Source organism: Synechococcus sp. BIOS-U3-1 (genome assembly GCF_014279975.1).
GTDB lineage: Bacteria > Cyanobacteriota > Cyanobacteriia > PCC-6307 > Cyanobiaceae > Synechococcus_C.
Genome location: NZ_CP047936.1, coordinates 1,275,522 through 1,498,358 on the forward strand (window position 1 = coordinate 1,275,522; position 222,837 = coordinate 1,498,358).

The 222,837-nt window shown below is 54.4% G+C and carries 239 protein-coding genes, 3 tRNA genes and 2 pseudogenes (2 of these 244 running past the window's edge); 129 read left to right on the forward strand and 115 right to left on the reverse strand.

Annotated features, from left to right (window positions below; translation table 11 throughout):
* Positions 1-862, reverse strand: the 5' portion of a protein-coding gene (gene pstC / locus SynBIOSU31_RS06715; protein WP_186492660.1) for a phosphate ABC transporter permease subunit PstC. The gene continues 86 nt to the left of window position 1, outside the view; the window shows 862 of its 948 coding nt (coding positions 1-862); its start codon is at positions 860-862; its stop codon lies beyond the left edge, outside the window.
* Between the two features lie 144 nt (positions 863-1,006).
* On the opposite strand from pstC, the gene dnaK reads away from it, so the two are divergent.
* The 4 genes from dnaK to murQ are packed head-to-tail and all read left to right on the forward strand — an operon-like array spanning position 1,007 to position 5,398.
* Positions 1,007-3,010: a molecular chaperone DnaK gene (dnaK, locus tag SynBIOSU31_RS06720; protein ID WP_186492661.1), complete on the forward strand. Its 2,004-nt coding sequence runs from the start codon at positions 1,007-1,009 to the stop codon at positions 3,008-3,010.
* Positions 2,994-3,953 (forward strand): DnaJ C-terminal domain-containing protein, encoded by a 960-nt coding sequence (locus SynBIOSU31_RS06725; RefSeq protein ID WP_186492662.1) that lies wholly within the window; start codon positions 2,994-2,996, stop codon positions 3,951-3,953. Before dnaK ends, SynBIOSU31_RS06725 begins: the two co-directional genes overlap by 17 nt.
* A gap of 42 nt (positions 3,954-3,995) precedes the next feature.
* Entirely contained in the window at positions 3,996-4,418 is a 423-nt protein-coding gene (locus tag SynBIOSU31_RS06730; RefSeq protein ID WP_186492663.1) for a DUF3110 domain-containing protein, read from the forward strand.
* Positions 4,419-4,420: 2 nt separating this feature from the next.
* The gene (gene murQ, locus SynBIOSU31_RS06735; protein WP_186492664.1) at positions 4,421-5,398 is read left to right on the forward strand and encodes an N-acetylmuramic acid 6-phosphate etherase; all 978 of its coding nucleotides are present in this window, start codon (positions 4,421-4,423) and stop codon (positions 5,396-5,398) included.
* Here murQ and mtnP read toward each other — a convergent pair.
* The gene (gene mtnP / locus SynBIOSU31_RS06740; protein ID WP_186492665.1) at positions 5,385-6,302 is read right to left on the reverse strand and encodes an S-methyl-5'-thioadenosine phosphorylase; all 918 of its coding nucleotides are present in this window, start codon (positions 6,300-6,302) and stop codon (positions 5,385-5,387) included. The genes murQ and mtnP overlap by 14 nt on opposite strands.
* 76 nt (positions 6,303-6,378) lie before the next feature.
* Here mtnP and SynBIOSU31_RS06745 point away from each other — a divergent pair, with 76 nt between their 5' ends.
* On the forward strand, positions 6,379-6,807 hold the full coding sequence (locus tag SynBIOSU31_RS06745) for a peptidylprolyl isomerase (protein WP_370593714.1): 429 nt from the start codon (positions 6,379-6,381) through the stop codon (positions 6,805-6,807).
* Here SynBIOSU31_RS06745 and ribBA read toward each other — a convergent pair.
* Positions 6,795-8,408, reverse strand: a complete 1,614-nt coding sequence (gene ribBA / locus SynBIOSU31_RS06750; protein WP_186492667.1) for a bifunctional 3,4-dihydroxy-2-butanone-4-phosphate synthase/GTP cyclohydrolase II — start codon at positions 8,406-8,408, stop codon at positions 6,795-6,797. The genes SynBIOSU31_RS06745 and ribBA overlap by 13 nt on opposite strands.
* Before the next feature lie 109 nt (positions 8,409-8,517).
* Between ribBA and argC the strand changes: the two genes are divergently transcribed.
* Positions 8,518-9,582, forward strand: a complete 1,065-nt coding sequence (gene argC, locus SynBIOSU31_RS06755; protein ID WP_186492668.1) for an N-acetyl-gamma-glutamyl-phosphate reductase — start codon at positions 8,518-8,520, stop codon at positions 9,580-9,582.
* Here the strand turns inward: argC and purN are convergent.
* Positions 9,573-10,232, reverse strand: a complete 660-nt coding sequence (gene purN / locus SynBIOSU31_RS06760) for a phosphoribosylglycinamide formyltransferase (RefSeq protein WP_255477405.1) — start codon at positions 10,230-10,232, stop codon at positions 9,573-9,575. The two genes, argC and purN, sit on opposite strands and share 10 nt — an antisense overlap.
* Positions 10,233-10,268: 36 nt before the next feature.
* On the opposite strand from purN, the gene SynBIOSU31_RS06765 reads away from it, so the two are divergent.
* The 3 genes from SynBIOSU31_RS06765 to SynBIOSU31_RS06775 are packed head-to-tail and all read left to right on the forward strand — an operon-like array spanning position 10,269 to position 13,206.
* Positions 10,269-10,610 (forward strand): DUF1257 domain-containing protein, encoded by a 342-nt coding sequence (locus SynBIOSU31_RS06765; protein WP_186492669.1) that lies wholly within the window; start codon positions 10,269-10,271, stop codon positions 10,608-10,610.
* Positions 10,610-12,307 carry a M61 family metallopeptidase gene (locus SynBIOSU31_RS06770; RefSeq protein WP_186492670.1) on the forward strand — a complete coding sequence of 566 codons (1,698 nt, stop codon included), beginning with the start codon at positions 10,610-10,612 and terminating at the stop codon, positions 12,305-12,307. The genes SynBIOSU31_RS06765 and SynBIOSU31_RS06770 overlap by 1 nt, the downstream gene beginning before the upstream one ends.
* Positions 12,289-13,206: an N-acetylmuramoyl-L-alanine amidase gene (locus SynBIOSU31_RS06775; protein WP_186492671.1), complete on the forward strand. Its 918-nt coding sequence runs from the start codon at positions 12,289-12,291 to the stop codon at positions 13,204-13,206. Before SynBIOSU31_RS06770 ends, SynBIOSU31_RS06775 begins: the two co-directional genes overlap by 19 nt.
* 17 nt (positions 13,207-13,223) lie before the next feature.
* Here the strand turns inward: SynBIOSU31_RS06775 and SynBIOSU31_RS06780 are convergent, their stop codons facing one another.
* Positions 13,224-13,979: a helicase DnaB gene (locus SynBIOSU31_RS06780; RefSeq protein ID WP_370593690.1), complete on the reverse strand. Its 756-nt coding sequence runs from the start codon at positions 13,977-13,979 to the stop codon at positions 13,224-13,226.
* 151 nt (positions 13,980-14,130) lie between these two features.
* Between SynBIOSU31_RS06780 and SynBIOSU31_RS06785 the strand changes: the two genes are divergently transcribed.
* Positions 14,131-15,729: a glucose-6-phosphate isomerase gene (locus tag SynBIOSU31_RS06785; RefSeq protein WP_186492673.1), complete on the forward strand. Its 1,599-nt coding sequence runs from the start codon at positions 14,131-14,133 to the stop codon at positions 15,727-15,729.
* Between the two features lie 7 nt (positions 15,730-15,736).
* Here the strand turns inward: SynBIOSU31_RS06785 and leuS are convergent, their stop codons facing one another.
* Positions 15,737-18,373, reverse strand: a complete 2,637-nt coding sequence (gene leuS / locus SynBIOSU31_RS06790) for a leucine--tRNA ligase (protein WP_370593691.1) — start codon at positions 18,371-18,373, stop codon at positions 15,737-15,739.
* Between the two features lie 70 nt (positions 18,374-18,443).
* Positions 18,444-18,638, reverse strand: a complete 195-nt coding sequence (locus tag SynBIOSU31_RS06795) for an Hfq-related RNA-binding protein (RefSeq protein ID WP_370593692.1) — start codon at positions 18,636-18,638, stop codon at positions 18,444-18,446.
* A 209-nt stretch (positions 18,639-18,847) separates the two neighbouring features.
* Between SynBIOSU31_RS06795 and SynBIOSU31_RS06800 the strand changes: the two genes are divergently transcribed.
* The 7 genes from SynBIOSU31_RS06800 to SynBIOSU31_RS06830 all read left to right on the forward strand — a co-directional run bounded on the left by SynBIOSU31_RS06800 (position 18,848) and on the right by SynBIOSU31_RS06830 (position 24,892).
* The gene (locus SynBIOSU31_RS06800; protein ID WP_186492676.1) at positions 18,848-19,078 is read left to right on the forward strand and encodes a hypothetical protein; all 231 of its coding nucleotides are present in this window, start codon (positions 18,848-18,850) and stop codon (positions 19,076-19,078) included.
* A 291-nt stretch (positions 19,079-19,369) separates the two neighbouring features.
* Entirely contained in the window at positions 19,370-19,618 is a 249-nt protein-coding gene (locus tag SynBIOSU31_RS06805; RefSeq protein WP_255477406.1) for a hypothetical protein, read from the forward strand.
* A gap of 391 nt (positions 19,619-20,009) precedes the next feature.
* Complete coding sequence (gene dapF, locus SynBIOSU31_RS06810; RefSeq protein ID WP_186492677.1) at positions 20,010-21,122, forward strand: diaminopimelate epimerase; 1,113 nt, start codon at positions 20,010-20,012, stop codon at positions 21,120-21,122.
* Positions 21,123-21,129: 7 nt separating this feature from the next.
* Positions 21,130-22,290: a cysteine desulfurase family protein gene (locus SynBIOSU31_RS06815; RefSeq protein WP_255477407.1), complete on the forward strand. Its 1,161-nt coding sequence runs from the start codon at positions 21,130-21,132 to the stop codon at positions 22,288-22,290.
* A gap of 46 nt (positions 22,291-22,336) precedes the next feature.
* Positions 22,337-23,032, forward strand: coding sequence for a DUF1995 family protein (locus SynBIOSU31_RS06820; protein ID WP_186492678.1), 696 nt, complete (start codon positions 22,337-22,339; stop codon positions 23,030-23,032).
* A 46-nt stretch (positions 23,033-23,078) separates the two neighbouring features.
* The gene (locus tag SynBIOSU31_RS06825; RefSeq protein ID WP_186492679.1) at positions 23,079-23,594 is read left to right on the forward strand and encodes a DUF4330 domain-containing protein; all 516 of its coding nucleotides are present in this window, start codon (positions 23,079-23,081) and stop codon (positions 23,592-23,594) included.
* Positions 23,591-24,892, forward strand: coding sequence for a D-alanyl-D-alanine carboxypeptidase/D-alanyl-D-alanine-endopeptidase (locus SynBIOSU31_RS06830; RefSeq protein WP_370593693.1), 1,302 nt, complete (start codon positions 23,591-23,593; stop codon positions 24,890-24,892). The genes SynBIOSU31_RS06825 and SynBIOSU31_RS06830 overlap by 4 nt, the downstream gene beginning before the upstream one ends.
* On the opposite strand, the gene SynBIOSU31_RS06835 is transcribed toward SynBIOSU31_RS06830, so the two are convergent.
* Together SynBIOSU31_RS06835 and coaD are read right to left on the reverse strand one after the other, a co-directional pair.
* Positions 24,837-25,766, reverse strand: a complete 930-nt coding sequence (locus SynBIOSU31_RS06835; RefSeq protein WP_186492681.1) for a hypothetical protein — start codon at positions 25,764-25,766, stop codon at positions 24,837-24,839. The genes SynBIOSU31_RS06830 and SynBIOSU31_RS06835 overlap by 56 nt on opposite strands.
* Entirely contained in the window at positions 25,763-26,260 is a 498-nt protein-coding gene (coaD, locus tag SynBIOSU31_RS06840) for a pantetheine-phosphate adenylyltransferase (protein ID WP_186492682.1), read from the reverse strand. Before coaD ends, SynBIOSU31_RS06835 begins: the two co-directional genes overlap by 4 nt.
* A gap of 62 nt (positions 26,261-26,322) precedes the next feature.
* Here coaD and uvrC point away from each other — a divergent pair, with 62 nt between their 5' ends.
* From uvrC to SynBIOSU31_RS06870, 6 genes are read left to right on the forward strand one after another with little or no spacing between them, the layout of a single operon-like run.
* The gene (uvrC, locus tag SynBIOSU31_RS06845; RefSeq protein WP_186492683.1) at positions 26,323-28,293 is read left to right on the forward strand and encodes an excinuclease ABC subunit UvrC; all 1,971 of its coding nucleotides are present in this window, start codon (positions 26,323-26,325) and stop codon (positions 28,291-28,293) included.
* Positions 28,294-28,343: 50 nt separating this feature from the next.
* Entirely contained in the window at positions 28,344-28,589 is a 246-nt protein-coding gene (locus SynBIOSU31_RS06850) for a hypothetical protein (protein ID WP_186492900.1), read from the forward strand.
* 2 nt (positions 28,590-28,591) lie between these two features.
* Positions 28,592-30,079, forward strand: a complete 1,488-nt coding sequence (locus tag SynBIOSU31_RS06855; protein WP_186492899.1) for a cryptochrome/photolyase family protein — start codon at positions 28,592-28,594, stop codon at positions 30,077-30,079.
* A 35-nt stretch (positions 30,080-30,114) separates the two neighbouring features.
* Positions 30,115-30,774 (forward strand): protoporphyrinogen oxidase HemJ, encoded by a 660-nt coding sequence (hemJ, locus tag SynBIOSU31_RS06860; protein WP_186492684.1) that lies wholly within the window; start codon positions 30,115-30,117, stop codon positions 30,772-30,774.
* Positions 30,764-31,420 carry a PHP domain-containing protein gene (locus SynBIOSU31_RS06865; protein WP_186492685.1) on the forward strand — a complete coding sequence of 219 codons (657 nt, stop codon included), beginning with the start codon at positions 30,764-30,766 and terminating at the stop codon, positions 31,418-31,420. The genes hemJ and SynBIOSU31_RS06865 overlap by 11 nt, the downstream gene beginning before the upstream one ends.
* A gap of 27 nt (positions 31,421-31,447) precedes the next feature.
* A complete protein-coding gene (locus SynBIOSU31_RS06870) occupies positions 31,448-32,008 on the forward strand; it encodes a hypothetical protein (protein WP_186492686.1) in 561 nt (186 codons plus the stop codon).
* A gap of 9 nt (positions 32,009-32,017) precedes the next feature.
* Here the strand turns inward: SynBIOSU31_RS06870 and cobN are convergent, their stop codons facing one another.
* Positions 32,018-35,788: a cobaltochelatase subunit CobN gene (gene cobN, locus SynBIOSU31_RS06875; RefSeq protein WP_186492687.1), complete on the reverse strand. Its 3,771-nt coding sequence runs from the start codon at positions 35,786-35,788 to the stop codon at positions 32,018-32,020.
* Between the two features lie 72 nt (positions 35,789-35,860).
* Between cobN and SynBIOSU31_RS06880 the strand changes: the two genes are divergently transcribed.
* From SynBIOSU31_RS06880 to SynBIOSU31_RS06890, 3 genes are all read left to right on the forward strand, one after another.
* Positions 35,861-36,778 carry a branched-chain amino acid transaminase gene (locus tag SynBIOSU31_RS06880; RefSeq protein ID WP_186492688.1) on the forward strand — a complete coding sequence of 306 codons (918 nt, stop codon included), beginning with the start codon at positions 35,861-35,863 and terminating at the stop codon, positions 36,776-36,778.
* Between the two features lie 84 nt (positions 36,779-36,862).
* Positions 36,863-40,489, forward strand: coding sequence for a methionine synthase (gene metH / locus SynBIOSU31_RS06885; RefSeq protein ID WP_186492689.1), 3,627 nt, complete (start codon positions 36,863-36,865; stop codon positions 40,487-40,489).
* A gap of 45 nt (positions 40,490-40,534) precedes the next feature.
* Positions 40,535-40,807, forward strand: a complete 273-nt coding sequence (locus SynBIOSU31_RS06890) for a small RNA NsiR4-regulated ssr1528 family protein (RefSeq protein WP_186492690.1) — start codon at positions 40,535-40,537, stop codon at positions 40,805-40,807.
* 27 nt (positions 40,808-40,834) lie between these two features.
* On the opposite strand, the gene SynBIOSU31_RS06895 is transcribed toward SynBIOSU31_RS06890, so the two are convergent.
* Positions 40,835-41,065 (reverse strand): hypothetical protein, encoded by a 231-nt coding sequence (locus SynBIOSU31_RS06895; protein ID WP_186492691.1) that lies wholly within the window; start codon positions 41,063-41,065, stop codon positions 40,835-40,837.
* Positions 41,066-41,176: 111 nt separating this feature from the next.
* On the opposite strand from SynBIOSU31_RS06895, the gene SynBIOSU31_RS06900 reads away from it, so the two are divergent.
* A complete protein-coding gene (locus tag SynBIOSU31_RS06900; RefSeq protein WP_186492692.1) occupies positions 41,177-41,584 on the forward strand; it encodes a DUF2237 family protein in 408 nt (135 codons plus the stop codon).
* On the opposite strand, the gene SynBIOSU31_RS06905 is transcribed toward SynBIOSU31_RS06900, so the two are convergent.
* Positions 41,566-42,294, reverse strand: coding sequence for an SDR family NAD(P)-dependent oxidoreductase (locus tag SynBIOSU31_RS06905; protein WP_186492693.1), 729 nt, complete (start codon positions 42,292-42,294; stop codon positions 41,566-41,568). The two genes, SynBIOSU31_RS06900 and SynBIOSU31_RS06905, sit on opposite strands and share 19 nt — an antisense overlap.
* 24 nt (positions 42,295-42,318) lie before the next feature.
* On the opposite strand from SynBIOSU31_RS06905, the gene SynBIOSU31_RS06910 reads away from it, so the two are divergent.
* Genes SynBIOSU31_RS06910 through SynBIOSU31_RS06920 form a run of 3 tightly spaced genes read left to right on the forward strand, consistent with a single transcriptional unit; the run spans position 42,319 to position 44,754 of the window.
* Positions 42,319-43,224 carry a SpoIID/LytB domain-containing protein gene (locus tag SynBIOSU31_RS06910; protein WP_186492694.1) on the forward strand — a complete coding sequence of 302 codons (906 nt, stop codon included), beginning with the start codon at positions 42,319-42,321 and terminating at the stop codon, positions 43,222-43,224.
* On the forward strand, positions 43,217-44,113 hold the full coding sequence (locus tag SynBIOSU31_RS06915; RefSeq protein WP_186492695.1) for an ATP adenylyltransferase: 897 nt from the start codon (positions 43,217-43,219) through the stop codon (positions 44,111-44,113). Before SynBIOSU31_RS06910 ends, SynBIOSU31_RS06915 begins: the two co-directional genes overlap by 8 nt.
* Positions 44,114-44,160: 47 nt before the next feature.
* Complete coding sequence (locus SynBIOSU31_RS06920) at positions 44,161-44,754, forward strand: sigma-70 family RNA polymerase sigma factor (RefSeq protein WP_186492696.1); 594 nt, start codon at positions 44,161-44,163, stop codon at positions 44,752-44,754.
* Here the strand turns inward: SynBIOSU31_RS06920 and SynBIOSU31_RS06925 are convergent.
* Positions 44,736-44,945 (reverse strand): hypothetical protein, encoded by a 210-nt coding sequence (locus tag SynBIOSU31_RS06925; protein ID WP_370593694.1) that lies wholly within the window; start codon positions 44,943-44,945, stop codon positions 44,736-44,738. The two genes, SynBIOSU31_RS06920 and SynBIOSU31_RS06925, sit on opposite strands and share 19 nt — an antisense overlap.
* Before the next feature lie 206 nt (positions 44,946-45,151).
* Here SynBIOSU31_RS06925 and SynBIOSU31_RS06930 point away from each other — a divergent pair, with 206 nt between their 5' ends.
* Together SynBIOSU31_RS06930 and SynBIOSU31_RS06935 are read left to right on the forward strand one after the other, a co-directional pair.
* Entirely contained in the window at positions 45,152-46,675 is a 1,524-nt protein-coding gene (locus SynBIOSU31_RS06930; protein WP_186492902.1) for a DUF3370 family protein, read from the forward strand.
* A 35-nt stretch (positions 46,676-46,710) separates the two neighbouring features.
* On the forward strand, positions 46,711-47,790 hold the full coding sequence (locus tag SynBIOSU31_RS06935; RefSeq protein WP_186492697.1) for a ribbon-helix-helix protein, CopG family: 1,080 nt from the start codon (positions 46,711-46,713) through the stop codon (positions 47,788-47,790).
* A gap of 633 nt (positions 47,791-48,423) precedes the next feature.
* Here the strand turns inward: SynBIOSU31_RS06935 and SynBIOSU31_RS06940 are convergent.
* Complete coding sequence (locus SynBIOSU31_RS06940) at positions 48,424-48,918, reverse strand: allophycocyanin subunit alpha-B (protein WP_186492698.1); 495 nt, start codon at positions 48,916-48,918, stop codon at positions 48,424-48,426.
* A gap of 80 nt (positions 48,919-48,998) precedes the next feature.
* Between SynBIOSU31_RS06940 and rlmD the strand changes: the two genes are divergently transcribed.
* Positions 48,999-50,399, forward strand: coding sequence for a 23S rRNA (uracil(1939)-C(5))-methyltransferase RlmD (rlmD, locus tag SynBIOSU31_RS06945; RefSeq protein ID WP_186492699.1), 1,401 nt, complete (start codon positions 48,999-49,001; stop codon positions 50,397-50,399).
* On the opposite strand, the gene pheT is transcribed toward rlmD, so the two are convergent.
* Positions 50,368-52,824 (reverse strand): phenylalanine--tRNA ligase subunit beta, encoded by a 2,457-nt coding sequence (gene pheT, locus SynBIOSU31_RS06950; protein ID WP_186492700.1) that lies wholly within the window; start codon positions 52,822-52,824, stop codon positions 50,368-50,370. The two genes, rlmD and pheT, sit on opposite strands and share 32 nt — an antisense overlap.
* Before the next feature lie 128 nt (positions 52,825-52,952).
* Between pheT and rpmG the strand changes: the two genes are divergently transcribed.
* The 3 genes from rpmG (at position 52,953) to SynBIOSU31_RS06965 (ending at position 55,456) form a co-directional block, all read left to right on the forward strand.
* The gene (gene rpmG / locus SynBIOSU31_RS06955) at positions 52,953-53,153 is read left to right on the forward strand and encodes a 50S ribosomal protein L33 (RefSeq protein ID WP_066907761.1); all 201 of its coding nucleotides are present in this window, start codon (positions 52,953-52,955) and stop codon (positions 53,151-53,153) included.
* Between the two features lie 38 nt (positions 53,154-53,191).
* Positions 53,192-53,413, forward strand: coding sequence for a 30S ribosomal protein S18 (gene rpsR, locus SynBIOSU31_RS06960; protein ID WP_006041316.1), 222 nt, complete (start codon positions 53,192-53,194; stop codon positions 53,411-53,413).
* Between the two features lie 105 nt (positions 53,414-53,518).
* Positions 53,519-55,456 (forward strand): ribonuclease catalytic domain-containing protein, encoded by a 1,938-nt coding sequence (locus SynBIOSU31_RS06965; protein WP_186492701.1) that lies wholly within the window; start codon positions 53,519-53,521, stop codon positions 55,454-55,456.
* Here SynBIOSU31_RS06965 and SynBIOSU31_RS06970 read toward each other — a convergent pair whose 3' ends face one another.
* Entirely contained in the window at positions 55,457-57,223 is a 1,767-nt protein-coding gene (locus SynBIOSU31_RS06970) for an FAD-dependent oxidoreductase (protein ID WP_186492702.1), read from the reverse strand.
* Between the two features lie 188 nt (positions 57,224-57,411).
* On the opposite strand from SynBIOSU31_RS06970, the gene metG reads away from it, so the two are divergent.
* Both metG and lptC read left to right on the forward strand, forming a co-directional pair.
* A complete protein-coding gene (metG, locus tag SynBIOSU31_RS06975) occupies positions 57,412-58,956 on the forward strand; it encodes a methionine--tRNA ligase (protein WP_186492903.1) in 1,545 nt (514 codons plus the stop codon).
* Positions 58,957-58,964: 8 nt separating this feature from the next.
* Complete coding sequence (lptC, locus tag SynBIOSU31_RS06980; RefSeq protein ID WP_255477408.1) at positions 58,965-60,143, forward strand: LPS export ABC transporter periplasmic protein LptC; 1,179 nt, start codon at positions 58,965-58,967, stop codon at positions 60,141-60,143.
* Here the strand turns inward: lptC and SynBIOSU31_RS06985 are convergent.
* Positions 60,073-60,738 carry a cofactor assembly of complex C subunit B gene (locus SynBIOSU31_RS06985; RefSeq protein ID WP_186492904.1) on the reverse strand — a complete coding sequence of 222 codons (666 nt, stop codon included), beginning with the start codon at positions 60,736-60,738 and terminating at the stop codon, positions 60,073-60,075. The genes lptC and SynBIOSU31_RS06985 overlap by 71 nt on opposite strands.
* Before the next feature lie 67 nt (positions 60,739-60,805).
* On the opposite strand from SynBIOSU31_RS06985, the gene SynBIOSU31_RS06990 reads away from it, so the two are divergent.
* From SynBIOSU31_RS06990 to SynBIOSU31_RS07015, 6 genes are all read left to right on the forward strand, one after another.
* Complete coding sequence (locus SynBIOSU31_RS06990) at positions 60,806-61,213, forward strand: tellurite resistance TerB family protein (protein WP_186492704.1); 408 nt, start codon at positions 60,806-60,808, stop codon at positions 61,211-61,213.
* 30 nt (positions 61,214-61,243) lie between these two features.
* Positions 61,244-61,921 (forward strand): photosystem II repair protein Psb32, encoded by a 678-nt coding sequence (gene psb32 / locus SynBIOSU31_RS06995; protein ID WP_186492705.1) that lies wholly within the window; start codon positions 61,244-61,246, stop codon positions 61,919-61,921.
* Positions 61,922-61,928: 7 nt separating this feature from the next.
* Positions 61,929-63,077, forward strand: coding sequence for a proton extrusion protein PcxA (pxcA, locus tag SynBIOSU31_RS07000; RefSeq protein ID WP_186492706.1), 1,149 nt, complete (start codon positions 61,929-61,931; stop codon positions 63,075-63,077).
* Positions 63,070-63,621 (forward strand): bifunctional adenosylcobinamide kinase/adenosylcobinamide-phosphate guanylyltransferase, encoded by a 552-nt coding sequence (cobU, locus tag SynBIOSU31_RS07005; RefSeq protein ID WP_255477409.1) that lies wholly within the window; start codon positions 63,070-63,072, stop codon positions 63,619-63,621. The genes pxcA and cobU overlap by 8 nt, the downstream gene beginning before the upstream one ends.
* Positions 63,618-64,112 (forward strand): tRNA (cytidine(34)-2'-O)-methyltransferase, encoded by a 495-nt coding sequence (locus tag SynBIOSU31_RS07010; RefSeq protein ID WP_186492708.1) that lies wholly within the window; start codon positions 63,618-63,620, stop codon positions 64,110-64,112. The genes cobU and SynBIOSU31_RS07010 overlap by 4 nt, the downstream gene beginning before the upstream one ends.
* Positions 64,113-64,220: 108 nt before the next feature.
* Complete coding sequence (locus SynBIOSU31_RS07015) at positions 64,221-65,213, forward strand: peptidoglycan DD-metalloendopeptidase family protein (RefSeq protein ID WP_186492709.1); 993 nt, start codon at positions 64,221-64,223, stop codon at positions 65,211-65,213.
* 109 nt (positions 65,214-65,322) lie between these two features.
* Here SynBIOSU31_RS07015 and SynBIOSU31_RS07020 read toward each other — a convergent pair.
* A tRNA-Met gene (locus tag SynBIOSU31_RS07020) sits at positions 65,323-65,396 on the reverse strand.
* Between the two features lie 52 nt (positions 65,397-65,448).
* Positions 65,449-65,745 (reverse strand): hypothetical protein, encoded by a 297-nt coding sequence (locus SynBIOSU31_RS07025; RefSeq protein WP_186492710.1) that lies wholly within the window; start codon positions 65,743-65,745, stop codon positions 65,449-65,451.
* 151 nt (positions 65,746-65,896) lie between these two features.
* Here SynBIOSU31_RS07025 and SynBIOSU31_RS07030 point away from each other — a divergent pair, with 151 nt between their 5' ends.
* Entirely contained in the window at positions 65,897-66,490 is a 594-nt protein-coding gene (locus SynBIOSU31_RS07030; protein ID WP_186492711.1) for a peroxiredoxin, read from the forward strand.
* 52 nt (positions 66,491-66,542) lie between these two features.
* Here SynBIOSU31_RS07030 and SynBIOSU31_RS07035 read toward each other — a convergent pair whose 3' ends face one another.
* Both SynBIOSU31_RS07035 and ftsH read right to left on the reverse strand, forming a co-directional pair.
* The gene (locus SynBIOSU31_RS07035) at positions 66,543-69,353 is read right to left on the reverse strand and encodes a UPF0182 family protein (RefSeq protein ID WP_186492712.1); all 2,811 of its coding nucleotides are present in this window, start codon (positions 69,351-69,353) and stop codon (positions 66,543-66,545) included.
* Complete coding sequence (gene ftsH / locus SynBIOSU31_RS07040; RefSeq protein WP_186492713.1) at positions 69,350-71,212, reverse strand: ATP-dependent zinc metalloprotease FtsH; 1,863 nt, start codon at positions 71,210-71,212, stop codon at positions 69,350-69,352. The genes SynBIOSU31_RS07035 and ftsH overlap by 4 nt, the downstream gene beginning before the upstream one ends.
* A gap of 87 nt (positions 71,213-71,299) precedes the next feature.
* Here ftsH and rpmF point away from each other — a divergent pair, with 87 nt between their 5' ends.
* Positions 71,300-71,476: a 50S ribosomal protein L32 gene (rpmF, locus tag SynBIOSU31_RS07045; RefSeq protein ID WP_066907424.1), complete on the forward strand. Its 177-nt coding sequence runs from the start codon at positions 71,300-71,302 to the stop codon at positions 71,474-71,476.
* Here rpmF and SynBIOSU31_RS07050 read toward each other — a convergent pair.
* From SynBIOSU31_RS07050 to SynBIOSU31_RS07060, 3 genes are read right to left on the reverse strand one after another with little or no spacing between them, the layout of a single operon-like run.
* A complete protein-coding gene (locus tag SynBIOSU31_RS07050) occupies positions 71,440-72,405 on the reverse strand; it encodes a kinase (protein WP_186492714.1) in 966 nt (321 codons plus the stop codon). The genes rpmF and SynBIOSU31_RS07050 overlap by 37 nt on opposite strands.
* Before the next feature lie 10 nt (positions 72,406-72,415).
* Positions 72,416-72,754 (reverse strand): DUF565 domain-containing protein, encoded by a 339-nt coding sequence (locus SynBIOSU31_RS07055; RefSeq protein WP_186492715.1) that lies wholly within the window; start codon positions 72,752-72,754, stop codon positions 72,416-72,418.
* The gene (locus tag SynBIOSU31_RS07060; RefSeq protein WP_186492716.1) at positions 72,751-73,509 is read right to left on the reverse strand and encodes an HAD-IA family hydrolase; all 759 of its coding nucleotides are present in this window, start codon (positions 73,507-73,509) and stop codon (positions 72,751-72,753) included. Before SynBIOSU31_RS07060 ends, SynBIOSU31_RS07055 begins: the two co-directional genes overlap by 4 nt.
* Before the next feature lie 84 nt (positions 73,510-73,593).
* Here SynBIOSU31_RS07060 and recJ point away from each other — a divergent pair, with 84 nt between their 5' ends.
* Together recJ and SynBIOSU31_RS07070 are read left to right on the forward strand one after the other, a co-directional pair.
* Positions 73,594-75,489, forward strand: coding sequence for a single-stranded-DNA-specific exonuclease RecJ (gene recJ / locus SynBIOSU31_RS07065; protein ID WP_186492717.1), 1,896 nt, complete (start codon positions 73,594-73,596; stop codon positions 75,487-75,489).
* The gene (locus SynBIOSU31_RS07070) at positions 75,486-76,850 is read left to right on the forward strand and encodes a chloride channel protein (protein ID WP_186492718.1); all 1,365 of its coding nucleotides are present in this window, start codon (positions 75,486-75,488) and stop codon (positions 76,848-76,850) included. The genes recJ and SynBIOSU31_RS07070 overlap by 4 nt, the downstream gene beginning before the upstream one ends.
* On the opposite strand, the gene psb30 is transcribed toward SynBIOSU31_RS07070, so the two are convergent.
* Complete coding sequence (psb30, locus tag SynBIOSU31_RS07075) at positions 76,829-76,936, reverse strand: photosystem II reaction center protein Ycf12/Psb30 (protein WP_186492719.1); 108 nt, start codon at positions 76,934-76,936, stop codon at positions 76,829-76,831. The two genes, SynBIOSU31_RS07070 and psb30, sit on opposite strands and share 22 nt — an antisense overlap.
* Positions 76,937-77,071: 135 nt before the next feature.
* Between psb30 and SynBIOSU31_RS07080 the strand changes: the two genes are divergently transcribed.
* The 11 genes from SynBIOSU31_RS07080 (at position 77,072) to fmt (ending at position 87,460) form a co-directional block, all read left to right on the forward strand.
* On the forward strand, positions 77,072-77,440 hold the full coding sequence (locus tag SynBIOSU31_RS07080) for a YkgJ family cysteine cluster protein (protein WP_370593695.1): 369 nt from the start codon (positions 77,072-77,074) through the stop codon (positions 77,438-77,440).
* Entirely contained in the window at positions 77,440-77,769 is a 330-nt protein-coding gene (locus SynBIOSU31_RS07085) for a TMEM165/GDT1 family protein (RefSeq protein ID WP_186492720.1), read from the forward strand. The genes SynBIOSU31_RS07080 and SynBIOSU31_RS07085 overlap by 1 nt, the downstream gene beginning before the upstream one ends.
* Positions 77,770-77,811: 42 nt before the next feature.
* Positions 77,812-78,117, forward strand: a complete 306-nt coding sequence (locus SynBIOSU31_RS07090; RefSeq protein ID WP_186492721.1) for a TMEM165/GDT1 family protein — start codon at positions 77,812-77,814, stop codon at positions 78,115-78,117.
* A gap of 122 nt (positions 78,118-78,239) precedes the next feature.
* Entirely contained in the window at positions 78,240-80,603 is a 2,364-nt protein-coding gene (locus tag SynBIOSU31_RS07095) for an RNB domain-containing ribonuclease (protein WP_186492722.1), read from the forward strand.
* On the forward strand, positions 80,600-81,208 hold the full coding sequence (locus tag SynBIOSU31_RS07100; protein WP_186488729.1) for a flavin prenyltransferase UbiX: 609 nt from the start codon (positions 80,600-80,602) through the stop codon (positions 81,206-81,208). The genes SynBIOSU31_RS07095 and SynBIOSU31_RS07100 overlap by 4 nt, the downstream gene beginning before the upstream one ends.
* Positions 81,187-81,717 carry a hypothetical protein gene (locus tag SynBIOSU31_RS07105; RefSeq protein WP_186488732.1) on the forward strand — a complete coding sequence of 177 codons (531 nt, stop codon included), beginning with the start codon at positions 81,187-81,189 and terminating at the stop codon, positions 81,715-81,717. The genes SynBIOSU31_RS07100 and SynBIOSU31_RS07105 overlap by 22 nt, the downstream gene beginning before the upstream one ends.
* A 267-nt stretch (positions 81,718-81,984) precedes the next feature.
* Positions 81,985-82,455, forward strand: a complete 471-nt coding sequence (locus tag SynBIOSU31_RS07110; protein ID WP_255477439.1) for a DUF2996 domain-containing protein — start codon at positions 81,985-81,987, stop codon at positions 82,453-82,455.
* 72 nt (positions 82,456-82,527) lie between these two features.
* On the forward strand, positions 82,528-83,610 hold the full coding sequence (gene acsF / locus SynBIOSU31_RS07115) for a magnesium-protoporphyrin IX monomethyl ester (oxidative) cyclase (protein ID WP_186488740.1): 1,083 nt from the start codon (positions 82,528-82,530) through the stop codon (positions 83,608-83,610).
* Complete coding sequence (locus tag SynBIOSU31_RS07120; RefSeq protein ID WP_186488742.1) at positions 83,610-85,058, forward strand: TldD/PmbA family protein; 1,449 nt, start codon at positions 83,610-83,612, stop codon at positions 85,056-85,058. Before acsF ends, SynBIOSU31_RS07120 begins: the two co-directional genes overlap by 1 nt.
* 2 nt (positions 85,059-85,060) lie before the next feature.
* Positions 85,061-86,428, forward strand: a complete 1,368-nt coding sequence (locus SynBIOSU31_RS07125; protein WP_186488743.1) for a TldD/PmbA family protein — start codon at positions 85,061-85,063, stop codon at positions 86,426-86,428.
* 24 nt (positions 86,429-86,452) lie between these two features.
* Positions 86,453-87,460 (forward strand): methionyl-tRNA formyltransferase, encoded by a 1,008-nt coding sequence (gene fmt / locus SynBIOSU31_RS07130; RefSeq protein WP_186488745.1) that lies wholly within the window; start codon positions 86,453-86,455, stop codon positions 87,458-87,460.
* Positions 87,461-87,483: 23 nt separating this feature from the next.
* On the opposite strand, the gene SynBIOSU31_RS07135 is transcribed toward fmt, so the two are convergent.
* The 4 genes from SynBIOSU31_RS07135 to SynBIOSU31_RS07150 form a co-directional block, all read right to left on the reverse strand.
* A complete protein-coding gene (locus SynBIOSU31_RS07135) occupies positions 87,484-88,683 on the reverse strand; it encodes a DEAD/DEAH box helicase (protein ID WP_370593715.1) in 1,200 nt (399 codons plus the stop codon).
* A 157-nt stretch (positions 88,684-88,840) separates the two neighbouring features.
* Complete coding sequence (locus SynBIOSU31_RS07140) at positions 88,841-89,065, reverse strand: hypothetical protein (protein WP_186492908.1); 225 nt, start codon at positions 89,063-89,065, stop codon at positions 88,841-88,843.
* A gap of 5 nt (positions 89,066-89,070) precedes the next feature.
* Complete coding sequence (locus SynBIOSU31_RS07145; protein WP_186488748.1) at positions 89,071-89,406, reverse strand: DUF6464 family protein; 336 nt, start codon at positions 89,404-89,406, stop codon at positions 89,071-89,073.
* A gap of 4 nt (positions 89,407-89,410) precedes the next feature.
* Entirely contained in the window at positions 89,411-90,130 is a 720-nt protein-coding gene (locus SynBIOSU31_RS07150; protein WP_186488751.1) for a TerC family protein, read from the reverse strand.
* A gap of 37 nt (positions 90,131-90,167) precedes the next feature.
* On the opposite strand from SynBIOSU31_RS07150, the gene SynBIOSU31_RS07155 reads away from it, so the two are divergent.
* The gene (locus SynBIOSU31_RS07155) at positions 90,168-90,968 is read left to right on the forward strand and encodes a hypothetical protein (RefSeq protein ID WP_186488754.1); all 801 of its coding nucleotides are present in this window, start codon (positions 90,168-90,170) and stop codon (positions 90,966-90,968) included.
* 69 nt (positions 90,969-91,037) lie between these two features.
* Here SynBIOSU31_RS07155 and SynBIOSU31_RS07160 read toward each other — a convergent pair whose 3' ends face one another.
* Positions 91,038-91,358 carry an MgPME-cyclase complex family protein gene (locus tag SynBIOSU31_RS07160; RefSeq protein WP_186488768.1) on the reverse strand — a complete coding sequence of 107 codons (321 nt, stop codon included), beginning with the start codon at positions 91,356-91,358 and terminating at the stop codon, positions 91,038-91,040.
* Positions 91,358-92,104 (reverse strand): pyridoxine 5'-phosphate synthase, encoded by a 747-nt coding sequence (locus SynBIOSU31_RS07165; RefSeq protein ID WP_186488771.1) that lies wholly within the window; start codon positions 92,102-92,104, stop codon positions 91,358-91,360. The genes SynBIOSU31_RS07160 and SynBIOSU31_RS07165 overlap by 1 nt, the downstream gene beginning before the upstream one ends.
* Positions 92,105-92,309: 205 nt before the next feature.
* Between SynBIOSU31_RS07165 and SynBIOSU31_RS07170 the strand changes: the two genes are divergently transcribed.
* The 4 genes from SynBIOSU31_RS07170 to grxD are packed head-to-tail and all read left to right on the forward strand — an operon-like array spanning position 92,310 to position 94,128.
* Entirely contained in the window at positions 92,310-92,933 is a 624-nt protein-coding gene (locus tag SynBIOSU31_RS07170) for a lysophospholipid acyltransferase family protein (RefSeq protein WP_186488774.1), read from the forward strand.
* A 25-nt stretch (positions 92,934-92,958) separates the two neighbouring features.
* On the forward strand, positions 92,959-93,486 hold the full coding sequence (locus SynBIOSU31_RS07175; protein ID WP_186488783.1) for a hypothetical protein: 528 nt from the start codon (positions 92,959-92,961) through the stop codon (positions 93,484-93,486).
* Between the two features lie 57 nt (positions 93,487-93,543).
* Positions 93,544-93,777 carry a BolA family protein gene (locus tag SynBIOSU31_RS07180; protein ID WP_186492909.1) on the forward strand — a complete coding sequence of 78 codons (234 nt, stop codon included), beginning with the start codon at positions 93,544-93,546 and terminating at the stop codon, positions 93,775-93,777.
* A gap of 27 nt (positions 93,778-93,804) precedes the next feature.
* On the forward strand, positions 93,805-94,128 hold the full coding sequence (grxD, locus tag SynBIOSU31_RS07185; protein ID WP_186488786.1) for a Grx4 family monothiol glutaredoxin: 324 nt from the start codon (positions 93,805-93,807) through the stop codon (positions 94,126-94,128).
* Here the strand turns inward: grxD and SynBIOSU31_RS07190 are convergent, their stop codons facing one another.
* Together SynBIOSU31_RS07190 and SynBIOSU31_RS07195 are read right to left on the reverse strand one after the other, a co-directional pair.
* Positions 94,129-94,995, reverse strand: a complete 867-nt coding sequence (locus SynBIOSU31_RS07190) for an alpha/beta fold hydrolase (RefSeq protein WP_186488789.1) — start codon at positions 94,993-94,995, stop codon at positions 94,129-94,131.
* A gap of 12 nt (positions 94,996-95,007) precedes the next feature.
* The gene (locus SynBIOSU31_RS07195; RefSeq protein WP_186488792.1) at positions 95,008-95,277 is read right to left on the reverse strand and encodes a DUF6761 family protein; all 270 of its coding nucleotides are present in this window, start codon (positions 95,275-95,277) and stop codon (positions 95,008-95,010) included.
* A gap of 77 nt (positions 95,278-95,354) precedes the next feature.
* Here SynBIOSU31_RS07195 and SynBIOSU31_RS07200 point away from each other — a divergent pair, with 77 nt between their 5' ends.
* Positions 95,355-96,119 (forward strand): response regulator transcription factor, encoded by a 765-nt coding sequence (locus SynBIOSU31_RS07200; protein WP_370593607.1) that lies wholly within the window; start codon positions 95,355-95,357, stop codon positions 96,117-96,119.
* Here the strand turns inward: SynBIOSU31_RS07200 and SynBIOSU31_RS07205 are convergent.
* Positions 96,094-96,654 (reverse strand): hypothetical protein, encoded by a 561-nt coding sequence (locus SynBIOSU31_RS07205; RefSeq protein ID WP_186488794.1) that lies wholly within the window; start codon positions 96,652-96,654, stop codon positions 96,094-96,096. The genes SynBIOSU31_RS07200 and SynBIOSU31_RS07205 overlap by 26 nt on opposite strands.
* Before the next feature lie 3 nt (positions 96,655-96,657).
* Complete coding sequence (locus SynBIOSU31_RS07210) at positions 96,658-96,942, reverse strand: hypothetical protein (protein WP_186488796.1); 285 nt, start codon at positions 96,940-96,942, stop codon at positions 96,658-96,660.
* Positions 96,943-97,336: 394 nt separating this feature from the next.
* On the opposite strand from SynBIOSU31_RS07210, the gene SynBIOSU31_RS07215 reads away from it, so the two are divergent.
* Together SynBIOSU31_RS07215 and SynBIOSU31_RS07220 are read left to right on the forward strand one after the other, a co-directional pair.
* A complete protein-coding gene (locus SynBIOSU31_RS07215) occupies positions 97,337-98,731 on the forward strand; it encodes a glutamate decarboxylase (protein WP_186488798.1) in 1,395 nt (464 codons plus the stop codon).
* Between the two features lie 317 nt (positions 98,732-99,048).
* Positions 99,049-100,017, forward strand: coding sequence for a carbon-nitrogen hydrolase family protein (locus SynBIOSU31_RS07220; RefSeq protein WP_186488800.1), 969 nt, complete (start codon positions 99,049-99,051; stop codon positions 100,015-100,017).
* A gap of 124 nt (positions 100,018-100,141) precedes the next feature.
* Here the strand turns inward: SynBIOSU31_RS07220 and crtH are convergent, their stop codons facing one another.
* The 5 genes from crtH to SynBIOSU31_RS07245 are packed head-to-tail and all read right to left on the reverse strand — an operon-like array spanning position 100,142 to position 104,806.
* A complete protein-coding gene (gene crtH, locus SynBIOSU31_RS07225; RefSeq protein ID WP_255477158.1) occupies positions 100,142-101,692 on the reverse strand; it encodes a carotenoid isomerase in 1,551 nt (516 codons plus the stop codon).
* Positions 101,693-101,720: 28 nt separating this feature from the next.
* Positions 101,721-102,674, reverse strand: coding sequence for a cation transporter (locus tag SynBIOSU31_RS07230; protein WP_186488801.1), 954 nt, complete (start codon positions 102,672-102,674; stop codon positions 101,721-101,723).
* Positions 102,655-104,031 (reverse strand): FADH(2)-oxidizing methylenetetrahydrofolate--tRNA-(uracil(54)-C(5))-methyltransferase TrmFO, encoded by a 1,377-nt coding sequence (trmFO, locus tag SynBIOSU31_RS07235; protein WP_186488803.1) that lies wholly within the window; start codon positions 104,029-104,031, stop codon positions 102,655-102,657. The genes SynBIOSU31_RS07230 and trmFO overlap by 20 nt, the downstream gene beginning before the upstream one ends.
* Before the next feature lie 58 nt (positions 104,032-104,089).
* The gene (locus tag SynBIOSU31_RS07240) at positions 104,090-104,212 is read right to left on the reverse strand and encodes a photosystem II protein Y (protein ID WP_067097253.1); all 123 of its coding nucleotides are present in this window, start codon (positions 104,210-104,212) and stop codon (positions 104,090-104,092) included.
* A 60-nt stretch (positions 104,213-104,272) separates the two neighbouring features.
* Positions 104,273-104,806: a gamma carbonic anhydrase family protein gene (locus SynBIOSU31_RS07245; protein ID WP_186488805.1), complete on the reverse strand. Its 534-nt coding sequence runs from the start codon at positions 104,804-104,806 to the stop codon at positions 104,273-104,275.
* Positions 104,807-105,004: 198 nt separating this feature from the next.
* Here SynBIOSU31_RS07245 and SynBIOSU31_RS07250 point away from each other — a divergent pair.
* A tRNA-Lys gene (locus SynBIOSU31_RS07250) sits at positions 105,005-105,076 on the forward strand.
* A 56-nt stretch (positions 105,077-105,132) separates the two neighbouring features.
* Positions 105,133-105,516: a response regulator gene (locus SynBIOSU31_RS07255; RefSeq protein WP_186488808.1), complete on the forward strand. Its 384-nt coding sequence runs from the start codon at positions 105,133-105,135 to the stop codon at positions 105,514-105,516.
* A gap of 336 nt (positions 105,517-105,852) precedes the next feature.
* Here the strand turns inward: SynBIOSU31_RS07255 and SynBIOSU31_RS07260 are convergent, their stop codons facing one another.
* Positions 105,853-106,134 (reverse strand): hypothetical protein, encoded by a 282-nt coding sequence (locus SynBIOSU31_RS07260; RefSeq protein WP_186488811.1) that lies wholly within the window; start codon positions 106,132-106,134, stop codon positions 105,853-105,855.
* A 365-nt stretch (positions 106,135-106,499) separates the two neighbouring features.
* Here SynBIOSU31_RS07260 and SynBIOSU31_RS07265 point away from each other — a divergent pair, with 365 nt between their 5' ends.
* Both SynBIOSU31_RS07265 and SynBIOSU31_RS07270 read left to right on the forward strand, forming a co-directional pair.
* Complete coding sequence (locus SynBIOSU31_RS07265) at positions 106,500-106,667, forward strand: hypothetical protein (RefSeq protein ID WP_186488814.1); 168 nt, start codon at positions 106,500-106,502, stop codon at positions 106,665-106,667.
* A gap of 393 nt (positions 106,668-107,060) precedes the next feature.
* Entirely contained in the window at positions 107,061-107,219 is a 159-nt protein-coding gene (locus tag SynBIOSU31_RS07270; RefSeq protein ID WP_186488817.1) for a hypothetical protein, read from the forward strand.
* A 61-nt stretch (positions 107,220-107,280) separates the two neighbouring features.
* Here the strand turns inward: SynBIOSU31_RS07270 and SynBIOSU31_RS07275 are convergent, their stop codons facing one another.
* Entirely contained in the window at positions 107,281-107,595 is a 315-nt protein-coding gene (locus tag SynBIOSU31_RS07275) for a DUF2811 domain-containing protein (RefSeq protein ID WP_186488820.1), read from the reverse strand.
* Positions 107,596-108,202: 607 nt separating this feature from the next.
* Here SynBIOSU31_RS07275 and SynBIOSU31_RS07280 point away from each other — a divergent pair.
* The 4 genes from SynBIOSU31_RS07280 (at position 108,203) to SynBIOSU31_RS07295 (ending at position 111,613) form a co-directional block, all read left to right on the forward strand.
* Positions 108,203-108,964 carry a recombinase family protein gene (locus SynBIOSU31_RS07280; RefSeq protein WP_222930042.1) on the forward strand — a complete coding sequence of 254 codons (762 nt, stop codon included), beginning with the start codon at positions 108,203-108,205 and terminating at the stop codon, positions 108,962-108,964.
* Positions 108,965-109,355: 391 nt separating this feature from the next.
* Positions 109,356-109,429: transfer RNA gene (locus SynBIOSU31_RS07285), tRNA-Pro, on the forward strand.
* A gap of 645 nt (positions 109,430-110,074) precedes the next feature.
* On the forward strand, positions 110,075-110,779 hold the full coding sequence (locus tag SynBIOSU31_RS07290; protein WP_186488823.1) for an ROK family protein: 705 nt from the start codon (positions 110,075-110,077) through the stop codon (positions 110,777-110,779).
* Between the two features lie 438 nt (positions 110,780-111,217).
* On the forward strand, positions 111,218-111,613 hold the full coding sequence (locus SynBIOSU31_RS07295) for a hypothetical protein (protein ID WP_255477159.1): 396 nt from the start codon (positions 111,218-111,220) through the stop codon (positions 111,611-111,613).
* Here SynBIOSU31_RS07295 and SynBIOSU31_RS07300 read toward each other — a convergent pair.
* Entirely contained in the window at positions 111,597-111,809 is a 213-nt protein-coding gene (locus SynBIOSU31_RS07300) for a hypothetical protein (RefSeq protein ID WP_066906241.1), read from the reverse strand. The genes SynBIOSU31_RS07295 and SynBIOSU31_RS07300 overlap by 17 nt on opposite strands.
* A 299-nt stretch (positions 111,810-112,108) precedes the next feature.
* Between SynBIOSU31_RS07300 and SynBIOSU31_RS07305 the strand changes: the two genes are divergently transcribed.
* Positions 112,109-112,561, forward strand: a complete 453-nt coding sequence (locus tag SynBIOSU31_RS07305) for a Fur family transcriptional regulator (RefSeq protein WP_186488826.1) — start codon at positions 112,109-112,111, stop codon at positions 112,559-112,561.
* 10 nt (positions 112,562-112,571) lie between these two features.
* On the opposite strand, the gene SynBIOSU31_RS07310 is transcribed toward SynBIOSU31_RS07305, so the two are convergent.
* Positions 112,572-113,060 carry a hypothetical protein gene (locus tag SynBIOSU31_RS07310; RefSeq protein ID WP_186488829.1) on the reverse strand — a complete coding sequence of 163 codons (489 nt, stop codon included), beginning with the start codon at positions 113,058-113,060 and terminating at the stop codon, positions 112,572-112,574.
* A gap of 16 nt (positions 113,061-113,076) precedes the next feature.
* Here SynBIOSU31_RS07310 and SynBIOSU31_RS07315 point away from each other — a divergent pair, with 16 nt between their 5' ends.
* Complete coding sequence (locus SynBIOSU31_RS07315) at positions 113,077-113,376, forward strand: cell division protein SepF (protein WP_255477160.1); 300 nt, start codon at positions 113,077-113,079, stop codon at positions 113,374-113,376.
* On the opposite strand, the gene arsS is transcribed toward SynBIOSU31_RS07315, so the two are convergent.
* Positions 113,369-114,322 carry an arsenosugar biosynthesis radical SAM (seleno)protein ArsS gene (gene arsS, locus SynBIOSU31_RS07320; protein ID WP_186488833.1) on the reverse strand — a complete coding sequence of 318 codons (954 nt, stop codon included), beginning with the start codon at positions 114,320-114,322 and terminating at the stop codon, positions 113,369-113,371. The two genes, SynBIOSU31_RS07315 and arsS, sit on opposite strands and share 8 nt — an antisense overlap.
* Positions 114,323-114,418: 96 nt before the next feature.
* Positions 114,419-115,651 carry a glucosylglycerol 3-phosphatase gene (stpA, locus tag SynBIOSU31_RS07325; protein ID WP_186492915.1) on the reverse strand — a complete coding sequence of 411 codons (1,233 nt, stop codon included), beginning with the start codon at positions 115,649-115,651 and terminating at the stop codon, positions 114,419-114,421.
* A gap of 690 nt (positions 115,652-116,341) precedes the next feature.
* Here stpA and SynBIOSU31_RS07330 point away from each other — a divergent pair.
* On the forward strand, positions 116,342-116,644 hold the full coding sequence (locus tag SynBIOSU31_RS07330; protein WP_186488836.1) for a SemiSWEET family sugar transporter: 303 nt from the start codon (positions 116,342-116,344) through the stop codon (positions 116,642-116,644).
* Here SynBIOSU31_RS07330 and SynBIOSU31_RS07335 read toward each other — a convergent pair.
* The gene (locus tag SynBIOSU31_RS07335) at positions 116,635-116,877 is read right to left on the reverse strand and encodes a hypothetical protein (RefSeq protein ID WP_186488839.1); all 243 of its coding nucleotides are present in this window, start codon (positions 116,875-116,877) and stop codon (positions 116,635-116,637) included. The two genes, SynBIOSU31_RS07330 and SynBIOSU31_RS07335, sit on opposite strands and share 10 nt — an antisense overlap.
* A 429-nt stretch (positions 116,878-117,306) precedes the next feature.
* On the opposite strand from SynBIOSU31_RS07335, the gene SynBIOSU31_RS07340 reads away from it, so the two are divergent.
* A complete protein-coding gene (locus SynBIOSU31_RS07340; protein WP_186488842.1) occupies positions 117,307-118,848 on the forward strand; it encodes a hypothetical protein in 1,542 nt (513 codons plus the stop codon).
* Positions 118,849-118,872: 24 nt separating this feature from the next.
* On the opposite strand, the gene SynBIOSU31_RS07345 is transcribed toward SynBIOSU31_RS07340, so the two are convergent.
* Both SynBIOSU31_RS07345 and SynBIOSU31_RS07350 read right to left on the reverse strand, forming a co-directional pair.
* Positions 118,873-121,536, reverse strand: coding sequence for an AAA family ATPase (locus SynBIOSU31_RS07345; RefSeq protein WP_186488845.1), 2,664 nt, complete (start codon positions 121,534-121,536; stop codon positions 118,873-118,875).
* The gene (locus SynBIOSU31_RS07350; protein WP_370593608.1) at positions 121,527-122,696 is read right to left on the reverse strand and encodes a metallophosphoesterase family protein; all 1,170 of its coding nucleotides are present in this window, start codon (positions 122,694-122,696) and stop codon (positions 121,527-121,529) included. The genes SynBIOSU31_RS07345 and SynBIOSU31_RS07350 overlap by 10 nt, the downstream gene beginning before the upstream one ends.
* Before the next feature lie 99 nt (positions 122,697-122,795).
* Between SynBIOSU31_RS07350 and SynBIOSU31_RS07355 the strand changes: the two genes are divergently transcribed.
* A complete protein-coding gene (locus SynBIOSU31_RS07355; RefSeq protein ID WP_186492917.1) occupies positions 122,796-123,938 on the forward strand; it encodes a phosphotransferase enzyme family protein in 1,143 nt (380 codons plus the stop codon).
* A 106-nt stretch (positions 123,939-124,044) separates the two neighbouring features.
* On the opposite strand, the gene SynBIOSU31_RS07360 is transcribed toward SynBIOSU31_RS07355, so the two are convergent.
* Both SynBIOSU31_RS07360 and SynBIOSU31_RS07365 read right to left on the reverse strand, forming a co-directional pair.
* A complete protein-coding gene (locus SynBIOSU31_RS07360; RefSeq protein ID WP_186488848.1) occupies positions 124,045-124,449 on the reverse strand; it encodes a hypothetical protein in 405 nt (134 codons plus the stop codon).
* 302 nt (positions 124,450-124,751) lie between these two features.
* The gene (locus SynBIOSU31_RS07365) at positions 124,752-125,375 is read right to left on the reverse strand and encodes a hypothetical protein (protein ID WP_186488849.1); all 624 of its coding nucleotides are present in this window, start codon (positions 125,373-125,375) and stop codon (positions 124,752-124,754) included.
* 147 nt (positions 125,376-125,522) lie between these two features.
* Between SynBIOSU31_RS07365 and SynBIOSU31_RS07370 the strand changes: the two genes are divergently transcribed.
* The 7 genes from SynBIOSU31_RS07370 (at position 125,523) to SynBIOSU31_RS07400 (ending at position 131,315) form a co-directional block, all read left to right on the forward strand.
* On the forward strand, positions 125,523-126,110 hold the full coding sequence (locus tag SynBIOSU31_RS07370) for a DOMON-like domain-containing protein (protein ID WP_186488850.1): 588 nt from the start codon (positions 125,523-125,525) through the stop codon (positions 126,108-126,110).
* Positions 126,104-127,096: a lytic transglycosylase domain-containing protein gene (locus SynBIOSU31_RS07375; protein ID WP_370593609.1), complete on the forward strand. Its 993-nt coding sequence runs from the start codon at positions 126,104-126,106 to the stop codon at positions 127,094-127,096. Before SynBIOSU31_RS07370 ends, SynBIOSU31_RS07375 begins: the two co-directional genes overlap by 7 nt.
* Before the next feature lie 119 nt (positions 127,097-127,215).
* The gene (locus SynBIOSU31_RS07380) at positions 127,216-127,893 is read left to right on the forward strand and encodes a hypothetical protein (RefSeq protein ID WP_186488851.1); all 678 of its coding nucleotides are present in this window, start codon (positions 127,216-127,218) and stop codon (positions 127,891-127,893) included.
* Between the two features lie 51 nt (positions 127,894-127,944).
* Positions 127,945-129,273 (forward strand): O-acetylhomoserine aminocarboxypropyltransferase/cysteine synthase family protein, encoded by a 1,329-nt coding sequence (locus SynBIOSU31_RS07385; RefSeq protein WP_186488853.1) that lies wholly within the window; start codon positions 127,945-127,947, stop codon positions 129,271-129,273.
* Positions 129,274-129,288: 15 nt separating this feature from the next.
* Positions 129,289-130,182, forward strand: coding sequence for a homoserine O-succinyltransferase (locus SynBIOSU31_RS07390; RefSeq protein WP_186488854.1), 894 nt, complete (start codon positions 129,289-129,291; stop codon positions 130,180-130,182).
* Positions 130,183-130,200: 18 nt separating this feature from the next.
* On the forward strand, positions 130,201-130,443 hold the full coding sequence (locus SynBIOSU31_RS07395; RefSeq protein WP_186488855.1) for a hypothetical protein: 243 nt from the start codon (positions 130,201-130,203) through the stop codon (positions 130,441-130,443).
* 335 nt (positions 130,444-130,778) lie between these two features.
* On the forward strand, positions 130,779-131,315 hold the full coding sequence (locus tag SynBIOSU31_RS07400) for a hypothetical protein (RefSeq protein ID WP_186488857.1): 537 nt from the start codon (positions 130,779-130,781) through the stop codon (positions 131,313-131,315).
* Positions 131,316-131,401: 86 nt separating this feature from the next.
* Here the strand turns inward: SynBIOSU31_RS07400 and SynBIOSU31_RS07405 are convergent, their stop codons facing one another.
* From SynBIOSU31_RS07405 to SynBIOSU31_RS07445, 9 genes are all read right to left on the reverse strand, one after another.
* Positions 131,402-131,842 carry a tetratricopeptide repeat protein gene (locus tag SynBIOSU31_RS07405; RefSeq protein WP_186488859.1) on the reverse strand — a complete coding sequence of 147 codons (441 nt, stop codon included), beginning with the start codon at positions 131,840-131,842 and terminating at the stop codon, positions 131,402-131,404.
* Between the two features lie 244 nt (positions 131,843-132,086).
* On the reverse strand, positions 132,087-132,455 hold the full coding sequence (locus SynBIOSU31_RS07410) for a hypothetical protein (RefSeq protein WP_186488861.1): 369 nt from the start codon (positions 132,453-132,455) through the stop codon (positions 132,087-132,089).
* A 981-nt stretch (positions 132,456-133,436) separates the two neighbouring features.
* A complete protein-coding gene (gene ccsB, locus SynBIOSU31_RS07415) occupies positions 133,437-134,393 on the reverse strand; it encodes a c-type cytochrome biogenesis protein CcsB (protein ID WP_186488863.1) in 957 nt (318 codons plus the stop codon).
* Positions 134,394-134,442: 49 nt separating this feature from the next.
* Positions 134,443-135,606 (reverse strand): LptF/LptG family permease, encoded by a 1,164-nt coding sequence (locus SynBIOSU31_RS07420; protein ID WP_186488865.1) that lies wholly within the window; start codon positions 135,604-135,606, stop codon positions 134,443-134,445.
* Entirely contained in the window at positions 135,603-136,331 is a 729-nt protein-coding gene (lptB, locus tag SynBIOSU31_RS07425) for an LPS export ABC transporter ATP-binding protein (RefSeq protein WP_186488867.1), read from the reverse strand. Before lptB ends, SynBIOSU31_RS07420 begins: the two co-directional genes overlap by 4 nt.
* Positions 136,328-136,768 carry an LptA/OstA family protein gene (locus tag SynBIOSU31_RS07430; RefSeq protein ID WP_370593610.1) on the reverse strand — a complete coding sequence of 147 codons (441 nt, stop codon included), beginning with the start codon at positions 136,766-136,768 and terminating at the stop codon, positions 136,328-136,330. The genes lptB and SynBIOSU31_RS07430 overlap by 4 nt, the downstream gene beginning before the upstream one ends.
* 69 nt (positions 136,769-136,837) lie before the next feature.
* Positions 136,838-137,197: a DUF309 domain-containing protein gene (locus tag SynBIOSU31_RS07435; protein WP_186488869.1), complete on the reverse strand. Its 360-nt coding sequence runs from the start codon at positions 137,195-137,197 to the stop codon at positions 136,838-136,840.
* Positions 137,194-138,996 carry a translational GTPase TypA gene (gene typA, locus SynBIOSU31_RS07440; protein WP_186488871.1) on the reverse strand — a complete coding sequence of 601 codons (1,803 nt, stop codon included), beginning with the start codon at positions 138,994-138,996 and terminating at the stop codon, positions 137,194-137,196. The genes SynBIOSU31_RS07435 and typA overlap by 4 nt, the downstream gene beginning before the upstream one ends.
* 183 nt (positions 138,997-139,179) lie before the next feature.
* Positions 139,180-139,932 carry a M15 family metallopeptidase gene (locus SynBIOSU31_RS07445; protein WP_186492920.1) on the reverse strand — a complete coding sequence of 251 codons (753 nt, stop codon included), beginning with the start codon at positions 139,930-139,932 and terminating at the stop codon, positions 139,180-139,182.
* A gap of 108 nt (positions 139,933-140,040) precedes the next feature.
* Here SynBIOSU31_RS07445 and chlP point away from each other — a divergent pair, with 108 nt between their 5' ends.
* Positions 140,041-141,414: a geranylgeranyl reductase gene (gene chlP / locus SynBIOSU31_RS07450; protein WP_186488873.1), complete on the forward strand. Its 1,374-nt coding sequence runs from the start codon at positions 140,041-140,043 to the stop codon at positions 141,412-141,414.
* A gap of 45 nt (positions 141,415-141,459) precedes the next feature.
* Here chlP and glyS read toward each other — a convergent pair whose 3' ends face one another.
* A complete protein-coding gene (glyS, locus tag SynBIOSU31_RS07455; RefSeq protein WP_186488875.1) occupies positions 141,460-143,619 on the reverse strand; it encodes a glycine--tRNA ligase subunit beta in 2,160 nt (719 codons plus the stop codon).
* Between the two features lie 127 nt (positions 143,620-143,746).
* On the opposite strand from glyS, the gene SynBIOSU31_RS07460 reads away from it, so the two are divergent.
* Entirely contained in the window at positions 143,747-145,504 is a 1,758-nt protein-coding gene (locus SynBIOSU31_RS07460) for an NADPH-dependent assimilatory sulfite reductase hemoprotein subunit (RefSeq protein ID WP_255477443.1), read from the forward strand.
* Here SynBIOSU31_RS07460 and SynBIOSU31_RS07465 read toward each other — a convergent pair.
* From SynBIOSU31_RS07465 to SynBIOSU31_RS07515, 11 genes are all read right to left on the reverse strand, one after another.
* Positions 145,477-146,205, reverse strand: a complete 729-nt coding sequence (locus SynBIOSU31_RS07465; RefSeq protein WP_186488877.1) for a M15 family metallopeptidase — start codon at positions 146,203-146,205, stop codon at positions 145,477-145,479. The two genes, SynBIOSU31_RS07460 and SynBIOSU31_RS07465, sit on opposite strands and share 28 nt — an antisense overlap.
* Before the next feature lie 60 nt (positions 146,206-146,265).
* Positions 146,266-148,800: an ATP-dependent DNA helicase RecG gene (gene recG, locus SynBIOSU31_RS07470; protein ID WP_186488882.1), complete on the reverse strand. Its 2,535-nt coding sequence runs from the start codon at positions 148,798-148,800 to the stop codon at positions 146,266-146,268.
* Positions 148,761-149,915 (reverse strand): hypothetical protein, encoded by a 1,155-nt coding sequence (locus SynBIOSU31_RS07475; protein ID WP_186488883.1) that lies wholly within the window; start codon positions 149,913-149,915, stop codon positions 148,761-148,763. The genes recG and SynBIOSU31_RS07475 overlap by 40 nt, the downstream gene beginning before the upstream one ends.
* Before the next feature lie 2 nt (positions 149,916-149,917).
* Positions 149,918-150,577, reverse strand: coding sequence for a translation elongation factor Ts (gene tsf / locus SynBIOSU31_RS07480; protein WP_186488884.1), 660 nt, complete (start codon positions 150,575-150,577; stop codon positions 149,918-149,920).
* Positions 150,578-150,665: 88 nt separating this feature from the next.
* A complete protein-coding gene (gene rpsB / locus SynBIOSU31_RS07485) occupies positions 150,666-151,379 on the reverse strand; it encodes a 30S ribosomal protein S2 (protein WP_186488885.1) in 714 nt (237 codons plus the stop codon).
* Positions 151,380-151,514: 135 nt separating this feature from the next.
* Entirely contained in the window at positions 151,515-152,447 is a 933-nt protein-coding gene (locus tag SynBIOSU31_RS07490; RefSeq protein ID WP_186488886.1) for a glycosyltransferase family 2 protein, read from the reverse strand.
* Between the two features lie 91 nt (positions 152,448-152,538).
* Positions 152,539-152,694, reverse strand: a complete 156-nt coding sequence (locus SynBIOSU31_RS07495) for a hypothetical protein (RefSeq protein ID WP_006850288.1) — start codon at positions 152,692-152,694, stop codon at positions 152,539-152,541.
* Positions 152,695-152,729: 35 nt separating this feature from the next.
* On the reverse strand, positions 152,730-153,455 hold the full coding sequence (locus tag SynBIOSU31_RS07500) for a DevA family ABC transporter ATP-binding protein (RefSeq protein ID WP_186488888.1): 726 nt from the start codon (positions 153,453-153,455) through the stop codon (positions 152,730-152,732).
* 4 nt (positions 153,456-153,459) lie between these two features.
* Positions 153,460-154,632 carry an ABC transporter permease DevC gene (gene devC, locus SynBIOSU31_RS07505; RefSeq protein WP_186488890.1) on the reverse strand — a complete coding sequence of 391 codons (1,173 nt, stop codon included), beginning with the start codon at positions 154,630-154,632 and terminating at the stop codon, positions 153,460-153,462.
* Positions 154,629-155,504: an HlyD family efflux transporter periplasmic adaptor subunit gene (locus SynBIOSU31_RS07510; RefSeq protein WP_370593716.1), complete on the reverse strand. Its 876-nt coding sequence runs from the start codon at positions 155,502-155,504 to the stop codon at positions 154,629-154,631. The genes devC (SynBIOSU31_RS07505) and SynBIOSU31_RS07510 overlap by 4 nt, the downstream gene beginning before the upstream one ends.
* Positions 155,505-155,536: 32 nt before the next feature.
* A complete protein-coding gene (locus tag SynBIOSU31_RS07515; RefSeq protein ID WP_186488894.1) occupies positions 155,537-156,271 on the reverse strand; it encodes a phycocyanobilin:ferredoxin oxidoreductase in 735 nt (244 codons plus the stop codon).
* 24 nt (positions 156,272-156,295) lie between these two features.
* Between SynBIOSU31_RS07515 and SynBIOSU31_RS07520 the strand changes: the two genes are divergently transcribed.
* Both SynBIOSU31_RS07520 and SynBIOSU31_RS07525 read left to right on the forward strand, forming a co-directional pair.
* Positions 156,296-157,585, forward strand: a complete 1,290-nt coding sequence (locus SynBIOSU31_RS07520; protein ID WP_186488896.1) for a M16 family metallopeptidase — start codon at positions 156,296-156,298, stop codon at positions 157,583-157,585.
* Positions 157,582-158,862, forward strand: coding sequence for a M16 family metallopeptidase (locus SynBIOSU31_RS07525; RefSeq protein WP_186488898.1), 1,281 nt, complete (start codon positions 157,582-157,584; stop codon positions 158,860-158,862). Before SynBIOSU31_RS07520 ends, SynBIOSU31_RS07525 begins: the two co-directional genes overlap by 4 nt.
* On the opposite strand, the gene SynBIOSU31_RS07530 is transcribed toward SynBIOSU31_RS07525, so the two are convergent.
* A complete protein-coding gene (locus SynBIOSU31_RS07530; protein WP_186488900.1) occupies positions 158,863-159,180 on the reverse strand; it encodes a DUF3148 domain-containing protein in 318 nt (105 codons plus the stop codon). It abuts the gene before it with no gap.
* A 56-nt stretch (positions 159,181-159,236) separates the two neighbouring features.
* On the opposite strand from SynBIOSU31_RS07530, the gene SynBIOSU31_RS07535 reads away from it, so the two are divergent.
* Genes SynBIOSU31_RS07535 through SynBIOSU31_RS07550 form a run of 4 tightly spaced genes read left to right on the forward strand, consistent with a single transcriptional unit; the run spans position 159,237 to position 164,047 of the window.
* Positions 159,237-159,809 carry a biotin transporter BioY gene (locus SynBIOSU31_RS07535; RefSeq protein ID WP_186492922.1) on the forward strand — a complete coding sequence of 191 codons (573 nt, stop codon included), beginning with the start codon at positions 159,237-159,239 and terminating at the stop codon, positions 159,807-159,809.
* Between the two features lie 14 nt (positions 159,810-159,823).
* Positions 159,824-160,312 (forward strand): signal peptidase II, encoded by a 489-nt coding sequence (gene lspA / locus SynBIOSU31_RS07540; RefSeq protein WP_186488901.1) that lies wholly within the window; start codon positions 159,824-159,826, stop codon positions 160,310-160,312.
* Positions 160,293-162,452 carry a transglycosylase domain-containing protein gene (locus tag SynBIOSU31_RS07545; RefSeq protein ID WP_186488904.1) on the forward strand — a complete coding sequence of 720 codons (2,160 nt, stop codon included), beginning with the start codon at positions 160,293-160,295 and terminating at the stop codon, positions 162,450-162,452. The genes lspA and SynBIOSU31_RS07545 overlap by 20 nt, the downstream gene beginning before the upstream one ends.
* Positions 162,449-164,047: a YcjF family protein gene (locus SynBIOSU31_RS07550; RefSeq protein WP_186488905.1), complete on the forward strand. Its 1,599-nt coding sequence runs from the start codon at positions 162,449-162,451 to the stop codon at positions 164,045-164,047. The genes SynBIOSU31_RS07545 and SynBIOSU31_RS07550 overlap by 4 nt, the downstream gene beginning before the upstream one ends.
* Positions 164,048-164,137: 90 nt before the next feature.
* On the opposite strand, the gene SynBIOSU31_RS07555 is transcribed toward SynBIOSU31_RS07550, so the two are convergent.
* Entirely contained in the window at positions 164,138-165,586 is a 1,449-nt protein-coding gene (locus SynBIOSU31_RS07555; RefSeq protein ID WP_186488907.1) for a pyridoxal phosphate-dependent decarboxylase family protein, read from the reverse strand.
* Positions 165,587-165,682: 96 nt separating this feature from the next.
* Between SynBIOSU31_RS07555 and SynBIOSU31_RS07560 the strand changes: the two genes are divergently transcribed.
* Positions 165,683-166,156, forward strand: coding sequence for a nucleoside deaminase (locus SynBIOSU31_RS07560; RefSeq protein ID WP_186492923.1), 474 nt, complete (start codon positions 165,683-165,685; stop codon positions 166,154-166,156).
* Here the strand turns inward: SynBIOSU31_RS07560 and SynBIOSU31_RS07565 are convergent.
* Both SynBIOSU31_RS07565 and SynBIOSU31_RS07570 read right to left on the reverse strand, forming a co-directional pair.
* The gene (locus SynBIOSU31_RS07565) at positions 166,098-167,276 is read right to left on the reverse strand and encodes a pyridoxal-phosphate-dependent aminotransferase family protein (protein ID WP_186488908.1); all 1,179 of its coding nucleotides are present in this window, start codon (positions 167,274-167,276) and stop codon (positions 166,098-166,100) included. The genes SynBIOSU31_RS07560 and SynBIOSU31_RS07565 overlap by 59 nt on opposite strands.
* Before the next feature lie 111 nt (positions 167,277-167,387).
* On the reverse strand, positions 167,388-167,912 hold the full coding sequence (locus SynBIOSU31_RS07570) for an allophycocyanin subunit beta (RefSeq protein WP_186488909.1): 525 nt from the start codon (positions 167,910-167,912) through the stop codon (positions 167,388-167,390).
* Between the two features lie 214 nt (positions 167,913-168,126).
* Here SynBIOSU31_RS07570 and glnA point away from each other — a divergent pair, with 214 nt between their 5' ends.
* Together glnA and SynBIOSU31_RS07580 are read left to right on the forward strand one after the other, a co-directional pair.
* A complete protein-coding gene (gene glnA / locus SynBIOSU31_RS07575; RefSeq protein ID WP_186488910.1) occupies positions 168,127-169,548 on the forward strand; it encodes a type I glutamate--ammonia ligase in 1,422 nt (473 codons plus the stop codon).
* A gap of 237 nt (positions 169,549-169,785) precedes the next feature.
* The gene (locus SynBIOSU31_RS07580) at positions 169,786-170,106 is read left to right on the forward strand and encodes a hypothetical protein (RefSeq protein WP_186488911.1); all 321 of its coding nucleotides are present in this window, start codon (positions 169,786-169,788) and stop codon (positions 170,104-170,106) included.
* A 191-nt stretch (positions 170,107-170,297) separates the two neighbouring features.
* On the opposite strand, the gene SynBIOSU31_RS07585 is transcribed toward SynBIOSU31_RS07580, so the two are convergent.
* Positions 170,298-170,624, reverse strand: coding sequence for a hypothetical protein (locus tag SynBIOSU31_RS07585; protein ID WP_255477161.1), 327 nt, complete (start codon positions 170,622-170,624; stop codon positions 170,298-170,300).
* A gap of 95 nt (positions 170,625-170,719) precedes the next feature.
* Between SynBIOSU31_RS07585 and SynBIOSU31_RS07590 the strand changes: the two genes are divergently transcribed.
* A complete protein-coding gene (locus SynBIOSU31_RS07590; RefSeq protein WP_186488912.1) occupies positions 170,720-171,805 on the forward strand; it encodes a class I SAM-dependent methyltransferase in 1,086 nt (361 codons plus the stop codon).
* Positions 171,806-171,860: 55 nt separating this feature from the next.
* Positions 171,861-172,175, forward strand: a complete 315-nt coding sequence (locus SynBIOSU31_RS07595; RefSeq protein WP_186488913.1) for a copper-binding protein — start codon at positions 171,861-171,863, stop codon at positions 172,173-172,175.
* A 3-nt stretch (positions 172,176-172,178) separates the two neighbouring features.
* Here SynBIOSU31_RS07595 and SynBIOSU31_RS07600 read toward each other — a convergent pair whose 3' ends face one another.
* Positions 172,179-172,436 (reverse strand): hypothetical protein, encoded by a 258-nt coding sequence (locus tag SynBIOSU31_RS07600; RefSeq protein ID WP_186488914.1) that lies wholly within the window; start codon positions 172,434-172,436, stop codon positions 172,179-172,181.
* 53 nt (positions 172,437-172,489) lie between these two features.
* Here SynBIOSU31_RS07600 and SynBIOSU31_RS14595 point away from each other — a divergent pair, with 53 nt between their 5' ends.
* On the forward strand, positions 172,490-172,738 hold the full coding sequence (locus SynBIOSU31_RS14595; protein ID WP_222930043.1) for a DUF6439 family protein: 249 nt from the start codon (positions 172,490-172,492) through the stop codon (positions 172,736-172,738).
* On the opposite strand, the gene SynBIOSU31_RS07605 is transcribed toward SynBIOSU31_RS14595, so the two are convergent.
* Complete coding sequence (locus tag SynBIOSU31_RS07605; RefSeq protein WP_186492925.1) at positions 172,698-173,162, reverse strand: ATP-binding protein; 465 nt, start codon at positions 173,160-173,162, stop codon at positions 172,698-172,700. The genes SynBIOSU31_RS14595 and SynBIOSU31_RS07605 overlap by 41 nt on opposite strands.
* 65 nt (positions 173,163-173,227) lie before the next feature.
* Positions 173,228-173,941, reverse strand: a complete 714-nt coding sequence (locus tag SynBIOSU31_RS07610) for a GUN4 domain-containing protein (protein ID WP_186488915.1) — start codon at positions 173,939-173,941, stop codon at positions 173,228-173,230.
* Positions 173,942-173,981: 40 nt separating this feature from the next.
* Here SynBIOSU31_RS07610 and mnmH point away from each other — a divergent pair, with 40 nt between their 5' ends.
* The 4 genes from mnmH to SynBIOSU31_RS07630 are packed head-to-tail and all read left to right on the forward strand — an operon-like array spanning position 173,982 to position 177,527.
* Positions 173,982-175,037 (forward strand): tRNA 2-selenouridine(34) synthase MnmH, encoded by a 1,056-nt coding sequence (gene mnmH, locus SynBIOSU31_RS07615; RefSeq protein WP_186488917.1) that lies wholly within the window; start codon positions 173,982-173,984, stop codon positions 175,035-175,037.
* 26 nt (positions 175,038-175,063) lie between these two features.
* Positions 175,064-175,453: a photosystem II reaction center protein Psb28 gene (gene psb28, locus SynBIOSU31_RS07620; RefSeq protein ID WP_186488919.1), complete on the forward strand. Its 390-nt coding sequence runs from the start codon at positions 175,064-175,066 to the stop codon at positions 175,451-175,453.
* On the forward strand, positions 175,450-176,529 hold the full coding sequence (locus tag SynBIOSU31_RS07625) for an AI-2E family transporter (RefSeq protein WP_186488921.1): 1,080 nt from the start codon (positions 175,450-175,452) through the stop codon (positions 176,527-176,529). Before psb28 ends, SynBIOSU31_RS07625 begins: the two co-directional genes overlap by 4 nt.
* Positions 176,526-177,527 (forward strand): AI-2E family transporter, encoded by a 1,002-nt coding sequence (locus SynBIOSU31_RS07630; protein ID WP_186488923.1) that lies wholly within the window; start codon positions 176,526-176,528, stop codon positions 177,525-177,527. The genes SynBIOSU31_RS07625 and SynBIOSU31_RS07630 overlap by 4 nt, the downstream gene beginning before the upstream one ends.
* Positions 177,528-177,536: 9 nt before the next feature.
* Here the strand turns inward: SynBIOSU31_RS07630 and SynBIOSU31_RS07635 are convergent, their stop codons facing one another.
* On the reverse strand, positions 177,537-178,019 hold the full coding sequence (locus SynBIOSU31_RS07635; protein WP_186488925.1) for a flavin reductase family protein: 483 nt from the start codon (positions 178,017-178,019) through the stop codon (positions 177,537-177,539).
* Between the two features lie 139 nt (positions 178,020-178,158).
* Here SynBIOSU31_RS07635 and SynBIOSU31_RS07640 point away from each other — a divergent pair, with 139 nt between their 5' ends.
* On the forward strand, positions 178,159-178,752 hold the full coding sequence (locus SynBIOSU31_RS07640) for a hypothetical protein (RefSeq protein ID WP_255477162.1): 594 nt from the start codon (positions 178,159-178,161) through the stop codon (positions 178,750-178,752).
* Here the strand turns inward: SynBIOSU31_RS07640 and SynBIOSU31_RS07645 are convergent.
* The 7 genes from SynBIOSU31_RS07645 to rsmA form a co-directional block, all read right to left on the reverse strand.
* Positions 178,724-178,975 carry a hypothetical protein gene (locus tag SynBIOSU31_RS07645; RefSeq protein WP_186488927.1) on the reverse strand — a complete coding sequence of 84 codons (252 nt, stop codon included), beginning with the start codon at positions 178,973-178,975 and terminating at the stop codon, positions 178,724-178,726. The two genes, SynBIOSU31_RS07640 and SynBIOSU31_RS07645, sit on opposite strands and share 29 nt — an antisense overlap.
* On the reverse strand, positions 178,968-179,963 hold the full coding sequence (secF, locus tag SynBIOSU31_RS07650; protein WP_186488928.1) for a protein translocase subunit SecF: 996 nt from the start codon (positions 179,961-179,963) through the stop codon (positions 178,968-178,970). Before secF ends, SynBIOSU31_RS07645 begins: the two co-directional genes overlap by 8 nt.
* 3 nt (positions 179,964-179,966) lie before the next feature.
* Entirely contained in the window at positions 179,967-181,439 is a 1,473-nt protein-coding gene (gene secD / locus SynBIOSU31_RS07655; RefSeq protein WP_186488929.1) for a protein translocase subunit SecD, read from the reverse strand.
* 3 nt (positions 181,440-181,442) lie between these two features.
* Positions 181,443-182,426, reverse strand: a complete 984-nt coding sequence (locus tag SynBIOSU31_RS07660) for a pyruvate dehydrogenase complex E1 component subunit beta (RefSeq protein WP_186488930.1) — start codon at positions 182,424-182,426, stop codon at positions 181,443-181,445.
* A 185-nt stretch (positions 182,427-182,611) separates the two neighbouring features.
* The gene (locus SynBIOSU31_RS07665; RefSeq protein ID WP_186488931.1) at positions 182,612-182,917 is read right to left on the reverse strand and encodes a DUF3082 domain-containing protein; all 306 of its coding nucleotides are present in this window, start codon (positions 182,915-182,917) and stop codon (positions 182,612-182,614) included.
* Positions 182,914-183,846, reverse strand: coding sequence for a 4-(cytidine 5'-diphospho)-2-C-methyl-D-erythritol kinase (gene ispE / locus SynBIOSU31_RS07670; RefSeq protein ID WP_186488932.1), 933 nt, complete (start codon positions 183,844-183,846; stop codon positions 182,914-182,916). The genes SynBIOSU31_RS07665 and ispE overlap by 4 nt, the downstream gene beginning before the upstream one ends.
* Before the next feature lie 149 nt (positions 183,847-183,995).
* On the reverse strand, positions 183,996-184,829 hold the full coding sequence (gene rsmA, locus SynBIOSU31_RS07675) for a 16S rRNA (adenine(1518)-N(6)/adenine(1519)-N(6))-dimethyltransferase RsmA (RefSeq protein WP_186488933.1): 834 nt from the start codon (positions 184,827-184,829) through the stop codon (positions 183,996-183,998).
* Positions 184,830-184,912: 83 nt separating this feature from the next.
* Here rsmA and SynBIOSU31_RS07680 point away from each other — a divergent pair, with 83 nt between their 5' ends.
* Positions 184,913-185,536 (forward strand): uridine kinase family protein, encoded by a 624-nt coding sequence (locus SynBIOSU31_RS07680; RefSeq protein ID WP_186488934.1) that lies wholly within the window; start codon positions 184,913-184,915, stop codon positions 185,534-185,536.
* Here SynBIOSU31_RS07680 and SynBIOSU31_RS07685 read toward each other — a convergent pair.
* Positions 185,508-185,927, reverse strand: a complete 420-nt coding sequence (locus tag SynBIOSU31_RS07685) for a YraN family protein (protein ID WP_255477163.1) — start codon at positions 185,925-185,927, stop codon at positions 185,508-185,510. The two genes, SynBIOSU31_RS07680 and SynBIOSU31_RS07685, sit on opposite strands and share 29 nt — an antisense overlap.
* Before the next feature lie 56 nt (positions 185,928-185,983).
* On the opposite strand from SynBIOSU31_RS07685, the gene SynBIOSU31_RS07690 reads away from it, so the two are divergent.
* From SynBIOSU31_RS07690 to SynBIOSU31_RS07700, 3 genes are read left to right on the forward strand one after another with little or no spacing between them, the layout of a single operon-like run.
* Positions 185,984-186,463 carry a pentapeptide repeat-containing protein gene (locus SynBIOSU31_RS07690; protein WP_186492928.1) on the forward strand — a complete coding sequence of 160 codons (480 nt, stop codon included), beginning with the start codon at positions 185,984-185,986 and terminating at the stop codon, positions 186,461-186,463.
* The gene (locus SynBIOSU31_RS07695) at positions 186,460-186,906 is read left to right on the forward strand and encodes a hypothetical protein (RefSeq protein ID WP_186488936.1); all 447 of its coding nucleotides are present in this window, start codon (positions 186,460-186,462) and stop codon (positions 186,904-186,906) included. The genes SynBIOSU31_RS07690 and SynBIOSU31_RS07695 overlap by 4 nt, the downstream gene beginning before the upstream one ends.
* Positions 186,907-186,918: 12 nt before the next feature.
* A complete protein-coding gene (locus SynBIOSU31_RS07700) occupies positions 186,919-187,353 on the forward strand; it encodes a 23S rRNA (pseudouridine(1915)-N(3))-methyltransferase RlmH (protein WP_186488937.1) in 435 nt (144 codons plus the stop codon).
* Between the two features lie 20 nt (positions 187,354-187,373).
* Here SynBIOSU31_RS07700 and SynBIOSU31_RS07705 read toward each other — a convergent pair whose 3' ends face one another.
* Positions 187,374-187,766, reverse strand: coding sequence for a hypothetical protein (locus SynBIOSU31_RS07705; protein WP_186492929.1), 393 nt, complete (start codon positions 187,764-187,766; stop codon positions 187,374-187,376).
* A gap of 99 nt (positions 187,767-187,865) precedes the next feature.
* On the opposite strand from SynBIOSU31_RS07705, the gene SynBIOSU31_RS07710 reads away from it, so the two are divergent.
* The 4 genes from SynBIOSU31_RS07710 to SynBIOSU31_RS07725 all read left to right on the forward strand — a co-directional run bounded on the left by SynBIOSU31_RS07710 (position 187,866) and on the right by SynBIOSU31_RS07725 (position 191,316).
* Positions 187,866-188,558: an SGNH/GDSL hydrolase family protein gene (locus SynBIOSU31_RS07710; RefSeq protein ID WP_186488938.1), complete on the forward strand. Its 693-nt coding sequence runs from the start codon at positions 187,866-187,868 to the stop codon at positions 188,556-188,558.
* 75 nt (positions 188,559-188,633) lie between these two features.
* Positions 188,634-189,077: a LexA family protein gene (locus tag SynBIOSU31_RS07715; protein ID WP_186488939.1), complete on the forward strand. Its 444-nt coding sequence runs from the start codon at positions 188,634-188,636 to the stop codon at positions 189,075-189,077.
* A 5-nt stretch (positions 189,078-189,082) separates the two neighbouring features.
* On the forward strand, positions 189,083-190,357 hold the full coding sequence (locus tag SynBIOSU31_RS07720; protein WP_186488940.1) for a Y-family DNA polymerase: 1,275 nt from the start codon (positions 189,083-189,085) through the stop codon (positions 190,355-190,357).
* A gap of 53 nt (positions 190,358-190,410) precedes the next feature.
* Complete coding sequence (locus tag SynBIOSU31_RS07725) at positions 190,411-191,316, forward strand: DUF481 domain-containing protein (protein WP_255477164.1); 906 nt, start codon at positions 190,411-190,413, stop codon at positions 191,314-191,316.
* 127 nt (positions 191,317-191,443) lie between these two features.
* Here SynBIOSU31_RS07725 and SynBIOSU31_RS14760 read toward each other — a convergent pair whose 3' ends face one another.
* Together SynBIOSU31_RS14760 and SynBIOSU31_RS07735 are read right to left on the reverse strand one after the other, a co-directional pair.
* Positions 191,444-191,749, reverse strand: coding sequence for a hypothetical protein (locus SynBIOSU31_RS14760; RefSeq protein ID WP_255477165.1), 306 nt, complete (start codon positions 191,747-191,749; stop codon positions 191,444-191,446).
* Between the two features lie 69 nt (positions 191,750-191,818).
* The gene (locus tag SynBIOSU31_RS07735) at positions 191,819-192,001 is read right to left on the reverse strand and encodes a hypothetical protein (protein ID WP_186488941.1); all 183 of its coding nucleotides are present in this window, start codon (positions 191,999-192,001) and stop codon (positions 191,819-191,821) included.
* A gap of 197 nt (positions 192,002-192,198) precedes the next feature.
* Here SynBIOSU31_RS07735 and SynBIOSU31_RS07740 point away from each other — a divergent pair, with 197 nt between their 5' ends.
* Together SynBIOSU31_RS07740 and SynBIOSU31_RS07745 are read left to right on the forward strand one after the other, a co-directional pair.
* On the forward strand, positions 192,199-192,363 hold the full coding sequence (locus SynBIOSU31_RS07740) for a hypothetical protein (RefSeq protein ID WP_170951815.1): 165 nt from the start codon (positions 192,199-192,201) through the stop codon (positions 192,361-192,363).
* Between the two features lie 467 nt (positions 192,364-192,830).
* The gene (locus tag SynBIOSU31_RS07745) at positions 192,831-193,079 is read left to right on the forward strand and encodes a hypothetical protein (RefSeq protein WP_186488942.1); all 249 of its coding nucleotides are present in this window, start codon (positions 192,831-192,833) and stop codon (positions 193,077-193,079) included.
* 93 nt (positions 193,080-193,172) lie between these two features.
* Here the strand turns inward: SynBIOSU31_RS07745 and SynBIOSU31_RS07750 are convergent, their stop codons facing one another.
* Entirely contained in the window at positions 193,173-193,760 is a 588-nt protein-coding gene (locus tag SynBIOSU31_RS07750; protein ID WP_186488943.1) for a hypothetical protein, read from the reverse strand.
* Positions 193,761-193,864: 104 nt separating this feature from the next.
* Between SynBIOSU31_RS07750 and SynBIOSU31_RS07755 the strand changes: the two genes are divergently transcribed.
* Entirely contained in the window at positions 193,865-194,038 is a 174-nt protein-coding gene (locus SynBIOSU31_RS07755) for a hypothetical protein (protein WP_186493176.1), read from the forward strand.
* 328 nt (positions 194,039-194,366) lie between these two features.
* On the opposite strand, the gene SynBIOSU31_RS07760 is transcribed toward SynBIOSU31_RS07755, so the two are convergent.
* On the reverse strand, positions 194,367-194,771 hold the full coding sequence (locus SynBIOSU31_RS07760) for a hypothetical protein (protein WP_186488945.1): 405 nt from the start codon (positions 194,769-194,771) through the stop codon (positions 194,367-194,369).
* 236 nt (positions 194,772-195,007) lie between these two features.
* On the opposite strand from SynBIOSU31_RS07760, the pseudogene SynBIOSU31_RS14765 reads away from it, so the two are divergent.
* Positions 195,008-195,100, forward strand: a pseudogene (locus SynBIOSU31_RS14765) (metallothionein); the annotation flags it as partial.
* Between the two features lie 234 nt (positions 195,101-195,334).
* On the opposite strand, the gene SynBIOSU31_RS07770 reads toward SynBIOSU31_RS14765, so the two are convergent.
* Both SynBIOSU31_RS07770 and SynBIOSU31_RS07775 read right to left on the reverse strand, forming a co-directional pair.
* Positions 195,335-195,502, reverse strand: a complete 168-nt coding sequence (locus tag SynBIOSU31_RS07770; RefSeq protein WP_186488814.1) for a hypothetical protein — start codon at positions 195,500-195,502, stop codon at positions 195,335-195,337.
* 389 nt (positions 195,503-195,891) lie between these two features.
* A complete protein-coding gene (locus SynBIOSU31_RS07775) occupies positions 195,892-196,062 on the reverse strand; it encodes a DUF4278 domain-containing protein (RefSeq protein WP_186488949.1) in 171 nt (56 codons plus the stop codon).
* A gap of 709 nt (positions 196,063-196,771) precedes the next feature.
* On the opposite strand from SynBIOSU31_RS07775, the gene SynBIOSU31_RS07780 reads away from it, so the two are divergent.
* On the forward strand, positions 196,772-197,080 hold the full coding sequence (locus tag SynBIOSU31_RS07780; protein ID WP_186488951.1) for a hypothetical protein: 309 nt from the start codon (positions 196,772-196,774) through the stop codon (positions 197,078-197,080).
* A 2,530-nt stretch (positions 197,081-199,610) separates the two neighbouring features.
* On the opposite strand, the gene SynBIOSU31_RS07785 is transcribed toward SynBIOSU31_RS07780, so the two are convergent.
* From SynBIOSU31_RS07785 to SynBIOSU31_RS07800, 4 genes are all read right to left on the reverse strand, one after another.
* Entirely contained in the window at positions 199,611-199,841 is a 231-nt protein-coding gene (locus SynBIOSU31_RS07785) for a Nif11-like leader peptide family natural product precursor (protein WP_186488957.1), read from the reverse strand.
* Between the two features lie 236 nt (positions 199,842-200,077).
* Positions 200,078-200,491: a hypothetical protein gene (locus SynBIOSU31_RS07790; protein ID WP_186488959.1), complete on the reverse strand. Its 414-nt coding sequence runs from the start codon at positions 200,489-200,491 to the stop codon at positions 200,078-200,080.
* A 137-nt stretch (positions 200,492-200,628) separates the two neighbouring features.
* Positions 200,629-201,255, reverse strand: a complete 627-nt coding sequence (locus SynBIOSU31_RS07795; RefSeq protein ID WP_186488960.1) for a tetratricopeptide repeat protein — start codon at positions 201,253-201,255, stop codon at positions 200,629-200,631.
* A 715-nt stretch (positions 201,256-201,970) separates the two neighbouring features.
* A complete protein-coding gene (locus tag SynBIOSU31_RS07800; RefSeq protein ID WP_186488961.1) occupies positions 201,971-202,198 on the reverse strand; it encodes a zinc ribbon domain-containing protein in 228 nt (75 codons plus the stop codon).
* Positions 202,199-202,428: 230 nt separating this feature from the next.
* Between SynBIOSU31_RS07800 and SynBIOSU31_RS07805 the strand changes: the two genes are divergently transcribed.
* Positions 202,429-202,737: a hypothetical protein gene (locus SynBIOSU31_RS07805; protein ID WP_186488962.1), complete on the forward strand. Its 309-nt coding sequence runs from the start codon at positions 202,429-202,431 to the stop codon at positions 202,735-202,737.
* A 702-nt stretch (positions 202,738-203,439) separates the two neighbouring features.
* Here the strand turns inward: SynBIOSU31_RS07805 and SynBIOSU31_RS07810 are convergent.
* The 9 genes from SynBIOSU31_RS07810 to SynBIOSU31_RS07850 all read right to left on the reverse strand — a co-directional run bounded on the left by SynBIOSU31_RS07810 (position 203,440) and on the right by SynBIOSU31_RS07850 (position 207,783).
* Positions 203,440-203,973: a tetratricopeptide repeat protein gene (locus SynBIOSU31_RS07810; protein WP_186488963.1), complete on the reverse strand. Its 534-nt coding sequence runs from the start codon at positions 203,971-203,973 to the stop codon at positions 203,440-203,442.
* A gap of 225 nt (positions 203,974-204,198) precedes the next feature.
* The gene (locus SynBIOSU31_RS07815) at positions 204,199-204,444 is read right to left on the reverse strand and encodes a Nif11-like leader peptide family natural product precursor (protein ID WP_186488964.1); all 246 of its coding nucleotides are present in this window, start codon (positions 204,442-204,444) and stop codon (positions 204,199-204,201) included.
* 230 nt (positions 204,445-204,674) lie between these two features.
* Entirely contained in the window at positions 204,675-204,908 is a 234-nt protein-coding gene (locus tag SynBIOSU31_RS07820) for a hypothetical protein (RefSeq protein ID WP_186488966.1), read from the reverse strand.
* 387 nt (positions 204,909-205,295) lie between these two features.
* Positions 205,296-205,502: a CCRG-2 family RiPP gene (locus SynBIOSU31_RS07825; protein ID WP_186488968.1), complete on the reverse strand. Its 207-nt coding sequence runs from the start codon at positions 205,500-205,502 to the stop codon at positions 205,296-205,298.
* 297 nt (positions 205,503-205,799) lie between these two features.
* Entirely contained in the window at positions 205,800-206,180 is a 381-nt protein-coding gene (locus SynBIOSU31_RS07830) for a hypothetical protein (protein WP_186488969.1), read from the reverse strand.
* Between the two features lie 236 nt (positions 206,181-206,416).
* Entirely contained in the window at positions 206,417-206,815 is a 399-nt protein-coding gene (locus SynBIOSU31_RS07835) for a thermonuclease family protein (protein ID WP_186488971.1), read from the reverse strand.
* 17 nt (positions 206,816-206,832) lie between these two features.
* Positions 206,833-207,039 (reverse strand): hypothetical protein, encoded by a 207-nt coding sequence (locus SynBIOSU31_RS07840; protein WP_186488973.1) that lies wholly within the window; start codon positions 207,037-207,039, stop codon positions 206,833-206,835.
* A gap of 190 nt (positions 207,040-207,229) precedes the next feature.
* Positions 207,230-207,526, reverse strand: coding sequence for a hypothetical protein (locus SynBIOSU31_RS07845; protein WP_186488975.1), 297 nt, complete (start codon positions 207,524-207,526; stop codon positions 207,230-207,232).
* Entirely contained in the window at positions 207,526-207,783 is a 258-nt protein-coding gene (locus SynBIOSU31_RS07850) for a hypothetical protein (RefSeq protein ID WP_186488977.1), read from the reverse strand. The genes SynBIOSU31_RS07845 and SynBIOSU31_RS07850 overlap by 1 nt, the downstream gene beginning before the upstream one ends.
* Positions 207,784-207,880: 97 nt before the next feature.
* Between SynBIOSU31_RS07850 and SynBIOSU31_RS07855 the strand changes: the two genes are divergently transcribed.
* Positions 207,881-208,648 carry an SDR family oxidoreductase gene (locus tag SynBIOSU31_RS07855; protein WP_186488979.1) on the forward strand — a complete coding sequence of 256 codons (768 nt, stop codon included), beginning with the start codon at positions 207,881-207,883 and terminating at the stop codon, positions 208,646-208,648.
* A gap of 62 nt (positions 208,649-208,710) precedes the next feature.
* Positions 208,711-209,706, forward strand: a pseudogene (locus SynBIOSU31_RS07860) (DUF7005 family protein); the annotation flags it as partial.
* Here SynBIOSU31_RS07860 and dnaG read toward each other — a convergent pair.
* Positions 209,646-211,745 (reverse strand): DNA primase, encoded by a 2,100-nt coding sequence (gene dnaG / locus SynBIOSU31_RS07865; protein WP_186492931.1) that lies wholly within the window; start codon positions 211,743-211,745, stop codon positions 209,646-209,648. The pseudogene SynBIOSU31_RS07860 and the gene dnaG sit on opposite strands and share 61 nt — an antisense overlap.
* Before the next feature lie 97 nt (positions 211,746-211,842).
* Between dnaG and SynBIOSU31_RS07870 the strand changes: the two genes are divergently transcribed.
* The 4 genes from SynBIOSU31_RS07870 to SynBIOSU31_RS07885 all read left to right on the forward strand — a co-directional run bounded on the left by SynBIOSU31_RS07870 (position 211,843) and on the right by SynBIOSU31_RS07885 (position 215,703).
* Positions 211,843-212,835 (forward strand): efflux RND transporter periplasmic adaptor subunit, encoded by a 993-nt coding sequence (locus SynBIOSU31_RS07870; RefSeq protein ID WP_186488981.1) that lies wholly within the window; start codon positions 211,843-211,845, stop codon positions 212,833-212,835.
* Between the two features lie 10 nt (positions 212,836-212,845).
* Positions 212,846-214,006: an ABC transporter permease DevC gene (gene devC, locus SynBIOSU31_RS07875; protein ID WP_186488982.1), complete on the forward strand. Its 1,161-nt coding sequence runs from the start codon at positions 212,846-212,848 to the stop codon at positions 214,004-214,006.
* Between the two features lie 2 nt (positions 214,007-214,008).
* Positions 214,009-214,701 (forward strand): ATP-binding cassette domain-containing protein, encoded by a 693-nt coding sequence (locus SynBIOSU31_RS07880; protein ID WP_186488984.1) that lies wholly within the window; start codon positions 214,009-214,011, stop codon positions 214,699-214,701.
* 81 nt (positions 214,702-214,782) lie between these two features.
* Positions 214,783-215,703, forward strand: a complete 921-nt coding sequence (locus tag SynBIOSU31_RS07885) for a DMT family transporter (RefSeq protein WP_186488985.1) — start codon at positions 214,783-214,785, stop codon at positions 215,701-215,703.
* Here the strand turns inward: SynBIOSU31_RS07885 and SynBIOSU31_RS07890 are convergent.
* From SynBIOSU31_RS07890 to SynBIOSU31_RS07900, 3 genes are all read right to left on the reverse strand, one after another.
* Positions 215,676-216,089, reverse strand: coding sequence for a hypothetical protein (locus SynBIOSU31_RS07890; protein ID WP_370593611.1), 414 nt, complete (start codon positions 216,087-216,089; stop codon positions 215,676-215,678). The two genes, SynBIOSU31_RS07885 and SynBIOSU31_RS07890, sit on opposite strands and share 28 nt — an antisense overlap.
* A 214-nt stretch (positions 216,090-216,303) precedes the next feature.
* The gene (locus SynBIOSU31_RS07895) at positions 216,304-216,666 is read right to left on the reverse strand and encodes a DUF2834 domain-containing protein (protein ID WP_186488987.1); all 363 of its coding nucleotides are present in this window, start codon (positions 216,664-216,666) and stop codon (positions 216,304-216,306) included.
* 214 nt (positions 216,667-216,880) lie between these two features.
* Positions 216,881-217,057 carry a hypothetical protein gene (locus SynBIOSU31_RS07900; protein WP_186488988.1) on the reverse strand — a complete coding sequence of 59 codons (177 nt, stop codon included), beginning with the start codon at positions 217,055-217,057 and terminating at the stop codon, positions 216,881-216,883.
* A 527-nt stretch (positions 217,058-217,584) separates the two neighbouring features.
* On the opposite strand from SynBIOSU31_RS07900, the gene ruvA reads away from it, so the two are divergent.
* Genes ruvA through SynBIOSU31_RS07915 form a run of 3 tightly spaced genes read left to right on the forward strand, consistent with a single transcriptional unit; the run spans position 217,585 to position 218,961 of the window.
* The gene (gene ruvA, locus SynBIOSU31_RS07905) at positions 217,585-218,232 is read left to right on the forward strand and encodes a Holliday junction branch migration protein RuvA (protein WP_186488989.1); all 648 of its coding nucleotides are present in this window, start codon (positions 217,585-217,587) and stop codon (positions 218,230-218,232) included.
* A 55-nt stretch (positions 218,233-218,287) separates the two neighbouring features.
* A complete protein-coding gene (gene rpsO, locus SynBIOSU31_RS07910) occupies positions 218,288-218,557 on the forward strand; it encodes a 30S ribosomal protein S15 (protein WP_186488991.1) in 270 nt (89 codons plus the stop codon).
* Between the two features lie 26 nt (positions 218,558-218,583).
* Positions 218,584-218,961, forward strand: coding sequence for a PAM68 family protein (locus SynBIOSU31_RS07915; protein ID WP_186488992.1), 378 nt, complete (start codon positions 218,584-218,586; stop codon positions 218,959-218,961).
* 12 nt (positions 218,962-218,973) lie between these two features.
* Here the strand turns inward: SynBIOSU31_RS07915 and SynBIOSU31_RS07920 are convergent, their stop codons facing one another.
* A complete protein-coding gene (locus SynBIOSU31_RS07920) occupies positions 218,974-222,495 on the reverse strand; it encodes a DNA polymerase III subunit alpha (protein WP_186488994.1) in 3,522 nt (1,173 codons plus the stop codon).
* Positions 222,496-222,584: 89 nt separating this feature from the next.
* On the reverse strand, positions 222,585-222,837 hold the 3' end of the coding sequence (gatA, locus tag SynBIOSU31_RS07925) for an Asp-tRNA(Asn)/Glu-tRNA(Gln) amidotransferase subunit GatA (protein WP_186489002.1). It continues 1,211 nt past the right edge of the window; only the last 253 of its 1,464 coding nucleotides appear in the window; its start codon lies beyond the right edge, outside the window; its stop codon occupies positions 222,585-222,587.

The window sequence follows — 222,837 nt, forward strand, 5'->3', positions numbered from 1 at the left end:
ACATCAAAGATGAAACCTGACTGGCATCTGCTTCACCAAACTGATTGGCAAGCATTGCTGAAATAGTGTTGCCGGGTGCAAGTAGAGACCAGCTGAAATTATTTGAATTTCCAATAATCATCGTGACAGCCATCGTTTCACCCATGGCGCGTCCTAGGGCCAACATCACACCTCCGACAATTCCTGAAATTGCTGCTGGCAACATCACATTGAGAATGGCACCCCAGCGCGTTGTTCCCACGCCATAGGCCGCCTGTCGCAGCTTCATCGGAACTTGATTCAGGGAGTCTCTGGAGATGGCTGTGATGATCGGCAAGATCATGACCACCAGGATCAAGACGGCTGGCGCGATTCCAGGTCCTTTGGGTGCAGTGGAGAAAAACGGGATCCAGCCGAGAGTTGTATGGAGTAACTGCAGAAATGGCTTGATGAAGGGTTCCATCACGAAGATGGCCCACAAGCCGAGCACAACTGAAGGGATGGCTGCTAGCAGTTCAACCATCAATCCGATCAACGTTCGAATTTTTAGAGGAATGAAGTTTTCGGTGATGAAGATCGCCGTTCCTACGCCGAGCGGCACAGCAATCAGCAGTGCCAGCAGCGATGTCAACAGCGTTCCATAAATGGCTGTAAACGCACCGTATTCATCTTTGACGGGATTCCAATTGGAGGTCACCAGAAATGACCAGCCGTATCGACCCATGGAATCCAACGATCCCCAGAACACCACCACGAGGATGGCTACTAGCACCATCGCCACCACTGAGGCCAAGGCGACCGCCAGAATCCTGAAGCCGGCATCCACCGATTTCTCCATCGGCGGACGTCGCCGTAAGAGATAAAGCTCCAACGACCTGGGCATTCTGTTTTGAACAGATCAATGAAACGTACCGGTCCAACGGCACCCTGATCACTAAGGGCTCGTTAACTCACCCCGTGGGGTGCGTATGCAGGGGCTGGGTGAGAGCTGTTTGGGCCGTTACCGTGGGACTTCACACAGGCGTTTATGGGCCGGATCGTCGGAATCGACCTGGGTACCACCAATTCCGTCGTGGCTGTTCTTGAGGCCGGGCGGCCCGTGGTGATTGCCAATGCGGAGGGCACCCGGACGACCCCTTCCGTGCTGGGTTACACCAAAGACAACGAACTTCTTGTGGGTCAACCGGCTCGACGTCAGCTGGTTCTCAATCCGCGCAACACTTTTTCCAATCTCAAGCGTTTTGTTGGTCGGGCCTGGGATGAACTCGACGACGGGTCACTCACCGTTCCCTATACGGTTCGCTCCAACAGTCAGGGCAACGTCCGCGTGGCATGTCCGCAGACCGAGCGGGAATATGCCCCAGAAGAGCTCGTGGCCAGCATCCTGCGCAAGCTCGTGGATGACGCCTCCACCTACCTCGGAGAAGAGGTGGAATCTGCCGTGATCACCGTTCCTGCCTACTTCAACGACGCACAGCGTCAGGCCACCCGCGATGCCGGTCGTCTTGCGGGAGTCAATGTTGAGCGAATTCTCAATGAACCGACCGCAGCTGCTCTTGCTTATGGCTTTGATCGAAGTGCGGTTCGTCGTGCCCTCGTTTTTGATTTAGGCGGTGGAACCTTTGATGTATCGCTGCTCAGAATCGCCAATGGGGTTTTCGATGTCAAAGCCACCAACGGCGACACCCAGCTGGGTGGCAACGACTTCGATCAATGCATTGTTGATTGGCTGGCCGAAGCCTTCCTCAAGGAGTATGAGGTCGACCTCAGGCGAGACCGTCAGGCGCTGCAACGCCTGACCGAAGCTGCGGAAAAGGCCAAACAGGAGCTCTCCGGAGTCACGTCGACCCCGGTCTCCCTGCCCTTCATTGCCACTGGCGCTGATGGTCCTCTGCATATTGAAACCACGCTGGATCGGGAAACCTTTGAGGGGCTGTGCCCCGATCTTCTGGACCGTTTGCTGGTTCCTGTGCAGACCGCTCTTCGAGATTCCGGATGGGCTGCTGAGGACATCGATGACGTGGTGCTCGTGGGCGGAAGCACTCGCATGCCAATGGTGCAGCAGTTGGTTAGAACACTGATTCCGAATGATCCCTGTCAGTCGGTGAATCCGGATGAGGTGGTTGCCGTTGGTGCAGCGGTCCAGGCAGGAATCATCACGGGTGAATTGCGTGATCTGCTTCTCAATGACGTCACACCGCTTTCGCTGGGTCTTGAAACCATCGGAGGTCTGATGAAGGTTCTGATACCGCGCAATACCCAGATCCCCGTTCGTCAGTCGGATGTGTTCAGCACTTCGGAACCCAACCAGTCATCGGTTGAAATTCATGTCTGGCAAGGAGAACGCCAGATGGCGTCGGATAACAAATCACTCGGCCGTTTCCGTCTCTCGGGAATTCCTCCCGCGCCTCGTGGTGTGCCTCAGATCCAGGTTGCTTTCGACATTGATGCCAACGGACTCCTTCAGGTGAGTGCAACGGATCGGACGACGGGCCGTAAGCAGTCGGTTTCCATCCAAGGAGGCTCGACACTCAGTGAAGATGAAATTCAGGGCCTACTTGCTGAAGCTGAAGCACGCGCTGATGAAGATCGCCGTAAGCGCTCCACAATCGAACGACGCAATTCGGCGATGACTTTGGTCGCACAGGCGGAGCGGCGGCTGCGTGACGCTGCTCTCGAGCTTGGGCCCTACGGAGCTGAGCGTCAGCAAAGAGCGGTTGAGATGTCGGTTCGTGATGTTCAGGATCTCTTGCAGCTGGATGATCTTCAAGAGCTCGAGATGGCTGTGAGCGGCCTTCAGGAAGCTCTGTTTGGTCTGAACCGCCGTCTGACGGCTGAGCGTCAGACCGACGGTGGACCGTTGCAAGGTCTGAAAAGCACTCTCGGCACGCTGAAGGATGAGCTGTTTGCAGAAGACGACTGGGATGATGACCCCTGGGCCTCCCCGCAAACCCGCTACGACCGATACGACGGACGGATGAGAGGTGGCCGAAGAGGGATCGACCCCTGGGACGATGACAATTTCCGCTGAACCGGACTACTGGTCACTGCTTGGTCTGGAGCCTGGTGCAGCTCCAGACGCGCTTAAGCGGGCATTCCGGCGCGAAGCCAGACGCTGGCATCCCGATCTGAATGGGAATGATCGTCACGCCGAAGAACGCTTCAAGCTGGTCAATGAGGCTTACGCGGTTCTCAGTAACCCTGACCGGCGTAAGGAATGGCAGTTACGTCAACGCGGAGGCGTTGCTGTAACAGATCCCTTCAGCACTGGATTCCCTGATTTTGAGGACTACCTCGCCGTTGTTCTTGGGCTGGAGCGTGAGCCTGTTCACAGAGAGCCCGCTCCAAGAGAACAGACTCCAAGTGCGCAGGGTGCGCAAGAGAAGTCATCCCATTACAGCGATGGATCTGATCAGGCTGAAGGAGCCCACTGGCCTGAGGCTTCGCCTCAACCACCACCTCCAGTCCGCAGTGAAGACGATCTAGAAACCGTTGTCGATCTCACGCCTGATCAAGCCTTGCAGGGCACAACCGTGGAACTGGAGCTCGGGGATGGCACCTTGGTTGAAGTGGGTACCCCGCCTCGAGCAGGAGATGGTTGGCGGTTACGTCTGGAGGGTGTTGCCCCCGGAGGACGCGATCATTTCTTGCATTTGCGGGTGATGACGGATGACGGGCTGCGCATCGATGGTCTTCGGGTCCATTACCGCCTTGAGTTGCTGCCTCCGGATGCTGCGCTTGGTTGTGCCGTCGATGTGCCCACTCTTTCCGGCCCGGTCACGCTTCAGGTTCCTCCTGGTTCGTCCAGCGGACGTTTGTTGAGATTGCGCGGGCGTGGTCTTCAGCTTGGAGATGATTGTGGCGATCAGCTTGTGGAAATTGTGATTGTGATCCCGGCGGCGCTGGATGACGATGAACGGGCGCTTTATCAACGCCTGCAGGAACTCAGTCTGGAGCGCGCCAACGGTTTCTAAGCCACAGTTCCGATGAGAGACTGCTGTTGATGATTGATCAGCATGTTGGTTCACGTGCTCCTGTATGACGCAGGACAGGACAGCGAAGGCATTCACTCCCTCGAGCTTTCAGGCCAGACGGTGGTGCTGATGTTTGAGAACCGCGACGATGCTGATCGCTATGCCGGACTGCTGGAAGCACAGGACTTTCCAACGCCTACTGTTGAAGCTCTCGATCGCGAGGAGATCGAGTTGTTTTGTCGTGAAGCCGGTTATGAGGCCCGATTCGTCTCCGATGGATTTGTTCCAAAGTCGGAAGATGAACGCCTGATGCTGAGGCCACCGAGCGCCAATCGTGACGTAGCCAATTGGCAGGAGCAGGAACCAGAACAGGATCCTGACCGTGCGCAAGGACGCGATTCCAAGGATGAATCCTCGATCCAGGATCTGGATGATGTGCGGCGACGTCTTGAAGGTCTTCTCTAAACATGACTGACACTCCAGCCATCGGTTCTGAGTCAAGCTCCTTGTTGGCGTCTCCCTCGGAGGACCGCGGCTTTCTGCTCACTGAACAGGCGAATCCCGCGAGTGATCAACTCGATCAGCTCTCCACTGATGCACTGGTCGACCTGTTCATCGACGAGGATCGCAGGCCCCAAGAGGCTGTGTTTGCGGTGAGAAAGGCTCTGAGCCAAGCCGTTGATGCGATTGCCGAACGACTGCAGGGGACTGGCCGATTGTTTTATCTAGGTGCAGGGACCTCAGGACGTCTTGGAGTTCTTGATGCTGCTGAATGTCCCCCGACCTTCTGCAGCCCACCGGAACTGGTTCAGGGAATTCTTGCGGGGGGAGCTCCGGCACTGTTGCGCAGTTCCGAGGGACTCGAGGATCTTGAATCTGCTGCTGTGGCTGATCTTCAGGAACGTGGTTTTTGCTCGGATGATTGCCTAGTCGGTATCGCCGCAGGGGGGACGACGCCTTATGTCCGAGGTGGATTGCGCTATGCCAAGGAGCTCGGAGCACTGACGATTGCCATGGCCTGTGTGCCCTCGGAACAGGCTCCCCTGCCGTGCAACATTGATGTACGACTGCTCACGGGCCCTGAACTGCTGACGGGGTCGACGCGTCTGAAAGCGGGAACGGCCACAAAAATGGCTCTCAACATCCTTTCAACAGGAGTGATGGTGAGGCTGGGCAAGGTCTATGGCAACAGGATGGTCGACGTTGCTGCTAGCAACAGCAAGCTCGTCGACCGCTCCGTGCGCATCCTGAGGGATCTTCTTGGTTTGAAACGTGAAGCAGCTCTCAGCCTGTTGGAACGCGCCCAAGGGTCAGTGAAACGTGCCCTCTGCATGGGCAGCTGTGATTTAAAGGCAGACGCTGCCGATGCTTTGCTTGAAGCTCATGGAGCTGATCTGAGAGCAGCGTTAACCAGTCAGGGACTCTCTCTTCCTATTCAGGGTTAAATCGTCCCCAGTAGGGATTGGTGAATAGGTCGAGGCGCTGTCGCGTCGCTGTAGGAACAGCGTCCGGAGCCGTCATCAGCGCATGTTCTAGGGCTCGGTGCGCCGGAGATTCGGGACGATCTTTGCTGAAATTGCCCATCAACCGATCCAGGATTGGTTCAGTTGCCGATGCATTGGCTTTGAGATTGCCGATCACCATGTCCACGGTGACAGCGTCATGATCATCGTGCCAGCAGTCGAAGTCAGTCACCATGCTGAGCGATGCGTAGGCGATCTCGGCCTCTCTCGCCAACCGCGCTTCCGTGTGGTTGGTCATGCCGATCACATCACACCCCCAGCTTCGGTAGAGCTCGCTTTCTGCACGGGTTGAAAATGCTGGACCTTCCATGCAGAGGTAAGTGCCACCACGATGAAGATGTTGTCCCACGGGCATCGCGGCCGCTGCTGACGTTGCCAGCCACTCACTCAGGGTGGGGCAAAACGGATCAGCCAGGCTGACGTGCGCAACGCATCCGTCTCCAAAAAATGACTGTGGTCGTTGCCTGGTCCGGTCGATGAACTGATGAGGCACCACCATGTCACGTGGTCTCAGGTGTTCTCTCAATGAACCCACGGCGGACACAGAAACCAGCCAGCGCACGCCAAGGCTTCTCAGGGCCCAGATGTTGGCCTGATAGGGAACTTCGCTGGGAAGCAAGTGGTGCTGACTTCCATGACGAGCCAGAAAAACCACCTCAACGCCATTGAGTGTTCCGATTCTCAGGGCATCCGATGGTTTGCCAAACGGAGTGTCGGTTTGGACCTCCCGCACTGATTCCAGCTTGTTCATGGAATACAGACCGCTTCCACCGATGACTCCCACTCGGGCGGAATCAAGCTCTGGACCAGAGGCTGTTTGACTCATTGCGTGGTTGAGGTCGTCCTGCACAGTCACCTGCCTAGCATGGTGTTTTCGGATTGACGCCTTGACGACCGTTCTCATGTCCACGGACGCCGGCGATATCAAGTTGGAGATGTTCGATCAGGACGCTCCCAACACCGTTGCCAATTTCGTCAAACTCGCGCGTGATGGCTTTTACGACGGGCTTGCATTCCACCGGGTGATCGACGGTTTCATGGCGCAAGGTGGATGTCCCAACAGCCGTGAAGGTTCACGAGGAACCCCTGGCACGGGCGGTCCTGGTTACATGATCGATTGCGAGATCAACAGCAAAAAGCACGTTCCGGGTGCGCTCTCGATGGCTCATGCCGGTCGCAACACAGGTGGCAGTCAATTTTTCATCGTCCATGACGCTCAACCTCACCTTGATGGTGTGCACACCGTCTTCGGTCTGACCGGTGATATGAAAGTGGTCATGGCCATTAAGAACGGCACACGCATCCAGAAGGTCACCGTTCAGGACCAGTGAATCAAGGCGGCCTGGCTTCCTGCGGGGAACCAGGCACTGTCCTGTGACGCATCAGCCAACGAGCTGAGCTTCAGTTCCTTGCGTTCCAGGGTCTGAGGGGGATGAGTGATCTGCTGTTCATTCACGGTGTGGAGGAGACCGAGTCTTGAGGTCTCCGGCCAACCCGCCATTGTGGTCAGCATCGCCTTGATGGCGTCCGAGTCGGGCTCTGACTCCTGCAGCGACCAAACAAACCGTGGTCGCTCCCACAGCGCTAGCAGACGAGGCCCTTGTTCAGCCCGCAGTTGAACACCCTTGGCTTGGCTGAGCTGTTCCACACGATGCAGCAAATCTGAAAGAACACCGTCATCGGTGGAGGTGCTGTCGAGACTCAGGACCCAGTGAGAGCTGAATTCGATGGCATCCAGCAGATGCCCAAGCTTCTCTTTTTTAGTGGCCAGGTATCTCGCATTGAAATCACCGACAGGAGCCTTCATCGGCACACGATTGACCACTTCAAGTCCATAGCCGCCTAGACCTGCGATCTTCCTGGGGTTGTTGGTGAGCAAATTCAGACGATGAATCCCCAGGTCGCTGAGAATCTGGGCTCCGACTCCGTAATTACGCAGATCAGGGGCAAACCCGAGCTTCTCGTTGGCTTCAACCGTGTCCAGTCCGCCTTCCTGCAAGCTGTAGGCCTTGAACTTGTTGATCAGACCAATGCCTCGACCCTCCTGGCGTAGATAAACAACTACTCCTTCGCCTTCTTTTTCGATGTGCTTCATCGCCATGTGCAGCTGCGCACGGCAGTCGCAACGCATGGATCCGAAGGCATCACCGGTGAGGCATTCGGAATGCATGCGAACCAATACGGGTTCGTTCAGGTTGTTGGGGTCACCCTTGACGAGTGCAACATGTTCACTGCCATCAAGCTCATTGGAATAACCGATGGCCAGGAAGGAACCGAATTCCGTTGGGAGTGAGCACTGAGCTGATCGTGCAACAAAGCGTTCGTTATCGAGCCTGTACCGAATCAGGTCTTCAATGCTGATCAGCTTCAGACCGCGTTCTCGTGCGTAGATCTTCAGTTCCGGAAGCCGTGCCATGGAGCCGTCCGGGTTTTGAATCTCACAAATGACTCCTGAGGGGTAGAGGCCCGACATCTGGGCGAGATCCACTGCTGCTTCGGTGTGTCCTGCTCGCTTGAGCACACCTCCTGGCCGAGCTCTGAGCGGGAAGATGTGACCGGGTCTGCGCAGATCCGACGGTTTGGAGCCTGGTTGGATCGCCACCTGGATTGTGCGGGAGCGGTCGTCCGCAGAGATCCCTGTGGAGACTCCATTTTCGGGCCCCGCATCGATGCTCACGGTGAAGGCTGTCTGATTGGAGTCGGTGTTGCGATCCACCATCAGGGGCAGATCAAGCGCATCCAGCCGTTCGCCCTCCATGGCGAGACAGATCAGACCACGTGCATCTGTGGCCATGAAGTTGATCTGTTCAGGGGTGGCGAACTGCGCCGCACAGATCAGATCCCCTTCGTTTTCCCTTCGTTCATCGTCCACGACCACAATGCACTCTCCGTTTCGGATGGCGGCAAGTGCATCGGGAATGGAATCAAACATGGGAGTAGCCCCCTTGGTCTGAGCAACGGAATCGGGCAGCGGTCCAGGTGTCCTGAAAGCTTTCCCCATTATCGACGTCGGTACGATCGACCCAAGTGTCATCGCTGGAATGGGGATTCAACGGGTTGCTGTGGTGGGTGCCTCCGGGTACGGAGGTCTGCAGACCCTTCGCCTCCTGAACACCCACGCAGGATTTGACATCACCTACCTGGGAGGTGAGCGATCCGCTGGTCGCTGCTGGAGCGAGATCTGCCCATTCCTGCCGCTTGGTGATGACCTCACCGTGGACAGCCCGGATCCAGATCGCATCGCTGCGGCCGCTGATTTTGCGGTGTTGAGCCTTCCCAACGGTTTAGCGAGTCAGTTGGTGCCGCCTTTGCTGGAGAAGGGCGTCAGGGTGGTGGATCTCTCCGCTGATTACCGCTACCGCAGCTTGGATCACTGGGCTGCGGTGTACGTGCATGAGGCAAGAACTCATCAGCGCACTGATGCCGATCTTTGTAAAGAGGCGGTTTATGGCCTTCCGGAATGGCATGGCGCCGAGATCGCTGAGGCCAGGCTGGTTGCAGCACCTGGATGTTTTCCAACCACCAGCCTTCTGCCTTTGCTGCCATTCCTCAAACAGGGCTTGATTGAGACCGAAGGTTTAATCATCGATGCCAAAACCGGCACCTCCGGAGGAGGTCGAGCTGCCAAGGAGAATCTGCTCTTAGCCGAAGCATCGGAGTCGATCAGTCCTTATGGCGTCGTTGGGCATCGCCACACATCGGAAATCGAACAGCTCGCCAGCAGCGTGGCGGGATGCCCCATTCAAATTCAGTTCACCCCGCATCTCGTGCCAATGGTTCGGGGCCTTTTATCGACGGTGTATGCACGCTTGAGGGATCCCGGTCTCACTGCTGAAGACTGCACAACTGTTCTCAAAGCTGTCTATCGCCACCACCCTTGCGTCCGCGTACTGCCAGTAGGAACCTATCCAGCCACCAAATGGGCCAAGCACACCAATCAGGCTCTTCTATCCGTTCAGGTGGATGGTCGTACCGGTCGTCTCGTGTTGATGAGTGCCGTTGACAATCTGATGAAAGGACAGGCTGGCCAAGGGGTGCAATGTCTGAATTTGATGGCGGGACTCATGGTCAGTGAAGGGCTCCCACTGGCACCCTTCTACCCCTGAGTTCTTGTTGCTGATCTCCAGCGTTGACCTGCCAGGGCCGTCGCCCAGGGAAGTAGCCGATGTTCCTGCGTCTGGATGCGGCGGTTGAGTCGATCCCTGTTGTCACCGCTGAGGATTGGAACAGCTGCCTGAGCAAGGATTGGACCAGCATCCACATCGTTCAGCACTTCATGCACCGTGCAACCGGCGATGGTTACACCTGCAGCCAAACATTGACCGATCGCATCCATGCCTTTGAAGGATGGGAGAAGCGATGGATGGATATTGATTAATTTCCCCGGGAACGCGTCGATGAGCACAGGGGTCACGATGCGCATCCAACCGGCCATCACAACGGCTTCAACGCCTTCGTTCTGAAACGTACGCACCAGTTCCTCATCCATCGCCTCTCTGGTGGGGAACAATCGGTGGTCTTTGAACTCACATCGGATACCCAGGCGCTCGGCTCTGGCAATGGCTCCACAGCCGGCTTTATTCACCACCAGGACTCTGATCTGGGCATCTAGGTCTCCGCAGGTGATGGCGTTGTGCAGTGCTTCGAAATTCGTGCCTGTTCCCGAGGCCATCACCCCGAGTCGCAAGGGTGAATCAAACCTGGGCCAAGTTCCGATGGCTGGAACAATCAACGTGGAGTAGCACTCGTCGTCCATCTGGCTAGGGTCAGATTGCGCGGGCATTCCGGTTACATGTCCCATCTGTCCATCCTGCCCACATTGGTGACCGATCTCGATTTGCTTGAGATCGCTCTCCACAACGAGGGGTTCAAGGTCTTTCGCGGAGGAGTTGTGAGCTCCTTCGACAGTCATCAGTCGGTTGATCTGGCTGCAGTCCATCCATCAGGTCTGCAATTGGGCTGGAGACACAGCGACAACCAGCCCCATTTCGATCTGGTCGCTGACCTCGCCGCACCAGAGGGTTCAGGACTAACCGAACCCACTCTGCGACGTGTCTTGCGTCGCTACGCCATGAACCATGCCATGCGGCAGGCCGAACTGTTTGATGTCGAGACGGTTACTGCCGGCATCTGATGGCCGACGTTCACGTTGCGCTCGATCTCGGTTCTCCCGCCTCACAGCTTCTCTGGGTTGAGCTCCGATGGAGTCCCACTCAACCTCGGCAAACCTGGAGCTTGCCGGTTTGGACTCCGGGGTCCTACACAGTCAGGGATCCATCCCAGCATCTTCACAGCCTCACTGTTCAGCAGGCAGGGCAGTTGCTGTTCCCCCGTCGCCGATCACCGGAGACATGGGATGTGGAGTGCCTTGTTTCAGAACCGCTCACGGTGCGTTACGCACTCGAAGCAAGGCAACTGACTGTCCGCACCAATCACGTTGATCCAGTCTTCGCATCACTCTGCCTTTCCGCAGTCGTGATGTTGATAGAGGGTCAACGCTGGAATCAACACGTTCTGGAGGTCTTGCTCCCCGCCTCCTGGACTGCGGTCTGCCCGTTACCACGGAACAACGGCTCGTTTCTGGCTGAGGACTTCGACCATCTTGTGGATGCACCGGTCCATGCCGGTGAGCTTCATGTCGAGATGCTCAACGTGAGGAAGGTGTCTCATGAACTGGTGTTGATTGGTACTCCGCCATCTGGATGGTCATCAACGCTGCCAGCAGAGATCGAGTCCATCTGCTCGTCGGTCTGCGATCTGATGGGTTCGGACCCCCCTTCGCGAGAGCCTTATCAGCTGGTGTTGCAACTGCTGGATCAGGGCTATGGAGGTTTGGAGCACGACAATTCCTCGGTCATGCAGTTCCCCTGGACTCGGTTGCTTGAGAACGGCGGAACCCGCAGTTTGCTGCAGTTGATCGGCCATGAATATCTGCATCAGTGGAACGTCCGACGACTCCGACCCAGCGAATACGTTCCTTATCGCTACGACCGGCCGGTGATCAGCGAGGGCCTCTGGTTTGCTGAAGGCATCACCAGTTATTTCGACCTGGCTCTGCCTCTGCTGTCTGGTTTTTCCAGCCGCTTGGATCTGCTCGAGGATCTAGCGGCGGATCTCTCCCACGTACTGCTGAATCCAGGGACCACGATTCAGTCCCTCGCCGATAGCTCAAGAGAGGCCTGGGTGCGCCTCTATAAGCAGTCCCCCGCCAATGCCCGAAGTCAGATCAGCTATTACCGGTTGGGAACCGCTCTGGCCTTCTGCCTTGATGTGCGTCTGCGTCAAGTCGGTGGATCTCTGGCTGAAACCCTGCGCCTTTTGTGGTCCCGACTAGGGGTCCACGGACGGGGGTATACGCGCCACGATCTGATGGAGGTCATCTCAGCCAGCTCTGCTGAACTGGCTGCACAACTGCCAATTTGGTTGGATAACTGTGGCTCGATCCCGGTCGAGTCCTGCCTAAACGAACTAGGCCTCCAGCTCGAGCCGGTGATGGCAGCTCATCCCGATGCGGGATGGACGCTGCGTGAAGCAGATGGAAGTGTGTGGATTGATCGCACAGTTTCCTCTGGGGCCGCTGAATCAGCTGGTCTGGTCGCCGGCGATGAGTTGTTGTCACTCAGGAACTGGCGTTGCCAAAACCTGCAACGAAGCCAGCAGTTGCTGCATGGTTCGGATCAATGTCAGGTGATGTACAGCCGTCGTGGCCGGATCGCCAGCACGGAGCTATTCCTGAAGAAGGCCGGGGTGGAACGCCATCGATTGGCCTGGGACCCTGGTGCGACCAGGGAGGCTCGTTCGCTTCGTGATCAATGGTTCCAGATCATCTGAACCGGTTTTGTCTCAAGGCCTTTGGCTTGTTGCGCAACCCAGGTGCTGGAATTCTGCTGGCAACAACATCCACGCTTGTGCTGGTCTTGTCGCTGGTGGGCTTCACTGCGGAAAAGTCCACTGAGCGTCTCGCTCGTAAGCCTTCCCTGCTGGATTTGCTAAACGAAGTTGCTCGCGACTCCGATCTGAACAACGTCCTGCCAGGAGAGCAACCCGATGCTCCCAAAGTTGCGTCCTGGTCCTCTCCTCTGGCACAACAATGTTCGGGTATCGATCAGTCGATGCGCAGCCGACTTCTGGGCAAGCGCAGCAAACTCCCTCAGCTGCGCCAATCGATTCCGGCTGACCCGACCAACTACGGAGACCGCTTCCGCAGCAATCCATGGGGCCAGGCCATCAACCCTGTTCCACGGGTTGTGGTGCTGCATGAGACGGTTTACTCCCTCACTTCAGCAGTGAATACATTCCTGACCCCCCATCCCCGTGATGAGGATCAAGTCAGTTACCACACGCTTGTTGGCTTAGATGGATCGATCGTGGATTTAGTGGATCCACTCAAACGGGCTTACGGCGCTGGATACTCTGCGTTTCTCGGCGAGTGGGCTGTCACCAATGCCGAGTTCGATGGCTCTGTCAATAACTTTGCCCTGCATCTCAGTCTTGAAACTCCGGATGATGGGCATGGAAGTCATGGAGAGCACAGCGGTTACACGGCCGCTCAGTACGACGCTTTGGCCCTTGTTCTGGATGGTTGGTTAAGGCGCTTTGAGATCGATCCTGCTGCGATCACAACCCACCGGCATGTTGACTTGGGTGGAGCCAGGGCTGATCCCCGCAGCTTCTCCTGGTCCGATCTCCAGAACCGCCTTGCAGCTTTAGGCAGCCTCTGCAATTCGTAGCCAACCGCGCTGGCCGTTCAGATCACAGGAAGCGGTGCGGGACGGATCGTGGAATAAATCAGTCCATGTAATGCAGGGTCTTGCATATAGCGGAGGACCCTGGCGGGGTAATCAAGCTTGCCGTTATGCAAGTAAGCCAGTGTGGCAATGGCTTTGGCATCGACGTAGGACCGGCTGGCAATCAGAATCGATTCACGCTCTAGTCCGAGCTCCACTTTCAGTCGCGCAAGCTTCGCCGCCAGTAGCTCCACATTGGCATCCGGATTCATGAGTAGGTCTCGGGCAGCTGCAATCTGCTGAGGTGAGGGATCGGCCGGAAGTCGCCCTTGATGAATCAGTTCACTGATTCCCAGCTGAGCAGGTCCATGCGTCTCAACAAGACCTGAGTGAACAACGAACGGCAGATCCTCTCCAGGTTTGGAATGCTGAATTTCATCAAACAGGATGGCCGTGATCAACATTGGATTGATCCGGTGGCGATTGGCTTCCCTTTGGATGACCGGTTTCAGTCTGTTGAGTCTCGACAGGGTGTTGGCACGGAGAGGCTGTAGCTGATCAACCCCGCGAGTGAACAACTGAGCGAGTTGGGTCTGAGGTCCGTGTACACCAAATCGGCGCTGCAGATGTTCCAGCTCTTCGGCACTGAAATCAGTCGGATCGGGATCACTCTCCCGAGACAGCGGTGAGGATGATCGCGCTAGATCCCCGTGAGGATTGATTCCTCGCAGGGGTGCCCAAACAGTCAGTGATGCAGCGAGCGCTGTGACTGTCACAGCTGCAATGCTTGTCAATACCCTCGGGACCATTGCGGAGTAGAAACTGAACCTGTCAGGAAGCATTGACGGAGATTAGCCGTGGTGTCTCAGTTCATGGGCATTCCGCTGGATCGTGGATAACTTCGGCACAGAGAGTTCTCTCCATTAGATGAGTTTCCCGGATTTCAGTGCCACGGATGCCCAGATTCAATGGCAGAGATTCTGTGATCTTCTCTGGCACCACGAGGACCTCGGTATGTGGCTGGATGTCAGTCGCATGCACTTGAATAATGCTCAGCTCGAAGAGCTCACACCCAGACTGGAAAAGGCTTTCGAGGCGATGAAGGCCCTTGAGAACGGTGCCATCGCCAATGCAGATGAAAGTCGTCAGGTTGGTCATTACTGGCTGAGACATCCTCAACTGGCTCCTGATCCGGAAGTGAGTCAGCACATTGCCTCCGAAATTGATCAGATCGAGCAGTTCGGTAAGGCGGTGATCAACGGAACGATTAAGTCTCCGACTGGTCAACCCTTCACGGATGTGCTCTGGATCGGCATCGGTGGCAGTGGACTCGGCCCTCTGTTGATGATTCGTGCTCTTCAGGACAAGGGTGTAGGCCTTCCCTTCCACTTCTTCGACAATGTGGATCCGAATGGAATGAGTCGGGTCCTAAGCGAGCTTGGTGATGTTCTACGCACCACCTTGGTTGTCACGGTGAGCAAATCCGGAGGGACAGCTGAGCCCCATATGGGAATGGAGCAGGCACGCCATCGCATTAAGGCGGTCGGGGGGAACTGGTCGGCTCAGGCTGTGGCGATCACCATGGCTGACAGCAAGCTCGATCAACAGGCCGTCGATGAACAGTGGCTTCAGCGCTTTGACATGTTCGATTGGGTCGGAGGCCGCACCAGCATCACCAGTGCTGTTGGTCTGGTTTCGGGAGCTTTGATCGGATCTGATATCCGCAGTTTCCTGGCCGGTGCGTCTCAGATGGACGAAGCTACTCGTGAAAGTGATGTGCGGCGCAACCCTGCAGCACTGATGGCAGCAGCCTGGTACTCGGCCGGGGAAGGCAAGGGCAAGCGCGACATGGTCGTGCTCCCCTATCGCGATCGTCTGGAGGTGTTCAGTCGTTACCTGCAGCAGCTGGTGATGGAGTCTCTCGGTAAGCGACTCGATCGCAATGGTGATGTGGTCCATCAGGGCATTGCTGTTTATGGCAACAAGGGGTCAACGGACCAACACGCCTACGTTCAGCAATTGAGAGATGGTGTCGACAATTTTTTCGTGACATTCATCGAAGTGCTTCGTGATGTTGAGGACATCCCCGAGATCAATGGAGAGAGGCCTGGAGACTTTCTCGATGGATTCCTTCAGGGAACCCGCTCGGCCCTGACTGAAGGTGGACGGCAGAGCTTGAGTATCAGCATGCGTCAATTCGATGCTCGCCGACTTGGTGCTCTGATTGCACTTTTTGAGCGTGCCGTGGGCTTCTACGGAGAACTGGTCAACATCAATGCTTATCACCAGCCCGGAGTAGAGGCCGGCAAGAAGGCCGCAGCGGCGATCCTCAAACTCCAGCTCCAGGTGGAGGAAGTACTCAGCGATGGCGTGTCTCGCTCAGTTGTGGAGATCCAACAGGCCATCGGTGAAGGATCGGTTGAAGCAGTCTTCTGGATTGTGCGCCATCTCACCGGTAACAATCGCGGCTATCAGGCACAAGGCGACTGGAACAAACCGGCAACTCTGCGTTTCAGTCAATCCTGATCGGCATTCAGGAAGGCACCAGATTGACCAGCTTTCCAGGCACCACAATCACCCGTCTGGGCGGCTTTCCATCCAACCAGCGCTCGGCCACTTCGCTGGCCAGCGCGAGGCTCTCAAGTGTTTCCTTGTCGCAGTCAGCTGGAACCTGAATGGTTCCACGAACCTTTCCCTTGACCTGAATCACTAGATCAACAGTGTCCTGTAGGAGTGCTTCTGGGTCATGGACCGGCCAGGTCTGGTCATGAACACTGCCCTCTCCACCGAGTCGAACCCAGAATTCCTCTGCAAGGTGCGGTGCAAATGGAGCCAGAAGTCTGATCAGTGCTCCCATCGCCTCCACCTGGACCGGTCTTGATGCTTCAAGTACAGGTCCTGAAAGACTGTTCGAGAGTTTCATCAATTCCGAAATCGCGGTGTTGAACTGGAAATCGCCGCTGAGATCCTCACCCACAGCCTGAATAGCTAGATGTACGGCACGTCGAATTGCTGTTTCTGATTCCGACAGCTCTGCGGGTCTTTCTGTTGAGTTGTTGCTGAATAGTTGATCCGGAGCTGTCACTTTCCTGACGCTGTCCACCAGACGCCAGAGACGTTGAAGAAAGCGGAACTGGCCTTCCACATCGGCGTCATCCCACTCAAGATCCTTCTCCGGTGGTGCTTTGAAAAGGATGAACATCCGAGCTGTGTCCGCTCCATAGCGGTCAATGACCAGTGCTGGGTCGACTCCGTTGTGCTTCGACTTGGACATTTTTTCGAACAGCACCTCAAGTTCCCCTCCGTCGTCGGGGTCAGTGGGAGCATCCTGATCAGCAACCAGAGCCGGAGCGACATATTTCCCGGTACGTGGATTGCGGTAGGTCACCCCTTGCACCATTCCCTGAGTCAACAGCCGCTCGAAGGGCTCACTAACCGTGATCAGTCCGCGATCCTTCAGTTCTTTGGTGAAAAATCTCGAATAGAGCAAGTGCAGAATGGCGTGCTCAATGCCTCCCACGTACTGCTGAACGGGCAGCCAGCGCTTCACGGCCTCATTGTTAAAAGGACGGTCGGAGTTGTGAGGATCAGCAAATCGCAGGAAATACCAGGACGAACACATGAAAGTGTCCATGGTGTCTGTCTCGCGCCTTGCCGGCTTCCCACAGATTGGGCAAGGGACTTTCACCCAGGCATCAAGTGCGGCAAGTGGTGATCCCCCTTTGCCAGCCAGGTTGACGTTTTTTGGAAGAGCCACCGGTAACTGATCCGTTGGAACCGGCTGTGCGCCGCAGTCAGGGCAATGAATGATTGGAATCGGACAACCCCAGTAGCGCTGCCGCGAGATCAGCCAATCTCGAAGCCTGTATTGACGCTTCGCTCGTGCCCATCCATTTGTCGTTCCCAGTTCGGTGATCGACTGCTTGGCCTGGTCATTGCTCTGTCCATCGAACGCTCCGCTGTTCACCAGGGTTCCAGGGCCTGTCCATGCCTCACCGTCGTTGAGGTGTTCATCAGCGCCGTCCACCTGGATCACGCGCTGCACAGGTAGTTCGTAAGTTCGTGCGAAGCGGAAATCGCGTTCGTCATGGGCGGGTACTCCCATCACTGCTCCGGTTCCATAACCCGCCAGGACGTAGTCAGCGACCAAGATCGGCACGGTCTGACCGTTGGCCGGATTCACCGCCTCGGCACCCGTGGCGACACCCCGCTTGGGGCGCTCATCCGCCGTTCGCTCATCGTTCGAAAGCTCGCCGACCAGATCGCGGAAGGCTTCGACCGATTCACGCTGATCGGCAGTGGTGAGAACATCAACCAATGGATGTTCAGGGGCCAGAACGACATAACTGACACCGAAGAGGGTGTCAGCCCTGGTTGTGAACACAGAGATCGTGACGTCGCGGTGGCCTTCCACCTGAAAGTCGATTTCAGCCCCGATCGAGCGTCCGATCCAGTTGGCTTGCATCGTTCGGACCCGTTCAGGCCAACCCTGAAGCAGATTTAGGTCGTCGAGCAGTGAATCCGCGTACTGGGTGATTTTCAAGAACCACTGCTTTAGGTTTTTCTGCTCGACCAGTGCACCGGAACGCCAGGAGCGCCCTTCGGAATCAACTTGCTCGTTAGCAAGCACCGTTTGGTCGATGGGGTCCCAGTTGACAGTTGCTTCTTTCTGGTAGGCCAGGCCTGCTGAATGCAACTCGAGAAAGAGCCACTGCGTCCAGCGGTAATAGTCCTCATGGCATGTGGCCTGTTCTCGTGACCAGTCGATCGATAGCCCCAGACGACCGAGCTGATTGCGCATTTGTTCAATATTTCGGTCCGTCCAGACCCCAGGGTCCACGTTGCGTTCAATCGCCGCGTTTTCAGCAGGCAACCCAAAGGCGTCCCAACCCATCGGATGCAGCACAGCATCACCGCGCATGCGCTGAGCTCTGGCGATCACATCGGTAATCACGTAGTTCCGAACATGCCCCATATGAAGGCTGCCGGAGGGGTATGGAAACATCGAAAGCGCATAAAAGGCCTTCTGGTTTGGCCCTGGCTCTCGCGTTTGATAAAGAGCCTCTTGGTCCCATTTCCGCTGCCACTGTTCCTCGAGGAGTGAGGGGTCGTAGCGGTCGGACAGCCCCGGGGTGGATTCGGGCATGGATGAGGACTGCGGGGCTGTCACATCAGGAGAACACCTGCGAGCGATCGTGACACAGCTTGAGGCCTTTCTCTTGAAGCAGTCCTGAAGTCGCTTAGGCCAGGGGGCGAATGGTGAGCACCGCCAGTCGATTGATCAAGATGGGGTCGTTGCTTTCGTCCTTTTGGAGTGCAAAGTAGTGAGGATCCTGCCAAGCGAGTCGGCCATCCAATCTGCGGCCATCATTCAGCTCGATTCCGAGCACGCGCTGCTCACGAATCCATGACTGAATCAATCGTATACCGGGCAAGCTGGGATCAAAGCCCGTTGAATCCATGATGTGGAAATAAAAAAGACCATGATTCACGCACTCCAGCAAAGACCCATGGCAACGTCAATCAGGCGAGAGCGGTGGGTTGCTCGGTTATCGAGTGATCCTGCAGACTGATCGTGTCCGTGCCTGATAACAAGGCATCAACCTGTCCTACACAATTGAAGTACCGATTACGGTCTTGATCTTTGAAACTAACGCCTGAAACAAGAGAGCAATTGCTCATCTCGCTGACGAATCAGTGGGCGTCCATGTTGGATCAACTTGACGAAGGTGACTTTACTCCTGAAGATTTTTATGAGATCCGTAAAGTGGATTCTGATGATGAACTGGTGAAGGAGAGCGGCTGTCAAACAGATGAGGAACTGAATCAATTCCTAAACGACTGGTATTACAGCGGATTCTGGGTCTCACCTTGATTAACAATGATATTCGAGCTAGCGCCCCTATGATTAGACATTGATAGCTGTATACGTCGTGATTGTTTTAATCGGTTTCAAGGGAGATTAATCGAAATTCGTTGCGATTAAACAGTGCTGCTCAAAATATCGATCAATTCCGAATTTTAGTGTTACTTAAATAGATTCACTTCTTCAATCAGCGTGGAGTAGCCTTTTGCTTAAATACGTATTCAAATAGAAATGATTTTCTCAACAAGGCTATTGAGTTGTGTCGTTTTAGGGCTTCTCCTGGAAGGTTGTCAGTATTTTATGTCTCCTCAGGCAATGCTGGAAGGCACCGAGGCTGATGAGCTTTGTTATCAGTGGAAAGAGGAATCAAAACGTGAAATCATCAAATTCGGTATGGACTATGCGTTATTTAATAGACGCTGTGAGCTGAACTCTGAGCAGTCGTTGTACCTTGGCTATGAGGGTGATTATTTGACTGGCAACCAAGTACAAGACGAGAAAATTATGGAGAATTGGATTGTCGTGAAGACATTCAGTCTTAAGAATTGAAGCTGTGCTGGAGACTGCCTGGCCCATCGATCGCGAGCTTCTTGCAGGCAAATCAAAGTTATCGATCAACGTATCGTTTGATTCGTCTTTGTGCTGCAATCATCTGATCAATGCAACACGTTTGTCTGCCGCTACCATTAAATTAGCGGCGATTTTGCTAAGAATTCCGTGTTGAATTTTTTACTCCTGCTCATCTTGCCTCTCGTGGCAATGCTCGGAGGTTGGGCAATTCTCTCATCAACAACCTGAATTGAGAGCTCATAGGGGTGGAGATAGGAAACAGGGATCGGCCCGGTTTGAGTTCTGGAGTCGCATTCAGCTGAACAGGGTTGGATGTTGAATATCAATTCTTCAAATCCTGTAACGTGTTGGTATCACAGGAATATTCTGAATGCTGACGTTCAGTAAATATCAAGGGCTCGGCAACGACTTCATTTTGATGGAGGGACGTTCCGGACAATTGCCCGCCGAGATTCATACCCCCGATCCAAGCTGGGTCCAACGCCTTTGTGATCGACGCTTCGGCATTGGAGCTGATGGATTGATCCTGGCTCTTCCTCCGGAGAACGATGCTGAGCTGCGCATGCGCATCTTCAATGCCGATGGGTCTGAAGCAGAGATGTGCGGCAATGGAATTCGTTGTCTTGCTCGCTTCCTCGCTGACAGCGATGGAGATGGTCCGGGACGTCGATGGTCGATCGAGACCCCCGCTGGTCTGATCATTCCGGAACTTCAGAATGATGGCCAGATCCGTGTGGATATGGGAGGTCCCTTTTTGGAGCCTGACTCTGTCCCCACCACCCTCTTAGCTGATGTAACCGGACTGCCTGTGGGTGATCTCAACCTTGGTGGTGACACTGTTGGACTTGCCGCAGTGGGTATGGGAAATCCCCATGCGATCGTTCCCGTCGACGATCTCAACTCCATCCCTTTTGAGCGCTGGGGGGCAGAGCTGGAGTGCCACCAGGTGTTTCCGGCCAAGACCAATGTGCATTTTCTGAAAGTTCACGGACGCTCTCAACTTGAAATCAGAGTGTGGGAACGAGGAGCCGGTCCCACACTTGCCTGTGGTACAGGCGCCTGCGCAACGCTTGTGGCTGCTGTTCTGCTCGGTCTCAGCGACCGGGAAGCGACTGTTGAGTTGCCGGGTGGCCCTCTTCAGATCAGCTGGAAGAACAACGCTGCATCGGTGTTCATGACTGGTCCTGCCGTTTCCGTGTTCGATGGTGTTCTCAATCCTGATCTCATCCCATTTCAGGCTTCAATCACTGACCTCAGCATTGATGAAGCATCTGTGGTGAAAGCGGAACAAGCTGCGCCACTCCAAGCAGCCAATCATGAGTCCGACAACAGCCAATCAGCTGATGCATGTTCAGAGGAGGAAGCCCAGTCCAGAGCTCAGAAGTTTCTTGCCTCTAACTCCCTGGATTCGATGATCAACATCGCCACTGAATCCCTAGAACAGCGAACGCTTTCGCGTCTCCAACGCGATACCCAACCCTGAGAGCCGTGTGATTTATCTCGATGCCTGCGCCACGGCCCCCCTAAGGCCTGGGGTACTGCAACGCATGATCGAGACCCAGGATCAAGCCTGGGCTAATCCTTCCAGTCTGCATGGCTTCGGTCTAAAAGCCTCTGAATCGCTTGAGAGAGCTCGTTCTCAGATTGCTGCAAACCTTTGTGCAGATCACCAGGATGTGGTCTTCACCTCTGGTGCCACTGAATCCATTCATCTCGCGCTTCATGGGCTTGCTGCCTCATGTTCACCGGGCCGGATTGTGATCTCATCGGTGGAACATCCCGCCGTCTCCGGAGCAGCTCATCTGCTGTCCATGAGTGGCTGGGACGTGACCGAATGGCCTGTTGATCAGCTGGGCAGGGTCAGACTCGAGCTTCTAGACCAGTTGCTGGCGCCACCTACCAAGATGGTCTCTTTGGTTTGGGGGCAGGGTGAAGTCGGCACGATCCAACCTCTGCTGAGCGTTGCAGACGCTTGCAGATCTAGGGGGATTCCCATTCACACCGATGCAACCCAGGTCATGAGCCAGGCACTTCCGAGCTGGAAGCAGTTACCCGTTGATTTACTGAGCTGCTCGGCCCACAAGTGTGGGGGACCTCGAGGGATCGGCCTGCTGATGACTCGTGAATCGCACCGCTCGACTCTGGAGCCGCTCTTTTCGGGGGGGGGGCAGGAGGGAGGCCTCAGGAGTGGTACTGAATCAGTTGTTTTGGTTGCCGGCATGGCCGCTGCGCTGGATCAGATCGAATGTTGTCCTCCAGTCGATCTCGCTCGATCAGGACAGGGCATCGCTGACCTGCGAGACGCTTTACGCGACCAATTGCTCAGGGATGAACGGCTGACGCTCTGTGGAGATCCAAAGAATCGACTGCCTCACCATCTGTCACTGCTGGTGAGCGATTACAACGGCAAGCCTGTCTCAGGGCGTGGTCTAGTTCGCTGTCTTGATGCGTGCGGATTGGCGGTGAGCAGCGGCAGTGCCTGTTCCTCTGGAAAGGACAGCGACAGCCCTGTCTTGGTCGCCATGGGCACTCCAGTGACCATGCGCCGATCCAGCATCCGAATCAGCCTCGGTCCGTGGATTGAACACAAGCTGCTTGATGAGATTCTGCAGCGCTTTCATGCCGGACTAGAGCAGGCACTCAGCAGTTGATGCTCCAGCGGCAGTACGCTCCGCCCCAATGATCTGACAGACCCTGTTGAGCGCCGTTCTTCCCGCAGATTTATCCGAAGCTGAACAGCGGACTTTCGTGGCTCTCTGTGAGGTCCTCAGCACCAAACGTCGTGGCCGCTGGCAAGTGACCTGGAAGTTTGAGGGCCTTCGTCTACTCGGACCCTCCATCCGACTGACTCAGGCCTTGAGGGATAGCGGTATCAGCCTGTTGCTGGCCTGGCCAGATGCAGGCGCTGCAGCCCTCGCTAAGCGTGATGGACCTGACATTGCTGAGTGCTGCGTCGATCTGAATCAGCTGCAACGCGACCCTGCCTGGGCTGGGCGTGGTGATCTCTTACTGATTGTTGGCGCTCAACCAAGCGATTACGAAACAGTTGAAGCGATCTGCGCTCAGTGGTTTGAACCGGTTGTGTTGTTGAACAGCCGTTTGGAAGATGCTGCAGTCGGAATCGGCAGCGTGGCTCGTCAGCGACGAAAGGGATTTATGTCCACCTGGCAATCGGCCTTTCATTTGGAACCCTTTTTGCAAGGAGCTCTGTTGCAGGAACATCAGCAGCAGTGGGACCTCTTCAGACAGGACTCGGACGGATATCGCTGGGTACAGCAATTCGATGCCCGTCCAGATCAGGAACAGATAGACGAGGCTCTTGCCAGTGCAGGGGATGGTTTGAGACAGACCCTCGGGGCGATGGATCGTTTCATCGACGATCTGCGTGGTTGATACCCAGGCCCATCACTTTTAGTGTTGCCGTCTCAAGCTCACTCCTATGGCCTTCTCTGATCGCCTTCGATCAATGTCCATCATCGACGCAGCCGCAGTGGTTGTTGCTCTGGTGGCTGTCGGAGGTGTGTTGTGGAGTCCGAAGCTCAGTAACACCGTCGCCAGGGCTACAGGGGCCATCCAACCGGTGGAGGTCACTGTGGATGTCCGCAACACCAGTGCTGCGGATCCGGATCAGTTGATCGCGGAAGCTCTGAAATCAGGTCGTACATCCCTGGTGATCCGTAATCAGCCAGCTGGGAGTGTGCAACTGATCAGAATCGATGACATCAGACGTCAGCTTGCATCTGTTCTTCCTGATGGCAGCGTTGTGATGGCTGATGACCCCAACAGGGAGATCCAAGGCATGCTCGATGCCCGTTTCGTTCTCCAGGGAGACGCCACAGTCACCTCGTCCGGTGTTGTCATCGCAGGAACAAAGCTCAAAGTGGGAATTCCTGTAGAACTTGAAGGCCGTTTTTATCGGGTGAACGGAATCGTCAGTGGAGTCTCCGTGCAATGAGAACCATGTTCGTCACCTCTGGATTTTTACTGATTCCTCTGGCCATGCCTGTGGCCGCCAGACAAGTTGATCCGCTGAATATCCCGCCGCCGCCACCAACAGAGCAACCATTCCCCCAGCTGCAGCGTGGTCGTTCTTGCCCAGCTCTTGTCAAAGCTCTTAGAACCAATCTTGGAAGCGAAGCAAGAGTCTGGTCCGTCACTGTTCTCAATAGCGATGGAGATGTTCTTGGGGACGTCAACGGTTCCGTCCCGAGAATTCCAGCGTCCAATCAAAAGTTGATCAGTACGGCCTATGCCCTTGATCGACTTGGCCCTGATTTCCGATTGAAAACCCAGCTGATTCAGAGGTCAGACGGCTCGATGGAGTTGAACGGCCAGGGAGATCCAGATCTTGGAATCGCAGGTCTTCAACGGTTTGTTCTTGCCGCTCTTCGTCAGGGTGGCGCCAGAGGCAACTCTGTGGAGGCCGTCAAACTGATGGTGCGAGAGGAGCCTCGTAGCAACTGGTGGCCAAGCGATTGGCACCCTGCCGATCGTGGTTATGCCTATGGCGCTCCGATTACGCGTCTGGCTCTGACCAGCAATGCCGTTGGTGGTGCCGTAAGCGATCCCTATTTGCGCCTGCAACGACTGTTCCAGCAAGAAGCGATGCGACGCGGCGGAACGGTTCAGATCCAGAGGGGGCAGCCTCTTATTGGAACGATTTCAGCTGTGCATCAGGAGAACGTGGTGCTGCATGAGGAGAGTTCTGCTCCCATGCATGCACTGCTCAGTCTTGCCAACACTGAGAGCCATAATTTCACCGCTGAGGTGCTCCTGCGCCAGGCTTCAGGAGTCTGGGACGTCAGGGCGGCTTCCCGTGCAACGGAGCGCTGGATGGTCGAGCAGGGGTTGCCGATTCAGGGGCTACGAGTGGCCGACGGCAGTGGATTGTCACGCAACAATCGGGTCACGAGCAACACAATTGCAGCTCTGCTGATGCGTATGGATCAACATCCGTACTCCGCTTACTACCAGGCCTCAATGGCCATTGCAGGGCAGAGGGGCACTCTGCGCAATCTTTACCGAGGTTCCGTTCTTGATGGACGCTTCAGAGGCAAGACAGGAACCATCAGCGGCGTTCGAAGCATTTCTGGTTACCTACAAACCGTGGACGGTCCCAGATACGTGAGCATGATTTCCAACGGATCTGTGAGCCCCAACACGGTGATGGGGCAAATCCTGCGATCGGTCCAGAGGTTCAGCCCATGCCCCTCATCTTTCGCACCCGCGAAGCGGCCCGACGTGCTCGGCTGATCGGAACGGTCTTGCCATCTTTGGCATCAACCTCGGATGGATCTTGACGTCCGGTTTGGATTTTCACTAATTCTTGGCGTCCGGCCAGGACCACTTGAGCCATCTCCTTGAGCCTCTGCTCGAGTTCACCGAGGGTCTGTTCGGCATAACGGTTTGCTCCATCCTGCACATTCCCAGCTTCTTGACGGCTCCGCTGAATCAGCGATTCACACTGTTGCTGTGTCTGCTGTCTGAACTGGAGAGCATCTTGGTGAAGTCGCTCGGCTTCAGTCTGAGCTTCTTTCTGCAACCGAAGTCCTTCAACACGAATTTGCTCGAGCTCCTGGAGTGACTGCTGGCGATTGCGCTCATGTTGCTCGGTCAGCTGTCGCTTAAGTTCATTGGCTTCCTGATCAAGTTGTTGCCGTCGTTGCAACGACTCCTGCTCAAGCTGTTGGCGACGGGACGCAAACTGCTGCTCAAGCTGCGCATGCTTCGACTGCATGTCCTGCTCCATCTGGGCGGACTGCTGACGGACGCCCTGCAACATCTGTTCGCACTGTTGGCGAACCTGTTCACGCATGTCGTTGACCTGACGTTCCGCTTCCTGACGGATCGACGCTTGGGCAAGAAGCTGTTCGCGTTGTTGCTGGGCTTTGTTGACGATCTCGTCGGCCTGAGCTCGGGCAGTGGAAATGAACTCATCACGCTTTTGGAGCAGCTGATCGGCCTGCTCGACTTGGCCGGGCACTGCTTCTCGGACCGCGTCAAGCAACTCAACAGCATCCTGCTCGTTAACGAGCCTTCCGCCGCTGAAGGGAACGCGACTTCCCTCCAGAACGATCTCCTCGAGCTGGTCGAGCTGGTCGAGTACGGAGAACCGGATCTCGCTCATCGCTGCGGTTGGTTGAAAGCCGAATTAAAGAACCTCATGAGGTCCTCCGCCACCACCGGGGGGACCATATGGTCGACAGATCCCCCGAAACGGGCCACTTCCTTCACCACAGAACTGCTGAGAAAGCTGTAGTGAGCAGACGTGCTGAGGAACACTGTCTCAAAATCCGGATCCAGTGAACGGTTTGTATGGGCGATCTGCAACTCGTATTCAAAATCGCTCATCGCACGCAGACCACGCAGGATGAGTCGTGTGCCAGAGGATCTGGCGCAGTCAACGGTGAGACCGTCGAAACTGATCACACTCACGTTGCTGAGATGGCCAGTCGAGACACGGATCTGATGCAGTCGCTCATCCAGCGAAAAGGCGGGTGACTTTCCTGGGTTCTGAAGCACCGCAACAATCAGTTCTTCAACAAGTGATGATCCGCGTTCAATCAGATCAAGATGACCGAGGGTCAAAGGGTCGAAGCTGCCTGGATAGAGCGCTTTCATCGCGACAACCTCAGCGGGTGCTGGCCGGATCCTATGCACATCAGCATCACTAGATTCTCGGCATGCCCACCTTGCTCGAGCAACCGGATCGCCTGGAACGTCGGCTGAAGGACATCCCGACCGAACCTGGTTGCTACTTGATGCGTGACGCTGAGGATCGTCTTCTTTACGTCGGCAAATCAAAGAGTCTGCGCAGCAGGGTGCGCAGTTATTTCCGTAGCCGACACGATCTGAGTCCACGCATCCGTTTGATGGTGCGTCAGATCGCTGAGATCGAGTTCATCGTGACCGATAGCGAGGCAGAGGCACTCGCGTTGGAATCCAATCTGATCAAGAACCAGCAGCCGCACTTCAATGTGCTGCTCAAGGATGACAAGAAATATCCCTATCTCTGCATTACTTGGAGTGAGGCTTACCCGAGAATTTTCATCACTCGGCGTCGACGCTTTCGCAGCCCGTTGGATCGTTTCTACGGTCCTTACGTCGATGTGGGTCTGTTGAGGAAAACGTTGTTTCTCGTCAAGCGGGTGTTCCCGCTTAGGCAACGTCCTAGGCCATTGCATCAGGACCGCACCTGTCTGAACTACAACATCGGACGTTGTCCTGGTGTCTGCCAGGAGCAGATCAGCTCAGAGGACTACCACCGCACGCTGCGCAAGGTGGCGATGGTGTTTCAGGGGCGAAGCGACGAGCTTCAGAAACTCCTTCACCAACAGATGGATCGCTATGCCGAACGTCTGGATTTTGAAGCAGCCGCAAAAGTGCGTGATCAGCTCCAAGGTCTTGATCAGCTGACGGCAGATCAGAAAATGAGCCTGCCCGATGCTTCCGTCAGCCGTGATGTGATCGCCATGGCTGCCGATGAACGGCTAGCTGCCGTCCAGTTGTTCCAAATGCGGGCTGGCAAGCTCGTCGGGCGACTCGGCTACATGGCTGATGCTTGCAATCAGGATCCCGGACAGATTCTCCAGCGTGTGATTGAAGAGCACTACAGCCAGGTGGACGCTGTTGAGATCCCTCCCGAGCTGCTCGTTCAGCACCCTCTTCTCCAACAGCCCCTCCTCGAGGAGTGGCTGACGGAACAGCGCGAGCGCAGGGTTCAGATTCACTGCCCGAAGCAGCGTCAGAAAGCAGATCTGATTGAACTGGTTCAGCGCAATGCCGACTATGAGCTCCAACGGGCGAAGCAAGGGCAGGAGCAGCAGGCTCTCGCGACCGAAGATCTCGCTCAGCTTTTGGAGCTGCCTTCGCCACCACGACGGATCGAGGGCTATGACATCAGTCACATTCAGGGCAGCGATGCCGTTGCATCCCAGGTGGTGTTCATTGATGGCCTGCCGGCTAAGCAGCACTATCGCAAGTACAAAATCCGCAGCAGCAGCATCAGGGCTGGGCACAGCGACGATTTCATGGCCATGGCTGAAATCATGCGGCGCCGCTTCCGCCGTTGGTCTCGCGCTAAGGCGGAAGGTGTTGATGTTGGAGCCCTGCGTCATCGGGGAGGAAGTGCCCTGCAGACCGATGGTCTTAATGACTGGCCGGATGTGGTGATGATTGACGGAGGAAAGGGCCAGCTCTCCGCGGTGATGGAAGCTCTTAGAGAGCTTGACCTGCAACAGGATCTCAATGTCTGTTCTCTGGCCAAGCAAAGAGAAGAAATTTTTCTACCAGGTGAAAGTCAGCCGCTGGAGAGCGAACCCGATCAGCTCGGCGTGGCCCTGTTGCGTCGCCTTCGCGATGAAGCTCACCGGTTTGCAGTGAGCTTCCATCGACAGCAGAGGGGTGAGCGGATGAAACGATCACGTCTGTCTGACATTCCAGGCGTCGGTCCAAAACGCGTGAAAGATCTGCTGGGTCATTTCCATTCCATCGATGCCATTCAGCTGGCACCGGTTGAAACACTCGCTCTGGCGCCAGGTGTTGGTCTGGCACTGGCTCGAGACATCCATCGCTTCTTCCATCCTGATGAAGATGGAAATCAAGAGGGAGAGCAGGATGGGCAGATTAAAGACCCGGACTCTTCAACGCCATGATCCGTGCTTTCACGTTGGCCGCACTGGTGATTGGTCTGGTGGTTGGTCTGATGACTCCTGCTGTGGTCAACGCCTCGCCGGGGCTCTGCACTGGTCCGGTTTGTGCAGATGACATCACACGCAGTGCCAAGAATCACTGGCAGCTCGTGCTGAAACTCAACGACCAGCTTGGCCATCGAGAAAAGGTTGTGATGAACTGCAGAGCGGGCCAGCTCAGTCCCATGTCTGGTCCGGTGGACAGGGCTTACGCCACCTCCATCGGACGACGTGCATGTCGTCTGGCCGGGGAGGAATGAAGTTGGAGCTCACCCTCGTTTATCCGAATCAGCTGTTTGCCGATCACCCGAGCTTGAAGCCAGGCCGGCCAGTGGCCCTGATTGAGGATCCGCTCTTCTTCGGCACGGATCCGCACTGGCCGATGCAGGTGCATCGTCAGCGCTTGCTGCTGCATCGATGCTCGATGTCTGTCTATGTAGAAGGCCTTCAAGAACGGGGTTTCACAGTTCTTGAACGTCGCCACCACCAGGCAGCAGACACTCAGGGGCACCTCCAGGCTCTATTCGCCCTGGGTTACAGGCACTTCCATCTGGCGGATCCAGTTGACGATTTGCTGAGTCAACGCCTGCATCGTTTTGCTGAGCGAAACGATTGCAAGCTCAACATCAGCGCAACTCCGATGCTGCTAACACCGGATTCCGTGATCAACGAGCACTTCGCGACCGGACGCAAGCCTCTCATGGCCAAGTTCTATGAAATGCAACGTAAACGCCTAAACGTTCTTCTCGAAGCTGATGGGAGCCCGGTCGGAGGTCGTTGGAGTTTTGACGCCGACAACCGCAAAAAGCTGCCGAAAGGAATCGCTGTTCCTCAGGAACCAAAAGCCAGTTCCGCTGCTGTAGTGGATCGGTCGCGTCAGGAGTTGGAACAGGAGAACCTCCCTTTGATCGGTCGTTGGGATCTGTTCGCTTATCCGCTTGACCATGATTCTGCGGATGCCTGGTTGCAGGACTTTCTGAGCAATCGACTACGGGATTTTGGTGCCTATGAAGACGCCATCAGCACGCAGCATCGGGTGATGTGGCACAGCGTGCTGACCCCAATGCTCAATATCGGCCTGCTGACACCGCAGCAGATTCTCGATCGCACACTTCAAAGGGCCGCGGAGGGGGACGTGCCGCTCAATTCGCTCGAAGGTTTCATTCGCCAGATTATTGGCTGGCGAGAGTTCATGGCGGCGATGTACAAGCTCCATGGGGTGAAGATGCGTACCGGTAATTTCTGGAACTTCGAGGACAGGCCAATCCCCGAGGCCTTCTATCAGGGCACGACTGGTTTGCCCCCGATCGATGACGCTATTCACCATGCTTTGAATACCGGCTATTGCCATCACATCGAGCGATTGATGTTGCTGGGCAATGTGATGCTGCTTTGCGGCTTTCATCCCAACCGTGTCTACAGCTGGTTCATGGAGCTGTTCGTGGACGCCTACGACTGGGTGATGGTCCCCAATGTCTACGGGATGAGTCAATTCGCTGATGGAGGACTGTTCTCGACCAAGCCCTATCTCTCCGGATCGAATTACGTTCGCAAAATGTCGGATTACCGGAGGGGTGAGTGGTGCGAGATCTGGGATGGACTTTTCTGGAGTTTCATCAAGACACACGAGAACTTCTTCCGAAGCCAGTTCCGGCTGGCGATGATGGCTCGCAACCTGGACCGTATGGATCCGGCGGTGTTGGTCGCTCATCAACGCCGGGCTGACGGATTCTTTGAGTCGATGACCTGAACCCTGTTTATGGTCAATTCATACCGTTCCGTTTGATGTCGCTTCCTCCTGAGGCCTATCTCTGGTTCAAAACACTGCACATCGTTGGTGTGGTGGTTTGGTTTGCTGGCTTGTTCTATCTAGTGAGGCTGTTCATCTATCACGTCGAAGCTGAAGAACTGGAACCAGAGCTGCGGGTGGCGTTCCAACAGCAGTACAGCTTGATGGAGAAACGCCTTGCCAACATCATCACGACCCCAGGGATGGTGGTTGCCGTATCGATGGCGATCTGTCTGTTGATCGCTCAGCCTGCGTGGCTTCAGCAAGGCTGGATGCACGCCAAACTCGCCTTCGTGGCTGCTCTAGTGGCCTATCACGCCTTTTGCTACAGGGTGATGGCTCAGTTGCAGGCCGGTACCTTCAGTTGGAACGGAAAACAGCTGCGGGCACTGAATGAGTTGCCGACACTGCTGTTGGTGATTGTGGTGATGCTGGTGGTGTTTAAAACCCAGTTCCCTACTAGTGCTGCCACCTGGTTCATCGTTGCTTTGGTGGTCTTCATGGCGGGCTCGATTCAGTTTTACGCTCGCTGGCGCCGTCTTCGAGCTGAGGCGGCTGCAGACGAGGCTGCTGCCCACGAAGCTGCAGCACTTAAGGCAGCTAACAGTGTTGCTGGAAACGAAGCCGCCTCCACAGAGGCCACCCATGCCGGCTGATCACCATCCTTTGAGGTCTGTACTGGAGACGGTCGGTCCCGATAGCTGCCCAGGACAATTCAATTTTCATTGCCACACCCTTTGCAGTGACGGCAGTCTTGAACCTCTGGCACTGATTCAGCAGGCCTCTGCCAAAGGGCTTACCCAACTGGCTGTGACGGATCACCATTCCAGTTTGTCGTTCCAACCCATGCAGGACTGGCTCAAACAGCAGCGTGATTGCGGTCAAACGGTCCCATATCTCTGGAGCGGCATGGAAATCAGTGCAATCCTGCGCGGTTGCCTGGTTCACGTTCTTGCCCTCGGTTTCGAACCGGCTCACAGGTCACTTGCTATTTACAACCACGGTGATGCAGCTGTGGGGGAAGCACTCAGAGCCGAGAGCGTCTGTGAAGCAATTCATGATGCTGGAGGGCTGGCGATTCTTGCCCATCCAGGTCGGTACAGAGTCGGCTTCGCTGATCTGATTGATGCCGCTGCAGAACTTGGATTTGACGGAGGTGAAGCCTGGTACGACTACGACATGCAACCCCGTTGGAGCTGGTCTCCCGTGGTCTGTGAAGCCATTGATCGCCGCTTGAAGAACCTTGGCCTTTTGCGTACGTGTGGAACAGACAGTCACGGCTTAGACCTAGAAGGTCGCTAAGTTCGACGCACTTCCCTGTCTGTGGGTATGGGCCTCTTCGATCGTCTGCTTAATTCCAGCTCGGATCAAAACGAGCCCCAAACCGGTCCAAAGGCAGAGAAAGCCAAGCCGGAAGCCTTCTTCCTCGACAGCGACAAGTCTTCGTCGCTGGGAGATCGCAATTACATGCGCGAGGCCAAAACCATCCGACGTACCTTTCCTGGAACACTCGATAGTCCAGGTGGCAAAGAATTAGTCACTGAGGTCGATGCCCTGGATCTCAAGGTTGACAAGCGCACGGAGGGCCTCGGTGGTACTCAGGTGAAAGAGGAGGTGACTAGGGTCATCCAAGACGGCATTCCCAAGCCGGTGAAGAAGACCTTTGCCGAAACGATGACCCAGTCAGAGCTGGATCAGAAACTCAAAGGCAACGCTTTGATCCAAGCAGGTGTCAACGCCACGGCTGCTGCCGATGCAGCTCCATTGGCCCGTAAACAAGAGCTCAAACCCAAGGAAGAACCGAAGGCGTCCACCTCAGGTTCGCAAAAGAGTAATAAGCCAGGGTCAATCGATCCGTTCCTCTCCATGGTTCGGGACCTCAATAAATAAGTCCGCCAATCAGCGGTTGAAGTCATTTCCTTCAACCGCTCGCTCCGATTCGAGCAACAAGAGTCTGATTGCATCCAGGAGCGAGGCATCGGGGTTGGCCCAGAGACCCCTTGTCGCAGCCTCCAGACAACGTTCGGCCATGTCTCTCATGACCCAGGGGTTCCGTTGCAACAGGAAGTCTTTGACATCTTCAGCCAGCAACCAGCTTTCAGCGATTTTCTCGTAACACCAATCCGGGACTGAGCCGGTGGTGGCGTCATAGGCGAACAAATAATCAAGACTGGCACCCATCTCAAAGGCGCCCTTGTATCCGTGTTGCTTCATCCCCTCGATCCATCGGGGGTTGAGCATTCTGCTGCGGACAACCTTGTCGATCTCCCTATACAGACGATGAATCCTTAACCGCTCGCTTCGGGAGTGATCAGCAAAGAACAGTTTCGGATCTCTGCCGCTGACTCGGTTCACTGCAGCCGCTAGGCCCCCCTGGAACTGGTAGTAGTCATCAGAATCGAGTAGGTCATGTTCTCTGTTGTCCTGGTTGTGCAGAACAACCTGAACGTCCTGGAGAGCCTGTTCGAGCCCGGCTCGGTCGTTATGGGCTATCGCTTCCGCGTCATAGCGCCAGGAACTCCAGGCGAGATAAGCCTCTCCGAGCTCATCTCGCCGTTCCCACTGACCTGAGTCCATCAGGGCCTGAAGTCCAGCTCCGTACGATCCTGGTGCGGATCCAAACAGTCGGGACTGAGGTCCCTTGCTGCGTGTCACCGCTGCAAGGGGATTGTCGCTGTCGGATTCATCAAGCCCAGCGACCATGGACAGCGCACGATCGACCCAGGCAAGCAGCTGGGGGAAGGCATCCCGGAATAAACCCGACATGCGCAGAGTGACGTCGACGCGAGGGCGATCCAGCAGGGTCAGCGGAATCAACTCGAGGTCCACCATGCGCCGCGTAGGGCCATCCCAAACGGGACGCACGCCCAGTAAGGCCAACATCTGTGCAATGTCTTCACCTCCATTGCGCATCGTGGCTGTTCCCCAGACCGATAAGGCCAAATGCCGCAGTGGTTCTCCCTCTTCGAGTTCGTACAGATCCAGTAGCTGTTCGGCACTGCGACGTCCTAGATCCCAGGCCGCTTCCGTCGGTAGACCTCTCAGATCCACGGAATAAAAATTGCGCCCCGTCGGCAGCACGTCATCCCGTCCACGGGTTGGTGCACCAGAGGGACCACTGGCGATGCGTCGGCCGCCAGCTGCTGCCAGGACGGCGCGATGTTCATGACTGGCCGACTGCAGCAATCGAGGCCAGAGATCAGTCTTGATGAACTGGAGTGGACCGGGCAGGGTCTCTGAGCTCAGCAGTTGCTGAAAGCAGTTGTTCAGTGGCTTTGCAGGATCATGCGATTCCCATCCGTCGCCGTCGGTCAGCTGCAGGAGAAGCTGTTCCGCCTGATCCTCGACCCAATCCACCGCATCGCTGAGTCGCCGGGGTTGATGGCAACCATGGCGTTCAAGGATCTGGCGATCCTGATCCGACAACAGAGCTCCGTCCTCGTCCTTCCAGGGATCGCACTCAAGGCCAATACTGCGGCTCATCCACTGGGTCAGCCCTGGCCGATCAGAGGCCGGGGAGCGGGCGATTGCCAGCAACAACTCCGCCAGCTGCATTGGTTGGGGATGCTCACCCAGACGATGCAGGCCGGTCTTGATCTGTGCTTCCTTGAGCTCACATAGGTAGGTCTCAACTTGCTCCAGCAAGTCGTTGATGTCTGCTGACGAGCTTTGTTTCGCCAGGATCGTCTCGATCATTGGCCAGTTCAGATCGATCAGCAGCTGGATCAGCTGTTGTTGGATCTGAGCGCACCGGGAGGAACCAAGTTGACTCGCTTCGATGTATTCATCCAGAAGTGACTCCAGGGACAGCATGTTTCCATGCAGACCGGCCCGGCCGAGGGGTGGTGTGAGGTGGTCCAGGATCACCGCATGCCCGCGGCGTTTGGCCTGTGAACCCTCGCCCGGATCGTTGACGATGAATGGATAGAGGTGGGGGATGGCACCCAGTGCGAGTGCAGGAGCACAGCAGGGGCTGAGACCCACTGATTTCCCCGGCAGCCACTCAGCACTGCCGTGCTTGCCCACATGCAGCATCAGGTCACAGTGATGGACCTCACGTAGCCAGAGGTACTGAGCCAGATAGCGATGGGGAGGGGGCAGGTCCGGCGAATGCAGATCACTGAGCTGATCGGCGTCGTAGCCACGACTGGGCTGCACCAGAACAACCACCCGGCCGAATCGCACACCGTGGATCGCGAAGCCGAGCGGCTCAAGATCAACAGCATTCTCTGGTGGACCCCAGCGTTCCAAAATCGGTGATCTAGCTACCTCAGGCAGTGATCTCCACCAGTGCTGGTAGTGAGACAGCGGCAGATAAGTCATTGGTGGCCTGGTGTGACTTTCCGGATCGTTGGTGCGACCGTCGAGAACCTGTTGGATCAGGAGTTCTGGATCCTCCGGCAGACGCTCACCAAGATCGAACCCGTCATCGCGAAGCCAGCGGAGGATGTTGAGACAGCTGGCGGGCGTATCGAGTCCGACACCATTCGCCAGGCGGCCATTTCTGAGGGGGTAATTCGCCAAGACCAGTGCGAGTGAACGCTGTTTGGCCTCCGTAGAACGCAATCTGACCCAGGCCTTGGCGTGCTCAGCAATCCAATTCAACCCAGCATCATCAGGTTCAAGCCGTTTTACCGCCGTGCACAAACGCTCATCCGCGCGGTCCACTTCGCGAAAGGCGCCGATGCGTGTCGTGATGCGACCATCCAGCTCGGGCAGCACAACCTGAAGGGATAGATCAATGGGATCCAATCCTTGAAAGGAGTCCTGCCAGCGGTCACGGGATCGTCCGGAGCTCAGCATCTGCAGAACAGGACGATCCAGTTCATCCCAGAGGGGTGCCCCAAGTCCTGCTTCCGAGAACTGAACAGATGCAAATGACGTGGAGGTGATGACCAGCTCCACGTCCTGCTGCCGGTAAAGGTCCTTCACGGCCCTCTGTACGGCCAGATCACGCAGGCTGCTCACCCAAAGTGCTTTTGGGACCAGTCCCTGGGATCGAAGGGCTTCGAGCAGAACATCACACCAATGAACATCGGCTGATTGGCGATGGGCGCGGTACAAAAGCACGCCGATCCTCGGCCCCTCTTCCTGCCGCCAGTCGTAGGGGTCGGGATCGGGACTAGCCGTCAACGTCAGTGACGGTGGATCCGTGGCAAAAGCCTTGTCCGAAGCAGTGGAGAGAATCCATTGAAGTCCGTCGAGCCACTGTTGGAGATTGTCTGCTCCGCCTTCTCGCAGCAGCAACGCCATCGCATCACAGAAGGGCTCAGGCTGGCTACTCAGCGAATGCAGTTCACGGTCCTGCTCTGACGTTCCGGCCAACACAAGCAGCTGCCGGCCCGGTTGATTGGCAAGCCATGAGCAGCACTGCTCCAAGCCGTAGGACCAGTGACCACGACCACCGAGTAGTCGGATCACGATCAGCTGCGTCTCGCCCGTGCAGACGGCCAGGTAATGATCGATCTGGGCTGGATGTGAGAGGGAATCAAGCGGCAACGCACGGATACCGTCGTGCCAAAACGATTGCTTCTGCGTGTCCAGAACTCTTGCCAAGGCGGAGATATCCGAGCTGGCGCTGGTGAGAAACAACACCGGCGCAGTGGGTTGCTCCACGTAGGAGATCGGCCCATCGGTGTCGGCCCCTGGCAGGCTGCTTAGGCGATGCATGTCCCCATTCTCCAGAGGACAAGACGATCGGGAACTGACAAGTGAGAAGATCTGGTCAACGGACCCTCAGCGATGCATCAGTTCCTTCCCTACGCCTGGTTCCAGGGACGCTGCGTTCCTTTCGAGGAGGCCAAGGTGTCGGTTGCGACGCATGCACTGCATTACGGCACAGGAGCCTTTGGCGGGATGCGGGCCATTCCAGATCCCATCAAGCCTGGAGGAATGCTTTTGTTCCGTGCCGACCGTCATGCCAGGCGACTCTCTCAGAGCGCTCATTTGTTGATGGCTGAGCTCAGTGAAGAGACCGTGATGGAAGCGCTGACGGCCATGCTCCACGTCAATAAACCCACCAAACCGATTTATCTAAGGCCATTTGTCTACACAAGCGATCTCGGTATTGCGCCAAGACTTCACAACATCGAGACCGATTTTCTGATTTACGGGCTGGAGTTGGGTGACTATCTCTCACCGGATGGAGTGAGTTGTCGCATCAGCAGCTGGACCCGTCAGGAGGATCGTTCACTGCCCCTGCGCGGCAAAATCAGCGGGGCTTACATCACCAGCTCACTAGCGAAGTCGGAGGCTGTCGCCAGTGGATTTGACGAAGCTCTGCTGATGAACACTCGCGGCAAGGTGAGCGAGGCCAGTGGTATGAACCTGTTCATCGTGCGTGACGGCCAGCTGATCACCCCTGGCGTAGACCAGGACATTCTTGAGGGGATCACGCGGGCCAGCGTGATTGAACTGGCCAAGGGCATGGGTATTGATGTGATCGAGCGACCTGTTGATAAGACCGAGCTGTTCATTGCTGATGAAGTGTTCCTGACAGGAACTGCTGCCAAGATCACTCCGATCCGTCAACTTGAAACAACGGTTCTCTCCCAACAGAGACCGCTGATGGAAGCACTTCGATCCAAGCTGGTCGCCATCACGGAGGGCCGTGATGAGCAGTACGCGCACTGGATTACCCGTATTGAACTCGAGAGCTGAACCTAGAGTCGTCTGTGGCTCTGGCTTCAGAGGGGGGATCTGACGCCCGGCATTTCTTAGAATGAATTCACCGATCCAGTGGTGATGCAGGCAGTTCAGACGAAATCCATCACCGAATCGTCCCGCTTCCTGAAGCGTCTGCACGATCCCAGTCGTCCCGTTCTGGTCTTTGACGGTGCCACCGGCACCTCCCTGCAGCAGATGGATTTGTCTGCCGATGATTTCGGCGGTGAAGTTCTCGAGGGTTGCAACGAAAACCTTGTGATCACGCGCCCGGATGCGGTGCAGGCTGTGCATCGCCAGTTTCTTGAGGCTGGTTGTGATGTGATCGAGACAGATACGTTCGGCGCAGCGTCTGTGGTGTTGGTGGAATATGACCTGGAAGATCAGGCGTTTGTTCTCAATAAACGTGCAGCGGAGCTGGCTCGTGAGCTGGCTGATGAATACAGCACTGCGGATAAGCCGCGCTTTGTTGCCGGTTCGATGGGGCCAACCACGAAGCTCCCCACCCTCGGTCACATTGATTTCGACACGCTACGAGCCTCCTTTTGTGAACAGGCAGCAGGGCTGATTGCCGGTGATGTGGATCTGTTCATCATCGAGACCTGCCAGGACGTGCTTCAGATCAAAGCAGCTCTTCAGGGTGTTGAGGACGCCTTTGAAGCCAGTGGCGAACGGCGTCCGCTGATGGTTTCCGTAACGATGGAAACCACGGGAACCATGTTGGTTGGCTCTGATATCGCAGCCGTGGTCTCGATTCTTGAACCGTTTCCGATTGACGTGCTCGGTTTGAACTGTGCCACCGGTCCTGAGCAGATGAAGGAGCACATCAAGTATCTGGCCGAGTACTCGCCCTTTGTGGTGAGCTGCATTCCCAATGCCGGACTTCCCGAGAACATCGGCGGCGTTGCCCACTACAGGCTCACTCCCATTGAGCTGAAAATGCAGCTCATGCACTTCGTGGAGGATCTTGGCGTTCAGGTAATCGGGGGCTGTTGCGGTACTACCCCTGCCCATATCAAAGCGCTTTCAGAAATTTCCGACGAACTGAAACCGGCCAACAGGACAGTGAGGACTCATCACCTTGAACGCCAGCAGTTGGGTTATGAGCCGGCGGCAGCTTCTCTCTATGGGGCCACTCCTTACTTCCAGGACAACTCCTTCCTGATCATTGGCGAGCGACTCAATGCGAGCGGTTCAAGAAAGGTGCGTGAGCTGCTCAATGAAGAAGATTGGGATGGCCTTGTTGGATTGGCACGGGGCCAGTTGAAAGAGAACGCACATGTACTCGATGTGAACGTCGACTATGTGGGACGCGACGGTGAGAAAGATATGCATGAACTGGTGACTCGTGTGGTCACCAATGTGAATCTGCCTCTGATGCTCGACTCAACTGAGTGGCAGAAAATGGAGGCAGGACTGAAAGTTGCTGGCGGAAAATGCATCCTCAATTCCACGAATTATGAAGATGGGGATGAGCGCTTTTTCAAAGTACTCGAATTGGCTCGCCGTTATGGCGCAGCTGTGGTGATTGGCACCATTGATGAAGAAGGAATGGCGCGAACTGCTAAGAAAAAAGTCGCAATCGCAAAACGGGCTTACAGAGATGCTGTTGAGTTTGGTATTCCGGCTCGGGAAATTTTTTATGACCCTCTCGCACTCCCTATTTCAACGGGGATTGAGGAAGACCGGCGCAATGCAATTGAGACTATTGAGTCGATTCGCAGAATTCGCAGCGAATTGCCAGGAGTTCATATTGTTCTCGGGGTCTCGAATGTCAGCTTTGGTCTATCTCCAGCTGCGAGGATTACGCTGAATTCAGTTTTCCTTCATGACTGCTGCGAGGCAGGAATGGATGCGGCAATTGTTTCTCCCGTGAAGATTCTTCCTCTCATCAAAATTGAGGAGGATCATCAGCAGGTTTGTCGCGACTTGATCAACGATTCGCGCCGCTTTGATGGTGATGTTTGCATCTATGATCCACTCACAGAGCTCACCACACTGTTTGAAGGTGTCAGCACCAAAGAGGCCCGCTCCTCTGGTCCTTCTTTAGCAGATCTTCCTGTTGAGGAAAGACTAAAGCAGCATATTATTGATGGTGAACGGATCGGACTTGAAGAGGCTCTCAATGAGGGTCTTGAGAATTACAAACCTCTTGAAATCGTCAATACTTTCCTTCTCAATGGAATGAAGGTTGTTGGAGAGCTTTTTGGCTCAGGTCAGATGCAACTTCCTTTCGTATTGCAATCTGCTGAAACGATGAAATCTGCAGTCGCTTTTCTCGAGCCGCACATGGAGAAAAGTGATGGCGAGCGGTCGGCGAAGGCAAAATTCCTGATTGCCACAGTGAAGGGTGATGTTCATGATATTGGCAAAAATCTTGTAGATATCATCCTTACTAATAACGGTTACGAGGTGATCAATTTAGGAATCAAGCAAGATGTTGGAGCCATCATTGCTGCTCAGGAGCAACATCAGGCTGATTGCATTGCCATGAGTGGACTTCTTGTGAAATCCACCGCGTTTATGAAGGACAATCTCTCGGCCTTCAATGAAGCTGGAATCAACGTTCCAGTTGTGTTGGGCGGAGCTGCTTTAACGCCCCGATTTGTCAATAAAGACTGCAGTGAGGTTTACAACGGCAAGGTTCTCTATGGCAGGGACGCTTTCACGGATCTGCGTTTCATGGATGCCTTTGTTGATGCCCGTGAGTCCGAGTCGTGGGACAACGAAAAAGGGTTCCTGAATGGCACCCCAGACGGCCTGACCCTCGGGGGTGAATCAGGTTCCCACTCTGAGCCCGCTACAGCTGACGATTCGAATCCGACTGAAAATGCCAAAGAGGTCAAAGCAGACCTTGTCCCGGTCAGTTTCGTTCGATCCGACACCGTGCCTGAGGAAGAGGCTGTTCAGCCTTCTTTTCTGGGTCCGAAGGTGTTGCAAGGTGAGGCAGACATCCCTCTTCCTGAGGTGATGGCCTATCTCGACCGACAAGCCCTGTTTGCCGGACAATGGCAGATGCGCAAAGTCAAAGGTCAGTCAAGGGAAGACTATGAGGCTGATCTGCAGATCAAAGCAGAACCGGTTCTACAGGCCTGGCTTCAACGCTCAATCGACGAAAGCCTCCTGCACCCCTCTGTTGCCTATGGATATTTCCCCTGCGGACGTGAGGGCAACGATGTTGTTGTGTTCGATCCGGACGGATCCCGTCAGCTCGGGCGTTTTTCATTACCGCGTCAGCGTGGTGGGAATCGCTATTGCATTGCCGATTTCTACAGAGACCTCGCTGATGGGGGGCCCAGCGATGTTCTGCCCATGCAAGCGGTCACCATGGGGGAACAGGCTTCAGTCTTCGCTCAACAGCTGTTCGAGGCTGATTCCTACAGCGATTACCTGTTCTTCCATGGATTGGCTGTCCAGATGGCCGAAGCCTTGGCCGAATGGACCCATGCACGCGTGAGGCGTGAATGCGGTTTTGCTGATCCCGAGGGGATGCAGCTCAAGGATGTGTTGGCTCAGCGCTACCGAGGCAGTCGTTACTCCTTCGGTTACCCGGCATGTCCCAACGTTGCGGATTCACGGCAGCAGTTGCTGTGGCTCGGCGCTGATCGTGTCGGCCTGAGCATGGATGAAGGTGACCAGCTGCATCCGGAACAGAGCACTACTGCCCTCGTTGCGTTGCACAGCAAAGCTCGTTATTTCAGCGCCTGAGCAAGAACGCTGCTGCAGACTGCAGCCTTCTTCAACTGCATCACCATGGATCTCAGTGGGCCCGGCGCCATCGATGAAGCGATCAATGCAGGGATCGATCTGGATGGATCTCCTCTGCCCGCTCAGATGTTGACGCTTTACAAGGAGGTCATGACCCTTGAAAGCCAGCGCAAGCGCAGTGGGGTGCGCAAATCGATGCGGAATCGGGTGGTCAAGACTGGATCCAAGCATTTTGATCAGGCAACACTCAATCAGCGCCTGATCGATGCTGGCTGGGAGGGCCTCAAGGCCAAGGAGATCAGCTTCTTCTACGGCTGACCCAAGTCTCTGATGGAGCTCTGCCGATCATTCCTGGGAGAGCTTTTCCATCGTGTCGATCACTTCCTGCTGAAATTCGTCGAGTGCGCTTGACTCGCTGAGGTCGATTCCCTCTCCAGCAGCATTCTGGGACAGGTCCTGGAAGTGGAGTGCCCCCTCACCATTGGCAAGAAACTCAATCGCCGAGGGTTCCCCGCTTTCGCGGAAGGCGTCGCAGAGGGCGATGAACGCTGCGTCTTCAGTGAACTCCCAATCCATCGAGGAGGCATAACTGATTGACCTTTACAGCCTCGCCCCCGGGATCCGTCAACCATCTTGTCTCGGAATGTGCCACTCCTTCGGCAGACTCCTCATGGATTCCATGGCTTCATGAGCTCTGAAACATTGCCCGAGATCAAAGGCCAGACCAATGATTTGAACGTATTAGGCAACCCTTTGGAAGTGTGCAGTTGTCAACCAATGACCGGGTGGTTCAGAGATGGACACTGTCGAACCAATGTGGGGGACCTTGGACGTCACAGCGTCTGCTGCGTGATGACGGAAAGCTTTCTCAGCTACAGCAGTGCCCAGGGCAATGATCTGAGTACCCCGATGCCTGAGTTTGGTTTTCCAGGTCTTCAACCTGGAGATCACTGGTGTGTGTGTGCACCTCGATGGAAGGAAGCCCATGACGATGGAATGGCTCCGCCGGTTCTGTTGAACTCCACTGAGAGCAGCACCGTTGAGATCATTCCACTGGAGATTCTCAAAAAGCATGCTCACCAAGGAATGTCCTGACCATCCCAGGCGAGAAACCGACCGCTGTCGGTTGGTGTTTGATGCAGCAGGACATCTAGGAGATGCCCTGCTGCCCTTTCAGGGCTGAACAGCTTCTCTTTGGGTACAAAGCTCTGAAAAGGCTGCGAAAGGGCTGTGTCTGTCGTTCCAGGGTGCAGAAGAGTCACGGTGGCAAGCGGCAGTCGCCGACCCCACTCAAGACTCAGACAACGCAGCATCATGTTCTGCGCAGCCTTGGCACCGCGATAGGCATACCAACCTCCACTGCGGTTATCGCTAATGCTGCCGACCCTGGCACTCAGGCTCGCGAAATGAAAGGGTCTGTCTCTGGTCAAGACAGGCTCGACTGACTTGGCCAGCAGCAATGGTCCGGCCGCGTTGATGGCAAATGAATCGAGCAGAGCAGATTGCTCAGCATGTTGAAGCCGTTTTTCAGGTTGGTACGAAGGACCGTGGAGACGACCGGTCGCATTGATCACAACTCTCAGCGGCTGGGAATCGGCAATCAGCTGTTCGGTCAGTTGGCTGAGACTGTCCGGACATTGGAGGTCAACGGTCCAGATGTCATTCGACAACGGATGACGGGTCGCCAGCGTCACCTCCAGTGATGGATGGCGACGTGCAAGCTCCATACTCAATGCCCGGCCGATTCCGCCGGCTCCAACCACCAAAGCTCGTCCTTGCCAGCTATCGGTGCACATTTCAGGCATGATTCGAACGCCGTCTCAGCGGGTATGCGACACGTTCGACCACTGTTGCTGACTCTGACGGCGAGTGCGGGGCTTGCCGCATTGATCGCTTGGTCCAATAGTGCTGTGCGCTTCAAAACAGCCAGTCAAGACACAGAGGCTCTGCTTAGCGCATTGTTCGATGCTGAAGCTCAGCGCAACAACCAGAAGCATCAGCAGAAAACTGGATCTGTCCCTGCGGTGCTTCCCCAGACGAAGACCGTGGATCCTCAGGTACGCATCGCCTTGTTGAGTCAGAGTCCCTTGAGGCAAGTCAAGACTCAGAACGGAGCTGACTGCAGGAATCAGGGTGGGATCCCTGTTCAGCCAGAGGTCATCAATGAAATGCTCGCCAAGTCAACCACCGGTCTTGTGAGTTGCGGAGGTACTCGTGGATCGGTGCTTGTGAACGGTCGTGCCTACGAAGGAATCATTTATCTGCTCAACAGGGGGCAGGGATGGCTCGCCATCAACCAAATCAACCTTGAGCGCTATGTGGCTTCCGTTGTTGGAGCTGAAATGCCCAGTCACTGGAATGGTGAAGCTCTCAAGGCTCAGGCCGTAGCCGCTCGCTCCTATGGCCTTGTTCATATGCTCCGCCCAGCGGCCAGCGACTGGAACCTTGGAGATACGACCCGCTGGCAGGCTTACGCCGGAAGAACAACCAGCAGCGATTCAACGATTCAGGCCACTGAATTAACACGAGGACTGGTGTTGAGCTTTAAAGGAGGCTTGGTTGAGTCGTTGTATGCAGCCACTCAAAAAATCTCTGATGAAGCGCACGGACATCTTGGTGCAAGCATGAGTCAGCATGGTGCTCAGGAGCTGGCACAACAGGGGCTTCGATTCAACGAGATCCTTGGCAGGTATTACGCCGGTGCATCGCTGGCAAGGATCAAATCCGATGGGTGAGAAGCATTTCTGGTCGAAGGCCCTGGAGCGCTCTGAACAAGCCAGGAGCTGTGGTGCTCTGGTTCCTCTCAGTACGTCCACCATCGAGTTCTCGGGGCCCAGTGCGGAGCAGTTCGAACTGCGGCAGCTGAATGCCGCACTTCCAAAACATCACAGGCCAGAAGGGCCCAAACCCAACCCTTTTCGTCCCTGGGACGCGCAACTGGAGATCGAACGCATCTACCACAGTCATGTTTTGATCCTCAACAAATACCCCGTTCAGTGCGGGCACATGCTGCTCATCACCCAAGGCTGGGCATCCCAAATCAACTGGCTTCAACCTGATGATTGGCGTGCCCTGGTGCGGGTCGACCGGGACAGCACAGGTCTGTGGTTCTTCAACAGCGGTCCCAGAGCCGGCGCAAGTCAGCCCCATCGTCATCTTCAGCTGTTGCCCCGTCACCCCGGGGAGCGCATCTGCCCGCGACTGTCCTGGTTTACGGATCGACTGCAAATGCCAGCTGCCACGACGGACAACGGTCAGATCACCGATCCGCTGGTCAAGAGCTGTGTCATCGCTCAACGTCCCCAATCAAGAAATCCAGACGTCGAGGCTGATCTCCTCCACGATCTCTATCGCTCACTGGCCAAACGATTAGGACTCGGTGATCAGTCCACACATCAGCCTCCCGCCGTTCCTTACAACTTGCTATTGACCGAAAAATGGATGGCGTTGATCAAACGCAGTCAAGACCAAGACAAGGGATTCAGTGTCAACGCACTGGGATTTGCTGGTTATCTGCTCGCGACCCAACGTTCAGATCTGACTTGGCTTCAGAACCACGGTGGTGAACAGTTGCTCAGGCAGGTTGTTCCGGACCTCAGTGGTTTCACGGATGCAGTGAACTGATCGGTGATGTCTGCCTGAAGGAGTCCATCGCTCCATTCGAACGACCCATGAACAGACAGACGACGAGACGAAATGCACGGGTTGAGACCCACATGCTGCTTGTGAAACCATTGGCCAAACGTTACGCGGCAAAAACAGGTCAAGATCCAGACGATCTTCAGCAAGTCGGTTTGCTGGGTTTACTTAGGGCCGCTGAACGCTATGAAGGCGAAAGAGACATTCCATTCCCCGTCTTCGCACGACCGCATATCAGGGGGGCGATTCTGCACTATTTGCGGGATAAAGCCGCGATGATCCGACTTCCTCGCGCCGTCCAAATCAGCAATCGGGACACTGGCGCGGGATTTAATGCGGCCTCGCAACAACGCCGATTCATACCGCTTGAAGAAGAACTGATCAGCCAAGCGATTGATCAGGGCAACGTCTTGGATCAAATGGAACGACGGCAGAAACTGGAACAAGCCATGCATCGATTAACCAGAAACGAACAGGGGGCTCTGGTGGAGGTGATCCTCAAAGGGCGAAGCCTGAGAGACGTGGCTCAACAAACTGGCGTCAGCGCCATGACCGTTCAGCGCCGTGTCAAGCGCGGGCTTACACAGCTGCGTGAACAACTCAGTGTTCAGCTGGAGCTGGCCTGATCTCGTTCGATCTGCTGTTCAAGAGTGCTGATCGCGGCCGTCACAGCTGCGATCTGACGCTCGAGCCCATCACGCCAGAAGCGCATCATGCGCAGTTTGCGCTCCTGGTGATGACGCTGCCATTCTCCGTCTGCGCATGGGGAGCAGCCAAAAGGAGGAAACATCTGCGGGGTGTCAATAACTGGTGCCATCCTGGCCAAAAAGGGCCCATCACCGCGTCATCGAAATCGCTTGGCGGTTTTTCCTCTGGCGATTAAGTTTGGAACTTGAGCCCTTCCAGGCCGCCAGTCACCAGTCGCGAGTGTCTCACCGAATCCCAGCACTGGTCTTAATTGGCGTCTCGGTTGGGGCGTTTGCGACCGAGTTTGTCAGGCCGGTAGAGGCCTACGTGCCGCTCATGGCCGGTCAGCGTGCAAGGCCTCTGAACGGGAGCTTCAACAATGTGCCCGTACTGCACTCGAATCAACCTGAGATTGTCAAGGGACCAGGAATCCTGGTTAACACTTCACCGGGCAGCTCAATCGCCGCTGAAACCAATCAACCTCTGAGGAATTCCACTTTCGCGTTCAACGGTGAATTTGGAGTGCATATGCATCACAAATATTACCCGCAGGATTCCAGCAAACTTGGAGGTCGTAGAGCTAGAGGCCTACTCACTGTTGCAGCCATTGCCATCAATCCCAGTTCAAAACCGGTAACTCTGCGGTTCAAAAGAGGTTCAGTAAAAAACAGTTTCGAGGCGCCATATCATCCCAATAAATTGATGGGGGTAAAGCCGTTAGGCCCCAGGCCCTGGAACACTGGTCCTGGAGATGCGACAGCTGTTCAGATTCTTCGTGGCGAACTTGATCGCAAGCTTTCTAGAGAAATTATCATTCCTCCAAACAGCCGCAAAGTGATCGTCAGTACTATTCTTCCTGCTCGCGGGATCATGAATGGTCTTTTGCGTGGCACAAGCGACGGCCCCTTTCATATGGCCGTGATTGCAGCGGAGGAAACTCAAGACGAAAGTGCACTGATTGCTGTACTTGATCGAGGTCAACTTGCGCCTGGAAGAATCTATCTCAATCGAATTCGTGAAATTCAGTCAGGTCAGGTTTTCTCACGGGTTGCAGGAGTTGCACTTGGCGATGAATATAAAGCTTCGATTCAGCATGATCTTTCTCAAGGCGCATTGCATGTGCCTTTGACTAGCACTCGAAAGCATCATTTCGGAACTCGTGATATCCAGGTCAATCAACTTAGTACCCGTATGGTTGATTCAGCTGTCAACAATATTGGTACTTATGGGGTTCGTTTTGACGTTGAACTGAACCTGGCGGGAGAGGGGGCACATGAACTTGTTCTCAGTCACCCTGTTGCTTCCGGCCGCTCACAATTCACAGCGTTCCGTGGATCGATCGGTATCAGAACTGATCAGGGCTATCAGGAGGTTCATGTCGGCATGCGCTCAGGGCAAAGCCTCTCCATTGCTGATCTTGATCTCAAACGTGGAGCAGTCAACCCTGTCATGGTGAGTGTTGTTTATCCAGCCGATGCCACGCCGGGTCATCTGCTCAGCGTGGTTCCGGTCACTCAGCTGGCCATGCTGCGTGAACGTCAACAGATGCTTGAAGCGGCTCGCAAGGCGCAAGCTGAAGCGAAGACACGACAAGTCAAGCCTGAAGTAGCGCCACCGGCGGTTCATGCGCAACCTGTTCCAGGGGTGAGGCCTGCCGCGCTTGTCGCTAAGCCCGTTCAAAAGCCTGCCAGAACCACCGCAACTCCACCCCCTCCAGTTCTTGTATCGCCAAGAGGTGGAACGAATGCCATGCCTCCTGCGATGATCATGCCGTCAAGAGTGAACAGCAGCCTCGAGCAGCGTTACCGTGACGCCATCCGTGCCCAACAGGAATGGTTGCGTCGACTGCAGGGTCGATAATCAAACCTGCTTGACGGTCAGAACGTCACAGCCTTATGAGCGGCAAGCGCATCAGCCTGGAATTACCCGAGGAGCTCGTCGACCAGATTGATCAGCTTCGCAAGGACTGGAAGACCCGGTCCAGAGGGGAATGTCTCCGTCGGCTGCTTGAGGAGATTTTTCAACCAGACGACGGTCAAGATGAAGAATCTGAAGCGCTGATTGATCCACGGATTGATCAGGTTTCGGAGGGCACAGCGGTGCCAGCTGCTTTAGACGCTGAGGAGGGTTCCAAGGCTCTACTTGTCACAGAACCGAGTCAGCAACCTCGATACGATGAGGATCGCGCCATTGTCCTGGTGGGTTCAGCCGGTGGGCTTGATACGACACGCCACGACGATCGACCCATCGAACCACTACCACCGACCCGCAGTGCAGCACCCGTTGGCGTTGGTATTGATTTGCCCGGTTTCGTTCGTAAGCGCAGCACTGCGATTCGCGAAAGCCTGACACCACGGAGTCAACCCACGACGGAGATTCCGCTTGTGCCTGTGATCAGCGATGAACAGATCAAAGATTGGTTTGATGTGGCTTTGAACCATTGGCTCAATCTTTATGGCTCCAACCCCGGCCCCACCGTGATGGAGGCTGTGATGCTCTGGATGGCCCGTGACATCTGGCCCCATATCGATGGATCTGAGGGACGCACATTTACTTGGAGTCAGGTCAATCTTTCCATGATGGAATTTTGCAAAAGCTGGATGGTTCCTTCTCCTCGCTTTGAGCAGGTAATTGTTGCTGCCGCAGTGCTTGAAGATCCGTTCGCCAGCGCTTCAGTGCAAGATCGCATCCCAACACTGATTCGTCGTTTCGTCAGTCGGTTTAAACGGAGCCGTAAGGTCACATCCTTCGAAACACTTGAATCCACGATGACCCTGCATGGGGCACTCAAACAACTCGAGTTGCCTACACAGGCTGGTCAGTCTTTGACATTACGTTCGATCCGGGATGCCTACAAACGCAAAGCTGTTGAGTTTCACCCTGACTCTGGAGGTTCAACCGATGCCATGCGCCGCTTAAACGAGGCCTACCAGATGCTGAAAGAGCTTTATCGCCAAAAAGAACAGTCTCAGTAGTCTTAGCTGAGCTTTGCGATGAGACCCGTTAGTGGTCTCAATTAAGACTCATGGAATTGAAGGTAATTCCTCCTTAGGGCTTCTGATTTGAAAAGTCCAACGGGTTTCTATCAAGATCAATTTTTTTCATCGTTTTATTTGTGCCCTTGATTGGTTACAAGGTGAATTTGAAACGCAATTCTTTGCTCGACCCCATCTGCGCGAGGCAACCGGAAAGCCTCGGCCCATGTCCAGAGGGCCAATTAGTCTGTCCACCGTCTTCCCTGAAGACCCCTGAGGCCAGTGAGAAGGGGCTTTTGTCTGCCTGCGTCTCTGCTATTGACACAGTGACGCAAGCACTTCCTGTCGGCCAAAGAGAGTTACGAGCGAATTGACAGATCAAAAGGTATCGCTGATGCCGACGAATTAATCGTGGCCCTGGAGGCGAGTTATGAGGTGTTGGGAGTCTCGTATGCAACTAACTCGAGACTGTGTTTGCGTCTTATTTGCGACAAGAGAAACAGGAGCAAAGAGGTCTTAAGAGCTCAGCCGAGCATCTCAATCAAGACTCAGCTTAAGTCTTACGAAGAGACTCATTTAAGACGTGAGAAAGTTGTTGTGATTGACTCTAAGGAAGACAATTCAGTTGACTAATCAAGTACTGGTCTGCATTCCTTTGATTAAATAATCAAAATAAGGACCTGCAATTTTTTGCTGCTCATCTGAAAGAAGTACCAAGGAGGCCTCTCTCATGCAACGCATGGCATCTACCATGCCAGGCATGGGGACTCCCAGACTGTTGTACATCTCACGGGCGCCAATTAAACCGATCTGCTCAATCATGTCGGTGCTACCCGCAAGAACTCCATAAGTGACCAGCCTCAGATACCAGCTGTAATCACGCAGGCACTGGGCTCGCTGTTTTTGCCCATAAGCGTTGCCGCCAGGGGCAACATATTCAGGTCGCAGACCGAACAATTGGCGTGCTGACTCATCAACGATCTTCTTTTCGCTATCGGTGAGGATCCGTACCACAGACAGACGAACAGCACCCTGACTGAGGTACTCGACCATCGAGCGAAGCTCACCACTGCTCGGGTAACGCAGATCGTCATCCGCCTGGAGGATCAGATCCCTTACAACGCTCATGACGGCTGGCATGCTGGAAACAGTTTAAGGGGCATGAACCCCAGTCATGGGTTGGAGCAGAGGGGTGTTACGCCATTGCAATGACAGCGATGAATGAAACACCGCATCCGGGACTGACCATCGATGTCGTTGGAGAGGATCTCGATCAGCAGGGTCGAGGTCTGGCTCGCTGGAATGGCTGGGTGATCACAGTCCCTGAACTGCTTCCAGGAGAAGAGGCCAAGGTCAAAGTCCAGCAGCGTCAGCGGCGGATGTGGCTGGCTCGAAGAGTAGAAATTATCTCCTCATCCCCCCATGCCCGCCGACCACCGTGCATTCTTGCCCGCGATTGCGGTGGTTGTTCCTTGCAACATCTTTCGGTGGAGGCCCAGAACAGCTGGAAGCAAGATCGACTGATCAACACGCTGACTCGCATTGGGCAGCTGGATCCAGACGTGAACACGCTGGTGAGTCCCGACCAAGAATCTTTGGGCTACAGAAACCGAGCATTGATCCCGGTGCGTCGCGATGGCCCGAAGGTGCGGCTGGGCTATTACAAACGTGGCAGTCATCGCATCGTTAATCTCAATCACTGCCCAGTTCTGGATCCTCGACTGGATGCATTGATTGCACCAATCAAACAGGATCTTGAATCCACCAGCTGGCCCATGGATTCAGATCTGCAGGGTGAGCCTGGTCTTCGTCACCTGGGACTAAGAATCGGCATCCGAACCGGTGAAGTGCTGATCACCCTGATTTCGGCCACCCGCTCCCTGAAAGGAGTGGGTGCGCTGAGTGCTGAGTGGATGCGTCGCTGGCCACAGCTAAAGGGAGTGACGCTCAATCTGCAGCCCAAACGCAGTAACGCTGTTTTCGGTGAGCAGACCCTATGTCTTCAGGGTGAAGATGCGATCGAGGAGAAATTCTGCGATCTATCGCTGGAGCTTGGCAGCACCACTTTTTTTCAGGTCAACACCCCCCGGGCCGAGCGGGTAGTTGAGCACATCCGCGACTGGCTTACCGACTCACAACAGCATCAAAGGGTGATTGATGCCTACTGCGGCATCGGCACGATTGCCTTACCGCTTGCTGCCGCTGGCCACAAAGTAACCGGTCTGGAAATTAGCGCTGCATCCGTACGCCATGCCGGACGCAATGCAAGACGCAACGGTCTTAGGACAGCACAATTCATGGATGGAGATGTCGCTCGGAACCTGAGCGAACTGTTGCCGCTGCACGATGCTCTGGTGGTTGATCCACCCCGAAAGGGTCTGGATGTCACCGTGCTCACCATGATTCTCAGTGATCCACCGCAGCGATTGGTGTATCTGAGTTGTGATCCTGCAACCTTGGCGAGGGATCTCAAACAACTGGCAGGAAATTCAGGTCCTTATCGGATTGAACGAGTCCAGCCGATGGATTTCTTCCCTCAGACCTCTCACCTGGAATGTCTGGTGTTGATGTCGAGGTTCAACTGCGCAACTCCACCTGAAACTGCTTGACCAGTGACTGGCGCACCTTGTCATGAACAGGCTGAATGATGTCGTCGGTCAGCGTGCTGTCTTTGCCGCGATAACGCAGCCGGAAGGCCTGACTGCACTGATCGGAGCCCAGCTGACCGCCTTCAAAACGATCGATCAATTCGACCGACTCCAAGAGTGGTTTGCCTGCTTTACGGATGGCCTGCAGAAGATCCCCTGCTGCCAGGCTGCGTGGAACAACCATCGCCAAATCACGCTCCGATGAAGGCAGGGTGGAGTAGGGCTTGAATTGCGGGCTCCAGCGATTGCTGCGGGTGGCTGCCTCCAGCAGGCGTGACAGGTCCAGGTCGAAGAGATAAGTGTCCGCCGGCAGCTCATGGTTTGCACACAGAGCAGGATGCAATTGACCGAAGCAGCCAAGAGGGCGACCTTCAATCACCACAACCGCTGCACGGCCTGGATGCAGACGCGCATCATCGGCGAGGCGACGGTCCTGGGCCTCAATTCCCAATGAAGTCAGAACGGTGGTGAGCACCCCTCTGGCGTCGTAATAGTTCAGAGGTTGTGGCTTTCCACTGGACTGCCACCGCGAGAGACGACGATCGCCACAGATCACCCCCGAGAGCCGAGCTTCCTGATCGATCGCTGCGCCATCGGAGCTGAACACATTTCCGATCTCGAACACCCAGCAACCAGGTTGAGACGCCTGAAGGTTGCGCTGACAAACCTGAAGATGCTCCAGCCAGAGGGCAGTGCGCAGATGGCTGGTCTCCGCCAACAGGGGATTGCTGATCGCAATGCGAGTTGGATCGGCTTCATCGGCGCCGGTGAGGGACAAGGTGGTGATTTCTTGCAATCCTGAGGCGCTCAGACGCTGACGCAAACGTCGTTCGGCCTGCTGAATGAGCGTTAGCTGACCAGGTTGAAGCGGGTCCGGGAGTTGGGACTGAAAGCGATCAAATCCCACCAGTCGTGCCACTTCTTCAATCAGGTCAACCTCACGCAACAGGTCCATGCGCCTCGATGGGGGAACAACCACCTTCCACCCATCGGCATAGGACGTAAGTTCACAACCAAGTGCTGCGAGACAGGACTCGACCTGATGTTCAGCGAGCGGCTGAGGCTGAGCAGTGCTGTCTGAGGGTTTAAGTGATCCGAGTAAGCGATGGAGTGAGCTGCGCCGCAGGCTCACAACATGATCTTCTCCCTTTTCTGCTGCACAAACCCAGGTGTCGCCAATTTCAGCATCAAGCATTTCTCTGAACAGGGACAAAGCACGACCTGCTGCGAGCAGTGTGATTTCCCTCGGCAAACCCTTCTCGTACCGACTGCTGGCATCCGTGCGCTGTCCTGTGGCTCGGCTGGCGTTGCGCACAGATGTTGGGGTGAATAGGGCAGATTCCAGCCAGATTCTGCGAGTTTGATCGGTGACGCCGCTTTCGGCACTGCCCATCACACCGGCTACGGCGACAGCACGATCCCGACATGTCACCACTTGAACACGAGAATCCAATTCGATTTCACGCCCATCCAGACCTGTGAAGAGCTCATGCTCACGGGCCTGACGAAGACCAAAATCCTTTGCTCTGATTCCGGTACCGCTGATTGATTCCAGTGCATCCGCATCGAAGGCATGCAGAGGCTGGCCCTGTTCAAGCATCACCATGTTGGTGATGTCGACTACGGCATTCACAGGATTCACTCCGGCACGGGTCAGCCTTTGCTGCAACCACTGCGGTGATCGGGATGAGCCATCGATGCCCTTGACCTCGGTCAAGCCGTAAAGGCCCCCAGCCTCCATGGCAGCTGTGGACTGCTGGTCAGCGTCCAACGTTTGCGTGACGGCTGGAGCAGTTGCCCGGGGCAGTGAAAGGGGTGCTCCTGTCAGTGCGGCCACTTCCCTTGCAATGCCTGTCATGGACAATCCATCAGGCCGGTTGGCTGTGATGGCTAGTTCGAGAACGCTGTCGTTGAGGCCCAGTGATGGCGCCACTGGCTCTCCCGGAGAGGGTGAATCAGCAAGGAGATCCTCAAAGATGGCAATCCCATCCACATCACTGGTCTGACCAAGTTCAGACAGAGAACAGATCATCCCCTCACTGCTTACACCTCGGAGTTCACCCGCTTTGATCGTGAGGTTCACGGCAGGGAGAACGGCTCCGACCATGGCGACAGGAACATGAATGCCGGCACGCACATTTTTGGCTCCGCAGACGATTTGCAGGTGCTCCTCAGCGCCCACATTGACCTTGCAGATGCTGAGTTTGTCAGCATTGGGATGGCGATCGCAGGCCACTACCTCTCCGACAACAACGCCCTGTGCAAGGAGAGAGAGATCCTCCATCTCCTCCACTTCAAAACCAGCCATCGACAAGCGTTCACCCAGTTGATCCGCTGGCTCGTTCACCTGCACTAGATCCTGCAGCCAGGAGAGAGAAACCCGCATCGGGAGCTTGAAGTCAGCGCATGATCTTACGAACTCGCAATCACTGGCCGAAGCCAAAACAGGGGTGTGGTGAACCTGTAATGTGGATGATCGTCATTTCGCTTCGCAACTGCGGCGCTACGTCCTTTATGGCCAAGAACAAGGGCGTCCGGATCGTTGTCACCATTGAGTGCACCGAATGCCGGTCCGTTCCCGCTTCCGAAAAGCGATCTCCCGGTGTGTCCCGCTACACGACCGAGAAAAATCGTCGGAACACTACAGAAAGGCTGGAACTGATGAAGTTCTGCCCGCAACTCAACAAGATGACTCTCCACAAAGAGATCAAGTGAGCCTGCTATTCATCCAGTTTTCCAATCGTTTCTGATTCATGTCCAGCTCCTTCTTCAAGAAGCGCCTTTCTCCAATTAAGCCTGGCGATCCCATCGACTACAAAGATGTGGATCTGCTTAAGAAGTTCATTACTGAACGCGGCAAAATTTTGCCTCGCCGTCTTACTGGTCTCACTGCAAAACAGCAGCGTGATCTCACTAATGCTGTGAAGCGAGCCCGGATTGTGGCTTTGCTGCCTTTCGTGAACCCCGAGGGTTGATTCCTGGCCGCTGTTGACTGCAAACCGGGAGATCTGGTCGGCATCAGCGACCTCAAATCAGCTCAGCTTGCTGTTGTTCTTGCTGCTCAAGGAAGCAAACGCCGTTTGAGTGTCGGCTTTCGAGGCAAGGAACAAGTTGTTCCAGCTCGGACCATCGATTTAATTCACCCCCTGCCTGGCGACGTTGACCCGTCTACTGGGCTGGGGGTTTCTCCTTGGACCTTCAACGAGCATGACCTTCAAGAATGCAGTCCCAACTGTCGCGACTGGGGCGAAACATGGGTCCTGCTGCTGGAATCAACTGAGACCGTTGATCTAGCTGATTTTGCTGAGTTGGCTTGCGGTACAGATTCTGTGTTGAGCAAAGCTGCCTGTTGGCTGGCTTTGCATCGAAACCAGGACTTTTTTCGTTGGAAGCAGGGTGCGGTTCAGGCAAGGCCTGCTGCCGAAATCCGTAGTCGACGCGCTGAACGGCGTGTACAAGTCAAAGCTGAACTACGAATCAAGCAGTGGGTCCAATTTTTGAAGGCCCGCCAACCATTGGTCTTCAATACACTTGACCCTCTGCACCAGCAGTGGATCAAAAGCCTGCAACAGCTGGTTGGTGACGGTGCTGAGGCGATCGAACTCGACTTTCAGCTCTCGCAGTCTTTGAAAACTGCTCGAGTGGAAGCCAATGCCAAAGATCTCCGTCATCTGCTGATTCAGCTAGGCCAGTGGGATGAACATCGACCGGCCTCAATCGCCGGTACGCCCTGGAGCAACGGATTCAGTGAAAATCTGCTTCTTGAAGCCAAGGAACTAGTCGAAAAGTGTGACAGGACGACTCCGGAGGATGAGAACAGACTTGACCTCACCGCTCAGACCTGCGTCACCATTGATGATGCCGAGACGAATGACATTGACGATGCCATTGCTCTGGAACGTCGACAAGACGGTTCCAAACGTCTCTGGATCCATATCGCTGATCCAGGTCGATTGATCCCCGAGGGTTCACCCCTTGATCTTGAAGCTCGACGGCGTGGCAGCAGTCTCTATCTGTCGAGGGGCACTCTTCCAATGTTTCCAGCCGAGCTCTCGACAGGCCCCTTCAGTCTCAAGACTGGTCGCCATAACGCTGCCTGGAGCACCTGGGTGGATCTCGACCCGCATGGCGACGTTACCGATTTTGGGATCCTGCGTAGCTGGGTCACCCCCCGTTACCGCCTGACGTATGACGATGCCGATGAACTGATTGATCTCGCTCCACCTGAAGAGACGGATCTTGCTGAACTTCATGAGTTGCTGGAACGGCGACGTCGTTGGCGGACTGATCGGGGTGCGCTTCAGATGGAGCTGCCTGAGGGCCGTATCCGATGCCGTGATGGCGAGTTGTCCGTGCAGGTCACGGAGCCAAGTCCCTCCAGGACAATGGTGGCTGAGGCCATGATTCTCGCTGGGGCCGTTGCCGCTCGATTCGGATCGACTCACAATCTGGCTCTGCCGTATCGCAGTCAGCTCCCAGCCGATCTTCCCCCTGCTTCTGAGCTGGAACAGCTACCTGATGGAGCTGTTCGCTTTGCTGCAATGAAGCGTTGCCTGAGCCGCGGTCTAATGGGAACCCAACCCTCGCCCCATTTCAGTCTTGGCCTCCAGGCCTACGCACAGGCCACCTCGCCGATCCGCCGCTACGGGGATCTTGTTGTACAACGCCAGATCGCCGCTGTGATCAACGCTGAAGATCCACTGAGTGAACAATCGATGCAGGACCTGATCAACACCTTTGATACTGCTGTACGCGAAGGTCTGACGATCTCAAGGGAGGATCAGCGCCATTGGCAACAGGTCTGGTTCGAACGTCATCAGAGCGATCAGTGGCGAGTGGATTTCCTGCGCTGGTTGAGACCTCAGGATCGGCTGGGGTTAGTTCGTCTCGATGATCTGGCCATGGATGTTGCTGCTGAATGCCCCACGGGATCGGTGCCTGGAGATGCTCTTGTGCTGCGGGTTGATCAGGTGGATTCCCAGTGTGACCAACTCAGACTGCTTGCCCTGGCTTGTTGATCACCGCAATGAGGATGTTCGAAACCATCCTCCCCAAGGATTGTGTGTGCCCTGCACATTGATATTGGTCGGTTTGTTGATGGTCTGAAGTCTCTCGTTCACTGCTGGTTCCAAGGTGATCAACTGGCAGGGATCATCCCCTTCGACGTGGATTATGTAGCCACCCTCGTTATCAGGACTGACCATCGCCTTCAGTGTCCTGCCTGAGTCCAATGTTTCCGGAGGAGCTACCGCCAGGGGCTCCTGATTGAGGGTTGCTGTCTGCCGCTCCAACCACTGACTGTGATGCCAGGGAGTATCCCAGAGAGGTGCGACTGCCGATGGAGCGATGGCATCTCCGATCAGCCGATTCTGCAAACTGCGCACCGATAATTCAGAGGGTTGCCGGTTTGATTCCACGGCGAGAGCGGACGCTGCTCCGGCGGCTTGTCCCACATTCATGATCAAAGGCTGCAATCGGGTGGCGCCATTGGCCATGTGACTCGTACTGAAGGCCTTGTCTGCCATCAGGAGATTATCGATGGCATCACTCAGCAGAGCTCCGAAAGGGATGCAGAAGGGTGTTCCTGTCCAGCGACCGCCCCAATGGCAACTTTTGGGAGCTAACGGCCAATCATCACCGGGGTAGTGATGGTCATTGGCGTAATTGCCCACCGCAATCGACTGCAGAATTCCACTGTCATTGACTGGTGGGCCAGACATACATTCCCCTTCAGCCAGGGGGAGCAGATCCTGTTCAATCACCGTGGTGCGACCAATCATTCGGCGACCCTCACGCCAATACGGCATGGCGGCAATCCAGGGTGCAGGACTTCCAGCGCTGCTGGGAAAGGCCTGGCCGAGTTGCAGCCATCCGTCAGTGGCCTTGATTAACGCATCGGCAAAGCAGAGACTGTGCTCCTGCATCTCGCTAAACAGCACAGCTTCCTGGTCTGGATCAGCGAAGAATGCTCGTTCTAATCCTCGATGCCAGTCATTGCCGCGTAATGGCCAATTGAGCATCACCAGACCTGACGGCAAGTGTCCGTAGGTAATGGTTTTTTCCAGTCCGAATGTCTCACAAGCTCCATGAAAGGGGTCAGCTAATCGTGAGACAACAGCTTGAACCTCTTGGTGGCAGTGATCGGCAAGCTGATCACTCTGCAGTTGGCCCATCACCACCCAGGTGGGTGACTGCACGGGTTGAGTTTTAAAAAAAGAATCTGCGCTCAGACGTTGCTGCGATGGCGCACTGGGCTCATCCCACTGTTCCTTCGGCTCCCAGCCAAAACGGAACGGTGCATTCGCCATGGGCAGAAGATCACCTCGATCGCTGCCATCGATGACAACTCGGCATGTCACCGTGCGCACCTCCTCATCCACCTCCAAGCACAAACCTGTGATCAGAGAGCCCGCACGCTCAACACTCAGCAACCGACAACCTGGCCACCAAACCAACCTGGATTCCTGACGCAGCCAGTTCTGAAGAATGCTCTCCGCTGTTTGGGGTCTGTAGCCGAAACAGCTCACCCAGTTCTGGTCCAGTCCTTCTGGCTCAGCTGCTTCCAGTTCTCGCAGAAACGCTCCCCAAAGTCCTGTCTGCCATGGAGTCAGTTCGTTGCCATCAGGACAGCACACACCGGCAGTACTGACCATTCCGCCAAGCCATGAACCCGGGGTGAGGAGCAGGGTGGAGGCACCACCACGTGCCGCCTGAATTGCCGCTGCGACTCCACCAGTCCCCCCTCCCCAGACCAGGACGTCCACAGAATCAATGCTGACGGTCATGGTCTTTTCCGTTCCTGAACGAGGACGGCACCCACAGTCGGTAGTTGGCCTGGCTGAGAGGCATGCCTCTAAATCAGACCTCACTCAGTCGCTTGCTGCAGACATCGGGGGCGCAAGATCAGAGACCCGGAAAGAGGGTCGTTAAGATCCTGCCCCAGAGCCAGGGGCCAAAGGAGAGCGCCGAAGCGATGACTTACAGCCTCACAACTCCGCTCTATTACGTCAATGCCAAGCCGCATCTAGGGAGCACCTACACAACCATCGCTTGTGATGCCTTGGCCCGCTTCCAGCGCCTTGAGGGACAGCAGGTTCTGTTTGTCACAGGAGTGGACGAGCACGGTCAGAAGATCCAGCGCACGGCTGAGGCTCGCAACATCAGCCCACAAGCCCACTGTGATCTGATCAGCCGCGAATACATCGATCTCTGGTCGAGATGGGAGATCAGTAACGATCGATTTGTCCGAACCACCAACAAGCGTCACCTTCCCCTGGTTCAGGAGTTTTTCCATCGCTGTGAAGCCGCCGGTCATATCCGTACCGGTCATCAAGAGGGTTGGTACTGCGTCGACTGCGAGGAATTCAAGGACGACCCTGCTGATGCTGAATCACCTTGCTGCTCTACCCACCTGAAGCCTCTTGAATGGCGCGATGAAGAAAACCTGTTCTTTTGTCTCTCACATTTTCAGAAGCCAATTGAGTCGCTGATCGCTAAGCCTGGATTCATTGCTCCAACAAGTCGTCGCAAAGAGGTAGAAAATTTCGTGGCCGGAGGCTTGCGTGATTTCTCAATTTCACGGGTGAATGTGTCCCATGGGCTCCCAGTGCCGGGCCATTCCGGTCATACCTTTTACGTCTGGTTTGATGCTCTGCTTGGTTATCTGACAGCTTTGCTCGATGATGGAGGTCCAGTCGATCTGGATCGTCTGAGCAGTGCAGGCTGGCCGGTGAGCGTGCACGTGATTGGTAAGGACATCCTGCGTTTTCATGCCGTTTATTGGCCAGCCATGTTGATGTCGGCTGGTTTGCCGCTACCCAAAAGTGTCTTCGGACATGGATTCCTGACCCGCGAAGGCCTGAAAATGGGCAAATCTCTCGGCAATGTGCTGGATCCTCAACTGTTGCTTGAACGCTGCGGAGCAGATGCAGTGCGTTGGTACCTACTTCGAGATATTCAGTTCGGTGAAGACGGTGATTTCCAGCAGCAGCGATTTGTGGATCTGGTGAATAACGATCTCGCCAACACGATCGGGAACCTACTCAACCGCACTTCATCGATGTCCAGAAAATGGTTTGACAACGGCTTACCTCCTGTGAGTGAGTCCGTTCGTGTGGAGCATGCACTGCGCAGCAAGGCAGAGCTGACGATTCAGCAGGTTCGGACGTCGATGCCGGAGCTCAATTTTCAAAAGGCTGCTGAAGCAGTGCTTCAGTTGGCAATCGACACCAATGGTTTCCTCAACGAACAAGCTCCCTGGAGTCAGATGAAGCAACCAGGACAGGAAGTTCAGGTTGGTGAAGATCTTTATGCCGTTCTGGAATGTTCCCGGATTGTGGGGATTCTTCTGCAGCCGATTGTGCCTGATCTCAGTGAACGCATCCTTACCCAGCTGGGTCTCTGTGCAATTTCTGGATCGTGGAACGATCATCTGAACTGGGGAAAGCTGCTTCCTGGATCAGCCCTTCCCAAGCCGGAACCTGTCATGCAGAGACTTGAGCTCGAATCACCACTCTGATGACCTTGATGAACGCAACAGGTCACCTTCGTACTGGTCTGATGATGTCCCTGTTGCTGCTGACGGGCTGTGTCAGTGAAAAACCTGCATCAACGGTTCAGGCACCACCCTTCGTTTTTCGCTCGCTCAAACTCGAACAGAAGACCAAGCAAGGATTGATGGACTGGAGTCTGAACAGTCCGGAAGCCCGTTACGAGCTGAATCGACGTCTCGTTCGCGCCCGTCAGCCCATCGGTGTTCTCTACAAAAATGGAAAGCCATCATTTCAAGTGCGATCCGATCTTGCACTCGTCGTCAATGATGGCGAGCAAATCCTGCTTGAAGGGGATGTCAGGCTGCAGCAACTCAACGGTTCCAAGCTTCTGATTCAGGGAGACCGTTTGCGTTGGAGGCCACAGCAGGGGGTTTTGCTGATTGAGCAGCGTCCCAGGGCCACGGACAAGGAGTCCCGGATAAGTGCCAGCAAAGCGCAGCTCCTGCAAACCACGAACGACCTAACGCTCAAGGGAATTGTCAAGCTTGAGCGCTGGTCTGAGGATTCCGATCCATCCAGACCGGATACAACACTCAGAACCGGTTTAGCCCAGTGGAATCTCGACTCTGGTCTGCTGAATGCCAAGGGACCTGTTCTGGCACAGCGACGTGATCAGGAAGGAACGGTGCTTGAGCAGCTTCAGGGCAAGAGTCTCCAAGGCAACACGACAGTTGGTGACTTGAAGGTCATGGCTCCAGTGATTGTCCAGATGCCACGCCAAAAAGGTGTGCTCAAGGCTCAGGACACCACCTGGAATTTTCGAACACAGATCGTGCGTAGCGAGCAACCCTTCAAAGCGGAACTCGACGGCACCAGGATCTTTGGCAATGCTTTTGAGGCTCAGCTGCAGAACACCACTGTTGTGATCAAGGGTGATTGCAAGATTGAACAGCCCTCTGAAGCGCTCGATGCGACGACATGTCGCTGGAACTGGGGCACCGAAGAGGTTCTTGCGGAGGGGAATGTGCTGTTAAAGCGTGAGGCCAATGACCAGCAAACCCGTGCCAGCAAACTGGTGGGTCAGGTTGGGGAGAAAGGTCGGATCACTTTTACCGCGCCTGGTGGAAAGGTTGAATCCCAGGTCAGATTTCCTTCGGATCAATCTGTCGATCAGAGTCCTCGATCACGGAAATCTGCTCCAGTTGAGTTTTGAGACGTTCTGCCCAACCCGCTAGCCACCGTTCATCGGATCGTGTGAAGCAGCGCTCTGACCAGCCTCCGAGGACAATCCATCCACGCTGTCCGAGGGGCTGAATCATCACCGCAGGTAGACCTGGCAGAACAGCATCAAATTCCTGACGACCTGGGTACAGCGCCGTTCGGACGAGTGATACCAGGGCCTGTCGATCCGTGCTGCGTCGACAGATGTCACCAGGGGAGAACGGATCCTTCGTGATCAGGCCACGTCTCAGCAGCACCTTCTCGTCCCAATTCACCAGGATCGTTGCCGCCGAGGTGGCCGTCAGAAACTGGTGGCTTCCCCATGCCAATTCCGTGCGCAGGCTTTCGGACAGTCCAGCGGCGATTTCAAGACCCTGCTCCCCCACAAGTTTGACAGCTTTGGGATTGCGCGGAACAGCCCGGGTCCAAAGCACTGCCACGAGCATCAGGCCAACAGCAGCCATACCGGACAGCACTTCTGCTCGCTGCAGAGCCGGTGTGAATGTCCCGGCTGTCAAAGCATTGAAGACAGCCAGCCCCAACACCAAAAGTCCGGAGATCAGGCTGAGTCGCGCGGCGCCTGGCATGGTCTCAAGAGTCCTGCGGTCAGAAGAGCTCACTCTTGCTCAAATGGGGCAGCACTGACCAGTGGTGATGACGGACGTAGAAGCTTTTGCCTCGATCGCACTCGCTGCGGTGGCCTGCGACGGCACCCTTGGACGCGAGGAAGCCCATGCGCTCCGACGATCACTGGAGTACCGCACTCCCTATAAAGACCGCACAGAACAGGAAATGGGAGCGTTATTCGATCGGCTTTTGTTCACGCTCCGCGAGCAAGGAGTGAACCAGCTGGTTACTGAGGCACTCCCTGCGCTGTCACCCATCCAGCAGGAGACGGCTTTGGCGGTGGCGGTTCAACTCACCCATGCCGACAGGGATGTCTCACCAGCAGAACAGTTGTTTCTGAACCAACTTTGTGAGCGACTGTCGCTTCCTGATGGTCGTGCTCTGGCTGTGATGGAGGCGATCATGGCCTTACATCGCGACAGCCTTTCCTCCTGAAGGCAGACTGGCACCACAATGCTCCTAACCATGAAGCGTCTGAACCACCTCGTTGGAGGGCTTCTGTCTGCTGTGTTCTGTCTTTTGATCGCTGTTCCAGCGGCGGTGGCAGTTTCCGCACAGGACTTTCCGCTCTCATTGCCTGAAGAAGTTGTGCTCGATTCAGGTGATGTGCTCAGCAGGGCCAGCAGGAACGAGATCAGTACCCGATTGCAGGAACTGAATCAGTTTCATGTCGATGCCCGTTTGGTGACATTGCGACGACTCGACTACGGACTCAGTCTTTCCTCTTTTGGAGACGAGCTGTTGGAACGCTGGGGAGAGGAGTCCAACCTGACTGATCGCCCCCTGCTGATCTTCCTCGAGGAAACACAGAGCAAGCAGGCGACAGTTGTCGCAGCCAAAGAACTGCTTGACCAGCTGCCTGAGTCCCTGTTACGCAGCACAGGACGCACAACCATGAGTCAACCGTTGCGTGATGGCGATCGCTTTCGACAAGCCACCCTCGATGGTGTGAGCCGAATCGAAATTGTGCTGAATGGAGGAGAAGATCCTGGTCCACCTGTTCAACTTGAACTTGCGTCCAACCCCACAAATATTCCTACAGCTGAAGAAACTGAAGAAAGCAACGCCTTTACATGGGTTGTCGTTCTTCTGGTCGTCGGCACCATAGTACCAATGGCGACCTGGTGGATTTTCTCCAGCTAACGACACGATGGCAGGACGTAACTGGCTTGGGACCTTCGGCGGAACCAAGTCATTCAATGTGAACTCAGAACTCGATCGTGGTTACGAAGCGGCGCTTCTGATTCAAAGTCTTGAGCTTGAATATTACGGTGACCGTCCAATACGTCCAGACCTGGAGCTCTCTGTTCCCTCAACTGTTCAAGCCACGATCCTTCGCAAGTTCAGGGCCGCTATCAATGTTTGTCGATCATCTCTCGACAAACTTGAATATCAACGTGCACAGTTTGATACACAGGAAATCAGACAGCTTCAACTAATTGAGAGTGTTGTCAATCGCTACAGCCCCAGGCGTACAGCATCAGCGCCAACCATCAGTCGAGCGCCTGATCCTCTGCCCCGCTCCTTGCTGGGTATCTTCGACACCTTGCGTCGTCAGCTCAACCCTGCCGCAGAAGCGACGCTGGTTGCAGGGTTCCGACGTCGTAGAGATTCAACACTGATCTCATTGAAGGTGCTGCTTTTGCTGATTCTTGTACCGTTGTTGGTCCAACAGGTTAGCCGCACTTATTTGATCAGTCCGGCGGTTGATCACTTTGCTCCAGATCTTCCTTTCCTCAGCTATCCAAAGCCTCAGCTCGAGGAGCAGGCCGTTGAGAAACTCCGGGTTTTTAAAGCTGAGATTGAATTTGATGCTCTTCTTCGTGGCGACTCAATTCCTACTCAGGAAGAGCTTCAACAAAAGCTATCTGTGAAAGCCGAAGAATTAAAGGAAGAGGCTGACTCAGAAAGTACCCATGCGATCAAAAATGTTTTAGCAGATCTTGCTGCAACGGTGGCTTTCGTTGTTGTTTGTCTGTTTAGTCGCGAAGAGCTAAGAGTGCTGCGAGGATTCTTTGATGAAGCGGTTTACGGACTTAGTGACTCAGCGAAGGCCTTCGCCATCATTCTCTTTACCGATATTTTTGTTGGATTTCACAGCCCTGAGGGATGGACGGTTCTACTTGACGGAATCGCCAATCATTTTGGCTTTCCAGCCAGAGAGAATTTCATTCTTCTTTTCATCGCTACATTCCCGGTGATCCTTGCGACAATTTTTAAGTATTGGATTTTCCGATATCTCAACCGTGTCAGTCCGTCCTCTGTGGCCACATTGCGTGGCATGAACGGTGGTGGCTAAGCCCTTAAATGGTTTGATCCTCGTTAGCGGACCTAGCCGCGGCGGAAAGAGCCGCTGGGCCGAACATCTGGTCTCAAAACACAGTCCCGTCAGTTATGTCGCCACATCCGACTCACGGCCTGACGACAACGAATGGCAGGAAAGAATTCGTCTCCATCGCGAACGGCGTCCATCTCATTGGGAGATTATTGAAAGTGGATCTGATCTGTCCAAAGCTTTGAACACAATTCCCACCAATCACACCGTCCTGGTTGATGCTTTGGGAGCATTCACGGCATGGCATTTGGAAGCGTCTCCAGCCGACTGGCTGCAACTAGAAGCAGATCTGATCACAAGTCTTCAAGCGCGACAACGACCTGTCGTGTTAGTGATCGAAGAAACAGGCTGGGGAGTGGTGCCAGCAACGGCTATTGGTGGACGATTTCGTGATCGTCAAGGTCGGTTGGCCCAACAGCTTGAAACGATTGCTTCGGCAAGTTGGCTGGTTGTTCAGGGTCGAGCTCTTGATCTCCATGAACTCGGATGTGCGGTGCCCAAACAATGACACTGGCTTCTATGCCCTTGAGAGTTGCGTTGTTCGAACCGAGGATTCCACCCAACACCGGCAGCATTGCGCGGAGTTGCGCAGCATTCGGGCTACCTCTCGCACTGATCGAGCCACTCGGTTTCTCGATTGACGACCGTCACCTCAAACGGGCAGGACTGGATTACTGGCCTTTCGTTGATCTTTCCGTCCATGCGGATTTCGACCACTTTCTCAACAGCCTTCCACAGCCTTCTCGGTTGATTGGCTGTAGCCGTCGGGGTGGGAAGACTCTTCAGTCGATGGATTTTCAACACGGCGATGTTCTGCTGTTCGGACGCGAGGACATCGGATTACCTGAGCCGATCAGGACACAGTGCGATCAAATCCTCACGATTCCGATGCCCTGCAGCGCAGCGGATGACGGCAGTGGAGGAGTTCGAAGTCTAAATCTGTCAGTGGCCTGTGGAATCGTCAGTTATCACGCTGGATTGAAGCTCCAGTTGTGGTAATTGGATATCTGCCACGAAAGCCCTTGCGGGGTTGTATTCCGCTCGCTAACTTCAGCCGGATCCCGGGTTGTGGCGGCTCCATCGGGAATGATCTTCAAACATGCTTGGATGAAGCCCCTTTTCTTAGCTGTTACCGCGATTGCATCCAGCAGTGCGCTGTTCGTGGTTTCTCAGCTTTCAGGGTATGCCGATTCCGATCACTACAGCCCCCAACAGCTTCTAGCTGCACTGCCTAACCCTTCACCGCTGATCTGGGTTGAGCTTGCTGCAGACAGCGATTTGAGTGTAATTGCCCGAGAACTTGATCTCTCTCTGAATGAGCTTTCAAAACTGAATGAACAGTCAACTGCTACAAAGCTCCAAGCAGGACGATGGCTCGTTTTACCGGATCACACACGTGATGTTGTAGTTGATTCGTCCCGATTCGTCTCTGGATCGCTGCGTACAACTGCTCCTCTGAGTTCCCCTCCAAAGCCTAAGGATGTCGTTGAAGTCCAGTCGGATCAGACCTTGTCATCGTTCATCAGGGACCATGGCATCACACTTCAACAATTGAAGGACCTGAATCCAGGCTTCCAACTCTCGAGAATGTTGGTCAGTGGCAGCAAAGTGCGAGTGGCCAAAGCTGGCCCTCTGCTGGGAATGCGTCCGCTCAGATCCGGTGGCGCGAGCTGGCCCGACCTCCCAGGCTTTTCAGGATCTGATCATTTCCAAACTTCCCAGTCCTTTATCTGGCCAACCAAAGGTGTTTTTACCTCAGGTTATGGATGGCGTTGGGGGCGAATGCACAAAGGGATTGATATCGCTAACAATGTCGGCACACCAATCTTTGCAGCGAGGGACGGTTTGATTGTTTACGCCGGATGGAGCAGTGGTTATGGCTATCTCGTTGAAATGTCTCACCGTGATGGATCGACGACACGCTACGCACACAACAGTCGTCTGCTCGTCAAGAAAGGCCAGATGGTTCTCCAAGGCTCCCGTATTTCTTTAATGGGAAGCACCGGCCGCAGCACAGGTCCTCATCTGCATTTTGAAATTCGTCGTCCAGGGGGCGCCGCATTAAATCCTATGGCAATGCTTCCTGCGCGACGTACTTAAAAGACTCAATTATTTTTTATCATCTTCAATTGACATATTCTTCCGAAAAATTTAAATTTCAAATTAATTGGTTAATCAAATCAACTAGGTCATATTTTTAGAATATAAATGTCAGAGGAGAGACTTGAACTCTCGACCTCAGGGTTATGAATCCTGTGCTCTAACCAGCTGAGCTACTCTGACGAAAGGCCTGCAGGCCAGTCTCCATCATACATCTTGAGATGTCCTGAATGAGTTAGCGCATCTCTATAGCGTTCAGTCGTTCCCTGAAGGATTTAGGAGATGACTGTTCAGGACCTGGATCAACGGTCAATGAGACATGACCATCGGGAATCGCATTAGGGCGGCGTTGTTGCCTGACAGGTTGGCCGCGGTGCGGCCGAGCTTTCAATAGCAGTGCTCTTGTTTTTGGATCGCGTTCGAGTGGTTGGCTGCTCAGCTCACTGCGAACCTGATTCAGCAGTCGGAAATGACCCGTACTGCTGAATTTCCTAAGAAGCGCTGGATCCCAGCTCATTGATGAATGAATCATCTGTTGATAATAAGACTGGGTCTTACCCAAGAGGAACCCTGATGTGCCGCAGTCACTAGGTCAGCCGTGATAACTTGTCGCGAGCAACTGGAAGTCGGAACGACTAAGACCTAGGCCTGTTCACTTCCTTGCCAAACCTCGCACCATCAACATGTCTTCGCTGCGCGTGGGCCAACAGGCCCCCGATTTCACTGCCACAGCAGTGGTTGACCAGGAGTTCAAGGAAATCACTCTCTCGCAGTACCGCGGCAAATACGTCGTGCTGTTCTTCTACCCGCTGGACTTCACTTTTGTCTGTCCTACTGAGATCACTGCTTTCAGTGATCGTTATTCAGACTTCTCTAGCAAGAACACTGAAGTTCTAGGTGTTTCAGTTGATAGTCAGTTCAGTCACCTGTCTTGGATCCAGAGTCCGCGTAATCAGGGTGGTCTTGGTGATATCAACTACCCGCTTGTTTCAGACCTCAAGAAAGAGATCGCCACTGCCTATAACGTGCTCGATGAAGCGGAAGGTGTTGCCCTTCGCGGATTGTTCATCGTTGACCCGGAGGGAGTGATCATGCACTCAACCATCAACAATCTTCCTGTTGGAAGAAACGTTGATGAAACCCTGCGCGTTCTTCAGGCCTTCCAGTACGTTCAATCCAATCCGGACGAGGTTTGTCCTGCCAACTGGACTCCAGGCGAAAAAACCATGAAGCCTGATCCGGTTGGCAGTAAGGAGTTTTTCGCTGCTATCAACTGAGTTATTGATCGCCGTTTGATGGCTCCTAGGCCTGCCGATGGCAGGTCTTTTTTTATGAAATTTCACTTCTTTCCTGTCGACGCCTATCGAGAAGTGACTGCAATCCAGTGTCTAAATCTGTTGCCATCGCGACGCGACGACCATCACTGACAACGATCCTTGTCAATGTCGGCAGACCTCCCTGCTGAGCTCGCAGATATATCGGTTCCACGTACAAAAGTGAATCCCCAACACGAACGACAAGCAGGTTGCCTTGTACAACTTGTGAACCTGCCCGATCCCAAAGTGAAAACTGCTGGCTAATTTCAGGATTTTGATTAATCAGTGCTTGCACTTGCTCGGGCCCAAAAATTGGAATATCGCTTGGGAATCGCAGCAGAATGAGTTCTCCATAATGGTCTGCATCATTCCGTGCTGCTAACCAGGCCGACAGATTTGGACGCGCTAAAGGAGTAAGAGGTTGTAGAAGCAGAAACTCTGAGTTTTGGCTGGGCTTCAACTGGGCTGTGATGTGGTAAGGCGCAACAGGAATTTGATTTTGTCCATACAACTCCATCGGCACTTGCCAGACGTCGTCTCCGCTGTAGAAGATGCGGGGATTAGTCACGTGATATCGAAGTAGTTGCTGTACCTGCAATTCAAATTGTGCCTGAGGAACCATTAAGTGACGTCTGAGGCTTGTCGGCATCCTCTCCAGGGGTTCAAATAATGATGGAAAAACGTTGGACCAACCCTGAATGATCGGATCATTAGGTTCATTGATATAGAGATGAACATTGCCGTTGTAGGCATCAACAACTGCCTTGACTGAATTGCGGACATAACGGAGAGGTCGCCCATCAGGAAGCGTTGCTGCATAGGGGACAGTTCTTGAAGTTGTAAAACCATCAACAATCCAGTATTGGTGTTGATCCTTCTCATAGCCACTCGATGCATCATCAATAGGCACGGAGACAAGATAAGGGTCACCCATCAAATCAAGAAAAGGTGCCAGTGTTCGAACTCTTTCTTTGACATCTCGACGCAGAAGCAGGCGTGACTCTTTGGTGAGTGCTCCAGTATTTAGAAAACGGGGATCTGCGAGATATGTTGCAGCAGTAATTTTTTGCCAAAGATGCTCCAGCGATACACCTGCTGAACCTGAATAATGGTTATAGGTATTATTGTCACCTTCCGGATAATCAAATTCTTTAATTCTAGTTGGTGCTACCGCGTAGGGTGAATGCAGTGCGCCAAAGTAAAGTGCGGCACGACCAATCGGTACTTCACGCTCAACTTCTTGCTTTGTGATCCCTAGTGACTTATTGCCTTCAATTTTTGTTGATTGTCCAAGATCACTTATGAAATAGGCTGGTAGTCCGTCCGGTTCACGTGTATTCACCGGATTCAAGGTGAAGCCAAAACCATGAGTGAAAACGAAATGTCGGTTCTGCCACGTTCGTGAACGAGCAGGAAGTGCTGCCTGATCTAATTCCCGAGCAGAAATGATCACCTGCTGATTTTCATTGCTTTCTGCATTGAGTGGGTAACGATCAACGGAAGCATTCGCGAATTGGTAATAAACCCTCAGTTGCTGCAACTGGCGATTGGTGTCCAGCATGGGTTGACGATCCCAGAGCCTGATGTTTTTCAGAGTGCTTGCTCCCTTAATCAGATCCTCCTCAGTGATCTCCTGAGTTGGCGTACTGCCACGGGTCTTGATGGAATCAAGTTGATAGGCCTGACGTGTCGCTGAGATTGAGCGACTCAGATAAAGACTTTCGAGTTGTAGTTCTTGAGGTCTAACCACCATCCACTGGACAATTGGTGACAGCAAAAGTTCAGCGAGTACGGCGACCAGTGCAAGAGCGAAGAGTGCTGTTCTGAGCCTTACTCGTTGCTGTTGAGCCTGACCCGGCCACGGCAGATAGGTGCCTGCCATCAGCACCAGTACCAGAGCAACCAACTGACGCAGGGGAAGTCTCAAGTGGATATCAAGCCAACCTGCCCCTGCAACCAGTCCGCTCTGGGTCCAGAGCAGTTGGTGACGGACAAGCCATGTCAGAGCAGCCAGCACCAACAGAAGCAGCGCCATTGCAGGCCGAAGTAAGGCTCGTTCCTGTGCATTCCAGCCTGGGAACCCCCAGTCACTCAGACAGGGTGTACGGGTGAGCCGACTCCAAACCGAGGTGCTCAAGGTCAACAGAATCTGCAGCAACACCAGTTCAAGAACCAGTGCAATCGCTGAAAAGCGACCTAATCCGAAACTGAGATCAGCGCCAAGCAGTGGATCCGTCGTCCCTGAATCAGGAATTGTGATGGCCAGTGCCCAGAGGGCCCAACTGCGACCTGCCACTAGACAGAGGCAAAGGCTTCCATAGAGAAAAGCCAGATTGATGCGCCGCTTGCGCCCGAGGCAAAATGTGACCAGCAGGATCAGAAGAATGCTGATGACCAGAACGGTCCATTCCGGTTGAAACGGAACACTCCACCAGTGAGCCAGGAGAAACGGTTGCTTCCAAGCCAGCCATGCCAGCCGTGTCGTGATGCCGAGAACGCTGAGAAGAACTGTGAGGCAAGCGAGCAATGAGAGGGAATAAACGCCGCCTCGCAATGCGGGAATTTCCCCGCGTGGAGTAGGGACGTAAGCCAGCATCCAGCGATGTCGCCACCAAGCGGTGATCAGCACCAGCAAGAGCGCTAAGCCAGCTCCGAGGATCTGAAAACCAAGTCGTTGCCCATAGATCCCCTCCAGCCCGAACTGAGAGAACCATGACCACTCAACTTGGAGCCTGGCGAAAAGCCAGAAGACTTGGAATACCAGCAGAAACCACACTGCTGATGGACGCAATAGGAAGGGAATGCCCCGTTTGAGCAGGCTCAAGCCCCGGCCGGCAACTGACCCAGGCTAGAGGTGCTAGACGCTCCGTCGCTACTGATCAGATCCTGGAAACGATCGGACTGAAGAGTCTCTTCGTCGATTAGAGCCTCAACAAGCCGATCCATCAGCTGCCGTCTCGGCTGAAGCAAATCAATGGCCTGCTGAAGGGCCTCTTGAGCCAACGCTCGCACCCGATGATCAATTTCTCGACCAGTGCTTTCGGCATAGGACTGTCTGGTATTCACCAGATCACGTCCAAGGAAGACTTCCTGATCCTGGCCTTCAAGAGCGACTGGGCCCAGGTCCGAAAATCCAAAACGTGTCACCATTTCACGCGCCAGCTGGGAGACCATCTGGAGATCGCCACTGGCGCCTTGTGTCACCTCTGAATCTCCGAAAACGACAATCTCTGCCGCACGACCCCCTAAGGCCATCACGAGACGCGCTCTGAGATAAGCACGTGTGACGAGCCCGGAGTCAATGATTTCTTCATCAGGAAAGAAACGCGTGAACCCTCCAACACCACCACTACGTGGCAACAGAGTGACTTTGTCCACTGGGTCAGCATCAGGAGTGAGCGACGCCACCAGTGCATGACCAATCTCGTGGTAAGCGATTAATCGCTTTTTTGCACCATCCTGGAGCGGGGCCGCTGTTAACCCCATAGTGATGCGTTCTAGGGCTTCTTCAAGTTCTCTATTTCCGAGGAAAGACGCTTCATGACGGGCCGTGAGAATGGCTGCTTCGTTAAGAAGATTCGCCAGATCAGCTCCGGAAAACCCAGGAGTTCTACTAGCCCAGTCAGCGAGAGAAACCTCGTCTGACAACGGTCGCGTTCTCGCATGAACAGCGAGTATTAATTCCCGACCGCGGCGATCGGGAAGACCAACCTGAATTCGTCGATCGAATCGTCCTGGACGCATCAGTGCTGTGTCCAAAACATCAGCTCGATTCGTCGCTGCCAACAGGATCACCCCCGAGTTGTCGGCGAAGCCATCCATTTCTGTCAGCAATTGATTGAGGGTTTGTTCGCGCTCATCATTTCCACCACCAATTCCTGCGCCTCGCTGTCGACCAACTGCGTCGATTTCATCGATAAAGACAATGCAAGGAGCTTTTTCTTTGGCCTTTCGAAACAGATCTCTGACCCGGCTGGCACCAACGCCAACAAACATTTCCACGAACTCAGAGGCTGCAATGGAGAAAAAGGGAACGCCTGCTTCACCGGCGATCGCTTTGGCAAGAAGTGTTTTGCCGGTTCCGGGTGGACCGATCAACAAAACTCCGCGAGGAATTCGCGCGCCAAGCTTGATGAAGGTCTCCGGCTGCTTGAGGAAGGTGACCACTTCCTGCAGCTCTTGCTTGGCTTCACCGATTCCCGCAACATCTTCAAACCGAATCGTGATTTCGTCCTGAGGGCTTGTTCTCGCCTGGCTGCGGCCGAACCCCATGGCTTTGTTGGCCGCTTGCGCAGAACGGCGCAACAGCAAAGACAAACCGACAACGATCAGAAGGATCAGAGCGAGATTTCCAGCGAGGCCTGCTAGAGCCTGTTCTTGCCGGACATCCTTGACATCTAAAGGTGTACCCGATGCTTCAGCAACTCTCAGGATTTGCTGATCATTCGCCAGTACAGGAACTGTGATTTGCTTCCCATCCTGATAAGTGACCCTCACCTGACGGCGACCCGGTATCAACTCCAGCTCCTTGACAGAACCCGATGAAATCTCTTTCAGCAGAGTGCTGTAACTCACATCCGGTTGCCTTTGAAACAGGTCAAACGGACTCTTCTTTTGCTCCTCAGGCTTTGGCTTGGGCGCTGGAGTTCCCTGTTCTGACTGGGTCGACTGCTGTGAACTCACACCGCTGATGCGTTGTACCAAGACTAGCGATTTGACGAGAGGCCTCTTGGAAGTGGATCATGGTCGTTTGGCAGTGATTCGCCCGCGATGGCCGTCCCGAAGAAGAAGACCTCGAAAAGCAAGCGCAACCAGCGTCATGCTGTTTGGAAGGCCAAGGCAGCCACTGCGGCGCAGCGTGCTCTCTCCATCGGCAAGTCAGTGCTGAGTGGTCGTGCCCAGGGCTTCGTCTACCCCGTGGCTGAAGAGGACGAGGCTGAAAGCTGACTCTTCATCACTTGGATCTCGCGAACATCGCGTGATTCCGTGAGATCGATGACCGCACTGCTTAGGGGAAGGTTTCGTAACCAGCTTGGTGGCAGTGCGGCGAGCACCATGCGGTTGAAGTCGGCGAGGTCACTCGCGCGGTAGCTCACCCCGCACTGCCTCTCCAAGGTGATCAGTTGCTGCCGTTTCCAGCGCGACGATACGTCGCTCCGAACAGCGCGCAGATGCCAGAGATCATCAAGAAGTGTCCAGATCTCCTGGTAGTCGGCTAGCGAGGAAACGGCTTTGGAGCGCCATGCAAGCTCCTGCTCTGATAATCCTTCAAGGATCTCGGTTTCAATCGAGGGGAGTGGAGTTACCCCCAGAAACCAGCCTTCCAACAGCACTACATCGGGTCGTGAACTGCTGCTTCCGACTCGATCACCGCGTCCATTGCGGAGTGATTTGTCAAAACGTGGGGCCACGATCTGCCCGTTCTCTTTCCAAGATTGAAGTGCGTGCAGCATCCCACGAGTGTCGTGGCTTCCTGGAAGAGCTCGCGGGACACACCAGGGATTGCCCTGCATGCTGTTATCCAGCTGCGGAGCAGGCCAATAAAAATCATCAAGCGAAAGATGTTCAACCGGCCAGCCCAGTTGTTGAGACGCGAATTTGACCCAGCCACAAAGGGTCGATTTACCGCAACCAGGAAGAGCGCTGATACCGAGAAGAACACGTTCTCCCTGAAGCAGAGCCGACTCAACTCGGCTCAGTAATGGCAGACCTACGAAAGCAATCCAGCTGTCCACAACTGGAACCGACCACTGATGTCTGGCAAGGTTCACGCCGCCAACGTGCTCCCATCGTTTCCACCAATCATCCACGTTGGACCAGTTGAGGCTTGTCAGGAGAAGCGATAGTCCATCAGGAATGTCCTGGGGCACTGACATGCTTTGAAGCTCAAGATCCAAGCTTGTAAGCCTCAAGCACAACGGCATAGACCGTGCCGATGCGCAAGTTGTCTAGGGCTAGCCAGGGGAGCGGCCATGGGCCCGGTCGGACTTTGCTGCGCAGGCGAACAATCAGCTCAAGGATGAGCACCATTGCCAGCACCGCAGCAGGACGGTTCTGACCACTCCTCTGAAACCAGTACATGGTCACATTGCTGCCGATAAGGAAGCCGAACAACAGAGCAAGAACTCCAACACTGCGTCGTCTCCAGGGACCGACAAGTGTCTGGTTCAATTGCCTACCAATCCGGCGCTGCAACTGCTCGTAGCGAGTGGCCTGAAGGGTCATCGCGAGGGGACTGTTAACAGCAACTCCAAGTACTCCAGCGTGATCCGACCCGCTGCACAAGGGGGGCCGCTCAAGATTCTTGCGTTCTGATCAGCATCTCCGAGCTGATCCACAACGGCCTCAGCATGAGGCCCACTGGTTTGTAGCTCGGCATCCCAAGGGGATGGGGTGAGAAGACAGCGCAAACCAGCGGCATGGGCAGATTGCAGTCCAGGAGATGAATCTTCGAAAACCACAACAGCCCCTTGATCTGATCCACTCAACTCAAGCGCCAGTCGGTAAGGGGCAGGATGAGGCTTGTGTCTGTCGACATCATCTGCAGTCACCATTCCATCGAAAATTCCGGTCAATTCGCTTGGCAATGACTTCAGTAAGGCCTGAACAGAAGCCAAACCACTGCTGGTCACAATCCACTGCTGCACCGACGCTCTGTTGAGTTCCTGAAGAAGTCGACTGACACCAGGGCGAAGAGTCACCACTCCAGAGGAAACGATCTTGAGGTAGTGCTGTTGTTTTGATCGACGCAATCGCTCTAATAGGCCCTGATCAATTGGCTGCCCTATTCGTTCTGCATAACACTTCATACGCTGAAGTCCGCCGGGGATACTCAGAAGTTCGGAGTAGAGCTGCTCATTCCAGTTCCAACTCAGGCCACAGTCTGAGAACGCCTGATTGAACGCAGGACGATGCCCATTCAGCTCAGTATCAGCAAGCGTTCCATCCACATCCCAGAAGACAGCCTCTAAACGGGGCATTGCGGAGATCCGATTGGGCCCCAGCTTGACCGATCGCTTTTCAGGCGATGAGGCCCCACAATGCAACGAATCATCTACTAAGGCATGGTGGCGGGCGCCCGAGATCAGCAGTGGCGACTCCCACAACCGCTTGAGGGCGACCCACTCCCTTCAGTTGATCTTCCTCTGGCTCTGAAAGCGATGCTGTTCAGACGAGGTCTGCAGAGTCAGGAGCAGGTGCTGTTGCTTCTCAACGATCAACCGTTGCCGGCAGCAGATCGCCATTTTCCGGAATTGAATCCAGCTCTCACGAGGTTGAAAAAAGCCTGCCTCAACAACGAAGCAGTGGCCATCTGTGGCGATTACGACGCCGACGGGATGACAAGTACTGCTTTGTTAATGCGTGCTTTTGAAGCCTTGGGAGCCAGTCCTCAAGCGGCGATTCCAAGCCGGATGGCGGACGGATATGGCCTTAACAGCGGCATGGTGGAGCAGCTCCACTCCGAGGGCGTTCGTCTCCTGGTCACGGTCGACAACGGTGTAGCTGCTCATGAAGCCCTGGAGAAGGCCTCGGAACTGGGAGTCGAGGTGATCCTCACCGATCACCACACCCTTCCTGCCAACCGGCCCAAAGCACTTGCACTCATCCATCCTGCAACCACTCCGAAGGATTCTCCTTATGCCTGTCTGGCTGGGGTGGGACTGGCCTATGTATTGGCCAGAGCATTGGCAGCAGAGTTGAAGAACCCTGCCTCGATCACTACAGCGAGAGATCTGTTCTGCATTGGAACGGTGGCCGATATGGCACCACTCACCGGCGCCAATCGAACCCTGCTCCGGGAAGGACTGAGTCATCTTCATCGGAGCAGCTGCCCCGGAGTGCAAGCTCTGCAACAACTGGCTGGGCTTGGAGATCGTCCGTTAAGAGCTGATGACATCGGCTTCCAATTGGCACCGAGAATCAATGCCGTTGGCCGCATCGGTGAACCCTCCCTGGTGGTTGACCTGCTCACAGTTGACGACCCCAATCGTGCTTTCGAACTCGGACGTCAGTGCGACGCGTTGAATCGTCAGCGACGCGAGCTCTGTGATGCGATCGAAGCAGAGGCTGTCGCTTTGCTTGATAGTGATCCTTCACCCTTGCCCCCCTTTCTGCTGCTTGCGCAGGGTCATTGGCATCACGGTGTAATTGGCATCGTTGCCGCGCGTCTTGTCGAGCGATACCAACGACCCGCAGCGTTGCTGGCCAGTGACGGCGAAGGACGAATGCGGGCCTCGGTGCGTGCGCCCGACGGTTTTGCTGTTGATCGTGCGCTACAACATTGCACTGATCTTCTGGACCGTCACGGAGGCCATCCTGCTGCTGGCGGATTCACTGTTCAGGTCACAGCTGTCAGTGCTCTGCACCAGGCTCTCAATGCTTTAGCTGCGCAATGGCTGCAGAGCAGGGGTGAGGATCTACTTGTGGAACCAGAAGCGCTGCTCGAGCTCGATCAAATTGACCACGCCTTCTGGCAAGCCTTGCAAACCCTAGAGCCGTTCGGGGCTGGTCATCCAAAACCCCTGTTCTGGTCGCGAGGCTGCCGAGTGACTGACCAACAGTCCCTACGCGGTGGTCACTTACGACTCACACTTGCACAGAACGGAGTAGAACGACAGGCCATCGTTTGGCGCTGGCCTGACAATGCTGTACTCAGCCAGACGATCGATGCGACTTACACAGTCACGCAGAATCACTGGCGTGGTGAGACCCGTTTTCAACTCGAAGTTCAGGCACTTCGTCATCACCATGAAGCGATGGAACTCCAGCGTTCACGCGGCTGTTACCGAGTCGAACGCATCGATAGCGAAAGCCTGAAGCTGATCAATCCAGACGGAGAGTCTCTGGTGAGCCGTGTCAATCGCGAGGGTGAGTTCGAAAGCGACGACAGTCGCGCATCACACCCTTACGTTGCAGCTCTACTCCAGGAGGCTTGTATCGGCCTCGGTTTACGCCCATGAGTCCGGATAGCCGTCATGAACCAGTCCTGATTCCTGGAACGCTGCCGTCCCAGAGTCCACTGAAAGGCGTTGTTCGCCATTTCATCGGTCTGGTTCTCGTCGGAGTCTTGATTGGGCTGGCATGTCTGCCTTTGAACCTTGTCGATGGCGTGCAGGAGCATCTCTATGCCCTGATGCCGACCTCCGCTACCGAAGGTTGGAGTTGGAGAGGACTGGTTGTCGCCTTCATGCCACTCGTGGTGATGCCGATTCTGCTGCTGCTTCAACGTGGTCCTTGGCAAGCCGGAGCCGGTTCCGGCATTCCATCCACAATGAATGGGCTCGAAGACCCATCCCAACTGCCGAAGGCGATGGCAGCATCAGGGACAGTGCAGCGAGGCGTGCTGTGGTCGATTGCCACCGTCGCCATGTTTCCGCTCGGAAGGGAAGGACCTGTTGTTCAGTTCGGAGCAGCAGTTGCGAGGACCTGCCATCGACGTTTCAGCGACTGGTTGCCATCTTTGAGTGAACGCCAAATTGTGGCCATAGGTGGAGGTGCAGGTCTTGCTGGTGGTTTCAACACCCCTCTGCTTGGCGCTGTGTTCATGCTCGAAGAACTCACCGCCGACTATTCGGTCGTGACAATTTGGCCAGCGCTGGTGATCAGTGTGGCAGCAGCAGGTTTCTCCAATATTGGAGGTGAGCCGATGTTTGGACTCGGTGTGCTCAACATCGCATTGCCGGAAGTCGAGCAACTGATGTTGGCTTTTCCGATCGGAATCGTTTGTGGATTAGTCGGTGGAATGTTCAATAAGGGACTGGTCTGGCTCACCAGGCGTCTGGCCCCTGTGATTCAAAAGAAACCACTAAAAACAGGGGTTTACCTCGGTGCTGGATTGACTCTGCTTGCCCTCATGAGCTGGGGAACTTCCACCTCGGATGGCGAAGCACTCGTGCGTCAGCTCATCGAGCATGGGATGCCCAATGCTCTTGGCAATCAACAGGATTTCATCACTGGCTTGACCAGTGTCTGGATCACGTTAGTCAGAGTGATTGGACCGATGCTCGCATTGAGTCCTGGTGTGCCTGGCGGTCTAATCGATCCAGCTCTGACTTTCGGTGCCGTTCTCGGCTACACAATCTGCGCTGTGGCGGGGATTAGTTCCCAAGTCGGTATCGGTCTCGGCCTGGCTGCAGGCCTGTCAGGCGCTACCCAACTACCGCTTGTATCGATCGTGTTCTCCTGGAGACTCGTCGGCGATCAACAATTGTTTGCGGGAGTCGTTCTCGCCTCAGTGATTGCTGCCTACACCGGGCGCCTGGTCTGCAGGGATCCGGTGTACCACGGCCTCAGCAAACTTCAGAGTGCACCGCGGCGATAGAACAGGATAAAGATGACCGCTGGCCCTGCCAGGGTAATCAGGGCCAGTGCCCCGAAATTGGCGATCAGGTGGAAATCGAATCCCATGAAACGGAAGCAGATGAGTGGCATTTTGCCTGACTCAGGCTACGAGGCATTCCCCCTCCCCGTACAGCACCTACTCAACCTCTGTGACGGCTTGTCACAGCCTCATCTCCGTGATCAAGGTTTTGGGGTGGTCTTGTGACTCGCGCTCGACAGCAATGGTCATGCATGGATCAGTGCGGTGCCTGTTGCCGGTTAGCACCTGATGAACGCCCGGAAGCAGTTGCAGCTCTCACTCCCCTTCAGCAGCAGAAATATCTGTCAATGGTGGGTGAAGATGGATGGTGCATACATTTCGACAGTGGAGCAAGGCGTTGTCGGATCTATGAATCGCGTCCGGATTTCTGCCGGGTGAGCAGCCTCTGCAGCTTGTTCGGCATTCAACCTGATCAGGCGGACCCTTTTGCGATCACCTGTTGTCGACAACAGATCCGTTCAGTGCATGGCGGTCGCAGCAGAGAACTGCGTAAGTTCGAACGTCTCATCCGTTCAACGGAACCTCGGTGATGACTGAATCCGGCACCACACAACGTCCTGGTTTCACCACTGTCCTTCTGACAACCTTCACAACGGTTTTCCTTGCCGAACTTGGCGATAAAACCCAGTTGGCAACACTTCTGCTGTCCGCGCAATCTGGGCAACCCTGGCTTGTGTTCGGTGGTGCTGCACTGGCGTTGATCTGCTCCAGCCTGGTCGGCGTTCTAGTGGGACGTTGGCTGTCAACAGTGATGCAACCGGAACGGCTCGAGCAGATGGCCGGACTACTGATGTTGGGACTTGGGTTGTGGCTTGGTTCTCAGGCACTGCAGTCATTGATCTCCACCAGCCCTCTGTGACGAACCTCGCAGGATCGACTCGCTCTTGAACCTTTTTTTGTCATGAATCTCACCCTGCTTCTGTCCACGTTCGCCACTGTTTTTTTGGCGGAGCTGGGCGATAAAACGCAACTCGCCACTGTGGCAATTAGCGGTACATCCAACCGCCCTTTGGCTGTGTTTCTCGGCTCATCATCAGCACTCGTGCTGGCAAGCCTGATCGGTGCCATTGCGGGTGGATCATTAACAGGCGTCATACCCGCCGACTGGTTGCAGCTCATGGCGTCGCTTGGATTTCTAGCGATTGGACTAAAGCTGCTTTGGCCACTCCTCAGTGGAGCGGAAACAACCGCAGCCGCTGACGACTGAATCTCCATACGAGCGAGGGGCCCTTAAGATTGTGGAATCAAGGGATGACGCGGTCTTTCGCTGCACGCGCACCCGAGATGATTCCTCCCGGTCCTGAAGGCCGGTCCCCGTAAACCGTTCCGATGAAATTCACGGTCGCTGACCTGCTTGATCAGGTCCCTGATGAGGGTTCCCTGGAGATCGCCAAGCTCGAAAAAATCCTGCGGCTGACTAATCGTTCCGAAAAACAGTCTCTCGGACTTGCTGTTCAGGGATTAACCAAGCTTGGAATCCTGGATCTCACCAGCGATGGAACCCTTTGCAGGGGGTCAGCTGACGATCTGGTCGAAGCTCGTCTTCGCTGTAGCAGCAAGGGATTTTGTTTCGCGATTCGCGATGACGGTGGAGACGATATTTATATCCGTGATCATCAGCTCAATCACGCCTGGAATGGCGACAGGGTGCTTGTCCGACTGACTCGTGAAGGAGGCAGACGCCGTTCCCCAGAAGGAGGTGTGCAATGCATTCTTGAGCGGACCACCACAAGCTTGCTGGCAGCGGTGGAACAACAGGAAGAACGGGTGATTGCGGTTCCACTCGACGACCGATTACTGGCGTCGATTGAATTGTGTACAGAAGATGCCACCCATGCGGAAAAACCCGTAGGCATGGCTGTTGCTGAGGTTGTGCTTGATCGCTATCCGATCGCACAATTTCCAGCTCGAGGTCATGTTGCACGCTCTCTTCCCCTCGACGGTGGTTCGAGTGCCGATCGTGAGCTGATGCTCACCAAAGCCAATCTTCATCAACGACCGGCACCTCCTCGCGCCAGTTTCAAGGCTCCATCCACCAAGAAACGTGAGGATCTGAGCGAACAACCCTCTTTGATGATCAGCGGTTGGCAAGCGGAAGGCGCGCCAACTTTGCCAGCTGTTCACGTCATCCCCCATGAAGGTGGCACCAGGCTTTGGATTCATACACCCGCTGTGGCAGAACGCCTAAGTCCGGGAAATAGTTATGACCAGTGGCTTCTCAATCAGTCGGAAAGCCTCTGTCTTGGGGGGCACTGGGTACCACTACTTAGTTCTGCTCTTGCAAAGGCCTCGTCCTTTTCTGTCGGCGATGTGCAAGACGCTGTTTCATTGCGTCTTGATATTGATGTCGATGGTGGATGGCGTGACTGGGAATTTTGCTTGAGTCGAGTTCGCCCAGTCGCTGAAGTAAATGCTGATGCCTTTCACGCTTTGGAATCTCGTAAACCAAAGTCCAGAGCTGTTCCTGCCGCTTTGAAGTCGATCAAAGACCAGATCGGTCAGCTAGAAACACTTATTTTTTGTGCAACAAAGTTGCATGAATCAGACCGAAAGGACGGTCGCATCGAATTGGATCTGAGACGCGCTCAATCTGATGATCTTGGTGATCTAAACCGTGTGTCGCCCGACGGGGATGGTCAGAATTGGTCGACGCCATTGAACACCAGTTGCCCTAATTCGGTTCTCTCCGTTCTCATCCGGCACGCTCATCGAGTCTGGGAAGAGCACAGCCGTCAGCTGGGTTTACCAGCAATACTTCTTGATGCACCACCTGCGGACGACGCCGCACTCAATGATGTTGCCAAGGCCGCTGTGGCGCTGGATGTGCCACTTGAGTTGGACGAAGACGGAGCACCAACACCGTCCGAACTTTCACTGGCCCTTGCCAACAGTGATTCGAGCCATGTCCTCAATCTGCAACTCAGACAGGCTTTGCCGGAGAGTCTTTATCGGGTCGCAATCATGAACAGGGAATCTGTTCCCGAACCCTCTGAAGAGGCCTCGATCGAGTCCAATGAAGATCAGGTGAATCATGAACCCGACAGCAACGACGCTGAGGGATCGAGCAACCAAGCTCTTCAACCCATTGCTCCATGGTGCTGCCCAACGCTGCATCAGGCAGATGTCATTAACCAACAGGTCCTTTGTTCACTGCTTAATGACGGTAAAGATCGACCAAATGTGCGCCAAAAGAACAAAGTAAAACTTGGTGAAAAGGGAGTTGCTGCCTCAATCAGCTGGCCTCTATTCACGGCGTCTCAAGAGCAGAAAATATTGGACATGATCCGCGAACGCACCGTGCAGAAGTTGAATTCGCGTCGTCGCCAAGTTGAGGAGCTCAAGAGGGATGTCCTGGCAATGACCAAGGCCCGTAGCGCAGAGCCCATGCTCGATCAGCAGCAAACCGGTGTAATCAGTGGGGTTCAGAGCTACGGATTTTTTGTTGAAATTGCTCCTTCAATGGTTGAAGGTCTAGTGCATGTCAGCTCACTGAATGATGACTGGTATGAATATCGATCAAGACAAAATCGTCTGGTTGGCAGACGAAGCAGGCGCGTCTATCAACTTGGTGACGCCGTCGAGGTAAAAGTTCTCAAGGTTGATGTGCTGAGAAACCAAATCGATCTTGAAGTGGTTCCTGCCTCTGCTCCTGTTTCTGACGATCCTCTGCCGGTAGCTGTGAGCGAGGAATGATTCCTTATGTGATCGGTATCAGCGGAGCTTCCGCACAACAGCTTGCTGAGCGCACATTGCAGTGGATGTTGCGCCGTGATCTGAGCGTTCACGTGATTCTCAGTCGTGGTGCCCATGAAGTTTGGCGCGCAGAACGGTCGATTTCGGTTCCTGTGGATTCAAGACTTCAGGAACGCTTTTGGCGGGATCGACTTGGAGTTGAACAAGGTCAACTGGTCTGTCATCGCTGGAACGATCAATCAGCTGTTGTCGCCAGTGGCAGTGTTCCTACCAAAGGCATGGTGGTGGTGCCCTGTTCCATGGGAACCGTTGGTCGCCTGGCGGCGGGACTTGGCGGAGACCTTCTTGAACGCTGTGCAGACGTTCATCTCAAAGAGGGCCGTCCTCTGGTAATTGCACCGCGAGAAATGCCATGGAACCTGTTGCACCTTCGCAACCTCACGACTCTCGCTGAGGCAGGAGCAAGGATCGCTCCTCCGATACCGGCCTGGTACACCCAGCCAGAAACCATCGACGACATGCTCGATTTCCTCGTGATGCGTCTCTTTGACTCGTTAGGGGAATCGCTCACGGACCAGAAGCGATGGCAGGGGCCTCAGATATGACGCGTCTACAACGTCTGCTGCTGATTCCCTGTCTTTCACCCCTACTTCTTTCAATACTGATCGGTTGTCTCAATCTCGGAAAGGGAGGCAGCCTTCGCATCCTCACGTGGGAGCTACCCAAGCTTCCCATTGGCGTATGGATTGCTGTAGCCGCAACATCAGGTGCTGTCCTTGGATCTGGAGGTGTCCTGGCGGCAGGTTCGTCAACCCAGCAGACCCTGCAACGGGAGGTTCGACGACCGTATGCATGGCAAGAAGAGACTTCAGAACAGGTCACTCAACGTGCTGCCACTGCAGCCGCAACCATGCCTTGGCCACAGAGAGACGTGCGTGATCCTGCCCCCACAGTGTCTGTACCGTTCCGGGTGATTCGGACCGGTCGATCATCAAAGGACGACGTTGCTGAGTCGGAGGTGAAGGAGCAGGCTTTCTCCCAGAGAGCACAGACTCCAACACCATCAACAACCGTTTCTGATGATTGGAATCAGCCGCTATCGACAGATTGGTGAGGCTGGTGGGAAGTGCCCAGGGCTGTCTACAGTCCCGCGAACGATTGATGTCCGGTGAGCGAAACCTCCGACACTCCTGCAAAGCTTGAAATGCCTGACGTGCCGGACACCACTGCAGGTGTAAAAGGCTCAGCGAAAGCAGATTCACCTGCCTCACCGAACAAGAGAGAAGCAGCGGTGCCAACTGACCAAGCTGCCAAGTCCAAAACAGCTGATCAGGCATCGAGCATTGATCAATCCGCGAAAGCTGCCACAGCCGACAAGCCAGTGAAGGCAGAGAAAGCTGCCAAATCAGCGGATGCCGGTCAATCCGCAAAGCCAGCCAAAACAGACAGCGCAGATCAACCGCCTAAGCCCGCAAAACCAGCTCCAAAGCCAAAACCGGAGGACAAGCCCTTTGCAGAGTTCATCCAGGAAAATCTGCTGCCTTCACTGAGCAAATCCTTGACTGAACGTGAACAAGCACCGATCAGTCTTGAGCTCGTTGAAGGAGAACGACCTGTGGTGGGTGGTCGATGTTGGATGATTCAAGGCGAATTGCCCGCAGGACGGCGGTTCTGGCTTTGCTTTGAATCCGATGCGATCACATCTGGCAAGACCATTGTCCTCGCTGAATCCGGTTCAGACCCAAGCCTGCTGGAATCCTTCTTGATTGATGAGAAACGCATCAACCAGGCCTTGTTGGAATCCCGTTTACTTCAACGCCTAAATGGGCAGAAGTGGTTCGGAGGCAACTGAACCAATGGGTTACACCAAGCCCCGACTGGGCCTGGACTCCATTTACGATGGAGACAACACACGTTGGATCTGATGGTGCCTCCCACCGCTGTGAATGACACGAAATCCGGGGGTCCCGGCGTCTCCGTCAAAGATCCAGTCAAGGACACGATCCTCACTCCACGCTTCTACACAACAGACTTTGAAGCCATGGCGGAGATGGATCTCCGCCCTAACGAAGCAGAACTCGAGGCTATTTGTGAGGAGTTCCGCAAGGATTACAACCGTCACCACTTCGTGCGCAACGAGGAGTTTGACGGTGCTGCCGACAAGCTCGACCCTGACACGCGCCGTGTGTTCATCGAGTTTCTTGAACAGAGTTGTACTTCCGAGTTTTCTGGTTTCCTTCTTTACAAAGAACTAAGTCGTCGTATCAAGGCTCGCAATCCTCTTCTTGCTGAATGCTTTGGACATATGGCTAGGGATGAAGCCAGGCATGCTGGTTTTCTCAACAAGTCCATGAGTGATTTTGGGCTTCAGCTTGATCTTGGTTTTCTTACTGCAAATAAGAAATATACGTTTTTCAAACCTAAATTTATTTTCTACGCCACCTATCTTTCTGAAAAAATTGGTTATTGGCGCTATATCGCTATTTTTAGACACCTTGAAAAAAATCCCGAGAGTAAAATCTTCCCTATCTTTAATTTCTTTGAAAATTGGTGTCAAGATGAAAATCGACACGGAGACTTTTTTGACGCTCTCATGAAGTCTCAGCCTGAAACCGTTCGTGGACTTCGTGCACGGCTATGGTGTCGTTTCTTTTTACTTGCAGTTTTTGCAACGATGTACGTGAGAGATGTAGCTCGAAAAGAGTTTTACGAAGCTCTCGGGCTGGACGCACGCGAATATGACCGGATGGTGATTGATAAGACCAATGAAACATCAGCTCGTGTGTTCCCCGTCGTTCTTGATGTTAAAAATCCGCGTTTTTACGAACGCTTAGAGAACATCATTATCAACAATGAATCTTTAGAATCTGTTGATCAAAGTTCTTCCCCAGCTCCTATCAAATTTGTTCGCAAACTTCCACACTGGTTTGCTAACGGAGCACAAATGGCTTCTCTGTTCCTGATGGCACCTGTTCGCAGTGAAAACTTCCAGCCCAGTGTGCGCTGATGCAGTCAACCCTTCAAAAATCTTTGGTTGGATTCAATGATCTTGATCCAGACCATCACCCTTGGCGTCAGCGCCTCGACTCTCTGCTGAATTTGGGCGTCAGTGCCGGAGCAGATCTCGTCGAAGTATTCCTTGAACGTACTGATCATCTCGGCGTTCTTGCAGAGCAGGACAAGATCACAAGTGTGGGTCCCTCATTTGGTATGGGAGCTGGTATTCGAGTGTTTCGGGCTGGTCGAGATGGTTTCGTCAGTACCAACGATCTGAGCGATCAAGGTCTGGAAGAAGCTCTTCAGCAGGCTCTGGCCATGCTTCAGCTCAGTACATCCACGCTGGCTTCACCAGGCGCATTTGATGGGCTTGGTCCACTTCGCAACTTCGGCTCTTCCAAAAACGATTGGTTGGACGGCACACCTGACCTCGTCACGATTACTCAACGTCTTCTTGAAGGAACGCATTGTTTGGAGAAGCGCGGGCAACATCTCGACGTCCGTCGAGGCAGCTTTGCTCGCGACTGGCAAGAAGTACTCGTGGCCGCAAGCGATGGGACGTTTGCCCGAGACATCAGGCTGCACCAGTCCAGTGGTTTGAGTGTGCTCGCTGCTGATGGTGAACATCGTTCCAGCATCGCCCGTCGTTACGGAAGCACCGATCGTCCTGACGATTTGTGCAACTGGAATGTTGATGCCTCTGCTCAGGAGGTCTGTGACACTGCTGCCAAAATGCTTCGCGCTGATTACGTCGACGGTGGCCAAATGCCCGTTGTCCTCGCCAACCGATTTGGCGGTGTCATTTTCCATGAAGCCTGCGGCCACTTGCTTGAAACCACCCAGGTGGAGCGTGGTTCCACACCTTTCGCCGACAGCATCGGTGAAAGCATCGCCCATTCAGCTGTTACCGCGATCGATGAAGGCATGAGTGGCGGTGCTTTTGGGTCCATCTCCATGGATGACGAGGGAATGGAACCGCAGAGAACCGTTCTGATTAAGGATGGAATCTTGCAATGTTTTCTGAGCGACCGTGCAGGTGAAATGCGCACGGGTCATGCACGCACTGGCAGCGGTCGTCGACAGAGTCACGGGTTTGCTGCAGCCAGTCGCATGCGCAACACCTACATCGACGCTGGTCCGCACAGCATCAATGAACTCATCAGCTCGGTTGACCACGGTCTGTATTGCAAGTCCATGGGTGCCGGCAGTGTTGGGGCAACCGGTCAATTCAACTTTTCTGTTGAAGAGGGTTACCTGATCAAAAATGGTGAACTCGGTCAACCCGTCAAAGGCGCCACTCTGATTGGTGATGCCAAAGAAGTCATGCCCAGGATCTCGATGTGCGCTGATGATCTTGAGCTAGCTGCCGGTTACTGCGGATCCGTCAGCGGCAGCGTATTTGTAACCGTGGGTCAGCCCCACGTGAAAGTGGATTCGATCACTGTGGGAGGTCGTTGATCATGCCTAACGAACCACTCAATATCAACTCGCTACAGGATCAACTTCAGTCCCTGGCACGGCGTGAAGGAATCACAAAATGGGATCTCGGCGCCAGTCGAAGCAACAGTTCTTCTGTTCAAGTCGATCGAGGTGAGGCCAAACAATTAAAAGCTGCTCAACGCAGTTCGATCACCATCCGAGTGTGGAACCAACAAGGATTAGTCGGCATCACAAGCACGTCTGATCTTTCCAATTCAGGTCTGGAAAAAGCGCTAATGGGTGCGCAGCAGGCCAGTCATTTCGGTAATCCAGATGATGTTCCTGGTTTTTCCCCCCTCGCCACTGCTCCTCAACCAGATCTTCATCGTCCACTTCAGAACGCTCAAGGAATTCAGAGCCTATTGAATCAACTTCTTGATGCTGAAAAGGAGCTTTTGAGCCGGCATCCGGCCATCGGCACTCTTCCCTACAACGCCATGAACGAGGGCAGTAGTGAACGCATTTATCTCAATAGTGAAGGTGCACTGCGCCAAGCTCAGCGCACTCAGGCAAGTATTTTCCTGATGGCACGCGCAGAAGAAAGCGGTCGCAAACCTCGGAGCGGGGGAGCCGTTCGACTTGCTCTAGGCAGCAGCGATCTCGACCTGGCGGGATGCATTGATGAAGCGGCAGAACGCACCATCAGCCATCTGAACTATCAGCCAATCGATACCGGGCGCTACCTCGTCTGCTTTTCGCCAGAAGCTTTTCTGGATCTGATCGGTTCCTTCAGCAGCATGCTCAATGCAAGAGCCGTTCTAGATGGTGTGAGTCTGAGCAAAGCTGACTCAATCGGCGAAACTCTTGCTGTTCCTTTCTTCAATCTCACTGATAACGGATTGCATCCTGCCCACCTCGGAGCAATGCCCTTTGATGGAGAGGGCACGCCAACGCGAGCCCTTCCTCTGATCCGCGAAGGTTGCCTGGAGAACTTTCTGCATTCCGAAGCCACTGCGCGTCATTTCGGAGTGGATCCAACTGGGCATGCAGGAATGGGAGCCAAGGTGTCTGTAGGTCCCGACTGGTTTGAAATCAGTTGTACCCCCTCCATAACCACTGGAGCCGATCAACTTGACCACACCACAACATCTGACACCTTCGTTTTGATCGATAGTCTCAGTGCTCTCCATGCAGGGGTCAAAGCCAGCCAGGGCGCTTTCTCTCTGCCGTTCGACGGTTGGCTGGTCAAAGGTGGAGAACGCATCTCCGTTGAGGCAGCAACAGTGGCTGGAGACATCCGGGAACTCTTACGTTCAATTGTTCATCTGGAGCCGGAAGCCGTTGTGACCCATGAAGGTGTCAGTCCTTATGTGTGGGTTGATGGTCTGGCGATCACCGGTGAAGCCTGAACAGTCACTGCTGATTCATTGGTCTTGAAAATTCTGTTCTGGGGTACACCCATTTATGCCGTGCCCACGCTGGATGCTCTGCAGAGCGCCGGACACCAGATTGTCGGTGTTGTCACTCAGCCTGATCGTCGTCGAGGTCGAGGAAAACAATTGATGCCTTCAGCTGTGAAAGCGCGGGCTCTGGAACTCGGCTTGAACGTTTACACCCCTGAGAGAATTCGTCGAGATCATGACTGTCAACAGCAATTAGCGGAACTTGGTGCTGACCTTTCCGTGGTTGTGGCCTTTGGTCAGATTCTGCCCACAGAAGTGTTGATGCAGCCACCTCTGGGGTGTTGGAACGGCCATGGATCACTTTTGCCGAGATGGCGAGGGGCCGGCCCAATTCAATGGTCCATTCTTGAAGGTGATGCTCAAACAGGCGTCGGCGTGATGGCAATGGAAGAAGGGCTAGACACCGGTCCAGTGCTTATGGAAAGGGAAATCGAAATCGGTTTACTTGAGAACGCGCATCAACTTGGCAACCGACTCAGCAAACTCACAGCGGAGCTGATGGTGGAGGCAGTCCCTCGGATTGAAACCGCTGGAACCGGACCGGAAGAGGAGCGACTTCGCAAGTTGGGGGTGCGCTACCAGACGTCTGAGGTCAGCTACGCAAGAATGCTCGTGAAAACTGACTACCAGGTCGACTGGTCAGCCTCTGCTTTGGCCATCCATCGCAAGGTGATGGGTCTTTACCCAGGTGCTGTGACGCTCTGGAAGGGGAAAAGGCTGAAATTGCTGGTCACTGAACCGCTAATTGAACGACTTGGAGTCGAGCTGAGCACTGCTGCGCAACAGCTGCTGGGCCGCTGGCAGACCGGTGGCCACCCGGCAGGGACTGTTCTTGACAGCAATGAGGCCGGTTTGGTGGTCAGCAGTTCGGGTTGTCCACTGCTAATCCGAGAAGCACAGCTGGAAGGGAAGGCCCGGAGCCATGGTCGAGCTCTCGTTCAGCAATTGCAGACCACTGTGGGAGACACATTGGGCTGACTCAAAGCACTCCGATGGTGTGCTCAGCGTCTGCGTTGGCGAGATACGGGTGTGGCGCTGCGACGAGTGCGTTGATTGCCGCGTTGATTGCTACGCCGTTTACCACCACCGAGGTCAAGAGGTGGAGCCGTCAAAATCGTCGGTTCAAAACCCTTCACTTGTTCTTTGCGCAACGCTTCCCCTGTGAGGCGCTCAATGGCCTTCAGTAAGAGTGATTCCTCAGCAGCAACAAGCGAAATGGCATGACCGGTTTCACCAGCACGACCGGTACGACCGATGCGATGAACATAATCTTCGGCCACATTGGGAAGATCCAGGTTCACCACGTGCGGCAACTGTTGGATGTCAATCCCGCGTGCAGCAATGTCTGTCGCGACCAGTACACGGACGCTGCCCTGCTTAAAGCCCTGAAGGGCTCGAGTACGCGCACCTTGGCTCTTGTTGCCATGAATCGCAGCTGCTTCGAGACCTTCGTTGCTGAGTTTTTCTGCGACCCGATTAGCACCATGCTTGGTGCGTGAAAACACCAGCACCTGACGCCAATTGCCACTTCTGATTAGATGACTGAGAAGTTCCGGCTTCCGTTTCATGTCACACGGGTGAACAACCTGCTCCACAGAGCGTGCCGTCTGATTTTCAGGCGTGACTTGAATCTGCAGTGGGTGATGCAGCAACCCTGTAGCCAGCTTTCGGATCGGCGGGCTGAACGTGGCGGAGAACAGCAGAGTCTGCCGATGCTCGGGCATCAAGCGAATCAATCTGCGAATGTCATGGATGAAGCCCATATCAAGCATTCGATCCGCTTCGTCCAGCACCAGGCATTCGAGGTGATCGAAATGCACGACTCCTTGCTGATGGAGATCAATCAATCGGCCCGGCGTCGCGACCAGCAGATCCACTCCTCCCTGAAGTCGATCAATTTGCGGATTGATCTTGACTCCTCCGAAAACCACATCACTTCGCAAGGGAAGGTGGTGCCCGTAAGCACGCACATTCTCATGAACCTGTGCTGCCAATTCACGGGTCGGGGTCAAGACCAGTGATCTCACCTGACCACGACCGGAGCGTCGACCATGCCGAAGTCGTTCGAGCATTGGCAGAGTGAATCCACCGGTTTTTCCAGTACCTGTCTGAGCAGCCGCCATAACGTCGCGACCACTGATCACCGCTGGAATCGCCTGTTCCTGAATCGGTGATGGGTGAATGTACCCCTTATCCCTCAGCGCCTTAAGAAGGGGTTCTCCAAGTCCCAAGTCTTCGAAACCGACCTGTGAATTGACCGTGACAGAAGTCTCGCCGATCGTGTTGGAGCCCAATTGTTCACCCTAGGAGGCGGCCATTAAACCCCTCCTTGTTGCTGGCGGGACTTGAACAATAAATTCAGATGATCTTCCAAACGGCATCCTCAGGAATCTCAGGAGCAGCGAATAGATCGGACGGTTCTTGCTGAGTCACCCGCCAAGCAGGAACTCTGGTGTCGCGATAAGTGCCGTGTTGAATCAGCACTCCTTCCTGCTCATCAGTGCTGGCATAAAACCCACCTTCCCAATGGGACTGTTGATTCAGGCCACCACGAAACCAAACCCAGCAGCGCACGCGTTTCATGGATGTCACGGCGACCAATGACTGCAACGCTCACATGGTCCTTCAGGAATCACGGCACAGCGCATCAGAGGACTTCGGGCATTAAAACGACACGCCGGATCACCAATGACCCAACCATGCTGAAACCAACGAGCATCTGAAGGTCGCTTCTGAGGCTTCACCATCAGCACGACAGAGCTCAACTGATATCGACCGGAATGGAGGCGGTAACGATGACGGCGCTGCATCACAAGAAAACTGTCGTCTTCGTGTAAAAACCAGCGGCCCGGGGAAGGTGGCTCATCGAGTTCAACACGATCAAGCAGTTGATCACTGCCGGTCTGTCGGATTTCCACGAGCATGAACTCAAGACTCCTTTGCTGCTGGCGATTCGCGGAGTGAGAACCCCCAAATCATCAATCCAACAACTGCAACAAGAGTGACCAGTTCAGATGGATGCAAGGTCGGTAGAGCCATCATCGCCAGCAGTTTGAGACCAACAAAACCGACCGCAAGGAAACCTGCTGTTTCCAGTCGCGGATAAATCTGCAGCCACCGAATGAAAAGTCCTGAGGTGAAACGCAAAGCAACCACTCCGATCAGCGCACCCGTTAACACCAGAAGCAACTGATCACTGATGGCAACCGCTGCAGCCACACTGTCGATTGAAAAGGCAAGGTCGGTAATGGCCAGAGTGAGCACCGTTCGACCGAAACGAATCGACTTAGACGCTGTTTCAACGGGTTGCTTATCGGCCTGCTCAGCAGAGGTATTCCAGTGGCTTAGGCAGAGCCAGACCAGGTAGCCACCTGCAATCAGCTGGATAGGCGGGAAAGCCAGAACATATTGCGCCATCAGGATGAGACCCACGCGCAAACCGAACGCCATCACAATGCCGAGATTCAACGCGCGGCGCTCAAGTTGGGGATCACGCTGTTCTCGCGCAATGGCTGCCAATGCAATTGCGTTGTCAGCCGAAAGAAGTAGCTCGAGAGTGACAAGTACCGGCAACAACGGCAACAGTTCACCCAGCTGGTCAACGCCGTCCAACCAGGCAGTGAGTGACGACAGTGCAGCTGTATCCATTTCTACAGCCTAGAAATAGAACACATTGAACAGTGGAATGCGAACCCACTCCCAGCTCTGCCATGTGAGTTCTGATCGATGCGTTGTACTCGTTGAGGCCTACGAGGGAAGCACTCCACTCGGCAGTGCTCTCGGTGAGGGACGCACCGCATCAGAGGCCGAGGATCAGGCTCTGCTCCGACTTCACGCAAGGTTCAACTCCTTCAACCTCAGCGAAGCTGAGGAGACAATGAACACGTCTGCTGAGGCAGGTATTGAGAGCTTGGACCAGGCTGGGGGCGTAAGGCCTACGCAGTTGATTAGGCGAATCACGCCTCCTGAAGTCACTGCATCTGAGGAACCCAAGCAGACCGCTCAGCCCCTGCAGACATTGCCAGTTCCCCCTGGCAATGTTTCTGAAAGCATGGACAAGGGGCCTGATCCTGAACCACCCAGCGAATCTCCCGTCGATCCCGAGGATTGGAGTGAGGAGCTCACCGCCATTGATCTCGAACTTCAGAGGGTCGGATGGGACCGCGACAGTGAGAAGATCTATCTCGAACGTGCATTTGGCCATGCCAGCCGCCATCGGCTCACTCGCTTCAGTGACCTTGTGGCATACCTCAAGCGTCTTCGTGATCTTGCGGCAGGAAGTGACCCACAGCACGCAGAGATTCCTTTACGACGATCCGATTTAGTCGCACAGGGCGACGAAATTCTCAAACGCTTGCAATGGAGTCAGCAACAGGCCAAGGACTTCCTGAATCAGCACCTTGAAGTCAGTTCACGCCAACAACTCAGCGACGAGCAACTTTTGAATTTCAACATAATGCTTGAGGAGAAACTTCTAGCTTCTTAAGTTCAAGATCCTAAAAGAATGATTAAACAATAGACTCATCACTTTTTATGACAAATTGAATCAATAAATTTAATCAGACGTTGCGATTGCGTCAGGGATATCAACACTTGGTGCCTCAAATCGACCATCTAGAACAAACTCAAGGCGCAATTTCATGAACGTAATGAAATTCGAGTCAGTTGAGACCACGGCTGCTGCAGGCTGGGGGAGCTGCTCACGGATCGTCCTCATCTCCGCTGCGTTGAGAAAGGCCGGTTGACGCACCAGCCAGAAATCCACTTCCTTGCCGTGTTCTTTGTAATGACGCCGTCTTTCCTTGAGAACTTCTTCCAAGGGCTCCTCTTCTGTGAGGAAGCGATTGCTGGCTGCAACGAAGTAATAAGTGGTCATCAACTTTGACTAGCGAACAAGGTCTCACGGCGTGGATTCTGAACCAGGGAGCGCATCTCGCTGACAGCAGTTTTCAAACCCACTGCCACTGCTCTGGCCACAATGGTGTGTCCAATATTCAACTCCTCCATTCCCTCAATCGCAGCAACTGGTTCCACATTCTGGTATGTGAGTCCGTGGCCAGCGTTAACGCGTAGACCGATAGAGCGGGAAAAAGCAGTGGCCTCCGTCAAGCGAGCGAGTTCACGGGGCTGTTCAGTCCAAGCGGCTACCGCATAAGCGCCAGTGTGCAGTTCAACCCAGCGGGCTCCGGAATCCCGACTAGCCCTCAGCTGTAACGGATCCGGATCCACGAAAAGGCTTACCGGAACCCCTGCATCGTGAAGCCGTTTCACCATTCCTTTCAGTTGCGGAAGCTGTCCTGCTATGTCCAGGCCCCCCTCAGTGGTGACTTCTTCGCGCCGTTCAGGCACCAACGTGACCATGTCTGGCCTCACACGCATCGCGATTTCGACCATCTCATCAGTGGCAGCCATTTCCAGATTCAACCTGCTGCGAACGGTCTGCCTGAGGAGATCGACGTCGCGGTCCTGGATATGCCGACGGTCTTCACGCAGATGCACTGTGATGCCATCAGCCCCTCCAAGTTCTGCCAAAAGAGCCATGGTCACGGGATCGGGCTCCAGCGTGCGCCTCGCTTCGCGCACATTGGCGATGTGATCGATATTCACCCCGAGGCTGGCCACGATATGTCGTTGGAAAGGAATGAATCCTATTCAGCATGTGGGCCGATACGGCCGAAGGATCAACTGCCCAGCGAAGTCTGTGGTGTTCGATCTTCCCAGGTAATTTCGCTTCAGTGGGTTTTAGTTCAAGGCGGTGTGCAGCAGCCTGACGACGCGTTCTTCTGCTCTCGACAGGGGGATCGATCCCTTTTGGGCACCTCTTGCCATGGTTCTGACCCAGGACATGGCTCTTCACTACCTTCGTGGCAGAACAGTTCTCGGTTCCGAGAACCTCCCTCAGAACGGTCCCGTTCTGTTGGCTCCAACGCATAGAGCTCGCTGGGATGCCCTAATGATCCCGATGGCTGCAGGCCGGAGGATCACAGGACGTGACTGCCGTTTCATGGTCACTCGAACAGAAATGTCTGGGTTGCAGGGATGGTTTCTGCAACGCCTCGGCTGTTTTGCGATCGACCAAGACAAGCCTTCGCTGACAACCCTGCGATTCGCTCTAGACCTGCTGGAGAGCGGTCAGCAACTGGTGGTCTTTCCTGAGGGACGCATCAAAAGGATTGATGCACCGATTGTCTTGGAACAAGGTTCCGTTCGGCTTGCACAACTCGCCCATCGCCGTGGCATCGATGTGCAGGTTGTTCCTGTTGGTCTTGCCTATGACCCCGCAGTGCCCGGTCCACGCAGTCGCTCAGCAATTTGTTTCGAGAAGCCGTTGATTGTTGACGGTAAGGGCAAGCAAGAAGCCCTTCGTTTTAATCAGCTCCTGGCCAAAGGGATGCATACGGCTGAACAAGCGGCCCGAGAGTCCATCGGACGATCGCTGAATTGCCCTTAAAGTCCGCGCATTCAAGATTGGTTCCATGGGCACCCGCCTTCTTTGCTCAGCGATTGCACTGACTGCCGGCTTGTGCATGACTCCTGCATTGGCTCAGTCCGGACCAGATGCATCCGGCTCGACCACCAAAGTGCTCGCTTCAACTGGATCTGGCTTCAATGTTTCAGCTGTTGAGGCCTTGATTCAACGAGGTGATGCTGCCGTGGCATCAGGAAATCTGGTTCAGGCCAAAAAGGACTACGACAACGCTCGAACCGCGTCCAAGCAACTTCTGGCGTTTTACCGCGATCTCTCCGGATCGTTCAGGGGTCTCGATGCCCGTATTCCGCGTGAAATGGACACCAAAGGTCGGGCTGCACTGGCGCTCCTCGCCCAATCAAATCTGCGTCTTGCGGCGCTCTTCCGTCGTCAAGGTCAGCCCGAAATTGCTGTGCCTGTCTTGGTTGAGGTCGTACGACTGATGACACCAGCCAAGCCAGAAGGACAAAAGGCTTACCAGAGCCTTTTAGAACTCGGTTTCGTGGACACCCCTTACCGCGGTGCTGGTGGGTGATCCAATTCACACGAGACATTCATCTGCCAGCATCACTTGAGTTCAAGCTCTGTTCCAATGGTTCAGCCTGACGCCGTCTCCTCTGCCATCCGACGCGCGATCCCAGATGCTCAGGTGAGCGTCGAAGATCTCACTGGTGGTGGTGATCATCTACAGGTGAGCGTGGTGTCGACTGCTTTCGATGGTCTCAACCGCATCCGTCAACATCAACTGGTTTACCGAGCCTTGAGGGAAGAGCTGGCCTCAGAAGCCATTCACGCCCTCGCTCTGAACACTTCCACACCCACCTGATACGTCTTCTCTCATCGCCTGACTCCCATGGACAGCCAAACCCAATCCCGCATCGAGAGCTTGATCCAGTCAAGCCCGATTTTCGTGTTCATGAAGGGCACCAAGCTGATGCCCCAGTGCGGCTTCTCCAACAATGTTGTCCAGATTCTCAATGCACTTGGCGTGAGCTTTGAGACTTTCGACGTGCTCTCAGATCCTGAGGTACGCCAGGGCATCAAGGAGTTTTCCGAATGGCCCACCATCCCTCAGGTTTATGTGAAAGGAGAATTTATGGGTGGTTCGGACATTCTCATCGAGATGTACAACGACAGCACCCTGAAGGAGAAGCTAGAGATCGCTTTGGCCAGCTGATCAGTCCAGCTGATTCAGAAAATCATTCACAACTGCGATCAACGCCTGATTGCGGTCGACGTAGGTCTTGTGTCCTGCGTCCTTGAGAACTTCCAATCGGGCATGATCACCGATCGCTGATCTTGCATCCTGCATGGTCTCAGGTGTTGCAGTGTCATGTTCTCCGCAGGTGAGCAACGTCGGCGTAGAGAGATCCCGAAAGTTGGGAAACAAGTCAAGGTCGTTGAGCATTCCGTGATGCTCGAATTCACTTGGCCCCCACATCTGTTCGTAGAGCTTGGTGTTCCCACGTTGACGTTCACAACGCAATGCTTTTTGATCTGTATCTCGATCGGAACGGCAAAAGTGTCGACGTTCGAATTCATTCTCCAGATTCACCGATTCCCCAAGCTCGAGTTGGATATTTTTGATCAGTTGATTGCAATCCGCAATCCATCGTTGAGTGGACAGCAGAGGAGAGGAAAGCAATAGGGCTGCTACTCGATCTGGGTGATCAAGGCAGAACTGCGTCATGACTGCACCGCCCCATGAGTGTCCAAAGACGTGGGCACGGGAAATACTGAGCTGATCGAGAATGCAAAGGGGCTCTGTTGCGAAACGCTTCAGTGTCATCTGCTCTTGAAGCAGGTCAGCAGGTGATGCAAATGACCCCAGCTGGTCGTAAAACATTGTTGGTCGTTGGTCCGCCAGGGGGTGCAGAGCGTCATAGAGACCAACACTCGATCCACCTGGACCGCCGTGTGTAACGAGCAGAGGGATCCGTTCAGCAGCTTCGATGCAATGAGGTCGATAACAGCGAAGCTCAATACAACCTCCGTTTACTGAGATCGTTTTGACCGCCTCAAGAGAATGGCGATTGATACCCATGACCCGGGAAGCTCAATACGGATTTGGATGCCTGTACAAAGCGCTCACATCCCCATCAGGACCGATAAAACTGGAAGGATCCAGGATCCAGCGTTCAATCAGAGTCTCCAGTTTGGACAATTCCCTTGGATCAAGATCACCGGTTCTGCGTAGAGCATGTAGGTAGCCATCGGCATAGAGGCGTAACTCAGACGGACCGTGGTAGCGAGATGTCAGTTCCTGACAGGCATCACACAGCGCCTGGAAGTGGCGAATGGCCTCCGGGTGCTGAAGAGATGTCATCTTTAGTGAGGACGGCAGCCCCTGTTACCGGCGTGCCTGAGGAATGGCATTAGCGTAAGACGGCTTTTGGATGCCCTGTGACCTCCTCCTCCCGCGATCTCCTCGCCCATGGAACCGGTCAGGCTCCTGTGCAGCAACTGACTGTTCCCGAAATTCCTTCACGAGAACCCTCACGGATTCTCGTCGTTGAACCACATCCGACACTGCGCACAGTCCTTGTTCAAAGGCTTCGCCAGGACGGACATCTGACTGCAGCTGTGTCATCGTCGCTGGAAGCCATTGAGCTCTGTCAGGAGCAATCTCCTGATTTGCTTGTGAGTGCTGAACTTCTTGAGCAAAGTTCTGCCCTGAGACTTGGTCAACAATTACGTTGTCCGGTGATTGTGCTGACAGCTCGCAGCGGTGCTGAACCTGTTGTGGGTTTGTTGGATGACGGTGCTGATGACGTTCTCCGCAAACCCTTTGGTTTGGAAGAATTGGCCGCCCGCTGTCGCACTCTGCTGAAGCGGGGTCGCAGTGGACTCCAGGAACGTGTTGCTGTTGGGCCCCTTGAGGTGCATCTGCTTCTGCGTCAAGTGACCCTGCGCGAGCAACCTGTTGAACTCAGCCCTCGCGAATTTGCACTGTTGTGTGCGCTGTTGATGCCACCGGGGATGGTGCGTAGCCGACAGGAGCTTCTGAGAATGGCCTGGCCACCGTTCAGTGGTGGACCCCGCTCTGTGGACACACAGGTCTTGACTCTCCGCCGCAAACTTGAACAGGCAGGTCTAGGAGAGGGAGGTGGAATAACCACCGTTCGTCAACAGGGATATCGCTTTAGCCTGGATAACCTTCCGGAATAACAATCAACCCCCATCTGATTCCCATAGCAACTACAGATTCAAGGGTCAGCATGCCAACCGCAAGACCACAAAGAAGCTGATAGGTCCAAGGTGGAGTTAATCGTTGAATTGTGCCGGTTTTCAGACCCGTTCTCTGTTCAAAAATAGATAGAAAACGATCGAACTTTTCGATGCGTTGTGGAAGCAACTGCAGCCCCTGGTTGATGGTGGTGAGGTAATAAACCGTTCCTCCCTGGCTTGTACCAACAGGAACCAACCGTTTGATCTCTTGCCACTGCAACTGCCAGCCACGACGAATCAACCAACTGCACCATGTGGGATGTCCCACACTGATACCTTTTTCATCGACGTTCACCTGCTCGCTGAGCATTGCGAGAACCAGTGCCAATCCAATCGGAGCGGCACTCCAGAGGACCAGCTTCAACTCTGGTGGTGCCATTAGCGGCAATGGCAGAACGAGAGCCAAATAGACACTGATCAGAGTCCACCTGATCAGCGGTGAAAGACAAAACCGCTCCTGTAGCGAGACAGACATCGCTCAGCGATCCTCTGCTGAACCCGGCAGTGGCTCGATCACAGCGTTGGGGCGGTAATTGCCGTCGAATACTTCCTCCTCTCTGCCCTTCCAGAATTCACCCAGACGCATTAAGTCGTCATGGGCCTCCTGAATCGATTTCAGGTAGGTGTCAGGAGTCATCTGGTCGCGCGATTCCCTCAATTTGGAGAGCCGCAACATCTGAAGCATCCAGGGCTTCCCCAGTTCACCGCGTTGTTCGAGGTAGCGAGCAAGTTCTGCAGAACTGGGTTGAGGAGCCTGTGCCATGGAGGTGAAATCAACAGTGTGACCCTAAGAAGTCGAGCAACATTCATGTGAATATCTCCAAACTGAAACCCTCCAGGCGTCCCGACAAGAATCACCCCCGGTTTGATCTATGCGGCTGCAGCCGTTGTGACAGCCCATTGAATACGAAGCGGTGGACACGCCTCGGCAACTGTTCTGACAGTGAAACAGCAGAAAATGGTGTAGTAATACATCCCAGCGAACCTCACAAGTTGTCGTTTTAAAGCTTTGAGAAGGCTCAGTAATTGCCATATGGCATACGTACTTCAGTTCGCCTGAGCTGAAAGGCAATGTCGTCAAAGCGCGGCTCGAGATTATTCCTTTGTTACTGCGGAGTTGCTAACAGTAAGAGTGTTGCCCTGGACATCCATACCGAATGGAGACTTCCCGCTCTGAACTTGATCTCGAAACTAACCTTGGCCACCGCCTCAATCAACGCGCTCAACCCGAGGCTGTGTTGCCTCGGAACCAATTAGCAGAGCATGGCTTACACGCTGATCTGGCTTATCAGCTCATTCACGACCATTTGATGCTGGACGGCAATGCCATGCTCAATTTGGCCACGTTCGTCGGTACCTGGATGGAACCTGAGGCACTGCATCTGATGCGCGAATGTGCCGATAAGAACATGATCGACAAAGACGAATATCCCCAGACCGCCGAACTTGAAAATCGGTGCATCCAGATGTTGGCGCGTCTTTGGAATGCACCGGATCCCGAGGCTGCTGTTGGGACCTCCACCACAGGGTCCAGCGAAGCTTGCATGCTGGGCGGAATGGTGCTCCGTTGGCACTGGCGCCAGCGAAGGACAGCGCAAGGTCTTGATGATCGGCGCCCAAACCTGGTTATGGGCAGCAACACGCAGATCTGTTGGGACAAGTTCTGCGCCTACTTCGACGTTGAAGCACGCATGGTGCCGATTTCGAGAGAACACCTCCAGTTGACAGCTGATGGTGCTGTTGCAGCATGCGATGAGAACACCATTGGGGTAGTTGGCGTACTCGGCAGCACATTTGATGGAAGCTACGAACCCATTGAAGCCATCCAACAAGGGCTTGATCAGCTGCAAAAGCGCACGGGGTTGGACATTCCCATGCACATAGATGGGGCGTCCGGTGCCTTTGTGGCGCCATTCAACTCCCCTGAGCTGCGTTGGGACTTCCGACTGCCCCGCGTTAAGTCAATCAACACCAGCGGCCACAAATACGGTGGCGTCCTTCCCGGCGTTGGATGGGTGTTGTGGCGGGAACAGGCTGATCTACCAGAGGAATTGCGCTTCAACGTCAACTATCTAGGCGGCCAGATGCCAACCATCGGCATGAACTTCTCCCGCCCTGGAGCCCAGGTGGTGGCGCAGTATTTCAACTTTATCCATTTAGGTCATAGTGGCTATTGCCAGCGCATGGCATGTCTTGAAGCCACGGCCTCTTACCTGGCTGATTCGATTGCGGAGATGCCAACAATGAAGTTGTTGAGCCACCCCCGCGGGCAGCTCCCGGTGTTTGCTGTCAGCCTCGAGGATTCGGTTGATAACTGGACGGTGTTCCAGTTGTCAGAACGCTTGAGAGCTCGTGGCTGGCAAGTGCCGGCATACACAATGCCGGCAGCTTGTGAAGATCTCTCAGTGCTGCGCTTTGTGATCCGAGCCGGTTTCACACGTGATATGGCCGATTTGTTGCTGCGGGATCTGAAGAACGCGGTGGATTGGTTCCAACAACTCAGCAGCCCTATGCCTGATCCAAATCCTGAACATCAGCCCTTTCACCATTGATCAAAACATATCAAATTTCTTTTGTTGAATTTGATTGATCAACGTGTGCGCAGACTTTATCGCCATGCCTCTACCACACAAAAGCGATAAACATCCTTTTAATAATTACATAATACATTGACTTCAAAGCATAATTCAACACTAGCGATTGCTTATTAAGACCAAAAATTCTCCGACCCTATTCAAAAAGTATTCTGAATATATTGATTTTTGGACATAGAAATTAATCCAAGACTGCAAGCATCTTCCTGGCTAGGCTGAACTCGAGCGCATTATTCCTTGAACATTCAAGCACACAAGTTTCTGCTGTAATCCTTATGTTTTTTCTGACCCGAATCAAGTCGGAACCTCCAGAGTTTGGCAAGGGCATTCGACTAGCAATTTACCAAAACAATGGTGGTCCGGTTGGCACTCAAGAAGCAATAAGCCATTACCTTTCGACAATGAGCCTGGTGGCTGAGGAGGCCAAGAAATACAATGCTCAAGTTGTTAGTTTTCCTGAGCTTTACCTAACTGGTTATGCAGTATCTCCAGAGGAGGTCTGTTTGCTGGCACAAGAATTGAATGGCAGCCTTTTAAAAGAAGTAGCCCTTATTGCTGAGAGACATCAAATTGCGATAATTTGCCCCTATCCCGAGAAATCCATTATTGATGAGAATACACACTATTTTGACTCGATAGCGCTGTTTAGTCCCGAAGGCACGCTTCTCAAGAACTACCGTAAAACACATTTATGGGGTCCTGATGAGTCAAAGATATATTCACCTGGTCATCAGTTCTGTGATGAGAATGGGCCTTATTCGATTCACGAGATTAATGGATTCAAGGTCGGCCTTCTGAACTGCTATGAAGCCGAATTTGGGGAGCTTTCTCGCCTGATGGCTCTTAAAGGGGCGCAGTTAGTCGTTATTCCTACCGCAGCAGATATATGGACGCTCTTATCAACAGGAGAAAGGACAAAAATGCCATATCCCGATGTTTCTCATAACCTCATTCCAGCTCATGCATATGAAAACACTATGTTTATTTCCTATTGCAATCGTAGCGGTATAGAGACAAGACTGAATAGTGACGGCAAGGAAGTTGAGATTGGCTCATATCTTGGAAATAGCGTAATTGCTGGACCTCACGGAGATATTGTGCTGAGTCCTCGTAACGAAGAAACGTTAATGATCGCAGATTGTGTACCCGGTGATTACGGTCCAACCCACCCAGAAAATACAAATTATTTACGGGACCGTATTCCTAGTTTGTATGCAGGTTTGAGCACGGATGAGGGTGTATGAGACGACATGTCTTATTAAGTCTCTATCCATCGGTTCAATGTCAATTCTTCGCAAAAGCATTTAGTTTATGAGCAGAGCAGACGTTTTCCTTACTATTTCTTTTTTTCGAAAAACAGTCTGCTCATCAACGGGGTAAAGCCCAGGAATTGATCCCAAGATCAGCCCCGATGCGATGGCTGCAGGCATAACCGCTGAACGCAACCGCGTTCAATCCCTGGCCAGGAAAGCAGGAATCTCCAACGCAATAAAGACCGTTTAAACCGGTTCGATTGAACGGCATCGGCAGAAGTCCTGGCAGTCGACCTGCTGGGATCGGCCCATAGGAACCACCCATTCGTCCAAGAAAGCGACGATGAGTACGGGGAGTTCCAACCTCCTGAAGTTCGATGGCCTGTGACAAACCCGGAAGAATGGACTCAAGCCGCTCAATCAGCCGAGAGGCGTCGTGCTGCTTTTTGGCTCTGTAGTCCTTGGGCGTGAGATCGTCCCAGTGCTGAATATCACTCATGGTGAAGGTATGAACGATATGCCGACCCTCGGGAGCCAGGGATGGATCCAGCAGCGTTGGAATTGACACAAAGATCACTCCTTGCTCGGCTTCCAGGTCATTCCAGTCCTCAAGCAGAAGGTGATGGCAGTGGAAGCCGTTGGGGACGACATCAGCTCTAACGCCGAGGTGAACTGAAAGAAACGAACTAGACGGTTGATAGCGACGGCGCCAGGTGGCTTCAGCGGACGGGGTGTGGTCCTCGGTCACCAAAGTGTGATCAGGTGAACCTTCCCCAGCGAATGTGTCCCAGCGAGTGGCGTTGCTCACAATTCGCCTACCTCTGAGCTCTTCACCATCGGAAAGCTCCACGCCAACTGCACGGCCTTGCTCAATCAGCACCTTCTTGACACGGGCTTTGTAGCGGATCGCTCCGCCATGGGCTTGAAGACCTGCCACCAGCTTTTCGGCAATCGTTCCGACACCACCCTTGGGGTAATTGATGCCGCCGGCATGGCGATCAGAGAAGACCATGCCGGCATTGATCATTGGTGTCCGATCAGCTGGCATTACCGACCAGCAGAAACACTCCATGTCGATCAGACGGAGCAACTCCTGATCCCGGATGTGTTTTCGAGCCACATCCCCCACATTGAAAGGGAGCCAGCGAGCCAGTCCCAGGCAGGCAAGAGGTGCTCTGAAAAAAACTTTGGCTAGATAGGCCGGGTCTTCAAGAGAAAGGAGCGGCATGGCATCCAGACAGCGAAAGACCTGCCAACAGGTGTCATAAAAGGCTCTGATTCCTGCAGCCTCGTTGGGGAATCTGGCGCTCATGCGAGTGATGAAACCCTCGTAATCTCGATCCACTGCCATGTTCAGACCATCAGGCAGGTGGTACTCAAGCTGCACCGGATCAGGCACCGTTTCGCAGCGCTGCCCCACATCAGCCAGTGCCCTTGTGAGCAGGTTGGTATGGCCATGCTCGCCGAAACCGAAGATCATCGAGGCACCCACGTCAAAGGTGTATCCCCTGCGCTGGAAGCTGCCACCGGAGCCTCCGGGAATCCGATACTGCTCGAGTACAAGAGTTCTGGCCCCTTTGGCAGCCAGCTGAGATGCGGTGACCAGCCCTCCAATGCCGGAACCGATCACGATCACATCCCAGTCTGGATTTGAGCTCACGGCCACACTTCAGAAATTGCTCGAGCCTTAGACCCTAGGAAACACTGGCGGCTGCAAAGGGTGGAGTTGCGGTCAGAATCACCTCAGTTCGGACAGGGCATGCCAGTAGGGACTGGCATCGTTCTTGGATGCGATCACGGATCAGGTCAATGGCGCCGCCATCCATCGGTTGACTTGGATTCAAATAAACAACAACAAAAGCCGTCCGACCGACCTGATACACCGTGAGATCAAGAAGCCAGCAGGACAGCCCTGCGAGCAGATCTTGAAGGGCGAGGCGGGTGTTGCTGATCACATCGGTTTCCGCTGAGGCACCCGCTGCCTGACCCAGAGCGGTGAGAAAACCTTGCAACGGTTCTCGCAACACCAGAAGACTCACTACCAACACCAGTAGTGAGTCTGTGACAGGAATCAGTCCAGACAGCTTGGTTCCGTTGAGCAGCGGTGCACCAAGCAGAGCCAGTCCGGTTAGACCACTAATCAGACCATCCAATCGAGCAGCCCGAGCTTCGGTGAGCAGGATCTGAGAGTGTCGGCCTGTGCTGCACCAGTCGTGATGATGGCGCCAGGCGAGTCCCCAACATGAGGCCACCATGGCGATGGAATACCAGGCGACCGGACCGAGGCGAACTGAAGTGACGACACTGCCGTAGGCGTAATCAATCACGGTGCTGAGGGCTGAAATTGCAGCAAAAGAGAGCACCCCCATCAACAGCAAAGAACGGAAGAGCACGTACAACGCTTCCTGTCCGTCGTAGCCGTAGGGATAGGCACGATCTGGCGGTCGAACAACGTTGCGACTGATCCTTGCTGCGACCAAGCCAGACCCGACCATCACCGCTGAGTAAAGACCATCCAGGAGGAGCGCATAGGAGCCTGAAATCAAATGAACACAGAGCCCAGCAAGCGCCATCAGTGCGCTGGCATAAACACCGATTTTCAGGGAACGGAGCTCAATTAGGCGGTCTTTAGGCCGGACAGGCGACATCAACAGAGTCCTGCTTCTTTGTTGCTAGCAGCAAATCGTTCAGGGCTCTGTCCCGGTAGGCGCCGTAGCGAAGACGTTTATCTCGGATCTTTTCAGGCAGAACGGGTAACAATCCAAAATTGGGGGGCATCGGCTGAAATTTGCCGGATGGTGCCTCACTGATGAAGTGCGTTAATGCGCCGATCATGCAGGTGGGGGGCAAATCAAAAGTGGGTTGTCCTAAAACAAGACGGGCAGCATTCGTGCCCGCAAGCCAGCCGCCTGCCACTGCAGCTGCATAACCTTCAGTCCCCGTGATCTGACCTGCGGCGAGAAGACGATCACGGCCTCGGAACTGGAGAGTGGGCTGAAGCAGCTCAGGGGCCTTAAGAAAGGTGTTGCGATGCATGACACCGAAACGTACGAATTCAGCCTGTTCAAGACCTGGGATCATGCGCAGAACTCGTTTCTGCTCTCCCCATTTGAGATTCGTCTGAAACCCAACCAGATTCCAGAGACGACCATCTCTGTCCTCTTGCCGAAGCTGAACCACTGCGTGGGCTCGGTTGGCACGTCTCACGTCGCGATCGTTGACATCTCCCCAGCGTGGATCCCAGAGACCAATTGGCTTCAGTGGTCCATAGCGCATGGTGTCTTCACCACGGCGGGCAAGTTCCTCGATCGGTAAGCAACCTTCAAAAAATGTGGCGCTGTCTTTTTCAAACTCCTTGAGCTCAGCCTGCTCAGCAGCGAGAAGAGCTGTCTGAAAATCTAAATACTGCCGCTGGTCCATCGGGCAATTGATGTAATCCGCGTCTCCTTTGTCGTAACGGCTGGCCCGAAAAGCCTTGTCCATATCAATGCTGTCACCATCGACGATTGGACTGGCCGCATCAAAAAAATGACAGTCATCACGGCCTGTGAAGTCACGAAGATCTTTGGCCAGTGAGTCGCTGGTTAGCGGGCCTGTGGCCAGAACAGTGACCTGATCTGCATCAGGAAGAGACATCTGTTCCCGACGTTCAATCGTGACCAAAGGGTGTTGCTCGAGAATTGCAGTTAATGCAGCGCTGTAGCGACCGCGGTCAACAGCCAAAGCGCCACCCGCTGGCACCGCATGAGCATCAGCGGTACGGATCACCAATGATCCGAGACGACGAAGTTCTTCCTGTAGCAAGCCTGCAGCGCGATCACTGCTCAAAGCGCCAAAACTATTGCTGCAAACAAGTTCAGCGAACTCACTGCTGTGGTGGGCAGGAGAACGCCTCAGAGGCCGCATTTCGACCAAGCAAACAGGAACTCCTGCCTGAACAATCTGCCAGGCAGCTTCAGTGCCGGCTAAACCAGCACCAATGACAACGACGGTGCCGATTCCCAAGACTGTGCAATCAACCGACTTCAACCCTATCGATCGAGTCGGAAGAAAGCTTCATGACTCAAGCTTCCCCGCGCTTAAGCATCATCTGCAATTGACCGATAGCGGCACGGCTGATGTTGTAACCAGCCCAGCCCAGGGCAATCAGAATCGGAGCTGCCACAACGACGACGCGAAGATCCATGGTTTCTAGGGATGGTCGGGCGATCTTAATGAATGTCGGAGCAAGAAAGGCTCTAAAGGGTCAGTCCGTTTGGTTTTGCAGCATTTCAGCCCAGCCCGCAGCCAGTTGCGCATAGTTGACCGCGTGGTGCTTCTGCGCCAGAACTGCCGATTCGCTTTGTTCCCGCTTCACCTGAGCAGGAACCCCCGCCACCAGGCTGCGTGGGGGGACATCACGGGTCACAACAGCACCTGCAGCTACGAGAGCTCCTGCACCAACGGTGACGCCATTGAGGACGATCGCTCCGATTCCGATCAAACAACCGTCTTCGAGGATGGCTCCATGAACCACAGCACGGTGGCCGATGGTGACATCAGCTCCGATCAACACCGGCGATCCCGGATCGCCATGCAGAACAGCACCGTCCTGAACGTTGCTACGAGGGCCAATCACGATGGCCGACATGTCACCCCTGGCAACGGCAGTGGGCCAAAGACTGGCACCTGCTGCAATCTCAACATCGCCCATTACAACAGCGCTTTCAGCGACCCAGGCATGAGGATCAATCCGTGGGGAACCGATGTTCAACGTCTCTGGAGAAGACGAACCATTCATCAGTTCACAGTCCTGAACTCGTTGTGCTGATTCAAGCCGGTGAAACGAAGGACTGGCCAGAACAGGTACTCATGTTGATGTCAATTGAGGCGGACGTGGATTTGAGGTTGCTCGTAGACGCTGGTTCGTCAGGGTGATATTTTTCATAAGTGCTTGAAAGCACAGCCTGCTCCGGAACGTTTGCTCCGGCTTAAGGGAGGGTCGCTAGCTCAGCGGTAGAGCACTCGGCTTTTAACCGATTGGTCCTGAGTTCGAATCTCAGGCGACCCATTTCACCGATCACACAACGACCCATTCATGATGGGGGTCGCTGATCAAGGCTGACCATGGATGACAAACCACGGGTCGCTTTCGTCGATGACGACCCTCGTCTTCGCACTCTGATCGCCGAAGAGTTGTTTGATGAAGGCGTTCACCCTCTCGCTTGCAGTACAGGTCAGGAACTACTGGATTGCTTGAATCTTGAAAAAATTGATCTGATCCTTCTCGATCTGATGATGCCTGTCATGGATGGACTGACTTGTCTACGACATTTAAAAGAGAAAAAAACGAATATTCCAATCCTCGTCGTCACTGCCTTTAATGACGATGAGAAACGACAAGTATCGATGGAGAATGGCGCAGTTGACTACATCATCAAACCAGACCTATTTGAGCGACTGCCTGAGCTGCTGGATCGACATCTAAAAAAGCCACGGAATGTCAATTAGCAAGATTGAATCAGAGGAAAAGATATCGAGATTGCAAGTCCACATCTGAACTGAGAATTGTTACCTGACTCGAGGTCTGCGTACAGAACCTCCCATTCCCTCCACAAGAGCTAAACCAAGACTTACTCCATCGCAGTGAGTTGGCTCACGATGCTCTTCAAGCCGAGTAAATCGATCGAAAAGAAGGGAAGCATCACCCTTGAACGCTAATGCTGCAATCCCCTTTCAAGAAGGTCCATGTTGAAATCACGATCTACTTCGTTCTCTAGAGCTCAATGTGCTCGCGGCGAAATGTACTGATGACCAGCAGTCATCGACTAAGTACTACCAATGAAACTAATCAGAGTTTTTGCTAGACACTGGTGGTGCATCAATCTCTTTGATATAGATGAGTAACTCATTGAACTCAAAAGATTCACAGCCATTAATCTCAGCTTGATCTTCGTCAGTCCAAATGAGTTGCTTTGCGCATACAAATCTACTGTTCAGCTCTTCCGATGTCGTGATTGAGTACTCCATGGAAAGGAGCTCTATCAACTGATCAAGGTCATCTGAATCGAACTGATCAACTTCAGGAATTCGTTTTCGCACTGCGTCCTGCAGATTCAGCGCGGTCATCCTTTCAAGCGTCGTTTGGCTCTTCCAGCATGGCCAATTGCAATTGGTAGTGCCACCAAAAAGGAAGGCCGCCCTTCCGGATGGAAAGACGGCCTAACTCGCTCGTTTGTGCATTGTTCAACCCATCGCTTGTAGAGAAAGGAAGGGGTCGAAGCTTCTGGCTAGAGGCGCCCTGGGGCCATTGGCTCTAGGTGGGGGGTTGTGAACTCCTGGGGCACCTAGGGCGGTGCAAGCGGAGTGTCGATTGGCGTGGCGCACAAGTCATGCCCGCCAAAGGACCAACCCAGGTCATGGATGAGACTGTTGGAGCAGGGGCCAGAAGTCAGTCTGCTTCTGAGATCTGCTCAGGTGGAGTATCGGCCGTCATGGGCTCCTCCGATTCGTGGACTTACTCTCCACCCGCAGTGGCGGTCTTGCCATCGGTCAAATGGCGCATTGCCTTCATTGGCAAAACCTCCAATAGTGAGAACGGCGTGCCCAAGCTCAGTGATGTTGGCCGCACAAAGGATGTGGAGCGAAACCGGCTGGCCTGAACTGATTGTGCTGCGTTGAAGCTGAAAGGGGAAAACAGCCCAAGCGGGCATTGCAGAACGTCGGCTTATGAATGCTCTAAGAACCTATGAACAACAGATCGACGCCCATCAATTCGCTAGCCGTTGCACTTCTAGCGGTTGCTGTCATTGTTCTGGCGATGAATGAACCGCGTTGTGACTGCAAGAACGACATGCTGTCAACAGAAACACCAACCAGTCAGAAGGAATCGTCGCTTGGCCCTTTAAGAGCTGGACGACAGCGCGAGCTCCGCAAGTTTTGAACTCGTATGTTTGGCATTCATTCCCTGTGATCGGCTGATTGTGCTGAAACTATGGACGTTTCACGGATCGAATGGATAGCTGCTATCAATTGGATACAAAAGCCTTGCTGGGATGGCTGATTTCAAAATTCTTTTTCATCTTCGAGTTCAAGAACTAACTGCTGAAATTTCCGAGCAACATCCCTTTAAGGAGGGCTTAGATCCCAGAATCGGCGCTGCTATCGACAACCTCAAAAAGGCATCAGAGCAATTGCGACAAGCAAACATCTGAAGAGATTTCATTAACACCATCCGTGCTCACAAACCGACATACCTGGAACTCCCGAAAGCGGTCAGATTTTGCTCATTTGCTCGGCTTGATGTGGTGTAATTATCGGTCGAGTGAAAAGATCATCAAGGTAACGCTCAGTCACGGCTCTTTCGCTACATCCGTTCTGGTATAAAAATCCTGCCAATGCAGAACTCATCAGCTGACATTGATCCCAGCTGGGGTTTAGGCCAATGAACCCTTTCATCGCACTGAAAAGGACTTCAGGTATTTCAGACTCCATGCTCACCAATGGTGCCTGCTGTTCAGAGGGTGTTTGCAGTTCAGAGCCACCATCCAAAGATGGGTCTATGCAAAATTCCATTTGGTTGCGATCCATTCAGCCTTCGTACTACGGGCGTTCCACCACCACAAAGCCATGATTTCAGCCAAACGTCAAAGGACTCGCAGAATCAGCATAAATACTCAGTCTTAAACGAGACTCCTTGCCTGCTTTGCTTTTTGAGTTGCCACTTCGACTGAAGTACTTGTTTTTTTGGGAGAAGTGCTTTCTGTCAAGCAACGAAGGGCACTTAGACCAAAAACCACAGACTTTCTTTTCTCATTAGGTTTCTGGCGTTTTTCCTGTGGAAAACTCCTGCGAACTGGTGGAAAACAGTTCATTTTTTCCACAGGGAAGCAAGCCATTAGCAATGGCTTATTCCAGAAGAGCCTCACTAGACCCAACTAGAGCAAAGACAATTGAGAAACGAATCAGGCTGGGAACAGTGGGGAATGAATGTGCGGCTCGCTACATCTTTGCTTTGTCTCTCGGTGCAGGGTCAATCATCAAATGGCTCCGTTAGACCACTAATCCAGTGAGGTCACGGAGACTGACCGGCAGATCACAATTGTCAGTCATTCATATTTCTGAGCATTTTTGCTTTGACGATGAAGCTGCATGTGCAGATCTGAGTTCCTTTGTGATCGACGCGGATCCGTAAAACGTGCATTCGGTCACCAAGTCGATATTCCGTTACATGCTCTACGCGCGTCGTGTTCTGTTAATTTGTACAGGTTGTGCCTGTTACAACCCATTGGGGCTCTACGTCACCTACCTCCGTCTCAGCAAGCACAACCGCAGTAACAGGAATTACGGCCTCGAAGCACAGAGGCGTGATCTGGATATTTTTCTGGGAGCTTGCTGCCCTGATACCGCTGGTTGCGATGAAGTCGGAAGCTATTTAGAAATTCAATCAGAAGCAGACGATGATCGGCCTGAACTTAAAAAAGCCATCGTCCACTGCAGACATAAGGGGGCAACACTGCTTGTTGCCAAGCTGGATCGCTTAAGCCGCCGCGTCTCCTTCATTGCAGAACTGCTCGAGGTGAAGGGCCTCGAGTTCAAGGTCGCTTGTATGCCAAACGCAGATAAATTTCAGTTGCACATCTATGCGGGCCTGGCTGAGCAAGAACGTGAGTTCATCAGCCAACGCACCAAGGCCGGCCTTCAACGAGCAAAAGAGCGCGGCGTCTTGCTTGGAGGTATCAGGCCAGGTATCGAAAAGGCCAATGCTGCGCGGCGTTCTCAAGCAACTGAAGCGGCGGAAAAGCTGCGCGGCTTGCTTGCTCCGATGGTTGAACGTCGTGAGACCCTTCGGGCCATGGGAGAAGCCCTAGAGCAAGCGAAGATCCTGACCTCTAGCGGCAACAGCAAGTGGAACCCCGCGCAGGTCAGCAGGGTCGTCAAACGGCTTCAGCTTCCCTAACAAGCTTTCATCACAACAACTTGATGAGCTGCCCCGTTGATCAATGAAATGATGAAGCAGGTTAAGCACTCAATTATGTATCAGCTTGATCAATATTGATCAAACATTGAATGAATTAATCTCAAGTAAACTACACTCATCAATCTATTTATAGGCATTTAAATGTTATCGAAAAGCTTGATGTCCGAAGAGCAATTTCAATTGCATTGCTGAATAGAGATTACCCGCTGGACAGGAAAAGCGAGTGCTACATCAGATGGGACGATAAGTGGATGGCAGTGGGTAAAGGTTGCGCTAAGCGACCTCAAAGCACACCTGACTCAAAACCTGAAAGCCACTACAGCCTTCGCTTTATGCCAGATCCCCGTGAGCTACTACTATGTTCAGGTAACGGGGCGTGGCGCAGTTTGGTAGCGCGGGTGCTTTGGGAGCACTAGGTCGCAGGTTCGAATCCTGTCGCCCCGATTGATTAACAGGCCTCGAGCGCCAATGCCTTGGCATAAGTTTGAAGTACTCGGAGGGAGAGGCTTGGATAAGTTGCTGAAAATCATTGCCGTGCTTTGTGCACTTTCAGTGACTTTGGTTACAGGATCTTTGTATGTTCGGGGCATCCGAGATGACATGCGCGAACAGAAACAACTAAACCAGCGACTCAGAGGGATTTGCGGTCAAGCACAACAATCAGATTGGACTGAACCTCAGCGTTCTGAATTTCTCAAGAGACACTGTGGAGATCAATCGCTCTAAGAGCCTTTGCGACAATAAAAATCTGAACCTCTAAAACAGACGATCAACCTAGCAACTCATTCAATGAATTATATTTTCCATTGCATTCATCCTACGTGCAATATTATTCAGTAAATCTCAGGCGGAATAACATTAGCCAGAGAATTAATATAAAACTATTTCTTTGTCCAGGGCTTCGCACAAGCCAATCACTCATTTTCAAGTCCAGAATTTCGACTTTACTCTAGAATAATTTACTAGTAAGTTATTCGCACCCTCGAGTTCATGCAAGCCTCGACTTGCATCATAAATTGTCAGCGGCAATTAGCACCGTTGAAAAGTTGAGTTTTCATGCATAGAATGTTGTTAATAGATAGACTATGAATGGAGTCATCACCCAGCACCCTCTGCGTCGACATCGGAGGAACTGGGGTCAAGTTGATTGTTCTTGACTCCAAGGGATCGGAATTGTGTGACCGACAGCGTCAAGAAACCCCCCAACCAGCGACGCCAGAATCAATTCTCGAAGTCATCGAAGAGTTGACGAGCAAAGTGCCCCAATTTGAGCGTATTGCTGTTGGATTTCCTGGAGTTGTTCGCAATGGAATCATCGAAACCGCCGCAAACTTAGGCACTGACTGGCCAGGCATCAATCTTGCTGTTCAGCTTGAACAACGCTTTAACAAGCCAACTCGTGTTGCCAATGATGCCGATGTTCAGGGCTACGGATGTGTTTCTGGTGAGGGTGTTGAAATGGTGTTGACACTCGGCACAGGCATGGGATCAGCACTATTTGTTGATGGATGCTTAGTGCCAAATCTGGAACTTGCTCATCATCTATTTAAAAAAAGTAAGACCTATGAAGATTATGTTGGCAGAGCAGCCCTTGAAACTATTGGGAAAGCAAAATGGGTTAAGCGAGTTGAAAGGGTGATATCTACAACAAAACTTATCTGGAACTGGGATTTTTTACACTTAGGTGGTGGCAACAGCAAGCTCTTGAAAGATTCACAATTGTCCAGTGATGTGATTTTACACTCAAACAAAGCAGGTGTTTTAGGTGGATATTTCTTGTGGGAAAGCAATTGACTTTAAAATCATGATACAACATTAGATCTAATTTCTCTCCTCGCGGACTGTCACATTCATTCCAAAAGCGTTAATAGAAAAAATATATGATGCAAAACTTTCTGCGTATCAACGATTCGCTTCGATAATAATTACTTAGAACCACCTCATTGATATAGGTCAGTTCTCATTTTGTTCATCATCTCGAAGCTTTCTGCATCCAGTCGACGCTGATGGATCGTCACGTCTAACAGAGTGACAGCGCCACTTGGTTGTCGTTGCGGTGATGCCTATGGAAAGCTCGGCAGAGCTTTACATAGCGCAAAGTTCTTATTCATCCAATCTCGACGCTGAACTCAGCCACAACCACTGCAGTTGCGCCTTTCTCGCCAATGAAGTCGTTGAAGCAAGAGAAGCAAAGCAGGATCAACGCCAAAGCGTGGCTTCAGAAACAGATCCATGGCTATGCCTGACGAAACGGGCTCGGTTATGCGCTGGTTGCTGGTTTTTTCTGGACTCGTCATGTCCGGGATGTGGTTTGATCTGAAAGCGGAGCAACGGCCACCTGATCTTCAGGCAGGTCAATCGATTCTCGTTGTCGATCAGACACTGACATCCACAGGCTGGAATCCTGCGCCTGTGGGACGGGTGCGCACCTTTGAACAGAAGCAGGCGGGCAATCAGCTTTTGTCACTTGCGTCCTGCTCAGGAACAGGTGTCGGTTACTGCAGATATGACTACCAGCGGAGCGATAAACGGCTGGTGGTCGTGACGGTGCCAGCCAGTCAACCCGATCAGGCAGGACGCGTTGCCCGGTGGTGGTTGGAATCTTTGACCTTCAACCCAGAACATTGATCAGTCTCAGGGTTCCCCAGAGGTCAAACACACAAAAAATCAGACCAATCACGATTAGGTCCCAGGCACGATGACGCAGTGCCCAAGGGGCCAAAAAAACTTCGGCAACGCCGTGAAGTGCGGTTCCGAGCGCAATGTGCTCAAGCACCAGCAGGCCGTGGGCAAGCAGGAAAAGGCCGCTCGCAAAGAAGCGCATTAGCACCGTCCAGGAGACCGACACTCTTTTCAGCGAACGCAAAACAGCCTATAGGGTTTGCATGCCTGATCTTCAGCAAGCTGTTGAGGGTTGTTAAGGCCCATGTCAGATCAATTTCGCTGAATCGCTGCAGAGAACGCTGGGAAACACGCCCAATGTCCATTGATGTCCCAGCTGGACTGGATCTTCGTATCAGAGATCACGCTCACGACCAGCTAAAGGAGAAAACAACTCGTCAACGAGCACTGGTGATGAGTCTCAATAGTGCGTACTATTGAGAAACACTGCATTCCGTTTGCATGTCGCCTGCAACTACTTCTGCTGAAGCGACCGGAACTCTGAAGAAGGGTCTTCACCAGGATGGGCGACGTATGACGCCACAGAGGCGCCTGGTGCTTGACCTGTTCGAACAGATTGGCAGCGGAAGTCACCTCAGTGCAGAAGAGGTCCATCGTCAGCTTGTGGACAATCAATCCAAGGTTTCGCTTGCAACCATCTACCGCACCCTGCGTTTGTTAGTGGAGATGGACTTTTTGCAGGAGCTGGAGCTTAGAGATGGTGGCAGTCGGTTCGAGCTTGCAGATGCCGAACATATCCACCACCATCACCTCGTTTGCGTGCGCTGCGGACGAACCGAGGAATTTGAAAATGAGCCGGTTCTCCAGGCAGGTCGAGATGCCTGCAAACAGTTTGAATTTGAACTGATCGATTCCAGCCTGAACGTTCGTGGAATCTGTCCAGAGTGCCGCTGACTTGGTCTATCTAGTGATGGTCCATTGAATGCTCAGTGCAAGGCATCCAGTGACTTCCCATCGGATGAACTCCCTCACAGCCGATCAACCTGGCCTGTGCTTCAGCTTCAGCTTTGGTTGGAAAGGCCAGAAAGCGTGGATCATCCTTTGACTCAGCTCGGCTGTTGTGTTGATGGCTGTTGTGGTGATCGCTGGTGTGGTCCTGACTACCGCTACCGCCAATTTTGACCAAACCCATGCTCATCGGGCCAACGGTCCAGACCCCCATGGTGTTGGCTCCAATCGCCAGCAGACCCATTCCCACAATCGACAGATTGATGACGCCCATGGCGACGACACCGATGGACACCACACCCATCGGAACGATGCCAATACAGATCACACCCATCGGGACGATCCCAATTGACACGGTACCGAGCGGGGCGATTCCAATGGCCAAACGTTTGGGCTTACTGCCGCAGTGCGCTGGCGTCGAATTGGGTGGGGAGGATTTGGTCATCTCTGCATGGTGACGGTTGCTGCGCCTTTCCTCCAGCCTCGCCAGGCTGAGAGTAATGAATCAATTCACTCGAGAGCTAACACAGGAGCTGCTGGTGATCCGTGCGCGAGACGTCACAGAAGGGATCGCAGCTGTTTTGGCTGTTCGCAGTCACAAAACAGTGGTACTCGATCTCACCTCCATGGATAACGCCCAGGCGCAACGCACCGCTGATTTCGTCTCCGGTGGAGTGCAGGCCGTCGACGGTGAGGAACATCGCATTGGAGAACACGTGTTCTTGTTCACACCAGCGGGTGTTCAGGTGACTCTCAACTGAGCGAACCACCACAGCTAGACCCATTGCCAGCCGTACACCCAAAACAGTGCTCAGCCACAGCAATCGGCTGATCTATCAAACCATTCGCTGCGCTGAGTAGATCTGCAAGCTTTCGAGGTCCGTTGTTGGTTGCAAGATTGAGCTGTTGGTTGAAATCGCAGTCATAGAGATCACCGGTCCAGCTCACACTGATCAGACTTCGACACATGACCGCATGAATGTTTTCCGGCCGATGGGCTTCTCGCAGGGTTTGCTGGTAAGGCTCAAGCTGACCTTGATGCTGCAAATCTCTCGCAAAGCGCTGGATCGGCATGTTGGTGATCGTCAGCAAGTGGGAGAACGAAATTCCGTGCGTTGATGACAAGGCCTGCCGATATTGAGCTTCAAGTGGCTCCTGAGCCGGAGGAAGAGAAGGACCTGATGGGTTGAACACCAGATCAAGTTGCAATGGCGAACCGGGTTGGGCATACCCCAGCTGATTCAACTGCTTTAGACCTGCAATGCTGCGCTCGTAGACACCCTGGCCTCGCTGTAGATCCACCGTCTCCTTCTGGTAGCAGGGAAGAGAAGCAACCACCCTCACACCCATTGCTGCAAGGAATTCAGCTAGGTCCTCGTATCCGGGTTCGCTGAGGATCGTGAGGTTGCAGCGATCAATCACTTCCACACCAAGAGCTCTGGCCGCCGCAACAAGCTCACGAAACTGAGGATGCAGTTCTGGTGCACCGCCAGTGAGATCCAGACAGCGAAGATCAAGACAGGCGAGCACCTCTGGAATGAGATCAATCAGCTCCCCGTCCATCATTTCCTTCCTCCAGGGGCCAGCGTTCACATGACAGTGGCTGCAGGTCTGATTGCAGCGATAGCCGAGATTGACCTGCAGAGTGGTCAATTTGCTTCGGCGAACGGGGGGGAACCTCAGCGTTTCGGGAAAGGTTGATGTCAACGTCTTGGAGCGATCTGAAGCAATGGCCTGATTGGATTCTGACGAAACACACTCCGATCTAGGACAACACTGTTCAACCAACAACACACACCGCGATCAATCCGGCAGGGAGATTGATGGTGTCAGCTCGGTCCGAGCTTCCGACAAATTTATAAACCAGTTCACATAGCTATCAGGACCGCCAGGAATGCAAACGTCAAAATGCAGAGGGTCCTCAGGGTCACTGATCCCGGCTAGAGAGCCATCGGCTAACGACGGGCGGTCGACCTCTCCACCACTGCTGTCGACCAAGACAACCCGATTTGGACGTCCAAAACTGGATCCGAGATCCTGAAGGAGAGTGAGAAAGCCACGATCACTGCCTCCTCTCAGCCAGCCATCGCCAGACGGGTTGATTGTTGAAGTGACCGTGTCACCAACGCCGACAAGATGAGGCATCTGTTCACGCGGTATCCGTCGCTTGCAGAGAGAAAGCAGAGATGCGTTGTCTTGGGGTGCGGTTCTGACGTTGAATTCTTCACCGAGAGGTGCCGTGCCTGTGCGTGCTGCGATGTGGCGATTGATCAACACAAGCAGACCCGCTTCCTTGATCGCTCCTCGCAACATGAACTGGATATCTGTGCTGCCGACGTCTCCATTAACGGCTGGTTTGAGCCGTTCACAGCCAAGGGAGTCACGCCCGAGATTCGGCGCGACGTGCAGAAAAAAGGAGTCCTGAAGACCTTCTTCCACTGCTATCGCCATGAGTTGCTGCATCAGCGACTCCAGCATTGACTGCAATTGACGCTGACGGGCGACATCGTCGGGAATCCAACTGAACAGGCTGTTGAGATTGATGGTTGGTGACACCTGAGTATCGAGAACGGCCCGCTCGACCTCCACAGCAAGCTCCTCTTCGCCCAGTTCCGGCATTACAACAGGAAGCATGGAACACATCAGTACCTTCATCCGCCCCGGAACCGATGCCAGGAAGGTCATTTCAGCCTCACTCACTCCAGGATGTGTGAGGTTCCCAAGTTCGTCTTGCAGTTGCACTCCACCAGCAGCAAGCCCAGGGAGATAGAGCCCTTTTTTACGGGCTTTTGCGCTGTCACCGAGTGCTTTCTCAACAAGCCGATTCACGCCGCGATGACCTTCGTGTTCGCCATTGGTCAAAACCACAAAACTGCCTCGCATTCGCCCCGCGGCGCGGACATAACTCTCAGGAAGAATCCGAGTGAGTGGATCTTTGACAAGAGGCATGCAAACCCCGTCAAGGTCCTGCACGATCAGCAGATCAGGGCTAACGACCAGTTCCTGATGCAGTGAATCAAGGTCCATCCGAACCATGGTTGTCGCAATCTTGGTTCTCACCCTCCCATGCAGAGAAGGAATCGCCAATCAGTTGATAAAGAGACGTTGATCAACCTTCAGAAAGACCCACGACCAGCCTGAGCGGCGGCTAGCTGCTGCTGTGCTCAGCTCACAGCCAGAATCACAGAATTGTTGTTCTGGTTGAACTCAGGAACAGTTAATCTCAGAAAGGCGGTGGGAGGTCACTGAGATGAACTCTTAGAGCGCATTAAGCAACAGCCGAGCAAGGGAACAAACAAGCAGTAAAAAAATTGTGTGCTGTTTTCTTTTTGTCGCTTTCATTCTCGGCAAGACGAAGAAGAAATGCACCAGTTTCAAACAACTTTAGGGGAGTTCGAACATCAAGCACAACATCAATGTCGACCTATACAGAAAGCTTTCCACATGAATTGATTCCAAGTAAGTCCGCATGTCGATGCTACCCACAGAGAAGGCTTAGATTTACCAGATTGTCGTTGATCGCCTTCTCTTCGACGAACCAACTGGACATGCTCGCCCTTGTTCTTGTGAATAAACAAAATTCAAGGTGGTCTAAATGCCGAGATCATTTTTGAAAATGACATCCCAAAACACCAGTCTTTGATTCCTTGTGCCAGCTACACGTTCAGTCGGTCGGACTATCAAGCTATCCTTGAAGGCGAACATTGATCTATTCACATCCGCCAAATGACACTGGAATTGAGCTCTTCGGAAATATTTGGCTTTTCAGCAGCAACACTCTCCACAATTGCATTCCTGCCACAAGTGCTAAAGACCTGGAGGACACAGTCTGCAAAGGATGTTTCCTACGCTTTGTTGTTGACATTCAGTACAGGATGCCTCTGCTGGGTGATCTATGGATACCAGGTAGCCGCCAAACCTGTAATGATCGCAAATGCATTCACATTAACCTTAAATTTGATCATCTTGGCGATGAAAATCACCTTCGAGAACAACTTAAAACCCGCATCAAGACAGGATCAGCAGTAACCTCTTAAAATCTGAACCATATCTACAAGTTCATCAATTTGAATAGAGTCTCGCTTCTGATCATCAAGCAAAATCATTTCAAATCCATCCCAATTTTTAATTAGGTCAACTTCTACAAATTGACCATTCAATGTCATCCTGACATTCACTCCCCAATCGGCAGCATCCACCAAAAGACCTTCCAAAGCACCGATATCAGCACTTTCTAGAAGGGCACGAATCTCGCTCTCCATTTCAAGACTATTCATTAGCCAAAATTAAATTTAGAAAGTAGGCGTAGCAGCAAAGATAAACCATCTGTACCGCGATCTATCGAACAAAAGCAACAGTCTCTGAAACTATGGATGCCGCAGCAGCAATTGGCAACTTATGTTCAGTCTCCAAGGATGAATCACTCAACAGATTGATTGATCCATTCGAAGCCATTCCAATCAGCCGAAGTGTCAGGCATGAGATTGTCCGATTTGACAGCGAACGGCTTCGGGTCTGGCCATCAGAGATGCCCCCTCTGAGCTGACAGCAGATAATGGAACATGGCTGGAATTGAACAGGTTGATCCAACGGTTTGCTCAGACCTCTTGAACCTGCCAAAAACAGCGCTGTAACTCGGCTGCCATCCGAAGCCACCATCTTTCAATCACCTAGCCTTCTCTGTCATTGCAATGAGTCTCAGCACTGCAACATTGTTGAACTCAAACGGATTCTTTCCTCCCAGCCTGGATAAAGATCAGGTGCGTCAGCGGATCTGGGAGTTGGAGACAGGAAAGGTCGGCTTCTACAGCGTGGGGCTTTATCCCGCGTCCCTTGCCTACAACTGTGCCATGCAGCAGAAGGACGAGGACAATCTGCTGCTGGCACCCCGAGCCGAACGCGAGCTTCTCGGTGCGTTCACGCAGTCAGCCCTAGATGGCATGGACCCGAAGCATGTAGCCGTCATGGAACGGATGGGCAGCCACCAAGTTGAAGGTGATCGTCAACCCAACACCTTGGCTGACCTGCTCAGACGCTGTGAGCTGGTGGTACTCAGTGCCAACAGCAACCATGTTGAGGAAGACCTGATCAAAGCGATTGAACTCCGAGAACAATTGGGTCGGCAACATGTCGTCTTGGCCTGTTTGGCTGGATCATTCAGTCACGACAACCTGATCAATGAGTCTTATGTGCTTTGCGAGAAAGTCCCAAGCCTGGGCTTTTTCTCCGGTTTTCATCGCCATGGCGCCCTGCGTAATCCACTCGACAGTTTCACGGCAAACTTCTGCCATCCGAATGCACTGACTGCGCTCCTGGGAGCGCGAATGCTGGATCGACTGTCTCCGAACATCCAGGTTTCAGCTGGGGTTCACAACATCGAGGGGCAGTACATCAAGGCAGCGAAAAACATGTCGTCGGTCTTCGCTGGCTTTGGATACACCTATCACCAGGACAACCCTGGAGTTCTTCCGACTCTACTGACGCTTTTGTTGGACCAGTGCTTGGACCAAGCGGCAACCGTTTCCATGGCACGACGCAATCGCCAGAGGCTTTACAACCGTCAGCCCTTTGCACTGACGGAGCTCGGTTATGGCGTTCAGAGGATCGAAGCGGCTCTAGTCCGCGGGGGAGACATGGAGAAAGTGCGTGATCACACCTTTGCCCAACTCACAGCCATGGTGGCTGATGTACGCGGCAGCATGATGTTGCCGGTTTCCGGCACACCCACCCGTAATTTTCAGGTCGGACAGGTGTTGGCAGAGCACATGAGGGCTGAAAAGCGCTGCCCACAATCGATGGAAGAGCTAGAGAACTGGTGCGAACAAGCAGGTCTGCGCAAGGGAGGACTGGAAGGTCTCAAGTCATTGCGCTACTGGCCACAGATTGTGCGCAAATACGCCATTCCCGTACATGACGCATCAATGGTGAACTTGCTCTATATGGCCATCTATGGAAACGCAACGACCAAGAATGTGGCGTTTTCGGTGATGACCGAAAGCCGCGAGTTGTCCAATTACTGCCAGGAATCGGTGCGACCCACCCATAGCCGACGGTACGCAGAAGCACTCCAGAACCTCGATCAGCCTGAGGCGATGGACTTAATGGTGAATGCTGTGATTGCTGATAATGCTCGCCGCTTGATTCGGGATGACAATGGCATTGAGGAACAAGAGACAAGCGATGAACCCCCGGCCTATCTCAAAGCCATGAACGTGATCGAAAACGCACTCTGAAAATGGCCAACTGAATTTGGATGATCAGTGATGATCGAGATCGATCACTGAATCGGCAATCTCACGGTAGGGATCTGGGTCACAACTCAGCACAACGACTTGAAGGCCTAGATCAACGGCCTGCCGAAGCATGCTCCCAACAGCTTCAAGTCGAGAGGGATCGCTGTTCGTAAAAGCGTCATCGAATAACAAAGGCAGACAGCCGTCGTGGCCATCGCGTAAGGCCTCGGCGATCGCCAAACGAACAGCTGCGTTCAACTGCTCCTTGAGTCCTCCACTGAGTTGTGAGAACTCAAGACTTTGACCAGATCGCTGAAGCCGCAGATCCTTCAGGCCTTGGCTCGCGTCAAAGAGAAGCTCAGAGCTATCGCCAGGTTGCTGCAGAAACGGAGCAATGAAACGGTTGATGCTGGACCTCAGTGGTGATGAGTAGCGACGTGAAAGGTCAGCACGCGCGTCCTGAAATCGCTTGAGAAGCAGAACCCGTGACTCAACCAGCTGTTTTTCCTGTTCTTCTGCCTGCTGAGCGACATTAAGACGATTCGACGCTTCCTCCAGTTCGGCATGCAGTTCTCGACTGCCGAGGCGTTCGCAGCGCTCCAGCAATGAACCACGTTCACGGTTCAGATCCGTACGCTGACGATTGAACTTCAGCTCACGATCATCCAGTTCGACCAGGGAGGTTTCAACATCAGCACCAGCGGCGAGACCACAATCGCCACTTAGCTCGAGCAGTTGTTTCTGTAACAGCTCACATTGATGCGACAGCTTCTTGAAATCAGCGTCGATTGATGTCGCTGAACCGTGCCGTGACTCAATCTCGTGTTGTTGTTGAACCTGCTGGGCATGCCGTGCCTCATGTCGCTCCAGTCGAATCCGTAGTTCTTGAAGCTTCCTGGAAAGACTGGTCTGTTGCCCCTCGGCAAGCTCATAGTTAGCTCTCAGAGAGCGGACCCGTTCCTGGACCAATTGATAGGCCTGACGGCAGTCGTCCAATGCCTGCTCGAGATCATCTACCGCGGCAATCTCCGGATCATTTTGATGTTGTCGCAATGCGGCGAGTTGCTGATCGAGCTGTTCGAGGTCTTGATTCCCCTTCAGGTTGCCCTGCTGCTGTTCGTTGAGCTGGCGAAGACGTGCATCAAGAACGGCACGCTGCTGCTCAAGCTCTATGCGCTTCTGCAACAGGGCCTCTGCAGCTTCAATGCTGCTGACTCCCCACAGTTTGAGGCTTTGCTCCAACCTGGACTGACACAGCCTTCGATCTGCCAAAAGTGATGAAAGACCGGTCCCCTCACCGGGGCTGACCAGCAAATTGACTCCCTCACCCACCTCCAGTCGGAAGGCACCAGTCCTTTGAGCAACGTCGCCAGTCCCAAGCTGTTCACCATCCAGGCGCACAGTCATGTCGGAGGACTGCAGTTCAATCTTTGATGCCATGCTTTGCAGACGGATGTCCAGCTCACGAAGCTGTGATTGCTGAGCCTGCAGTGCAGCCAGAGCATTGGCATCACACCCCGGCAGACCCATCAGCTCTTGATTGAGCACAGATTGCTGATGTTCGAACTTGGCGCGTTGGTCTTTTTGACGACGAATGTCCTGGATGCGTTGTTGAAGCCGTTCCTGATCTTGACGACGTCGAAGAGCATGGCCGCGCTCTTCAAGCGCCTGACGCTTACGGTCGGAGTGTTCAAAAGCACGTCGTTGTTCAACGAGATTGCTGGATATTGTTTCGGCAGACTCGCTCATAACATTCAACTCCTGTCGATGCGCTTTCATCGCCGTTTCGACACTCTGTATCTCCTGAGTCAGACGGCTCAGAACACCGAGTTGCTGTTGCCATTGGGTCTGCTGAAGACGTAGTGGAGCGAGCCGTTGTTGCAAATCCTTGAGTGCCAGAAGCTGTCGACGTCGCTTCTGCACTTGCGGTGCAGTGCTCTCCAGCTGATCAAGAGCCTGCTCATTGGCATCAAGATCGATGCAAGCTGCTTCATAGCTGAGCAGTCGCTCCTGCGCCTCGGCTTGTTGCTCTGAAGCTTGTTGAAGATCCTGACGGCGTTTCCAGAGTTCACTGTTCTGTTTAACGCCCCGACTAGTGAGGCTTGAGGCCACAAGTTGTTCCAGCTGGTTGTAGACCTGCTGATCCATCGGCGACTGAAGTGACTGCTCAGCCTGTCCCTCCAGAGCAGTGATCAATCCCTTGAGGTCGTAGTGCTCGCCGCTGAGATCCAGCAGGTTTCGACCAGCTAGCCCTTGCATCACCCAGAGGTGAGCCCAGCGGGTAGGAAGAACACGGTTCACCTGACGGCTACCGATGATCTCATCGACACCTAAAAGAACGGCCAGTTGATCTTCAGCATCACCACCAAGCAAAGCCTCCTGACCAGCTCGGCTGAGGCGGCTTGTCCCACCGGATCCACTGAAGCATTTCAACAGCGACCAACTGTGCCCAGCGGCCTCAAAATCGATCTCCACCTGGGGATGGCCTGCATGGGTGGCAGAGCGGAGATCACGAATTGCGGCTCCCGTGGCCGAAGCACGCAGAAACAACGTCCTGTGCATCGCCTCCACAAGCGAGCTTTTACCGGATTCATTGGCACCTCCAATCAAGGTCAATCCAGGAGCGAACGACAGCTCGAGAGTTCGATGCCGGCGAACGCTTTCCAGTCGGCAACGAATTAGGCGCATGAATCCGTTGCAGATGAATCCGTTGCGCAAAGACGATGTAACTCGATCAAAGCCTGCTCAACCAGAGGATCAGCACTGCTCCGAAGCTCGTCCTGAAGACCTGCAGCAATTGTGCTGACCAGAGGGCTATCCATCCGAAGCAGTAGCTCATCCCTCTCCTGAGCTGTTGGTTGACGGTGCAACTTGCCTCGCAGCCGCAGGTGGAGAAGCTGTTGTCCGAGCAACGCCAAACGATCTTCCAGATGAAGGTGCCCCTGGAGACCCAGTTGTCCATTGAGTTCAAGCCGCATCAAATCGCGCCCCACGCGACTGCCGACCGCCTCAACAAGCTGTTGCTCGAGACGGGCCAGATCGGCATCGCCGTTCAGCGTCATGGTGATCCGATGCCAGTGCAGGCGACCGGTAGGTTTCACCCTGACCATCGGCGGCTGAGCCCTCTCCACATCAATCACAAGAACCTGAGACCTCATGTCATCGGTCCCAGTCGGGAAACGATCGGGTTCTGGTGTCCCGCTGTACCAGGTTCTGCGGTCAATCTCCATAAGCGCATGCCAGTCGCCAAGAGCGATGTAATCGATTTGATCGCGGGGAAGGGGATCAAGGCATAGCTGATTGACCTGGCCATCACCACCGAAACCTTGCACGGAGCCATGGGCCAGAACAACTCGAGGGTTCACCGGATCAAGGTCCGTCCAGTTGAGCTGATCAAGCCAGCGCGACGGACTCTGGCTGTCCCGCTGTCGTTGCAAGGGGCATGGCAGCAGTGTGATCCCCGCAACAACGACCGGTTCCGGCTTAAGCAGCAATTGAAGATTGCCAGCACGCTGCTGCATCTGCCGGCGAAGATCTTCTCGCCTCCAGATTCCACCGGCTCCTCCGTGATCATGATTGCCAGGAATCACGACGACAGGTGATGGGATCGATCCAACCGCTTCCAGCACCTCCATGACCATCGCGGCAGCCACGGTGCTCGAGTCGAATAGGTCTCCCGCCACAAGTACAACGTCCACTTGTTCCTGGCGGGCCACCTCAGCAATCCTCAGAACCGCATCGACACGCTCCTGCTGCAGCCGTGACTGTTTTTGGGAATTTTCAATCCAGCGATAGGGCTTACCGATCTGCCAGTCAGCTGTGTGAAGGATGCGTGGCACTAGTGCCATTCAGATAACGAACTCCATGCTGCCGCCTTCCCGCCTGATTTTCCGCACACTCATTGCTGGCAAAGGGTCAGGAAGACGGCATGTTGCGCCATGAGACCCATGCGATTCAACGTGTCCACCCCGTTCTCCAGTTCCAATTCGATCCTGGGGACTATTGCAGGCTTGTTCCATCCCCGGGAACAGATCGACAGGATTAGCCAGCTTGGGTCAGGAAATGTCAATGACACGTTTTTAGTCACACTGAATCGGAGTTCATCACGATCAGCTTTCGTGATGCAGCGTTTGAACACTGAAGTGTTTGAACAACCTGAATTGGTAATGAGCAATCTGCTGAAACTGGGCAACCACGTAGAACAGCGTCTAGCGCAACAACCACCGGAACTCTTGGGTCGACGCTGGGAGGTCCCCAAAGTTCTGCCAACACTGGATGCCGATGGCCATTGGGTAGAACATCAAGGTGAGTTCTGGCGGTCCATCACCCATATCGGCGCAGCCACCACTACCGACGTCATCCAAGACGATATGCATGCCCGTGAGCTTGGTTACGGCTTGGGCATGTTTCATCATCTGATTAGTGATCTAGCCACTGAGGAATTGGCAGACACGATTGAAAACTTCCACATCGCGCCGGCCTACCTAGCTGAATTTGACCTGGTGTTCTCTAGATCGAATGGTCAAAACAGCCACCGAATTACTGAGGCCGCCTCCTTCATCGAAGAACGAAGGAATGGGATTGATGTACTTGAACGGGCCTGTGCAAGAGGTGAGCTGAAACGACGACCGATCCATGGAGATCCGAAGATCAATAACGTGATGATGGATAACGTCTCCGGACAGGCCGTCGGCCTGATCGATCTTGATACGGTGAAACCAGGACTGGTTCATTACGACATCGGCGACTGTCTGCGTTCCTGCTGCAACAGATTGGGCGAAGAGACTGTCGATGCCCAAAAGGTCAGCTTTGATCTCAAACTTTGCCGCGCGATCCTTGAGGGATATCTGTCCATCGGCCGATCATTCCTCTCGCCAGAGGATTTCCGCTACCTGCCTGACTGCATTCGCCTGATTCCTCTTGAGCTTGGAATCCGCTTTCTCACAGATCATCTGTCGGGAGACCGCTACTTCCGGACATCAAGGCCGCAGCACAATCTCGACCGCGCTGAGGTTCAGTTTGCGCTCACCCGCTCGATCGAAAATCAGTGGAAAGACCTAAAAGGCCTGGTCGAAGAGCTGTCGTCATAACGCTAATTAACAAGAACATGTACTGAGTGACTGAAGAGATACGACATTTGCCATCCCCTCCCAGAATGAAAACACGTGATATAAGAGTGACCTAGAAAAATAAGCGTCAGACACAGACATCAGGCTTCGGGATACTGATGTTGTATTGCTTGGAAATTTGCATAGAGATTGTGGCGATCGCTTGCTGAGCAATAAGATCCGCATATTGAGTGATTTCATTATTGAATTCAGGAATAAAAACTTCAGAATCCTGAGGGGCTGAGGATGACATCAGCTTGAGTCGCTCGCGATCTTCCTCTGAACAATGATTAAGCACAATCTCTACAGCTGCTGAAATCAACCCCTCCCTGGCTTGTCTGTAGCGAGGCGCACGATCGTTCTGACCAGCATCCTTTGGCATTTTGTGATCCTTGATTGACATTAGCTTGACAGTCTCAAAACGCAGATTGGCAGTGAAGCTCAGGGATATTATGAAGAGTTTTATATGCTCAAAATATTCGCTCTGATCCACCAGCCCCCCGTGCCAATCGGGTTGGCGGTGGCAATGAACATTAGACCGCTGTCAGATTAGTCATCCGCATTGATAAGCGACCGCGGAGCACTACAAGGGCGACTGCCGCCAAGCTTAGTCATGGCTCTACCCTTCTAAGTCACGCGCCTGTGAAAACTAAGTTACACAGAAGATGCCCATGAATGGCGGATCGACTGATGATGCAGAAGAATGAGATCGCCCGCATTTGCGAACCTGCAGCGAAAGGAATTGCGAGCCAAGACTTCCACCATGCCTTTGCCGATGCCTTCAATTCAATTCGATCAAACTTGAGGGTCTGGTTCTTGTTCGTCATTTAATTCTTGTTCATCATCGTCGTCCTGAGGGTTGGCTAGTTCCAACTGATGGCGCGTGAGCTCAACGGAACAGGATTCGATCAGATCAGCGGCAAGGTCTTGCTCTTCTCCCTCAAGCCGCAGGTCCTGAGAGATCGGCGCTTCTGGGCAACTGATGGCGGCAACCTGCTGCAAAGCGTTGGTGATGGCAGACAGGTCGTTTTGCCAGGTGACGGCTAAACCTTCGATCTCCGCGAGCACTTCAGGGCTGGCAGCTTTGATGCCAGAAGCAGCATTAATTCGCGCAGCAATGCGCCGCTCATCCCAGACGGAAGCACCGACAAGGTGAGCGGCATGAAGCGTGGCCAGAGAGCTGATGGCTTCGGCCTTGAGGGTTTTGACCGAACGGCTAATGACACGTTGATCAAGCGATAGCGGTTCAACCGAAGGCAGATCCGCAGCATCTGCCGAAGCCGCAACGGTGAGGTGGTCACCTTTCTCTAATGGCTTCAAAACCTCTGGCAACTCATCGAATTCATCGGGATTCACAGGTGGCGCGATGCGGCAGGCAGCTCGAATCAGCAGATCGGCAAAACGTTCTCTCAGGCTCATGTCTTGTCAGCTCCACCTGGTTCCATTCTGATTCTGCTCCTAGTCTGCAAATCTCAACAGGCCGGACTTCACCACTCAACAGTGACGACGAGGCAAGCCATCAGGCACAGAGCTCAGGGCAAAACAGCCTGGACTGGGATCTAAGCAATGGGACGACACCCTGTGATGGTGAGGCAAGTCTGCCCACTGATTCCCTTTGAGCGTGATCAGTCTCCAGCGGTGCTCGCCATGGCGGAGTTTGTTTGGAACGAAAACGCCCCCTTTGAACTGAGTTTCAGTCTTTGCCCGGAGAAGTTCGAAAGCTCTGTCGAAAGCTCGATGGATTGCCTCACCTTCAACAGCGGCACGCCAAAGAACTCAGCGCAGAGATTGGACAACCTCTGGAGGCATACTTGCTTCGAAGCCTTTCTTGCTTGTCCTGGCGCAGAAGAGTACTGGGAGCTGAATGTTGCGCCAAACGGAGACTGGAATCTCTATCAATTCAGCAGTTACCGCACGGGTGGCATGGCAGAACCGCTGGCGGAGCCCCCTGAAGTGAACTTCAGCCTCGATCATGTTGGTTGCCGCTGCACGATTCAGATCCCACTCAAGCCTTGGTGGAAGCACACGGAGCTTCCTGAAATTGCACTGACAATGGTTTTGGAAGACCAAAGTGGTTGCCTGAGTTATTGGGCGATGACCCACCCGGAAGACAAGCCAGACTTCCATGACCGAAGGGGTTTTCTGCAGTGGTGATCGATCGTTTACCGATCTCCAGGGTTTGGATTCGGTGTCTCTTAAGCATCCCTGTACTGCTCAGTCCGATCACGGTGGCCTGCAAGACGGTGGAAACCGTCGAGACAGCTGGAGAAGAGGTGCAGACCAACGCTGCAACCCCGGAGCTGCCAAACCAAGCAGGCCTGCCCGTTGCTCCAAATGGTCGGAGCTATCCGTTGGTGCCAAACGAACCCAGTGACATCGCCGCGCTCATTGATGGCATCGAGGCTGCTTTGGTCACTCCGCAGTTGGCTGAACGAGAACTCACAACGCTGGCCCATCAGCAACAGGTGATCTACAGAGTTCTCTCCAAACGCCCACTACTAAGTCAAGACGTTCGCTCGCGATTGGATCCCCGCTGGCGCTGGGTCTTTGATCAACACATCGCAGCCCGCAGAGAATTCCTGGCGATGCACCGAGGGCCTGCTTCGTCCACATTGCCTGCCTGGAGAATCATCACTCCGGCACCAGCAGATCAATTACTCGAGGCTTATCGCAGTGCTTCCGCAGCGACAGGGATTGACTGGACCGTTTTGGCCGCAGTGAATCTCGTGGAAACGGGGATGGGGAGAATCGATGGCGTCTCTATTGCCAATGCGCAAGGGCCGATGCAATTTCTACCCACCACCTGGAGCGAGCCTGGTATCGGGAATGGCGGCAATATCCGTGACCCATGGGATTCGATCCATGCTGCTGCGCGCTATCTGGTGAGACGAGGAGGTCTTGAGGACATCCGCAGTGGCTTGTGGGGTTACAACAACAGCGACCACTACGGGAGAGCCGTGCTGCATTACGCGGCATTACTGAAGAAAGAACCACTGACCTATCGGGCTTTTCACCAATGGCAGATTCATTACGCCTCCTCTGCTGGTGACCTCTGGTTGCATGAGGGGTATGCGCAACAACAATCCATTGCGGTCGACAGTTATCTACGACAAAACCGCCACAGCGTTCCGCCGATATGAGGGCATCAGCCGCGAAACAGAACGCAAATCTTGGTTGAAGAGGATGCAGCAGTGGCCATCACCCCTGGTCTTTCTTCGTCCGGCATCTACGCTTCAGAGATCAGGACTTATCAAGCTGCGTGGCAAAAGAACTCACCCATCGCGCCGATGAACTGGCTGGTCTCGGCTGGTCTGCTGACGACGTGAATCGCTACGCCGAACTATGGGAGTACCGGCAGCGCTGGGGAGCCATGAATCTGGAGCGGGAAGATCGTCTTTTTCTTCGCAAAGCCGAAGCTGCGCTGCCTGTATTGGCAACCGGCAAAGCAACTATCAAAAAGAGCACACAAGACAAGTCTTATTACCGCTGGCTGCGCTTTCACCTGGATGCCATGAATACGGCCCAGGCGCAGATGGAACTAGCTGAAGGATCCCAGGGGGCGTGGGCGATTCTTCTAGAAGAAGAGCTGCGACTTCTTGATCACTATCAGCCGGTTCTAGGTCTTCCAGACACGATTAAAGCCAAGAAGTTTGATGCCTTCCGAGAGCAGATGGCTGAACAAGCCGCTTCACTGGCGAGCGAAGACATGCAGCTTCGCAGCCATGATTTTCAGGCCGCATTGGCGGAACTGAAAGAGAAGGAGAACAGCAAGTGGCGCCATCTGCGTGAAACCAGTGGTGAACAGCCCTATCCGGTGTTGCTTAGCGGAACGGTCGACAGCTTTCGCAACGAGGTTCGCAGCAGTTTCACACCACTGCTTCGTCAGACCCTTCCCTCGCTTGCGGAGACTGACAGGCCTGATCCAGACGATGTCTGAAGTCGCTCGATCGCTTCACCGCTAGAAAGAAGTGACTTCTCTGCGATCGCCGTGACGGATCAGCGCTTTGAGACCCTGCAACTACACGCGGGACAGGTCCCTGATCCCACAACAAATTCAAGGGCGGTGCCGATCTATCAGACCAGTTCCTACGTCTTCAATGACGCGGAACACGGCGCCAACCTTTTCGGTCTGAAGGAATTCGGGAACATCTATACCCGGTTGATGAATCCGACAACGGATGTCTTCGAAAAGCGCGTAGCTGCTCTTGAAGGAGGTGTGGCAGCGCTTGCCACAGCATCGGGGCAATCGGCTCAGTTCCTGGCGATCACCAACTGCATGCAGGCTGGAGATAATTTCGTCTCCACCTCATTCCTCTATGGCGGGACGTACAACCAGTTCAAAGTCCAATTCCCCCGCCTCGGCATCAACGTCAAGTTCGCTGAGGGAGACGATGTCGCCAGTTTTGCTGCACAGATCGACGACAACAGCAAGGCGATTTACGTGGAAGCGATGGGCAACCCGCGCTTCAATATTCCTGATTTTGAGGGGCTGTCAGCCCTCGCCAAGGAACGAGGGATTCCCCTGATCGTTGACAACACCCTCGGCGCCTGCGGGGCATTGCTGCGCCCGATCGAACACGGTGCTGACGTGGTGGTAGAGAGTGCCACCAAATGGATTGGAGGCCATGGCACCAGCCTTGGTGGAGTGATCGTTGATGCAGGCACTTTCAATTGGGGCAACGGCAAATTCCCGTTGATGAGCCAGCCAAGCGCCGCATATCACGGTCTTGTGCACTGGGATGCCTTCGGCTTCGGTAGTGACATCTGCAAAATGCTGGGGCTACCGGACGATCGAAACATTGCTTTTGCGTTGAGAGCCCGAGTGGAGGGTTTACGTGACTGGGGGCCCGCTGTCAGTCCTTTCAACAGCTTTCTACTTCTGCAAGGTCTGGAAACACTGAGTCTGCGTGTCGAACGGCATGCTCAAAACGCCATGGAGCTGGCGACATGGCTGCAACAACATCCGAAGGTCACAGGTGTCAGCTATCCAGGATTGTCTAGCGATCCCTACCACTCAGCGGCCAAGAAATATCTCACCGACCGAGGGATGGGCTGCATGCTGATGTTCTCGCTCAAGGGCGGATATGAGGATGCCGTGCACTTCATCGACAGTCTGAAACTGGCGAGCCACCTCGCCAACGTGGGGGATGCCAAGACATTGGTCATTCATCCGGCATCCACCACTCACCAGCAACTGAGTGAAGCTGAGCAGGCATCCGCCGGTGTGACACCAACGATGGTGAGGGTTTCAGTGGGTCTGGAGCACATCGATGACATCAAGGACGACTTTGAACAGGCCCTCACATCAGGTGCCTGACCGGAGGGTTGTGACATGGCTCTGATCCTCCCGGCCAACTATCACAAGATCACAGCCGTAGAGCGCAATCGAATTTCCTGGATCAAACCAGAACAGGCAGAGCGTCAAGATATCCGGCCTTTAAGGATCGGAATTCTGAACATCATGCCGCTGGGTAAACAGTACGAATTCAACCTCTTGCATCCTCTGGGACTGTCAGTACTTCAAATCGAACCAATCTGGATTCGATTGAAAACACATGCCTACAAAAGCTGGGACCAATCTCACCTCGACGGCCTTTACAAGAGCTGGGAGGAGGCGAATGCCAAAGGGCCTCTGGATGGACTGATTATCACCGGCGCACCTGTTGAACATCTCGATTTTGAGGAGGTTACATACTGGTCAGAATTCGTGAAACTGGTTGATGAAGCACGCATCAGCTGTGCCAGCACCCTTGGCTTGTGTTGGGCCGGATTTGCCTTGGCCTATTTGGCTGGGGTGAAGAAAGTGGCGCTACAGCAAAAACTGTTCGGCGTCTTTCCGATGCGAAGCCTCGTACCAGGCCATTCATTGATGGGAACACAGAACGATCAGTTCCTCTGCCCCCAGAGTCGCTACGCCACACTTCCGGACACATCCATGGAGGCAGCTCAACGACAGGGACGTCTGCGATTGCTGGCGCATGGAGAGTCGGTCGGCTACACCATTTTCGAAACACCAGATCAACGACAGCTGATGCATCTCGGACACCCCGAGTACAACGTTGACAGAATTCTGGCCGAAATGGAACGAGATAAAGCCCGCGGAGATGTTCCCCCTCCACAAAACTTTGATGCCGACCATCCCCAAACTCTCTGGAGATCTCACCGAAATCTTCTTTTTCAACAATGGCTGTGGTTCTGTTATCAGCGCGTAAGTTTTCAGGCGTGAGCAAAGCCAAAAACCTGCATGCATCCTCTCGAAATCATTGGTGAATGGCGAAGACGTTGGTTCGGATGGCTTCCGATCCAAAAGCGATGGGAGCGCTCAGCGAAGGATGTAGCACCTCAGCAACAAGACGATTGGTTACTAGAGCCCATCAATCAACGAGAAGCATCAGCGCTGTTCCCGCATCTCAGCAAGGAACGAGCCATCCTTCAATACCAGAAAATGCGACTTCACATGCGTGAACAAACCGATCGAGGTTTCTGATCAGATTCAGAAGTGCCTCAGGACTACATCCGCATTCCAACCAATATTGTTTTAATTCATCAAATCACCGTCAATTATAGATTGGTTCATCAGTGCAAAAACATAATTTAAAACCATCAAACAAAATAGACTTGAAAGTTGCAGCAAGGACAAGACCACCTCTTGAGTCACAGAATGAAGCTCAGATTGATTATTTTGATACATAAAGAGGCTCAAGATCAAACACAAAGCAAAATTTGCACAGGCATGAGGCGCCTGCTGGATCAAGATAAAAATGGACACACTCCCAATCAAACCAACTCACGTCAGCCGGACTGGTTCGCCATAATCATTCAATGAAAAATTTGTTGTTCAAATTCCTTGGCCCTCTGCTCGCAATCGCAGGTGTACTGGGATTAACAGGCTCATCGATTCTTTGGAACTTTCAAGGTCGCTCCCTAGGACTCCCTGCCATAGTGCTGTCCTTATTGATTCTTGCTGTGGGTGTTGTACTGCTGCGTCCCCTTCAACCAGCGGCTACGTCAGAGGCCAACGAAATCACCAAAACCAAAAATACACAAGCTCAGACAACAGTTCCGAAGGGAAACAGACTTGAAACTGATGAGATTCCGAGTGAAAATCCAATTGAAATTAATTCAGAAGTTAGCCAGTTAGATAATCTACTTGAAACTCAAAAGCCATCGCTGACAACAGCTGAAGCGATCGCAGCAGAACTTGCTGCCGCAGAAGCAGAGAAACCAAAACTTGTCTTGATGAATTTTGCTCCAGACGCACTTCGTCCGGGCAATTCAATCCGCTTCAATAAGCGAGTACCTGGCCGAAATTTATCGGGTTTTCGGGACATGGCATCCGATCTCTTTAAAACGTCCTAACTAATCATTTTCTTATGTATCTTTATATTCGTTTTATTCATACATTAGTTTACGGCATTATCAATTGATTATTCACAGAAAAAGAATTATTGACAATATTTTCGCGAAAAGGCTATTGCTTGCTGATTGCCTAGCTCGGTAGCTTTATCCCAGTCTGAACAAGCCTTTTTAAGATTATTCGCCATTTCCATTGCCATTCCATGGTTGAAAAAAGCAGTGCCGTCAGCAGGATTAATCTGAATAGCAACATCAAAATCCAGGATCGCTCCAGCTAAATCTCCTAACCGAGCCTTGGCGATGCCACGACTCCCGAAGGATTCGGCACTACTTGAATCAAGCTCAATAGACTTATTGTAATCTAAAATTGAGCCCTCAAATTCGCCATATTTTGCTTTAGCAACACCTCGGTATTGATAAGCAGCTGCATTGGTTGGATCAAGTTCAATTGCCTTATTGATTTCAATTAATGCGCCACGGTAATCACCAGCCTCGGATTTTTTTGCCCCATCCATGAGATAAGAATCCACATCAATAGCAATGACTGATGAGACAAAAGAGAGCTGACATAGCAATAACGACACCAAAAGAATTCTTAAGGGCATTTGTTGGCATGACATACTCATCCCCATCGTAGGCAAGAGTCTAAAAGAGTAAACTAACAGAGCTGTGGTGTGGACAAAACAAAGCAGCGATGGAACACCGCGTAGAAGAGATGGCTGCTTAAAGCCTCAGTCACGACTCATCCAGGAACCAAAGATGACAAATGTCTCTTCAACCTTGCGTAATCGGCTCATGATCAATCAACACTAACTTCCAATTATTCGGATCATACTCACCATCGCTAAACATGATGTTAGAGGCTTCATCGAGGCTTGATGCTTCGACCTCAACCGTTTGTTCGAGTTTCGGGTTTACGAATGAATAGATATGACCTTCTTCGTAGTAAGCAAATGGCATGGATGGCATCTTTGAGTCAGGAAGCCATTCATCACGCTCAATAATATTTTTTGTGATCTCCTCAATCATTTTCAAGGTATCAAGATCACCGTCCTCAAAATAGCCTTGCCAATTCATCTCTGCCCATTTGCCGTTATCTTCCATATAAAGTGCATAAGACTTGTCATGGGTTGACTCTCTCATTAAACAGAAATTTTCCCCGCAGTATTTGTATTCGGCCGACTGAAGCTTCGTATTCGTTGACATCAAAGGTGATTGGATTAGTTTGCAGATGAATTCACAAATATTATTTGATCATGAAAAGACAGAATTTAACAGTTGAGTCGTCTGACCGCTTCTAACCATGGGGAGCAAATTGGGAGCAGAGAGTTATAAAGTTTACCGACAAATAAACTAAATTGAGGGCAAGCAAAGCCTAAAACAGCAATTTTTCAACGATTCTTTGACACCAATAGCCTCATAACTCATTGCGATTAAGTCAATTATATACTCAGTTGTAGTAACGGCGGCCCATATGATCTCTCTATTATTGGGCGAGAGCCCTTAGGGTTGGTTACCGAAGCTCCAAAAGACTTCAGGAGAAGGACAAGGGGAGACGTCAAGGGTAAGTTGATCGAATCGAACCAAGCTCTAGGAGTCATGCCTCAGAGCAACACCTGTGCCTTAATCAAAGAATCAGAAAACTTTGTACTTGTTGATTGGCACAAACATAGCAACGACAATACTTAAATTCTTCTAGCGTGTGAAGCCTTTCCCATCTATCAACATCACAAACCAGATGAGACCATGCCAGAATCAATACTGAAAGGTGCTTGCTACATTGTCAACATCAATGACGGCCATTTCCTGATAGAGATCAACTCATTCGACAATTACGCTGATGCTTTAGAACAATTCAATCAAACAATTAAACTAGGATCTTTCGGAAGGTGGAAGGAAGTATATCTAGAAGGAAAAGATAGAGCAGGCCAGTTCGTTGATGTTTATTGCATTCATTACTTTGGCCGACACTAATGTACATTATGACTAGCCTATGGCAACAACTGCTAAAATGAGATACCGGAAAAATTGATAGAGATACAAAGCACTTTCATTTTCTGCCAAAAACAGTACGTAAAACTTTAGTTCATAGGTGCCTTATCAGAAAAAACTATTACTTACGAGTCACTCAAAGAACCAGCCATAGCTGTGTAAGCCAATGCCTAAAAGGTTGACTCCGATGTAACACACAACGATTACCACTAAGCCTGAAGCCGCAACAAGCGCTGGACGCCGACCCTGCCATCCCCTACTGAGACGTGTGTGCAGATAGGCGGCATATACCAACCAGCAAATCAACGCCCAAGTTTCCTTCGGATCCCAACTCCACCAACTTCCCCAGGCTTCATTAGCCCAAACGGCACCGCTGATGATGCCCACGGTGAGCAACAAGAATCCCACCGTGATCGTGCGGTAACTCAGGCTGTCGAGCTGCTCTGTACGGCTGAAATGAATGGATGAAAGCTGAACTTCAGGTGGGTTCTGAACGGCAACACCTCCTTCTATGGATAGCACTTTCGGTCTTCGATAGGCACCGGTTCCAATAGAGCTGCTGCGAAGTTCCAGCTCTTCATCACGGTCGGTCAGCAAAACGGCAACTGACAGCAGAGACCCCACCATGAGGGCCGCATAGCTCACCATGATCACACTGACATGCATCACTAACCAGCTGCTACGCAGGGCGGGCACGAGCGGTGATGCCTGCTGGAGCTGATCAGGGAGTGCAAAGCTCGCAAAAGCAATGCAGCCAAGCCCCATGGGTGTTGCGGCAGCTGCAACAAGAGGTGATGACCAATTGCGTTCAACCAGCAGCTGAGTGAGCGTGCATGCCCAGGCCAGAAAGCAAAGCGATTCGTAGAGATTGCTGATCGGAAAATGTCCGGATTGCCACCAGCGCAGAACGAGCTGAGCTGTCAGTAACAAGTTGGAGAGTGCGATCAGTGACCGCACCCCACTGGAGCTCCGACCATTGGACAGTGCCCAAAAACTCCAGGGCAAAGCAATCAAGAGAAAGCCAAAGGCCAACAGACCCAGAAACAGAACGGGTTCCGAGACGATCACTTGCAGACCGGAAAACCCCATTAAGTACCTCGGACGACAGACTCATTGACGTTGATTCTGACGGTCTGGCTCATCGACTGGCCTGTCGTAGTAAGAAACCGCCACCCCCGAGGCAGATGATGATCGGGCTCCAGGCCGCGAGTATTGGTGTGAGAGTCCCTTGAACACCTAGGGCACTGAAGCTTGAAGCGAGCAAGTAATACGTCAATATCATCACGATACTGAGCGCAAAACCCTGTCCACGATTGGTTCGATTATTGGGTTTGGCACCCAGGCTTGCTCCAATCAATCCGAAAACAAGGCACGCCATCGGAAAAGTAAATTTCTCCTGAATCCGAACCTGTAATTTCCTGGCTCCCTTCAAATCACCAGAGTTTTGAAGGAGCTGCTCAGCCTGCAGCGCCTCAGACACAGTCATATTGCGTGCATCCTTGGGAAGTTTGGCGATCCTGATCGGTGCTGCACTAAGGGGATACATGTATCGATCGAAATCTGCAGAAGTGGTGCTCCCTGAAGGCGTGAGCGTCAGGATCTGGCCATTCATAAATTCCCACTTAGCTTCCTGTTGGTTCCATTCAGCGCTCTCCGCCTGCAACATCTGTGTAAAACCAACCCGTGAAAAATCAAGGAGGGTGACCTTGATCATCGTGCCATCTCGAAATTTGCCCGCATAAAAAAGCTGGACCAACCCCTTTTTCGAGGAACCATCGGGCTGCTCTAGCCGTCCAAATCGAGAATAAATAATGTCATCCCCCCCCGATGCAATGGCAGAGCCAAGAGCACTACTCAGGGTTAACTCCGCCGATCGATTACTACGAGGCACCAAGACATCGTTGAACAGAAAGGTGAGGTTCGTCATCACAAAAGCCAGCACCAGTGCAGGAACAATCATGCGAGTGGACGTCACACCAACACTGCGAAGTGCTGTGAGTTCGCTGTTGCTAGAGAGACGGCCATACGCCAGCAACGTCGCGAACAAAGTCGCCATCGGAAAAGAAAGGACAAGAAAGCTCGGCAGACGCTGTAAGAGCACCTGCATGGCAATCAACACAGGCAGATTTTTTTCAGAAATCAAACGAACCAGCTCGAAGAGAGCCCCCACAGTGATGGCGAGCACCGTGAACATCGCAATGGCGAACAGAAGAGGTCCTATCAACTCACCGAACAGCCAGCGATCAAGGAGCGGAATCCTGCGCAACTGCGTTTGGATTCTTCGAATCAAAACCTCGATCACAGTTGAAATCCCTCACCGAGGTAATGACGACGAACCAGTGGGTCTGAGGCCACCTGATCCGATAAACCTGAGGCCAAAACGCTTCCATCCGTGAGGATGTAAGCCCGGTCCGTGATGGCCAGAGTTTCCCTCACGTTGTGATCGGTGATCAGAATTCCCATCCCGCGTTGGCGCAGTGCCTGAATCAGTTGCTGCAGATCAGCAACCGCAAGGGGATCGACCCCGGCGAAGGGCTCATCCAGCAGCAGATAACGTGGTCCTTCAAGGCCGACCGCCAAGGCACGGGCTACCTCGCAACGGCGACGTTCACCGCCGGATAGCTGAAAACCCTTGCGAGTAAGAAACGGCTGAAGATGAAAATCCTCGATCAGTTGATGTAGCCGCTCGCGCGCCTGAGGCTTAGCTAATCCGGATTGAGACAGAACGAGTTCAAGATTTTCGCGAACTGTTAACTGCCGAAAAACACTCGGCTCCTGCGGCAGATAACCGATCCCAAGACGTGCACGCTGAGGCATAGGAAGACTGGCCACAGGATGACCATCCATTAACACCTCTCCCTGATCAGGCTTGAGCAAACCGATAACGAGATTAAAACTGGTGGTTTTACCAGCACCGTTTGGGCCCAGCAGACCAATCACTTCACCCGGCTCCAGGGTCAGCGTGAGGTCTTTCACCAAAGGCCGACCTCCCAAGGAGAGAGAGACCCGATTGAGACTGAGACTCATGGCGTCAGCGGGGTCTGCGCAGGCTGAGAAGGTCGCAGGATCATGGTGGCGCGCACCTGCCCGCCACTCAGTGGTACCGCTACAGCCCGTTCATCCTCAAGGTCGTAGGTCACACGTTCAGCCCTGAGTTCGCTGCCATCTTCCTGCACGACGTCGACATCACCACTCAGCACCAGACGTCCCTCACGGCTGAAGTACTGAGCCTGACGTGACGTCGACACCATTCCGCGGGAAGGGTAAACAATGCGGACATTCCCGATAGCAGTGACCACACCCGAAACGTTGTCAGCCGTCTGTCTGTCGGATTCGATGGTGATTAAGCCATCGTCGGCCGGCGGACCCTTTAAGGGTGCAATCGACTCCTGTGCCATGGAAGGTCTGGCCAAGGCAAGAACCAGGCCCACGCAACAGATCACGGAACCACGAAGCACAGTCATCGATCGCTGAAACGGTGGAAACACGATCGGTCTACGTGCTTAGAAATTGATGGGTCATAGTCTCACGAATCACTCCGCTGCAAGCAGTCGGGGTGGCGGTAGGACCTCCGGGTCTGCATCAGACTGAAGAGCGTTCAAGCGATCAGCAACGGCCGTGTACAACGCCGTGAGATCAAGCCCCAGAGCACTGGGCAATGAAGGCTTGAGACGCCCAATGCCCTCGCCAAGAAGAATGGTTGCTCCGCGCGTATTACCCCGCTCGAGGTGAACATGAGCAACAGCGATCTGCACGATCGCCTGAATCAACTTGCGGTCTGGATCCATCTGCTCGTGCCAGATTTCCTCAAAGGCATCGTGAGCTTCGTACCAGGCTCCGGAGTTGAACAGTTCCAGAGCCTGAGGGAATCGGGGATCATCGGCAAGGTTCAACGCTTGGCCATCTTCTTCGCAGGAAGTTTGCGTAGACGAATCGATTCAGGAGTGACCTCAAGCATTTCGCCGGGCCCGATGTATTCCAGGGCACGCTCCAGAGTCATCTGAACGGGAGATTGCAGGGTGTCGAGTTCTTCAGCACCAGCTGACCGCATGTTGGTGAGCTGCTTCGACTTACAAACATTGAGCTCAAGATCCTGAGGGCGATTGTTTTCGCCAATAATCATTCCTTTGTAGACCTTGGTTCCAGGTGTAATGAAGAACTGACCACGATCTTCGGCATTTTTGAGAGCGTAGAAGGTGGCAGTACCCTCCTCAAAAGCGATCAACACACCGTTACGGCGGGTGTCGAAATCACCTGTCATCGGACGATATTCAAAGAAGGAATGGCTCATGATCCCTTCACCGCGCGTTGCACGGATGAATTCACCGCGGAAACCGATCAAGCCACGGGAAGGAACAACGAACTCCAGCTGGGTTCGGCCATCAGAACTGGTCTCCATGTTCTGCATCTCGGCCTTGCGGGTTCCCAGCTTTTCGATGCAACTGCCCACAGCTGCTTCAGGAACGTCCATGACTAGGGTCTCAACAGGCTCGCAGGGAGTGCCGTCGATGGTTCTGAAGATCACTTGCGGCTGAGAGACCTGGAATTCATAACCCTCGCGTCGCATGGTTTCAATCAGGATCCCGAGGTGCAGTTCACCGCGACCACTTACTGCAAAACGATCAGGTGAGTCCGTGTCTTCTACGCGCAGTGCAACGTTGGTCAGCAGCTCTCGCTGAAGACGGTCGCGCACCTGACGACTGGTCACAAACTTGCCTTCTTTGCCTGCGAAGGGTGAGTCATTGACCACAAAGGTCATCTGCAAGGTTGGCTCATCCACCTTGATCAGAGGTAGAGCCTTGGGTTCATCCGGACAGGCGATCGTTTCGCCAATGTTGACTTCATCGAAACCAGCGACAGCCACCAAATCTCCGGCGCAAGCTTCAGAGATTTCAACGCGCTGCAAGCCTTCGAAACCAAGCAGTTTGCTGATACGGCCCTTTTTTAGGTTGCCGTCATCCTTGATCAGGACAGCATTCTGACCCTGTTTGATCACACCGTTATGCACTCGGCCAATGATGATCCGACCAAGAAAATCGGAGTAATCGAGCGTGGTGATTTGCAGCTGTAGGGGCTTGGTGGCATCGCCCACCGGAGGCGGAACATGGCGGAGGATCGCATCGAAGAGCGGACGCATGTTGTCGCTCTCGGTTTTCATGTCCGGCTTGGCGAAGCCACCCAGGCCACTTCCGAATAAGTAGGGGAAATCGCACTGATCGTCGTCGGCCCCGAGCTCTAAAAACAGATCAAGAACTTTGTCGACAGCGGTCTCAGGATCAACCCGAGCACGATCAATCTTGTTGACAAACACGATCGGACGTAGACCCTGTTCAAGAGCTTTTTTCAAGACAAAGCGGGTCTGAGGCATCGGGCCTTCATTGGCATCAACGATCAGAAGGCAACCGTCCACCATGCCGAGCACACGCTCCACTTCACCGCCGAAATCAGCGTGTCCAGGGGTGTCAACAATGTTGATGCGGGTGTCGTTGTAGGTGACAGCCGTGTTTTTGGACAGAATCGTGATTCCGCGCTCGCGCTCTAGATCATTGGAATCCATGACGCAGGTAGGAACTGCTTCGTTATCACGGAAAATGCCTGACTGAGCCAGCAATGAGTCGACCAGGGTCGTCTTTCCGTGGTCAACGTGGGCGATGATCGCGATATTGCGAATCGCCTTTTGCTGGGCGCTCATAAGGGTCTTTAGGGGGCGGAATGTCACTTAGCGCCCGAAGGCGCAGTCGACGCACCATATCTCAACGTGAGATCGTTTCGGGTCGATGTGGACGGTCTGGCTGAAGGTTGACTCAGATCAGAGCCCCGGATCACAGCGAAATCGTCTGAACTGATCGATCCTGATCAAGGCCAGCGACAACCATCAACCCCCGTTGGCCAGGCGGCGGGCTGGTTCGAACCTTCGCAATGCATCCGCTGAACCTTCGAAACGCCAGTGCCACGGCTCATAGCTGACACCCTGCGAATTCACGGCAGGAAATGAAAGCGTGAAGTGATAACTGGCTGCATGGTCCTGAAGCCAACTGAAGGCAGAAGTCTGTTCAAACGTGGCGGACAGATTCGTGGCCGGGTCGGCCCCATCCCCGAGATCAACCGCATAACCGGTGCTGTGTTCGGAATAACCAGGAGGTGCCGACACCTGAGCGCGCTCCGCAGCCGTTTGATTGCGCTCGGATTTGACATCGAAGAAAATACTTTTCTGCAGTTTCTGGGACCGATAACCGCTCAGCAACCTCAGATCAACTCCATCGGCTGCTGCCGCTCGACGCATGGCATCGAGAGACATGGCGGCATCTCGATGCAATTCAATGCCGGCCTCCACTGGTACCAGTTGATCAACGACGGCTTCCGGGTAAGGGAAATGACCCAGCAAGCGACCATCACGACCTGGCTGTTCATCAATGCCTTCAACGACCTCTGGCTTGGAGCCGAAGGGCAACAGTTCCGGAAGGAACAGAACGGTGGCCAGCGACAGTGAGAAAACAACTCCACAGGCCAGCAGTAGGCCTAGACCACCCCCCCGTTTCGGTTGAGAGGAACGACTGCGGCGAGCGATGGGGATGTCATCGCGGCTGCTCTCTCGCTTCCTGCTGCGGGTGGCGACAGCCCGAGACAAATGCACACTTCAATGTTGTTTCGATCGTAAGGGGGTGCGCCAGCCCCGGGCTGCCGAAAAACAGTTTGAGGTGTAGCTTCAAATCAGAGTCCAGCGGAGTGTGCTGAGATGCTGAGAGTTGCCGTCATCGGTGGAGGTCCGAGCGGATCCTGCGCGGCCGAAGTCCTTGCAAAAGCTGGCATCAGCACTTGGCTGTTCGAGCGCAAACTCGACAACGCCAAACCCTGCGGAGGCGCGATTCCACTTTGCATGGTCGAGGAATTTGAACTTCCCGAATCGATCATCGATCGAAAAGTCCGCAATATGAAGATGATTTCCCCCTCCAACAAGGAGGTGGACATCAGACTTGACCCATTGGGCTACGACAACGATGCCTACATCGGCATGTGTCGTCGTGAGGTTTTTGACGCTTTTCTGCGTAACCGTTCCGCCGATCTCGGAGCGACCCTCGTGAATGCCCTCGTTCAGAAAATCGACACCGGAACTAACCGACAGGGCCCGTACACCCTGCATTACGCCGATTTCAGCAATGGTGGTCCTACCGGTGAGCTGAAGACACTCGAGGTGGATGTGATCATTGGCGCCGACGGCGCCAATTCCCGTGTCGCCAAGGCCATGGATGCCGGCGATTACAACGTGGCCATCGCTTTCCAGGAACGCATCAAGCTGCCTGCTGAGGAGATGACGTACTACGAGGATCTCGCCGAGATGTACGTCGGCACCGATGTTTCCCCAGACTTTTATGCCTGGGTGTTTCCCAAGTTCGACCACGTGGCTGTGGGAACAGGAACAATGCAGCAAAACCAGTCGCTTATCAAAGGCCTTCAGAAAGGGATTCGAGAACGTGCGCGCAAGCGTCTTTTCAAGGGTGAGGTGATCAAGGTCGAAGCCCATCCCATCCCCGAACATCCACGTCCAAGACGTGTCGTGGGTCGAATGGCCCTGGTGGGTGATGCCGCTGGCTATGTCACCAAGAGCTCAGGCGAAGGGATTTACTTCGCTGCCAAAAGCGGGCGAATGTGTGCGGAAGCCATTGTTGAGATCTCAGCGAATGGAAGCCTCATCCCTACGGAAAAGCAGATCAAGTCGACCTACCTAAAACGCTGGGACCGTAAGTACGGCGCCACCTATGCAGTGCTTGACATTCTCCAGAAGATTTTCTACCGGAACGATGCCGCCAGGGAAGCCTTCGTGGAGATGTGCGATGACCGCGATGTTCAGAAGCTCACTTTTGACAGTTACCTGTACAAGCGGGTTGTGATGATGAACCCCTGGCAGCAGATCAAACTCACGCTTCGCACGTTTGGAAGCTTGTTGCGCGGTCAGGCCCTTGCACCGTCTAACTACGGGTCTGTTCCCTCCGCTGTTGGACGGACAGACGGTGATTTCCTGGCAGAGGAAGCGGCCCAAGCGATCAAATCGCAGGCCAGCGAAGACTCAGGTTCGAGCAGTGAAGAGCGTTCAAAAGTCACCACCAGTTGAAGCCATCGTCTGTTGAGCCCAGCAACAGCAGGGCTCAACAGACTTTCACGACTGGATGTTGTCGAAACGCGCCAGAACTGAGGCCTGATTGCGCAGTACGCCAAGCAGGTTCAGACGATTGCGTCTAACAGCATCATCCTCAGCCATCACCATCACGCTGTTCTCACCGTCGAAGAAGGCTTCGAGAGCTCGGGCAGCACCCTGCAGCTCTGAAGCCAGGCCTCGGTAATCACAGGCCTCAGCCAGGGGACTAAGGGTTTGCAACTGCTTCAACAGATCAGACTCACTGGTGGAATTGAACAATGAGGCTTCGATCACTGGCCCCGGGATCAGTTGAGAGCTGTCTAGATCGCCTTTCTCGGCGAGTTTCGATGCACGTTGAACCACTGCTTGAACAGCCTGAAGGCGACCGCTAGTCCGTAGATCCTGCAGCAACAGCAGCCTTTCACGCGCATCAACCGGATCCTGAAGCAGGCGTGCGCTGCTCACACCCTCACCACTCACCGCCTGCACAAGATCGAGGGGAAAACCATCTTCCTCGAATTGAGACACCATGCGTTGCCGTAACAACTGGCCCAAATCATTGGCAAGAGACCCAGCATCGAACTGAAACGCTGGGAATAGACCTGCCCAGTGGTCTGCCGCTGTGCGCAGGAGAGTTTGCAGCGGCAGGCGCCAGCCGCGGTCCCAGAGAATCTGAACAATCCCGTTGCCGGCACGGCGGAGCGCGTAAGGGTCAGAGGATCCAGTTGGGCGTTGACCTTTGGCGAAAATGCTGAACAGAAGCTCCAGGCGCTCGGCCAACGCCAGCAAAGCTCCGGCGTCGCTGGAGGGAGGTGCGTCCCCCGCACCCGCAGGTTGATAGTGCTCAGCCACTGCCAGTGCAACCTCGCGGGGCTCCCCTTCCTCAAGCAAATATTTGCCCCCCATCAGGCCCTGAAGTTCAGGGAATTCACCCACCATCTGGCTGACAAGATCGTTCTTGCAAAGATGGGCCGCACGGCGTCCATGGTCTGCCAGTGAGTCGCAGGTTGCGAAGGCCTCAACCAACCGGTCCATCACCCAGCTGATCCGATCGGTGCGATCAAGCAGGCTGCCTAGCCCTTCGGCAAACGTGACGCGATCGAGCTCCTGACGTCGCTGCTCGCTGCGCTGACGGCGGTCAACATTGAGAAAAAACTCTGCATCCGCGAGTCGGGCGCTGAGAACTCGCTGATTACCGCTGACAATGGTGTTGGAGGCATCAGCCAATCCATTGCCTACCAGCAGAAAATCGGACCGCAACACGTCGCGAGCCTCAAGCTGCAGCGGATCGGCAGTCGCGTTTGGTTGCCGGAGGGGGACATAGCGCTGATGCGACTGCATCACTGTGACAATGACTTCCGGCGGCAAATCCAGATACTGATCTGCGATTTCACCCTTCAGTACGAGCGGGGCTTCCACCAAATCCACCAGCTCCTGAAACAGACTCTCCGGACAATCCGCCTCACCACCGCATAACGCTGCTTCGGCAGCAATGGAACGGCGGATGGTTTCGGCACGCTGATCGCGATCCACCATCACACCGGCTGCAGCAAGACGCTTGGGAAGTTCATCCGCAGACTGCAACTCAGCAAGCTCGTCGTAAAGACGATGACCGCGACTGTGACGACCACTGCGCACGAGGGGGTCGGAGGCATCGAGAGTCACAGGAATCAGGGCCTCACCCAACAGAGCGACAAGCCAACGAACAGGTCGGCTGAATCGCTGCTCTCCACTCCCCCAGCGCATGAACCGACGACCTTGAAGGCTGTCGATCCACTGGGGGATGAAGTCCTGCAACAGAACGGAGCTCTCCCGACCAGGTGTGCGGACACGCGCAAACAGACAGGGACCCTTGGGCGTGTCTCGGGTTTCCAGCTGCGAGGGGTCCACTCCGCAACGCTTGGCAAAACCGATGGCAGCCGGTCCTGGCTGACCGTCAACCAGTGCCTGGGCCACAGGAGGGCCCTTGCGATCTTCCTCCAGATCAGGCTGTGAATCGATGAGATCGCTGATCTGAACAAGCAAACGACGTGGTGTTCCCGTCACCGAGAGCTGTCCATGGTCGAGCCGCAGCTCCTTCAGATCAGTGCGGACTCGCCGCTCCAACTGCTGAAGGGCTGAGCGCACAAAATCGGCTGGTAGTTCCTCGGTGCCGATCTCCAGCAAAAACGTGTTTGCCACTCCACGTGCCAATGCAGGTGGCGACTTTATGAGACGCCGCTTCGCTAGTTTCAAATGCAACAACGGTGTCCATGTGAGCGACGGACTGACAGCCACATCTAATGCGCATGAGGCCGTTGTGTCTTCTGTGCTGGATGCGCCTGCAGCGCGCACAGAGTCAATCGACACAGCACTGTCAAAAGCTGAGAAAAGGAAGCTTTACAGCGGCCATCTACGGGAGCCCCTGCAGTCGGAACTGCTGAACGACGAGATCCGTTTCAGTGAAGATGCCATTCAACTTCTGAAGTTCCACGGCAGCTATCAGCAAAACCATCGCGAACTGCGCAAAACCGACAAGGTGCGCTGCTGGCAGATGATGCTGCGTCTACGCAATCCAGGTGGTCGGGTACCGGCTGATCTGTTTGTCGCTCTGGATGACCTCTCCGACCGCTACGGCGACGGCACACTTCGCGCAACCACCCGCCAAGCCTTTCAGATGCACGGGGTGCCGAAAGGTGACCTAAAGACCGTGATCGGCACAATCATCACCAATCTCGGCTCAACCCTTGCCGCCTGTGGTGATATCAACCGCAACGTGATGGCGCCACCTGCGCCGTTCGAGAAGGGTGCTTATCCCGCCGCGAGGGTACTTGCCGATCAAATCGCTGATCTGCTTAGTCCTGAGGCGGCTGAGGGGTCTTACCTGGACATGTGGATCGACGGAGACCACAGCTACCGATTTCAGCCAGCCACAAGGGTGCGCAAGGCCCGCGACCGCCAGCAGAAGGGAGGTGTCTTTTCCGGCAGCGGGGCTGAACCTCTCTACGGCGACACCTACCTGCCTCGCAAATTCAAGGTTGCCGTCACCGTGCCTGGTGACAATTCTGTAGATCTGCTGACTCAGGACATCGGTCTTGTGGCATTTGCCGATGCCTCAGGCGCCCTGAAAGGCTGCAATGTCTATGTGGGCGGCGGCATGGGCCGAACCCACAACCAGGAAGACACGTTTGCAAGAACCGCTGACGTGCTGGGCTACGTAAAAGCGGAGGACATCTTCGATCTGCTTCAGGCGATTATGGCTTTGCAGAGGGACCACGGAGATCGGGAAGTCCGCAAGCACGCCCGCATGAAATATCTCCTGCATCAGCGTGGAATCACCTGGTTCAAATCAACACTGCGAAAGCATTACTTCAGAGGTGAACTGAAGGGCATGCGCCAAGAACCGGTTGCGAAGCTTCAGGACTACCTCGGTTGGCACCGTCAGAAAAAAGGGCTCTGGTTCGTCGGTCTTCCGATGATGTGCGGACGGCTGGAAGGTGCGGTGAAGAAAGGACTGCGCAACATTGTGCAGACCTATCAGTTGGAAATCCGCCTGACCGCCAATCAGGACCTCCTGCTCTGCAACATCGGAGCTGCACAAAAAACATCAATCAAGCGAGCACTCGCCGAACTGGGCTTTGAGCTTCCAGGAGAACCAGCCCCACTGGCACGCCACGCCATTGCCTGTCCAGCCCTGCCGACATGTGGCCTGGCGATTACAGAGGCCGAGCGAATTCTCCCCGATGTGCTCGATCGTCTGGATGCGTTATTGCAAAAACTGGGTATCGACCAGTCACTGCTAGTGCGCATGACCGGATGCCCCAATGGCTGCGCCCGGCCGTACATGGCCGAACTTGCTTTAGTGGGCAGTGGCCTAAATCAATATCAGCTCTGGTTGGGTGGCACGCCGAATCTTCAGGTGCTCGCCAGGCCGTTCCTTCAGAAGATGCCCCTCGATCAACTGGAAACAACGCTGGAGCCCTTGCTGATCAACTGGAAACAGTGCGGAGTCAGGCGCAGTTTCGGAGCTCATGTCAACCGACTCGGAGACGAGTTGGTTCAACAATTACTGGCAACGGAGGCATAGATAGCCCCAGGATTGTTTTGTTGCCAGGCCCAAAGCTGATCCCCATGACTGAAGTGCCACCACTCATTGGGATGCCTAGCAAAGCCAGCTCTGGTCATCACCTCATTCAGCAGACAACGACGGCGGTGCCACCGAGCCGCCTCACCGTGAGGATTCGCTTCAGCCTCCTGCGCATGGTGATCGGGAATGGACTGATCGCCGATGGCATCGATGTCACCACCCATCTCCAGAGGTTCTCCAGAACTGTCTGCAAGGGTGAGATCCACCGCGGCACCGGTGCTGTGAGGAGGTGGTGTGCAGGGATCTGGACTCGGAGGAGCCCAGAAACGCGCCACATCGGTCTGCACCTGTTCAAGAGCTGCAGCCATCAACGGGTCTGAAGGATCAAAGCCCTGAATACGGCATTGCTCCTGAACCGCGTACTCCACCATGAAGGCCTGCACACGGATCGGCCTCCACGCATCGAAGATCGCCAGCTGCACAGTGCCAACCTCAGGATCACTGCTCAGCAACAAATGGTTCTGCGCAGCAACCAGACGCTCCAGAACGCCAGAACGAAGTCGGTAGGGATCGGCATCCACGCCATAAGGAGCACCCACAGAGGCATAGGGATGGGGCTCAAGACAAAGGAAGCGAGGCTTGAGCGATACAAGCGTTTCACCGCAGTCATCGATCACCACATCGCTCCAGGGACGACGCATCCGATCTCAGAACGCAGGCAGCCATCGTATGGGGAGACCATCCACAACGAGCTGATGGGTTCAGTTCAGTTGAGCAGCCGATGTGACACGACTGCGCTGCTCATCTAAAAGGCGCCTAAGCACCACGTAATCCCTGAGCTCTGGATCCTCACGCAAAATGTCTGCTGCTTCTTCACGCGCTTCCTCAAGAACAGATCCATCATCAGCAAGGCTTGCGAGCGCCAGATCCGGCAGGCCCGATTGACGAGTTCCTAGAACCTGACCTGGTCCCCGAAGTCGCAGATCCATTTCAGCGATCTCGAAGCCGTCGGTGGAGCGCACCAGCACCTCCAGTCGCTGGCGGGCGAGGGGGTTACGACTGTCATTGATCAGCAAGCAGTGGGAGGCGGCCGCGCCTCGACCGACACGACCACGCAGCTGATGCAGCTGCGCGAGTCCAAAACGGTCGGCATGGTCGATCACCATCACACTGGCCTCCGGCACATCTACGCCGACCTCCACAACCGTGGTCGAGACCAAAACCTTGGTCTCCCCTGAAGCGAAGGATCTGATCACAGACTGCTTGTCTGCACTGGCAAGACGTCCGTGCAGGAGTCCCACCGGAAGATCAGGGAACACCTCATCGGCCAGCTGCCGATGTACGTCCACAGCTGAACGCAAATCCATCTTTTCGGACTCCTCCACCAGAGGCAGCACGACATAAGCCCTCTGGCCCTTATCCACCTCGTCTCGGATCAAGGAATAGGCCTCGTCGCGATTCGAACCGGTGATCATCGCGGTACGGATCGGCGTACGGCCTGGGGGTAATTCATCGATCTGACTGACATCCAGATCACCGTGCAGAGAGAGCGCCAAGGTGCGGGGAATCGGCGTTGCCGTCATGGTCAGCAGATGAGGCTGCAGACCCTTTCCGAGCAAACGGTTACGTTGACGCACGCCGAAACGGTGCTGTTCGTCTACGACCACGAGGCCAAGACGAGCGAAGGCCACCGGATCCTCGAGGAGGGCGTGTGTACCGACCAGAATTTTGCATGCTCCAGAAGCAACGTCAGCAAGGATCCTGCGCCGTTGCTTCTGGGGAGTCGAACCTGTGAGTAGCTCAACAGTGACATGCAGAGCTGGCATCCAGCCGCAGAGACTGCGGTAGTGCTGCTCAGCGAGTACCTCGGTAGGAGCCATCATTGCCCCCTGCCAACCGGCCTGAATAGCTCTCAAAAGTGCTGCCACAGCAACGACCGTCTTGCCGCTGCCCACATCCCCTTGAACCAGTCGAGCCATTGGTTCCTGCCGATTTAAATCCGCTTCGATCTCCGCCAGCACCCGCTGCTGTGCAGCAGTGAATTCGAACGGCAGCATGTTGAGAAACTGACCCAGCAACCCATCGCGATCTGTAGCGCTGCTGCTCAGAGAGGGAGCGGAGCGCTGCTTCAGTGCCGCGCGGCGTTGCATCAAGCCGAGCTGAAGCAGCAAAAATTCATCAAAGACCAGGCGATGCCTGGCCTGCTGAAGTTGATCGGATGACTCAGGGCGGTGAATCGCCACCAAGGCTCGATCTCGACTGAGCAGCTGCCGTGCATCCCGCCGGACCCTGGGAAGTGGCTCCGGCCATAGACGCACCGATGGCAGGACACGTTCGATCAGGGATCGAAAGCGGTCCGCTGTCAGCCCCTCCGTTAGCGGATACACTGGCAAAAGCCTGCCAATACGGCTGGAACGAAGTGGTGCCTGAGCACTTTCCATCACTTCGATCAGTGGATCCTGAAAACTGATTCCATAGGGCCCACTTTTGACAAGACCACTAACAGCCACCGTGGCTCCATTGGGGTATTGACGGGTTTGACCATGCAAATAAGAGGGATTGCTGAACCGCTTGCCCGCTAGGAAACGGGTCACCTTGATCCGTGCTGTCGGATCCTGAAGCTGCAGCTCAATGATCGACAGATTGGGATTACGGGGACTGGTGAAGCCATGGCAGCGGCGCACCGTTGCCACGATCGTCGCTGTTTCACCAGGCACAAGGGCATCGATGCGTCGCAGTGCGGAATAGTCGACGTAATCCCTGGGGTAGTGGAGGATCAGATCACGCACCAGCAACAGCCCCAAGCTGGCCAGCCGTTCCGCAAGTTTCGGACCGATCCCTTTCACCTGGGCGAGTGGACTGTCGAGACCGGGAGCGGCGGACGTGGATGCAGCAGAGGACGACGATCGTTGGGCAACCTTCAAACGTGGAGGAGCCATAGGTGCTGATGGCTCAAGCCGCTGGCGCAGAGCATGAAGCCATTGCCTGACGACAGTGACCTGTCGGCGGCGGGCTGCATCGTCCAGGGATGCATAGTCGGCGAATCCCTCCGCCAAAGCCTGAAGCCGAGGCGGAACATCGCCTGGCAAAGGAATCTGCGGAGGAGTTGCCAACTCGCGCAGCATGAAGCTGTGAAAGCGTTCATGGCGGCCTTGAAGATTGCTGAAACCCCGGTCGACCTCGAGTGACAACGCTTGCTGCAGAGGTCGGATCCACACCAGGAATCTCTCAAGAGCCTGGAAGTCCAGGCCGGCATTCAACTGAGTTGAGGAGTCTCCGGCTGGTTGGGCCACCAATCGTTCTGAACCTCTCGGACACTGGCGCGACGCAGCCAGTGTCGCTCTTTCAGCAGCAAAGTGCTTAGATCACGACGTTGCAAACGAAGCTGGCTGCGGCTGCGTCTCAGAGCGTGATCATCGAACTCAAGCTCAGACGGTCTCATCAAGACGCAAGCGGTGTCCATCCCCTGGTCATCACCGGCCAACGACAGAGGCAGCGTCAGCCTCAGCACATTGGAGGGTGCCGATTGCGATGGCAGCTGACCACTGTTGACGGCATCTAGAAGCTGAATGGGAAGCAGACTGCGCGTCACCCCCGCACGCATCAGCTCAACATTCACAGCGTGGGACACATTGCGCAGCCTGCGAATCAAGGCGGAATCCACAGAATCCATCCAACTCAACAGGCCGCTTGCTGTCGACGGCATGAGTTGATCGCTCAACTGAGCCATGGGTTCCTGATTGGAGTCGCCTGATTCAAGGCCGCTCTGAGACTCCTGGGAGGACTCGACCTGATCCAGTGATTCACCGGCCATAACGAACAGCGAGCGCAGAATCTCCAGCTCAGACAGCTCAGACCCTGAATCAGGTGGGGTCAGTGACTGAGGGTCCGTCGCTTCGGAACGATCAAGCTGATCCTCTGCGGCAGAGGGCGGATCATTCGGCAGCAGACCCTCCAGAAGATCGGGACGTTCCAGCGGCAAATCGAGTCCCAGCTCAATACCCGGAGACGGTGCGTCGACAACTGGTGTCTCGACGCTGCTGGAGGCGCGATCCGCAAGATTTCGGAATTGCTGCACTCGTGACCGTCGCTCTTCGTCCTGAAGACGTACGGCCAGTACGAGCAGCTGTTCAATCGTGATCATCGATGAAGCACGCTGAACGAGCGCATCAATGCGTTGCTGCAACACCTTCTGGTGGTCGGAGAGTGATGCGCGATGCAGAGGAGAAAGAGAGCAGAGAAGGTGGCGAATCGCCGCTTTGACGGCGGTGGGAAGGATCCAACGCACCAGTTCCAGATACCGGGCCTGCTCTCTGTAGAGATGCGGAGCTAGAGAATGACAGCGCTCTTCCAGACGTGCGAGCTGCACGCCTGGATCATGTGCGTGACGACTCCCAGGCGATCCTGTCAAGATCAGCCTTTCGACATTGAGGCGACTTCTGCAGCGAAGTCGGACTCCTCGATCTCAATGCCCTCACCAAGGGTGTAGCGGGTGAAGCGACGCACCTTGACGTTTTCACCAATCTTGCCTGCCGTCTGTTTCACGAGCTCCGCCACAGTGAGGGAGCTGTCCTTGATGAAGGGCTGTTCCATCAGGGCGAGTTCCTTGAGGCGCTTATTGATGCGACCCTCAACGATTTTCTCCTTCATCTGCTCGGGCTTGCCTTCAAGGTCATCACGACCCATTTCGATCGATTTCTCGCGCTCGCGGATCTCCGCAGGAATCTCATCCGTGGTGACGTATTCCACACCAGGACAGGCAGCGACCTGCATAGAGACGTCGCGCAGTAATTCCTGGAACATGTCCCCGCGTGCAACGAAATCGGTTTCGCAGTTGATTTCGATCAGCACACCGACACGGGCACCCGTGTGGATATAGCTGCCGATAGCACCCTCAGCGGCAGTGCGACCAGATTTCTTTTCAGCGCTGGCGATCCCTTTCTGACGCAGCCACTCAACGGCTTTGTCGGCATCACCATCGGTTGCTGCAAGAGCTTTCTTGCAATCCATCATTCCCGCGCCGGTCTTGTCGCGGAGTTCCTTAACGAGCTTGGCGGATACGGCAACAGCCATCGGATGTGTTGGTGGAGGACGTTGGGACAAAAAGATCCGCCTTCCCGCTCAGGCGGGAGGGCGGCGTGAACTTAGCGGCTAAAGCGACTCAACCTTGGTCGGCGCCACGCTGCTCGTTGGAACCATGACGACCTTCGTTGATGGCATCAGCAAGGCGGCTCAACACCAGCTGCACGGAACGCACAGCATCGTCATTGCAAGGAATCGGCACCTCGCAGAGATCGGGGTCGCAGTTGGTGTCAAGCATCGACACCAAAGGAATATCAAGTTTGCGAGCCTCAAGCACAGCATTGGTCTCGCGACGCTGGTCCACAAGGATCACCACATCGGGAAGTCGGCGCATGTTCTTCAGACCACCGAGGTACTTCTGAAGACGATCAAGCTCCCGGCGAAGTACAGCGGCTTCCTTCTTGGGGCGCATGGCGATCGCACCGCTGGACTCCATGCGCTCCAGATCTTTAAGGCGGTCGATCCGGGCCTTCATCGTGGTCCAGTTGGTGAGCATTCCACCCAGCCAACGCTGGTTGACGTAAGAAGCGCCACAACGAGCAGCTTCAAGTGCGATCACCTCGGAAGCCTGTTTCTTGGTTCCAACGAAGAGAAAACGTTTGCCGCTCCTAGCCGCAGTGCGTGTCCATTTGTAAGCGTTGTTCATGCAGACAGCGGTCTGCACGAGGTCGATGATGTGAACTCCGTTACGCGCGCAATAGATGTAGCGCGACATTTTGGGGTTCCAGCGACGGGTCTGGTGTCCGAAATGGGCACCAGCTTCCATCATCTCGGAGAGAGTGACGACTGCCATGGTTGTTAAGGGGTTTCGGGTTCGCCTCCACCTGTCAGGGATGGTGTGGTGAACCGTGGTTCAGATCACATCCAGCACCCGAAACAGACAGGTGTGCGGTTTGAAAGGACCCGCCAAACTTAACAAAGCACCGGCTCAGGACAGCCCTGCCTGACGCGCTTCTCGATACAAAGCCTCTACGCCGATACGGTTGAGCGGAAGTCTGAGCAGCTCAAGTGCCAGGGATGGTTGACCTAGGTGGATCAACCAGGCCAGCAAAGGTCGCAATGTGCGTTCGTTAAGTAGGCCCCCCAAGGTCAGCAGACCCCAGAGCAGGCGATGCATCCAGGTGAACTGGATGATCATTCGCACCCTGCGACTCGGATGCTTTCGATAGAACACAAGTCCCATTCGGGCGCGCTCACGCTCGACCCTGATGAGGTCGGGAATCTGAGCAAGGCGAAACGCGGGATGCCAGTGATAACCAACGGCTTCAGGACAGCGAACCAGCTCCACTCCCATCTGGCGGAGTCGTTCACCCAGTTCGAGGTCCTCCCAGCCATACAACCTGAATCCTGTGTCAAAAAGACCAGACCGTTCGAGAACCTGTCGATCGATCGCGACATTTCCAGTTGCGAAATAAGCCCAGGAGAGATCACGCAGCTTGTGACGCTCTCCTGTTGGATTCTCGAAATCAGCGGTGTTGATCACAGCGCCGTAGGTGAAGCAGAGACGATTGCCAGAACGCTGCCATTGCCTCCTCAGTGCTCGCGCATGACTGGCCAGGAAGGTCGGCGTCACGACGAGATCACTGTCGATGAAGACGATCACATCACCGCGAGCGTGATCCACACCCCGGTTGCGTCCCTCGGCAGGTCCGCCATGGCTTTGCTCAATCAAGCGAACCCTTGAAAAAGTCTCCGCAGACGATCGAAGCCAGTCAGGGGTGCCATCGGTGGATCCGTCATCCACCACAACAACCTCATAGTTTTCAATCTCGGAGCAGGCGTTCTGACATTCCAGAGAACGCAGACACTTCTCAAGGATGTCGCGTCGGTTGTAAGTAGGAATGACGACGCTGATGAACATCCGCCCGCATGGTGAGCCTTATTCAGTCAGCCTAAGGGCAAGAAAAAAGGGAGCTCAAGCCCCCTTTCTGAACGAACTGTTGGCAGACAGATCAGTCTGCAGCGCCACCGTTATTGGCAGTACCTGTCACACCGTTGCCAGCACCTTCACCGCGGCCATCGTTACGCATCTTGCGCTTCTTAAATTTGCGCGCATAGGCGCGATTGCGCTCCTGTTTTTCCTTCTTGAGGTTTCTGCGCTTGGCCATTCGGGAGTCCGGAACATCTTGGTGATCAGCCCAACTTACTCAATGGCCTGAAGCAAATGGCCATCCTCCATTTTCACCAGACGGTCAGCAACATCGAGAATGCGGGGATCATGGGTCACCATCAGCACGGAACAGGCTTGCTCACGAGCGAGGCGCTTGAGTAATTCAACGACTTCACGTCCGGTGCTGCTGTCGAGCGCTGCCGTTGGTTCATCGGCAAGTAGCAGCTGGGGCCTAGCGGCCAAAGCACGGGCAATGGCCACTCGCTGTTTCTGACCACCAGAAAGATCTTGAGGAAGCTTGCTGAAGTGATCCTCCAGTCCCACGGCCCTGAGCCACTCCCTGGCCTGATCACGACGACCGCGGTAGCTGAACCCGGACAGAAGATCAGCTCCCATCTGAACGTTCTGCTCAGCAGTAAGGCAGCGCAGAAGATTATGGCCCTGGAAAATCATGCCGATCCGGCGGCGAAGCAGCTGTCGTTGGCCCCGACCGGCACCTTTCAGCTGCTGTCCAAACACGCGCACATCTCCCTGCTGGACCTGACGAAGCGCACCGATCAGAGTGAGGAGAGTGGTCTTGCCACACCCTGATGGACCGGTCAGCAAGACCACTTCGCCGGCTGCGATCTGAAGTTCTACCGACTGAAGAACCTGTCGACGCGTTGACCCACGCCCATACCAGTGGCTGAGATTTTCAATCCTCACCGTGCTGATGAGATCAGCACCTTGATGTTGAGCTGGATGAGAAAGAACCGTCATGGCCTCAGAAGATCTCCGCTGGATCGGCATCCACCAGACGGCGCATGGCCAAACCTGCCGATGCCATACACATCACCAGGATCATGCTGAACACAGTCATGGCTCGACTGAAATCCATCGCCACAGGAAGCGCAGTGGCACTCCTCACGAGCCAATAAAGCCCCTGCCCAGCTGCATAGGCCGGTAGGTACCCGAATAGAGCGAGCAAAAGCCCCTCCCGAACAACAACGCCCAGCAGGGTTCTGAGCTTGTACCCCATGGCCATCAACGTGGCGTACTCCGGCAGGTGGTCACTCACATCGGAGTAGAGCACCTGATAGACGATGACGCAGCCGACGACAAAGCCCATCGCAGCACCCAAGGTGAAGATGAAGCCGATCGAGGTGCTTGTGCGCCAGTAGTTTTGCTCGAAATCAATGAACCCCTGCTTGGTGAGGACAGTGACGTCCTCAGGCAGCAGTGCATTGAGTTCCTCCACCACCGCTTCAGCGTCAGAACCCTGCTGCAACCGAACCAGTCCAACCTCAATGCTTCCTGGTGGAGTATTGGGCAGAAGATCGAGAAACGTTTCGCTGCTGGTGAGCAGATTGCCGTCAGCTCCAAAGGAACTACCGAGCTCAATCAGACCAGCCACTCGCACCCTGCGACCTGAAATTTCACTTTCAACCGTTCGACCAGCACGGAACCACTCAGCGACGGGACCAAACTCAGGTCGCGACTTCTCGTCGAACAGAACCCGACCTTTCTGGGTCAGCACCTGGGCCTTTGGCGCCAGCGTTGAGTCGACAAATAGAGGATCACCCGGTTCGAAGCCAAGGGCAAGAATCGATCGGGTGCCGCGTGTCTTGGGATTGCGCCAAAGCAGCAGATTCCAGTGCACGGGCGTGATGCCCTTCACCTCAGGCAACGCCATGGCCTGCACCAGACGACGGCGAGGGAAGCCGGCCATGCTCACGGAACTGGTCGACCGTGGACTAATCAGAACAATGTCAGCGTCGAAGAGTCGATGAACCGTGACGCTGGCATCAAAGAGGCCATCACGGAATCCGAGCTGCATAAACATCAGAATTCCAGCGAAACTGATGCCAGCCAAGGCAACTGCCAGACGAACCGGTTGGCGCACCAGCATCAGTGAAGCCAGTGGAATTCGACGCCCGCTCAGAAAGCGACCGATCATGGGGAGCTGAATCGGGCGATCACCTTCAGGCCCGAAAGCCTTGAAACGCGCTGAGTTGACCCTGAATCCAACCTCACCAGTACCTCAATAATCCTGGCATCCGCATCTCCAGTTGGATCCGTGGATAACACCTGTCGTTGACGCACTTGAGGGCTGATGCGCTCAACCGTTCCCTGAAGATCACCTTCGAAACCACCGTTCTCACTGATCAACGTGACCGTTTCCCCAACATTGATGCGGTTGATGTCTGACTCATAGACCTCGATCAAAGCCTCCATCGATTGACTGGCTCCAACGTCCACGACACCTTCAGCGCCAGGACGCTCACCCACTCGGGCACGCAGTTTGAGAGCCGTGCCATCGATTGGAGAACGAAGCTCGCTGTCGTTGAGATCAGCTTCAAGCTTTCCGCGCTCGGCGATCAGTTCGGTCCTTTTGCGTTCAAGCAGGGTGAGTTCGTTCTGTTTTTCCTCAAGGACAACAACCTTCGCTGCCCCCTGACCGGCGGCCTGCGCGTAACGGGCAACCTCTCTTCTTTTCAGAGGTATCTCCATCTCAGTGGTGCGAATCTTCGCGTCAAGTGCAACAAGATCCGCTTCTATTTTTGGTCTGTTATCGAACACAGCGAGCACTTGCCCCTTGCTCACTGGATCACCCTCCTTGACCAGCAGCGTGGCCACCCTCGGGGAGCCACCGAAACCGCTCATCGGCGCAGCCAGACGACGCACTTCACCGGCAGGTCTGAGGCTTCCAAGGGCTGCGACCGATTCTGGCTTTCGAGCCGCCTGCTGCTCGGAGGCGGCGACTGGAGTGGATGGCTGCGGGCGACGCAGCATCAACGCTCCACCTCCAACGGCCAGGACCGCCAGCATCCCAACGCCGATCCAGATCCGACCCGGTCCGATCAGGGGCTTGATGGCTCGTCGAACAGCAGCTCCTCGATGTAGCGATCCGCCCATACCGTCCCGAAGGCTTTCTCCAGAACCCGCCGCGTTTTGTCGTTGCGTTTCTGTTGCCGGCAATAGGAGACCTGTCCGTGATATCGGGCCAGAGTAGAAGGAGCACTGGGGTCATCGGGCACTGCGACCTGCACGGCATCCCCCAGAACCTGGAGGTAATCGTCAACCACTTCCACAAAACGATCTTCTTCCTGTTGATTCACGGGGCGGATGAATCTCACGAAAGGCGAGAAAATAGTCGCCCAAGCGGGAAGTTCTCGCACCTGTTCGAAACGCGGAATTACAACGGCTTCAAGCCCACGTTCAATGCGTTCGGGAAGCTGATCACCGACCGGGGACAGATCGATGATGGCTGCAGAAATTCCCGCAGGGCTAGCGACGATATCGGCGCCAAACACCGGTAGATCGAAGCGCGGATCGGGAAAGAAGACACAATGAAGAATCTGGAGCCCGAGTCCAAGTCGCGCGATCTCCAGGTGCAGTTTGCGAAATCCACGGCAAGAATGCACCTCATTGCTGATGAACAAGGCCTCACCATCGAGCGTGCCGATAATCTCCTCGAGATCACCCGTCAACGTCAGTGGGTTGAGCTCCGAAAAGCCATCCCTGCACTGACGGATGCGAGCAGCCAAAGCCATCACCAGCGGGTGCATCTCCTGACCGCTCGGGGACGCTGGCATCAATCCGATCCGTAATTGCACAGAATGGGACTTTGCCACGGGACCCTGACTGCGATCCCATCCGGTCCGGTGCTCGATCACCGCACTCTTCAAAACGGCAGCACCCTTGTGACAGCTGCCATACCCGATGCGGCACTGACCTGCCTGGACTTCTGGTGTCGAGGCGGAAGCGCCTGGGAGAGAAGCGGTGAAGAGGGCATCGCTCATTTTCTCGAGCACATGGTGTTCAAGGGAAGTCGACGTCTGGGACCAGGGGAATTTGATCGGAGAATCGAGGCATTGGGAGGCAGCAGCAACGCAGCCACCGGTTTTGATGACGTGCACTACCACGTGCTTGTGCCCAGCGCGGAATCCAAGGAAGCCGTGGATCTTCTTCTGGATCTCGTTCTCGATCCAGCGCTGGAGCAGGACTGTTTCTCAATGGAGCGCGACGTGGTGCTCGAGGAGATCGCCCAGTATCGAGATCAGCCAGATGACCAGGTGTTGCAGACCCTTCTGGAACTCTGTTGCGCTCCCCACTGCTACGGCAGACCAATTCTTGGTTGGGAGACGAGCCTGCGGAAGATGAACCCTGGGGGGATGCGCAACTATCACCATCGCCGCTACCAGGGAGCCAATTGCTGCCTGTCGGTGGCCGGAACGATCGAAGATGGTTTAGTCAGTCACGTGCTCAACAGCCCTTTGGCGGCGCTTAACAAGCTGACGGATGAAGATCTGAAGGGGACTACCAAGCCATCGCTCAGCTTCCGCTGCAGACGGGACAGCCGAACCTTCCCTCGACTAGAGGCAGCGCGGCTCATGATGGTCTGGCCAGTTGCCTCCGCTGACGATCAGCTGGCAATCGCCGGAGCGGATCTGGCCACAACCATCCTCGCCGAGGGGCGGCGCAGCCGACTGGTGCAGAAGCTGCGGGAAGAGCTGCAGATTGTTGAATCGATCGATATGGATGTCACCACCCTGGAACAGGGCAGCCTGGTGATGCTGGAGGCTTGCTGCCCCGAAGATCAGATCGAACAGGTGGAGAGGGAGATCCACCAACAACTTGAAAACAGCTTGAACACCGCAATCACGGATGAGGAATTCCATCGCGCGATGCAACTCGTGGGCAACGGTCATCGCTTCAGTCTTGAAGCGCCTGGGGCTGTTGCAGCCAGTGCCGGCTCACAGACACTGTGGGGACGTCACCGAGACCTTCTGGCTCCACTGCAGGATCTGATGCACTGGAATGCCTCAAGTCTGCGCGAACGGGTCATCCCCCTGCTTCAACCCCAGCGCAGCTTCACCCTGATTGCCCGATCGGAGGACAACGCTTGAGCCCCATCTGCGATCTTGTTCTTGATCCGGTAACCACGACCGGGGTGCTTTCCGCCAAGCTCTGGATCCGGCGGGGAAGCAGTTCTGATCCTCTCGGACAAAGGGGCGGTCACCAGCTTCTGGGTTCAGTGCTTAGCCGCGGATGCGGCCCTGCAGACCATCTACAACTGGCAGATCTCGTTGAAGGCTGCGGAGCCGGTCTTCGTTGTGACACGCATGAAGACGGAATTCTGATCAGTCTCAAATGCCGCGATATCGATGCCGACCGTCTGATGCCTGCTCTTGGCTGGATGCTGCGCCAGCCTCATTTGGACGAAAGTCAGATTGAACTGGAACGAGACCTAAGCCTGCAAGCCCTCCAGAGACAAAAAGAGGATCCCTTCCATCGTGCTTTTGATGGCTGGAGACAGTTGGCCTACGGCAGGGGGCCCTATGGACACGATCCCCTGGGAATCGCCGTCGACCTCGAACAGCTTCAGAGAGCCGAGCTCACAGGCCTTGCGGCAGATCTCGAAAGCCAGGGATCGGTGCTGGCACTGTCTGGAACGATTCCTGATCGAGCCCAAGCACGACTGGAGGAGTGGCTCGGCACAACCAGGACCGGACCAAACTCCGGGAAACCTGGATCACCAACAAAAAAATCGCCTGAATTGGATCGCAACCAGAGACCGTCCTACGGGCTTCAGGCTCTTCCCACCGAACAGGTGGTGTTGATGCTGGGACAGACCGCTCTACCCCACGGTCACCCCGACGACCTGGCACTAAGGCTGCTGCAGGCCCACTTGGGATCAGGCATGTCCAGCCTGTTATTTCGACGGCTTCGAGAAGAGCATGGAGTCGCTTACGACGTGGGTGTCCATCACCCGGCACGAGCTGGGGCGGCTCCATTCGTGATGCACGCATCGACCGGAGTGGACAGGGCAGAACTGTCGCTCGAACTTCTCATCAGCAGCTGGAGTGAGCTGTTGGAGGTCACCATTTCAGAGGTAGATCTCAAGCTGGCTAAGGCCAAGTTCAGGGGGCAGCTAGCTCACGGGTCCCAGACCACTGGCCAAAGAGCCGAGAGGCGTGCCCAATTGCGGGGTCTGAATCTCCCTGACGATCATGACCAGAGCTGCCTGAACCAACTGGACCAGCTGCGAGCCAGTCATTTGTGTGAGGCAGCAAGCCGCCATCTGCAGAGTCCTCAACTCAGCTTGTGCGGTCCAGCGGAAACCCTGGCATCACTGGAAAAGCAGTGGGGCCTCAGCGCACTCGCTGCAGGTGCCGCCTGTTAATCAGTCCTCTTGATCAACAAGACCCTCCGTCTCTGAAGACATATCAGAATCAGAAAAGGCATCGGAGCCCGATGGAGCGTGTTGATTGGAGGAAGTTTGGAGATCTTCGCTCACCAGCGTGAGTTGCTCAACGGACAGCAAAAACGTGCCTCTAGCAAAACGCACCGACAGTGTTTCCGCCGGCAGCAATGCCATGACCCTGCCGATCTCATCGTGGGCCACAAGATCAGGAGGCCTCAGCATCGGCATCGGATCAGCTGTTTTCAGGAAAGTCTGAGGGCGAACCAGTCGCACCTGGTCACCAATGGAAACGGACATCTCTGCTGGGCAATACATCTCTCCTACAGCAGGATGGTGCGAGCTGACGATTGCCCGTGCGGGCACTGGCCACCTGGAGCGGCGCTCTCGCCGGTTTGCTTCTGATCCTCGTCGGAAGCCTGATCCCGACTGCCCTGCTTTTGCCTCTGCCTGAATTGCCACCAGCCTTGTTGGGTCTGCCCAGCACCTGGCAGGTTCCGGCATTGCTCATCTGTGCCCTTGTCGCGGGCCCACGAGCGGGCGTGATCGCTTCAGTGGCTTATCTAACCATCGGCTTGGTGGACCTGCCTGTCTTCCACGGAGGTGGAGGTTTCGCCTATGTGCTGAATCCAGGATTCGGATATCTAGCTGGGTTCGTCCCTGCCGCCTGGTTGACCGGTCGACTGGCCCAGCAGAACGGAATGAATGACATCGCCAGATTGACCCTCGCAGCCATGGCCGGCCTGCTCACCATCCAGGTCTGCGGTCTGCTCAATCTTGCTCTGGGAACTGCGCTGAACCGCTGGAATGAACCCCTGATCGAGCTTGTCTTTAGCTACAGCCTTGGCCCCCTAGCGGCACAGCTGGCCCTGTGTTGCGCAGCTGGGCTGATCGCACGCGTAACCCGTCGTGTGCTCTGGGTGGAATGAGCCGGAAGCATCCCATGAACAGTCGACCAGCCAGAAGCATGCGACGCGGCAGTGTCGTTGCGCTGAGTGTGCTCATGGTGGTTCTTGATCAGCTCAGCAAGCATTGGGCCAGAAGCGTCCTTCTTCCAGGAGGGTCGTTGCCCTTCATTCCCGGATTGCTGCAACTGAATCTTGTACGCAACACCGGTGCTGCATTCAGTCTGTTCCGAGATTCCTCAATGCCTCTAGGGATCCTCAGCCTGGTGGTTGCCATCGGCGTCAGCATCTGGATCTGGCGAGAAGCGCGACGCGATCTCTGGATGGGACTGGCCCTGGGCTTTCTGCTCGGAGGCACCATCGGCAATGGCATTGACCGCTGGCGACTCGGCCATGTGACCGATTTTCTCGAACTTGTACCGATCCAGTTTCCGATCTTCAACTGGGCGGATGTCGCCATCAACCTGGCAGTCCTCTGCTTCGCCATCGACGCCTTCAGCAACAGAGATGATCAGACCAACAGCTGAGCCAAGGGAATTGGCCTCGCTGACCATTCATCAGCAGGATCAGGCTGAGCGAACCCTGCAACTGCATGGCGAGGGATATCGGATTGGACGCGATACAGATGTGGAGATCCGCATCGACCATGCAGCCGTGAGTCGGCTGCATGCCCTACTGCAAAAGAAAGGTAGAAACTGGATTCTCAAGGATCAAGGGTCAACCAACGGACTGTGGTGGCAAGGGCGACGTGTGCAGCAACTGGAGCTCAAGGACGGCGATCGGATCAGTTTTGCCCCAAGCCAAGAAGTGGATAGCCCCTGGATTGGCTTTGAGAGACCTCAACAACGACTTCATCAGCGCATCAAAAGGTCCCTGGGGATCAGCATCCTGTGTTGTCTCGGCGGTGCAGGACTGCTCTTGGGTCTGGCCACCCTCAACGTGCCGGTACGTGGACGACTCGCCAGCGTTCGGGGACCGCTTGCCATCTATGACGGCAACAACAAACCACTTAAGTCGGTTGATTCCAATCGACATCGTGAACTGAACAGCCTTGAAGCGTTTTCGCCGTTGTTAATTGATGCCTTGCTCAGCAGCGAGGACAATCGTTTCTGGTGGCATCCAGGGGTAGACCCTGTCGGCAGCTTGCGTGCTTTCGCGACCAACCTGACCGGCGGAAGGGTTCTCGAAGGTGGCAGCAGCCTCACCCAGCAACTGGCCCGAAGCCTTTACCCCGATCTCGTCGGTGAGGGCGACACCCTGGGACGTAAATGGCGCGAATTGCTGGTCGCGCTCCAGCTGGAAAGCCGTTTCAGCAAAGGGGAGCTGCTGCTCAGTTATCTCAACAGGGTGTACCTCGGAGTGGGTTGGGGATTCGAAGACAGCGCAAAGACCTTCTTTGATCAATCAGCAGCTGATCTGAGCGTGGAACAGGCTGCCCTGCTCGTTGGACTGTTGCCATCTCCCAATGGTCATGATCCCTGCCGTCACCCACAGCGGGCCCTTGAAGCCCGCAACCGAGTGATTAACAAGATGGCCGATTCCGGTCGCCTTTCACTCGACGCTGCTCGTCTGGCGCGACGTCAACCCATCCAGCTAGCACCCCAGGCCTGCAGCCGAACTGCTCTGACCCGATCAGCACCCTTTTACACCGATCAGGTGCGCAGGGACCTGACAGCACTCGTGGGTCCGGAAGTGGCCGCAGAAGGTAATTTCCTCATCGAAACCCACCTTGACCCCCTCCTGCAGTCGGTGGTGGAACGGCAACTGCGCTCTCTGGTCAGCAATGCCGGTGGACTTGGCGTGAGTGAGGGGGCCGCCGTGGTGATCGATAGCAGCACAGGCGGAGTCCTGGCGATCGCCGGTGGACGTGACTACCGCTTCAGTCAGTTCAACCGTGCATCTATGGCCCTGAGACAGCCAGGCAGCACGTTCAAGCTGATGACTTACTTGGCTGCTCTGGAAAGGGGAATCAAACCCAGCGAAACCGTTGACTGCAGTTCTCTGAACTGGAGAGGCCAGCGCTTTGAAAGTAGCTGCAAAGGCCGCCTCAGCCTCTCCAAAGCCTTTGCCACCAGCAGCAACACAGCGGCTCTGCGCCTGGCTCAGCGCGTTGGGCTTGAACAAGTGGTTCGCCAAGCCAGAGCGCTTGGCATCACAACACCACTGGATCCAGTTCCAGGCCTCGCACTTGGCCAGAGCGAAGTCCGACTGATCGAACTGACAGGAGCCTATGCAGCCGTTCTCAACAAGGGAGAGTGGAAGCCACCCAACACGATTCGTCGGTTGCTCGATGCGGAAACATGTCGCGACGACAAACTGCGTGGTTGCGGCAGCCTTGCCGGAGACGATCAGCGTGGCGTGAACCCTGGACGTAAGGCTGTCCGCAGCGACAGCGCGGCTCAGATGCAGGCCTTACTGCGCGCAGTTGTACGCAATGGAACCGGCACTGCTGCATCACTCGGGGGACAGGAAGGGGGAAAGACCGGAACCACCAATGAAGGCCGAGATCTGCTGTTCGTGGGCTACGAGCCCACACGCCGCTGGGTGCTTGGCATCTGGCTTGGCAATGACGACAACAGCCCCTCCGCGAGCTCAAGCGCCCTTGCGGCATCGCTCTGGGCTGACATCATCCGCGCGGCGGGACGAGGAGGGCTCAACGGAGGATGAAGGGGTCAACACGTTGGATTCTGTTTGGAGCCGCTGGTTTGATCGCCCTCATGGTGATTGGCCTGGTGCTGCAGGGAATCCGAAACCTGCTGTGGGATCTGAGTTACTGGCTGCCTCCCTGGCTGGTCGGTCCCGTGCTGCTGATCGGAACGGTTCTGCTTGTGGCTGTCGTCATTCAGTTCGTGCTGCCATGGCTGCGTCATTGGCGCACACAGGGTTGGCGTCGGCACGCGTCATCTCCCGAGGACAGACCGGCACCGACAAGCAGTAGAGACGCCGCGGAACAGAGCCTGTCCAGCGTGGATCGTCTGCTGGAACGACTTCAAGACGATGTGGCACGTCAGTCTCTGCTGCAGGAACGGCAACGGGTCGCGAGGGAACTGGAACGTGGTGATCTCGTGCTTGTGGTCTTCGGCACTGGATCTAGTGGGAAGACTTCCCTAATCCGTGCCCTGCTCAAAGAGATCGTCGGCGATGTTGGCGCCGCAATGGGCTCCACCAGCGAAAGTCGCAGTTACAGGCTCCGGCTCAAAGGTCTGGAGCGTGGGGTACTGCTCGTGGACACGCCGGGAATCCTCGAATCAGGACAGGAAGGGAGGGGACGCGAGCAGGAGGCACGTCGCCAAGCCAGCAGAGCGGATCTGATGATCGTTGTGGTCGATGGCGATCTGCGCAAGAGCGAACTCAACGTGGTTCAAAGCCTGTCGGGACTGGGCAAGCGTCTTGTGCTGGTACTCAATAAGTGTGATCTGAGAGGTGAGGAGGAGGAACGCAGGTTGCTTCAGCTGTTGCGGCAACGCTGCGCGGAATGGCTGCAACCCGAGGATGTCATTCCTGCAAGCGCACGCCCCCAATCACTGCCCCGTCCTGGTCAACGTCCCGTTCAGCCACCAGCCGAAATCGGCTTGCTGGTCAGACGGTTAGCGGCAGTGCTTCATGCCGATGGAGAGGAACTGCTAGCAGACAACATCCTTCTGCAATGCAGAGATCTTGGCTCCGCCGGTAGGGATCTTCTCGACCGTCAGCGCACGGACGAGGCCCGGAGAATCGTCGATCGCTACACATGGATTAGTGCCGGTGTCGTCGCCGCAACGCCATTACCCGGAATCGATTTACTGGGTACAGCGGCCGTGAATGCCCAGATGGTGATGGAGGTGGGAGCGGTGTATGGCATCCAGCTGACTCGTGGCAGGGCCCAGGAGCTAGCCATCTCGGTGGGCAGGACCCTTGCTGGGCTGGGGGTGGTCAAAGGCGGAGTAGCTCTAATCGGTACAGCGTTGAGTGTGAACCTGCCGACCCTGCTACTCGGTCGGGCGGTACAGGGTGTGGCCGCCGGCTGGCTCACCAGAATCGCGGGTGCCAGTTTCATGACCTACTTCCAACAGGATCAAGACTGGGGCGACGGCGGAGTGCAGGACGTGGTTCAGCACCACTACGAGCTCAACCAGCGAGATCGCTCTCTTCAGGACTTTCTGAAGGCGGCACTGCGGCGGGTGGTGGAGCCCTTACAGCAGGAGGCAAAGAAACGACTTCCGCCCCGGCCAGGGCCTCGGGCGGCGGAGGACGCATCGGACCGCGGCTATCAAGAACCGTGATCAGACCGAGATACAACACACCAATCAGCACTGACATGGCTCCGGTCACGATGGCAACCCAGCGTCCTCGCTCGTTCTTTGCTGCAGGCATCACACCATCTCCCGTGAACAGTCGTTCAGTTCGGCCGCCAGTTGGTCAATCAGCGCATTGGAGGTGTGGGGATTGCCCAGCACCACTTTGATGCGATGCCGTCCTTGATGAACCGGTCTGGACACCATGATCTGCCGATCAAGCAGCCGTTGTCGCACAGCTGCTGACCATTGATCGCAACGCGCTGAATCCGCTCCAAGCGGAGCACAGGCAAGCAAATGGAGGGGACCTGAGGTGATCTCCATTGCAGTGGAATCAAGACCCTGTTCCAGGCGCTGACGTCTCAGCAGAGCTTTCTCCAGCACTTCATTGATCCCCTGCTCACCCAGTTGACGCAACCCGAGCCAGAGCTTGAGGATCTCTGCAGAGCGACTTCCCTGAAGCCCGAGTTCTCCGCCATGGGCAACAGCGGAGGCGGGTTCCATATAGGGAAGGCCAGTGTGGAATGTCTCCTGAAGGGTTGACTGATCACGGACCAGTAGAAGAGACGAAGTCTTGGCAATTCCGAGCAGCTTCTGAGGGTTCACCGTGATGGAATCGGCCTGGCCAAGCCCAGCCATCAAGTTCGATGTGCCAGGGCAGAGAGCAAAGACAGCACCGATCGCTCCATCTACGTGCAGCCAAAGGGCATGATCCCTGCAGAACTGAGCCAGAGCGGGAATCGGATCGATCGCTCCGCGCACTGTCGTGCCCGCTGTCGCCACCACTGCGATGCAAGGTCGGTTGTGCTTCGTCAGCCCCTGCAGATGCTCTTGCAGCTTTGAAATGTCCATGCGTCCTTGTGGATCAACCGGAACGCGTTGAATGCCATCAGGCCTCAGCCCCATCACCCTGGCCGCCTTCTGCAGTGACACGTGAGCGTCATCACTGATCAAAATCACCGCATTGGGGTCATGGTCCAGACCCATCCGATGTCGGGCAGTCACCAGAGCAGTGAGATTGCTGAGGGAGCCACCGCTCGCAGCGACACCGCCAGCACCATCGGGCAATTCAAAACGGGCAGCAAACCAACTACAGAGCTGACGCTCCAGTTGACTGAGACTCGGTGACAGCTCTTCGGCCAGCAGATTGTTGTTCAGTCCGGCGCAGATCAGTTCAGCAGCGATTGACGCTGTATTGGGAGGAGGGTCCAGATGCGCGAGTGCACCTGGATGGTTGGGCTGGTATGCCCCATCCATTAACTGCTGAAGATCATCCAGCAGACGGTCCGGAGCCACACCCTGCCTTTCAGGGAACGCCTCGGGGAGCAGCCGCAGAGCTGGCAGCGGCGATCGTTTGGAAGCTGACCCGAGCCATTCACACAGGCGAGCACTGGCGTCCTCCAGGAACCGCTGCAATTGCGGATCCAGCGCATCGGAGGGTGCAAATGCGGACAGTTCCGTCGCAGTTGATGGCGCCGATGAAGTCCTGGAGGATCCGAGCAAGGATGGAGCGGAAGGAACAGCCATTCTCACCTGCGGTGGCACATTGGACACCTGTGCACGTTTGGGGTGGATGTGCGACTGACACCGGTCGAGATGGAGACCGTTGAGATGCACGCCTGGATGCGCCGCCTGCTCCGACGTGCCGAGCGACTGGGTGAGTCGGGAGAGATCCCTGTCAGTGCGTTGGTGTTGGATACGAAGGGACGATGCATCGGATATGGCAGCAACCGGCGCGAATCGGCTTCAGATCCACTCGGGCATGCGGAACTGGTGGCTCTACGCCAAGCATCCTTGATTCTCGGCGACTGGAGACTGAATCAGTGCACACTGATCGTGACGCTGGAACCCTGTCCGATGTGTGCAGGAGCTCTCGTCCAAGCCCGCGTTGGTCAGGTGATCTACGGAGCGCACGATCCCAAACGTGGTGGCCTGGGAAGCACGATTGATCTCTCAAAACACTCCAGTTCTCACCATCACATGAAAGTCGTGGGAGGCGTGATGGAGAGTGAAGCATCCGCCCTACTGGGGCGCTGGTTTAGGCAGCGACGGCAGCATTCTGCCGGAACCGTGGCAGTTCGGTCTCAAAGAGATTGAGCAGGCGATCCACATTTTCAGGGGTGGAGTTGTAGCCCATCAGACCGATCCGCCAGATTTTGCCGGCAAGCACACCGAGACCTCCTCCCACTTCGATGCCGTGGTTGTTGAGCAGGTGAGAAGAGAAAGCCTTGCCATCCACACCCTCGGGAATACGAACCGTGGTGAGCGTCGGCAATCTCAGCTCTTCGGGCACATGCATCTCTAGGCCGAGTGATTCAAGGCCAGTCCAGAGGGCTTCCGCGTTACGACGGTGACGTGCCCAGGCATTATCGAGTCCTTCTTCGGCGAGAAGACGTAGTGCTTCACGCATGCCGAAGTTCATATTGACTGGCGCAGTGTGGTGATAAACACGGTTGCTGCCCCAGTACTGGTTCAACAGCGAGACATCTAGATACCAGTTGGGAACTTTGTCTTTTCGAGCAGCCAGCTTGGCCTCTGCCCGCGGGCCCATCGTGAAGGGACCAAGGCCAGGAGGGCAGCTGAGACCCTTCTGGCTGCAGCTGTAGGCCAGATCAACTTTCCAGGAATCCAGATAGAGCGGCACACCACCAAGGGAGGTCACTGTGTCGAGCAAAAGCAGGCAATCATGCTCACGGCAAAGATCACCGACACCCTCCATCGGCTGGCAGATCCCAGTGGACGTTTCGGCATGGACCATTGCAAAGATCGCAGGCTTGTGCTTCTTGATCCCTGCTTCAATCTCTTCAAGGGTGAAAGCCTCACCCCAAGGCTTCTCAATCACCTGCACATTGGCGCGGTAACGACCAGCCATGTCCATCAGGCGATTACCGAAGTAACCCTTCACAGCAACCAGAACCGTGTCTCCGGATTCAACGGTGTTCGCCAATGTGGCTTCCATCGCTGAACTACCTGTGCCACTCATCGGCAGCGTCAGGCGGTTGTCGGTCTGCCAGGCGTAACGCAAGAGCTCCTGCACCTCACCCATGAGTTCCACGTACAACGGGTCAAGGTGACCAATTGGTGTGCGTGAAAGGGCCTGAAGAACGGTGGGATGGGCGTTGGAGGGTCCGGGACCCAGCAACAGACGGTCGGGTGTGTCAATCGGACCGATGGAAGATCGATGGCACGAGTCAACCGAAAGGTGAGGGTGTGTCATCGGCGAAGCCGGAACCGGAAATCAATGGCGAGAAGCCTACGCATCAATCGGGCAAAAATTGGTCGTGAACGAACACTCCGACGCTGCTTGAAATGATTCGGAGACTTTTAATCAGCGCTGACGCACATCACTTGCGGCAAGTCCAGAGGCCATGTGCTCGAACGGCTGACGCACAAGTGCGCAGCGATCCTGACGAACACCCTCGTTCAGAAGGCGCTCACAGAGGACATCAGCAAGAAGCACCATGCTCCTGACGGTCGGCCCAGTAGGAACACCAAGAGACTTGTAGGTATCGTCCAGCCCGTTCAAGACCCGCTCGTTGAGGATGGTGCTATCGCCCGCGATCAAGGAGTAGCTGGCATAGCGAAGGAAATAATCCATATCTCTCAGACAAGCTGCCAAGCGACGGGTTGTATAAGCATTTCCACCGGGAAGCAACAGCTCAGGGTCCGCCTGAAAAAGCCTTTGACTGGCCTCGCGCACCAGATCCGAGGCTTCACGGTTGATGATTTCAACAGCTAAGACGCGCACTTCGGCTTCGTCGAAGTAGCTCTCGATGCGATTAATCGCAGAACGATCGAGATAGCGACCCAGCTGGTCGTACTGGCCGATCAGTCCGGTGATGGCATCGCGCATGCAAGCCCTGTCCACGTTGGTTGGAAGGTAACACCGACAACGCGTTGAAACCTGCTCCAGCAAAGGCGATCACGGCAATCTGACAGAAACGGTTACTAAGAGCCTTCAGAGAGGCAGCCACGAAGACGGAAAGCCAAAAGGTGCCCGTTGATACAAAACCGCTGCGGATCGATATCTACGGTCGTGGCGATTTGTATGGGCTCCATTCCCCGCCATGGCCAAAACCGCCCAGGACGTGCTTCGTCAGATCAAAGATGAAGGCATCGAACTGATCGACCTCAAGTTCACGGACCTGCACGGTAAGTGGCAGCACCTGACTGTCTGCCAGGACCTGATCGAGCCTGAATCCTTCACAGAAGGCTTGGCCTTCGATGGCTCCTCAATCAGGGGCTGGAAAGCGATCAACGCCTCCGACATGGCGATGGTGCCCGATCCGGCAACCGCTTGGATCGATCCGTTTTACAGGCATAAAACTCTGAGCATGATCTGCTCAATTCAGGATCCGCGCACGGGAGATGCCTACGAACGGTGTCCTAGGGCTCTTGCCCAGAAAGCTCTGGCTTACCTGGCCAGCACGGGGCTCGCAGACACTGCGTTCTTTGGACCGGAACCAGAGTTTTTTCTATTCGACGACGTTCGCTACAACTCTGCTGAGGGAGGATCTTTTTACAGCGTTGACACCATCGAAGCAGGCTGGAACACAGGCCGCATCGAAGAAGGCGGCAACCTTGCCTACAAGATTCAGGACAAGGAGGGTTATTTCCCCGTCGCGCCGAACGACACCGCCCAGGACATCCGATCGGAAATGCTCCTGATGATGGCTCAACTGGGCATTCCGATCGAAAAGCACCACCACGAAGTGGCAGGAGCAGGTCAGCACGAACTGGGTATGAAATTCGCCGAGCTGATTCAGGCCGCCGATAACGTGATGATCTACAAGTACATCGTGCGGAATGTCGCCAAGAAGTACGGCAAGACAGCCACTTTCATGCCAAAGCCGGTCTTCAACGACAACGGATCAGGCATGCACGTGCATCAGAGTCTTTGGAAAGATGGTCAGCCTCTGTTCTTCGGGGAAGGGACCTACGCAAATCTGTCCCAGACAGCACGCTGGTACATCGGCGGCATCCTCAAGCATGCGCCCTCATTCCTGGCCTTCACCAACCCAACGACCAACAGCTACAAGCGACTGGTTCCAGGCTTTGAAGCCCCGGTGAATCTGGTTTATTCGGAAGGCAACCGCTCTGCGGCCGTTCGCATTCCACTCACGGGACCCAGCCCAAAAGCCAAGCGGCTTGAATTCCGCTCCGGGGACGCACTGGCCAATCCCTACATCGCCTTCAGCGCGATGATGATGGCTGGCATCGACGGAATCAAGAATCAGATCGACCCCGGCGAGGGAGTGGACGTTGACCTATTCGAACTCGCTGCTGAGGAGCTCAAGAAAATTGCCACTGTTCCAGCATCCCTGAATGGGGCGCTCGAAGCCCTGAACGCAGATCACCAATATTTGCTAGAGGGCGGAGTCTTCACCAAGGACTTCATCGACAATTGGATTGACCTGAAATACGAAGAGGTACAGCAGCTTCGCCAGCGTCCGCACCCCCATGAATTTGTGATGTATTACGACGCATGATCCATTGGCCCATAAATATTAAGTAACAGATCTCTCAACCGAATCATGCATTCATCACTGTCCCCGCAAGGGGACATTTTTATGACCCATTCGCCTGGCTTTGCCATTAACTTGAATCAATTGAAATCTCTTAAATTTCAAGCGAACCGCGCAGTATGACTTTGTCGTAAATCTGACGCAATGCAGAAACAAAGTTCATCAAGTTTGCAGGTAATCTGAGTTGAAAATGGACTAAAAATGAAAAAGCTATTCGCTATCACGGTCATTGGACTCGTTGCATCCGCGGCTTCATCCTGCTCGTCGCAACAAACTGCATGGTGCTCGCTTGAATGGCCGGAAACCGAAAAGTCAATTCTTTCTGGTGACTGCAGCTTCGAAGACAAGACAGGAAAAAACAATGATGCAACTATTGACTTTTATTCAAAGGATTACAGCTTTGTGTTTCCCAATTCGAACAACGGCAAAAACTATGAGCGAGAAAATACTAAAGCATCAGTTCGCTTCAGCCACAATGATTATATCTTAACTATTTATCCAGATGGCAAACCAAAAGCCTGAACCAAATTAATTTTTTGCCTGGCAATCAGCAAGCATTCTTTGCAATTATCGCTCAGATGGATACGAGAAAAGTACGAATCAAAAAGTCTCTAGGCCCGTCGTTACAGGCCTAGAGTTACTTCAGTTAGTTTCTGAAAATTGAATCGCAGTGCACCAACTCACACTGGTGGCACGAAGTATGGCTTCACGTCTCAGCCGTGCCTCAATTGAGCCATGGCACTGTCATGCAATTGCTTGGCATGAAGACGGCGACGAGCACACACCTGTTGTTGCGCCAGCGCACTGCGTTGATCAAGGCGATCAGGATGGCCTTCAACCTGAGCACTTGCCGCTTGCTGCCTCAGCACCTCGTGGGCATGGTGATCTGCCCACGCCAGAAATTCAGCTGCCGCCCGCTGGCGCCGCTCCAGCACGTTGCCTGAATATGACGCCGTGGTTCCGGCGGGGGTGATCTCAACAACCATCGAGAGCTCCTGGTGTACCTCAGCCAATTCTGTAACAACGGCTACCGTTTTCATGGATGCTTCACATAACTTTCGTGATCACTGCGGCAAAAGCCCACAGCAGGGTTGCCAATCCATTGAAATGAGGCGTCCTGGATCTCAGTCCCTTCATGGCGCCCAGTTTCACTGAAATCGCTTACCGGACGATGCAGCAGGGGCGCAGCCTCGCTGGGCTGGTTCACAAGGAACTGAGCACCAAGGTGATGGAAGTGGTGGCGCCTGACGTGGTGCCCAAAACGGAGCCTGTCCCCAGCGAAATGATGGATGCGCTGCGTCAGTCGCTTGACGAGCTGCACGAGCGGGACTGGCGGGATTCAGAGTCCGGGGTTTATCCCCAATCACTGCTGTTTGATATTCCCTGGCTGGAATGGGCTGAGCGCTACCCACGTGTGTGGCTAGATCTTCCTTCCAACTGGGCCAGAAGGCGTGCCAGAGACGTCAAAGACATTCCAGATCTGGCCAATCGAGATCTTTATCCGGATTATTACCTTCAGAATTTTCACCACCAGACCGATGGTTATCTCAGTGATCATTCCGCCGAGCTCTATGACCTTCAGGTCGACATTTTGTTTAATGGCGCTGCTGATGCCATGCGTCGCCGGATACTCCCTTCTCTGCAGAAGGGACTGAAACGATTCGATGGTCGTGCTCAGGGAAGCCTGCGCATCCTTGATGTTGCCACTGGCACTGGCAGAACATTGCATCAAATTCGTGCTGCACTGCCGCAAGCCACTCTTGTTGGCGTAGATCTTTCTGAGGCTTACCTACGCCAGGCCAATCGTTGGTTGAATCAATCCAACAGACCACTGGTACAGCTGGTTCAAGGCAACGCGGAACGGATGCCTTTCGATGATGCCGGCTTCCAGGCGATCACCTGCGTGTTCCTATTCCATGAACTGCCTGCCGATGCCCGGCAAGCAGTTCTGCAGGACTGTTTCCGACTGCTTGAACCGGGCGGAGTTCTGGTTTTGGCGGATTCAGTGCAACTGAAGGATTCTCCTCAGTTCGACGTTGCCATGGACAATTTCAGGAGAGTCTTTCACGAGCCCTACTACCGCAATTTCATCAGCGATGACATTGATCAACGCCTTGAAGATGCGGGCTTCATTGATGTGCAAGCCGAATCTCATTTTATGACGCGGGTGTGGACGGCCAGAAAGGAAGATTCACCTCAACACAGTGATTCCCTGACATAGACGCTTGCAGGGGCTCTGCAACCCCATATGGTGCAATCACTCAGGGACTCCGTCCATGTCGAATCCTTTTCGGATCCGCTGGTTGCGGGGATGGACCTTTCAGATCGTTTTCATGGAGGGCAAGGTCCAGGTCGAGGCTCACGGTTTTGGAATTTGCCTACGCACCGCATTGAATTCCGGGGAAAGTCCCTCCGCGGCTGCGGATCGTCTGGTGCTTGCTGAAGATCGTCGTCGTCGAGCTCTTTATCAGGCCTGGATCAAGGGCCAGACACCTCGACCCCTAAATGAAGGTCAGTTTCAGGCTCAAGAACCACTTCAGGAAGCACCCGACTCACTGGTTGTGGTTGATAGCTCTGCGGTGGCAGCCTGAGGCTCAGCGAGTCAGCCACCACCCCAAGATCAAAGCTGGACCACCCCAGCGCAATGCTCTCCAGAATCGCCGACCTCGTTCAGGTGTGATGAGCCAATTAAAGACTTCAGGGTCTGCATCCAGCAATCGACGCAACAACCGGCGCTGCTGCATGCGTCGGAGTGAGCGACGATCTTTTCCCTCCCAAGATCTGGGCTGATAGCGGAGAAGAGACCGCAGTTCATGCAAACCTCCTCGACTGCGAAGCTGCCTGTTCACCACCACCAGCGATCACAACGGTCAGGATAGAGAAACCACGCTGATCCAACGCCAACGTGTCCGCAAAAAAATGGCCAGAACACTCGATTGAGCAGGCCCTGACTCTGCATCAGAGCCTCAGCATCAGTGATCGTGAATGGCACAGACTTAAGTCAGATGCGGATCGACGCGGAGCAGAATTGCTGTCAGCAGCACTTGCACAACTGCTCCAGAACGGACGCAATGATGACGTTGAAGCTTTAACAAAGCAGGCTTTGGGTTGGATCAGGGGAGAGTTGAAAGACCCTGGCTGCCCGCGGCACTGATCGCCGATTGGCTGGATCCAGGCCGTCGGCAGGCCAGCTGCACCCTGTTGCCACGACGGCTCCAGCGAATGTCATCAAAACATTGATGCATCAGAAACAGACCACGCCCGTGGTTGGCATCAACTTGATCCGGCAAACAACCCAGTCGTGCATCACTTGATAGACCATCACCCTCATCTTGGATCTGCCAGATCAACCAGTTCGGTGTGAGAATGCGGCGGATTCTCAGGCACTTGCGAGGATCTCCAGCATTGCCATGACGCACAGCATTCACCAGCGCTTCCTGGAGACCCAACTGCAAACGACACGACGTCTCATTGCAGTCAACAGGCTCCAGCAACAGCTCCATTAATGGACTGAGCTGAAACGTTGACGGAAGGATGAAATCAGCCCACCGGAACGAAGGTAGAAATCGGCTGAACATCAGCACTGTTTCATCCTTTTCGACATTACCGGCCTGCCGGCGTTCTGCCAGAAAAGCCAAAGTAGTCAGGACCTGCTGGCCAGACCAGGATGCTGTAGCAGCGCATCCATCAGGCGCACACCCCTGAGTTGGTTGACCAGTGGCATGTGTCCTTCAGGCGCATCCATGCGCCACTCAAAACTGCCGGGATAACGGGTCCAGACACCATCATTCTTCCAGCCAATCTTTGGCCAGAGCCTGTCGTAACGCCCGCCGAGTGCGCTGAGCAGTCGCGCTTGAACCGTGAACCCGAAGCGACCCTGGGAGTAGGCAATCCAAAGCCTGTCGATGGTAGTCAGATCCAGTGCCTCCATCGGACGGACCTCGCTGAAATAAACGTATCCCCGTTGCACCGCCTGGTCACCGGCCAGTTGTCGCAGGGCGCAGCTTGTCAGGCGATCAGCTTCCTCAAACTCTTCCTTCAGCAATGCACGCTGGAGATCCGAATAGTCGATCCCGCGCGAAGAGGGCATCTGAAACCAACCGACGGAGACGCCCTGAATGGCGTCCAGAGCCTCGGGGTGGTGACGCTGGAGGATCTGCAAAATCCAGCCAGCTCCCCAGTCGTCACTGTCTGGTGAATAGGCCTTGAGGGCAATATCAGCTTTTCCTGAAAGCTCTTCTGAAACCTTTTCCAACGCTGATGCTGTGGAACGCTTCTGTCGAGGTGATCCCGAAACCAGTCGATCCAGCAACTGATCAATGCCGAGTTGTGTGGTGGGAGGTCGTCCGGAAAGCATGGCAAGGTGCCGGCACTGACTGGCTCAGCATTGGCCCACTATGTCAGGCATGGGCAACAGCATCGTGACCGGTCTCAGCAACTTCCGCACAGCAAAGGGGACCATCGTGGATGTGAGAACACCCTCGGAATTTGCTCAAGGTCACTGGCCAGGGGCTGTCAACATCCCACTGTTCACCGATGATCAGCGTCATCAAGTAGGCCTGAACTACAAACAAGAGGGTCGGCTGGCCGCGATCCAACTTGGCTTGAAGCTCTGCGGCCCCTCCCTGGCCGAGTTGTCGGTTGCTCTGACAGTGGCTGCCGCTGGACCCTCAAATCCCCTGAGGATTTACTGCTGGCGTGGAGGAATGCGGTCCAACAGCATGGGCTGGCTGGCTGGGCTGAGCGATCACCCCGTCATGGTGCTTGAGGGCGGGTACAAGAGCTATCGCCGATGGGTCCTGGATCGATTCGACCAGGTCTGGCCATTGAGGGTGCTCGGTGGCAGAACAGGTACTGGCAAGACCGATCTGCTTCTGGAACTGCACCAACAAGGCGTTGGCGTGATTGATCTTGAGGGTCTCGCCAGTCACCGCGGCAGCAGTTTCGGCAATCTGGGGCTGCCGCCACAACCCACAAGCGAGCACTACGAAAACAAACTCGCGGAATGCCTGGAGAGGCTGCGTCACAAAAGAGTTCAGGAGATCTGGCTGGAAGCCGAAAGCATCCAGGTAGGCCGCTGCAGGATTCCCAAAGGATTATTTGATCAGATGCAAACGTCTCCGGTCCTGGAAATTCAGCGGAGTGACCAGGAGCGGGTGGAGCGACTTGTGAAGGTCTACTCGTGTCATGAGCAGGCTGAACTACGGCAAGCAACAGAACGGATACAGAAACGGCTTGGTCCCCAGCGCACCCGTCAGGCGATTGAAGCAATCGATGCCCAGAAGTGGGATGTGGCCTGCGAAGCGATGCTCAACTACTACGACAGCTGTTATGACCGAGAACTTGAGCGTTCTCCGGCAAGATCCTCGGTGAATCTCCAAGGACTCGACAGCAAACAAGCAGCCAGATTGCTTCTGGATCAAGGGCACGTCATCCCTGGGATCTCGACCTAAGATCCACACCTTCAAGTTGATGAACCATGTCAGAAGGTGGCAAGGCGGCGATTCAGTTCTTCCGCGGCACAGACGAGCCGGTAATTCCAGACATCCGCATGACGCGCAGCCGGGATGGTCGTACCGGGCAGGCCATCTTCATTTTCGAGGAACCGCAGGCACTCGCACCAGAAACGATGGAAGCGATTGCCGGAATGTGGATGGTGGACGAAGAGGGTGAAATGGTGACCCGTGAAGTGAATGGCCGTTTTGTGAACGGCAAGGCTTTTGCTCTGGAAGCCACCTACACCTGGAAAAGCGAAGCGGATTTCGAACGCTTTATGCGCTTTGCGCAACGTTATGCGGATTCAAACGGCATGGGTTATTCCCAGAATTCCGGCGACAATGACGCCAGTGAGGAAGGAACAGACGGGTGAAATTTCAGCACTGGCTCGGACTTGCGGCATTGCTGGCGTCTGGGTTGCTGCTCTGGAACCTCCGCGAAGTTCTGATTCATCTGTTCGCCGCTGTGGTTCTCGCCATGGCGGTATGCACTTTGGTCGGCGCGCTGCGCAGGCGTTGGACGATTCAGAGGCCATTGGCCCTGATCATCTGCCTACTTGGTCTGGTGTTGATCGTGACCATCGCGGTGGCCGTCATCATTCCGCCGTTCTTTAGTCAGTTTCAACAGTTGCTTCAGCAGCTTCCTGCTGCTGCTCGCGAGCTCCAACAGATCGTGTTGGGCTGGGTCAACCATGCTTCATCAGTTGTTTATGGAGCAGGTGCTTCAGCTGGTGACCGTGCTCGGCTCGTTCCTGGTGACCTGTCATCACTCCCCAACAGCACGGCTTTAGCTTCCGGAGTGAGTGGTGGAATCAAGGGTTTGCTGGGCCTTGCCAGCAATCTGGGCAGCGGGCTGATTCAGCTGGTGTTTGTGATTGCGGTGGCCCTGATGGTGGCGATTCAGCCGGAGTCCTATCGCAATGTGGCGATTCAATTGGTGCCTTCCTTTTACCGAAGACGCGCCAAAAATATCCTTTTGCAATGTGGGGAAGCCCTGAGCAGCTGGATGATTGGTGTGCTGATCAGTTCGCTGTGCGTGGGGCTGTTGGCTGGAATCGGATTATCCCTGCTTGGCGTGAAATTAGTGATGGCCAACGCTCTGCTGGCTGGATTGCTCAACGTCATTCCCAATTTGGGGCCCACCCTAAGCACCGTGTTTCCAATGTCTGTAGCTCTGCTTGACGCTCCCTGGAAGGCAGTTGCAGTCCTCGGTCTCTACGTGGTGATCCAGAACGTTGAGAGCTACGTCATCACTCCTTCGGTGATGCAACACCAGGTGAACCTGCTTCCTGGCCTCACTCTGACGGCTCAGTTCATTTTTACGGTGCTATTTGGACCACTCGGTCTGTTGATGGCTCTGCCTCTGGCGGTCGTCATGCAGGTGTTGATCAGAGAAATCGTGATCCATGACCTGTTGGACCCCTGGAAGAAGCGTCGCGCGACCGCATGAACCCAAGCAATCTGCTGGCAGCTCTCACCCTTGTGGTGCTTGCTCTGCTGACCTGGCAGCTGCGCTGGGTCCTGCTGGTGCTGTTCGGTGCAGTGGTCCTGGCTGTAGCCCTGGACGTCCCCGTTCACCATTTGATCAAGCACTACCGGCTACCCCGTCCAATCGCATTGCTTGTGGTGCTGCTGATCGCAATGGTTGGAGGACTACTGGCCATGCAGCTGCTGCTGCCTCAGTTGATCAACCAGTTCGAACAGCTCACGACCCTTCTGCCTGCGCTTTTCCGAAAAGTTCAGACCTCGCTATCCAATCAACCCTTGCTTGGAGAACTAGCGCAAAGCCTGCCCGACCAGTTCAGTTGGGAGCGTATTCAACCCTTCGGATTTCAATTGCTCGGCGTAGCTGGCGGAGCGGCCAACGGTCTGGTTCAAGTGCTGCTGATGAGTCTTCTGGCCGTGCTTCTTGTCCTGGACCCCTCGGCACACAGACGCATGGTGATCGCTGCAACACCGCGTCCAGCACGCGCATCCATGGAGGATGTGTTGGATCAGTGCCGCACCGCTCTGGGTGGCTGGCTGGCTGGCATGACCCTCTCTGCCCTGGCGATGTTTCTTTGCACCTGGGCAGGCCTAGCGGTTCTGGGCATTCCCTTAGCGCTGCTCTCTGCTTTGGTCTGTGGGTTGTTGACCTTCGTACCCACGATTGGGCCCACAGCAGCAACAGTTCTCCCTCTCAGTCTGGCGCTGATGATCTCCCCAGGAACAATGCTTCAGGTGTTAGTGCTACGGCTGGCACTGCAGAACCTGGAAGCCTTTGTTCTCACACCGCTGTTGCTCAGGCGGACTGTCAATCTGCTGCCAACGGTGGCCCTCACCTCCCAGCTGAGCCTGGGCGCTCTGCTGGGACTTCCTGGCGTGTTGCTGGCGCTGCCACTTGTGGTGGTGCTTCAGGTGGGAATGGAGCAGGTTGTGGTCAAGCAGATCATGGACCGCTGGACATAACAAGAGCGATTAACCGCCGTATTGCCATCCGGTGGTACTGAGTTCAAGCGCATCGCCATCGCGGTGCAGCACCGCTGTCTTCACCTCACCGATGAATACGGTGTGATCTCCGTGAGCAAGCTCACCCACCAGTTCGCACTCAACACCACCCAGTGCGTCCTTCAGGAGCGGTAACCCAAGTGAGCCGAGCTCAAAGGGTGCGGCCTCAAAACGGCCACCCACTGCAGACTGGGGCTTAAAGAAAGTCGCAGCCAGATTCTTCTGGTCGGCGGCCAGCACGTTCAAAGAAAAACGACGTGTGCGCTTGATCATGCCGTTGCTGGTGCTATCGGCACGCACACCCATGACCACCAGAGGCGGCTCGAACGATCCCTGCGTGACCCAGCTAGCGGTAAATCCGTTCACTTCATCACCCTCGGCGACGCCACAGATGAACAACCCATGGGGAATTTTCCGCAACAGTGTCTTCTTGGCGTCCAGATCAAGCGACATAGCGGTTCGTGCTCACGATGCCGGCAGAATAGGCAAAACCGTGACAGCAAAACCTGTCAGCACTACAGACGCCAAAAGGACACTGCTAGTTTTCAACGGCTTCTGAGCGGGATCCCTGGATCGACCCTCCTCCCTGAGTGTGTTTGCAACGGTCGCCGGGAGCGGAGTACTGGGCCTACTGATTTACGCCGGTTTTTTCTATGCCAACCTGCGTCAAAACAGTGGCAGCGTCGAGCATCAGGAGCTTCGCCCCTCCTATTCATCGCAAGCGCAGGCCGAGCAGGAAGCCAACCGCTGGGTCCAAGAGGGAGGCAAGTTCGTCGTGACAACGACACGACGCGTTCGGAGGACCATTCCCCTCACCCGCCAGGAACGGCGCAAACTCGAGCTTCTGGCTGATGAAAAGCGCAGAGCCAGGATCGAGGCGGACTACGGAACCTGTCTTGATCAAGCCGCAACGGATCTCGCCAAAGAGCTTTGTTCCTTTCAGCAGTTACCACCAAAGAAGGATTCGACCGCAACGGAGGCGGGTGATTCCGGCAGTGTTCCCGCCACAAAAGTAGTTGAGGATATTCGTGTTCAGGCCAGTCAACACCCCAGACGAAAATGCAATCCTGTGAGCTCTTATCAACGCTTCAACTGCATTGAATTCGACGTTGCCAGGGATGCAGAACTCAGCCCTGAACAGCAGAAATCTCTGGGGATTAAGGCGTATCGACAGTTTCGCTACTGACGCTCCGACGAGGCGGGCCGTAATGACTCCAGAGTGAAGGTTGCAACACCAGCACCACCACGGCGAGCAGGTGATGGCGCACGGTGAAGATCAGAGCCGTCAGGGTCACCTGATCCGCCAACAGTCGCAATTCCGTTCTGAGATCACTCAAAGCCAGTAGGAGCAACAGCAGCGGTATCCAGCGCTGGGAGCGGCCTGATCCTCTCGCTGCGCGATCAGGCACTGGCAGCTGCACCGGACCGAGATGGCCAGATGCTCAAAAGAGATGGAGCCAGGGCAATGCTGGACCAGCTGCCAACGATCACACCAAGTGCCAGAGCAATGGCAAACCAGTAGAGGGTTGACCCCCCGAACAAGATGAGGGCAACCAAGGGGAGAAGTGTGGTCCCACTGGTGTAAATCGTTCTGGTCAGCGTGGCTGAAACAGCACGGTCAATCTGCATAGAGAGAGGAAGGTCAGCGTCCATGCGCTGGCGCTCGCGAATTCTGTCGAAAACGACAACCGTGTCATTCACGGAATAGCCGGCGATAGTGAGCAAGGCAACAGCAAAAAGGCTGTCAACCTCCAGTCCGGTAGCGAGTCCGAGCCAAGCAAAAATGCCGCAGACAATCACGACGTCATGAGCCAGGGCCACCAAGGCCAGAAAGGCGTAACGAGGGTCGTAGCGAACAGTGATGTAGAGAGCAATGCCCGCGAAAGCAACCAGCAGCGAAATCAGACTGCTGCGCAACAGCTGTCCACCAAGGCTGGGGCCAATGGTGTCGACTGATTGACCACCCGTCTGAAACGGACCGGCAACCGGCACAAGCGCTTCAATGACAGCCTGCCCCTGGCCCGCAGAGAGCGCTGGCATGCGCAACACAATCGACTGTCCTCGATCGAGGAGCTGAACCCGAGCATTCTCCAGCTTGGGCAGTGGCTTTCCATCCTGAATTGGAAGATTGACCTGTTGAAGCGCATCCTCGACAGCACTGGTTCTGAGCTGGTCACAGGATTCCGAACAGCTGCGCTCCAGCTGAATCTGGGTTCCTCCTGTGAAATCAAGCCCCGGCCTCAGAGGCAGACCAATCTGAGGATCGGTCCAGCTGCGCACGATCCCCAGCAGACTCAGCAGCACACAGACAGCCGATACCAGCCAGACCTGCCGTCGCCGGGTGGTCAGTGGCAAGCGCAGAGGTCGCTCTTCAGTTCCAGGTGAATTGAAAGCCATGGCTCAGGACGCTGTCGTAGGGAGTTGCCTTGCTGGCAGGAAATTTGTCGGACGCCGCAAGCCCTGATAGCTCATCAGAAAGCGCAACAGCGTGCGTGTACAGGTCAGAGCCGTGAAGAGGCTCAGCAGAACACCGATGCCGAGCGTCGCCGCGAAGCCCTTCACCAGACCGGTGCCGAGGAAGAAGAGAGCGGCACAACTAATCAATGTGGTCAGGTGGCCATCCACAATCGATGAAAACGCCTCAGAGAAACCCGTTTCAATCGAACGGATCAGGGTGTTGCCGCGACGGAGTTCGTCCTTAATACGCTCGAAAATCAGCACATTGGCATCCACCGCCATGCCAATGCTGAGGATGAACCCAGCGATGCCAGGCAGCGTCAGCGTGACAGGAATCAGGGCGTAGACCGCAAGGTTGAAGAGTGCGTAGAGGCTGAGGGCCATCACCGCGACAGCGCCTGCGAGTCGATAGATCAGCAACATAAAAATGCCAACCAATACAAGACCTGAAAGGGCGGCGATCAGGCTGCGACGCACGTTCTCTGCACCAAGGGATGGTCCGATGGTGCGCACTTCAAGGATTTCAACCGGCAAGGGCAACGAACCTCCCCGCAGCTGAACTTCGAGGTCACGGGCATCTTCTGCCGTGAAGTTGCCAGAGATTGACGCAGTACCTCCTGAAATTCCGGCGGCTTTGTACTGGGGTCCAACACTGGCTTCACTGATCAGTTCACCATCGAGAACGATGCCGAGCAGGCGCCCTGTTCCGGCAATCGACTGGGTGAGTTCAGCGAATTTCTCGCCACCCTCAGCATTGAAATTCAGTGTCACTTCCCAGCCAGAGCCGCTCTGTTGTTGCTGACGCCCTGCACTGATCAGTTGTTTGCCTGTGAAGGCAGTGGGTTCAAATCGATCAAGAATTTCCTGATTGGTTCGCGCCAACAACTGTTCCAGTTGTTCCGTCTCCGTCTCGGCAGTTCCATCAAGACCCAGTTCTTGCTGACGTTTCGCGAGCTCGTCTTGCTCGACGGGGTCGAGCTCAGGCGCCTCATCCGCTGAACGCGTGGCCAGCAGACTGAGCAGCTGGGCTCTCAGCTGGCGCAAACTATCCACTTCCTCCTGCGTTCCTTCCTTCTGCGCCCTGAACTCAAGTAGAGCGGTACTACCAAGAACATCGGCAGCCCGAGTGGGATCAGTGACGCCGGGAAGCTGTAGAACCAGTTGGTCGTCGCCCACGGTCTGCAAAGTTGATTCAGCCACACCGAGACCGTTGACGCGGCGATCGAGCACGGCCTTCACCGCTTCCATCTGTTCTGCGCCGATGGTGGTGATCTCTCCTGCAGGCTGGACCTCAAGTGTGAGCTGACTGCCCCCACGCAAATCAAGCCCGAGCTGGAGTGGGAAACTGGAAAGAACTGCTGCTGCCGCGATGGCGAGCGCAAGAATGAGGGCAAACCAGCCCTGTTGGCGGGCCATCAATCAGAGCCCCTGACGAACAATGGTCTGAGCCGCTTCCACAATCTGGTGCGGCTGAATGATGGTCAGATTTTCGAGATTGCCGTTGTAGGGAGTGGGAATATCCTGGCTCGACAGCCGAATCGGCCGTGCATCGAGATCATCGAAGCAGTGCTCGGTAATCAAAGCGATCAGCTCAGCACCGATACCGCCGGTCTTCATGCACTCTTCCACCACAATCACTTTGTGGGTCTTACGGATCGACCGGGCAATCGTCTCCATATCAAAGGGCTTGAGGCTGATCAGATCGATCAGTTCAACGCTGATTCCGTCAGCTTCGAGTTGCTCAACAGCCTTGAGGCAGTGATGCCGCATCCGTGAATAAGTGAGGATCGTGATGTCACTGCCCTCCTTGACCAGATCCGCCTGATCGAGTGCACAGGTGTAGTCACCGTCCGGAAGCTCCTCGGTGAGGTTGTAGAGGAGTACATGCTCGAAGAACAAAACCGGATTGTTGTCGCGGATCGCGGCTTTCATTAGGCCTTTTGCATTGGTCGGCGTGCTGCAGGCCACGATCTTGATGCCTGGTACGGCGTGGAAATAAGCCTCAAGTCGCTGACTGTGCTCGGCTCCCAGCTGTCGACCGACACCGCCAGGCCCCCGAACCACTGTTGGGATGGTGAAATTGCCGCCGCTCGTGTAGCGCAACATCCCCATGTTGTTGGAGATTTGATTGAAGGCCAGCAGCAGGAATCCCATGTTCATGCCCTCCACGATCGGCCTCAGGCCGGTCATCGCTGCACCCACGGCCATGCCAGTGAAACTGTTCTCAGCAATCGGGGTATCGAGCACCCTGAGTTCGCCGTATTTCTCGCAAAGATCTTTGGTGACTTTGTAGGAGCCGCCGTAATGGCCAACGTCCTCTCCCATCACACAAACGTGAGGATCACGGGCCATTTCCTCATCGATGGCTTCGCGAAGTGCGTTAAAGAGAAGCGTCCCTGCCACGGCGTTGCTGCAATCCCGGCCATGCCGGCGTTAGCGGCCAAGCTATCTCAGTCCAGGTAAATTCATCAGCCCCCGGCGGCGAAGGTCGCCAGCAGCAGCACCGAAAGAAGCAGGCCGGGAGACAACAGCAACACCAGCTGACCGAGATCGTGAAGGGTCATGTCGGCAATAGCTCTCAGCTGAGGCTAGGCAGCGTCCAGGTTGTCTTTCATGAAAAGACTGCGAAGAAACACCAAGAACAAACCAATCCCTATGAAGGCAAAGCTGAATGTGGCCAGAAAACACATGCCAATGAACAAGGTCTTCATGGCAGACGCGATGTTCTGCGCAGTAGCGCTGCTGAAGTTCGAAGAGTGTGTCGCGAGATAGATCACGACTTTTTTGCTCAAGCCGAAACTCACCCAGGCCAGAACCAGACTGGTAACGGATCCGGAAAGGAAACTCAGAGGTCCTTTACGGGGTTTCGCCGAGGCTGTATTGCTGTCACTCATGCCGCCAGCTTGACGCCATGTGGGAGCAGTGAACAACACCAGGCGTGCAGGCCCTCCGCTTCAAACAGCTCCGCAGAACGCTGACTTGCCTGTTCAGCGGTGGTGAAGTCTGGGAAAAGAGCAAAGCAGCTCGGTCCCGAACCACTCATGCCCACTCGCAAGTGCCCTGGCAATGACTCTAGGAGCTCCAGCGCCTTTCGCACTGAGGAATTCTGCGGAGCCACCACCGCCTGAAGGTCATTGCGTAACGGCGGCGGAGCTTCGATTTGTAAGGGACGCAGCCACGCGGAGGTGCGCAACGCCTCACGACGTTGCTCAAAGGCTGACTCACCGACGAGATAGTGATGAAAACGCTCTCGTTTGCATTCGGCGTAGGCCCACGGCGTCGACACGCTGATGGATGGATCCTTCACCAGCAGAACGCCCATCGGCACAGAGACTTCAGGCAGAACCTCAAGCCGTTCGCCGCGTCCGAAACAAAGCTGGGTGCCGCCGGCGATACAAAACGGCATATCGGAGCCGAGATCAGCAGCAAGGCTCTCGAGCTGGGATGCGCCGAGGCCGAGACCCCACAGCGTGTTCAGTCCAACCAATGCTGCTGCCCCATCACTGGACCCCCCTGCGAGACCGGCGCCTATGGGAATTCGCTTGTTCAGATGCATTCGCGCACCCAACTCCCCGAATCCGGATCGCTCACGCAGCAGCCTTGCCGCCCGCATGATCAAGTTGTCGTCTCCGCAACTGAGTCCGGACTGATTACAGCTGAGGGACAGCATCCCGTCTGCGGTGTTCTCGCACTCGAGCTCATCGGTGAGATCAATGCTCTGCATCACCATGGCGAGTTCGTGAAACCCGTCGTCCCGCAGGCCCAGCACCTCGAGATGCAAATTGATCTTGGCCGGAGCGCTGATGCAAACCGGAGCCATCATGAACAGGACGCAGCGAAGTCGGCAGGACTCCGACCGGAATGTGGAGGTTAAACCACGACCAGAGCCCAGTATTGACCGGGGATCAAGGGCAAGATGTCGGGCAGATGTCTCATCGACGCAGGCGCATGCACTGAGCCGGCCTTAGCTGCTCACTCAGATGCTTCCGCTTCACGCAAGGCCTTGGCCAAGGCCACCCAGTTTTCTGGTGCCACCTCTTGAGGCCTTTGCTGCAAATCAATCCCGGCATGCTGTGCCAGCTCCTGGAGCTGATCCGGCGGTTTGACGCCAGCCAGAGTGTTGCGCAGCATCTTGCGTCGGGCAAGAAACGCCTGCTTCAGCAAGCGTTCCACCCCACGGCAAAGCTCGGGATCTGGGCGCTGATCCGCTGGCAGAGGGTCAAGCCTGATTACCTCGGACTGCACTTTCGGAGGAGGCTGAAAGCAACGCGGCGGCACAGGACAAACACTTTGACAACGGGCCAGAAGCTGCAAACGCACACTCAGGGCACTGAAACTGCTGTGTCCGGCATTGGCTCGAATGCGCTCTGCCACCTCTTTCTGTACCAGCAGAATGAGCCGTTCGTAGGGCGGATCAACGGGCCGATCCAGACGACCAATCAGCCGTTCGAGCAAGGGCCCAGTGATGTTGTAAGGAATGTTCGCCACCACCTTGGAGGCCGGAGAACCATCTGGAAAGGTCAGAGGAACATTGAGAACATCGCCCTCACAGAGTGAAAACCGCGATTGAGCTCCGTATCGCTCGGTCAAGCCCGACACAAGATCACGATCTAGCTCGATCGCATGCACTAACGCGGCAGGGCTCTGAAGCAGTCGGTCCGTCAGGGCACCACGTCCTGGTCCCACCTCGAGAACACGGTCCCCTTCCTCGAGTGCTGCCGACTCAAGAATCCGATCCAGAACCCGTTCATCCCGTAGCCAGTGCTGACCAAACCGTTTGCGGGCCGAATGTCCTGCGAAGCTCATGTCATGCGGGTCATGGGTTCACTGTGCCCCACTGCAAAGGCTGCAGAACGCGATGATGGTGATGTGCCGGTTTGGGGAGGTTGATGAACGGACCTGCCCTGCTGATTTACATCGCTGGTCCCTCCGCAGCGGGAAAGACCCACTTCAGTGAGGAGCTGAGGAAATCGCTCTCTCAAAGCCAGATCCCTGCTGTGGTGATCGGCTCCGACGATTACTACCGGGAGCAGTGGACACCCGATGCAACCTATGGATTCGACACGGTCGACGCCATCGATAACCATGCGCTGCTTCAAGACGTGGTGTCCCTGCGCGATCGACGGCTGCTGCGTCGTCGTCGCTACGACATGGGGACCCGGAAAATTCACTGGGAATCTCTGGATCAAGCCTGGGATGTCGTCCTGCTGGAGGGAGCGTTCGGCCCCCAACTGCTCATCGATCAACTCCATCCCGACCTTCTGATCTACGTGGATGCATCACTACCGATGAGGGTGATTCGCCGTCTGCGGCGGGACATTCGCGAACGCCAGCGATCAGCACCGTCCGTGCTTCGCCAGATGCTGTTGAACATGCTTCCGGGAGAACGGCGGTTCATCCATCCGCTCAAACGTTCTGCCAACTTGATCATCCGTGATTTTCAGGCAGGTCGTCTCCAGGCCTTGCAGCACATTGAGGAACTGATCAACCACTCCAAAGCTCAGGCACCCTGATCCAGCGCACTGGCCTGGAACTGGGTGGGAGCGGGACCAAGGCAAGCACCACCTCGAGATGCCCCTGATCACACCAGGGGTGACAGGACTGCCAGCAGCTAACAGTTCGAGCTAAGCGTTTTCGTTTGGCCGCAGCGAAAGCTTTCACGCCCCAGCCATCGAGACCGCATTGACGCCTGGCCTTGACCTCCACCATCAGCAGGCGAGGACCTGAGCGATCCGATTTGATCATCATCAAATCAAGCTCCCCATAACGACAGCTCCAGCGTTCAGAAAGGCATTGCCAGCCACGATTTTTCAACAAGCTCAGAGCACGCCGCTCCGCCCAGCGACCGGGATCGCTCATCGCATCATCAGCACCCAAGGTCTGCTCCCTGAATTCACAGAGCATTCCCCCTGATCCAGGAATCAGGCCCCCTAGGCTTGAACCACGCTTTCTATCCGCTGATGCAACGACATCTGCTGGCCTCCCTGCTTGCTTTGTTCCTGGTGATCGGCCTGCCTTTGCAGCCAGTGCAGGCCGCGATGGACTACGCCAAACAGGTGTTGATCGGTGCTGATTTCTCCAACCGAGAGATGCAGGGGGTGACCTTCAACCTCACCAACCTGCGTGAAGCTGATCTGTCTGGAAGCGACCTTCAGGGTGCCAGCCTCTATGGAGCCAAGCTTCAGGACGCCAACCTGACAGGGACCAATCTGCGTGATGCCACGCTGGATTCAGCAGTGCTTGATGGCACGAATCTCACCGATGCCGTTCTAGAGGACGCTTTCGCCTTCAACACCCGGTTCATCAATGTGACGATCACCGGCGCCGATTTCACCAACGTGCCTTTTCGTGGTGACGCCTTGAAAACACTCTGTGCCGCAGCCGACGGAACCAATCCTGTGACCGGCCGCGACACACGCGACACCCTTGGCTGCTCATGAGCTTCGATCCCCGCAGCCTGGAGCGGCTGAGGCAACTTGGACGTCAGCTTCCTGAGCCCATCTCTGCCCCAGAAACCAAAAAGGAACGCTCTGCGAAGACCAGCCGACCTCGCCACAGAGTGGAGACTGAACAGGATCCCAAAGCTCTATTTCATGAACTTCTGCAGGTGAGCCAGGACGGCACCGTCCCTGAGCATCTGATGGCGAGATTGCGGGATGCAGAAGAGCGGGTCGACAGTGAGCGACGCCAGAAGCTGAATGTGCCATCCCCCTTGACGCACGATTCGCTCGCATCCAAAACAGCGGTCCCCGCCCGCTCGACCGGCAAGGGCAAGAACACCCGCCCTCAACGCCGTGATGTGGCGCCCGGCAGCGAAGAGGACAGCCTGTATGTGGCTTTCGGGCAGATGTTTCTCGAGGAACAAGACGACGAGACGGAGTAACACCGCTGTGCCATGAACATCTCCCGATGCCGGATCATCGCTGTTGGAAAAGTGCGCAAGCGATGGGTTCAGGACGGTGTGGAGCTCTACCTCAAGCGCCTGCCTGGGCTAACCATCACTGAACTGCGTGACAGCAGCCGTGACAAGGAGGTCGAAGCGATCCGTCAGGCCTTACGTCCCGATGAGTTGCCGGTGCTGCTGATGGAGCAGGGCAACACTCTGACCTCGATTGACTTCGCTGATCGTTTACGTGACTTTGGCTCCGAGCGCCTGGCCTTTGTGATCGGTGGCGCTGACGGCTTCACCGATGAATTCAAGAGTTCAACCCGCTGGCAGCTCAGCCTTTCACCCCTGACTTTTCCTCATGAGCTGGCGCGATTGCTCCTGGTTGAGCAGCTCTACAGAGCGCAGTCGATCCTGCAGGGGAGTCCTTATCACCGGGCCTAAAACCAACACCAAAACGAGGTTCAGGCTGGCCAGGCGCTGAGTACGACAGGCTCGAATTTGGCGATGCCCATGGTCCAGGCGCGCCCGCAAATCGATTGAAGACTCGCCTGAAACGCCTCGGTATCTCCGCTGTTGAGCCAGTCGGCTTTGAGCTTGGGGAGGTCCTCCGGCAGACACTCCATCGGCAATTCCACGAGCAGCAGACTCTCCACGCCACAAGCCCGACGCAACGGGCCCTCATCACTGCGTTGCCACAGCCTCAGCAGCAACTCCAGAGCCAGGGAATGGGCTACCTGTGTGGGCTCCTCCGCAGCGGCGGCTTCTGCACTCAGAGAACGGCCGGTTAGCGGCAACGCTCTCTTCCCCTCCTGCTCGATCAGGGCGAGGGCAACGAGATAGGGAGCAGCAGCCATCACGACAACGTCAGTGAGCGCATCCTCTCCGGTCAAGGCTGCAGTGGCGCCGAATCCGAATCATGGCTGAACTGGATTGGCGCAGACAACCTGCCATCGATGACAACACCAGCTCAGGAACCGAGAACTGTCCTCTGCTTCGGAGACTCCAACACCTGGGGATTCAACCCAGACGGTGGTGGGCGGCTACCCCACGACACACGCTGGCCGAATCAGTTGGAGCAGCAGCTGAACCGGCGTGCGACCAGCCAAGCTTGGCGCACGATTGAGGACGGTCTCAATTCCCGCACCTGGCTGCTCGAGGATCCCATCGGTGCAGCCAAATATGGCGCTCAATACAGTTGCAGCGGTCGCTCAGGTCTGATGACGTCTTTGCACAGTCACAAACCCATCGACATGGTGATCCTGGCGCTGGGCTGCAACGACTGCAAGGACTACCTCAACCTGTCGGCCGAGCAGATCGCAGATGGCGCCCGCATCCTGATTCAAGACATCCGCAGCGCCCTCCACTGCGGCCCGCGCGAGCGGCCTGACCAAACCCCAGGCATCGTTCTGATGACACCGCCGCTGATGGTCAGCACACCGCAGTCGCGGGCCTGGGGTTACGAAGGGGCCGACAGGAAATCTCAAGCTGTGGCCAGTCGCTACCTCCAGCTGGCCAGGGAGCTTGAGGTGCTCGCGTTCGATGTCCAGAAGGTGGCCAGCCCCTCATCCCTGGATGGCATCCATTTCGACAGCCAGTCCCAGCCTGCGATCGCCTCAGCCCTCGCGGATCTCATCGCCAAAACCTGAACGCCGGGAACGGCCAGCCATCGACATAGAACATCTGTACTATTCTATGTATGCCGATCCGTTGAACCCGTTGCCGTGGAGATTGATCGTTCCTTTCTCCAGCCACCGAAACCCCTGCGCCCCCGGCGCAAGTCAAGCCTGCTACCACTGGCTGGAGAGCGGGTGGCGGCAGGCTTCCCTTCTCCAGCAGAGGATTATGTGGACGTGGGGATCGACCTCAACGACCAACTAATCCGTCACCCCACCAGCACCTTTTTTCTACGTGTTAGCGGCGACTCGATGACCGGTGCCGGCATTCATGACGGCGACCTTCTGGTCGTAGACCGCAGCCTTGACCCCCGCCCCGGACGCGTGGTCGTTGCCGTTCTCGACGGCGGCTTCACCCTTAAACGGCTGATGCGCCATCACGGCCGGCTGCGCCTGGAAGCGGCCAATCCCAGCTACCCAGCTCTCGATCTGCAGTCCTGCGACGACGTGCAGATCTGGGGAGTTGCCATCCATGTGATTCACCCCCTCTGAACGCCATGGCTCAGGTCACCGCCCTCATCGACGCCAACAACTTCTATGCCTCTTGCGAGCAGAGCCTCGATCCCGGCCTGCTCGGCCGCCCCGTGGTGGTGCTTTCCAACAACGACGGCTGCATCGTGGCCCGCAGCGCCGAAGCCCGTGCACTCGGCATTGCCATGGGCACTCCATATTTCAAGGCCAAGCAGACACTGGAACGGTGCGGAGTGGTGGTACGCAGTTCCAACTACGCCCTTTACGCCGACATGAGCCAGCGACTGATGAGCCTTCTGGAGAGTCAGGTGGAGGAGCTGGAGGTGTATTCCATCGATGAAGCCTTCGCTCGCATCAGTCGTCCAGCAGCGGCAGATCTGCTGCCCTGGGGACGGCAGTTGCGAGCCCTGATCCGTCGCAATCTGGGACTGCCAATCGCCATCGGCCTGGGAGCCAGCAAAGGCCAGGCGAAGCTGGCGAACCGTCTGGCCAAGGTGGAGGCCACCCATGCGGGTCTATTCGACCTCGGGCACTGCAACCATCAGGACCGCTGGCTGGAAACGATCGCCATCGAAGACGTGTGGGGAATCGGTCGCAAACTGGCTGAGTGGTGCCGACTGCGTGGTGTATGCAACGCCAGGGAACTGCGAGACATGGCCAGCGGCCCCCTGCGGGCCAAAGCGGGTGTGGTCGGCCTGCGCCTGCAAAGGGAACTCCAGGGGCATGCCTGTCTTCCCCTTGATCTGGCCCCATCCCCGAAGCAGGAAACCTGTGTCAGCAGAAGCTTCAGTCGACCAATCACGTCCCTGGCGGAGCTGCGAGAAGCTGTAGCGACCTACGTGGTGCGCGCTGCGGAAAAGCTGCGCAAACAGCAACAACGCGCCGCTTCCCTAAGCGTGTACACCCGCACCAGTCCGTTTGTGCCCGCCTTCTACAGCCGCAGCGCCAGCACCCATCTGGACCTCCCCAGCAACGACACCCAGATGCTGCTGAACGCAGCGCTGCCACTGGTGGAACGAATCTTCCAGCCGCACCGTCAGCTCGCCAAGGCCGGAGTGCTGATGGAGCACCTGCAGGACACGGAGCAACTGCAGCACCACCTGCTGGTGCCTTGCAGTGCAGCACAACTACAACGGCAAGACACGCTGATGAACACCATCGACGGGCTCAACCGCCGTTATGGAGGGGGCACCGTGCAGTGGGCCGCCTGCGGCCTGCATTCCGGCTGGTCCATGCGACGAGAATGCCTGGGCAGGGCAGCCACCACACGACTGAGCGATGTACCCGTGGTCCAGGCCTGAACAGCAGCCAAAGGGGTCTATGAAAAAATCTGGCCACTATCGACGGAAGGATTGTGTTGCGGCGAATCCCGATCATTGCTGCGGGGCTTGTCCTGTTGGGGGCCAAAGCGACTTTTGCCGAGCAGGTCACTCTCAAACTGAGCAACGGCGACACCCTGCACGGAGAACTCATCCCTTCGGAAAGCACAGACACAACAACAGTGCTTCAACACCCAGTACTGGGACGGCTGAGCATCCCGAAAACGGCGCTAGTACCCGAACCCAAGCCGAAACCATGGAAGCTGAGTCTCTCCGGCGGAGTCACAGGGTCCAACACCGACAACGATCTCGATGTAGGGGGGACCGCACAGCTCGAGACCAGCTACACCTCAGACCCCGACAAAGTCTCGTTGAAAGTGAGCGCCCAGTACGAGGTCTCACGTGACCAGGGAGAGAGCAGCAACTCAACAGACACCAATGAAGGTGATGCTGAACTGCGATACATCCGCAGCTTGAACGGTCGGCTGCACGCCTATGCAGGTGCGCACTTCAATTACGACGCACTGAACTTCAGCGGTACCGACGCGTTTGAAAGCTCCATTGGCCTCGGTTACGACCTGATCAAAACTTCAAAAACACGGCTCACTGTGTCCCTCGGTCCCTCCATCGAGCAAATCTGGGGAGGGAATGGATGCAACACAGATCCAGTCTGCGGAAAGACCTTTGCAGCAACAACAGGTAGAGCTGAACTGGAATGGAAGCCCAGCTCTGCCGCCAGTCTCACGCTAACCAATACCTATACCGGGGCTTACGTCAACGGAATCTCAACCAACAACATCTTTTCGATCGCGTTGAAAGTCTTCCCAATGAACAATCAGCGCCTATTCACATCCCTCAACGGCCAAACGATCTACAACGAACTGCGCAGTCCAAAGGTCAACAACACCATCTCCATACAGATGGGCGTGAAGCTGGATTGAGCGGACGTCACAGAGATGACTCCGGCCAGATGGTTTTACATTGCGGATCTCTGGATAGTGCGGCGGATTTTGCCCGTTCTGTTTCTTCTGGATCGAAATAATGTGACGCGAGCAGCAACATCAGACGCTACAAGGCCTTTCTTCCCTGATCGGGAGTGAGCCACCCCAATCCGTAATAGGTGCAGGTGGCATCAAGCCATCCCTTGGCTTCACCCTGCAATCTGAGTTCCAGATCGTCCATGGCCGGTATGGCCATCACTGGAGCACTCAAAAGACAACAAGCAGCCGCCAGAGCAATGAAAGAACGATGCACTAAAAGACAACATCTAAAACCATGTTGCAGCAGCAGCAGCAGCAGCAGTTGAGTGGATTGAACAGCCCAAGGTGGCGGCACAATCACGATCTTCAACACCCCAGCAGGTAAAAGGTTCAACCAGTGATTTGGGCCTTCTTTCGAGCGAAGAAAATGGGCTTGCTAGCGCAGACTGCAACATCAGTCTGATCAAACCGTGAGCTGAAGAGATTGCTCAGCCAGGGCCCGGAAGATCTCCTGCTTTTTGCATTCGAGAAAGTCCTGCTCACAGGGATCACCACCAGGCCAATTGCGCAGCGCATCGCAGGTGGTTTTGTATTCCAGCCGCAGAGCGTTCAAGTCGTACGAAAAGGAAACGACAGGCTCGTTCATGGAAAACGCAAGAAGATTGAGAAATTATTACAAAATTTCCTACTGTCTTGACGTAGCAGCGGCAACAGTATCCATTTTTGGCGCGGAACCATAGGCACTGCAAGCTCTGTTCGCGAGCAGCCGCTGTGCGGATATCTCCATCACAGATCGATAGCAGATTTGGCGATAACTACTTCATTCAATTTTCGATTGTTCTGATGACCTACGAAATCCGTAATTGGGCCGTAATCGCTGCCGCTATGGAAAAGCAAGGTGCCACCGACAGTCAGATGTACCGACGCGCAAAAGCGATGGCCAACGGCAGCATTGATCCAATGCCAACAAGTTATCCAGCCGCTCCTTACAGCATTTCAGTGGCCTGAGGTTCGCAAGACAACTCCAATCATCGGGGAGGCTGAGACCTCCCTTTTTGATGGAATTGGGCAATAAGGCAGAACCGAAAAAAGCGTTACTCGTAAAAAGCACGCAGCATTGCAACACAACACACCCGACTGATTTGTAAGAGACCAGCAGAAACCAAGGTCATGGCTGGTCACCAAACGAGGTGCACAGAAGGGGCGACCTGGGTTACACCTGTAAGAACCGCTTTTGGAGCTATGCCGTCAATCGACAAGAACGCAACGCAACAGAAGAAATCCGAGGCTTCAAAACCACTGACTCTGCTAGCCCGTCCCGTGTACCCGGGGACACGCGGAACCTCCCATACCAACACCTAAAAAGCGAACGCTGGTCTTCGAATCGAGCGCATCGGAGGAGCCGCTGCTTCGACTAGCCCCTTCGATGTCATCCCATCGCACTGGAGGCATGTTTCAAGGAGGAGAATGGTGACATGAACGACAAGATCACGACACAGTCCTGGATCCATGTTGAAAAATTCAGCGAGACGCACTCCTGGAAGCAAACCTGGATGTTTCTAGGCGGTGCCGTGGTGGTCTTTGCTTTCGCACTGCTTTATGAAATCGACAAAGACCTAAGTTGCAAAAACGAGCAGGCCTTGATCAAATCATTCACTCAAGAAAGACCTAACCATTCAGAATTCACTGACAAAAGGATCAACTCGGCAATCTTGCTGGGATAACTCTCGCCAAAGAGCTCACAGATCCTGGCATCAAAGAGAGAACATACTCAACCCAAAAAGCTCGATATTCACGATCAAAAGATCACCAGATCTTCATTGCAAAACCTCTTGAACAGCTTTTAAAGTAGCTTCCTGAACTTTGGAAGCATATTTTTCGCCCACAGCAAGAGTGTCCTTGATCATCTCAAATTCAAGTTGCATCAGCTGCTGATAACGAGGGTCCTTGCAAAGCTGCAGAATGAAGTCAAGCTGATCAGCACTGTAGATCTCGGCGTAAATTTTAATGTAATCTTGCTCAACGATATTCCAGTTAAATACTTGGTCCATTGCACGCATAACCGCGACCGTAAGACGTTGACGAACAGCAGGTGGCAGCTGGCGTCCACCGCCGATATTTAAACCGGTTTGCGCCCCCAGATCACGTCCTAATGTGAAGCGCTCTTGAACCTTCTGGCATCGCATCACATCCTGAATACGACGATCTTGCCCCTGTGCAAGACAAGGATTGATGCCAGCATAAACCATCAACGCGATCAAAAAAAGAAGTGAACGCCTACCTGGAAGCAGCTTAAACATGCGTGATACGGCCTCAATGTCCAGAGTCTGATTTCTCAACCCAACCCCTGCGTGAAGCATCACCAGAAAATGCATGATATGCCCATCAGCAGATGGAGTGTTCAAGCTGATTCAGACAAGCAATCACAAATGACACGCACGAGCTTTTGGCACAGCCGAAAGCAGAACAAAGCTCTTAAGGTTTTCCAAACAATTGATTAAGTGATTCTTTGCTGACCCCAAACGCACCTCTAGGTCCAAGGCAGACAACCGCTGACCCTGTCAATCACTACACCGAACGCCTGAATGGACGCATGGCCATGGTGGGGCTGACCATCGGAATCACCGTGGAGGCACTGACCGGTAAAGGGATTCTCGACCAGGTGTTTGGTCTGTTCAGTTGAAACGATTAGGTTGAATTTCCGATGCTCTTGAGGAGTTGATGAGCTACGACTGAAGTATCGGTAGGTTGAGCATGACCGAACTCTTCAACAAACCATCTGAAAGTCGTGATTCGAGCGTCTTGATTCACCTCTCTGAATGGCTCGAGATGATCTGTATGCAGACGCTGTTGACGTTGGCGTTGTGGCCGCTGAAGTTGATGTACAAACGTCCAAGGCCTGACGAGTCATGGCCTGCCTGGCATGCCAATCAGAAACTTTGTCGAATCGACCAACGCTTCTGCTAACCGGAAATCAACAACACGCAATCGCGGAGGAGAGATTGTTCAGTTCAAGCCATGGGGGTTGTGTTGGCTTGCATTTCACACATTCCAGTCACAGGAGGAGCGCCCAACCCCTGGATGTCACTGGTAAGAGAGCCGCTTGAACGATCCAAAACATTGGTGAGGTATGAACCCGTGTAAGGCAATTGCTTACCAAAACGAACTTTTTCGGGTGTGAACGTGGCGGGATATTCCGTACTGGTGCGGAATGCAGGCTTGTAGACCCATGCTTTTCCGGCCTCTTCGTCGAGCGTTATTTCCCAGACAGTGCGGTCTGATCCGGAGACGTCGCAGCGCAGATAGACCTGATCAGCCAGGACAGGGTTATACACACCCTCAACTGCTGAGAGAACCGCAGCAAATAGCAGCCCACCAGCAGTAGACCCAACGACAAGCCGACCGAGAACGACCATTCATAGAAAAAGGGTGATGCCAGCTTGTTCGATCACAATGCAAAGAACATCCCCCCAATGAGCGATCGTGCACCAAGGCGATCAGTAGAAATTCTGAATTCTTTTGAACAACCAAAGCTTCAGCCACTGGATGAATGACCGCTGCATGGCGTTGAAGAAAGTGAAAAGAGCGCGCAATTGGGGGATAAGCCCTGACACAACCTGTCCTAGAAAGGAGACAGTTACGAGGAATGCCCATGGGAAATCCCAATCAAACCTGTGCCTGTGAGCCTTGTGATTGCACCGTTACTCCGAACTCTGCAGTCGAAAAAGATGGAAAGGTGTTCTGCTCACAGCCTTGCGCTGATGGACATGCTGGAGGCGATCAGTGCTGCAACAGCTGCGAGTGCTGCTGATTCCTGAGCCCACGCTTTGAGGAAAAGAGACCCCACTCGATCGAGTGGGGTTTTTGTTTGGCCTCGACCAAATTGTGATCAGCAGGCTCAAGGACACTCATGAGCCGACGTTCTGCAATGCCCGCTTGGGCTGTTTGACCCTTTCAGCTTCAACGCAGCACAATCAGTTCAGGCCAGCCGGTTTCGCTCCACATCCTTTGTGCGGCCAACATCACTGAGCTTGGGCACGCCGTTCTCACTATTGGAGGTTTTGCCAATGAAGGCAATGCGCCATTTGACCGATGGCAAGACCGCCACTGCGGGTGGAGAGTAAGTCCACGAATCGGAGGAGCCCATGACGGCCGATACTCCACCTGAGCAGATCTCAGAAGCAGACTGACTTCTGGCCCCTGCTCCAACAGTCTCATCCATGACCTGGGTTGGTCCTTTGGCGGGCATGACTTGTGCGCCACGCCAATCGACACTCCGCTTGCACCGCCCTAGGTGCCCCAGGAGTTCACAACCCCCCACCTAGAGCCAATGGCCCCAGGGCGCCTCTAGCCAGACGCTTCGACCCCTTCCTTCCACAACAAGTGATGGGTTGAACAATGTACAAACGAGCGAGTTAGGCCGTCTTTCCATCCGGAAGGGCGGCCTTCCTTTGTGCGCCATCACCCTGAAAAGCATCACATTGGGCCACTAAAAAAGCCTCGCCAAGGCGAGGCAGGATGGGCGGCTGGTCTAAATCACCTTGTGTAGGAGACACCGCGATAGACAAGCTGGGGGTGAAGCTCACGTGCCGCCTGCTGACGACGAGTGTTGTAATGCTCGCGCCGGTAGGTGAGTTCAACACTCTGCTTTTGAACAGCAGAGTGCTGAGGGGTGTAAGCCTGACCTCTGTAGGTGAGAGCTGTCATGAGTGGTTCCTCGAAGCAAGTTCAGGTCCCCGTTCCTTGGCCTGAATCGAACTGCGCCTCTTTAAAAAAGAGGTGAACGTTGTCGGTAGCTATCGCTACAGACACTTTATAAGGCAAGTTTCCACAGATAGGTCGTTCAGCTGGATACAAAACAGTCGATCACCCAAGACATGGAGTTCAACTGTCCTGCCGAGTGGCTGTACTAATCGGAGGATGTTCTGTTCAAAAGTGGGGATAAGCATTCGCAAGACCCCAGAGCGCCAAGGCTGTAATACAAGCAAAGGTCATTGCAGCCCATGCAGCCGTGGTCGAACTCGAGCTTTTTGACAGAGGAAGCTGGATTTTGCGTGCCATGTCGTAAATGTTGACTCATCTATGTTTTGGCTCAATCAATCCACGATGGCCAGTGATATCAGTGAGCCCTAACCACTCACCATCACAGTGAAGGAAGCGGCTGGTCTTGAATGCTTGCAGCCATTGGATCAGACAAGGGCTCTCCTTGTCATTGAAGGCAAGGAGTTTGGCTGAAGGCACAACCAGTTCTGATTGATTCTGCCTTAAGCGGAGCAAAACAGGTCGGCAACCAGCTGCAGGACACTGTCGACAGCAACCGCTTGACTGAGGCCTTCTCAGCAGCATCCGCATGGACTTGAGGTGCATCACCCATTTATGGAGAAAAGGAAGTTGAGATCTCTCTTAAAATTCACTCGTGCCAAGCGGCGGTGAGAAAGAACTCGAACGCATTGAGCGTGATCTGGATGCAAAAGCATCAGGAGGCATTCCACCAGCAGAACCACAAGCAAAAGGCGGCTGGAATGCAGGGATGCCTAATCGGTCTGCAAACCAAATCCACCTCGACGCGGTGATTGTTGGAGCAGTACTACTCACAGCAATTGCGTTCATCACCATGCTTGGTGAAAGCTTTAGCCCGAAGCAGAAGTCACCCATCACCGCAACGGCGTTGGGTGGCGCTACAGGGCTGCTGGTCGGCTACGAAATCGAGCGAATTAAAGCCTGATCACTTTCTGAGGCCTAACCGTTGGGTCTGGTTATATAGGTGAGCAAACAACGATTACTACATTAGAAAAACAAGAAGCGAGCGGACCTCACTTAAAAGTGCAAGATCACTATGAAGTCGTGCCGTATGCCTTCAATGGGTACTCCTGGGGGCGACTGCATGCATACAACCTCATACTCAAATAACCGTTAACGGCAAATACACTGCAGATAAGACGAACACAAATACCGAAGATTAGAGCGCACAATTAGAGAGCAAGGAGTCCACAAGCCTTGTGAATACACAAGCTCACCCTCTCCCACAAACCCGAACTCCAGCTTCCGTCCAATCACCTAGCCAAGCATCTGCCTCATCAACGCCATCCTTTAGGACCTAGTAATGGAATGGCGATCATTATCAATTCAGTGCCAAGAGGTCTGGCCAAACTGCCACTGTTACGTGGACCAGGGACGACAAAGTTACCTAATAAGACTTTGCGGCTAATACCGTTTACATCTGAAAATGGCTCTACCTATTAAGCCACAACAAGTGATATCTCTAAAGGGTGCATCTCCAACGCCAACAGAACGGGTTGCATCTATGAGTAATCGACAATGTAAGCCGCACCCTTGAAATAATTAAGTCAGTCGTGACACCAAAGCGGCAGCTAAATAATTAAGACTAGAAAAGGCATCATTGAACACTAATCCATCTCTAGTTTACATCAGCAAAATACTCCAGTATGATCAATCAACGAAGTCAATTAAACAGATCATCCGTTCAGAGGATGAGAGCTATTCAAGGGAACACTGATAGTCCATGTCATCTCTTGTATCATCGGCCAGCCAGTCGAAATTCAGACGACGCGTCTTCCACCCATTTGCTATGAAAAGATTATTACTGCTCGCTGCCTTACTTACTGCAGCTCCAGCACAAGCCGCAAGATATGACTTTGGCCAGGGAGCTGCAGCAGTTGCGTGTGTAATGCTGGATTCAGGTTACAGCCAGAGACAAGTATATGCTGTATTAGATACGCTAGAAAATCAAATCGTGAGAGGCGGTTCAACAAATTGGCGAGACGAAAAACAAATGGTAGAAGGATTTAACTATCAAGCTCGGAATAACCATCGCAACTGTCCATTGAGAATCAGAGATTAAGTGTTAATAACTAATCCCTGACTTCTCATAAGCAAGACAATCGGGACCATCAAAATCAGCAGGCAATAATAAGCCTGAAAACATAAGCCGAGCAATTGATCAAATTGTCGGCCTTTGCTATGCGCAAGACAGGGCGGCCTTCACATCGAACTCATCAACCCCAATGCAAAAAGTGAGCCCGGAAAGTGATTAATGGCCCGCCAACCTTTGTACCGCAGGCAAAGATGCGCCTCGCTTGACGGCACCTGTAATGAATGAACAGCGGAAGCTATGGGTTAAAAAAACATCAAAACCGAGCACCTTGGCAGTCGTCCGCTGGGCTTTGTATGCAGCCTGGCGGTAGTCATCCATAAAAGCCTGATGCATTTCGGGGCAACGGATCTAAGGGGTCGCCTTTGTCTTAGTGGTCTGCTTCCTGTAGGTGACGTAGCCCACTGCTCCAACTCCCCAAACCAGGGCCAGGGACTTACTGATGAGAGCTGCTGAACATCGCTGCAATAACCACATAGCCAGATCACGAAGGACGGAGCAGCGGCCAACAGCTGATTGACCGTTGCGATTGACCTTCACTACGAGCAGTACGCAGTCTAAAATTAGCTGCACTTTTTATAAAAGAACAACCAAAGAGTGATAATCATGGATCAAGTAAGAGTGCAAAAGTTCACCCATTTAAAGGCTTATTGCGAAGCAATAGGGAGCCGTATTCTAAAACCATGCAAAGGTTATAAGAGATGCACCTCCTACGCTTTCCATCCAGCCGAACCAAGGATCAAAATAACGGCAATGCCATCTAGGGAGGTATCAAAGATGAATCAATTAAGCTAACCTCCGTCATTCGCTACTGAGCTCCTCCCCTTTAAACATTGCTTGAGCGTCTTAGAAGCCCCGAACCCCTTCAATGCATTTGGCGCTTGCCTTGGGTTGCCAGTTCTTGATGATCCTCGAGTTGCTCAAGCACTGTTCCATCGAAGCTTGGGGAATCTTCTCCAGGGCAGCGGTTGTTCGCTGAGCACCATAGGTAGCCCAAGTGATGACAAGCCAGATAATAGGTTCCATAAGGGACATTCGAACTGCAGTGATGTTAGTGACTACAGCTGATATCGCTGACTTTCCGATGGCACTGCTCTAAGAATTCCTACGAGACATAACGGTTCACCGATGCTCGGGCGTCCCGATGAAGTGGGCTGCCGCTGAACGAGTACTGGCCTGAGTTACTAGCTGATAGCAGTCTTGATGACTAATTGACTCCTGGCTATCTTTAATCAACTGCGCTCACTCGTGCCAGGTATTGAAGGATGATTTATTGGCTTATGTGGATAATTGAAGCAATAAAAAGTCCCAATCAATGCAGCGCCTGCTGGTTTGCTATGGGTAGCAACACAACTGGTTCCTATCAGCCACAGAAAATATCATTCCTATCAGCCTTGGTTGCCTTCCAGCCACCCGAAACACCTTCTAGCTCCTCTTCACTGAGCAGACTGATCTTATCAGAACTAAATTCATGACCATGCCCTTTAGCAATAGACACAACTTCATCAGGTGACTTTGCTGCTTTTAGTTTCTCCTGAAGGCTGGAATCACCTTTGACCTTGGCGAGGAATGCCTTGAGTTGTTCTAGGGACATGGGTATCAGGTCTGTTCAGCAGTCATAGCATCTGTTGGCAGAAAGCACCGTATTCACAGACTTGACATAGAAAACCCCACACTTGGCGGGGCGGCTACATCACATTATTAGCGTGATTGCTTTATCTATCTCTACTCAACTGTGCCCAATCGATATCCGAATCTGAATCTAAGTCAGAAGCAAGAAGCTCACTCATGAGAACCGATACAAAGCTCAAAGAGGATTCCACACAAGTCTCAAGACTGAGCCACAAGCAGTACTTGCAATAGCACTTCGCCGTAAATAAACCATAGCGTTATCAGATAGGCAGAAGACAAGGTTATTCCCCAAAAAGCGTATGAACGTCCTTGGAGATTAGAGAATACAGCAAATATGCCTAAGCCACATGCTATAACTTCCACCCACGAAAAGATGAGGATTGCCGGAATATGCAATAACAATGAAGCCACCATGCCGCCACCATGCATTGCATCCTTGAAGAGCAAGTACACAGGAAATAGGTATAAGACCGGGACTATTGCCAACAAAAAAGACATATAACTAACAGTCTTTGATTCTTTGTTGGACATTGACGGATCATAAGCCTTGCAATACTTTAGCTTGCAGGCCTGCTTGTGAGCAGGGGCTAATTTCTGCCGCTGATCAAGCATCGGCCAGAGTTGCTAGTTGGTTGCAGTTTTGATTACTAATTAAGTCCTGGCTATCCCTACTAAACTGCGCTCAATCGTGCCAGGGATTGAAGGCATTTAGGTGTGATGATCTCATCGTATGATGTCAGGACTAATCCCTAACATTGCTTTTTAACCCATTCAGCAGCGTTTTCTTTCCCAAGACCAGCTGCCTTTCTCCAATCACGACAGGCGCCCTTAAGATCATTCATGATTTCTCTATCAATTCCACGATCCACATAAGCGTCGGCATACTGAGGATTAATCTCTATTGCCTTCGAGTAATCAGCAATTGCTCCTTGAGTGTTTTTTGATTTACCCTTGGAATAAGCACGATTGTAATAGGAAGTGGCATTCTGAGGATTAATCTGGATTGCTTCCGTAAAATCAGAAATTGATCCTTGATAATCTTTTAAATAAGTCTTGATCAAACCACGGTTGACGTATGCTTCGGCGTACTGAGGATTAATCTCTATTGCCTTCGTGTGATCAGCAATTCCTCCTTGGAAATCTTTTAACGCGCTCTTTGCATCTCCACGGTAGTTGTAGGCTTCAGCACTCTGAGGATTAATTTCTATCGCCTTCGTGTAAGCAGCAAGTGCTTCTTGATAATTACCTGAATTGAATCTCTCAGCTCCCTGATTGAAATACTGTACAAATGGAGGATTCGCACGAGCAACATTCAACGGCGACCCAAGAGCAATTACAGACAGTGCTGCAGCAATGGCAATAGTCCTGCGTGACATTCGTTTAGTGCTCTGCTTTGATGTGAGTTTAGGTGTACCCCAAAGATCATGGCAATAAAAACCCCGCGCTTGGCGGAGCGTAGTTGGTGTGAGGTTGTTTTGTCGGGAGATCGATAGCGACTACTCAACAACCCCTGCTTTTCCCTTTCGGCTTTTGTATAGCTGTCAGCCACGTGTTCATGGCTTAAGGCTTCCCGACAAGCTGCTAACTACTCATTACAAGGCGTCTCAGCAATTTATATTCGTCTTCATCTATCAATCTACGGTCTTTTAATACTGTCAGATGGTTTAGTACTTCTTCCATATCCTCGTAGAGATTCTCCTCTGTACGAGTTACTTGCGAAGCCGTCTGTTTTTGTGAAAGCAGAAGTGCAATGACTGCATAACAGATGCTTGGAACAAAGAAAAATGTTCATCTGATAAGGAATAAGACGCGCCATCCATTAGCGGTTGCTTTGCCTGAGGCTTCTAGCCCTTTACACACTCCTGCAACAATTACGCCTTTCTTAACTCTATAAAGCTTCATTCGTTTGGTATGAGTGATGAGGTCATCCCACCTGGACCTCATCACGATCTCTGAAATCAATCGGATTCACATCACCCATTCGAGTGATCTTCCAGGAGCCTGCCTCCACCGTTTGGTAAGCACTTAGTCCTGTTCCTTAGGTGGGCAATGGTCCTCTATGCGTGGTACACAGGGGGATTGATTTATGGTCTAGTTACCCCCAAGGAAGTCAAACACCTTCTGCACTCCACTCACCGTTCTCTGATAAAACTTGGTGAAGCCACACCTGGTGCAGGTAACGGTGTTATAGCGCTTATTACCTACATCAAAGAAGCTGCTCCAAAAGCCACCAGAGACGCGAATTTGACCAGTCTCATAGGTAGCACAGCCACACTCACTACACACGTATCCAGTTGGGTCTCCGCCGTAAGCAGCCATACTCTTGTTGGAATTAACTTCTTATAGACAGCATCGGCACATTATGCATCCTTTACTGCTCCGTTATTTACTGAGTATCGCTGGCTTCCTGGTCCTGGTGGTCGTGTTTCTGAGTCCGTGGAGCATCAACAGGCAGTCAGACAAGATCCAACAAGAGATCGATAAGGTGTTGAGCCAGCCTCAATGACCTGTAGTAATTTCCACCTGAGCAGATGGACTAAAATCGATAGATGAAAAACAAATCAATGATGCCCCTCATCCTGTTGGGTAGTCTTTTGCTAGCAACATCAGCTCCTGCTAAAGCTGAGAATCCATACGATCCAAACTCCTATTGGTTTGGATTTACCGCTGGAGCTGGTGGGATGCTTTGCATGATGACCACAGATGGAACGATCTCCAAAGCACTGGGATCGAAAATATTCGCTGAAATGTTTGAAGAATTGGAAACAGATCCAGAATTAACCAGCTTCAAACAAGATTTCCGCAATGCCTATCAAGGGTTAAGGAAGAACTCTGACTGCAACGGTGTTGTCAAATAAGCCTTTTGCGTTTTGGCTGATGAGCCAACCTCGGAAGCCTTAGTTCCGTCAAACATCCATCTGCTTTATGACAGGGGGTTTTTTATCTACTAGTCAAACCAAAAAGGCTAAGTCTTTACACACGTCACTTCTGAGGTTTGTTCCGCAAGATCATTATCTCTTTGAGTAATGTATCCTTCCACTACATCTATTGTCCAACGCTCATAGAGACCATCCTTGTAATGTTGGGTCCTGTCACCTTCCCAACAAATAGCGGTTCCTTTATTTATTACACTGAATCCGTCATACCAGCCGAGATAGTTATTGAAGGTACAATGACGATTAGTCCAATCAATAGTTAGACGAGTCCCTAGCCGTGGGAATTCATGACTGATATACGCATCTCTGCAGAGATAGTGTTTTATATCCTAATTAGATTGAGCCGATACGGCGGATCAGCAAGAAGCTAGCGCCAAAATCAAAGCGAATAGATATTTTATCATGGCTCAGTCTAATAAACTAATTGAGCTACATCAACAGAGAGGTAGGAGATTTTTTACTTACAGCATTTTTAGCCAGTAAAGCTTCATTCTCTAATTGTCGCTGCTGCACCGATGCAGGAAACGAGCTGGCAGTTTCCTTGGCTCAGGATCGACCGGAAGCAAGCCCTGAGCCCCCTGCTGCAGTCCTGCCGATCTCATCGTGTGATAACAGGACTAATCCCTAACACTGCTTCTTCACCCATTCAGTAGGGCGTTCATCGCCAAGATCTACCGCTATTCTCCAATCACGACATGTACCCTCAAGATCAGATACCCTTTCTCTAACAATGCCACGATTGTTATAGGCACTCGCAAACTCAGGATCAATCTCTATCGCCTTGGTGTAATCATCAATTGCTCCTTGATAATCGCCTAAATCATCCTTAGCACTACCATGATTGTAATAAAAAATGGCATTCATAGGATTGATTTCTATCGCCTTGCTGAAATCAGCAATTGCTCCTTGATAATCTTGTAAATCATCCATGGCAATACCACGAAAGTAGTAGACAGGAGCATACTCAGGATTGATCTCTATTGCCTTGGTGTAATCAGCCATTGCTCCTTGATAATCACCTTGGTCATATTTGTCTACTCCACTATTGAATAAATTTTTTGCCAATGGGTTCGCGCTTGCAGTACTGAACGGCGACCCAAGAGCAAGTACAGACAGCACAGGCAGTGCTGCAGCAATGGCAATAGTCTTGTGAGACATTCGTTTAGTGTGCTGCTTCGCTATGAGCTTAGGTTTACCACAAAGCTCAAGGCAATAAAAAGCCCTCTAACTGCGCTCAATCGTGCCAGGTATTGAAGGCTGATTGTTGGGCTATTGGATGTGATTGAAGAAGTAAAAAGACCCTGTCAATGCAGAGGCTTTGAGTGTTTAGGTTTTGACGCCGAGGGAACAAATTATGGACACCAGATTTTTACCAGCAACTACCTAACAGCAGTCGCAGTTTGAGCGCGGACGGTAAGATAGGTATTGTCCAGTTTCTATAACTCCTCCAGCCACGCCTTCTAGTTCCGCTTTACTGAGTTCAGTAATCTTATCAGCAGTAAATTCGTAGCCATTTTCTTTAGCGATACCCACAACGTCTTCAGATGACTTTGCTGCCTTTAGTTTTTCCTGAAGCGTGGTGTCAGCTTTGACTTTTTCAAGGAAGGCTTTGAGTTGTACTTCTGACATGGATAGCAGGTCTGTTCAGTAGTAATAGCAAAGGTCTGCTGCAGCGTCTATGGCTAATACTTACTGCACTCAATCGTGCCAGGTATCAAAGGCTTATTTAAGGGTTTATAGTGTTGGTTAAAGAAACAAAAAGCCCCTGTCAATGCAGGGGCTTTAACTGGGGGTGATTATAGTTACTCTTGCGGGTTATTTCTAAATTATAATCGCAGTTATTGGTTCGTCTTAATGCCCTAGCACCCCCTTGAGTCAAAGCAATCATTTCCCCAAGAATTCAGGAACCCTTTACCTTTTGTTCCTGCAAATGTGTGATAAATCATGCTGCCAACCGCAGCTAAGTGGTCACCTGGAATTCCACTAATAGTTTGCATTGTGTTAAATCCACCAGCCACGTGTTCAAGCTGATCAATCGTCAGCTCTTGATCAAGTAGTTCAGCATTGTTGTAGTCAGTGTTGAAAGTAGTCATTGTTCTAATGGGGATAAGTGTGTGGGTTGTGTTGGGGTTGTTGCCCCCTCGACTCCTTCAAGATCACAGCCCTTCTGGTGAACCCCACTACACAGCTCTGGAATAGACCCCTCGAAGTTCTGGTGATCTTCTGGTGAACCGCTCAGATCCCAGTAAGAGACAGAACTGCAGACACCAAATCCATTAAAAACCCCGCTCGTAGCGGGGCAAGTAAATATTTAGTCGGGAGATCGATAGCAATAACCAGTGAAGCTAATTGTTCATGGAATGGGATCTACTCAACGCAAGCCGCCATCAGGTCATTCCTGTCACATTACGATTAGATACAATAGCCGTCAGTTTTTGATTGGCAGGATTGAGGCGTGATGTTTTGCTAGCTGGGCTCACTTAAACCAACTTTAAGTACTTCGTGTACATTTCTTTCCACTCTGCTAATGCTTCAGGCTCGTCCCAATCGTCGGTTTCGGTAAAGAAGAGACGGCGGCTGAGTTCGGCTCGTTCGCGACCGCCACCAGCTACAGATTCCAGCTCTTCAATCGTCAGCTCTTGATCAAGTAGTTCAGTGTTGTTGTAGTCAGTGTTGAAAGCAGTCATTGATTTAAAGGAGATAAGTGTATGAGTTGTGTTGGGGGGTGTTGCCCCCCTCGACTCCTTCAAGATCACAGCCTTTCTGGTGAACCCAACTACACATCACTGGTGTAGAAACCGCGAAGTTCTGGTGAGCTTCTGGTGAATGGCTCAGAGTTCATTGTCTGACTGGGCTAGTTCACGCGGGGGCCGGTGACGCCGAGGCTCCAGGGCAATAAAAAGCCCCGCGCTTGGCGGGGGCTTGATTGGTGTGAAGTTGTTTTGTCTGGAGATCGATTGCGACAAACAACACTTTTTTGCTTACTAGCGACTGACTTCCTTGAATGTACGAATGATCTCAGAAAATAGTTGGTTTGTTCTTTCAGTATTAATCCCGCTTACTGCAAATGCCGCAGTTCCAGTCTTGTCATCACAATTCACAGCAAATGCAAAAGGACCATTCGGGGAATACGAGTAAAACTGAGAACTGGGATATTCTTTGCTCGCCACAATTTCTTGGGAAACTGTAAAACCAGTTATATTGGCTACCTCTGTTGCAAATTTAATGCACTTCTCTTTTGAGTGGCTCATAATCCACGACGATAGTCTTACATAAGTTGATGCCGTTGCAGGCGTGGCTGTGAATGATGAAATGCTGATAACAGCAAGAGCAGTCATTGGCAGTACGAACAGTGCTTTTTCCATGAGTGATCAATTCATAGTCTTTCTATAGCTACTTCGTTACTCGTTTGCTAGTCGAAAGACATGACTGCCAATTGGTTCCCCGCTACATCTACAAGGCGGATTGACTCGGTACCGGTCTCCTTCGGCTTTACATTCTCAAATACCTGCCAAGCATTGATTAGTTTATCTAGACATTCATAGTAATGATCCGCAGAAGCATCTCCGGCATCATTCGGAATTACAGCTCATTCAGATACTTAGCGCATCCAGGAGCATTGGCTGGCGTACGTCCAATAGATCGCTGCATGGCGGCTGGCGACCATGGCCTGCTGAACATTCAACCCGTCGACGAACAGCTCACCGACGGTCCGGCCATATCGGTCTTTGGTGATTCGGCGAAGGCCCAGGGGCTTCCCGGCCACCATGGCCCGCAGGTGATCACGGGCAGCCCTAGCCCGTTCCGACTGAGCCCGTTTCCCTCTCAGCTCAGAAGTGTCGATGCAGGCCAGCCTGATCCGTTCACCATCAGTGGTCCTACAGGTGTCGCCGTCATAGCAGCTGTGGATAGTGACGGTCTCCAGGGCTGCAGCAGGCTGCGCCAGAGAAAGCACCAACAGCAGGGCAGCTGAGCCGATCGCGACAGTGTGGAATCTCATCTCCCTGATGATGCTGATCAGGCGTCGGCCATCTCTACGGCCATCTCATCGAGGCGGAGAGACAGGTGCAACTGATGCAGTGCGATGAGCTGCAGGCCACGGGCACAACCTCGAGCAAGGTTCTGCTGGATGTGATCGCGATCCTGCAGGCAGTGGATGCGAGTTCCGGTCTCATCTTTCATGGCGGTGGCACCTTCTAAAAGAACCTCGAGAGACAGCAACATCCGATCCAAGCAACCGACCCTTATTTTCGAATCGGATCAGAGGCGCAGCAGAGCTTTAAATACAACAACATGAACATCCCTGCGGGGGCAGCCTTATCACGTCGAAGGAAAGATTTTTTTTCAAACTTGTTTCCAATTTTTTCCAACCTATTGAGTGCACGCTGGCTCTATGGCCAGCTTTATCTAACCCTTACTTCGGACAAACCAATTGCACTGCATTGGATCTAAAGGAAAACAACAACACAAAATCATCACCATGGCCATTCAGTCCAGTTTGCTCACGCAGCAAATCAGTACTGGCGAGAGCCAGGCCGCAGGTCTCACAAAACAACACCGGCAGAGTTGCAGCACTGCCTTGCATGGCCTGAAGATCCAAAGCTTGTCGGACTGCGCGCTGCGAGCGTTCAAGACCGAGTCGCTCCACCAAAGCAGGCCAGAGATCGTTCGCGGGTGCGCTTGACGCGAAATCTACAGATGGTTGTGACATCACAGGGGAAGCTGTTCGATCGCCACCACAATCATCTGCGGTGAGACCTCAATCACCTCCAAAGGATCCTTGTTGTCGAGGTAAGCCTCGAATGAGGAAAAACGTTCGATCCGGGGAGCTGCCTCCTTCACTGCACAGGCCGCAATCCAATCATTGTCATCAGGTTTGACGGTCACATAAGCCTGCAAGGCCTCCTCCAAGTCACTTCCATCTCCAACACCCTCCCCATGCCAGAACGCTTCGAAGAATTCAGACATCGGACATAGGGAACGAGCGATTTGATCATGACTGCGATCAGGTCCGCTGCACAGTGCCTAAAAGCTCAACAATGGGATTTGAGGGACGCGCAGAACAATGCAGGATTCGCTGTTCAGGATTGATGGTCAAGTCGCACTGGTCACGGGGTGCCGTCGAGGCATCGGCCTTGCAATGGCGGACGCACTGGCCGATGCAGGGGCAGACATTATTGGAATCAGCGCTTCCCTCAACCCCGACAGCAGTGAGGTCGGAGATGCAATTCGCAAGCGTGGCCGTCGGTTTTCTGGTTATCAGTGCGACCTCAGCGACCGCCATGCCGTCGACCTCGTGCTGGAACAGGTCATCAGCCAGCATCCGACCATTGACGTGCTAGTGAACAACGCCGGCATCGTGCGCCGATCACCGGCAGAAGAGCACAGCGATGAGCTCTGGGACACAGTGATGGAGGTCAACCTCAGCGCAGCATTCAGAGTCAGTCGCAGGATCGGGACACTGATGCTGGCGCGAGGCCAGGGAAGCATCATCTCCACCGCCTCTGTGCTCAGTGACCAGGGTGGATTGAATGTGGCCGGCTATGCCGCCAGCAAAGCAGGCCTCGCCAACCTCACCCGCTCCCTGGCCAATGAGTGGGCAGGGCGCGGCATCAGGGTGAACGCCATCGCTCCCGGCTACGTGAAGACAGAGATGACCGAAGTGCTGCAGTCGGATCCCGTGAGATCCAGACAGATCCTCGAACGCATTCCCGCCGGTCGCCTGGGATCACCGGATGACCTGCGCGGACCGGTGGTGTTTCTCGCCAGTAATGCTTCGCGCTACGTGCATGGAGAGACTCTGGTTGTGGATGGCGGCTGGATGGGTCGGTGAGCTCTCAGAACGGAGCGTCCTGCTGCACGGCATAGCTAGACACGGATCAGCGAAGTCGGTCATCCATGCAAACGCTGGAGGAGTATTGCCGAAGGTTCAAAGATGCAGATGCAGCCTGGCCGGAGCTCCCGGTTGCCGCCGATGAACGGGAACAGTGGTGGGAGCAATGGTTAGTAGACCGGGACCCGGCGGGATACTGGGATGATCTCCGTCAGCTCCTGCCGCAGCTATTACTGCGACCTGGCAGCGACGTTCACAGTAGTGATGCCTACCAACGGTTAGTAATGCGGGGCGAGCCTGCACAGGCTGCCGACCTAAAACGAGCGCCGGTTCTGCTTGAGCCTTCAGGAACAACGATCACCATTGCGCAGCATCCGACCGGTGCCGTTCCAGTGCTGACCTTTGGAAACCATGAGGATTTTGTGCTGGCAGTGCGCTGTCTGGCCCACCGCTGTGAGGCAGTTCCAATGCAGCCCACTGTGCATGCTCAGGCGGTTTCAGGACTGATCCACTGGGGTTTAATCCGCAAGTTGGGTGTTCAGGCACGATGCCAGATTCTCCTTTTGCACCGGGCCCCCTACGCCTCTCTTCCACTAGAGACGATTGCAGGTGAGCCGCCAATGGAACGCTGGCTAGACCTGTCGCAAACCTGGCGGCTGGAACATGAGCTCACCCATATCGCCTGCCGCAGGTTGGTTGGTGAAATGCGAATCAATTTGTTTGACGAAATCGTCGCCGATGCCATGGGGATGACAGCAGCGATTGGCCACTTTGATGCAGACCTATTCCGGAGAGGTCTGGGGCTCTCGATCGAGGGAGTCCCAGAAGCGCAGGCCAGGGCCCATGTCTACGTCTCAACGCTTGAGCCGAGCCAGCATCATCAGGCCTTCCAGCTCACACTCCAACGTGCGGGCGAACTGGAAAAACTTCTAAACGAGAAGCGTTGGCCAGGGCACTCGATGGCGTTGTTGGGAAAGCTGGTCCGCGGGCAGCTGACTCAACCGTTCATGGAAGTCGCCGGTTCAGAGCTGGGTTCGGAGCTGGATTGCGAGGCATAACCGGCACAGCGCTGCTGATCAAGATGTTGGATGTGTCGACGTTCGCTGTAATACAGCTTCTGAAAACGCAGCGCTTCAGCGTTGAGGTCTTCGAACATGACGTGGATACGCTGCTCCATGTCGACTTCCACCTCAACAGCCGGAACTGACTGCTCATCTTTTTCCTGCTCAATCAAGACGGCGATGCAACGCTCCAGGGTCTGCAGTCGCTGACCAGTCCAGGCTTCCAGCAGATGTCGGCAACGTTTGTGACTCTTCTGACGCTCGAGCATTGCTGCAGTTCCGCGTAGCTGATCCATGGGCCGAGCCAGTGCGACACGCTGCAGTTCATCCGGCTCGAGCAGTGGCGTCAGACGCGTCACCAGATCACTGTTTTCCAGCAGGAGCTGATCCGTGAGCAATCGAGGTAGATCAAGGTCTGCCAGTTCCTCGCCGCGATCCTCACCACGACTGACCGCTTCAAGACGCACACTGCCGAGATTGCCTTCCTCAAGATCGGTGATGCTCGACCAGAGCAAGCGGTGATGCTGAAGCGCAAAATCCTCAAGCTCCCGACTCCTCAGTTCTTGACGGATGCCGGCCCGATGGGATGGGCAATGAAGATAAAGCAGCAGGATCTCCGCTTCAGAACGTTCACGCTGGGAGGCTTCGCCAGCCTTCTCATGCCGCGCCGAGCGTCCATGCCAACGCTGACCCTGAACTTGCTGGCGGAGATCCTCTTCCAGTTGCAGGGCCAAACGCCCCTGCCCACCGCTGAGGCGCTCGGCCACCTGCTGGATGTAGTGGGTGCGGATGGCGGACTGTGGAAGCTTGCCCAGCAGCGCTACAAGCGAAGACACCGAACGCTGGAACTGATCCGCTTTGCTGAGATCCCTGCCCTCAAGAACCTGTTCGATCTGCCAGTCAAGCCAGAGCGGCGCCTGATCCAGTAAGGCCCGGTAGTCACCGGCACCGTGATCCTTGAGAAATTCATCGGGGTCCTTTCCGGATGGAAGGTGCAGGACCCTCAACTCCAGTTGTCCCTGAAGCGCTAGTTGCTCCACTTCACCGATCGCTCGGTTGGCAGCACGGATGCCAGCACCATCGGCATCGAAATTCAGAACGATGCGCTTGCCATCACTGCACCGACACAGCTGGGTGATCTGCTGACTGCTAAGAGCGGTGCCCAGAGAGGCCACCGAATTAGTGACTCCTGACGCATGCAGGGCGATTACATCGAAGTAACCCTCCACCACCACAGCACGGTCGTCCTTACGGATTGCTGATGAAGCCCGGTCAAGACCAAAGAGATGCTTGCCCTTCTCGAACACCTCTGTTTCAGGTGAGTTGAGGTACTTGGGCTCAGTGCCATCCAAGCTTCGACCACCGAACCCAATCACCCGCCCCTGGCGGTCACGAATGGGAACAATCACCCGATGGCGGAAGCGGTCATAAAAACCATTCCCCCCTTTGCGGGGAACAACAAGACCGGCTGCTTCAAGCAGCTCGGGCGCAAGCCCCTCCACCTGCTGCAGATGCTTGAGAAGGCCATCCCACTGCTCCGGGGCATAACCAAGCTCAAACTGATCGAGGGTGGTTTCGCTCAGGCCACGCGTCTCACTCAGATAGCGAAGAGCATCAGCACCAGCGACGGTCCTGAGCTGTGCACGAAACCAGCCAGAGGCAAGCGCAAGCGCCCGGTGCAACTTGTCGCGGCGAGACAGCTGCTGTTTAAGTTTCTCCTGCTGCGGACCATCGACGGTCTCCACCGGCAGCTGGTAACGCCTGGCAAGGTCAAGGACAACCTCACTGAAGCTCTGTCGCTGAAACTCCATCAGGAATTTGATGGAGTTGCCTCCAGCGCCGCAGGAGAAGCAGTAGTAGAACTGCTTGGCAGGAGACACCGTCATGGACGGCTTGCTGTCGTCGTGAAACGGGCAGATGCCGACAAACTCACGACCCTTTTTCTTGAGCACGACGTGCTCACCAACAACATCCACGATGTCGGCGCGTTCTTTAACGGCCTCGATGGTTCGTGGGTGAAGTCGGGGGCTGACCATCAGAACATTCTGCGAGAGACCGCGCCCAACGGCGATCAGGGTTGCAGATGACAATCCTGAGAGAGCTCAATACCATCTCTGCAAAGGTCTGGGAACCATGCACCAGGGCTCCTCACTACTTCTCGCACTGGGATTGTCCGCTGCAATCCTGAGCGGATGCAGTGCTTCTGAGAAGCAGTCGATTGAGACGGAAAGACTCCAACCCCGTCAGGTGTCTGCCCTGGGACGGATTGAACCTCTCGACGGAATCCTCAAGGTGAGTCTTCCGAATTCACTGAGCAACGACAGCATTCGCCAGGTTCTGGTGGAAGAGGGGCAGGTTGTTGAACAGGGGCAGGCTCTCGCCATTCTCGAGACTCAGCCCGTCCTCAAAGCGAATCTGAACAAAGCGGAAGCCGAGGTGACAGCAGCACAGCGGGGACTGGATGCTCAAATCTCAGTGATTGAGCGCTACCGAGCTGAGCGACGACAGGCACAGGCAGAAGCACGTCGTGGCAAGGAGCTCTATCAAGATGGTGCGACCAGCCTTCAACGCTATGAGGCGTTACAGGCCGATTCGGACGCAGCCCTGGCCCAACTCAATGAGGCGATCGCCAATGAGGTCACGCTCAAGGCAGAAGTAGGTGTCAAGCAGGCTCAGGTGAAACAGGCCCGGGCTGACCTGGACCAGTCGACAGTGAAAGCACCGTCCAAAGGCACCATTCTTGAAATTCTGGCCCGACCAGGAAACCGAGTGGGCGAAGACGGACTGCTTCTACTGGGTGACACCACCAAGATGGGCGTGGTTGCTGAGGTTTACCAGAGCGATCTACCTGAAATCCGTCCCGGACAAACGGCCACCATCACCGCCAATGGCTTCCCCGACAGAAGTCAGAAAGCCAAAGTGACTGAAATTGCTCAACAGATCAGCAGTCAGAGCGTGGCCACCGGTGAAGCCGGTGACAAGGTTGATCAACGGGTGGTGAAAGTGAAGCTTGCACTCCCCAAGGAAAGCCTGGCCATCGCCAGCAGAATCAACAACCTCCAAGTAAACGTTCTGTTCGACCCACTGACGGACGAACAACGCCGCATCAGACCCCAGCAGCCCTGAAGGTGGTGTCATGAAACTGATCAAGCGCACCCCCATCGCCTGGCTTCAGTTGTCTCACCGTCCCCTGCGTCTGGCGGCGGCTCTGGCAGGAGTTGGATTCGCCAATGTTCTGGTGTTTTTCCAGCTCGGTCTTTCTGGGGGTCTCTACGACAGCCAGAAACGCCCGATTCAACAGTTCAACGGATCTCTAGCTGTGATCCCCCGTCGATACACGAATTTTGGAGAACCTGCTGGCTTCTCCAGGTCACGGTTGTTGCAGGTCCTTGGGTTCCAGGGCGTGAGTGGAGTCAGTCCTTTGCGGCTGGGAAAACTGCAGTGGTTGAATCCGGAAACCCAGGAATCAACACAGGCTTTGGTGATGGGCGTTGACCCCGGTAATCCGGCACTGATCCTTCCGGAACTGATCGAACAGCGCTCGTCACTGCAACTGCAAGGTGGCGTTCTGTTCGACAAGGCCTCCAAATCATCAGCCGGTCCAGTGACTGCACGCCTCGAGCAAGGTCAGTCCTTCACTACTGAACTCAATGGTCAACGCAGCAGCGTGAACGGGCTGTTTCAACTTGGCCTCACCTTCGCTGCTGATATCAATCTGATCACTTCAACGAGCAATTTCCAGAGTCTTTTCCCAGACCGTGATTCCAATGAAATTCAGATTGGAGTGGTACAACTTCAGTCGGGTGCGGATGCCAGCGCTGTTCAAAGTCGACTCGACGAGGTTCTAGGTCCCTCCCTTCAAGTTCTCACCGTGGAGGAGCTGCAGCTACGCGAGGTAGAGCACTGGAAACGCAACACATCCTTCGGATTGATCTTCGGACTTGGAGTTCTTGTAGGTTTCAGCGTTGGAGGAATTGTTGTCTACCAGATTCTTTTTTCTGAAGTAGGTGAACATATCAGCGAATACGCCACGATGAAAGCAATGGGATATGACGATGGTTTCGTCGTTGCGATCATCATTCAAGAATCTGTGATTTTGGCAAGCCTGGCTTTTCTGCCAAGCCTGATTGTTTCTGCTCTACTTTACAGAGTCCTGATGCAAGCCACCGGTTTACTGGTGGTGATGTCGCTCAGTCGTGCGGCACTTGTATTCAGCATGACGCTGCTTCTTTGTACAGGCTCAGGTTGGCTCGCCACAGCAAAACTAAGACGACTGGATCCGGCTGATGTGTTCTGATCATGACTGAACAAAAGCCACTAGTAGAAATCAAGAATTTGAATCACTGGTTCGGAGATGGAGATCAACGCAAACAGGTTTTGCGGTCGATTAACCTCACAGTTCAACCCGGTGAAATTACAATTCTTCTAGGACCTTCTGGGTCAGGCAAAACTACATTGCTGACGATGGTTGGCGGACTGCGTTCAGCGCAGGATGGCAGTTTGCGGATCTTCAACGAAGAATTGAGGGAAACATCGAAGGCCAATCTCACTAAACTGCGTCGCAAAGTGGGGTTTATTTTTCAGGCACACAATTTGATGCCGTATCTCAACTCTCAGCAAAACGTTCGGCTTGGATTAGAGGTTGTTCCCGAATGGCTCGAGCGCGGCCAGGCGGCCATGAATGATCGCTGTAACGAGATTCTTGGACAAGTGGGCCTCGGGGAGCGTGTTGATTACTTTCCTTCAAAACTCTCGGGTGGGCAAAAACAACGCGTGGCGATCGCCAGAGCTCTTGCTGCGTCACCTCAGCTTCTGCTCGCCGATGAGCCCACAGCCGCTCTAGACAAGGAATCCGGGCGCGATGTGGTGGATCTGTTTAGAACCCTGGCCCATGAAAACAAGACAGCCATCGTGATGGTGACCCATGACAACAAAATTCTCGACATCGCTGATCGGATCGTGAAACTCGAACAGGGCTCGCTGGTGGAATGAATCCACCCAAATCGCGCTAGCCAAGGCTCGATCAGAAACGGCTCCGGTGGCATCGTCGAGACTTAGCGTGCAGACCGATGAATGCGAGGCCTGCTGACAACCATCCGCGGATCGCAGTCCCCAGAGGAATGGAAGGCCTGCGTGAGTCTGGTCGGAGCGGCACTGGCCTTCAGCCTGATGACCGTGTGCGTTAAGCACCTCGGAGGCCGCTTGCCAGTGGCCGAGGTGGTGCTGATTCGATCGCTGATCAGCCTCGCGATCACGCTCACCATGCTGTCGCGACTAGGAGTCTCCCCCTGGGGGCATCAGAGGGGATTGCTTCTTGTGAGAGGAACGCTCGGCACTGGAGCGCTGCTGATGTTTTTCCAGGCCATTTCCAGCCTGCCTCTTGCCGCAGCCACCCTTCTTCAGTACACCTACCCGACCCTCACGACGGTTTGCGCCTGGGCCTTGCTGCGGGAACCGATCCGCAAGCGCATCAGCCTGGCAATCCTGCTGGGGTTGTTTGGTGTCCTGCTTGTGGTGCAGCCCGAATGGGCAGGACAATCGATGGCAGGGCTTCCACCTTTCTCGGCACTGATCGGACTCGGCGGAGCCCTGTTAACAGCCCTGGCTTACGTGAGTGTGCGCCAACTGTCAGTGCGGGAGCATCCTCTTGTAATCGTGTTTTATTTCCCTCTCGTCTCTGTACCGGCGACGCTGCCGTTACTGGTCAACAACTTGGTGCTGCCGACAGGGACTGATTGGCTGTGGTTGCTGGGAGTGGGTCTGCTCACGCAAATCGGGCAGGTTTGGCTCACAGAAGGCCTGGCGGCTCTCCCCGCAGCGCGCGCAACCTCGATCAATTACGTACAGGTGGTGTTCGCAACCCTCTGGGGTGTATTGATCTTTGCTGAACCGATCACCAGCACCGTCATCGTCGGAGCGCTCTGCGTGCTGGGCGCCACGCTGATCAGCCTCAGCGCCAAACAACGTCAGGCTGGATCAATAGCCAGTGGATAAGTGATCCAAGTCTGCGAAAGGCCGTCATCGGAACCACTCGGTAAGGCCAGTCGCCAGCTCTGACCGCGTTCTCCCTGTTCAAGGAACAGCTCGAATGGACTATCGACCTTGACCGCATCTCCAGGAAGTCGCCAATCAAAGCGTCCGATGAGATGCACGCCTTTCTGATCACCAATGCTCAGACTCTCCTGCTCCTCAAGACGGACCCTGGTCACCTCTGGAGCCCCAGAAGCCTCAAGATCCAGGGACTGGGCGATCGCACTTTGGGTGAGCTGAATTTGCTGACCAAGAGCGCTGAGAATCACACTTCGAGGTGGATGATCGCCTAAAGAACAGGAGCTCAACCCAAGACTGATCAAACACACGAGCATGGCGAACAGAACCATTCTCCGCATGCGACATAGAGATTGCATCACTGCAAAACGAAGTGAACGATCAGACGCATTGCAATCTGAAGTGTCGATAATCTGAATGCCAATCATTTGCAGTGTCTGGAGTGATCACCCTGGAGTAACCGCTCCAGGCTAACGGCCTGTAATGCTGGAATCACACTCTCCAACCTGAAGACGACATAGCCCCGCTTAAGTGATCCAGCAACGACTAGTCGGTGGCCGAGGTAGCAGCAAGATTGCGCTCCCTGTTAAACATGAACAACCCGAAAGAAAACGCAAACGAAATCGCGAACGTCACTGCAATATAGAGGTACCAAAACTTCATCTTCAACCGGATGCCTTCAGCTGCATAAAAAACAAATGAAGCAATCAGTACAAGCGTGAGATCAGCGGCAATAAAACCCGCCGAAGCATTAGCCCAGACTCCCTGGGAAAACAAATTAACGATTTCAATTGGGTCCGTGAGACCCAGTGCTTCCGTTTCTTTAATAAACTGATAAATGCAATACCAGGGCCACGCGATACCAGCCAATGCAGTTGCGCCATATAGGCCAAGCCGTAACTTTGCCATGTTTCAGAGAACAATTTCTTACAGTCTCACACGTCAAGCACCACTCGGGTAACGAAAGCTACACAGACTGAATCTAGCAGTGATCTTTCAATGCATTCTTTAAGGACTGCTTCAATCAAACAATTAATGAATGATTGAATCAATTCTTCAATGCCTTCTCGAGAAGGCCATTCAGAGGACTAGCAATACGCTCTCGCCAATCACAACCAGCTTACTACTCGGAGCCGGCCCAAAGGCCTTCATGTGAACCATGAAGAGGATGCCCCGGGTGTTGACGCCCTTCGGCGTAATACAGCTTTTCAGCCATGAGATCTCCGACCATTGGCCGTGCATCCGATTTCGCAGGGATGACCATCAGAGCAAGAGCAGCAAGAGAAGCAAAGAATTTCATGTTGAATCACAGCGCAAACATTAAAGCGGAGCACTTCATGGTTCAGGGGCAAAATCAATTCCCTTCAGTCATGAGCGATTGAACCGTGGAAGATGCATATTTCAGACAAGATCACAACCAACTGATTCGGTGTAATCCAGCCTCAAATCAACGTGAAGTGTGGAGAGCCGCCATCAAAGGTTCGGTCGGCAACCTCAAACATCATTCAGGCAACAGAATCGGAAGCGATTGACCATTAAAAAGTGCAATCCACACTGGATTTTTAAAGCCATAAGGCTTCTGGACATTGATTGATCAACGGCATGAGCGATCAAGAGCCATGCGAACAGACTCAGCCCGCGTGATGCCTGATTGAGATAGGTCTTACCCAGTGGCTGTACTCACCCCGTCGAGAAGCGTGGGCTCACCATCTCTCCTCAACCAGGATGCCAAGCGTCGATCTGGCATTCATCACCCTGCGAGGCTCTGAATTCAGCTTTTGCAGGCATTATTGAAGGAGGTCAGCGTTCAGAAAACAGGGGCATTTCATGATCGGCTGGCTTCGGGGTGAACGGATCCAGACCTGGGAGCAAGGAGGCCGCAGGGGCGTGGTCATCGCCTGTTCAGGAGTGGGGTATGAGGTTCAACTGACCCGACGCGATCAAGAGTCTCAAATCGAAGACAGCTGCACTCTCTGGATTCATCAGGTTCAGCGAGATGACGGTTCGACGCTCTATGGGTTTCCCCAGCAACGGGACCGCGATCTGTTTCGAACCCTGATCGCAGTCAATGGCGTAGGCCCCCAGATGGCTCTCTCGCTGCTCGATTGCTGCGCAGCTCCGGAACTAGTCATGGCAATCGTTGAAGGGGATCTGAAGCGCCTGACGCAGGCCCAGGGGGTCGGCAAGCGCACTGCTGAACGGATCGCAGTGGAACTTCGAGATCGCCTTGGCTCCTGGGCACCCGATTCAGATGAATCGTCACTATCCATCGTTGATCGCAGCGACGTCAAAGCGCTGCCAATTCAGCCCGATTCGCTGCGAGAGCTACAACTCACCCTTGAGACTCTTGGCTATGAGGACCTCGAGATCCGACGGGCCATGCGTGCTGTCGCCAGCAGTTCCGAAGTCCCTGGAGACAACGACAGTGAAGGATGGCTGCGCGCCAGTTTGCGTTGGCTCAGCGAATCGGCTTAATGGGACCACGGGAAGGTAAGTTGGTTCTTTGCTCTGTCAGGGCCAGACGCCGCGCATGTCGCTCGATACCACCGAAAAGCAGCAGCTGATCAACAGCCACCAGACCCATGCCACCGATACAGGGTCGGCTGAGGTTCAGGTGGCCATGCTGAGCGAGCGCATCTCGAAGCTCAGCAGCCACCTGCAACAGAACATCCATGACTACTCCTCGCGTCAGGGGCTGTTGAAGATGATTGGTCGCCGTAAGCGGCTGCTCAGCTATGTCAGAGGGAAGAGCGAGCAGCGTTACACAAGTCTCATCGCCAAACTGGGGATCCGCGGCTGAACCGCATCCAGAAATCTGCATGAGTCATGGCTGAAAAGCGCGATCCTCTTCCCTTTGAACCGCGTCGTTCAGCTCCAGAGACCACTCGGAATCAAGCAATTCCACGAGAAGTTGCTAACCGCATGGCCCGACGCGTCGCCATTGCCACAGGGGTTCCATCCCTAATGGGAATGGCGGTTTTTGTCATCAGTTACCTCGTAGTGAGTCGGGGCATACTCGATCTTCCGCCAAGCATCACCCTGCTGGGATCTGGATTCTTCTTTTTGTTAGGTCTTGTCGGTCTGAGCTACGGGGTTCTTTCTGCAAGCTGGGAACCGCAGCCTGGAACTCTGCTGGGGCTGGAGCACCTGAAGCCCAACCTGCAACGTCTGCGAAGCTCAATCAAAGCCCAGAAGCAGGCCTGAATCTGTTCTCCGTCATTTCATCAATGGGTCACTGCAGCTCACAGTGAAAGCACTGTTCTGCAGATGTTGCTGTGCCGCGGCCACATCCTTGACGCAGAACTGGGGGCCAAGGCGCACATAACGCACTTCGTGGCCTCTGCGAACGGCTGCCACCACAGGCACGCGAACGCCTAACTCATCCTGGTCAGGACGATAGGCCTGAAGGCACTCCCTCAGTTTGTGCTGAACCGCCACATCAGAGGCCTGATCGGGATCTAACTCCACCAAGAGCAGACGAAGGTCATCAATCGCGCGGCAGTCATCCACGATTAACTGCACCCGCTCATCGCGTCGATCCACGGCAGCCCAGACCAGCAGCCTGGCCTCGGCCATGAGGTGATCGCAGAGCCTTGCATAGCTTTTCGGGAACACCACTGCCTCACAGGAACCGGTGAGGTCCTCAAGCTGAAGAATCGCCATACGGTCGCCTTTACGGGTGGTGACCTGACGCATCTCACTCACCATGGCGATGGCACTGACCTTCGACTTGTCGGCCTGCTCTTCCAGGCTGGCCAGTCCGATTGGCGCCAAAAGACGGGCGGGTGCACTGAGCTGCTTGAGCGGATGATCAGAGAGGTAAAACCCAACCAAGTCTTTTTCAAGCTTCAGTTTTTCGCTGGGGTGATAGTCCTTCACAGGAGCCGCCTTTGGAGCAAGGCTCAGGTCCGTGCTGCCATCGGTTTCATCCTCGGCAGGGGCCGCCATCAGATCAAACAGATTGCCCTGACCGCTGGCACGATCCCTCGCCCGGGATCCGGCCCAATCCAGGAGAAGATCAAGATCGGCAATCAATTGCGCGCGATTGGCCTGTGGCTCCAGCGCATCAAGTGCTCCGCAGTGAATCAGCGATTCCAAGCTGCGCCGGTTGAGCACACTGGAGGGAAGCCGGTCACAGATGTCAGCGAGTGACTGGAACACACCATCGGTTTGTCTGGAGCGGATCAAGGCCCGAATGGCACCATCGCCGAGGTTACGCACCGCCGAAAGTCCGAAGAGAATGCGGCTGTCTCTAGGAGTGAAATCAGTTCCGGAGGCGTTCACATCCGGTGGCATCACTTCGATGCCCATGGCGTTGCAGTTGGAGATGTACCGCTGAACCTTGTCGCTGGCTCCGGCATTCACCGTCAGCAGTGCTGCCATGTAGGCCACTGGATAGTGCGCCTTGAGATAAGCGGTTTGGTACGTCACCGCTCCATAGGCCGTGGAATGGCTCTTGTTGAAGCAGTACTCGGCAAACAACACCATCTGGTCAAACAACTCGTCGGCCACTTTGGTGTCAACGCCGCGTTCCGTGGCTCCCTTCACGAAGATGCCGCGATGCTTCTGCATCTCCGAAACTTTTTTCTTGCCCATGGCCCGACGCAGCAGATCTGCTTCTCCGAGGGAGTAACCAGCCAGGTCCTGCGCGATCCGCATGATCTGCTCCTGGTACACCATGATTCCGTAGGTCTCACTCAGAATCGGCTCCAACGTGCTGTGGGCGAAGTCGATCGCTTCACGGCCGTGCTTGCGGTTGATGAACTTGGGAATCAAGCCAGCATCGAGGGGACCTGGTCGATAGAGAGCCAGGATTGAAGAGATGTCCTCCAGAGATGAGGGTTTCAGATCTCGCACGATCTGACGCATCCCCGTGGACTCGAGTTGGAAGATGCCCTCGAGGTCACCTCGGGCCAGCAGATCGAACGTTCCCTCATCTTCAGGAGGCAGCTGGTCGGGATCGATCCGAGTGCCACTGATCTGCTCGACAAGTTCGAGGGTCTTGTCGATCATTGTGAGGTTTTTGAGGCCAAGGAAGTCCATCTTCAGTAGGCCCATCGACTCCACGTCTTCCATGAAGTACTGGGTGATCACCTGACCGTCGTTGTTGCGCTGAAGAGGAACCAGTTCGTCGAGGGGATCAGCGGCAATCACCACTCCCGCGGCATGGACGCCGAACGTTTTGTTGGTTCCTTCAATGCGCATGGCCATATCGACCCAGCGCTTCACGATGGGATCTTTCTCGTAGCGATCCTTGAAGTCGGGATTCGGCGACTGATCGCCGATCATGGCTTTGAGCTTGGCGGGCTTGCCCCTAACCACAGGGATCAGCTTGGCCAGTCGGTCGGCATCGCCGTAGGGAATATCCAGTACGCGAGCCACATCCTTCAACACAGCCTTTGAGGTCATGCGGTTGAACGTGATGATTTGCGCCACCTTTTCGTCGCCATAGCGTCGCGTGACGTAATCGATCACCTCACCGCGGCGTTCAATGCAGAAATCGGTGTCGATATCAGGCATCGACTTGCGTTCCGGGTTGAGAAAACGTTCGAACAACAGGCCATTGCTGACGGGATCGATGTTGGTGATACCGAGGGCATAGGCCACCAGCGAGCCTGCCGCCGAACCACGACCCGGGCCCACCGGGATGCTCTGTTCGCGGGCGAAACGGATGTAATCCCAGACAACCAGGAAATAGGTGGGAAAACCCATCTGTTCCATGATCTTGAGTTCGTGGACCATCCGCTCGGCATACACCTCCTCGATGGTGTCGGCACCTGTCAGACCGAGACGGTCACGCAGACCCTGCTCGGTGATCTCTCGCAAATAGGTGACAGGGGTATGGCCATCAGGAATAGGGAAGCGGGGCATCTGATAACGGCCCAGGATGTCGTAGTCCTCGACTTTTTCTGCAACAGCAACGGTGTTGGCAATCGCTTCCTGCACCACCTCTGGCTCGAGGTGGTCGGCGAAGAGATGGCCCATCTCCTCTTCCGATTTGAGATATTCGGTGCCGGTGTAGCGAAGCCGCTTTTCGTCGCTGATCAGCTTGCCCGTAAGCACGCACAACAGGGCGTCATGGGCCTCCACATCATTGCGAGTGAGGTAGTGAGCGTCGTTGGTGGCAACAACCTTGATGCCCAGCTCACAGGCAATCTTGACGATCTCCACATTGACGATGCGATCTTCCGGAGATCCGTGGTCCTGAATCTCCAGGTAGAAGTCGTCACCGAAAATGCTCTGGTACCAGCGGGCCACATCACGGGCCACATCGGGTCGTTCACGCATGATGGCCTGGGGAACCTCACCGCCCAGACAGGCTGTCGCAACGATCAAACCCTCGGAATACTGAGCAAGCAGATGCTTGTCGACGCAGGCACGTGAAAAAATTCCTCGGCCCCGCATCCCACGCAGGTGGCTAATGCTGGTGAGCTTGACCAGGTTGCGATATCCGACGGCATTTTTGGCAAGCACCACCAGGTGATATCGACGTTCATTCTTGGGTTGCGGATCATCAATCGAACCATTGATGACATACATCTCATTGCCGATGATCGGCTTCACACCACTGTCCTTGCAGAGCTTGAGCAGCTCGACAGCGCCGTACATCACCCCGTGATCGGTGAGAGCCAGAGCCGGCATCCCCAGCTCCTTGGCGCGTTCCACCATCTGAGGAAGCTGGGAAGCACCGTCCAGCAAGCTGTAGTCGCTGTGGTTGTGAAGAGGGACGAATGCCATGCACCCAGCCTAGGCGCATGCGCAAGATGCAGTGCATGAGCAACCGTGACAACACCAGATGCGGTGCCACCCAGGCTGAATGCATGCTGTCAAGCGGGGACCAGACCCGCTTCAGGCCTGGACTTCATCACCTCCGCCACCTGCTCGTACTGATGGGCCACCTGCAGCAGACGGGGCTCTTCCAGCACATTGGCGATGAGCTGAACACCGATCGGCATACCGCCCGAATCGAAGCCGCAGGGGACACTGATGGCCGGAAGGCCAGCGAGATTGGCGGGAATGGTCAGCAAATCCGACAAGTACATGGCGAGTGGATCATCCGCATGGGCACCGTTCCTGAAG

Coding starts and splice junctions, on each gene's coding strand:
- psb32 (WP_186492705.1), top strand. CDS start 61,244: ATGAAGCGTCTGAACCACCTCGTTGGAGGGCTTCTGTCTGCTGTGTTC.
- SynBIOSU31_RS07355 (WP_186492917.1), top strand. CDS start 122,796: ATGCGATTCAACGTGTCCACCCCGTTCTCCAGTTCCAATTCGATCCTG.
- SynBIOSU31_RS07070 (WP_186492718.1), top strand. CDS start 75,486: ATGAGTCCGGATAGCCGTCATGAACCAGTCCTGATTCCTGGAACGCTG.
- metH (WP_186492689.1), top strand. CDS start 36,863: ATGCAGGCAGTTCAGACGAAATCCATCACCGAATCGTCCCGCTTCCTG.
- SynBIOSU31_RS07790 (WP_186488959.1), bottom strand. CDS start 200,491: ATGCTTGATCAGCGGCAGAAATTAGCCCCTGCTCACAAGCAGGCCTGC.
- SynBIOSU31_RS07145 (WP_186488748.1), bottom strand. CDS start 89,406: ATGCTCGTGGAAATCCGACAGACCGGCAGTGATCAACTGCTTGATCGT.
- purN (WP_255477405.1), bottom strand. CDS start 10,232: ATGGACGACGAGTGCTACTCCACGTTGATTGTTCCAGCCATCGGAACT.
- rsmA (WP_186488933.1), bottom strand. CDS start 184,829: ATGAGCTTCGCAGGACATTCGGCCCGCAAACGGTTTGGTCAGCACTGG.
- SynBIOSU31_RS07365 (WP_186488849.1), bottom strand. CDS start 125,375: ATGAGCCTGAGAGAACGTTTTGCCGATCTGCTGATTCGAGCTGCCTGC.
- SynBIOSU31_RS06900 (WP_186492692.1), top strand. CDS start 41,177: ATGAGCTCTGAAACATTGCCCGAGATCAAAGGCCAGACCAATGATTTG.
- secF (WP_186488928.1), bottom strand. CDS start 179,963: ATGGCTTTCAATTCACCTGGAACTGAAGAGCGACCTCTGCGCTTGCCA.
- ruvA (WP_186488989.1), top strand. CDS start 217,585: ATGATCGGCTGGCTTCGGGGTGAACGGATCCAGACCTGGGAGCAAGGA.
- SynBIOSU31_RS07825 (WP_186488968.1), bottom strand. CDS start 205,502: ATGACTGCTTTCAACACTGACTACAACAACACTGAACTACTTGATCAA.
- SynBIOSU31_RS06805 (WP_255477406.1), top strand. CDS start 19,370: ATGTCTCCTCAGGCAATGCTGGAAGGCACCGAGGCTGATGAGCTTTGT.
- SynBIOSU31_RS07840 (WP_186488973.1), bottom strand. CDS start 207,039: ATGTTGCTGTCTCTCGAGGTTCTTTTAGAAGGTGCCACCGCCATGAAA.
- SynBIOSU31_RS07820 (WP_186488966.1), bottom strand. CDS start 204,908: ATGACTACTTTCAACACTGACTACAACAATGCTGAACTACTTGATCAA.
- psb28 (WP_186488919.1), top strand. CDS start 175,064: ATGTCAGAAGGTGGCAAGGCGGCGATTCAGTTCTTCCGCGGCACAGAC.
- SynBIOSU31_RS07345 (WP_186488845.1), bottom strand. CDS start 121,536: ATGCGCCTAATTCGTTGCCGACTGGAAAGCGTTCGCCGGCATCGAACT.
- SynBIOSU31_RS07895 (WP_186488987.1), bottom strand. CDS start 216,666: ATGGCAAAGTTACGGCTTGGCCTATATGGCGCAACTGCATTGGCTGGT.
- dnaG (WP_186492931.1), bottom strand. CDS start 211,745: ATGGTCAGCCCCCGACTTCACCCACGAACCATCGAGGCCGTTAAAGAA.
- SynBIOSU31_RS06830 (WP_370593693.1), top strand. CDS start 23,591: ATGAGAACCATGTTCGTCACCTCTGGATTTTTACTGATTCCTCTGGCC.
- cobN (WP_186492687.1), bottom strand. CDS start 35,788: ATGCATCGCCTAAGCAGCCTGCCAGGGGCCGACACCGATGGGCCGATC.
- SynBIOSU31_RS07510 (WP_370593716.1), bottom strand. CDS start 155,504: ATGCTGGCGGTCCTGGCCGTTGGAGGTGGAGCGTTGATGCTGCGTCGC.
- SynBIOSU31_RS07025 (WP_186492710.1), bottom strand. CDS start 65,745: ATGATTCATTCATCAATGAGCTGGGATCCAGCGCTTCTTAGGAAATTC.
- SynBIOSU31_RS07350 (WP_370593608.1), bottom strand. CDS start 122,696: ATGGCACTAGTGCCACGCATCCTTCACACAGCTGACTGGCAGATCGGT.
- SynBIOSU31_RS07465 (WP_186488877.1), bottom strand. CDS start 146,205: ATGCGTCGTCCCTGGAGCGATGTGGTGATCGATGACTGCGGTGAAACG.
- SynBIOSU31_RS07665 (WP_186488931.1), bottom strand. CDS start 182,917: ATGAGTGACAGCAATACAGCCTCGGCGAAACCCCGTAAAGGACCTCTG.
- SynBIOSU31_RS07175 (WP_186488783.1), top strand. CDS start 92,959: ATGGGCACCCGCCTTCTTTGCTCAGCGATTGCACTGACTGCCGGCTTG.
- rpsO (WP_186488991.1), top strand. CDS start 218,288: ATGTCGCTCGATACCACCGAAAAGCAGCAGCTGATCAACAGCCACCAG.
- SynBIOSU31_RS07330 (WP_186488836.1), top strand. CDS start 116,342: ATGACACTGGAATTGAGCTCTTCGGAAATATTTGGCTTTTCAGCAGCA.
- SynBIOSU31_RS07515 (WP_186488894.1), bottom strand. CDS start 156,271: ATGCCAGCGTCCCCGAGCGGTCAGGAGATGCACCCGCTGGTGATGGCT.
- SynBIOSU31_RS07610 (WP_186488915.1), bottom strand. CDS start 173,941: ATGCTTTCCGGACGACCTCCCACCACACAACTCGGCATTGATCAGTTG.
- SynBIOSU31_RS07205 (WP_186488794.1), bottom strand. CDS start 96,654: ATGTCTGTCTCGCTACAGGAGCGGTTTTGTCTTTCACCGCTGATCAGG.
- SynBIOSU31_RS06880 (WP_186492688.1), top strand. CDS start 35,861: ATGCATCAGTTCCTTCCCTACGCCTGGTTCCAGGGACGCTGCGTTCCT.
- SynBIOSU31_RS07590 (WP_186488912.1), top strand. CDS start 170,720: ATGGCGCCCAGTTTCACTGAAATCGCTTACCGGACGATGCAGCAGGGG.
- SynBIOSU31_RS07565 (WP_186488908.1), bottom strand. CDS start 167,276: ATGACACACCCTCACCTTTCGGTTGACTCGTGCCATCGATCTTCCATC.
- SynBIOSU31_RS07495 (WP_006850288.1), bottom strand. CDS start 152,694: ATGGCCAAGCGCAGAAACCTCAAGAAGGAAAAACAGGAGCGCAATCGC.
- SynBIOSU31_RS07100 (WP_186488729.1), top strand. CDS start 80,600: ATGATTCCTTATGTGATCGGTATCAGCGGAGCTTCCGCACAACAGCTT.
- SynBIOSU31_RS07050 (WP_186492714.1), bottom strand. CDS start 72,405: ATGTCAGTGCCCCAGGACATTCCTGATGGACTATCGCTTCTCCTGACA.
- SynBIOSU31_RS07400 (WP_186488857.1), top strand. CDS start 130,779: ATGAAAAATTTGTTGTTCAAATTCCTTGGCCCTCTGCTCGCAATCGCA.
- acsF (WP_186488740.1), top strand. CDS start 82,528: ATGGTGCCTCCCACCGCTGTGAATGACACGAAATCCGGGGGTCCCGGC.
- SynBIOSU31_RS07775 (WP_186488949.1), bottom strand. CDS start 196,062: ATGACAGCTCTCACCTACAGAGGTCAGGCTTACACCCCTCAGCACTCT.
- SynBIOSU31_RS07530 (WP_186488900.1), bottom strand. CDS start 159,180: ATGTCCGTTTCCATTGGTGACCAGGTGCGACTGGTTCGCCCTCAGACT.
- SynBIOSU31_RS06785 (WP_186492673.1), top strand. CDS start 14,131: ATGAGTTTCCCGGATTTCAGTGCCACGGATGCCCAGATTCAATGGCAG.
- SynBIOSU31_RS07580 (WP_186488911.1), top strand. CDS start 169,786: ATGAAAAAGCTATTCGCTATCACGGTCATTGGACTCGTTGCATCCGCG.
- SynBIOSU31_RS06835 (WP_186492681.1), bottom strand. CDS start 25,766: ATGAGCGAGATCCGGTTCTCCGTACTCGACCAGCTCGACCAGCTCGAG.
- SynBIOSU31_RS07230 (WP_186488801.1), bottom strand. CDS start 102,674: ATGTCGCCTGTCCGGCCTAAAGACCGCCTAATTGAGCTCCGTTCCCTG.
- SynBIOSU31_RS06910 (WP_186492694.1), top strand. CDS start 42,319: ATGCGACACGTTCGACCACTGTTGCTGACTCTGACGGCGAGTGCGGGG.
- SynBIOSU31_RS07570 (WP_186488909.1), bottom strand. CDS start 167,912: ATGCGCGATGCCATCACCGGACTGATCGGCCAGTACGACCAGCTGGGT.
- SynBIOSU31_RS07705 (WP_186492929.1), bottom strand. CDS start 187,766: ATGGCTGCTGCTCCCTATCTCGTTGCCCTCGCCCTGATCGAGCAGGAG.
- SynBIOSU31_RS07295 (WP_255477159.1), top strand. CDS start 111,218: ATGGCTATGCCTGACGAAACGGGCTCGGTTATGCGCTGGTTGCTGGTT.
- SynBIOSU31_RS07740 (WP_170951815.1), top strand. CDS start 192,199: ATGACCTACGAAATCCGTAATTGGGCCGTAATCGCTGCCGCTATGGAA.
- SynBIOSU31_RS06770 (WP_186492670.1), top strand. CDS start 10,610: ATGGCCGACGTTCACGTTGCGCTCGATCTCGGTTCTCCCGCCTCACAG.
- SynBIOSU31_RS07095 (WP_186492722.1), top strand. CDS start 78,240: ATGAAATTCACGGTCGCTGACCTGCTTGATCAGGTCCCTGATGAGGGT.
- SynBIOSU31_RS07520 (WP_186488896.1), top strand. CDS start 156,296: ATGGGACTTTGCCACGGGACCCTGACTGCGATCCCATCCGGTCCGGTG.
- SynBIOSU31_RS07690 (WP_186492928.1), top strand. CDS start 185,984: ATGCAACGACATCTGCTGGCCTCCCTGCTTGCTTTGTTCCTGGTGATC.
- SynBIOSU31_RS06915 (WP_186492695.1), top strand. CDS start 43,217: ATGGGTGAGAAGCATTTCTGGTCGAAGGCCCTGGAGCGCTCTGAACAA.
- glnA (WP_186488910.1), top strand. CDS start 168,127: ATGGCCAAAACCGCCCAGGACGTGCTTCGTCAGATCAAAGATGAAGGC.
- SynBIOSU31_RS07060 (WP_186492716.1), bottom strand. CDS start 73,509: ATGCCCCGTTTAGAGGCTGTCTTCTGGGATGTGGATGGAACGCTTGCT.
- SynBIOSU31_RS07195 (WP_186488792.1), bottom strand. CDS start 95,277: ATGACATCTCTTCAGCACCCGGAGGCCATTCGCCACTTCCAGGCGCTG.
- rpmF (WP_066907424.1), top strand. CDS start 71,300: ATGGCCGTCCCGAAGAAGAAGACCTCGAAAAGCAAGCGCAACCAGCGT.
- SynBIOSU31_RS07585 (WP_255477161.1), bottom strand. CDS start 170,624: ATGAAAACGGTAGCCGTTGTTACAGAATTGGCTGAGGTACACCAGGAG.
- mtnP (WP_186492665.1), bottom strand. CDS start 6,302: ATGAGTCAAACAGCCTCTGGTCCAGAGCTTGATTCCGCCCGAGTGGGA.
- SynBIOSU31_RS07685 (WP_255477163.1), bottom strand. CDS start 185,927: ATGCTCTGTGAATTCAGGGAGCAGACCTTGGGTGCTGATGATGCGATG.
- SynBIOSU31_RS06890 (WP_186492690.1), top strand. CDS start 40,535: ATGGATCTCAGTGGGCCCGGCGCCATCGATGAAGCGATCAATGCAGGG.
- SynBIOSU31_RS07760 (WP_186488945.1), bottom strand. CDS start 194,771: ATGGTCGTTCTCGGTCGGCTTGTCGTTGGGTCTACTGCTGGTGGGCTG.
- devC (WP_186488890.1), bottom strand. CDS start 154,632: ATGATCGGTCGCTTTCTGAGCGGGCGTCGAATTCCACTGGCTTCACTG.
- rlmD (WP_186492699.1), top strand. CDS start 48,999: ATGACAGCGATGAATGAAACACCGCATCCGGGACTGACCATCGATGTC.
- SynBIOSU31_RS07720 (WP_186488940.1), top strand. CDS start 189,083: ATGGCTCAGGTCACCGCCCTCATCGACGCCAACAACTTCTATGCCTCT.
- rpsR (WP_006041316.1), top strand. CDS start 53,192: ATGTCCAGCTCCTTCTTCAAGAAGCGCCTTTCTCCAATTAAGCCTGGC.
- SynBIOSU31_RS06765 (WP_186492669.1), top strand. CDS start 10,269: ATGTCCCATCTGTCCATCCTGCCCACATTGGTGACCGATCTCGATTTG.
- SynBIOSU31_RS07120 (WP_186488742.1), top strand. CDS start 83,610: ATGCAGTCAACCCTTCAAAAATCTTTGGTTGGATTCAATGATCTTGAT.
- SynBIOSU31_RS07310 (WP_186488829.1), bottom strand. CDS start 113,060: ATGACCAAATCCTCCCCACCCAATTCGACGCCAGCGCACTGCGGCAGT.
- SynBIOSU31_RS07335 (WP_186488839.1), bottom strand. CDS start 116,877: ATGGAGAGCGAGATTCGTGCCCTTCTAGAAAGTGCTGATATCGGTGCT.
- SynBIOSU31_RS07560 (WP_186492923.1), top strand. CDS start 165,683: ATGCGCCGCCTGCTCCGACGTGCCGAGCGACTGGGTGAGTCGGGAGAG.
- coaD (WP_186492682.1), bottom strand. CDS start 26,260: ATGAAAGCGCTCTATCCAGGCAGCTTCGACCCTTTGACCCTCGGTCAT.
- SynBIOSU31_RS07010 (WP_186492708.1), top strand. CDS start 63,618: ATGACACTGGCTTCTATGCCCTTGAGAGTTGCGTTGTTCGAACCGAGG.
- SynBIOSU31_RS07275 (WP_186488820.1), bottom strand. CDS start 107,595: ATGGATCGCAACCAAATGGAATTTTGCATAGACCCATCTTTGGATGGT.
- SynBIOSU31_RS06870 (WP_186492686.1), top strand. CDS start 31,448: ATGGGCCTCTTCGATCGTCTGCTTAATTCCAGCTCGGATCAAAACGAG.
- lspA (WP_186488901.1), top strand. CDS start 159,824: ATGAACAGTCGACCAGCCAGAAGCATGCGACGCGGCAGTGTCGTTGCG.
- SynBIOSU31_RS07105 (WP_186488732.1), top strand. CDS start 81,187: ATGGCAGGGGCCTCAGATATGACGCGTCTACAACGTCTGCTGCTGATT.
- SynBIOSU31_RS07920 (WP_186488994.1), bottom strand. CDS start 222,495: ATGGCATTCGTCCCTCTTCACAACCACAGCGACTACAGCTTGCTGGAC.
- SynBIOSU31_RS07800 (WP_186488961.1), bottom strand. CDS start 202,198: ATGGCTGCTTACGGCGGAGACCCAACTGGATACGTGTGTAGTGAGTGT.
- SynBIOSU31_RS06850 (WP_186492900.1), top strand. CDS start 28,344: ATGACTCCTGCTGTGGTCAACGCCTCGCCGGGGCTCTGCACTGGTCCG.
- SynBIOSU31_RS07900 (WP_186488988.1), bottom strand. CDS start 217,057: ATGAAATTCTTTGCTTCTCTTGCTGCTCTTGCTCTGATGGTCATCCCT.
- SynBIOSU31_RS07395 (WP_186488855.1), top strand. CDS start 130,201: ATGCATCCTCTCGAAATCATTGGTGAATGGCGAAGACGTTGGTTCGGA.
- SynBIOSU31_RS06825 (WP_186492679.1), top strand. CDS start 23,079: ATGGCCTTCTCTGATCGCCTTCGATCAATGTCCATCATCGACGCAGCC.
- SynBIOSU31_RS07125 (WP_186488743.1), top strand. CDS start 85,061: ATGCCTAACGAACCACTCAATATCAACTCGCTACAGGATCAACTTCAG.
- SynBIOSU31_RS07340 (WP_186488842.1), top strand. CDS start 117,307: ATGAGTCTCAGCACTGCAACATTGTTGAACTCAAACGGATTCTTTCCT.
- SynBIOSU31_RS07855 (WP_186488979.1), top strand. CDS start 207,881: ATGCAGGATTCGCTGTTCAGGATTGATGGTCAAGTCGCACTGGTCACG.
- SynBIOSU31_RS07170 (WP_186488774.1), top strand. CDS start 92,310: ATGGTTCTGACCCAGGACATGGCTCTTCACTACCTTCGTGGCAGAACA.
- argC (WP_186492668.1), top strand. CDS start 8,518: ATGGGGATTCAACGGGTTGCTGTGGTGGGTGCCTCCGGGTACGGAGGT.
- SynBIOSU31_RS07160 (WP_186488768.1), bottom strand. CDS start 91,358: ATGACCACTTATTACTTCGTTGCAGCCAGCAATCGCTTCCTCACAGAA.
- SynBIOSU31_RS06730 (WP_186492663.1), top strand. CDS start 3,996: ATGTTGGTTCACGTGCTCCTGTATGACGCAGGACAGGACAGCGAAGGC.
- mnmH (WP_186488917.1), top strand. CDS start 173,982: ATGTCAGGCATGGGCAACAGCATCGTGACCGGTCTCAGCAACTTCCGC.
- secD (WP_186488929.1), bottom strand. CDS start 181,439: ATGGCCCGCCAACAGGGCTGGTTTGCCCTCATTCTTGCGCTCGCCATC.
- SynBIOSU31_RS07915 (WP_186488992.1), top strand. CDS start 218,584: ATGGCTGAAAAGCGCGATCCTCTTCCCTTTGAACCGCGTCGTTCAGCT.
- rpsB (WP_186488885.1), bottom strand. CDS start 151,379: ATGGCAGTCGTCACTCTCTCCGAGATGATGGAAGCTGGTGCCCATTTC.
- SynBIOSU31_RS07265 (WP_186488814.1), top strand. CDS start 106,500: ATGGGCTCCTCCGATTCGTGGACTTACTCTCCACCCGCAGTGGCGGTC.
- SynBIOSU31_RS06985 (WP_186492904.1), bottom strand. CDS start 60,738: ATGCCAGGCGCCGCGCGACTCAGCCTGATCTCCGGACTTTTGGTGTTG.
- SynBIOSU31_RS07260 (WP_186488811.1), bottom strand. CDS start 106,134: ATGACCGCGCTGAATCTGCAGGACGCAGTGCGAAAACGAATTCCTGAA.
- SynBIOSU31_RS07055 (WP_186492715.1), bottom strand. CDS start 72,754: ATGACCCTTCAGGCCACTCGCTACGAGCAGTTGCAGCGCCGGATTGGT.
- SynBIOSU31_RS07795 (WP_186488960.1), bottom strand. CDS start 201,255: ATGTCACGCAGGACTATTGCCATTGCTGCAGCACTGTCTGTAATTGCT.
- SynBIOSU31_RS06865 (WP_186492685.1), top strand. CDS start 30,764: ATGCCGGCTGATCACCATCCTTTGAGGTCTGTACTGGAGACGGTCGGT.
- SynBIOSU31_RS07255 (WP_186488808.1), top strand. CDS start 105,133: ATGGATGACAAACCACGGGTCGCTTTCGTCGATGACGACCCTCGTCTT.
- SynBIOSU31_RS07190 (WP_186488789.1), bottom strand. CDS start 94,995: ATGGGTATCAATCGCCATTCTCTTGAGGCGGTCAAAACGATCTCAGTA.
- SynBIOSU31_RS06970 (WP_186492702.1), bottom strand. CDS start 57,223: ATGACCGTCAGCATTGATTCTGTGGACGTCCTGGTCTGGGGAGGGGGG.
- SynBIOSU31_RS07030 (WP_186492711.1), top strand. CDS start 65,897: ATGTCTTCGCTGCGCGTGGGCCAACAGGCCCCCGATTTCACTGCCACA.
- stpA (WP_186492915.1), bottom strand. CDS start 115,651: ATGGTTCGGATGGACCTTGATTCACTGCATCAGGAACTGGTCGTTAGC.
- SynBIOSU31_RS07220 (WP_186488800.1), top strand. CDS start 99,049: ATGTTTTTTCTGACCCGAATCAAGTCGGAACCTCCAGAGTTTGGCAAG.
- lptB (WP_186488867.1), bottom strand. CDS start 136,331: ATGAGTCTCAGTCTCAATCGGGTCTCTCTCTCCTTGGGAGGTCGGCCT.
- SynBIOSU31_RS07545 (WP_186488904.1), top strand. CDS start 160,293: ATGATCAGACCAACAGCTGAGCCAAGGGAATTGGCCTCGCTGACCATT.
- SynBIOSU31_RS06920 (WP_186492696.1), top strand. CDS start 44,161: ATGAACAGACAGACGACGAGACGAAATGCACGGGTTGAGACCCACATG.
- SynBIOSU31_RS07630 (WP_186488923.1), top strand. CDS start 176,526: ATGAACCCAAGCAATCTGCTGGCAGCTCTCACCCTTGTGGTGCTTGCT.
- SynBIOSU31_RS06775 (WP_186492671.1), top strand. CDS start 12,289: ATGGTTCCAGATCATCTGAACCGGTTTTGTCTCAAGGCCTTTGGCTTG.
- tsf (WP_186488884.1), bottom strand. CDS start 150,577: ATGGCTGTTGCCGTATCCGCCAAGCTCGTTAAGGAACTCCGCGACAAG.
- SynBIOSU31_RS07305 (WP_186488826.1), top strand. CDS start 112,109: ATGTCGCCTGCAACTACTTCTGCTGAAGCGACCGGAACTCTGAAGAAG.
- uvrC (WP_186492683.1), top strand. CDS start 26,323: ATGCCCACCTTGCTCGAGCAACCGGATCGCCTGGAACGTCGGCTGAAG.
- chlP (WP_186488873.1), top strand. CDS start 140,041: ATGCTGAGAGTTGCCGTCATCGGTGGAGGTCCGAGCGGATCCTGCGCG.
- SynBIOSU31_RS07810 (WP_186488963.1), bottom strand. CDS start 203,973: ATGTCTCACAAGACTATTGCCATTGCTGCAGCACTGCCTGTGCTGTCT.
- SynBIOSU31_RS07270 (WP_186488817.1), top strand. CDS start 107,061: ATGGCTGATTTCAAAATTCTTTTTCATCTTCGAGTTCAAGAACTAACT.
- SynBIOSU31_RS07430 (WP_370593610.1), bottom strand. CDS start 136,768: ATGACTGTGCTTCGTGGTTCCGTGATCTGTTGCGTGGGCCTGGTTCTT.
- SynBIOSU31_RS07770 (WP_186488814.1), bottom strand. CDS start 195,502: ATGGGCTCCTCCGATTCGTGGACTTACTCTCCACCCGCAGTGGCGGTC.
- devC (WP_186488982.1), top strand. CDS start 212,846: ATGAAACTGATCAAGCGCACCCCCATCGCCTGGCTTCAGTTGTCTCAC.
- SynBIOSU31_RS07830 (WP_186488969.1), bottom strand. CDS start 206,180: ATGGAAAAAGCACTGTTCGTACTGCCAATGACTGCTCTTGCTGTTATC.
- SynBIOSU31_RS07835 (WP_186488971.1), bottom strand. CDS start 206,815: ATGAGATTCCACACTGTCGCGATCGGCTCAGCTGCCCTGCTGTTGGTG.
- murQ (WP_186492664.1), top strand. CDS start 4,421: ATGACTGACACTCCAGCCATCGGTTCTGAGTCAAGCTCCTTGTTGGCG.
- SynBIOSU31_RS07735 (WP_186488941.1), bottom strand. CDS start 192,001: ATGAACGAGCCTGTCGTTTCCTTTTCGTACGACTTGAACGCTCTGCGG.
- SynBIOSU31_RS06990 (WP_186492704.1), top strand. CDS start 60,806: ATGACGGACGTAGAAGCTTTTGCCTCGATCGCACTCGCTGCGGTGGCC.
- SynBIOSU31_RS06935 (WP_186492697.1), top strand. CDS start 46,711: ATGAGCGGCAAGCGCATCAGCCTGGAATTACCCGAGGAGCTCGTCGAC.
- SynBIOSU31_RS07290 (WP_186488823.1), top strand. CDS start 110,075: ATGGAGTCATCACCCAGCACCCTCTGCGTCGACATCGGAGGAACTGGG.
- SynBIOSU31_RS07155 (WP_186488754.1), top strand. CDS start 90,168: ATGCGAACCCACTCCCAGCTCTGCCATGTGAGTTCTGATCGATGCGTT.
- typA (WP_186488871.1), bottom strand. CDS start 138,996: ATGAGCGCCCAGCAAAAGGCGATTCGCAATATCGCGATCATCGCCCAC.
- SynBIOSU31_RS07085 (WP_186492720.1), top strand. CDS start 77,440: ATGACTGAATCCGGCACCACACAACGTCCTGGTTTCACCACTGTCCTT.
- SynBIOSU31_RS07605 (WP_186492925.1), bottom strand. CDS start 173,162: ATGTTCAGCCGATTTCTACCTTCGTTCCGGTGGGCTGATTTCATCCTT.
- SynBIOSU31_RS06725 (WP_186492662.1), top strand. CDS start 2,994: ATGACAATTTCCGCTGAACCGGACTACTGGTCACTGCTTGGTCTGGAG.
- SynBIOSU31_RS07390 (WP_186488854.1), top strand. CDS start 129,289: ATGGCTCTGATCCTCCCGGCCAACTATCACAAGATCACAGCCGTAGAG.
- SynBIOSU31_RS07090 (WP_186492721.1), top strand. CDS start 77,812: ATGAATCTCACCCTGCTTCTGTCCACGTTCGCCACTGTTTTTTTGGCG.
- SynBIOSU31_RS07850 (WP_186488977.1), bottom strand. CDS start 207,783: ATGTCTGAATTCTTCGAAGCGTTCTGGCATGGGGAGGGTGTTGGAGAT.
- SynBIOSU31_RS07785 (WP_186488957.1), bottom strand. CDS start 199,841: ATGTCCCTAGAACAACTCAAGGCATTCCTCGCCAAGGTCAAAGGTGAT.
- SynBIOSU31_RS07880 (WP_186488984.1), top strand. CDS start 214,009: ATGACTGAACAAAAGCCACTAGTAGAAATCAAGAATTTGAATCACTGG.
- SynBIOSU31_RS07245 (WP_186488805.1), bottom strand. CDS start 104,806: ATGAATGGTTCGTCTTCTCCAGAGACGTTGAACATCGGTTCCCCACGG.
- pxcA (WP_186492706.1), top strand. CDS start 61,929: ATGGCAGGACGTAACTGGCTTGGGACCTTCGGCGGAACCAAGTCATTC.
- SynBIOSU31_RS07410 (WP_186488861.1), bottom strand. CDS start 132,455: ATGAGAGAGTCAACCCATGACAAGTCTTATGCACTTTATATGGAAGAT.
- lptC (WP_255477408.1), top strand. CDS start 58,965: ATGAACGCAACAGGTCACCTTCGTACTGGTCTGATGATGTCCCTGTTG.
- SynBIOSU31_RS06930 (WP_186492902.1), top strand. CDS start 45,152: ATGGCCGGTCAGCGTGCAAGGCCTCTGAACGGGAGCTTCAACAATGTG.
- SynBIOSU31_RS07210 (WP_186488796.1), bottom strand. CDS start 96,942: ATGGCACAGGCTCCTCAACCCAGTTCTGCAGAACTTGCTCGCTACCTC.
- SynBIOSU31_RS07150 (WP_186488751.1), bottom strand. CDS start 90,130: ATGGATACAGCTGCACTGTCGTCACTCACTGCCTGGTTGGACGGCGTT.
- pheT (WP_186492700.1), bottom strand. CDS start 52,824: ATGCGGGTTTCTCTCTCCTGGCTGCAGGATCTAGTGCAGGTGAACGAG.
- SynBIOSU31_RS07890 (WP_370593611.1), bottom strand. CDS start 216,089: ATGGTTCTGTTCGCCATGCTCGTGTGTTTGATCAGTCTTGGGTTGAGC.
- SynBIOSU31_RS06745 (WP_370593714.1), top strand. CDS start 6,379: ATGTCCACGGACGCCGGCGATATCAAGTTGGAGATGTTCGATCAGGAC.
- ispE (WP_186488932.1), bottom strand. CDS start 183,846: ATGATGGCTCCGGTTTGCATCAGCGCTCCGGCCAAGATCAATTTGCAT.
- SynBIOSU31_RS07015 (WP_186492709.1), top strand. CDS start 64,221: ATGAAGCCCCTTTTCTTAGCTGTTACCGCGATTGCATCCAGCAGTGCG.
- hemJ (WP_186492684.1), top strand. CDS start 30,115: ATGTCGCTTCCTCCTGAGGCCTATCTCTGGTTCAAAACACTGCACATC.
- SynBIOSU31_RS07490 (WP_186488886.1), bottom strand. CDS start 152,447: ATGTTCATCAGCGTCGTCATTCCTACTTACAACCGACGCGACATCCTT.
- SynBIOSU31_RS07180 (WP_186492909.1), top strand. CDS start 93,544: ATGGTTCAGCCTGACGCCGTCTCCTCTGCCATCCGACGCGCGATCCCA.
- ccsB (WP_186488863.1), bottom strand. CDS start 134,393: ATGGGGTTTTCCGGTCTGCAAGTGATCGTCTCGGAACCCGTTCTGTTT.
- SynBIOSU31_RS07695 (WP_186488936.1), top strand. CDS start 186,460: ATGAGCTTCGATCCCCGCAGCCTGGAGCGGCTGAGGCAACTTGGACGT.
- SynBIOSU31_RS06925 (WP_370593694.1), bottom strand. CDS start 44,945: ATGGCACCAGTTATTGACACCCCGCAGATGTTTCCTCCTTTTGGCTGC.
- dnaK (WP_186492661.1), top strand. CDS start 1,007: ATGGGCCGGATCGTCGGAATCGACCTGGGTACCACCAATTCCGTCGTG.
- psb30 (WP_186492719.1), bottom strand. CDS start 76,936: ATGGGATTCGATTTCCACCTGATCGCCAATTTCGGGGCACTGGCCCTG.
- rpmG (WP_066907761.1), top strand. CDS start 52,953: ATGGCCAAGAACAAGGGCGTCCGGATCGTTGTCACCATTGAGTGCACC.
- SynBIOSU31_RS07595 (WP_186488913.1), top strand. CDS start 171,861: ATGTCGAATCCTTTTCGGATCCGCTGGTTGCGGGGATGGACCTTTCAG.
- SynBIOSU31_RS07885 (WP_186488985.1), top strand. CDS start 214,783: ATGCGAGGCCTGCTGACAACCATCCGCGGATCGCAGTCCCCAGAGGAA.
- SynBIOSU31_RS07140 (WP_186492908.1), bottom strand. CDS start 89,065: ATGAAACGCGTGCGCTGCTGGGTTTGGTTTCGTGGTGGCCTGAATCAA.
- SynBIOSU31_RS06895 (WP_186492691.1), bottom strand. CDS start 41,065: ATGGATTGGGAGTTCACTGAAGACGCAGCGTTCATCGCCCTCTGCGAC.
- SynBIOSU31_RS07300 (WP_066906241.1), bottom strand. CDS start 111,809: ATGCGCTTCTTTGCGAGCGGCCTTTTCCTGCTTGCCCACGGCCTGCTG.
- SynBIOSU31_RS07635 (WP_186488925.1), bottom strand. CDS start 178,019: ATGTCGCTTGATCTGGACGCCAAGAAGACACTGTTGCGGAAAATTCCC.
- SynBIOSU31_RS07845 (WP_186488975.1), bottom strand. CDS start 207,526: ATGTCACAACCATCTGTAGATTTCGCGTCAAGCGCACCCGCGAACGAT.
- SynBIOSU31_RS06905 (WP_186492693.1), bottom strand. CDS start 42,294: ATGCCTGAAATGTGCACCGATAGCTGGCAAGGACGAGCTTTGGTGGTT.
- SynBIOSU31_RS06940 (WP_186492698.1), bottom strand. CDS start 48,918: ATGAGCGTTGTAAGGGATCTGATCCTCCAGGCGGATGACGATCTGCGT.
- SynBIOSU31_RS07215 (WP_186488798.1), top strand. CDS start 97,337: ATGGAGACTTCCCGCTCTGAACTTGATCTCGAAACTAACCTTGGCCAC.
- metG (WP_186492903.1), top strand. CDS start 57,412: ATGACTTACAGCCTCACAACTCCGCTCTATTACGTCAATGCCAAGCCG.
- SynBIOSU31_RS07815 (WP_186488964.1), bottom strand. CDS start 204,444: ATGTCAGAAGTACAACTCAAAGCCTTCCTTGAAAAAGTCAAAGCTGAC.
- SynBIOSU31_RS07870 (WP_186488981.1), top strand. CDS start 211,843: ATGCACCAGGGCTCCTCACTACTTCTCGCACTGGGATTGTCCGCTGCA.
- SynBIOSU31_RS07710 (WP_186488938.1), top strand. CDS start 187,866: ATGACAACACCAGCTCAGGAACCGAGAACTGTCCTCTGCTTCGGAGAC.
- SynBIOSU31_RS07680 (WP_186488934.1), top strand. CDS start 184,913: ATGAACGGACCTGCCCTGCTGATTTACATCGCTGGTCCCTCCGCAGCG.
- SynBIOSU31_RS07370 (WP_186488850.1), top strand. CDS start 125,523: ATGGGACGACACCCTGTGATGGTGAGGCAAGTCTGCCCACTGATTCCC.
- SynBIOSU31_RS07240 (WP_067097253.1), bottom strand. CDS start 104,212: ATGGATCTTCGCGTCGTCGTTGTGGCAGCTCCGATTCTGATTGCCCTG.
- SynBIOSU31_RS07550 (WP_186488905.1), top strand. CDS start 162,449: ATGAAGGGGTCAACACGTTGGATTCTGTTTGGAGCCGCTGGTTTGATC.
- SynBIOSU31_RS07745 (WP_186488942.1), top strand. CDS start 192,831: ATGAACGACAAGATCACGACACAGTCCTGGATCCATGTTGAAAAATTC.
- ribBA (WP_186492667.1), bottom strand. CDS start 8,408: ATGTTTGATTCCATTCCCGATGCACTTGCCGCCATCCGAAACGGAGAG.
- SynBIOSU31_RS07555 (WP_186488907.1), bottom strand. CDS start 165,586: ATGGCTGTTCCTTCCGCTCCATCCTTGCTCGGATCCTCCAGGACTTCA.
- recJ (WP_186492717.1), top strand. CDS start 73,594: ATGGTGGCGGGCGCCCGAGATCAGCAGTGGCGACTCCCACAACCGCTT.
- dapF (WP_186492677.1), top strand. CDS start 20,010: ATGCTGACGTTCAGTAAATATCAAGGGCTCGGCAACGACTTCATTTTG.
- SynBIOSU31_RS07500 (WP_186488888.1), bottom strand. CDS start 153,455: ATGACGGTTCTTTCTCATCCAGCTCAACATCAAGGTGCTGATCTCATC.
- grxD (WP_186488786.1), top strand. CDS start 93,805: ATGGACAGCCAAACCCAATCCCGCATCGAGAGCTTGATCCAGTCAAGC.
- SynBIOSU31_RS07805 (WP_186488962.1), top strand. CDS start 202,429: ATGAAAAACAAATCAATGATGCCCCTCATCCTGTTGGGTAGTCTTTTG.
- SynBIOSU31_RS07700 (WP_186488937.1), top strand. CDS start 186,919: ATGAACATCTCCCGATGCCGGATCATCGCTGTTGGAAAAGTGCGCAAG.